The sequence below is a fragment of the Bacillus sp. FSL M7-0791 genome, from assembly GCF_038627085.1.
Taxonomy (GTDB): Bacteria; Bacillota; Bacilli; order Bacillales; family Bacillaceae; genus Bacillus; species Bacillus safensis.
Window position 1 is genome coordinate 3,397,621 of record NZ_CP152022.1, and the last position, 230,686, is coordinate 3,628,306.

At 41.5% G+C, this 230,686-nt stretch carries 211 protein-coding genes, 4 tRNA genes, 4 pseudogenes, 4 riboswitches and 1 other annotated feature (2 of these 224 running past the window's edge); of the genes and pseudogenes, 63 read left to right on the forward strand and 156 right to left on the reverse strand.

What is annotated here, in order from left to right:
* The 4 genes from MHI08_RS17480 to MHI08_RS17495 form a co-directional block, all read right to left on the reverse strand.
* Positions 1–6: the beginning of a nuclear transport factor 2 family protein gene (locus tag MHI08_RS17480; protein WP_218676760.1), read on the reverse strand. 369 nt of this gene lie to the left of the window's left edge; only the first 6 of its 375 coding nucleotides appear in the window; the start codon lies at positions 4–6; its stop codon lies beyond the left edge, outside the window.
* A gap of 134 nt (positions 7–140) precedes the next feature.
* Entirely contained in the window at positions 141–809 is a 669-nt protein-coding gene (gene thiE, locus MHI08_RS17485) for a thiamine phosphate synthase (protein WP_342499822.1), read from the reverse strand.
* On the reverse strand, positions 796–1,620 hold the full coding sequence (gene thiM / locus MHI08_RS17490) for a hydroxyethylthiazole kinase (RefSeq protein ID WP_202738476.1): 825 nt from the start codon (positions 1,618–1,620) through the stop codon (positions 796–798). Before thiM ends, thiE begins: the two co-directional genes overlap by 14 nt.
* 17 nt (positions 1,621–1,637) lie before the next feature.
* Positions 1,638–2,525 carry a LysR family transcriptional regulator gene (locus MHI08_RS17495; protein ID WP_039182411.1) on the reverse strand — a complete coding sequence of 296 codons (888 nt, stop codon included), beginning with the start codon at positions 2,523–2,525 and terminating at the stop codon, positions 1,638–1,640.
* A gap of 165 nt (positions 2,526–2,690) precedes the next feature.
* On the opposite strand from MHI08_RS17495, the gene MHI08_RS17500 reads away from it, so the two are divergent.
* Complete coding sequence (locus MHI08_RS17500; RefSeq protein ID WP_024423851.1) at positions 2,691–3,074, forward strand: CidA/LrgA family holin-like protein; 384 nt, start codon at positions 2,691–2,693, stop codon at positions 3,072–3,074.
* Positions 3,068–3,748 (forward strand): CidB/LrgB family autolysis modulator, encoded by a 681-nt coding sequence (locus MHI08_RS17505; RefSeq protein ID WP_024423852.1) that lies wholly within the window; start codon positions 3,068–3,070, stop codon positions 3,746–3,748. Before MHI08_RS17500 ends, MHI08_RS17505 begins: the two co-directional genes overlap by 7 nt.
* A 34-nt stretch (positions 3,749–3,782) precedes the next feature.
* On the opposite strand, the gene MHI08_RS17510 is transcribed toward MHI08_RS17505, so the two are convergent.
* Positions 3,783–4,964: a class I SAM-dependent rRNA methyltransferase gene (locus MHI08_RS17510; RefSeq protein WP_342499823.1), complete on the reverse strand. Its 1,182-nt coding sequence runs from the start codon at positions 4,962–4,964 to the stop codon at positions 3,783–3,785.
* A gap of 118 nt (positions 4,965–5,082) precedes the next feature.
* Here MHI08_RS17510 and MHI08_RS17515 point away from each other — a divergent pair, with 118 nt between their 5' ends.
* Positions 5,083–5,466 (forward strand): VOC family protein, encoded by a 384-nt coding sequence (locus MHI08_RS17515; RefSeq protein WP_024423854.1) that lies wholly within the window; start codon positions 5,083–5,085, stop codon positions 5,464–5,466.
* An 85-nt stretch (positions 5,467–5,551) separates the two neighbouring features.
* On the opposite strand, the gene MHI08_RS17520 is transcribed toward MHI08_RS17515, so the two are convergent.
* The 3 genes from MHI08_RS17520 to MHI08_RS17530 all read right to left on the reverse strand — a co-directional run bounded on the left by MHI08_RS17520 (position 5,552) and on the right by MHI08_RS17530 (position 7,756).
* Positions 5,552–6,280, reverse strand: a complete 729-nt coding sequence (locus tag MHI08_RS17520) for an amino acid ABC transporter ATP-binding protein (protein WP_342499824.1) — start codon at positions 6,278–6,280, stop codon at positions 5,552–5,554.
* Positions 6,277–6,921, reverse strand: a complete 645-nt coding sequence (locus MHI08_RS17525; protein ID WP_197202521.1) for an amino acid ABC transporter permease — start codon at positions 6,919–6,921, stop codon at positions 6,277–6,279. The genes MHI08_RS17520 and MHI08_RS17525 overlap by 4 nt, the downstream gene beginning before the upstream one ends.
* 70 nt (positions 6,922–6,991) lie before the next feature.
* Complete coding sequence (locus MHI08_RS17530; RefSeq protein ID WP_024423857.1) at positions 6,992–7,756, reverse strand: transporter substrate-binding domain-containing protein; 765 nt, start codon at positions 7,754–7,756, stop codon at positions 6,992–6,994.
* 519 nt (positions 7,757–8,275) lie between these two features.
* Here MHI08_RS17530 and MHI08_RS17535 point away from each other — a divergent pair.
* Positions 8,276–9,361: a Rap family tetratricopeptide repeat protein gene (locus MHI08_RS17535; RefSeq protein ID WP_342499825.1), complete on the forward strand. Its 1,086-nt coding sequence runs from the start codon at positions 8,276–8,278 to the stop codon at positions 9,359–9,361.
* 19 nt (positions 9,362–9,380) lie between these two features.
* A complete protein-coding gene (locus tag MHI08_RS17540; protein ID WP_162860197.1) occupies positions 9,381–9,521 on the forward strand; it encodes a hypothetical protein in 141 nt (46 codons plus the stop codon).
* Positions 9,522–9,566: 45 nt separating this feature from the next.
* Here MHI08_RS17540 and MHI08_RS17545 read toward each other — a convergent pair whose 3' ends face one another.
* The 5 genes from MHI08_RS17545 to MHI08_RS17565 form a co-directional block, all read right to left on the reverse strand.
* On the reverse strand, positions 9,567–10,199 hold the full coding sequence (locus tag MHI08_RS17545) for a GTP pyrophosphokinase family protein (protein WP_025093809.1): 633 nt from the start codon (positions 10,197–10,199) through the stop codon (positions 9,567–9,569).
* Between the two features lie 94 nt (positions 10,200–10,293).
* Positions 10,294–11,307: an ABC transporter permease gene (locus MHI08_RS17550; protein ID WP_034621914.1), complete on the reverse strand. Its 1,014-nt coding sequence runs from the start codon at positions 11,305–11,307 to the stop codon at positions 10,294–10,296.
* The gene (locus MHI08_RS17555) at positions 11,304–12,800 is read right to left on the reverse strand and encodes a sugar ABC transporter ATP-binding protein (RefSeq protein ID WP_342499826.1); all 1,497 of its coding nucleotides are present in this window, start codon (positions 12,798–12,800) and stop codon (positions 11,304–11,306) included. The genes MHI08_RS17550 and MHI08_RS17555 overlap by 4 nt, the downstream gene beginning before the upstream one ends.
* A gap of 69 nt (positions 12,801–12,869) precedes the next feature.
* On the reverse strand, positions 12,870–13,988 hold the full coding sequence (locus tag MHI08_RS17560; protein ID WP_024423861.1) for a sugar ABC transporter substrate-binding protein: 1,119 nt from the start codon (positions 13,986–13,988) through the stop codon (positions 12,870–12,872).
* A gap of 169 nt (positions 13,989–14,157) precedes the next feature.
* A riboswitch (SAM riboswitch) is annotated at positions 14,158–14,267 on the reverse strand.
* Between the two features lie 97 nt (positions 14,268–14,364).
* On the reverse strand, positions 14,365–15,792 hold the full coding sequence (locus tag MHI08_RS17565) for a right-handed parallel beta-helix repeat-containing protein (protein ID WP_151862779.1): 1,428 nt from the start codon (positions 15,790–15,792) through the stop codon (positions 14,365–14,367).
* A 367-nt stretch (positions 15,793–16,159) separates the two neighbouring features.
* Between MHI08_RS17565 and MHI08_RS17570 the strand changes: the two genes are divergently transcribed.
* Positions 16,160–17,251, forward strand: coding sequence for a branched-chain amino acid aminotransferase (locus MHI08_RS17570; protein ID WP_342499827.1), 1,092 nt, complete (start codon positions 16,160–16,162; stop codon positions 17,249–17,251).
* Between the two features lie 316 nt (positions 17,252–17,567).
* Here MHI08_RS17570 and MHI08_RS17575 read toward each other — a convergent pair whose 3' ends face one another.
* The 13 genes from MHI08_RS17575 to sigY form a co-directional block, all read right to left on the reverse strand.
* A complete protein-coding gene (locus tag MHI08_RS17575; RefSeq protein ID WP_280149155.1) occupies positions 17,568–17,966 on the reverse strand; it encodes a hypothetical protein in 399 nt (132 codons plus the stop codon).
* Between the two features lie 118 nt (positions 17,967–18,084).
* Positions 18,085–19,413, reverse strand: coding sequence for a 6-phospho-beta-glucosidase (locus tag MHI08_RS17580; RefSeq protein ID WP_025093805.1), 1,329 nt, complete (start codon positions 19,411–19,413; stop codon positions 18,085–18,087).
* Positions 19,410–19,736: a PTS lactose/cellobiose transporter subunit IIA gene (locus tag MHI08_RS17585; protein WP_024427495.1), complete on the reverse strand. Its 327-nt coding sequence runs from the start codon at positions 19,734–19,736 to the stop codon at positions 19,410–19,412. The genes MHI08_RS17580 and MHI08_RS17585 overlap by 4 nt, the downstream gene beginning before the upstream one ends.
* Before the next feature lie 26 nt (positions 19,737–19,762).
* The gene (gene celB / locus MHI08_RS17590) at positions 19,763–21,112 is read right to left on the reverse strand and encodes a PTS cellobiose transporter subunit IIC (RefSeq protein WP_024423868.1); all 1,350 of its coding nucleotides are present in this window, start codon (positions 21,110–21,112) and stop codon (positions 19,763–19,765) included.
* A 14-nt stretch (positions 21,113–21,126) separates the two neighbouring features.
* Positions 21,127–21,432, reverse strand: coding sequence for a PTS sugar transporter subunit IIB (locus tag MHI08_RS17595; protein ID WP_024423869.1), 306 nt, complete (start codon positions 21,430–21,432; stop codon positions 21,127–21,129).
* A gap of 122 nt (positions 21,433–21,554) precedes the next feature.
* Positions 21,555–23,498 (reverse strand): BglG family transcription antiterminator, encoded by a 1,944-nt coding sequence (locus MHI08_RS17600; protein WP_034624157.1) that lies wholly within the window; start codon positions 23,496–23,498, stop codon positions 21,555–21,557.
* A gap of 237 nt (positions 23,499–23,735) precedes the next feature.
* Positions 23,736–24,350, reverse strand: coding sequence for a class F sortase (locus MHI08_RS17605; protein ID WP_024423871.1), 615 nt, complete (start codon positions 24,348–24,350; stop codon positions 23,736–23,738).
* Positions 24,351–24,409: 59 nt separating this feature from the next.
* Positions 24,410–25,801, reverse strand: coding sequence for a copper amine oxidase (locus MHI08_RS17610; RefSeq protein WP_342499828.1), 1,392 nt, complete (start codon positions 25,799–25,801; stop codon positions 24,410–24,412).
* A 125-nt stretch (positions 25,802–25,926) separates the two neighbouring features.
* On the reverse strand, positions 25,927–26,040 hold the full coding sequence (locus tag MHI08_RS17615) for a hypothetical protein (RefSeq protein ID WP_223251037.1): 114 nt from the start codon (positions 26,038–26,040) through the stop codon (positions 25,927–25,929).
* Positions 26,041–26,122: 82 nt separating this feature from the next.
* Positions 26,123–27,493: an NADP-specific glutamate dehydrogenase gene (gene gdhA, locus MHI08_RS17620; protein WP_024423873.1), complete on the reverse strand. Its 1,371-nt coding sequence runs from the start codon at positions 27,491–27,493 to the stop codon at positions 26,123–26,125.
* A gap of 311 nt (positions 27,494–27,804) precedes the next feature.
* A complete protein-coding gene (locus MHI08_RS17625) occupies positions 27,805–28,017 on the reverse strand; it encodes a hypothetical protein (protein WP_024423874.1) in 213 nt (70 codons plus the stop codon).
* Positions 28,014–28,325 carry a YxlC family protein gene (locus MHI08_RS17630; RefSeq protein ID WP_198456649.1) on the reverse strand — a complete coding sequence of 104 codons (312 nt, stop codon included), beginning with the start codon at positions 28,323–28,325 and terminating at the stop codon, positions 28,014–28,016. The genes MHI08_RS17625 and MHI08_RS17630 overlap by 4 nt, the downstream gene beginning before the upstream one ends.
* The gene (gene sigY, locus MHI08_RS17635) at positions 28,322–28,855 is read right to left on the reverse strand and encodes an RNA polymerase sigma factor SigY (protein WP_024427501.1); all 534 of its coding nucleotides are present in this window, start codon (positions 28,853–28,855) and stop codon (positions 28,322–28,324) included. The genes MHI08_RS17630 and sigY overlap by 4 nt, the downstream gene beginning before the upstream one ends.
* Before the next feature lie 461 nt (positions 28,856–29,316).
* Here sigY and MHI08_RS17640 point away from each other — a divergent pair, with 461 nt between their 5' ends.
* Positions 29,317–30,354 (forward strand): pectate lyase, encoded by a 1,038-nt coding sequence (locus tag MHI08_RS17640; RefSeq protein ID WP_342500203.1) that lies wholly within the window; start codon positions 29,317–29,319, stop codon positions 30,352–30,354.
* Positions 30,355–30,411: 57 nt separating this feature from the next.
* On the opposite strand, the gene cydC is transcribed toward MHI08_RS17640, so the two are convergent.
* From cydC to MHI08_RS17715, 15 genes are all read right to left on the reverse strand, one after another.
* Positions 30,412–32,145, reverse strand: a complete 1,734-nt coding sequence (gene cydC, locus MHI08_RS17645) for a thiol reductant ABC exporter subunit CydC (RefSeq protein WP_342499829.1) — start codon at positions 32,143–32,145, stop codon at positions 30,412–30,414.
* Positions 32,135–33,871: a thiol reductant ABC exporter subunit CydD gene (gene cydD, locus MHI08_RS17650; protein WP_342499830.1), complete on the reverse strand. Its 1,737-nt coding sequence runs from the start codon at positions 33,869–33,871 to the stop codon at positions 32,135–32,137. The genes cydC and cydD overlap by 11 nt, the downstream gene beginning before the upstream one ends.
* Positions 33,871–34,887: a cytochrome d ubiquinol oxidase subunit II gene (gene cydB, locus MHI08_RS17655; RefSeq protein WP_024423880.1), complete on the reverse strand. Its 1,017-nt coding sequence runs from the start codon at positions 34,885–34,887 to the stop codon at positions 33,871–33,873. Before cydB ends, cydD begins: the two co-directional genes overlap by 1 nt.
* A complete protein-coding gene (locus MHI08_RS17660; RefSeq protein ID WP_041087626.1) occupies positions 34,874–36,289 on the reverse strand; it encodes a cytochrome ubiquinol oxidase subunit I in 1,416 nt (471 codons plus the stop codon). The genes cydB and MHI08_RS17660 overlap by 14 nt, the downstream gene beginning before the upstream one ends.
* A gap of 322 nt (positions 36,290–36,611) precedes the next feature.
* Positions 36,612–37,733 (reverse strand): heme oxygenase, encoded by a 1,122-nt coding sequence (gene isdG / locus MHI08_RS17665; RefSeq protein WP_034624152.1) that lies wholly within the window; start codon positions 37,731–37,733, stop codon positions 36,612–36,614.
* Between the two features lies 1 nt (position 37,734).
* Positions 37,735–38,748: an iron ABC transporter permease gene (locus tag MHI08_RS17670; RefSeq protein ID WP_024423883.1), complete on the reverse strand. Its 1,014-nt coding sequence runs from the start codon at positions 38,746–38,748 to the stop codon at positions 37,735–37,737.
* A complete protein-coding gene (locus tag MHI08_RS17675; protein WP_342499831.1) occupies positions 38,745–39,683 on the reverse strand; it encodes an ABC transporter substrate-binding protein in 939 nt (312 codons plus the stop codon). Before MHI08_RS17675 ends, MHI08_RS17670 begins: the two co-directional genes overlap by 4 nt.
* An 18-nt stretch (positions 39,684–39,701) precedes the next feature.
* Positions 39,702–40,454: a class B sortase gene (gene srtB, locus MHI08_RS17680; RefSeq protein ID WP_034281345.1), complete on the reverse strand. Its 753-nt coding sequence runs from the start codon at positions 40,452–40,454 to the stop codon at positions 39,702–39,704.
* A 26-nt stretch (positions 40,455–40,480) separates the two neighbouring features.
* Positions 40,481–41,251 (reverse strand): ABC transporter ATP-binding protein, encoded by a 771-nt coding sequence (locus MHI08_RS17685; RefSeq protein WP_024423886.1) that lies wholly within the window; start codon positions 41,249–41,251, stop codon positions 40,481–40,483.
* Positions 41,238–42,224, reverse strand: a complete 987-nt coding sequence (locus MHI08_RS17690; protein ID WP_024423887.1) for an iron ABC transporter permease — start codon at positions 42,222–42,224, stop codon at positions 41,238–41,240. The genes MHI08_RS17685 and MHI08_RS17690 overlap by 14 nt, the downstream gene beginning before the upstream one ends.
* A 33-nt stretch (positions 42,225–42,257) precedes the next feature.
* The gene (gene isdE / locus MHI08_RS17695; protein ID WP_224426842.1) at positions 42,258–43,145 is read right to left on the reverse strand and encodes a heme ABC transporter substrate-binding protein IsdE; all 888 of its coding nucleotides are present in this window, start codon (positions 43,143–43,145) and stop codon (positions 42,258–42,260) included.
* Positions 43,146–43,221: 76 nt separating this feature from the next.
* The gene (locus MHI08_RS17700) at positions 43,222–45,039 is read right to left on the reverse strand and encodes an NEAT domain-containing protein (protein WP_342492139.1); all 1,818 of its coding nucleotides are present in this window, start codon (positions 45,037–45,039) and stop codon (positions 43,222–43,224) included.
* A 19-nt stretch (positions 45,040–45,058) separates the two neighbouring features.
* Positions 45,059–45,712, reverse strand: coding sequence for a heme uptake protein IsdC (gene isdC / locus MHI08_RS17705; RefSeq protein WP_056765390.1), 654 nt, complete (start codon positions 45,710–45,712; stop codon positions 45,059–45,061).
* Between the two features lie 20 nt (positions 45,713–45,732).
* On the reverse strand, positions 45,733–46,191 hold the full coding sequence (locus MHI08_RS17710; RefSeq protein WP_044334343.1) for an NEAT domain-containing protein: 459 nt from the start codon (positions 46,189–46,191) through the stop codon (positions 45,733–45,735).
* 369 nt (positions 46,192–46,560) lie between these two features.
* Complete coding sequence (locus MHI08_RS17715; RefSeq protein WP_087977956.1) at positions 46,561–46,893, reverse strand: helix-turn-helix domain-containing protein; 333 nt, start codon at positions 46,891–46,893, stop codon at positions 46,561–46,563.
* A gap of 177 nt (positions 46,894–47,070) precedes the next feature.
* Here MHI08_RS17715 and MHI08_RS17720 point away from each other — a divergent pair, with 177 nt between their 5' ends.
* Genes MHI08_RS17720 through ribD form a run of 3 tightly spaced genes read left to right on the forward strand, consistent with a single transcriptional unit; the run spans position 47,071 to position 49,781 of the window.
* The gene (locus MHI08_RS17720) at positions 47,071–47,925 is read left to right on the forward strand and encodes a VOC family protein (protein ID WP_056765383.1); all 855 of its coding nucleotides are present in this window, start codon (positions 47,071–47,073) and stop codon (positions 47,923–47,925) included.
* A 16-nt stretch (positions 47,926–47,941) separates the two neighbouring features.
* Positions 47,942–48,703 carry a GTP cyclohydrolase II gene (locus MHI08_RS17725; protein WP_024427515.1) on the forward strand — a complete coding sequence of 254 codons (762 nt, stop codon included), beginning with the start codon at positions 47,942–47,944 and terminating at the stop codon, positions 48,701–48,703.
* Positions 48,690–49,781, forward strand: a complete 1,092-nt coding sequence (gene ribD / locus MHI08_RS17730; protein WP_056765382.1) for a bifunctional diaminohydroxyphosphoribosylaminopyrimidine deaminase/5-amino-6-(5-phosphoribosylamino)uracil reductase RibD — start codon at positions 48,690–48,692, stop codon at positions 49,779–49,781. Before MHI08_RS17725 ends, ribD begins: the two co-directional genes overlap by 14 nt.
* A 44-nt stretch (positions 49,782–49,825) precedes the next feature.
* Here ribD and MHI08_RS17735 read toward each other — a convergent pair whose 3' ends face one another.
* From MHI08_RS17735 to MHI08_RS17765, 7 genes are all read right to left on the reverse strand, one after another.
* Positions 49,826–50,194: a VOC family protein gene (locus tag MHI08_RS17735; protein WP_024423896.1), complete on the reverse strand. Its 369-nt coding sequence runs from the start codon at positions 50,192–50,194 to the stop codon at positions 49,826–49,828.
* 311 nt (positions 50,195–50,505) lie between these two features.
* Positions 50,506–51,354, reverse strand: a complete 849-nt coding sequence (locus MHI08_RS17740; RefSeq protein ID WP_056765381.1) for a polysaccharide deacetylase family protein — start codon at positions 51,352–51,354, stop codon at positions 50,506–50,508.
* Between the two features lie 65 nt (positions 51,355–51,419).
* Complete coding sequence (locus MHI08_RS17745) at positions 51,420–51,749, reverse strand: PTS lactose/cellobiose transporter subunit IIA (RefSeq protein ID WP_024423898.1); 330 nt, start codon at positions 51,747–51,749, stop codon at positions 51,420–51,422.
* A 19-nt stretch (positions 51,750–51,768) separates the two neighbouring features.
* Complete coding sequence (locus MHI08_RS17750; RefSeq protein WP_024423899.1) at positions 51,769–52,092, reverse strand: PTS sugar transporter subunit IIB; 324 nt, start codon at positions 52,090–52,092, stop codon at positions 51,769–51,771.
* A 12-nt stretch (positions 52,093–52,104) separates the two neighbouring features.
* The gene (locus MHI08_RS17755) at positions 52,105–53,538 is read right to left on the reverse strand and encodes a glycoside hydrolase family 1 protein (RefSeq protein WP_056765380.1); all 1,434 of its coding nucleotides are present in this window, start codon (positions 53,536–53,538) and stop codon (positions 52,105–52,107) included.
* A gap of 31 nt (positions 53,539–53,569) precedes the next feature.
* Entirely contained in the window at positions 53,570–54,880 is a 1,311-nt protein-coding gene (locus MHI08_RS17760) for a PTS transporter subunit EIIC (protein WP_024423901.1), read from the reverse strand.
* Between the two features lie 89 nt (positions 54,881–54,969).
* Positions 54,970–56,928, reverse strand: coding sequence for a BglG family transcription antiterminator (locus MHI08_RS17765; protein WP_056765378.1), 1,959 nt, complete (start codon positions 56,926–56,928; stop codon positions 54,970–54,972).
* Between the two features lie 137 nt (positions 56,929–57,065).
* On the opposite strand from MHI08_RS17765, the gene MHI08_RS17770 reads away from it, so the two are divergent.
* Positions 57,066–57,269: a hypothetical protein gene (locus MHI08_RS17770; protein ID WP_024427523.1), complete on the forward strand. Its 204-nt coding sequence runs from the start codon at positions 57,066–57,068 to the stop codon at positions 57,267–57,269.
* A gap of 47 nt (positions 57,270–57,316) precedes the next feature.
* Here MHI08_RS17770 and MHI08_RS17775 read toward each other — a convergent pair whose 3' ends face one another.
* From MHI08_RS17775 to MHI08_RS17800, 6 genes are all read right to left on the reverse strand, one after another.
* Positions 57,317–57,742 carry a DUF5082 family protein gene (locus MHI08_RS17775; RefSeq protein ID WP_024423904.1) on the reverse strand — a complete coding sequence of 142 codons (426 nt, stop codon included), beginning with the start codon at positions 57,740–57,742 and terminating at the stop codon, positions 57,317–57,319.
* A gap of 289 nt (positions 57,743–58,031) precedes the next feature.
* Positions 58,032–58,295: a YwqI/YxiC family protein gene (locus MHI08_RS17780; protein ID WP_024423905.1), complete on the reverse strand. Its 264-nt coding sequence runs from the start codon at positions 58,293–58,295 to the stop codon at positions 58,032–58,034.
* 37 nt (positions 58,296–58,332) lie between these two features.
* Positions 58,333–58,758: a DUF5082 family protein gene (locus tag MHI08_RS17785; RefSeq protein ID WP_024423906.1), complete on the reverse strand. Its 426-nt coding sequence runs from the start codon at positions 58,756–58,758 to the stop codon at positions 58,333–58,335.
* A 295-nt stretch (positions 58,759–59,053) separates the two neighbouring features.
* Positions 59,054–60,460 (reverse strand): Na+/H+ antiporter NhaC, encoded by a 1,407-nt coding sequence (nhaC, locus tag MHI08_RS17790; protein ID WP_024427525.1) that lies wholly within the window; start codon positions 60,458–60,460, stop codon positions 59,054–59,056.
* Between the two features lie 144 nt (positions 60,461–60,604).
* The gene (gene aspA / locus MHI08_RS17795; protein ID WP_034624136.1) at positions 60,605–62,026 is read right to left on the reverse strand and encodes an aspartate ammonia-lyase; all 1,422 of its coding nucleotides are present in this window, start codon (positions 62,024–62,026) and stop codon (positions 60,605–60,607) included.
* Positions 62,027–62,054: 28 nt separating this feature from the next.
* On the reverse strand, positions 62,055–63,044 hold the full coding sequence (locus MHI08_RS17800; protein WP_024427527.1) for an asparaginase: 990 nt from the start codon (positions 63,042–63,044) through the stop codon (positions 62,055–62,057).
* A gap of 205 nt (positions 63,045–63,249) precedes the next feature.
* Here MHI08_RS17800 and MHI08_RS17805 point away from each other — a divergent pair, with 205 nt between their 5' ends.
* Positions 63,250–63,597 carry a helix-turn-helix transcriptional regulator gene (locus MHI08_RS17805; RefSeq protein WP_039182556.1) on the forward strand — a complete coding sequence of 116 codons (348 nt, stop codon included), beginning with the start codon at positions 63,250–63,252 and terminating at the stop codon, positions 63,595–63,597.
* A 54-nt stretch (positions 63,598–63,651) separates the two neighbouring features.
* Here MHI08_RS17805 and MHI08_RS17810 read toward each other — a convergent pair whose 3' ends face one another.
* From MHI08_RS17810 to MHI08_RS17830, 5 genes are all read right to left on the reverse strand, one after another.
* Complete coding sequence (locus MHI08_RS17810) at positions 63,652–64,116, reverse strand: helix-turn-helix transcriptional regulator (protein ID WP_024423909.1); 465 nt, start codon at positions 64,114–64,116, stop codon at positions 63,652–63,654.
* A 99-nt stretch (positions 64,117–64,215) separates the two neighbouring features.
* Entirely contained in the window at positions 64,216–64,743 is a 528-nt protein-coding gene (locus MHI08_RS17815; RefSeq protein WP_024427529.1) for a YfjD family protein, read from the reverse strand.
* Positions 64,744–64,764: 21 nt separating this feature from the next.
* Complete coding sequence (locus MHI08_RS17820; RefSeq protein ID WP_056765377.1) at positions 64,765–65,523, reverse strand: hypothetical protein; 759 nt, start codon at positions 65,521–65,523, stop codon at positions 64,765–64,767.
* 12 nt (positions 65,524–65,535) lie between these two features.
* Positions 65,536–66,732, reverse strand: a complete 1,197-nt coding sequence (locus MHI08_RS17825) for a glycine zipper domain-containing protein (protein WP_024427531.1) — start codon at positions 66,730–66,732, stop codon at positions 65,536–65,538.
* Positions 66,733–66,736: 4 nt separating this feature from the next.
* On the reverse strand, positions 66,737–67,060 hold the full coding sequence (locus MHI08_RS17830) for a WXG100 family type VII secretion target (RefSeq protein ID WP_056765375.1): 324 nt from the start codon (positions 67,058–67,060) through the stop codon (positions 66,737–66,739).
* A gap of 226 nt (positions 67,061–67,286) precedes the next feature.
* On the opposite strand from MHI08_RS17830, the gene pepT reads away from it, so the two are divergent.
* Together pepT and MHI08_RS17840 are read left to right on the forward strand one after the other, a co-directional pair.
* On the forward strand, positions 67,287–68,519 hold the full coding sequence (pepT, locus tag MHI08_RS17835; protein WP_056765374.1) for a peptidase T: 1,233 nt from the start codon (positions 67,287–67,289) through the stop codon (positions 68,517–68,519).
* A 289-nt stretch (positions 68,520–68,808) separates the two neighbouring features.
* Positions 68,809–68,988 (forward strand): hypothetical protein, encoded by a 180-nt coding sequence (locus tag MHI08_RS17840; RefSeq protein ID WP_008345664.1) that lies wholly within the window; start codon positions 68,809–68,811, stop codon positions 68,986–68,988.
* Between the two features lie 84 nt (positions 68,989–69,072).
* On the opposite strand, the gene MHI08_RS17845 is transcribed toward MHI08_RS17840, so the two are convergent.
* The gene (locus MHI08_RS17845) at positions 69,073–69,750 is read right to left on the reverse strand and encodes a DUF3298 and DUF4163 domain-containing protein (RefSeq protein WP_025093777.1); all 678 of its coding nucleotides are present in this window, start codon (positions 69,748–69,750) and stop codon (positions 69,073–69,075) included.
* 161 nt (positions 69,751–69,911) lie between these two features.
* Here MHI08_RS17845 and MHI08_RS17850 point away from each other — a divergent pair, with 161 nt between their 5' ends.
* The 6 genes from MHI08_RS17850 to MHI08_RS17875 all read left to right on the forward strand — a co-directional run bounded on the left by MHI08_RS17850 (position 69,912) and on the right by MHI08_RS17875 (position 78,091).
* Entirely contained in the window at positions 69,912–70,769 is an 858-nt protein-coding gene (locus MHI08_RS17850; protein WP_200956583.1) for a MurR/RpiR family transcriptional regulator, read from the forward strand.
* Positions 70,770–70,967: 198 nt separating this feature from the next.
* Complete coding sequence (gene garR / locus MHI08_RS17855; protein WP_056765369.1) at positions 70,968–71,861, forward strand: 2-hydroxy-3-oxopropionate reductase; 894 nt, start codon at positions 70,968–70,970, stop codon at positions 71,859–71,861.
* 7 nt (positions 71,862–71,868) lie between these two features.
* Positions 71,869–73,290 (forward strand): four-carbon acid sugar kinase family protein, encoded by a 1,422-nt coding sequence (locus MHI08_RS17860; RefSeq protein ID WP_056766807.1) that lies wholly within the window; start codon positions 71,869–71,871, stop codon positions 73,288–73,290.
* A 50-nt stretch (positions 73,291–73,340) separates the two neighbouring features.
* Entirely contained in the window at positions 73,341–74,660 is a 1,320-nt protein-coding gene (locus MHI08_RS17865; protein WP_342499832.1) for a gluconate:H+ symporter, read from the forward strand.
* 82 nt (positions 74,661–74,742) lie between these two features.
* Positions 74,743–74,855: riboswitch (SAM riboswitch) on the forward strand.
* An 88-nt stretch (positions 74,856–74,943) separates the two neighbouring features.
* On the forward strand, positions 74,944–76,065 hold the full coding sequence (locus MHI08_RS17870; protein WP_024423919.1) for a 5-methyltetrahydropteroyltriglutamate--homocysteine S-methyltransferase: 1,122 nt from the start codon (positions 74,944–74,946) through the stop codon (positions 76,063–76,065).
* A gap of 1,036 nt (positions 76,066–77,101) precedes the next feature.
* Complete coding sequence (locus MHI08_RS17875) at positions 77,102–78,091, forward strand: GNAT family N-acetyltransferase (RefSeq protein ID WP_034667859.1); 990 nt, start codon at positions 77,102–77,104, stop codon at positions 78,089–78,091.
* A 492-nt stretch (positions 78,092–78,583) separates the two neighbouring features.
* Here MHI08_RS17875 and MHI08_RS17880 read toward each other — a convergent pair whose 3' ends face one another.
* The 11 genes and pseudogenes from MHI08_RS17880 to MHI08_RS17930 all read right to left on the reverse strand — a co-directional run bounded on the left by MHI08_RS17880 (position 78,584) and on the right by MHI08_RS17930 (position 91,001).
* Positions 78,584–80,002, reverse strand: a complete 1,419-nt coding sequence (locus MHI08_RS17880; protein ID WP_061110275.1) for a glycoside hydrolase family 1 protein — start codon at positions 80,000–80,002, stop codon at positions 78,584–78,586.
* Positions 79,974–81,881 carry a beta-glucoside-specific PTS transporter subunit IIABC gene (locus MHI08_RS17885; protein WP_342499833.1) on the reverse strand — a complete coding sequence of 636 codons (1,908 nt, stop codon included), beginning with the start codon at positions 81,879–81,881 and terminating at the stop codon, positions 79,974–79,976. Before MHI08_RS17885 ends, MHI08_RS17880 begins: the two co-directional genes overlap by 29 nt.
* Before the next feature lie 326 nt (positions 81,882–82,207).
* Complete coding sequence (locus MHI08_RS17890) at positions 82,208–83,041, reverse strand: PRD domain-containing protein (protein WP_024423922.1); 834 nt, start codon at positions 83,039–83,041, stop codon at positions 82,208–82,210.
* A 234-nt stretch (positions 83,042–83,275) separates the two neighbouring features.
* Positions 83,276–84,091 carry a YwqG family protein gene (locus MHI08_RS17895; RefSeq protein WP_342499834.1) on the reverse strand — a complete coding sequence of 272 codons (816 nt, stop codon included), beginning with the start codon at positions 84,089–84,091 and terminating at the stop codon, positions 83,276–83,278.
* Between the two features lie 169 nt (positions 84,092–84,260).
* Positions 84,261–85,098, reverse strand: a pseudogene (locus tag MHI08_RS17900) (methyl-accepting chemotaxis protein).
* A 150-nt stretch (positions 85,099–85,248) separates the two neighbouring features.
* On the reverse strand, positions 85,249–85,983 hold the full coding sequence (locus tag MHI08_RS17905; RefSeq protein WP_025093770.1) for an energy-coupling factor transporter transmembrane component T: 735 nt from the start codon (positions 85,981–85,983) through the stop codon (positions 85,249–85,251).
* Complete coding sequence (locus tag MHI08_RS17910) at positions 85,973–87,571, reverse strand: energy-coupling factor transporter ATPase (protein WP_342499835.1); 1,599 nt, start codon at positions 87,569–87,571, stop codon at positions 85,973–85,975. Before MHI08_RS17910 ends, MHI08_RS17905 begins: the two co-directional genes overlap by 11 nt.
* Positions 87,546–88,145 (reverse strand): ECF transporter S component, encoded by a 600-nt coding sequence (locus tag MHI08_RS17915; RefSeq protein WP_342499836.1) that lies wholly within the window; start codon positions 88,143–88,145, stop codon positions 87,546–87,548. The genes MHI08_RS17910 and MHI08_RS17915 overlap by 26 nt, the downstream gene beginning before the upstream one ends.
* Complete coding sequence (gene tenA, locus MHI08_RS17920; protein ID WP_342499837.1) at positions 88,142–88,828, reverse strand: thiaminase II; 687 nt, start codon at positions 88,826–88,828, stop codon at positions 88,142–88,144. The genes MHI08_RS17915 and tenA overlap by 4 nt, the downstream gene beginning before the upstream one ends.
* Before the next feature lie 87 nt (positions 88,829–88,915).
* Positions 88,916–89,019, reverse strand: a riboswitch (TPP riboswitch).
* A gap of 56 nt (positions 89,020–89,075) precedes the next feature.
* The gene (locus tag MHI08_RS17925; protein ID WP_103131802.1) at positions 89,076–90,203 is read right to left on the reverse strand and encodes a hypothetical protein; all 1,128 of its coding nucleotides are present in this window, start codon (positions 90,201–90,203) and stop codon (positions 89,076–89,078) included.
* Positions 90,204–90,344: 141 nt separating this feature from the next.
* Complete coding sequence (locus tag MHI08_RS17930) at positions 90,345–91,001, reverse strand: type 1 glutamine amidotransferase domain-containing protein (RefSeq protein WP_342499838.1); 657 nt, start codon at positions 90,999–91,001, stop codon at positions 90,345–90,347.
* 255 nt (positions 91,002–91,256) lie between these two features.
* On the opposite strand from MHI08_RS17930, the gene MHI08_RS17935 reads away from it, so the two are divergent.
* Positions 91,257–91,421, forward strand: coding sequence for a hypothetical protein (locus tag MHI08_RS17935; RefSeq protein WP_003214630.1), 165 nt, complete (start codon positions 91,257–91,259; stop codon positions 91,419–91,421).
* Positions 91,422–91,455: 34 nt separating this feature from the next.
* On the opposite strand, the gene MHI08_RS17940 is transcribed toward MHI08_RS17935, so the two are convergent.
* The 11 genes and pseudogenes from MHI08_RS17940 to MHI08_RS17990 all read right to left on the reverse strand — a co-directional run bounded on the left by MHI08_RS17940 (position 91,456) and on the right by MHI08_RS17990 (position 101,781).
* Positions 91,456–91,827, reverse strand: a complete 372-nt coding sequence (locus MHI08_RS17940) for a DUF1304 domain-containing protein (protein WP_024423930.1) — start codon at positions 91,825–91,827, stop codon at positions 91,456–91,458.
* Between the two features lie 5 nt (positions 91,828–91,832).
* A complete protein-coding gene (locus MHI08_RS17945) occupies positions 91,833–92,087 on the reverse strand; it encodes an ORF6C domain-containing protein (RefSeq protein ID WP_024423931.1) in 255 nt (84 codons plus the stop codon).
* Between the two features lie 206 nt (positions 92,088–92,293).
* Entirely contained in the window at positions 92,294–94,675 is a 2,382-nt protein-coding gene (locus MHI08_RS17950) for an immune inhibitor A domain-containing protein (RefSeq protein ID WP_056765355.1), read from the reverse strand.
* A gap of 189 nt (positions 94,676–94,864) precedes the next feature.
* On the reverse strand, positions 94,865–95,158 hold the full coding sequence (locus MHI08_RS17955) for a putative quinol monooxygenase (RefSeq protein ID WP_024423933.1): 294 nt from the start codon (positions 95,156–95,158) through the stop codon (positions 94,865–94,867).
* A gap of 25 nt (positions 95,159–95,183) precedes the next feature.
* Positions 95,184–95,822, reverse strand: coding sequence for a nitroreductase family protein (locus tag MHI08_RS17960; protein WP_024427550.1), 639 nt, complete (start codon positions 95,820–95,822; stop codon positions 95,184–95,186).
* Positions 95,823–95,835: 13 nt separating this feature from the next.
* Positions 95,836–96,320: pseudogene (locus MHI08_RS17965) on the reverse strand (MarR family transcriptional regulator).
* Positions 96,321–96,470: 150 nt separating this feature from the next.
* Entirely contained in the window at positions 96,471–97,772 is a 1,302-nt protein-coding gene (locus tag MHI08_RS17970) for a pyrimidine-nucleoside phosphorylase (protein ID WP_041087525.1), read from the reverse strand.
* Positions 97,773–97,797: 25 nt separating this feature from the next.
* Positions 97,798–98,979: a NupC/NupG family nucleoside CNT transporter gene (locus MHI08_RS17975; protein ID WP_041108453.1), complete on the reverse strand. Its 1,182-nt coding sequence runs from the start codon at positions 98,977–98,979 to the stop codon at positions 97,798–97,800.
* A gap of 166 nt (positions 98,980–99,145) precedes the next feature.
* Positions 99,146–99,817, reverse strand: a complete 672-nt coding sequence (deoC, locus tag MHI08_RS17980; RefSeq protein ID WP_075621446.1) for a deoxyribose-phosphate aldolase — start codon at positions 99,815–99,817, stop codon at positions 99,146–99,148.
* 84 nt (positions 99,818–99,901) lie between these two features.
* On the reverse strand, positions 99,902–100,846 hold the full coding sequence (locus MHI08_RS17985; RefSeq protein ID WP_056765350.1) for a sugar-binding transcriptional regulator: 945 nt from the start codon (positions 100,844–100,846) through the stop codon (positions 99,902–99,904).
* A 59-nt stretch (positions 100,847–100,905) separates the two neighbouring features.
* Positions 100,906–101,781, reverse strand: coding sequence for an aldose 1-epimerase family protein (locus MHI08_RS17990; protein ID WP_342499839.1), 876 nt, complete (start codon positions 101,779–101,781; stop codon positions 100,906–100,908).
* A 225-nt stretch (positions 101,782–102,006) separates the two neighbouring features.
* On the opposite strand from MHI08_RS17990, the gene MHI08_RS17995 reads away from it, so the two are divergent.
* The gene (locus MHI08_RS17995) at positions 102,007–103,830 is read left to right on the forward strand and encodes an acyltransferase family protein (RefSeq protein WP_342499840.1); all 1,824 of its coding nucleotides are present in this window, start codon (positions 102,007–102,009) and stop codon (positions 103,828–103,830) included.
* A gap of 120 nt (positions 103,831–103,950) precedes the next feature.
* Here the strand turns inward: MHI08_RS17995 and MHI08_RS18000 are convergent, their stop codons facing one another.
* Both MHI08_RS18000 and MHI08_RS18005 read right to left on the reverse strand, forming a co-directional pair.
* Complete coding sequence (locus MHI08_RS18000) at positions 103,951–105,048, reverse strand: saccharopine dehydrogenase NADP-binding domain-containing protein (protein ID WP_342499841.1); 1,098 nt, start codon at positions 105,046–105,048, stop codon at positions 103,951–103,953.
* Positions 105,045–105,752 (reverse strand): class I SAM-dependent methyltransferase, encoded by a 708-nt coding sequence (locus MHI08_RS18005; protein WP_268436721.1) that lies wholly within the window; start codon positions 105,750–105,752, stop codon positions 105,045–105,047. The genes MHI08_RS18000 and MHI08_RS18005 overlap by 4 nt, the downstream gene beginning before the upstream one ends.
* A 129-nt stretch (positions 105,753–105,881) precedes the next feature.
* On the opposite strand from MHI08_RS18005, the gene MHI08_RS18010 reads away from it, so the two are divergent.
* Positions 105,882–106,889 carry a helix-turn-helix transcriptional regulator gene (locus MHI08_RS18010; RefSeq protein WP_342499842.1) on the forward strand — a complete coding sequence of 336 codons (1,008 nt, stop codon included), beginning with the start codon at positions 105,882–105,884 and terminating at the stop codon, positions 106,887–106,889.
* Between the two features lie 35 nt (positions 106,890–106,924).
* On the opposite strand, the gene yidA is transcribed toward MHI08_RS18010, so the two are convergent.
* The gene (gene yidA, locus MHI08_RS18015) at positions 106,925–107,737 is read right to left on the reverse strand and encodes a sugar-phosphatase (protein ID WP_024423947.1); all 813 of its coding nucleotides are present in this window, start codon (positions 107,735–107,737) and stop codon (positions 106,925–106,927) included.
* Between the two features lie 301 nt (positions 107,738–108,038).
* Here yidA and MHI08_RS18020 point away from each other — a divergent pair, with 301 nt between their 5' ends.
* Positions 108,039–108,398 carry a MerR family transcriptional regulator gene (locus MHI08_RS18020; RefSeq protein ID WP_024423948.1) on the forward strand — a complete coding sequence of 120 codons (360 nt, stop codon included), beginning with the start codon at positions 108,039–108,041 and terminating at the stop codon, positions 108,396–108,398.
* Between the two features lie 129 nt (positions 108,399–108,527).
* The gene (locus MHI08_RS18025; protein WP_024427559.1) at positions 108,528–109,511 is read left to right on the forward strand and encodes a Gfo/Idh/MocA family oxidoreductase; all 984 of its coding nucleotides are present in this window, start codon (positions 108,528–108,530) and stop codon (positions 109,509–109,511) included.
* A 40-nt stretch (positions 109,512–109,551) separates the two neighbouring features.
* On the opposite strand, the gene MHI08_RS18030 is transcribed toward MHI08_RS18025, so the two are convergent.
* On the reverse strand, positions 109,552–111,066 hold the full coding sequence (locus tag MHI08_RS18030; RefSeq protein ID WP_056765326.1) for a PAS domain-containing protein: 1,515 nt from the start codon (positions 111,064–111,066) through the stop codon (positions 109,552–109,554).
* 314 nt (positions 111,067–111,380) lie between these two features.
* Between MHI08_RS18030 and MHI08_RS18035 the strand changes: the two genes are divergently transcribed.
* Complete coding sequence (locus MHI08_RS18035) at positions 111,381–112,718, forward strand: amino acid permease (RefSeq protein WP_056765323.1); 1,338 nt, start codon at positions 111,381–111,383, stop codon at positions 112,716–112,718.
* Positions 112,719–112,749: 31 nt separating this feature from the next.
* Here the strand turns inward: MHI08_RS18035 and MHI08_RS18040 are convergent, their stop codons facing one another.
* The 6 genes from MHI08_RS18040 to MHI08_RS18065 form a co-directional block, all read right to left on the reverse strand.
* Positions 112,750–113,733, reverse strand: a complete 984-nt coding sequence (locus tag MHI08_RS18040) for a hypothetical protein (RefSeq protein ID WP_235566659.1) — start codon at positions 113,731–113,733, stop codon at positions 112,750–112,752.
* Between the two features lie 215 nt (positions 113,734–113,948).
* A complete protein-coding gene (locus MHI08_RS18045; RefSeq protein WP_024427563.1) occupies positions 113,949–115,277 on the reverse strand; it encodes a GntP family permease in 1,329 nt (442 codons plus the stop codon).
* 24 nt (positions 115,278–115,301) lie between these two features.
* A complete protein-coding gene (gene gntK, locus MHI08_RS18050; RefSeq protein WP_056765317.1) occupies positions 115,302–116,846 on the reverse strand; it encodes a gluconokinase in 1,545 nt (514 codons plus the stop codon).
* A gap of 185 nt (positions 116,847–117,031) precedes the next feature.
* Entirely contained in the window at positions 117,032–117,889 is an 858-nt protein-coding gene (locus MHI08_RS18055) for a MurR/RpiR family transcriptional regulator (RefSeq protein WP_034624103.1), read from the reverse strand.
* 93 nt (positions 117,890–117,982) lie between these two features.
* Positions 117,983–118,918, reverse strand: a complete 936-nt coding sequence (locus tag MHI08_RS18060; RefSeq protein WP_025093751.1) for a nucleoside hydrolase — start codon at positions 118,916–118,918, stop codon at positions 117,983–117,985.
* A gap of 94 nt (positions 118,919–119,012) precedes the next feature.
* Positions 119,013–119,519: a hypothetical protein gene (locus MHI08_RS18065; RefSeq protein ID WP_025093750.1), complete on the reverse strand. Its 507-nt coding sequence runs from the start codon at positions 119,517–119,519 to the stop codon at positions 119,013–119,015.
* Positions 119,520–119,653: 134 nt separating this feature from the next.
* Here MHI08_RS18065 and MHI08_RS18070 point away from each other — a divergent pair, with 134 nt between their 5' ends.
* The 3 genes from MHI08_RS18070 (at position 119,654) to MHI08_RS18080 (ending at position 123,320) form a co-directional block, all read left to right on the forward strand.
* Positions 119,654–121,138, forward strand: coding sequence for a lipase (locus MHI08_RS18070; RefSeq protein ID WP_342499843.1), 1,485 nt, complete (start codon positions 119,654–119,656; stop codon positions 121,136–121,138).
* A 12-nt stretch (positions 121,139–121,150) separates the two neighbouring features.
* Positions 121,151–121,561, forward strand: coding sequence for a hypothetical protein (locus MHI08_RS18075; RefSeq protein WP_025093748.1), 411 nt, complete (start codon positions 121,151–121,153; stop codon positions 121,559–121,561).
* 82 nt (positions 121,562–121,643) lie between these two features.
* Positions 121,644–123,320 carry a hypothetical protein gene (locus MHI08_RS18080; RefSeq protein ID WP_056765314.1) on the forward strand — a complete coding sequence of 559 codons (1,677 nt, stop codon included), beginning with the start codon at positions 121,644–121,646 and terminating at the stop codon, positions 123,318–123,320.
* A gap of 14 nt (positions 123,321–123,334) precedes the next feature.
* Here MHI08_RS18080 and MHI08_RS18085 read toward each other — a convergent pair whose 3' ends face one another.
* A complete protein-coding gene (locus MHI08_RS18085; protein ID WP_056765311.1) occupies positions 123,335–124,234 on the reverse strand; it encodes a LysR family transcriptional regulator in 900 nt (299 codons plus the stop codon).
* Between the two features lie 172 nt (positions 124,235–124,406).
* Between MHI08_RS18085 and MHI08_RS18090 the strand changes: the two genes are divergently transcribed.
* The 7 genes from MHI08_RS18090 (at position 124,407) to MHI08_RS18120 (ending at position 133,990) form a co-directional block, all read left to right on the forward strand.
* Positions 124,407–125,402: a LacI family DNA-binding transcriptional regulator gene (locus MHI08_RS18090; RefSeq protein WP_041105759.1), complete on the forward strand. Its 996-nt coding sequence runs from the start codon at positions 124,407–124,409 to the stop codon at positions 125,400–125,402.
* 172 nt (positions 125,403–125,574) lie between these two features.
* Positions 125,575–126,840 carry an extracellular solute-binding protein gene (locus MHI08_RS18095; RefSeq protein WP_041105761.1) on the forward strand — a complete coding sequence of 422 codons (1,266 nt, stop codon included), beginning with the start codon at positions 125,575–125,577 and terminating at the stop codon, positions 126,838–126,840.
* 167 nt (positions 126,841–127,007) lie between these two features.
* On the forward strand, positions 127,008–128,225 hold the full coding sequence (locus tag MHI08_RS18100; protein WP_282569441.1) for a sugar ABC transporter permease: 1,218 nt from the start codon (positions 127,008–127,010) through the stop codon (positions 128,223–128,225).
* Between the two features lies 1 nt (position 128,226).
* The gene (locus tag MHI08_RS18105; RefSeq protein ID WP_024423962.1) at positions 128,227–129,069 is read left to right on the forward strand and encodes a sugar ABC transporter permease; all 843 of its coding nucleotides are present in this window, start codon (positions 128,227–128,229) and stop codon (positions 129,067–129,069) included.
* Positions 129,070–129,080: 11 nt separating this feature from the next.
* Positions 129,081–130,289 carry a glycosyl hydrolase 53 family protein gene (locus tag MHI08_RS18110; RefSeq protein ID WP_044334884.1) on the forward strand — a complete coding sequence of 403 codons (1,209 nt, stop codon included), beginning with the start codon at positions 129,081–129,083 and terminating at the stop codon, positions 130,287–130,289.
* 23 nt (positions 130,290–130,312) lie between these two features.
* Entirely contained in the window at positions 130,313–132,382 is a 2,070-nt protein-coding gene (locus MHI08_RS18115) for a beta-galactosidase (protein WP_120207992.1), read from the forward strand.
* A gap of 279 nt (positions 132,383–132,661) precedes the next feature.
* The gene (locus tag MHI08_RS18120; protein ID WP_024427570.1) at positions 132,662–133,990 is read left to right on the forward strand and encodes a citrate:proton symporter; all 1,329 of its coding nucleotides are present in this window, start codon (positions 132,662–132,664) and stop codon (positions 133,988–133,990) included.
* A 41-nt stretch (positions 133,991–134,031) separates the two neighbouring features.
* Here the strand turns inward: MHI08_RS18120 and MHI08_RS18125 are convergent, their stop codons facing one another.
* From MHI08_RS18125 to MHI08_RS18160, 8 genes are all read right to left on the reverse strand, one after another.
* Positions 134,032–134,460 (reverse strand): DUF4064 domain-containing protein, encoded by a 429-nt coding sequence (locus MHI08_RS18125; protein ID WP_120207996.1) that lies wholly within the window; start codon positions 134,458–134,460, stop codon positions 134,032–134,034.
* Between the two features lie 24 nt (positions 134,461–134,484).
* On the reverse strand, positions 134,485–135,435 hold the full coding sequence (locus tag MHI08_RS18130) for an ABC transporter permease (protein ID WP_087978092.1): 951 nt from the start codon (positions 135,433–135,435) through the stop codon (positions 134,485–134,487).
* A complete protein-coding gene (locus MHI08_RS18135; RefSeq protein ID WP_342499844.1) occupies positions 135,432–136,361 on the reverse strand; it encodes an ABC transporter ATP-binding protein in 930 nt (309 codons plus the stop codon). Before MHI08_RS18135 ends, MHI08_RS18130 begins: the two co-directional genes overlap by 4 nt.
* 320 nt (positions 136,362–136,681) lie before the next feature.
* Entirely contained in the window at positions 136,682–137,020 is a 339-nt protein-coding gene (locus MHI08_RS18140) for a zinc ribbon domain-containing protein YjdM (protein ID WP_024423969.1), read from the reverse strand.
* Positions 137,021–137,087: 67 nt separating this feature from the next.
* Positions 137,088–140,198, reverse strand: coding sequence for a CDP-glycerol glycerophosphotransferase family protein (locus tag MHI08_RS18145; protein ID WP_236626609.1), 3,111 nt, complete (start codon positions 140,196–140,198; stop codon positions 137,088–137,090).
* A gap of 253 nt (positions 140,199–140,451) precedes the next feature.
* Positions 140,452–141,603 (reverse strand): glycerate kinase, encoded by a 1,152-nt coding sequence (locus MHI08_RS18150; RefSeq protein ID WP_342499845.1) that lies wholly within the window; start codon positions 141,601–141,603, stop codon positions 140,452–140,454.
* Positions 141,604–141,632: 29 nt separating this feature from the next.
* Entirely contained in the window at positions 141,633–142,904 is a 1,272-nt protein-coding gene (locus MHI08_RS18155; RefSeq protein WP_342499846.1) for a GntP family permease, read from the reverse strand.
* 118 nt (positions 142,905–143,022) lie between these two features.
* Positions 143,023–144,135: a sugar diacid recognition domain-containing protein gene (locus tag MHI08_RS18160; RefSeq protein ID WP_342499847.1), complete on the reverse strand. Its 1,113-nt coding sequence runs from the start codon at positions 144,133–144,135 to the stop codon at positions 143,023–143,025.
* Between the two features lie 161 nt (positions 144,136–144,296).
* Between MHI08_RS18160 and MHI08_RS18165 the strand changes: the two genes are divergently transcribed.
* The 4 genes from MHI08_RS18165 to MHI08_RS18180 all read left to right on the forward strand — a co-directional run bounded on the left by MHI08_RS18165 (position 144,297) and on the right by MHI08_RS18180 (position 149,369).
* Positions 144,297–144,947 carry a TetR/AcrR family transcriptional regulator gene (locus MHI08_RS18165; RefSeq protein ID WP_280149115.1) on the forward strand — a complete coding sequence of 217 codons (651 nt, stop codon included), beginning with the start codon at positions 144,297–144,299 and terminating at the stop codon, positions 144,945–144,947.
* A 69-nt stretch (positions 144,948–145,016) separates the two neighbouring features.
* Positions 145,017–146,270 carry an MFS transporter gene (locus MHI08_RS18170; protein ID WP_280149114.1) on the forward strand — a complete coding sequence of 418 codons (1,254 nt, stop codon included), beginning with the start codon at positions 145,017–145,019 and terminating at the stop codon, positions 146,268–146,270.
* Positions 146,267–148,594: an ABC transporter permease gene (locus MHI08_RS18175; protein ID WP_342499848.1), complete on the forward strand. Its 2,328-nt coding sequence runs from the start codon at positions 146,267–146,269 to the stop codon at positions 148,592–148,594. The genes MHI08_RS18170 and MHI08_RS18175 overlap by 4 nt, the downstream gene beginning before the upstream one ends.
* A 13-nt stretch (positions 148,595–148,607) precedes the next feature.
* Positions 148,608–149,369: an ABC transporter ATP-binding protein gene (locus MHI08_RS18180; RefSeq protein ID WP_342499849.1), complete on the forward strand. Its 762-nt coding sequence runs from the start codon at positions 148,608–148,610 to the stop codon at positions 149,367–149,369.
* Positions 149,370–149,401: 32 nt separating this feature from the next.
* On the opposite strand, the gene MHI08_RS18185 is transcribed toward MHI08_RS18180, so the two are convergent.
* The gene (locus MHI08_RS18185; RefSeq protein ID WP_235183653.1) at positions 149,402–149,671 is read right to left on the reverse strand and encodes a hypothetical protein; all 270 of its coding nucleotides are present in this window, start codon (positions 149,669–149,671) and stop codon (positions 149,402–149,404) included.
* Positions 149,672–150,025: 354 nt separating this feature from the next.
* Between MHI08_RS18185 and MHI08_RS18190 the strand changes: the two genes are divergently transcribed.
* A complete protein-coding gene (locus MHI08_RS18190) occupies positions 150,026–151,204 on the forward strand; it encodes a Rap family tetratricopeptide repeat protein (protein ID WP_326134158.1) in 1,179 nt (392 codons plus the stop codon).
* 97 nt (positions 151,205–151,301) lie between these two features.
* Here the strand turns inward: MHI08_RS18190 and MHI08_RS18195 are convergent, their stop codons facing one another.
* The 5 genes from MHI08_RS18195 to MHI08_RS18215 form a co-directional block, all read right to left on the reverse strand.
* Complete coding sequence (locus tag MHI08_RS18195; protein ID WP_125586962.1) at positions 151,302–152,150, reverse strand: PRD domain-containing protein; 849 nt, start codon at positions 152,148–152,150, stop codon at positions 151,302–151,304.
* A gap of 30 nt (positions 152,151–152,180) precedes the next feature.
* The gene (locus MHI08_RS18200) at positions 152,181–153,647 is read right to left on the reverse strand and encodes a glycoside hydrolase family 1 protein (protein WP_342499850.1); all 1,467 of its coding nucleotides are present in this window, start codon (positions 153,645–153,647) and stop codon (positions 152,181–152,183) included.
* 4 nt (positions 153,648–153,651) lie between these two features.
* Positions 153,652–155,511, reverse strand: a complete 1,860-nt coding sequence (locus MHI08_RS18205; RefSeq protein WP_277722587.1) for a beta-glucoside-specific PTS transporter subunit IIABC — start codon at positions 155,509–155,511, stop codon at positions 153,652–153,654.
* Between the two features lie 339 nt (positions 155,512–155,850).
* On the reverse strand, positions 155,851–156,804 hold the full coding sequence (locus MHI08_RS18210) for a hypothetical protein (RefSeq protein ID WP_342499851.1): 954 nt from the start codon (positions 156,802–156,804) through the stop codon (positions 155,851–155,853).
* Positions 156,805–156,881: 77 nt separating this feature from the next.
* The gene (locus MHI08_RS18215) at positions 156,882–157,685 is read right to left on the reverse strand and encodes a hypothetical protein (RefSeq protein WP_342499852.1); all 804 of its coding nucleotides are present in this window, start codon (positions 157,683–157,685) and stop codon (positions 156,882–156,884) included.
* 289 nt (positions 157,686–157,974) lie between these two features.
* Here MHI08_RS18215 and MHI08_RS18220 point away from each other — a divergent pair, with 289 nt between their 5' ends.
* Entirely contained in the window at positions 157,975–158,526 is a 552-nt protein-coding gene (locus tag MHI08_RS18220) for a PadR family transcriptional regulator (RefSeq protein ID WP_047203745.1), read from the forward strand.
* A gap of 4 nt (positions 158,527–158,530) precedes the next feature.
* Entirely contained in the window at positions 158,531–159,013 is a 483-nt protein-coding gene (locus MHI08_RS18225) for a DUF4188 domain-containing protein (protein WP_064498931.1), read from the forward strand.
* 11 nt (positions 159,014–159,024) lie between these two features.
* On the opposite strand, the gene MHI08_RS18230 is transcribed toward MHI08_RS18225, so the two are convergent.
* Positions 159,025–159,648 carry a CoA pyrophosphatase gene (locus MHI08_RS18230; protein ID WP_268465074.1) on the reverse strand — a complete coding sequence of 208 codons (624 nt, stop codon included), beginning with the start codon at positions 159,646–159,648 and terminating at the stop codon, positions 159,025–159,027.
* 171 nt (positions 159,649–159,819) lie between these two features.
* On the opposite strand from MHI08_RS18230, the gene MHI08_RS18235 reads away from it, so the two are divergent.
* A complete protein-coding gene (locus MHI08_RS18235; RefSeq protein ID WP_003215336.1) occupies positions 159,820–160,026 on the forward strand; it encodes a helix-turn-helix transcriptional regulator in 207 nt (68 codons plus the stop codon).
* Positions 160,023–160,703, forward strand: coding sequence for a DUF3169 family protein (locus MHI08_RS18240; RefSeq protein ID WP_342499853.1), 681 nt, complete (start codon positions 160,023–160,025; stop codon positions 160,701–160,703). The genes MHI08_RS18235 and MHI08_RS18240 overlap by 4 nt, the downstream gene beginning before the upstream one ends.
* Positions 160,704–160,749: 46 nt before the next feature.
* Here the strand turns inward: MHI08_RS18240 and MHI08_RS18245 are convergent, their stop codons facing one another.
* On the reverse strand, positions 160,750–162,096 hold the full coding sequence (locus MHI08_RS18245) for an amino acid permease (RefSeq protein WP_342499854.1): 1,347 nt from the start codon (positions 162,094–162,096) through the stop codon (positions 160,750–160,752).
* Between the two features lie 163 nt (positions 162,097–162,259).
* Positions 162,260–162,339, reverse strand: a riboswitch (glycine riboswitch).
* Between the two features lie 264 nt (positions 162,340–162,603).
* On the opposite strand from MHI08_RS18245, the gene MHI08_RS18250 reads away from it, so the two are divergent.
* From MHI08_RS18250 to MHI08_RS18260, 3 genes are all read left to right on the forward strand, one after another.
* On the forward strand, positions 162,604–163,623 hold the full coding sequence (locus MHI08_RS18250) for a LacI family DNA-binding transcriptional regulator (protein ID WP_342499855.1): 1,020 nt from the start codon (positions 162,604–162,606) through the stop codon (positions 163,621–163,623).
* Positions 163,624–164,068: 445 nt separating this feature from the next.
* Positions 164,069–165,250 (forward strand): MFS transporter, encoded by a 1,182-nt coding sequence (locus MHI08_RS18255; protein ID WP_342499856.1) that lies wholly within the window; start codon positions 164,069–164,071, stop codon positions 165,248–165,250.
* A gap of 18 nt (positions 165,251–165,268) precedes the next feature.
* Positions 165,269–166,171 carry a shikimate dehydrogenase gene (locus MHI08_RS18260; RefSeq protein ID WP_024423990.1) on the forward strand — a complete coding sequence of 301 codons (903 nt, stop codon included), beginning with the start codon at positions 165,269–165,271 and terminating at the stop codon, positions 166,169–166,171.
* Between the two features lie 180 nt (positions 166,172–166,351).
* On the opposite strand, the gene MHI08_RS18265 is transcribed toward MHI08_RS18260, so the two are convergent.
* From MHI08_RS18265 to MHI08_RS18295, 7 genes and pseudogenes are all read right to left on the reverse strand, one after another.
* Positions 166,352–167,545, reverse strand: coding sequence for an MFS transporter (locus MHI08_RS18265; RefSeq protein ID WP_342499857.1), 1,194 nt, complete (start codon positions 167,543–167,545; stop codon positions 166,352–166,354).
* Positions 167,546–167,850: 305 nt separating this feature from the next.
* Positions 167,851–169,326 (reverse strand): glycoside hydrolase family 1 protein, encoded by a 1,476-nt coding sequence (locus tag MHI08_RS18270; RefSeq protein ID WP_342499858.1) that lies wholly within the window; start codon positions 169,324–169,326, stop codon positions 167,851–167,853.
* 18 nt (positions 169,327–169,344) lie between these two features.
* A complete protein-coding gene (locus MHI08_RS18275) occupies positions 169,345–170,187 on the reverse strand; it encodes a PRD domain-containing protein (protein WP_087978672.1) in 843 nt (280 codons plus the stop codon).
* Positions 170,188–170,222: 35 nt separating this feature from the next.
* On the reverse strand, positions 170,223–172,100 hold the full coding sequence (locus tag MHI08_RS18280) for a beta-glucoside-specific PTS transporter subunit IIABC (protein WP_342499859.1): 1,878 nt from the start codon (positions 172,098–172,100) through the stop codon (positions 170,223–170,225).
* Positions 172,101–172,685: 585 nt separating this feature from the next.
* Positions 172,686–173,020: pseudogene (locus MHI08_RS18285) on the reverse strand (tRNA-Val4).
* A gap of 80 nt (positions 173,021–173,100) precedes the next feature.
* Entirely contained in the window at positions 173,101–173,427 is a 327-nt protein-coding gene (locus tag MHI08_RS18290; RefSeq protein ID WP_339240577.1) for a hypothetical protein, read from the reverse strand.
* A 19-nt stretch (positions 173,428–173,446) separates the two neighbouring features.
* Entirely contained in the window at positions 173,447–175,168 is a 1,722-nt protein-coding gene (locus MHI08_RS18295) for a T7SS effector LXG polymorphic toxin (protein ID WP_342500204.1), read from the reverse strand.
* Positions 175,169–175,467: 299 nt separating this feature from the next.
* Here MHI08_RS18295 and MHI08_RS18300 point away from each other — a divergent pair, with 299 nt between their 5' ends.
* Positions 175,468–175,617 carry a hypothetical protein gene (locus tag MHI08_RS18300; RefSeq protein ID WP_342500205.1) on the forward strand — a complete coding sequence of 50 codons (150 nt, stop codon included), beginning with the start codon at positions 175,468–175,470 and terminating at the stop codon, positions 175,615–175,617.
* Positions 175,618–175,621: 4 nt separating this feature from the next.
* Here the strand turns inward: MHI08_RS18300 and MHI08_RS18305 are convergent, their stop codons facing one another.
* The 3 genes from MHI08_RS18305 to MHI08_RS18315 all read right to left on the reverse strand — a co-directional run bounded on the left by MHI08_RS18305 (position 175,622) and on the right by MHI08_RS18315 (position 180,104).
* Positions 175,622–176,602: a restriction endonuclease gene (locus MHI08_RS18305; RefSeq protein ID WP_025093715.1), complete on the reverse strand. Its 981-nt coding sequence runs from the start codon at positions 176,600–176,602 to the stop codon at positions 175,622–175,624.
* A 154-nt stretch (positions 176,603–176,756) separates the two neighbouring features.
* Positions 176,757–178,196, reverse strand: coding sequence for a 6-phospho-beta-glucosidase BglA (gene bglA / locus MHI08_RS18310; RefSeq protein WP_197173066.1), 1,440 nt, complete (start codon positions 178,194–178,196; stop codon positions 176,757–176,759).
* Between the two features lie 9 nt (positions 178,197–178,205).
* Positions 178,206–180,104 carry a beta-glucoside-specific PTS transporter subunit IIABC gene (locus MHI08_RS18315; protein WP_197173040.1) on the reverse strand — a complete coding sequence of 633 codons (1,899 nt, stop codon included), beginning with the start codon at positions 180,102–180,104 and terminating at the stop codon, positions 178,206–178,208.
* Between the two features lie 155 nt (positions 180,105–180,259).
* Here MHI08_RS18315 and MHI08_RS18320 point away from each other — a divergent pair, with 155 nt between their 5' ends.
* On the forward strand, positions 180,260–180,970 hold the full coding sequence (locus tag MHI08_RS18320) for a GntR family transcriptional regulator (protein ID WP_120208967.1): 711 nt from the start codon (positions 180,260–180,262) through the stop codon (positions 180,968–180,970).
* 45 nt (positions 180,971–181,015) lie between these two features.
* On the opposite strand, the gene MHI08_RS18325 is transcribed toward MHI08_RS18320, so the two are convergent.
* Complete coding sequence (locus MHI08_RS18325) at positions 181,016–181,612, reverse strand: Imm64 family immunity protein (RefSeq protein ID WP_197173041.1); 597 nt, start codon at positions 181,610–181,612, stop codon at positions 181,016–181,018.
* A 173-nt stretch (positions 181,613–181,785) separates the two neighbouring features.
* On the opposite strand from MHI08_RS18325, the gene MHI08_RS18330 reads away from it, so the two are divergent.
* The gene (locus MHI08_RS18330) at positions 181,786–182,682 is read left to right on the forward strand and encodes a PhzF family phenazine biosynthesis protein (RefSeq protein WP_342492165.1); all 897 of its coding nucleotides are present in this window, start codon (positions 181,786–181,788) and stop codon (positions 182,680–182,682) included.
* 39 nt (positions 182,683–182,721) lie between these two features.
* On the opposite strand, the gene MHI08_RS18335 is transcribed toward MHI08_RS18330, so the two are convergent.
* Positions 182,722–183,597, reverse strand: coding sequence for a LysR family transcriptional regulator (locus tag MHI08_RS18335; RefSeq protein WP_342499860.1), 876 nt, complete (start codon positions 183,595–183,597; stop codon positions 182,722–182,724).
* A gap of 223 nt (positions 183,598–183,820) precedes the next feature.
* On the opposite strand from MHI08_RS18335, the gene MHI08_RS18340 reads away from it, so the two are divergent.
* Both MHI08_RS18340 and MHI08_RS18345 read left to right on the forward strand, forming a co-directional pair.
* Positions 183,821–185,467, forward strand: coding sequence for a DUF2075 domain-containing protein (locus tag MHI08_RS18340; protein WP_025093708.1), 1,647 nt, complete (start codon positions 183,821–183,823; stop codon positions 185,465–185,467).
* The gene (locus MHI08_RS18345) at positions 185,460–185,765 is read left to right on the forward strand and encodes a nucleotide pyrophosphohydrolase (protein WP_025093707.1); all 306 of its coding nucleotides are present in this window, start codon (positions 185,460–185,462) and stop codon (positions 185,763–185,765) included. The genes MHI08_RS18340 and MHI08_RS18345 overlap by 8 nt, the downstream gene beginning before the upstream one ends.
* Positions 185,766–185,849: 84 nt before the next feature.
* Here the strand turns inward: MHI08_RS18345 and MHI08_RS18350 are convergent, their stop codons facing one another.
* The 17 genes and pseudogenes from MHI08_RS18350 to MHI08_RS18430 form a co-directional block, all read right to left on the reverse strand.
* Positions 185,850–186,356, reverse strand: a complete 507-nt coding sequence (locus MHI08_RS18350; protein ID WP_044335723.1) for an LURP-one-related family protein — start codon at positions 186,354–186,356, stop codon at positions 185,850–185,852.
* Positions 186,357–186,461: 105 nt separating this feature from the next.
* Positions 186,462–186,803, reverse strand: coding sequence for a darcynin family protein (locus MHI08_RS18355; protein WP_234107492.1), 342 nt, complete (start codon positions 186,801–186,803; stop codon positions 186,462–186,464).
* 69 nt (positions 186,804–186,872) lie between these two features.
* The gene (locus tag MHI08_RS18360) at positions 186,873–187,463 is read right to left on the reverse strand and encodes a Crp/Fnr family transcriptional regulator (RefSeq protein WP_342499861.1); all 591 of its coding nucleotides are present in this window, start codon (positions 187,461–187,463) and stop codon (positions 186,873–186,875) included.
* Positions 187,464–187,612: 149 nt separating this feature from the next.
* Positions 187,613–188,461, reverse strand: coding sequence for an MBL fold metallo-hydrolase (locus tag MHI08_RS18365; protein ID WP_342499862.1), 849 nt, complete (start codon positions 188,459–188,461; stop codon positions 187,613–187,615).
* A 66-nt stretch (positions 188,462–188,527) separates the two neighbouring features.
* Positions 188,528–189,694: an MFS transporter gene (locus MHI08_RS18370; protein WP_342499863.1), complete on the reverse strand. Its 1,167-nt coding sequence runs from the start codon at positions 189,692–189,694 to the stop codon at positions 188,528–188,530.
* A 138-nt stretch (positions 189,695–189,832) separates the two neighbouring features.
* A complete protein-coding gene (locus MHI08_RS18375) occupies positions 189,833–190,135 on the reverse strand; it encodes a metalloregulator ArsR/SmtB family transcription factor (RefSeq protein ID WP_039182804.1) in 303 nt (100 codons plus the stop codon).
* Between the two features lie 297 nt (positions 190,136–190,432).
* A pseudogene (locus tag MHI08_RS18380) lies at positions 190,433–190,941 on the reverse strand (MBL fold metallo-hydrolase); the annotation flags it as partial.
* Positions 190,942–191,010: 69 nt separating this feature from the next.
* Positions 191,011–192,840 carry a hypothetical protein gene (locus MHI08_RS18385; RefSeq protein WP_342499864.1) on the reverse strand — a complete coding sequence of 610 codons (1,830 nt, stop codon included), beginning with the start codon at positions 192,838–192,840 and terminating at the stop codon, positions 191,011–191,013.
* Between the two features lie 245 nt (positions 192,841–193,085).
* Entirely contained in the window at positions 193,086–194,120 is a 1,035-nt protein-coding gene (locus tag MHI08_RS18390) for a hypothetical protein (RefSeq protein WP_342499865.1), read from the reverse strand.
* Positions 194,121–194,776: 656 nt separating this feature from the next.
* Entirely contained in the window at positions 194,777–195,430 is a 654-nt protein-coding gene (locus tag MHI08_RS18395; RefSeq protein ID WP_342499866.1) for a HEPN domain-containing protein, read from the reverse strand.
* Positions 195,431–195,432: 2 nt separating this feature from the next.
* Entirely contained in the window at positions 195,433–196,632 is a 1,200-nt protein-coding gene (locus tag MHI08_RS18400; protein ID WP_024427612.1) for a DUF262 domain-containing protein, read from the reverse strand.
* Between the two features lie 86 nt (positions 196,633–196,718).
* Positions 196,719–197,198 carry a 23S rRNA (pseudouridine(1915)-N(3))-methyltransferase RlmH gene (gene rlmH, locus MHI08_RS18405; protein WP_025093694.1) on the reverse strand — a complete coding sequence of 160 codons (480 nt, stop codon included), beginning with the start codon at positions 197,196–197,198 and terminating at the stop codon, positions 196,719–196,721.
* Positions 197,199–197,278: 80 nt separating this feature from the next.
* On the reverse strand, positions 197,279–197,449 hold the full coding sequence (locus MHI08_RS18410) for a CxxH/CxxC protein (RefSeq protein ID WP_198457326.1): 171 nt from the start codon (positions 197,447–197,449) through the stop codon (positions 197,279–197,281).
* Between the two features lie 158 nt (positions 197,450–197,607).
* Positions 197,608–198,438 (reverse strand): energy-coupling factor transporter transmembrane component T, encoded by an 831-nt coding sequence (locus tag MHI08_RS18415; protein WP_024424018.1) that lies wholly within the window; start codon positions 198,436–198,438, stop codon positions 197,608–197,610.
* Complete coding sequence (locus MHI08_RS18420; RefSeq protein WP_342499867.1) at positions 198,429–200,144, reverse strand: ABC transporter ATP-binding protein; 1,716 nt, start codon at positions 200,142–200,144, stop codon at positions 198,429–198,431. The genes MHI08_RS18415 and MHI08_RS18420 overlap by 10 nt, the downstream gene beginning before the upstream one ends.
* Before the next feature lie 19 nt (positions 200,145–200,163).
* Positions 200,164–200,721: an ECF-type riboflavin transporter substrate-binding protein gene (locus MHI08_RS18425; protein WP_024424020.1), complete on the reverse strand. Its 558-nt coding sequence runs from the start codon at positions 200,719–200,721 to the stop codon at positions 200,164–200,166.
* Between the two features lie 14 nt (positions 200,722–200,735).
* Positions 200,736–201,596, reverse strand: coding sequence for an S-adenosyl-l-methionine hydroxide adenosyltransferase family protein (locus MHI08_RS18430; protein ID WP_024427616.1), 861 nt, complete (start codon positions 201,594–201,596; stop codon positions 200,736–200,738).
* Positions 201,597–201,707: 111 nt separating this feature from the next.
* Positions 201,708–201,978 (reverse strand) — a binding site (T-box leader).
* A 192-nt stretch (positions 201,979–202,170) separates the two neighbouring features.
* On the opposite strand from MHI08_RS18430, the gene MHI08_RS18435 reads away from it, so the two are divergent.
* Both MHI08_RS18435 and MHI08_RS18440 read left to right on the forward strand, forming a co-directional pair.
* Complete coding sequence (locus MHI08_RS18435; RefSeq protein WP_025093692.1) at positions 202,171–202,860, forward strand: ABC transporter permease subunit; 690 nt, start codon at positions 202,171–202,173, stop codon at positions 202,858–202,860.
* Complete coding sequence (locus tag MHI08_RS18440) at positions 202,861–203,742, forward strand: ABC transporter ATP-binding protein (protein WP_024427618.1); 882 nt, start codon at positions 202,861–202,863, stop codon at positions 203,740–203,742. It begins immediately after the preceding gene.
* A gap of 39 nt (positions 203,743–203,781) precedes the next feature.
* Here MHI08_RS18440 and MHI08_RS18445 read toward each other — a convergent pair whose 3' ends face one another.
* From MHI08_RS18445 to MHI08_RS18495, 11 genes are all read right to left on the reverse strand, one after another.
* On the reverse strand, positions 203,782–204,246 hold the full coding sequence (locus tag MHI08_RS18445) for a GNAT family N-acetyltransferase (RefSeq protein ID WP_103132536.1): 465 nt from the start codon (positions 204,244–204,246) through the stop codon (positions 203,782–203,784).
* Positions 204,247–204,314: 68 nt separating this feature from the next.
* On the reverse strand, positions 204,315–205,502 hold the full coding sequence (locus MHI08_RS18450) for a trypsin-like peptidase domain-containing protein (protein ID WP_024427620.1): 1,188 nt from the start codon (positions 205,500–205,502) through the stop codon (positions 204,315–204,317).
* Positions 205,503–205,583: 81 nt separating this feature from the next.
* Positions 205,584–206,378 (reverse strand): MBL fold metallo-hydrolase, encoded by a 795-nt coding sequence (locus tag MHI08_RS18455; protein ID WP_024424026.1) that lies wholly within the window; start codon positions 206,376–206,378, stop codon positions 205,584–205,586.
* A 6-nt stretch (positions 206,379–206,384) separates the two neighbouring features.
* On the reverse strand, positions 206,385–207,248 hold the full coding sequence (yycI, locus tag MHI08_RS18460; RefSeq protein WP_341319615.1) for a two-component system regulatory protein YycI: 864 nt from the start codon (positions 207,246–207,248) through the stop codon (positions 206,385–206,387).
* Entirely contained in the window at positions 207,235–208,614 is a 1,380-nt protein-coding gene (yycH, locus tag MHI08_RS18465) for a two-component system activity regulator YycH (RefSeq protein ID WP_073208144.1), read from the reverse strand. The genes yycI and yycH overlap by 14 nt, the downstream gene beginning before the upstream one ends.
* Positions 208,604–210,442 (reverse strand): cell wall metabolism sensor histidine kinase WalK, encoded by a 1,839-nt coding sequence (gene walK / locus MHI08_RS18470; RefSeq protein WP_122632111.1) that lies wholly within the window; start codon positions 210,440–210,442, stop codon positions 208,604–208,606. The genes yycH and walK overlap by 11 nt, the downstream gene beginning before the upstream one ends.
* Before the next feature lie 7 nt (positions 210,443–210,449).
* Positions 210,450–211,157: a response regulator YycF gene (gene yycF, locus MHI08_RS18475; protein ID WP_024424030.1), complete on the reverse strand. Its 708-nt coding sequence runs from the start codon at positions 211,155–211,157 to the stop codon at positions 210,450–210,452.
* Positions 211,158–211,504: 347 nt separating this feature from the next.
* Positions 211,505–211,577 (reverse strand) — tRNA-Phe (locus tag MHI08_RS18480).
* Positions 211,578–211,604: 27 nt separating this feature from the next.
* Positions 211,605–211,681: transfer RNA gene (locus tag MHI08_RS18485), tRNA-Asp, on the reverse strand.
* Positions 211,682–211,763: 82 nt separating this feature from the next.
* A tRNA-Glu gene (locus tag MHI08_RS18490) sits at positions 211,764–211,835 on the reverse strand.
* 6 nt (positions 211,836–211,841) lie between these two features.
* Positions 211,842–211,917 (reverse strand) — tRNA-Lys (locus tag MHI08_RS18495).
* Between the two features lie 343 nt (positions 211,918–212,260).
* On the opposite strand from MHI08_RS18495, the gene MHI08_RS18500 reads away from it, so the two are divergent.
* Positions 212,261–212,785, forward strand: coding sequence for a peroxiredoxin family protein (locus tag MHI08_RS18500; protein ID WP_122632112.1), 525 nt, complete (start codon positions 212,261–212,263; stop codon positions 212,783–212,785).
* 29 nt (positions 212,786–212,814) lie between these two features.
* Here MHI08_RS18500 and MHI08_RS18505 read toward each other — a convergent pair whose 3' ends face one another.
* The 6 genes from MHI08_RS18505 to MHI08_RS18530 all read right to left on the reverse strand — a co-directional run bounded on the left by MHI08_RS18505 (position 212,815) and on the right by MHI08_RS18530 (position 218,927).
* A complete protein-coding gene (locus MHI08_RS18505) occupies positions 212,815–213,024 on the reverse strand; it encodes a hypothetical protein (protein ID WP_342499868.1) in 210 nt (69 codons plus the stop codon).
* A gap of 13 nt (positions 213,025–213,037) precedes the next feature.
* The gene (locus tag MHI08_RS18510; protein WP_135033103.1) at positions 213,038–214,171 is read right to left on the reverse strand and encodes a DUF418 domain-containing protein; all 1,134 of its coding nucleotides are present in this window, start codon (positions 214,169–214,171) and stop codon (positions 213,038–213,040) included.
* A 136-nt stretch (positions 214,172–214,307) separates the two neighbouring features.
* On the reverse strand, positions 214,308–215,597 hold the full coding sequence (locus MHI08_RS18515) for an adenylosuccinate synthase (protein WP_024424032.1): 1,290 nt from the start codon (positions 215,595–215,597) through the stop codon (positions 214,308–214,310).
* 255 nt (positions 215,598–215,852) lie between these two features.
* Positions 215,853–216,266: a VOC family protein gene (locus MHI08_RS18520; protein WP_087978696.1), complete on the reverse strand. Its 414-nt coding sequence runs from the start codon at positions 216,264–216,266 to the stop codon at positions 215,853–215,855.
* Positions 216,267–216,395: 129 nt separating this feature from the next.
* On the reverse strand, positions 216,396–217,760 hold the full coding sequence (gene dnaB, locus MHI08_RS18525) for a replicative DNA helicase (RefSeq protein WP_003214779.1): 1,365 nt from the start codon (positions 217,758–217,760) through the stop codon (positions 216,396–216,398).
* Positions 217,761–217,973: 213 nt separating this feature from the next.
* Positions 217,974–218,927, reverse strand: coding sequence for a DUF4885 family protein (locus tag MHI08_RS18530; protein ID WP_342499869.1), 954 nt, complete (start codon positions 218,925–218,927; stop codon positions 217,974–217,976).
* Between the two features lie 109 nt (positions 218,928–219,036).
* Here MHI08_RS18530 and MHI08_RS18535 point away from each other — a divergent pair, with 109 nt between their 5' ends.
* Entirely contained in the window at positions 219,037–219,894 is an 858-nt protein-coding gene (locus tag MHI08_RS18535; RefSeq protein ID WP_342499870.1) for a hypothetical protein, read from the forward strand.
* 159 nt (positions 219,895–220,053) lie between these two features.
* On the opposite strand, the gene MHI08_RS18540 is transcribed toward MHI08_RS18535, so the two are convergent.
* A complete protein-coding gene (locus MHI08_RS18540; protein ID WP_208946130.1) occupies positions 220,054–220,272 on the reverse strand; it encodes a hypothetical protein in 219 nt (72 codons plus the stop codon).
* Between the two features lie 534 nt (positions 220,273–220,806).
* Between MHI08_RS18540 and MHI08_RS18545 the strand changes: the two genes are divergently transcribed.
* The 6 genes in view from MHI08_RS18545 to MHI08_RS18570 are tightly spaced (at most 27 nt apart) and all read left to right on the forward strand, a layout consistent with a single transcriptional unit that may run on beyond the window.
* Positions 220,807–221,691 (forward strand): alpha/beta hydrolase-fold protein, encoded by an 885-nt coding sequence (locus MHI08_RS18545; RefSeq protein ID WP_342499871.1) that lies wholly within the window; start codon positions 220,807–220,809, stop codon positions 221,689–221,691.
* A 4-nt stretch (positions 221,692–221,695) separates the two neighbouring features.
* The gene (locus tag MHI08_RS18550; RefSeq protein ID WP_024427630.1) at positions 221,696–222,481 is read left to right on the forward strand and encodes a 2,3-dihydro-2,3-dihydroxybenzoate dehydrogenase; all 786 of its coding nucleotides are present in this window, start codon (positions 221,696–221,698) and stop codon (positions 222,479–222,481) included.
* Between the two features lie 26 nt (positions 222,482–222,507).
* Positions 222,508–223,686 (forward strand): isochorismate synthase DhbC, encoded by a 1,179-nt coding sequence (dhbC, locus tag MHI08_RS18555; protein ID WP_342499872.1) that lies wholly within the window; start codon positions 222,508–222,510, stop codon positions 223,684–223,686.
* A 27-nt stretch (positions 223,687–223,713) separates the two neighbouring features.
* Entirely contained in the window at positions 223,714–225,333 is a 1,620-nt protein-coding gene (locus MHI08_RS18560; RefSeq protein WP_342499873.1) for a (2,3-dihydroxybenzoyl)adenylate synthase, read from the forward strand.
* Positions 225,334–225,352: 19 nt separating this feature from the next.
* Positions 225,353–226,261, forward strand: a complete 909-nt coding sequence (locus MHI08_RS18565) for an isochorismatase family protein (protein ID WP_326161181.1) — start codon at positions 225,353–225,355, stop codon at positions 226,259–226,261.
* A 13-nt stretch (positions 226,262–226,274) separates the two neighbouring features.
* Positions 226,275–230,686, forward strand: the 5' portion of a protein-coding gene (locus MHI08_RS18570; protein ID WP_342499874.1) for an amino acid adenylation domain-containing protein. Its footprint extends 2,737 nt past the window's final position; the window shows 4,412 of its 7,149 coding nt (coding positions 1–4,412); its start codon is at positions 226,275–226,277; the stop codon falls past the right edge of the window.

A 230,686-nucleotide genomic window follows, 5' to 3' on the forward strand; every position in this document is an offset into this window, starting at 1 on the left:
TTCCATGTTCATTCTCCTTTATTTACCTGTCATTTCGAAAACAATCGAACTAACGTGATTGTACACAATTGTTTCTATCCTGTCTATTTTCCCCGGCATAAGAAAAGACATGAATTGATTCCATCCATGTCTCCTTCAGATTAAAGAGATGCTTTTTCTGCTACAACAAGTGATTTCAGCTCTTCTGCTGCTTTTTTTGGATCGGCGCTCTGGCTAATAACACTAATGATGCTTATACCGTCTGCCCCAGCTTGTATCACTGGTGCAGCGTTATCGTATGTGATCCCTCCGATACCTACAATCGGAATCTGAAGGCCATGACGGCGGACTTCAGTGATCAAAGACACACCCTGGACACTGCGTGTATCCTTTTTCGTTTCTGTTGGATAGACTGGGCCCATCCCGACATAATCTGCTCCGTCCTTCATGGCTTGTTTTACTTCGTCTAGGTTATGCGTCGACACGCCTAATATTTTATTCCCGATCCTTTCTCTGACGTCTTTTGCATTTGTGTCTTCCTGTCCAACATGAACGCCATCTGCATCAAGATCAATCGCTAGCTGTACATCATCATTCACAATAAAAGGAACTTTTGCTTCTTGGCAAAGCGCTTGAATTTGACGAGCCAATTGTTTCTTCTCATCACTCTGCAAAGCCTTTTCACCCTTTTCACGAAATTGAAACATGGTGATTCCGCCTTGAATGGCCTCTTTCACAACATCAAGCGGCTGCCTCGTTGTATTCGCTGTGCCCATAATAAAATAAACCGATAATTGCTGTTTGATTTGCTGTTGCTCAGCCTTTGTCATGTGAAACTCCCCCTATTTTCCCTAGTGTCAGCACATCTTCACCGGTTGTGTGTGATAGTGCGTTTAACAATTCCATTTGAAAAGTTCCCGGTCCTTTATCCTTTGCGCTCAGAGCTGCCCTTTCAGCGGCGACACCATAAAACAGCAATGCAGCGGCCGACGCATGAAGCGGCTGTTCACCTGCTGCACAAAATGCCCCGATGACTGACGTCAGCAAACAGCCGGTTCCCGTCACCTTGGTGAGCCATTCATGTCCATTATGAATGGACAGCACCTCATCTCCATCTGACACCACATCGACTTTTCCTGTGATTACCACTATTGTCTGAAGTGCAATAGACGCTTGTTTGGCTAATGCCGATACATCTCCATTCGCCGCTTTCGCATCAACGCCTTTTGACTCCCAGCCATCCACTCCAAGTAAATGAGCCACTTCAGCAGCATTTCCTCTGACAACGGTCATTTTCACTTTCTTTAACAGCTGTTTAGCGGCATTCGCTCGAAACGTTGTCGCACCGACGCCGACAGGATCTAACAAAACAGGTACACCTTTTTCATTGGCGGCTTGTCCAGCGAGTATCATAGCTTCCACCGTCTCTCTGGTCAGTGTGCCAATATTAAGCACAAGTGCATCCGCTAATTGCGCCATTTCAGCCACTTCTTCTTTGGCGTTTGCCATGACTGGCGAAGCACCTAAAGCAAGCAGTCCATTCGCTGTAAAATTCGTCACGACTTGATTGGTGATATTATGAACGAGTGGATTTTTTTCTCTAACCCTCTCCAATAAATGAGACGCGCAGCTTGTTTTCATCCGTATCGTCCTCCCTTTTACTCTGCATCCCACACGTAGGATTTCGTATGCTTTAACCATTCTCTTGCCGCAAACGACAAATAGCGGTCCTTTCGCCAAATGACACCTAAATGCCACGGAATCGACGGGTTTAGGGAAATGACCTTTACCTTTTCGGGATCAAGATCACGGCAGATTCGTTCTGGCAGAAGTCCAATCCCTAAGTTTTCAGCTACCATTTCACTAATGAAATCCCACTGAGACGTTTCATAAATGACATTTGGCCGAAATCCCGCATTCATACATTCATTCAAAATCCGGCTGTGCAGAACAAAATCTTCTCTAAAGAAAATAAAAGACTCTTCCCTTAAATCAGCTAAATGTACTTCCTCACGACCAGCCATCGGATGGGATGGATGCGTCACGAGCTTCATGTTCTCTTTAATAATGGTGTACGTATGAAAAATTTTATCATTTGCAGGCAGAACAATGACACCAATATCAAGCGACCCATCCTCAACTCCTTCTTCTACCTTAATAGAGCCGTGCTCAACCAATTGAAATGTGACATCTGGATATTGCTGACGGAATTCCCCCATGACATTCGGGAAGAAACTTGACCCAATCATCGGCGGCAGTCCGATTCGAATATGCCCTTTTTTCACATTCATTAAATCATTTAATTCGCTCGTTAAATTCTGAAATGACTGTGTGATTTCACTCGCCTGTGTATACATGGTTTGGCCAGCATCTGTCATTTCAACCTGCCGGCCATTGCGGTAAAACAACTGGACCCCCAGCTCATCCTCCAGGTTTTTGACCATCTTGGAAATGGTCGGCTGCGATACGTAAAGGGACTGCGATGCTTTCGTGAAGCTCTTTAACCTTGCCACTTCTAAAAAATATGTTAAATGTCTGATGTCCACATGCTTCATCCTTCCTATAGACAAAAGGAATAATTACTATTCGATATATGTATTTTACCTATAACTGAACGTGCTGTACACTTTAAAGTAAGCTCATCACTTGGAACGTTGTCATGTTTTTGTGAAACACTGAACAATTTATATAGAAAAAGGAGTGAACAGAAAGTGAAATTGCTCAAAACGCCGCTCATTGCTGCCCTTCAGATTATGGCCTTGTTTATTTTTGCGAAATTCATGAATGTGCTGGCGGCCTTTTTGCATTTAAGAATTCCGGGCACGATCTTAGGCATTCTTGTCATTTTCTTATTACTTCATTTTAAGATCATTCAATTAAAATGGATAGAACTTGGCGCCGTATGGCTGCTCGGAGAACTGCTGCTTTTCTTTATTCCATCAGCAGTTGGTGTCATTGATTATGGAAAACTGCTTTCTCAATCTGGCACAAGTATTGTCCTTGTCGTCTTAATTAGTACGTTTGTGGTTATGCTCTCAACTGGTATCATGACGCAAATGATTGCGAAACGAAAGGAGCGGAAAAAGCTATGTTAGTTGGCGGACTATTTCTGATTTTAACAGTTCTTTTATATCTCGGATCAAAAGCGGTGTACAAACGGCATCCTAAGGTTTATGTCTCACCGTTACTTGTCACTCCGCTTGTCCTTGTCGTCTTGCTGTTAATTGTCAACATTCCTTACGATGCTTATAATCAAGGCGGGAAATGGCTCACGAATATGCTGCAGCCTGCGACTGTTGCTTTTGCCATTCCTTTATATAAGTATTTTCATATCCTGAAGAAGCATGCAGTGGAAATTATTTTGAATGTGGCTTGCGGCTCTGTCATTGCGATCTTATCAACGGCATTTATCGCCAAGTTGTTTCATCTGGACACTGGCCTTATTGAGAGCCTTGTCCCAAGATCGGTCACAACACCTGTAGCGATGAGTGTGTCAGAAATGATCGGCGGCATGCCGTCCGTTACGGCCGTATTTGTCATTTTAACCGCACTGTTTGGATCGATTATCGGTCCAATGGTGATCCGTTATTTCCGCATCGATAATGACATTGCCATGGGCGTCCTGCTTGGAACAGGTGCACACGGTGCAGGAACATCGAAGGCCTTTGAAATGAGCTCCGTCTCAGGGACGATCTCAAGTGTATCGATGATTATTTCAGCCATTATTACATTATGTGCAGCGCCTATCCTTATGTCGTTTGCCTTATAGAAAAAAGCCATTCCTTATCGGAAATGGCTTTTTCTTATGCTTGTATGAAAACAACCTTTAAATAGTTCCCTTCAGGATAATTCTTCGTTGTACGGAAATCTTCAGGAAGGGTATATTCTTCAAGTATCCGATAGGTTTGCCCTGATTCTTTAAAAGCCTGTGCAATAAACCCTTTAAATTTCTTCATGCCAAATGCACTGCTATTCGTTGATGCCACAATGACGCCGTTCTCAGCTGTAATTTGGATGGCTTCTTTTAATAGCTTCTTATAATCCTTCGCCGCACTGAATGTGTGCTTTTTCGTTCGTGCAAAGGAAGGCGGGTCTAAGATGACGAGATCATAGGTCCAGCCTTTTTTCGCTGCAAACGGAAAATATTTAAAGACATCCATGACTTTGATATCCTGCCCGTCCACATCAATACCATTGACTTCAAACTGCTCAGATGTTTTTTTCAAGCTGCGGTTTGCAACATCCACACTTGTCGTACGGCTCGCTCCACCAAGCGCAGCTGCCACTGAGAAAGCGCCTGTGTAAGAAAACGTATTGAGCACAGTCTTTCCTTTTGCATAACGGTCTCGGATCGCTTTTCTCACATGACGCTGATCAAGGAAAATGCCTGTCATCGCACCGTCATTTAAGTAAACTGCTACGTTCATGCCGTTTTCTTTCACAATGAGAGGAAATTCACCTTTCTCTCCCTTCACAAAATCATCATCTTCTATATACTGTCCAGACGTATCAAATCGTTTCTTTTCATAAATGCCTTTATAGTCTGGATATACGTGCTCAAGTGCAGCCAATACATCTTCCTTTAATGTATAGACTCCTTCGCTATACCATTGGATGAGGTAGAATCCGTCATAATGATCAATCGTGACGCCGCCAATTCCATCACCCTCTCCGTTGAAGACGCGGAAAGCAGTCGTCTGTGCATCACGAAATAAATGCGTTCTGCTTTTCGCCGCCTGCTCAAGCCTAGAGTCAAAGAAAGCTTGATCTATTTTTTCGTTCGCATCAAAGGTTAGGAGCCAGCCGATTCCTTTATTTTGTACACCATAATACCCTTTTCCTAAAAAAGCGCCTCGCTCATCTACCCATTCAATGAGCTCGCCTTCCCGTACACCGTTCACATGCGATACTGCATCTTTGGAAATGAGCGGATATCCTTTTTTCACTTGCTCCGCAAATGTTTGTTTTAATGAGATTTTTTTCATTTGTGTCATCCTTATCCTAAATTGACTCTCTCTATCCTACCATATGAATGTATACGTTACTTCTATTATGATAAGATGAGGAGAAAAATATCAACATGACATAGAGGAGGCACTTCGTTTGACGACATTACGCTTAGATCATACAGGTATTATGGTTTCGAATATTGATCAGTCGATTGATTTTTATGAAAAAGTGGTGGGCATGAAATTAAAGGACCGCATCACTCATACAAATGGAGTGATTGAGCTTGCCTTTCTCGGTTTTAAAGATGAAACCGAAACGGAAATTGAGCTCATCCAAGGCTACAGCAGTGACCTGCCATCTGAAGGGAAGGTCCATCATCTCGCTTTCACAACAGACAATATTCATGCTGAATTCAATCGTATTCAAAAACTGCAAATTGAATTAATTGATGAAGAAATCACGACATTACCAAATGGATATTGTTACTTCTTTTTCAGAGGACCAGACCAAGAATGGATCGAATTCTTCCAGCGCTAATATTTCCTAGGAAATGGGGCCGCTAAATCTCTCCATTTATTCATAAAGAAAAGAGTAAGAGCATATACATGCCCTTACTCTTTTTTTATAACACTTTACTAAGAAATGATTTTGTACGCTCATGCTGCGGGTTCCCAAAGAGAGCTTCCGGTTTGTCTTCCTCGACAATATATCCGCCATCCATAAAGATGACACGATCTCCTACTTCTCTTGCAAAGCCCATTTCATGTGTAACCACAATCATTGTCATGCCTTCGACAGCTAATTGTTTCATTACAGCTAATACATCCCCCACAACCTCAGGATCAAGAGCCGATGTCGGCTCATCGAATAATAGTACTTTCGGGTCCATTGCCAAGGCTCTTGCAATGGCGACACGCTGTTTTTGTCCACCAGATAATTGATTAGGAAAGCTTTGAGCTTTGTCTTTTAAGCCGACTTTTTCAAGCAAGTTTAACGCTTTTTCGACTGCTGCCTTCTTCTCGATGCCTTTTACCTTGATCGGTGCAATCGTGATATTTTCTAAAACTGTTTTATGAGGGAATAAATTAAAGTGCTGAAACACCATGCCTACTTCTTGTCGTACTTTATTGATATTCACTTTTGGGTCTGTAATCGTGTGTCCGTGGACAACGACTTCTCCAGCCGTGATATCTTCTAATTTATTGAGGCATCTTAGAAACGTGCTTTTCCCTGATCCAGAAGGACCAATGACACACACTACTTCCTTTTCCTCGATGACTGCGTTAATATCCTTTAACACTTCGTGATCGCCAAAAGATTTCTTTAAGTTTTTCACCGTAATCATACTCATTTGATATCAAATCTCCTTTCTGCGTAGCTAGCCAGTAGAGAAAGTAAATAAATGATCACGAAATAAATGACACCGACAATAAGCCAGACATTCAAAGGATCAAATGTAGCCGATGCTTGAACTTGTCCTCGCTGCATAATATCGGCAATCCCGATAATAGATAAGAGAGATGTATCCTTCAAGCTGATGATGGCCTGGTTTGTAATCGCTGGGAGCATTCGGCGGAATGCCTGCGGAAGGACGATAAAGCGCATGTTTTGCCCCCCTGTAAAGCCTAAAGAGCGCGCAGCTTCTGTTTGTCCTTTATCAATAGACTGAATCCCTGCACGAATAATTTCTGAGAAATAAGCCCCTGCATTAATCGCTACTGTAATCATTCCTGCAGGCACTCGATCAAGCGAAATGAATTCAAGTGTATTCAAACCAAAATAAATGAAGAATAGCTGTACAATAAATGGTGTACCTCGAATGGCATTCACAAAAACGAGTGCGATGAAATTTAAGATTTTAAATGGTGACAGACGGAATAATGCCACAATTAACCCGATGATAAACCCTAAAATGATGGCAACAACAAAGATATATAAAGTGGTTTGCAAACCATCCATTAAATACGGAAATGCATTAATAATAGTATCCATGTTTCTCCCTCCCTAATTCACATACGGCTGACACATAAAGAAAGCGCGCTCGGAGCGCGCCTCGCTTGTGTTATGACTTCAAATATTTATCAATAATTTTGTCATATTCACCGTTTTTCTTTAGGTTCTCAAGGCCTTTATTGATCTTCTTCAATAGGTCTTGGTTTTTCCCCTTCATGACAGAGATACCATACTGGTCTCCATTCAAGCGGTCTCCAACTGTTTTCAATTTTAAATCTTGTTGTGCGATCGCATACGTAATGACAGGATAATCCTCAATTAAGGCATCTGCATTTCCGTTTGATACTTCCTGGAACATAGATGGGCTGTCATTAAATTGAACGACTTCATACCCATATTTATCAGCGTTATCAGATGCGAATTTTGCACCAGTCGTCCCGTTTTTAACAGCTAGCTTTTTCCCCTTTAAATCATTAATAGATTTGATGCTGCTGTCCTTTTTCACAACAACTGTCAGTCCAGCGTCGAAGTAAGGATCTGAGAAATCTACTTTCTTCTTACGCTCATCTGTAATACTCATTCCGCCCATTCCAACATCAAGCTGTCCTGCCTGCATCGCTGGAATGATGCCTGAGAAGTCCATGGCTTCAAGCTTCACTTTGAAACCTTGGTCTTTCGCGATTGCATTAATTAAATCAACGTCTATCCCTTCATATTTACCGCCCTTTTCAAATTCAAATGGCGGATAAGTTGTATCTATCCCAATTTTATATGTGCCTTTGCCTTCTCCCGAACCACTGTCCGATTTTGATCCACAGGCTGCCATGACAAGCACAACAATTAGTCCCATGATCAATAACATCGATTTCTTCATAAAACACGACCCCCATTGTCAGTTTTGTCTAAATATTCGCAATAACAATAATACTATACCACGCTAAATCTATAGTGTGTGATATTTTTTATCAATACCAAAGATCCATACAATTCTAGATCAATAGTCTCTTTAAATTTTACTTTTTTGCGAATAACTCATTTTATTCTAAAAGAAGAGTGATTCACAATTATGATGTGAGATAATCTCACAAAAAACGAGTCAGCGCCTTGATAAATGAAGTTTCTCCCTTGCATACGAAAGCAAACTCAACAACTTCCTTCCTCTCTTTATTGATATTGTAATATATTTTTTTCAAAACCCTCTTTTTACCTAAAAATATGTAAGCGTATACAAAAAGAGCAGTGGCTCCCTATTTCTTTCACTACTGGTTGAATTTACATCAAAAAACATGTTTTACAAACTGCACGAGAGAGCTTAAAATATAAGAAGATACTGGAATATGGGAAGTTGATTCAGAAGAACGGTTACTGATAGATGAAGAAAGGAGGATATGAATTGGCAGAAGCAGGTGTTTTGTCGTCCGTTGATGTAGCGAATATGCTCAATGATTGGTATGTCATGATGAAAAAAAGAGAGATACAAGGTGCTATCCAGTTAAAAAAAGACATTCTTCAAGCGTTTGATCGAATGGAAGAAAATCAAGACGTCTTACTTTACTATCAACTGCTAGAGTACCGTTTTAAAGATCTAATAGAAGATACAGCTTCGTTAGATCATAGTCTTTTTGTTGATGAAAATGCCATCCGTACGGATGATATGCTCAGCTATTATTTCTATTTCTTTAAAGGGATGTATGAAATGCGCAGAGGCAATCAGGATACGGCATTTCACCATTTAAAATTGGCCGAGGATAAATTAGATCTCGTGCACGATGACATTGAAAAAGCCGAATTTCATTATAAAACAGGGTGTCTTTACTATAATATTAGATCCACGCTTCTCTCCATTCACCACTTAAAGATGGCTTCATCTATTTACGACGCAGATCCATGTTATGTGAAAAAATCAATCAGCTGTCAAATGATGCTTGCTTTGAATTATGCGGATCAGTCGAAATATGATGAGTCAGAATCGCTGTTCGAAGAAGTCATTCATTCACTAGAACAGATGGATGATCCAGATTTACTTGGACATGCCTATTGCAATGCAGCCTTTATTAAAAGTCTAAGAAATGAATACAGTGAAGCTGTGCCACTCCTAGAAAAGGCTTTAATGATAGAATCATTCGAAACTTCTTCTCCAGGCGGCTATTTACTTGCCATGTACGCCTACACAAAAGCACTATTTAAGCTGAAAAAGCCAGGTTTGTTCCACTATTATGTACAGCTTTCACTTCAAAAAGCAGAAAATTTAAAACAACGAAACATTTCACTTAAATTATCCATTTTAGAAACACTTATGATTCAGCCAGACAACATGATTGAGCAAATCAAGGCTTATTGCGATCAATTAGAATCAATGAATTTCCTTGTTGACCTTGAAGCTATTTGTCAGGATGCAGCAGCTTACTTAACGGATCTTGGGCTTCATGAAGAATCCTCTTATTTTAGAAACAAGGCGTTGTCCTTGAAAACTTGTTAAGAAAATGGAGTGATGTATGATGAAGAAATGGCTCATCACAAGTGCGATTTTAACCCTCTTGATAACAGGTGTTTCTGTTGGTACTTCCATTCAAAAAGACAGTCAATCAGCACAATCTCAAGATATTATTCAAAAGAGAGACCGTGGAACCAACCCTTAATATGAAAAAAAGCAGCTGTGATCAAAACAGCTGCTTTTTGATGTGCTAATCAATTTCTCGTTTAATATTCTGCATTTTTTCATCTAAGTAATGGGCAATATCTGCGGCTTCCTTCAGTTCATCAGTTAGCTGATGAGGAACATCGTTTTGCAGTTTATAATAGATTTTATGCTCCAGACTCGCCCAAAAATCCATCGCAATGGTCCGCACCTGAATCTCAACCTTCACATGCTCCACACGATTTGTTAAATAGACAGGTATCTCAACAATTAAATGAAGGCTTCTGTAGCCATTTGGTTTCGGATGTTGAATATAGTCCTTCACTTCAAGGATCTTTAAATCCTCTCTTTGCCTCAATACATCCATAATGTTATAGATATCTTGAATAAAAGAACAGATGATGCGGACACCTGCGATATCATGGATATGCTCCTTGGCACATTGTGTCGTGATGTCGCATCCTTTTCTTGCTAGTTTATTCACTATGCTTTCAAAGGATTTAATTCGTGATTTTGTATGCTCTATTGGGTTGTGTCCATGGATTAAATTATACTCCTGGCTGATAATTGAAAACTTTGTATCCATTTCATCTAACGCAAATTTATATACTAATAGTTCATTTTTCCAGTCTTCCATGACATTTTTCAAATCTTCTACATGAGTTGCTGACATATTCATTTTCTTTTTGTCATCTCCTTTTGGAAACGGCAGCTGCACCGCTTTCCGTTTACTAGACGGAGAGAGAACTCGAATGGTTTTAAAAAATACGCAGTTAGCCTCGTTGTTTGTAATATGTCAGCGCCAGTGCAAGGGCCAGCACAGAACCTTTCACAATATCCATTGCATAATAAGGGACAGACATCATCACAAGCCCATTTTGTAAAATACCGATGAGTACAGCCCCGATAAAAGTGCCAAATGCGTTTGGCTTACCTGCTCCCATGACGGAAAAACCGATAAAAGCAGCCGCTACTCCATCCATTAAATATGGTGCACCCGCATTAATTTCTGCTGTCATGACCCTTGAAGCCAGTACGATACCGCCGATCGCTGCAAATAAAGCAGAAAGCAGATAGGCCGCAATTTTGTATTTGTTCACATGTATGCCAGACAATCGAGCCGCTTCCTTATTCCCACCGATGATGTACATGAATCGGCCGTGCTTTGTGTAGGACATGAAAACATGCGCAAATAGTACAATGGCAGCCATAATCAGAATGATATATGGCACCTGTCCAATTTTGCTGAAAAAGGCAGGAATCGTTCCCGTTGAGAACGTGCCATCGGGAAGCACCATATTTTCAGAAATAGTTGCTCCTTTCGTATACGTTTGAGCCAGCCCTTGAATGATAAACATCATGGCTAATGTCATGAGCATATCTGGAATTTTCATTTTGACGATCATCCATGCATTTAGCAAACCAACAATGATAGATGCCGCTAGTGCCGAGAGAATTGCAATTAGTGGGTTTTGCGAGAACCATACGAACATAGAAATGACAATCGCATTTGATAGCGTAGCGACTGATCCAACTGATAAATCAAAGCCGTTTACTGCCAATGAGATAGTTAAGCCCACCGCAATGATGGTCACTATCGAAATAGATCGTAGAATATTAATGATATTTCCTGATTGCAAAAACGCTGGATTCGATGCCGCAAATACCACAATCAACACGACAATGGTTAAGATTGTGCCATATCGATAAAAGAAATCAAACAGATGAAAGGATGGCCGCTGTTTTTTGATTTGCTGCACAGGGGCCGGAATTTGTTGTTCGCTCATGATTGTCCTCCTGTTGAATGGTATAAAAGCTCCTCTTCAGTCGTCGGTTCGGTCATTTCCCGGGCAATGCTGCCATCATATAGCACGTATACTCGGTCAGCGATACCTGCAATCTCTGACAGCTCACTCGACGCATAAATGACAGATTTTCCGCGGGCGGCAAGCTCTGCAATCAAAGTGAAAATATCTTTTTTCGCTCCAACGTCTACACCTTTGGTTGGTTCGTCAAAGAGATACACATCTGCCTCAGCCAGCAGCCATTTTCCGATAGCAACCTTCTGCTGATTTCCACCAGATAGATGCTTCACCTTTGCTTCAAGAGACGGCGTTTTGACACCAAGCCGTTTGACGATGTCGCCTGCTTCCCGCTTTTCCTTCGAACGATGTAAGAAGCTGAATATCCGTGAAAATGAGTGAAGACTTGCAGCCGTTAAGTTCCACCCCACGCTCTCTTCGGTCAGAATTCCTTCTTTTCTCCGCTCTTCCGGCACAAGAGCCATTCCAGCTCTCACCGCTTGATGAGGCGATGTGATGCGAATGGTTTGACCATGAAGCTGCACGGTCCCCGTCTTTTTTTCTGAGGCACCGAAAAGGGCTTTGCACAATTCTGTTTTGCCAGCACCGACAAGTCCTGCGATCCCGAGAATTTCTCCTTTTTTGACATAAAAGTGAATGTTGTTTAATTTATGTTGATCGTTTAGCTCTTTCACTTCAAGCACAATAGGTGCATCTTTCAGTGGCCTGCGAGACGGGAATTGCTCCTCTAATGGTGCGCCTAGCATTTCTTCAATGACCTGCTGCGGATTTGTGTCTTTGACAAGGTGAGCTGCGACATCCGTTCCATTTCGCATCACAGTCAGTTCATCACAGATGGTGAAAATTTCAGGCATGCGGTGAGAAATAAACACGATCCCCGTCCCATGCTGTTTCAACCGATCAATCATTGAGAATAATTTGCTTGTTTCTGCATGACTAAGCGGAGCCGTTGGTTCATCTAAGATTAAAATGCTGCATTTAATGGAAACAGCCTTGGCGATGAGCACCATCTGTTTTTCAGCAAGGGTCAGATCGCTGACAAGTCGATTTGTGGAAATGTCGATGTCCATTTCTTTTAATAGCTGAGCCGCCTTGCGATGCAGCTCTTTCCAGCTGACAAATATTTTTTTCTCAATTTCATGCATCATCATATTCTCACCAACAGTTAAATAGGGAACAAGAGCCGTATCCACTTCTTGGTGGACCGTCTGCACACCATATGAGGATGCATCCTTTGGAGTTTGAATGGTTGCCGCCTGGCCATTGATGTGGATGGTTCCGTGGAAGTGGGAATGAGCGCCAGAAAGAACCTTCATTAACGTTGACTTCCCAGCACCATTTGCTCCAATCAGTGCATGGACCGTCCCTTTTTTTAATGTGAAATTCACTTGATCTAACGCTTTGACCCCTGGGAATTCAATTGAAATATTTTTCATACGAACAAGCGGCGCTGTCATAGGTGTCCTCCTTCTCTTGATATCATCTGAAAAACGAAACACCCTCTATGAAAAGAGAGTGCACGTCGCTTATTTTGTATAATGCTTCTTCAAGGTCTTCATCCAATCTTCCTCAAAAGCAGTCGATGAACCGAATCCCTTCACTTCGTCTGCAAGATTGACCATGTTAATGGCTTTTCCTGCTTGCTGAAGCTGCTTTTGCGAGATGAGAGAGGCCTCAAGGTCATAGGAAGCTGGTGTTTTCTCACCAGCTATTTTCTTCGCAAGAATCCTCACGTCGACTGCACCGATGAGCTTCGGATCAACCGCTGCTGTATACTTCCACGGACTGTCCTTCGCCGTCATTTCTTGAAGATCCGCATTTGACACATCAATCCCATAAATCTTCACTTCTGTTCTTCCTGCTTCCTTTAACGCTCTTGCTGCCCCAATGGCAAAGGCATCCCATGTGGCAAAAATAGCGTCCAGCTTGCCCTTTGGATACTTATTCAGCATGGCTGCTACTGCATTTTGCGTTTGAACAGACGTATCAGAGGAGGCAATACCAAAGCGGTCAAGCTCCTTGATCCCTGAATGTTGTTTAAGCGTTTCTTGATAGACCTTATTTCGTCTCACCATTGGCGGGAATCCATCTACCCACAGGTATGCAATATTTGCTTTTCCTTTGAAATCAGACACGAGCGCGTCTAATGATTTTTTCGCTAATTGTTCGTCATCTTGAGACGTCACTGTGACCCCTTTGATGTCCTTCAGCTTAGGATTCGAATCAAATGCTACAACTGGAATGCCTTTCGCTGTGATCTTTTTCACATCAGCGACTGTCGCCTCGTCGTCCCCGTGAGAGATGATAAAGCCATCATAATTTTCTTCCAGTGCCTGAGAGATGGCATCATGGAATTTCGCTGTATCACCATTTGCGGTGTAGACATCTACCTTAAAGCCGAGTGCCTCACCTTCTGCCTTGGTCCCCGCTAAAAATTGAGCTGTATGATCGTCTCCTCCAATTTTGCGGATAACTTTAATTTTTGCTCCCTGACCCTTTGCAAATCGCTTCGGTACATTGTCAAAGGAAACCTTTTCGTTCGTATTTGCTTTTGAGCCTGCACTTGATCCGGTGCCGCAGCCTGTTAATAGGACGGTCAATGCCGTTAATAAAACAAGAAATGATGTAAAATGCTTACGCTTCATTGCTGTTCCTCCTCAAGTTGTTTTTATTTTTCACATCGGAAAACTAGGTAAAAAGTGGAAATACGCCTGTAAAACAGGCATTTGATTCGAAAAAGAGACGAAAAAAAGCCTCTCTTGGAAAGAGAGGCTTGATCACCGTTGCATGAAACATGTATCGGGAAGTCTTCCTCTCTTATCTGTCAAAGCTGTAACAGCTTTGCAGGAATTAGCACCAATTTCTAAAATAGAAACGGTTGCTGGGCGTCATAGGGCCAGTCCCTCTGCCTCTCTTGATAAGAGATCCGTTATGAAATTTGTTTTCGTTGAAATGTCTTCTTTACTTTAATGTGATGTCACATCAATGTCAATGACTTTTTTGAAAATTTCTAAAATACCATCAACTTCCGATGATTTTCTTCGCAGGTGATGATTTCTTCAGACGGAAATCATATTTTTTCTCATTCACAAATTGTGGGTTGAGATGTGCTGATCCTTTATCTTGACCGCTTTTAGAGAGATACGTTTTGTAGCCTTCCATCCATTTCCCGCGCCAAATCCACTGTGATGCTTTCGCACCTTTTCGGTCATCATAAACGTTCTTCTGGAAGGTATTCTTTTGGTTCACTTGATAAAGATTCACGACCAAGTAATGCGAGGCACTAGCTGACATGATATTATTCGTGATTCGATTGTTCACTGCTTGATACTGCATTAGCAATTGACCGCCTTCTAAGCCGGCTGTGTCATTTTTGTACAAAATATTATGTGAAATCGTCGTATTGGTTGTACCGCCCCGCTTCTTATCATAGCCGCCAATAGAAATGCCTGTATAACGGTTTAAATATACTTGATTGTGTTCGATGCGGATGCGGTCTGCCATTTTTCCTTTATGTTCGCTTGTGACTTCAATCCCTAGATCATTGTGATGTGAGATGTTATGATCGATCACAATGTCTTTTCCGCCATCAACATAAATTCCGCCAGCGGAGATGTCGCTGCCATAGGCTGGGTTTCCTGCACTCGTAATCTCATATACTTTGTTTCTAGAGACAACCCCATTTCTCACTTGATCATACTTTTTGGAGGGTGCTACGTTCTCAAAACCAATTAAATCAATGCCAATATTATCAGTGTGCCGGACCGTGTTATGTGTCACACGGAACTTTTTGACGTTTCCATTTAGCACAAGCGCTTCACTGAAGCCCAGCTTTAATTTTTCAACGGTATTTCCTTTGATTTCAATGTCTTCAATCGCAGCAGGAGCTTTTGTCCCATAGACAGCAATTCCATGTGCATTTCCATTTTTATGTTTCGTCTGAATGTCATACACTCGGTTATTAAGCAGTTTGACGCCTTTACCGCTTCCTTTGATGAAAATACCAACTGGTGTCAAATCTTCTTTATTCGTCTTAAGATGTCCTACAGTCAGTCCTTTGAGGGTGATGTAGCTTTTTTGATCGATCGTGACAAGTCCTCCATCGGCTTGATTTCCTTTAAGGGAAGCCCCGCTAATTACAGGCTTTTCTTTTCCGTAAGCTTGAAAGACAACGGGTGCTTTCTTTGTTCCTGAATGGCGGACAACCAATTTTTCTTTGTATGTACCGCCTCTCATGTAAATGGTTGCCCCAGCCTTCGCCATACTTGCTGCTTTTTTCAACGTGCGGAAAGGTTTTTGCTTTGTGCCCGGGTTTTTGTCGCTTCCGTTTACCGCTACGTAATAGGCTGTGCTTTGCTTAGCGCCAGCCTCATCTGTCATCGCCTGACAGCCAAAGCTGATCACGGTCATGAATAAAATGAGTAAAATACCTGGTATCGCTCTTTTCATCTTGTTGTTGCTCCTTTCTCTTCTCTTCTTCCTTTATCGGTTAAAAAAAAGAGGATTAAAATATGACGATGTCCCTTGCAATGTACTAGACAAAAGGTGTATGGTTGAAAGAATATCTTACAGGAAAACCACTCGTTTTTAAATTGTCAGATTAATCAGTTAATAATGCATTTGGATTTTATTTCTTTTTTAAAAAGGGGTGATAGGAGTCATACTGACAGCAGAGAGAAGGAAAGCGCTTTAACAGATTTTTCTTGTCTGAATTCCAGAAAACCTATTGCTAATATTTTGTGAAGGTATAGAATAGAATCATAATTATTTCATATTATTAGAATTTTCAAATAACCAAACAGCAAGGAGATTTATAATGCCAAAACAACCCATCCGCGTTGAACTTAGTTCAACAAAAAAACCAAAACCTCAATCTGATCAACTTGAATTCGGAAAAATCTTCACTGATCATATGTTTGTGATGGATTATTCAGTTGAGAAAGGCTGGTACGATCCAAGAATTATCCCTTATCAGGCCATTCCAATGGACCCAGCTTCGATGGTCTACCATTATGGTCAATCTGTTTTTGAAGGCTTGAAGGCTTATGTTTCTGAGGATCAAAAAATTCTCTTATTCCGTCCGGAAAAAAACATGGAGCGCTTAAACAGATCCAATGACCGCCTGTGTATTCCGCAAATTGATACAGAAACAGTATTAGAGGGCTTAAATGAACTCATTCGTATTGATAAGGATTGGGTACCTGATGCAGAGGGCACTTCCTTGTATATTCGTCCATTCATTATTTCCACTGAGCCATATTTAGGCGTTGCACCGTCTAGCACGTATAAGCTGCTCATTATCTTATCTCCAGTGGGATCATACTATAAAGAAGGCATTCATCCGGTCAAAATTGCAGTTGAAAATGAGTTTGTCCGTGCCGTTAAGGGTGGAACAGGAAATGCCAAAACAGCTGGAAACTATGCCTCAAGCCTTAAAGCACAGCAAGTTGCTGAAACGAAAGGATTTTCACAAGTTCTTTGGCTTGATGGGATCGAGAAAAAATACATTGAAGAAGTCGGCAGCATGAATATCTTCTTTAAAATCAATGGAGAAATCGTGACGCCTGAATTGAACGGCAGTATTTTAGAAGGCATCACACGTAACTCTGTACTTGAGCTGTTAAAGCATTGGGGAATTCCAGTAACAGAGCGCAAAATTTCAATTGATGAGTTAATTGAAGCACATCAATCTGGCGAGCTTGAAGAAATTTTCGGGACTGGAACGGCAGCTGTCATCTCTCCTGTAGGAGAATTAATTTATCATGATCAGCCATATGTGATCCAAAATGGTCAAACAGGCGAAGTATCGAAGAAATTGTACGAAGCCATTACTGGCATCCAAAAAGGGACACAGCCAGACATCTTCGGCTGGACAGTTGAAGTTGACTCAGTCGTCAAGCAAGCATAAGCATATAAAAGAACCTTTCAATCATGAAGGGTTCTTTTTTGTTTATTCACCTCTCCTTTATCCCTTATAATGGTAAATACACATGAATAAGGAGAGTGATGGTATGTTTTTTACTTATCTACTAGCGTTCTTTGGAATCTGCATCGGATCGATGATCGTCGCCACTGGTTTCGACGATTCACCGTTCCTCACCCGGTTTCTATTTAAGGCGCTTGGGATTTCTATCCTTGCTCTTTCCATTACTTTTGTGAAGGTCAGACGAAAGAAGTTACAGAAAAAAAGGCGAAATAGACTTAGTTGACCCGTCTGCTTCCCATCAAATCGTGCACCAAAACAAGACCGACACCCCGACAATCGCCCCTGTGTATATCCACTGTTTCCTTTTGATGCTCCGCTTTTTTTCGATCAGTAAAAAGATCTCTGGCAAAAAGATGATCATGATTTCTAGGATAAAGACAAGATAATAAACAAGCGGCATTGACCGGAAATCAAATTTTCTTGCATCTCCTCCAATCGTTGCAAAATACATCAACAGATTGGTCACCGGAATGGTAAAACAAACGAGCAGGCGGAGAACATAGATCCACACATATTCCTTATGCCGAATGAGGCCAACAAATGAAGCAATAAGACCATACAAAAACAAGATCACTGTACCATAACTCATGACAGGCTGTACGACAAACCCGTAAAACATTAAACCAATTGCAACCATATTCCAACAGTCCTTTCTTTGAAGCCATACATGCTGTTTTTTCTAATCATACACTTCTTTCTCCAGTTTCCATATGGGGCAATCATAAAAAATGACCCCATGAAGGGGCCATTATGTGTTAAGCATTGACTGATTTGAAGAATTGCGGTAAATGTTCACGATGCGCTTCGAGCATTTCGTCTAAAATTTGCTTTGCAATGTCGTCAGATGGGACGAGCGGGTTGATGGTCATCGCCACAAGAGCTGTCTCGTAATCTCCAGTCACAGCCGCTTCTGCTGCCACACGCTCGAATGATTTGATTTGTTGAACGAGTCCTCTTACAGCTACAGGCAGATCACCTATCGCGATTGGTTTTGGTCCGTCCTTCGTAATGATACAGTTTACTTCAACCGCTGATTCAGCCGGAATGCTAGCAATCGCCCCTCTGTTCACTGTATTGACTGGTTGAATGTCGTGCTTATCATTATAGATGGAGCTGATTAAGTTACAGGCCGCATCGCTGTAATAGGCCCCGCCTCTTTTTTCGAGCTGCGGTGGTTTAATGGACAAATCAGGATCTTTATAAAGCTCAAATAATTCCTGCTCAACCTGCTGTACAACCTCTGCTCGTGTTCCTTTTTCTTGAGCCGCCTTTTGCTCTTCTTCCAGCATATCTTTCGTTTTATAGTAATAGCGGTGATACGGACATGGGATGACCCCTAATCCTTTCACAAAAGAAGGCTCCCAGTTTTTCGCTTCAATGTTTTTCATGGACCACTGGCTGTTTGGATTTCCTAGTTCATCTAGCACTTGATCCATAATGCTGACCCCATCTAAATATACGTCTAATCCATAGACCATGTGATTGAGACCGGCAAACTGTACCTCGATGCGTTCAACGTCCACATCAAGCGCTTTGGCAATCCCCATTTTGATCCCAATCGGCACATTGCATAGACCGACCACTTTTTTTAGATTCGTGTAGCGTAAAACAGCTTCAGTGACCATGCCCGCTGGATTTGTAAAGTTCACAAGCCATGCGTCTGGGCAAAGCTCTTCCATATCCTTCACAATGTCTAGAATGACTGGGATGGTCCGAAGGCCTTTAAATAAACCGCCTGGTCCGTTCGTTTCCTGACCGATGACGCCGTATTTAAGCGGTATTCTCTCATCCTTTGCCCGTGCTTCCAGCAGTCCTACACGAAATTGTGTCGTCACAAAATCTGCATCCTTCAAGGCTTCCCGGCGGTCAAGAGTCAGGTGTACCTCAATCGGCAGACCCGCTTTTTCAACCATACGTTTCGCCAGAGCGCCTACGATGTTTAACTTTTCCTGACCTGCTTCAATATCCACAAGCCATAATTCCTTTACAGGTAATTCATGATATCGTTTAATAAACCCTTCGACGAGCTCAGGCGTATAGCTCGATCCACCGCCTATTGTGACAATTTTGATTCCTTCTTTCATGAATTGACACCTCCGAGTTGCTTCATTTTTTCATGGAGTTCGATGATTTCTGCTGCGAGCTCCTTGACGGTCATTGCGTTCATGAGATGATCCTGCGCATGAATCATTAAGAGGCTAATATCCGTCTTTTCGCCCCTGATTTCTCCTTGGATCAGCTCTGTCTGTGCGTGATGCGCCTCATTTAACGCGTCTTGTGCGTCCTGCAATTTTTGCTTCGCCTCATCAAAGTTTCCTTGTTTTGCACATGTAATGGCCTCCATCGCGGAGCTTCTGCCATTTCCGCCGTGCAGGATGAGTTGAAACACAATTTGTTCCATTTCCATCGGCCGCATCCCCCTTGTTCCCTCTATTACATGCTGACGACATTTTCATCAGTTGATGCTTTTGTTTCTAGCTCACTTTCTTCTTTCAATTTCTGCTTATCCCACATTCTAAAGAATGGGTAGTATAGAGCAAATGACAGCGCAAGGTTAATCAGCTGCATGACAGCACCAGAGATTTTGCCTCCTGTGGCGAGATAGCCTGAAATGATTGGCGGCATGGTCCATGGGACAGCGATCCCGGCTGGTTTTGCCACAAGCCCTGTGCTCATTCCGATATATGTGGTGATGATCATCATGATTGGCGTAAGGATAAACGGAATGAGGAGCATTGGGTTCATGACAATCGGCATTCCAAAAATGATCGGTTCGTTGATGTTAAAGATGGCTGGCCCAATGGCAAGGCGGCCAAGCTGTTTCATTTGTTTACTTCTGGCGCGTAAGATCATGGTCAGCACCAAAGCAAGCGTTGCTCCGCTTCCGCCGACGTTGATGAAGATTTCAAAGAACTGCGCTGTGAAAATATTCGGCAGTACTTCTCCTGCTTGGAATGCAAGACGGTTCTCATCCATTGCACCGAGCCAAATTGGCCCCATGACGCCGCCGACAATGGTTGCTCCGTGAATACCACATGCCCAGAGGAGCATTTGCACACCCATCGCAACGATACTGCCGCCTAAGCTGCCACCAAGAATCGATAGCGGTGTGCCAATTAAGACCGTGATGATATTATGAATACTCTCAAAAGGTGTCATCTCAATCACAAGTCTAGCGACCCAGATCAGGGTGATGACCACAAAACCTGGAATAAGTGCAATAAACGATTTACTGACTGCTGGCGGTACACCATCAGGCATTTTGATCACAATGTTCCGCTGTACAATGAAGCGGTAAATTTCGGTTGAAAGCATGGCAATAATCATGGCAACGAATAAACCTTTACTGCCCATCAGTGTGACAGGAATTCCCCCGCCTACTAGGATAGCTTCTGTTGAGCCTTCAGGTGTGAAAGGTACTTGATATGGTGTAGCCAAAAGGAAAGCCGCAACAGCGATCGCACCAGATGATAGCGCATCAACGGCATACTTTTCAGCAAGCCTGTAAGCAATCCCGAAGGTCGCAACAAGTGCCATAATGTCAAAGGTTGCATTCACAGGATAGGATAGTTTCGTGGCCCATTCTGCTCCAAAGATACTTGCCATAAAATCGCTGTATCCTGGGATCGGAAGGTTAGCTAAAATGAGAAACAGTGAACCGACAATAATGAGAGGCATGGTTAAAACAATTCCGTCACGCAATGCTTGTAAATGTCTTTGAGCGGCAATCTTCCCTGCAAACGGCATGACCTTCTCTTCTAGAAATCGGTTGAATCCATTCATCCCCTCCGCCCCCTTTATCCGTTCACTAACTGTTCAGCAGATTTTAAAACCTCAGCGCCATTACATACGCCATAGTGCACAGTATTAATCACGTCTACTGGGATTCCTTTTTCTTCTCCGAGCTTTTTCATTTGCGGTAATAAATATCGAACCTGAGGTCCTAATAAAAGCACATCGGCTTGATCAATATGATTTTTCGCAGAATCTCCTGATACTGCCCAAATACGATATTCTTTTCCTTGTTCTTGTGCGCTTTTCTCCATTTTTGTGACAAGTAAGCTTGTAGACATACCTGCTGCGCAAACCAATAAGATGTTCATGTGTAAACGCCCCCTTTTCAAAGTGTGAAGCTATTCTTTACACATTCATCATATTATGAAACCGCTTTCATAAACACCCATACTTTTTCCTTTAGGAAGCGGAAAAAGTTAGTATCACACAGTTAGTTCTTGTACGATGGAGCCTTTTTATACATGATATCAAGCATGTCTTCAAATGTATCACAGGCGATCAGATGCTGAATGAATTTCACATTATGCACAAGCTCCCCCAGCAGGCGGTACATGCCTTTTAAATCTTTGGCATTCTCTTTTTCGACACAAAGCAGGCAGACAAATTGAACCTTTTTCTCTCCCCAAATGATTGGTTTTTCTAATGTACATATCGCCCAAAACGTCTTATCTGTCAGCGGCGTCATCGGGTGCGGAATCGCTGTATAATGTCCGAAAGAGGTAGGGGCAGCCTCTTCTCTTTCCATGACTGATGGTGTGAGTTCAGCTGGCGCTAAGCCCATATCGATGACTTTTTGCGTTAAAAAGGTGATGACCTCTTCCTTTGTTTGAAAGGCGCGTTTTGTAAAAACCAATTCCTTTTTCATATATTGAGAGGCCAATGTCACCCTTGTTTCACTCGTCAGGGCTTCTTCAATTTTTAAAAAATCACCGCCTCCCAAAATGGTGTTCACTTGAATGACTGGAACCGGTAAATCCATATGAATTGGGATCGTTGTAATAATCAAATCCAAGGCATGCAAAGAGACATGCGGAAGCGAATATAGCTCTGCTGTTCCTAAAATGGTCAGCTTTGATCCAAATTGTGACCGCAAACGATCCTGCAGCAGCCTTGCACTCCCTGCACCAGACGCACAGACAATGAGACACCGCTTCGGCGGGATCTCCATTTTCCTCCGCTCTAAAGCCGCACCAAAATGAAGCGCCATATATCCGATTTCGTTCTCATGAATACTCAGCCCTTCCTCTTCTTCAAGAACCCTGCTGGCGATAATCCCCGCTTCAAAAGCAAGGGGATACCCCGCTTTTATTTCATCAAGCATCGGATTTCTTAAGTTCATTCCATATTTACATCGGTTGATGGCAGGCTTTAAGTGCAGACTCAATCCAATCATTAGTTCCGTATCACCGGCTAAATCAAGCTGCAATTTTTGATCAATGGCCTTCAGCATGAGCTGTACAAGCCGGCTCGTGTCATCATCTACAATTTGTTTTTGACCGCTCGAGGAAAAGGACTGTACCATTTTGGCTGTTCCTAGCAAATGAATGGTGATATAGACGATTTCCTCTTGTGGAAATGAGACATCCAGCAGCCCTTCAAGACGCTCCACCATTTTTTTAGCGACCTTATATTCCTTTGCCCGGGGAATTTCGCTGATTTCCTCTGGAAGAACAGATACATAGTTTCCGTGTCTAATTCGTTTGCAGGCAATGGCGACATGAACGATTAAATTATTCATGCAAATGTCTGATAGATTCATACCTTCCTCATTGATATAATTGATCATTGTTTTCTGAATCAATTCGAGTTCATGCTTTGGCAAAATGGTAACAGCTGTGTTCAGCATCGTTTGATAAGAACGACATTCATTGAATAAATATTCTGACATACAATAACGGATTTTCATCTCTGATCCCTTGATTCGGCAGCCTTTGCCCGGCTTCGCTTCCAGCTTCAGACCAAAGGGCTCCAGCTTACGTTTGACCGATTTCACATCGTTGCTCATCGTTGATTTACTAATAAACAGCTGCTCCTGTAAATCCTCCAGCTTCACATAGGATTCTGCCAAAAGAAGCCTTTTTAAAATAAACCGAACACGCTCCTCTGGCAGCACAGCAAGCGGCTCTTCCTGCTCGACCTCCTCCTTCATAAAACGGCGAAAGGCATTCTCATCGTTGATCAGCAGCTCATAGCCAGCTCCTCTAACAGCTGTTACAGCTGCTTGATAAGGGGCAAGACGGTCGTTCAGTTCTTTTATGTCTGTACGAATGGTGCGGCTTGTCACTTGTAAACTGGCAGAAAGTGCAGCGCTTGTGAGCGGGGTCTCAGCTGCCATGAGCTGACTTAAGATGTGCGCCAGTCTTTTACTCAGCATCAGATCGGCCTCCTTATGTAGGGGTGGAGAATCTGCCTTGTCTGGACAGGTTGTATACGCTTGCAGTTCTCTTCATTACTCATATTCTACTGAAAAGAAATAAAAATTGCCAACTCATATATATGACAAATGCCCCTATTTATACAACTAACCATATCTAATGTCCTATGAATCTTTTTGAAAGATACTTGCGAAAACCACGAAAAAAAGGCGTACACCATCGTGTACCCGCCTTCTTTATGAAGAAATCAGCTGGGTAAAGACAACCAATCTTTTTTCATGCGTACCTGCTGCATGATCAAATGTCCCTGTACAAGTGATTAAATTGAGATTCCGTGTAAAGGCATATCCAAAAAACGCATTAGGCTTCTCTTCACGCGGATAGCCTCTTACTTTTATGACTTCAAAGGTTCGCTTTTTTCCTGATGAAGACGTGACGATCACCTTGTCTCCCTTTTTTAGCTCCTTTAATCGATAAAAAACCGATGGACCCCATTTATTATCTACATGGCCGTTCATGACGGCATTCCCTTTATCTCCCGGCTTTGGACCATCTTCAAACCAAGCCGTGTTGTCTGTTTCCTGAGGGACACCCATACTGCCATCCTTTGATAAAGTTGTTTTCTCCACTTTTGCTTTGACATCAATCGCGGGAATGGCGATTTCAGCTGGTACAATGCCAGACGGCTCGTCTTTTAATGTATCGTGTGAGTGGTTCTTTTTCTCAGCTTGATGTGTGGTCATTTCCTTAGTAACTTGTATGTTTTTTGAGGATGAGGATTCGTCCATTGACTGTGATGAACAGCCTGTGATGATGAGAAGCGAAAGAATACTGAGCAGCCAATTTTTCATCTAAGCCGGCCTCCTTTTGAAGAAAGGAACGGCACGATTGTGCACGTTCCCATCTGTCTTTATGAGTTAGAATTTGATGCCTTACGGCGAATGAGGAAAAATGCACCGGCTGCACCGCCTGCTAGGATTAAACTTGCGATCATTCCCGCAAATGCTTCATAGGACATGCCTAAAGGACCTGCTGTGCCTCCCATGCCTGTTTTCGGTATTTCATTAGGCATGTTGGATTTGAACAGCTCAGGATGCTGATCAACAATCGCTGCTGCGACATCCTGACCAACCATGAACATATGACCATAAGCCTCTCTCACTGTCGGATAAAGCTGATCATATTCGCCATTATGGTAAGACGTATATGTTTTGATCAGCTCATCAATATGTGTTTTCAAACCAGCCTCAAGATCAGCTGCCTTTAAACGTCCATCTGTCGCTTGATCTAGGAATTTCGCTTGCTTCATTCGATACGCATCTAAATCTTTGACAGCCTTTTCTTTTGCTTGTTGATCCCCTGATGCATCCGCTTTGACATAATCAACTAAATAGCCGATATGGCTTGACCAAATGTCTTTGAATTGTTTGCCTGCATCCTTACCATAAACAGATGCAATCGCAGCAGATAAATCATTTGTGTTTTCATTTAAAGCTGCTGCAGCCTGCTCAAAGTCCTTGCTGCCATCATTTCCTTTTTGCATGGCAACTACCGCGAGTGCCAAATGCTCTGAAAACAAGTAGTTTAAATCTTCACGAAGATCCGCTGCTGGTGTATCCACTGACTTTTGATCAAATTTCCCAGGAAATTGATCTGTGATGGCCCATGACACGCCTTTTCCTACCTCAAACATATGATGAATGGATTTTCTAACCGTTTCATAGGTCTTATCAAAATCCTTTTCAGTATAGCTGTCAAACGCTTTTAACAGTTCATTCACATGCATCTTCAAGCCTTCTTCAAGCTCACTTGCTTTCAGTCTGCCGTCTGTTGCTTGATCGAGCATATCGGCTTGTTTCATTCGATATTGATCAAGCTGCTTCATCGCTTTCTTTTTACCTGCATCGTCTTTTTTCGCTGTGGCTTGTACATAGTCAACAAAGTAGCCGATATGACTTGACCAAATGTCCTTGAATTGTTTGCCTGCTTTTTTTCCATACACAGAGGCAATTGCATCTGATAAGTCATTCGTGTTTTCATTTAAAGCCGCCGCTGCTTGATTGAAGTCTTTACTGCCGTCAATTCCTTTTTGCATCGTGATCACTGCTAAATAGGCGTGCTCTGAAAACAGCTGATCTAGTGCTGCTCGAAGATCTGTGGCTTTATTTGACACCTCTTGTGACGAAGACGTCTTCTTCGCCTCCCCATGCATATGTCCTTCGTGTGCACTTGCGATATGAGCCGCTGGGAATAATAATGCTGCGCTCAGTGGAATGGTTAACATTGCTTTCTTCATGTTCATCTTTTATTTCCTCCTCTTTCCGTTTGTTATGTACTTAACGGAGAGAGGGAGAAAATAGATCATTCGATTCTATTATTTTTTTCTTACAACACAGGCTCTGTATGTTTGCATAAAAAAAAGCCGGATTATCCGGCTGATACGTTACGACGTTTAGATGCTTTTCGCTCTTTATATATTTTTCTCACCAATGGATAAATCACAGGTGCCCATTTGACAATTTGTTTCAGCCATTTTTTCATTTCTCCCGCGCCTCCTTATTGTCATTCTTAAAGGACGATTCCCCATCTTGTCATGAAATAAACAGGTGCGGGAGAGCAGGAGTTAAATCACGCCTTGTGCGATCATGGCATCTGCCACTTTACGAAATCCTGCAATATTTGCTCCAACCATGATGTTCCCTGAGTGTCCATATTCGTCTGCTGTCTCTGTACACTGACGATAAATAGACTGCATCATTTGTTTCAGCTGAGCATCTACTTCTTCAAATGTCCAAGATATTCTTGCACTGTTTTGTGCCATTTCCAGTGCTGATACACCTACTCCTCCAGCATTGGCCGCTTTTGCTGGCGCAAATAAAATACGATTCTCTTCAAATACTTTGACCGCCTTAAGAGTGGACGGCATATTGGCTCCCTCTCCTACAGCGATGACACCATTTGCCACAAGCTGCTGTGCATGCGCCTCTGATATTTCATTTTGTGTTGCACATGGCAGCGCAATATCACAAGGAACGGACCAAATTTGTTCGCAATCTTCAATTAATTCAGCATGCGGGTGAATGTCTATGTATGCCCCAATCCGCTGATTCTCGACTTCCTTGAGCTGCTTGATGGTCTCAAGTGAAATTCCTTGAGGATCATAAATCGCTCCGCTTGAATCACTACAAGCCACAACCTTACCGCCTAATTCGATTACCTTTTCCATTGCATAAATAGACACATTTCCTGAGCCCGACACAACAACGGAACGTCCTTCAAATTGAAGCCCATGTGCTTTCAGCATTTCCTCCATGAAGTACACCAGTCCGTAGCCTGTTGCCTCTTTTCTCGCTAAGCTGCCTCCGAATCCAGGGCTTTTCCCCGTGAGTACACCCGCTTCATAAGCACCGCGCATTTTCTTGTACTGTCCGAACATATAGCCAATTTCGCGTGCTCCTACACCAATATCACCTGCTGGCACATCTTGATCAGGTCCAATATATCGGCCGAGTTCACTCATAAAGCTTTGAACGAAACGCATGATTTCCCCATCAGACTTCCCTTTAGGGTCAAAATCCGATCCGCCTTTCCCTCCGCCAATCGGCATACCAGTCAGTGCATTTTTAAAGATTTGTTCAAATCCTAAAAATTTGATAATGCTTGCATTAACGGTTGGATGAAAGCGAATGCCTCCTTTATAAGGACCGATGGCACTATTGAATTGAACCCTAAATCCTCGATTGACTTGTACTTTGCCCTCATCGTCTACCCATGGCACTCGAAATACCACAAGCCGCTCAGGCTCAATGAGCCGTTCTAAAATGCCTTGTTTTTCATACTCTGGATGCTTTGCAAAAACTGGGACGAGTGATTCCAGAATTTCTTTTACGGCTTGCTGGAATTCCTCTTCTCCGGGATTTCGTTTTTCCACCTCTTCTAACACACGGTGGATGTAGCTTTGTGCTGTTTGTGCTGCTCGATCTAAGGTCAACATGTCGCATCTGCCTCCTTGTAGATATCTTCACACATTTAATTGTTAGATTTTCTAACGCATATTGAGACTAATTTAACACCAATTGTAAAATCTGATCAATATTGATAACAGATGAAAATGATGCCGAATTGAGATAGATCAAGCAGCCGCAGCGATTGTCATTAAAAATAAGCGCTCAAGGAATGACTAATGTGCTAGAAACGAACAAGCGGATTTTTCTCGTCCCGTTTTCTTTGACAAATACATGAATCATGATGAATTTCTAGCTCGTTTTCCAACGAAAAAAGGGTCAAAAGTTTGATCGAATGCACTCAATCTTTTCGGGGCTTCCCGCCTCTTTTTCGATCAGGTAACACGACACAAAGCCAATACAAAATAGAAGACGATGGAAAGTTAATGAGACCGACAATGCCCCAGAACCACTTGTAACGCCCTCTTTTCTTTGCATCCATAAATAAAAGAAAGCCCTGTGCAAACAATAACGGCAAGACGCACAATAAGATGATCATTTCCGTCTGACTCATAAGGAAGACCCTCCTTTGATATGTTGATATTCCTTGTAGCCAACAACAAAGCAGATGGGGACGCTCACTATTTGGAGAACAATGAAGATGATAGGCAAATGGGTAATGGCAGCTGCAAAGAGTGCCAGAATGGTCAAACTGATCAGAATGTATGCCAGCACTTCTTGTTTAAAACGCCTTTTCTCTTGTTCCTTCGCCTGTTTCAGCATCATCATGACAGCCAGCTCACTTGGCTTTTCCACTTCAATTTGTTCGTCTAGCTGCTTGAGCTCTTCTTTTAAACGTTCGGTCAAACGATCTTCCTTCATAAATCCCACTCCTTTCGAATTTTCTTTAATCCATGATGGACCCTCGATTTCACAGTGCCTTCTCTCATTCCGAGCATTAAAGCTATTTCTGGGTAGGTAAATCCATAATAATAGTGGAGAATAATCGGGGCTCTCTCCTGAGCCTTTAATTCATTTAAAGCATCCCACATGTCATGCCATGTGTTCCCCTTTTGCTGAACGTCCCATTTAAAGCGGCGTATGGCTTCCTGATTCGCTTTACCTTCTCTCATTTGTTCACGTTTTCTTTTCTTCTGGTGATCTAAAAATTGCCTAGATGCAATCGAAATGAGCCAGGTTGAAAATAAGGCATCTCCTCTAAATGAAGAAAGTTTCATATACGCTTTCAGCATCGTTTCTTGCATGATTTCCTCTGCGAGCTCTTGTTGAAGGGTGAGCTTCAACATATATCGGTAAAGAAAGGAATAATGATGCCGATAAAGGGCTGTAAACGCGGCATCATCTCCCTGTTTTGCCCGCTGAATCAATAATGTCTCTTCTGTCTGCTCCAAACACGCCCCTCCTTCCTTTTCTTCTCTTACTCATGAGACGACACGGATGACAATATCGTTTAAAATGAACCTTATTTTTTAGCATATCCTCTATGATTCTCGTTTTATATCCAATTTTTTCTTATGTAATGATTATGGCATTCCTTCTTCTCTAACAAAATGATGCGTTCGTAATCATCTTGATTTTCTACGAAATGGAGAGCCTCCTCTCCATAATCAAGATGTCATCCTCATACCTATCGACAATGGTCCTTATCTCATGAAGATGAAAATGAAATAATCATTGGCTTAGCTTCCTAGAAAATCATGGAATACGCTGCGCCTATCCTTAGCCGATGATACCTTTTTGCATGCTATGCTCATCCTACATTCCGAAAGAAGCAATGCTTGTGAAGGAAGGAGGATTGGTTGAATCACAGCTTATTTTGGAAACGTTTTCATTAAAATAAAATAGAATGGAGATGTTGACTTTGAAGAGAAAAGTTCCAATGTTAGCCAGTGTATTAGCTGTCGGTCTCGTCACTTCATTATTTGCACCAAACGGGGAGGCAAAGGCAGCAGCCAAATATCCAGAAAGCCCTTCTATTATGGCCAACTTTAATCAACAAGGCTTCTCCACATTAAATGGCGGCACAACAGGCGGTGAAGGCGGTAAAACCGTCACAGTCAAAACTGGAAATGAACTATTGGCTGCCCTCAAAAATAAAGGAACAAACGAAAAATTAAAAATTGTTGTAGACGGGACGATTACCCCCTCTAATACATCAGCCAATAAAATCGATGTGAAAGATACAAATAATGTCTCGATCGTCGGTAAAGGGACGAACGGCGAATTGAATGGGATTGGCATTAAAGTATGGCGCGCCAATAACATCATCATCCGCAACTTGAAAATCCACCACAGCAAAATCGGTGACAAAGATGCCATCGGGATTGAAGGCGGTGCTAAAAACATATGGGTCGATCATAATGAACTGTACAACACATTGAATTCCGGGAAGGATGACTACGATGGTTTATTTGATGTAAAAAATGACTCTGACTACATTACCTTCTCGTGGAACTATGTACATGACAGCTGGAAAACAATGCTCATGGGCAGCTCCGATAACGATAACTACAATCGAAAAATTACGTTCCATAACAACCGCTTTGAAAACCTGAACTCTCGTGTACCGTCTATGCGCTTCGGGGAAGGACATGTCTATAACAACTATTACAAAGACATCCTCACAACAGCGATTAACTCGCGTATGGGCGCGAAGATGAGAATTGAACACAACGTATTTGAAAACACCAAAAATGCGATCGGAAGCTGGGACAGCCGTCAAGTTGGTACATGGCATGTCATCAACAACTCGTATATTAACAGCACAGGCAGTCTGCCAACGTCTTCAACAGGAACGTATAACCCTCCTTATAACTACTCTTTGCTTAACGTGAACAATGTGAAATCAGAAGTGATAACAAATGCAGGTGTTGGGAAAGTAAACCCTTAAACCACAAAACGTTCGGGCAGAGTTTTCCTGTCCGAACGTTCTTGTCATTTCATTCATTTAAATAGTAGAAAATGGACGATCCATTTCATACAGCTTTTGATAACGCGTGTTTTCTTTTAGTAAATCCTGATGCTGACCTTGCATCTCAATGCGCCCGTCTTCAATAAACATGATGCGGTCACATGCCTCACAGCCAGTCAGGTGATGGGTAATCCAAATAACTGTTTTCCCTTTTAACACACAGAAGATGGTTTCAAGCAATTCACGCTCTGTCCGCGGATCAAGCCCGACGGTCGGTTCATCTAATATAACTACCGGCGTGTCCTGAAGCAATATCCGAGCTAACGCCATACGCTGTCTTTCTCCACCTGAAAATCGAACCCCTGTCTCCTGAACACCTGTGTGATAACCTTCTGGCAAAGACTCAATGTAATCATGCAGCTGCACTTGTCTTGCTGCTTCTTTTACCTGTTCTTCTGTCGCCTCTGGAGATCCTAAACGAATATTGTTTAAAACAGACGTATCAAATAAATAAGGCTGTTGATTGAGCACAGACACATAGGCAGCCACCTTCTCTTGAATGCTTTGAACCGATTTCCCTTGAATACTGACCGCTCCTTGATTTGGAACGACTGCCCCTTCTAACAATTTTAAAATGGTCGATTTGCCTGCACCGCTTTTTCCTAAAAGCGCGAGTGATTCCCCTTGCTTCAGAGAAAAGGACAGGTCTTGAAGGACATATTGATGCGTGTCATACCGAAAGGACACTTGATCAAAACAGACAGCTTCATCGTGTGAAATGGCTGACTGATCCACTGCCTTTCTCTCAGCTTCTCCTTCATATGACTGCTTTTCATAATGATGCAACCTGCTGACGGCATGCTGATAGACGGGAATATCACCTGCTGCATCTGACAGCGGAAGAAAGGCTTCTGTTAACGGAAACAGCACAAGCACAAAGGCTGCAATCAGTGTGTGTGACATGGATCCTGACTGAACGACCGAGCCGCTCCAATACACGACAAGCACGACAGCTCCTCCAATCAAGAGCTGTGCAAAAAATTGACGCACCCGGATAAATCGGTGTTTGGCTGCTTCAAGCGCTAACAGCTGCGCTTCTTTTTGTTCATAACCATCCACAAAATCTTTCTGCCTGCCGCTGAACAGCCAGTCACTAACGCCCATGACTGCATCTGTTAAATGGCTGTACAGTTCATTTCTGCCTTTTTTCATTTGAATTAGTCTTGCCCGGTTCACAAGCACTGTGACGTATGGGAAAACGAATACGAGAAGTGCCATATAAAGCAGCATCAGTCCAGCAAAAGGCCATGAGAAAAGGCCAAGTGCTCCAATGGATGCGGCATATAAAAGCAGTGCACCGATAGATGGAAAGATGGTTTTTAAATAAGCGTCCTGCAATCTCTCCACATCATCTGACAAGAGACCAAGCATTTCACCTGTCCCCAGCTTTGTCTGTTTGGCACTTCGTTCAGCCATGTCATAGAGGCGTACACGCATTTTTTCAATCATTGTCAAAATGAGCTGATGACTTGCCAGCCTTTCTGCGTAGCGGGCAGCAGAGCGCGAAATACCAAAGGTACGTACAGCCACAATTGGGACGTAGACCATGAGTATATTCTCAGGTCTTGTCGCAGCTTTTGAAATGAGAAATCCAGACGTGTACATCAGCATAGAAGCAGAGAATACCGCAATGGCTCCTAAAAATAAAACCAAGGCAAACAGCTTTTGATTCTCCTTGATATAAGGTATAAACCAGCCTTTACTGACCATGTGTGACCGCCCCCATTTGCTCCTGTACCAATTGATAATACACGCCTTTTCTTTGCATTAATGATTCATGTGTCCCCATTTCTGCGACGGTTCCTTGATCCATGACAATGATTTCATCCATGTCCGGCATCCAATGGAGCCTGTGTGTCGCTAAGAACACAAGTTTATGTTCAAACAGTGGAAGCATTGTTTTCTTCAGTTCATACTCTGTTTCAATATCGAGATGCGCCGTTGGTTCATCTAACAGCATAATGGACCGCTGGCCCAGCACAGTTCGAGCAAGCGCAATTCTTTGCGCCTGTCCGCCGCTTAGCCCTCTTCCCTGTTCTCCAATGACCTCCTCCAGGCCATTTGGCAACTGCGTAACCAGCTGAGATAAGCCAGCCTCATGCACTGCTCTTTCCACTTCTTCGTCTGTTGCATCCGGTTCATAAAAACGAATGTTTTCTCTTAAAGTCATGTGAAATAAATAGGGATGCTGCGGCATATAGACAACTTCCTTTTGCCATTCCTTCATCTGTAAATGAACAAGCGGCTGGCCGTTCAGTGTGATTTGACCCGTAGACGGTTCAACAAAGCCGCCGAGAACATCGGTTAATGTCGATTTTCCTGAACCACTGGCACCAATGATGCCGATTTTCTTCTTCCCTTTGACAGTGAGATCCACATCCTGAATGGAATAAGGGGCATGTTCATCATGCTGAACACAAACATCTTGCAGGGTGAGCACGGATTGTTCATCCCACTTATTCAGCTGCACAGATTGTGTCTCCTGGGCGCGGAAGCCTTTTTCTTCTAAAATGACCTGCATGGCTTCATTCGCTTCTTTTCCATTTAACGTCGCATGATAATCATTTCCCACTTCACGTACCGGCAGGAAATACTCCGGTGCCAGCATAAGCGCCGTCAAAGCCGGCAATAACAGAAGCTCTCCTTCAATTAAACGTAATCCAAGAAAAACAGCGACGGTTGCAATCGATAGCATGGAAAAGAAATCGAGGGCAAACGATGACAGAAAGGCGACCTTCAGTGTACTCATGGTCGCTTTTCGATATCGCTTTGACACCTCCGCAATATTACGGGAGTGTTTTTTGCTGATCCCTAAGTAACGAAGCGTCTCAAGACCGCGGAGAGAGTCAGTAAAATGATTGGATAATTTCTCATACGATCTCCATTGTTTGGCCGCTTTACGCTGAGCAACAAGGCCTAGCAAAATCATAAAAATAATTAAAATTGGCAGCGTCACAATTAAAATGACGGCTGATGTTTCATCTAATGTCCACACATAGATAAGGACCATCGCCGGAATCACTGCCATGTTCACCATTTTCGGCAAAAACAGCTGTAAATACTGACGGTATTGAGCAATTCCTTCCATTGCTAATGTGACAAGCTTTCCTGTCCCTTTTTTCTTTGCAAAGGCAGTCCCTAATCGAAAGAGTTGGTCTAGCAGCTGCTTTCTGACGTCTGCTCCAATTCGGGAAGAGTAGGTAAACATGACCTTCTCCCGAATCAAGGTGAGACCGTGCCGCACAAGAAAGGCAGCAAGAAACAGCAGGACATAAGGTGTTGCCTGCGAGAGGCTTTTCCCGTCAAACAGCGTTGTAATGGCATGTGCCAGCCACTGTGCTTGGAAAATAATACTTGCTCCTTGGATGAGTGACACAATACCTAAGAGGGCAAGAAGCCCTCTCATTCCTTTTAATTGAAGCAAACGTTTATCCATTAGTAGGTCATTGGCTCCTTACCGCTTACACGTTTACGGAAGACGTAATAGCTCCAAATTTGATACCCAAGCACAAAGGGCAGCAAAGAAACGGCAACAATCGTCATGACCGTCAGTGAATAAGATCCAGATGCAGCGTTTTGAATTGTGAGATCAAACGAATGGCTGATTGAACTAATCATGACGCGCGGGAACAATGCTGTGAACAGCATGGCCACCGTCACCATGATGCCTGTCCCTGTGAATAAGAATGTCCAGCCATCACGTTCTTTTCTCATCAAAACAAGGGCAGCTATATAACAAACCACAATCAGCACAGTTAACGGAATGGTGATGATCGGGCGTACGGTATAAATGTCTGTTTCAATGATGGACACACCGACAAATATAACAAGAACAGGGAGGGCAATGAGCAGGACACGCTGGCCCAGTTTTCTTGCACGATCTCTTAAGTCACCCTCTGTACGAAGTGTGACAAAAATCAAGCCATGCAGCAGGCAAAGAACCGTCACAGCTAACCCGCCGATCACAGAGTAAAGATTCACAAAGTCCGTAAATCCAGCGTACATGTTCATGTCTTGATCAATTGGCATCCCGCGTAAAATACTCGTGAATAACACACCGAGCAAAAACGGCGGAAGCAGACTGCCAAAGAAGATCACCCAGTCCCACGCCTTAATCCAAGAGGCTTTCTCAACCTTCCCTCGGAATTCAAAGGCGACCCCGCGCCCAATGAGCGCTAAGAGAAGAACCGCAAACGGAATATAGTATCCGCTGAACATCGTGGCATACCAGTGAGGGAATGCAGCGAAAATAGCACCGCCAGCTGTAATCAGCCAGACCTCATTCGCATCCCAGAAAGGACCAATCGTATTGATTAAAATGCGGCGCTCGTGCGCATCCTTTCCAAGCAGCTGCATGGACATCCCGACACCAAAATCAAATCCTTCTAAAAAGAAAAATCCAACAAACAATACTGCGACAAGAATAAACCAAATCTCGTTAAGATATGCCATGATATGCGCCTCCATCAAATGGATCTGTAGACAGGTCCGTTTCATCCTTTTGATCTGTATCCTCTTCAGAATGTGCACCTTTTTTAATTTCTCGAATGAATAAGTAGGCGAGCACAATAGCAAGAATCAGATACATCGCCGTAAAGCTAATGACTGAGAATAACAGCATGCCATACGATACGTTCGGTGAAATCGATTGAGCCGTCGTCATCATACCAAAGACGGTCCACGGCTGACGCCCGATCTCAGTCATGATCCAGCCGGCTGAGTTCGCAATAAACGGGAACGCAATCATCCATACCATGAAGCGTAAATACCATTTGTTTGTTTCGAGTTTCTTTCTAAAGCTTAAGTACAAGCCAATCATACTAGCAAAAATCATCAGCATGCCGGCACCGACCATGATTCTAAAGCTCCAGAATGTTGTTTTCACTGGTGGAATGTAGTCTCCAGGGCCAAACTTGGCTTCATATTCTTTTTGAAGTGTCAGCATGCCCGGAACATCTCCACTGAACTTCTGATAAGCCAAATAACTTAAGGCAAACGGAATATTGATCTCCGCAGAGTTTTCTTTTTTATCTGTGTCAATGTTGGCAAAAAGTGTCCAAGCCGCTGGATCTCCACTATCCTTCCAAAGGGCTTCACTTGCTGCCATCTTCATTGGCTGTGATTTCATTAAATGCTTCGCTTGATCATGTCCAGAGAACGCCACACCTAAACCAGAAATTAAAGCGAGGACCATTGCAATCTGGAATGATTTTTTGAAAAAGGCAATTTCTTGTTTTTTGATCATTTTATAGGCACTAACTCCTGCAATAAAGAAAGCTCCTGTTGCCAGCGCACCAAACAGAACGTGCGGGAACTCAACCCAAAGCTGCGGGTTCGTCACAAGAGCGCCAAAATCATTCATTTCTGCACGGCCATTTTTAATGGCAAATCCAACTGGCTCCTGCATAAATGAGTTAGCGAGTAAAATCCAAAACGCCGAAAAGATCGTACCAAGGGAAACAAGCCAAATGCACAATAAATGAATCTTCTTCGGCAGACGATCCCAGCCGAATATCCAAAGTCCAATAAATGTAGATTCAAGGAAAAAGGCCAAAAGTGCTTCAATGGCAAGCGGTGCACCAAAGACATCACCGACAAACCTTGAATAATCTGACCAGTTCATCCCAAACTGGAATTCCTGTAGAATCCCTGTCACCACACCTACTGCAAAGTTAAGTAAGAACAGGTGACCCCAAAACTTCGCCATCTTTTTATAGATGTCTTTTTTCTTGACGACATAAAGGGTCTGCATCAATGCGACGATAAACACCAAACCTATTGACATAGGAACAAAAATAAAATGAAATAATGTCGTTGAAGCAAATTGAAATCTTGCTAAAAACAGCTCACTCACAGTCTTACATCCTCCCTTACTTTCACATGCCGAACGATTCATGCTCACCATTTCACAAAATGTTCACTATTTGTTCAATGTTTCACAAATAAAAGTCCATTTGAAATGGTTCACTCGGTGAAATTTTACTCTTGATTTTCATTCGGTTAGTTATTTATACCTGTACTTTACACCCATACGCTTCAAAAATAAAGTAAATTTTACCTAAAATTTGGATGGTATTGTGTCAGTTGTTTGAATACTTTGTCAAGAATATGTGACGGGAAATAAACAACTGCAAAAAAATAGCGCTGCATGTGAGCCGCAGCGCTTTGTTTCTATTTTAAGCTTTTTTCTGTAAAGCAGGTCTTGTCACTTGTACTTCATAGTACGTAATTTTGTTTTTTAATAGGCCTTCAGGTTTCGCTTTTCCATGAGCGTGTGCATCTCCAAATGCCTGAGATTTTGTCCAGTTCACAAAGTCTTCTTTTCGATTCCAGCGGGTATGAATAGTCACTTCATCGTAATCGGTTGTCTGCTGTGTGACCCAGACTTCCATGCCTAAAAATCCTTCCATGAATTCTACTTGTCCCTGCTTGTTAAAACGCTTGACGAGGTGGTCTGCACTGCCTTTTTCTACTCTAACCTGGTTGTTTACAATGATCATGTTTGATTCATCTCCCTTTTGTTGTTGGATCGAAGCGATTGGGATAATGAGCGGATGCTCTCCATCTAGGTGAATCTCTGCCTGAATCCCAAAGACCTCTTTGAAAAAGTTTTCTGTTAATACTTCCTTTGGTGTCCCTATTTGGTAAACCTGACCACGCTTCATTGCAATCAGGCGGTCACAATATTTTGCTGCCTGCTGCAGGTCATGAAGAACCATTAAAATGGTGATCCCATGCGTTTCATTCAGCTGTTTGAGCAGCTCCAGTAAATCAAGCTGGTGCGCAATATCTAAGTAAGTGGTAGGCTCATCCAGAATAATCGTCTCTGTCTTCTGAGCCAGTGCCATGGCAATATACGCTTTCTGCCTCTCTCCGCCTGACAATGTATGCAGCATCCTGTTTTCATTCACGCGGCTATTTGTCACATCAAGCGCCCACTCTATCGCTTCCTGATCTGTCTTCGAGCTCTTTTTCCAGATCGAACGATGCGGACTTCGTCCAAGTGCGACCAGCTCACGTACTGTCATCGATGGGATGGCCGTTCTCGTCTGCATCAGAACTGCGATTTCTTGTGCAATCTCCTGTGCTGTCATTTCTTTTTGCGGTATATCGTGAATATAAATCATGCCGCTTTCAATCGACGTAAGGCGTGCGGCCGCTTTAATAAACGTCGACTTCCCTGACCCATTCGGTCCAATAATTCCTGTTACACTTCCTTTAGGCACAGCTGCTGAAATAGACGATAGCCGAAAGCCTCCTTGACTGAGGCTCACGTCATCCATCGCAATCACATCCAACTTAACCCCTCCCTTTCTTTTTTAATAAATAGAGGAAGAAAGGTGCACCAATACAGGCAAGCAGAATACCAACAGGCAGTTCAACCGGTGTAAACCATACCCGTGCTGCTGTATCAGCAAAAACCACAAGTACGCCGCCGCCAAGCATTGAGATCGGCAGCAGGTAACGGTAGTCATCTCCAATTAAAAGGCGGATAAAATGAGGGACGACAAGACCGACAAATCCAATTAAACCGCTCACGCTTACAGCTGCACCCGCCAAAAGCGCCGCCAGTGCAATTAAGAAAAATCGGGTTCGCTCGACTCTAAGGCCGAGCAGCTGTGCTGAATCATCACCAAGCAAAAGAAGATTTGCCGGCTTGATCGCAAAAAAACAAAGACACAATCCAGCAATCGCATAAGGTGACACAAAGCTCAGGTGATGCCAGCTCCGTCCATTTAATCCTCCTGATAAAAAAGGCAGAACAGCCTGCACACGCTCACTATAAAGCACCATAAACCCATTCATGACCGCACCAAGCAGGGCATTGACTGCCACTCCCGCCAGAATCAATTTCAGTGGTGAAACCCCTTGATCGAACGACAAAATATACACAACAAGTGCCGCTAATAAAGCCCCTAGGAAGGCAGCCGCTGGAAGCAGATAAGTGAATTGCGGAAACACAATCATGCTGAGTACAGCAGCTAACCCGCCGCCGGCAGTCACACCGATGATCCCGGGGTCAGCGAGTGGATTTCGGACGACTCCTTGTAAAATGGCCCCTGATGCTGCGAGACAGGCCCCGACGATAAAACCTATGAGAACGCGCGGCAGGCGTAAATCCATGACGATTTTTTCATGGACTGGCTGGCCTGATCCCGTCAAAGCAGCGATCAAATCTGGCAGCGATAATTGAACAGAACCTAATGCAAGCCCTAGGCATATGCCCACACCTAGTGAGATAAGCAGTCCCGGTATCAACCATCTTCGTCTCGACTGTCTTTTTTGAAAATCTAACTCTGCATTCACCTTCATGATGACAATCGCTTCAATCTCTTCTCTAGTTCATCAATCGCCTTTATAACGTCTGCGCCTGGGTTTGTCCCGAATAAATCACTAGGCAGAATCTCCACGCGTCCATTTTTGACAGCTGATACGTCGTGCCATGCTGCATTCTGTTTCATTTCACTCATAAAGCCCGCTTTCACATCGTCAGGATTGCTGTGTGTCATGAGCAGAATGAGATCGGGATCGGCTTCGATCACCTTTTCTGCATTAATTTGAGCGTATTGAGGAAATTTTTCGAGTGCCGGTTCATTCTCAGCAATGTTTGCACCCCCAGCGATGTGCAGCAAATCTCCGCTCAAGGATTGAGGAAGTGCCGCCATATATGTGCCGGGTGCACCGTACACAACGAGTGTTTTCACTTTTTCCTTAGGCTGCTTGACCTGCTTTTTTCGCTCATCAATTTGCTCATTGAGTGCTTTAGCCTTTTGCTGCTTTCCGAGCAACTCCCCAAATAACGAGATTTGGCGCTGGATGTCCTTCACTGAATTGGCACTTGTCAAAAGAAGCTGTGAATCAATTCCTTCTATTGTAGAGATGTCCTTGCTGTTTAATTGTTCATTTCCAAGCACAACATCAGGCTTTAAGCTTGTGATCAGCTCTACATCAAATTGATGTGTTGTGCCAATCGTTTGTACGGACTTTGCCTTTTGTAGGCTGGCTGGTAGCTCAGCAGTTGGCCGGCCGACCGCCTTACCGCCTAAAGCATACAGAATACTCATGTCCCCGGTCGACAAGGCGACGATACGCTGAGGGGATTCATCAAACGACAGCGTTCTTCCGGTAAAATCCTTTATCTTCAGCGCTCCTTGCCCGCTTCCTTTCTCTACAGGTGCTGCCTGACTGCATCCGCCGAGGAGAAGCATCAAGACGAGTCCCGCTAAGATCACATGTGAAAATTTCAACCGTCTGTCTCTCCTTTTCTAGTAAACTTTCTTTAGCTTTGCCTGTACCACGAGACGCCCGCTTTTAGGTGCAAGCACATGATCACAGGTCGATAAGGTGAGGATGAGGTCATCTGTGGACACGTCTGTCTTCGTTTGATAGATTGATTTCTTCCGCACAGCTTGCAAGTAGTGCGCATATTCGCCAAGATCTTGAAAATCGGTTTGAATATAGTCAAAGTCAACCGTCGTTTCATACACAGCAAAAATCTCCGCTTCATAGCTTTGATACAGCGTATCGTACTGAAATGTCCGGTGCTCTTGGAAGAAATCTTTTTTTAGATAGTTTGTGAGTCCAGCGAACATGGATCCATCCCTCATCCGATGGCCGTACACCACTGTATTTGGGCTTTCATGCAGGACATCATTACGATAATCCATAAAGATACTGCCTGCCCGGGTGTCGTTTTTTAAATAATTGCGAGTTAAGTAGAACGCATTATCGTGAGATTGAACAATCGGATACTGAATCATCGTGTCTTTCATATTGATCCAGCCGACAATGTCTTCATTCACCTTCCGCAGCTCATCAAATGACGAACGGATCTTTCCCTGCTCCCGTTTTTCAGTCATATCTTCTTCATATCCATACATCGTCTGAGCCTTTGCAAGCACCTGGCGATTTTGATAATAACCGAAAAGTTCGAAGCCGATGGCTGTCCCGCTATAAATAAATACGCCTAAACAAACGATCGTCAGCATTCGCTGCCAAAGCCGTTTTCCTCGTTTCACACTGTCTCACCTGCTTTTTGCCCAGCTTATATACCAACAGGCACGATGTACATCCCTGTTTCTGCATCCTGTCTAATCGTGACGGACACATCATAAATGTGCCGCACGTTTTCCTCTGTTAACACATCGTTTGGCTGTCCTTCACTGATAACCTGTCCATCCTTCATTGCTATGATGATATCGCTGTAGCGGACAGCCTGATTCATGTCGTGCAGCACCATGACAATCGTTAATCCATGCACGGCATTCAGTTCACGGATCAGCTCAAGAATGTCAAATTGATAGTAAATATCCAAATAAGTTGTCGGTTCATCTAAGAAAAGGATCGGTGTTTTTTGCGCAAGTGCCATCGCAATCCATACACGCTGCCGCTCTCCACCTGACAGTGAGGCGAGCGGCACCTTTCGTTTGTCCGTTAGCTTTGTACTGGACAGCGCCCACTCTATCGCTCTCTCATCCTCTTCCTTGTCTCCTCCGCGCATCGTCTGGTACGGCGTTCTGCCGAATGCCACGACCCGTTCGATCGTTAAATCAAGCGGCGCTTCATTTTGCTGATGGACGACAGCGAGCTTTTTTGCCAGCTCCTTTGGCTTGAACGTATTCAGCGTTTGCCCGTCTAAGTGAATTTGCCCTTTATTTGGACAATGATTATTCGCCATTAAGGAAAGCAGCGTGGATTTTCCCGAGCCATTTGGACCGATAATGGTTGTGATTTTCCCCTTTTCAATCTTTGTTGTGACTGATTGAACGATGTCCTTCTGCTGGTCATATGAGAATGACACTTCACGAATGTCCATGGAGACGGTCCCCCCTTCTTAATAAAAAGATCAGAAACGGCCCGCCAATCACGGCCATGATCGTAGAAGCAGGAATCTCATTTGGCGCCACAAGCGTCCTGCCAAGCGTATCAGCCGTCAAAATAAGCAAAGCCCCGCTTAACGCAGAAAATGGAATCAGTACCCGGTGATCCGAGCCGACAAGCCTTCTTGAAATGTGCGGAATGAGCAAGCCGACAAAGGCGATCACGCCCGCTACTGCAGCTGTCACCGCCGCAAGTAAAACGGCTGTGATGGAAATCAAAAGGCGCATTCTGGTCACACGCAATCCTAAATTTTTCGCTGTCTTGTCCTGAAGAGCCAGGAGGTTGCACCACCTGCTGAAGAAGAGTGCAACGATAAGGCCGGCGACACCATAGACACCGATTAAACGGACATCTCCCCACGTTTTCATCGTGAGATTCGACTGTCCCGACTGATTAATCGTGATATTGAAATAGCTGCAAATGGTCACAAATGCTTCAGCCATTCCAGTAAACATGGCATTGATGGCGATCCCAACCAAGATCATGCGGATTGGGCTTAAACCACCCTTCCAAGACAGAACATACACGAGGAAACACGCAATAGCTCCGCCTAATACCGAAAATAAAGGAGAGTAGAAATAAAATTGAGGAAGCGCTGTAATCGCCATTAATGAAAAGAAGCTGGCTCCTGATGAAATGCCAATGACGCCGGCATCAGCTAACGGATTCCTCATGACCGACTGCAGCAGTACACCAGAGACAGATAAGGCGGCCCCTGTAAACATCGCGATAAGCATGCGGGGAATTCTCAAATCTTTAATGATTTCTACCTGTGCATGTTGACCGGTGATGAGCCCTTCTAATAATTCAATTGGGGTGACATGAATGCTCCCAGTAATGGCTGAATAAATAAACACGCAGACCAGTAAGAGACTGACTATCAGAAATAAAATCCCTGTTTTTTTCATCTTGAACGTCCTTTTATCATTAAGATTCGCCGCTTATGACGGATACAACATACGAGTCAATTCATCTAATGCTTCTGCTGCCTTTAAATTGCCTGTTGTCCCGAATAAGCTTTCTTCGAGGTCATACACCCGGTCTTGTTTGACCGCATTGAAATGTTTCCAGATGTCATTTGTTTTGAATTCTTCATCAAACATTTGGACGACTTCGTCTGGCATCCCATGTGCGGCCCGGAGAATGATATCTGGATTGGCTTTTTGTAAATATTCCGTATTGGATGCCAAATACTCCATTTTCTCGCCTTCCACAATGTTCTTTCCTCCTGCGATACGCACAAGATCACCAATATATGAATTCTCTGTCGCCACCAAATAACTGCCTGGCACACCAAGCAAAATCAGAACGGACGGCTTGCGTTTTCCTTTCGTCCTCTCTTGAATGTCTTTCTTTTTTTGCTCAAACTCAGACACAATGCGTTCAGCCTGCTTCTTTCTGTCATACTGATCTCCAAGCTTCGTGATGGCCTTCTCCATGTTGGACATGCTCTCAAGATTTAAGTATGTAGCAGGGACACCTGCTTGCTGAAAGGGTGTCTCTAAATCATATTGAAGGGTTGTGACAGACAGGACATCTGTCGGTTGAAGTGATTGGATGATTTCCATGTCCGGGCTCATTGGGTTGCCGACTTCCGGCAGTCCTTTGTAACGAGCTGGCAAGGATTTTTGACTTGTTGGCACCCCGACAAGATCCACCTCTAAAGCATCCATGATCTCTGCAGCAGCTACAGTCGTTGCCACAATGCGCTCACTTGATTCAGCGCTTTTTTTGCCTTTTGCTGAGCTTTCAGCTGACTGTGAGCAGCCCGATAAGATCATGCACACACTGAAGGCAGCGATCAAGGTACATAACATTCGATGCTTCAAAAACAGAAGCCCCCTTTCGAAAAAAGAGAGTGGATGCGCCGAGGTAAAAGGCGCATCTCACTTAAAATAAAACGAACTATCTTGTCCGTGTTTGATATTTTCTAACGAGTACGAATAACGACCCGCCGAATAAAAGAATATACACCCAAAGAAGAGAGGTATCTCCCGTTTTCGGATTCAGCTGTCCAGACTCAGATTTGGTTTGATCATCTGATGGCGTAAATGTCATCTGCTCCGCACCCGTTTCCTCAGGTGCTGCATTCTCAAGTTGATTTGTTTGAGAATCGTGATCATTTGGATTTTTGACAAAGCCGATACTCTCATCGTCTCCAATGACTGTTGAAATTCCGCTTCCCTCACCGAGAGCGATTCCTTTTGTGTCATAGACAAGTTTGACATCATACTGCTCATGGTAGTTCGCAGCTGGAATATCAATTTTTACGCGTGCAGCCTGAGCTCCACTTAAACTTTTTGCTTCATATTGAATAACGCGTGTATCTGCTTTTTGATCTGTTTTCGCAACAAGAGTCTCTTCAAACTTTCCGCCTGTTCCTACTTGGAATGACGTGATGGCTGAGCTGTTCTTCACTGTATATGAAACGAAATGGCGGCCATTTTTTACAACCAGTGTCGCAGGACTCACGACGTAATCGTTCATGCGAGAAAGCTCATCCTTATCTGCTTTCTTCATTGAGAAAGGAAGCTTGTATACACCATCTTTTAGCTGAGCCGTCTCTTGATTTGCTCCGCCGTTATTTGTTTCTGTTGTTGGTGTGTTTGGTTTTGGTGTTTCTGGTGCAGCTGGTTTTTCTTCCTCTACCACCTGCCCGTCCTTCACTGGAGCGATACTCTTTGAATCAAATTGAAAACGAATATCGTAGGTTTGGTCATAGTTAGCGGCTGCTACTACAATGTGTACTATTCCTTTGACCTCGTTTTTCAAATCATCTACATCAAATGAAACCACTCTTGTATTCTTTGCTTCATCCTTGCTGACTGTTTTGGCTTCTTGATAAGAACCGTTTTTCTCTGTTTTTAAAGAAGCGACAGACTTATGGTCCTTCACCGTAAAGGAAATGGTTTGCTTTCCATTTTTGACAGTTAAGGATGCAGGGTGTGAGAAGTAATCACTCATTCGAGATGCCTCATCCGTATCCCCTTTTAGCACACTGTAATTAATACGATATACGCCATCTTTTAATTGATTTTGCGCAGAATCATCTGGTTTTGGTTTTGTGCCATTGTTATTGCCTGGTGTTGTCGGTTGATCGTCTGGTTTTGTACCGTTTTGGTCATCCGGCTTTGTTTCGTTATCGTCTGGCTTTGTACCGTTTTGGTCATCCGGCTTTGTTTCGCTATCGTCTGGCTTTGTACCGTTTTGGTCATCTGGCTTTGTTTCATTATCGTCTGGTTTTGCAGGCGTAACGAGTGTTAGGCTGCTTTGATCAAATGCAAGCTGTACGTCATATGCTTCGTCATAAATAAAGCCGCCTAAATCCCAGTAAATTTTCACCCAGCCGTTTAATTTCGCTGATAAGTCGTCGACATTAAATTTGATCACACGTGTATTGGCTGTTTCGTCCTCACTGACCGTTTCAGTGGTAACGAGAGCACCATTTTGTTCGACCTTGAAATCTGTTATTTCTTTGCTTTGCTTCAGTGTGACATAGGCTGTTTTCTTGCCATTTTCCACAATCAGCTTAGCTGGCTTTTCTGTATAGGTATCCATCATGGACGCTTCTGTGCTGCCATTTTTTAAAATGGTGAATCCGACTGTGTATTCACCATCAACGAATGATGCCGCTTGAGCTGTTCCTTGAGGAATCTGAAACGCAGTCAACAAACTGAATAAAACGAGCAGAATGGCTGCCTTTAGATGAAAAAGACGTTTCAAATGGTGACACTTCCTTCCGTTAATGCTTGATGATCCACTTTCTTGCTAAAAACCCGCCTGAACATAAGACAAGCACAAGGAGCCACCCTGTTTGGCTTGTATCACCAGTTTGGGGATTTTCTTCTTGTTTCGTTGTGGATGAATCAGCTTTGTTCGTTGATTCTTTTGATGGCTGCTGACTTTCTGCTGCACCCGCTGATTGATCTGCACTGTTAGACGAAAGTGACTTGATGCTGCTTTCATCAAATTTCAGCTGAATGGTGTAATCATGATCATAATCAGCAGATTTCACAGTGACATGAATTTTTGACGTGATTGGTTTAGACAAGCTTTGAGCCTGGAACTGAACAAGCCTTGTATTGGCTTTTTTATTTGTTGAGAGAACGGTTGTATCGACATAGCCGCCATTTCCTGGTACTTTAAATTCCGTTACCCAGCTGCTATTTTTAATCGTCATTTGCACTGTCAGGTTCCCATTTTTCACTATCACTTTTGCTGGCTTCAGCCAGTAATCATTTGCCATTGAGACCGCATTTCCTTCAGCTTTCAGCACTGTATAATTGACGGAGTATGTACCATCCTTTAATGCGGCAGCCTGTGCGTTTGAAAAAGGCAGCATAAGTGCCAGTAAAAAAACCGCCATGAAGACTGACAGCCTCATTCTTTTTTTCATCAAGCGAATTTCCTCCCTTTCTATTGAACAGATGCCGCATCAAACTTGAGGCGAATGTCGTAATTGCCTGTATATCCGATGGCCGGTACAGTCACACTCACTTTTGCTGGTACGACCTCAGTCAGGCTGTTCACATTGAATTCTACTGTCCTCTTATTCGCAGCTGTATTTGTACTAATCACCTTCGCATCTTTGTAGACACCTTGATCGAGCGTCTTAAAGCTTGTGATCCAAGAGCTATTCGTTAACGTGACTTGTGCTTTGATTTTTCCATCCTTGACGACAAGCTTGGCTGGTTTTTCGAAATACGTATTCGCTGTTGAAGTCGAATCGCTATCAGCCTTCCAAACCACATATTGCGCTGAATATTGACCATCTGCTAAGCCAGCTGCTGAGGCTGAGCTAACAGGAGCTAGAGCAAATAATAAAACAAAACTAAGGAATAATAATACGGGTGATGTTGAACGAATGACTTTCATGTGAGCCCTCCTAAATGATATTGATAATTATTCTCAATAGACAATAAAAAAAATAACCTTCATAAGTGCTGGAACACACTTATAGATGATTATGATAATCATTATCAATTGAGTTGAAAAAATAAATCTTTGCTTCCTAAAGTCAAAGATGTCTGCTTCTAAATGATGGATTGATAAGAGTTTTAGGCAATCTGTCCCATTCATAATACCATGGCATAACCTCCATTCCATTACAGGGAAAAGAACCCTCTTCTCCTTGATATTATATAATGGGTGAAATAATTGTCAATATCATTTTTCATACTATTGTCTTAGTTTTCTGGAAAATCACACAAAAAAATTTCGATCAGACACACTGATCGAAATGGATTAAGAAGGAACATGTTCCCCTATTTTGCTGTTTTTACGATCTAAAGACCAAGCATACATTTCACGAATAATCGGTTCAATTTTCTTCCCTTGCACTGTTAATTCGTATTCAATCCGCACTGGAATATCGGGGTATACCTTTTTCTCAACAAGTCCCTCAGCTTCTAAATCCTTCAGCCTTTCTGATAGTAATCTTCCGCTGATGTTCATTTCATTTTCAAGCTGACAAAAACGCTTAGGCCCTGTCAGAAGTTGATTGATGATGAGAATGACCCACTTCTTGCCTAGAATCTCCATGGCATCTGTAATTGGGCAGCCATCTACTTGAGCCATATCTTACTCCCTCCTGCTTTTTTCTCTTTTTTTCATTATAACATAATTAATTACTTGAAATAAGTCACTAACTATTATATAGTTTAGTTACTAAAAGTAACAAGGTATTCATTTTTTATAGATTTTCAAAAACATTTGAACATGCCGATGCATATATCATGAAGGAGATGACCGAGCTTGAAGACAATTGAGCAGCTAAGGCTGGGTGTGACAGAATTACATGTGTCCAGCTTTGATCGTTCTTTACCTTTTTATACAGACATTTTAGGATTTTCTATATTAGAAAAAACAGATTCCACGGTGACACTTGGCAGCAATGCAAAGGAACCGATTCTTTTGTTAAAAGAAGATGCACAGCTCAAAGAGAAGCCTGATCATGAGCCAGGACTTTATCATTTTGCTGTTTTATTACCTACCAGAAAAAACCTGGGCACATGGCTGGCACATGTGATCAAAAAAGGCTATCCTTTAATTGGAGCAAGCGATCACTTTTTCAGTGAAGCCATTTATTTAAGTGATCCTGACGGCATTGGCGTAGAAATTTATGCGGACCGTCCTCAGGACATTTGGGTAGGTGAGCATGGAGAACTGAAAGGTGGCGGAAATTCACCGCTTGATGGAGATGGACTCCTGCAGGAAGCCGCTGATACCACATGGGAAGGACTCCCTGCGGGCACAGTGATGGGACACTTGCATTTCCATCTCAACCCAGAAGAAGCAGATCCTTTTTATGTCCATACGCTCGGTTTTCATATCCGAATGGCTCCACCAGCAAGCCTATTTATCGCCGCTGGTGTATACCACCACCACCTTGCCTTTAATGCATGGGGACGCGGACGAAAAGGAGCCATTGATCCACGTTTCTCAGGAATTAGAAGCTATACACTGGTTTTCCCAGAAGAAGCAGACAGACAATCCGTCATCGAACGCCTGACAAAAGCAGGCACCCTAGTCAACACGACAGGAAAAAGCAGCGAATTTGTTGATCCATTTGGCGTTCTCGTTCGTTTACAGATTGAAGAAACAGACTAAAAAGAAGGTGCAGAATATGGACAAACACACAGAGCTTAAAACAGCCATATTAAAAGATAAAATCAAACGAGTACAGCAAGAAGACGGGTATATATATATCACTGGACCCATTAAACTGCCAGTGAATTTAGACGGCAGAACCGTCATGTTTAACTGGTATTCATGGTTAAAAGATGATGGAAAAGAGCCATTGTCGGATGAAGCTTTAATTGAAAGCCTCTCGTCCCGCCAGCTTGCTGATCATCAGCAGTCAAGCGTTCTTGTATATGGGGATTTTGAGCATGCTGACGAAGCTCTTATCCGCATGCATTCCATTTGCCACACTGGCGATATTTTCGGAAGCAAGCGCTGCGACTGCGGATTCCAATTGAAGCAGTCTATGCGAATGATTGAGGACAATGGAGCAGGAGCCCTGTTTTACTTAGCCAATCATGAAGGCCGCGGCATTGGTCTTTTCAGTAAAGCCATGGCTTATATTCTTCAAGAAAACGGCTATGATACAGTAGAAGCGAACGAAGCACTTGGTTTTGAAGATGACACACGTCAATACGAAGAAGCCATTGCCGTTCTTCAAACACTTCGTACAAAGCCGGTCAGACTCATTACCAATAACCCGAAAAAGACAGATGCGATCAGCCATGCAGGTTTATCTCTTTCTGGACGCATTCCGCTTTGGGGAGATGTCTCTGAATTTAACGAAAAATACTTGCAGACAAAAATCAACCGCTCAGGTCACATGAAGGCGGAGCAAGAGGTGCGTACGATTGCCACATCATGAGCGATATATGAAGCTAGCCCTTGATAATGCACGGGCAATGAAAGGTCAGACATCTCCGAATCCGCTCGTCGGGGCTGTGATTGTGCGAGAGAATGAAATTGTTGGAGTCGGTGCTCATATGAAAGCCGGTGAACCGCATGCTGAAATTCATGCACTTAACATGGCCGGGGACAAGGCAAAAGGAGCCACGATTTATGTGACCCTTGAGCCTTGTTCCCACCATGGGCGCACAGGCCCTTGTGCGGAAGCACTTGTGAAAGCCGGCGTCGAAACCGTTGTCGTGGCGGCACTTGATCCAAACCCGCTTGTCGCTGGCCGCGGGATTGCCATTTTACAAGACGCGGGTATCCAAGTCATCACGGGCGTACTTGAACAGGAATCCATTCTAATGAATGAAGTATTTAATCACTTTATTACGAAAAAAACACCTTTTGTGACGCTCAAAGCGGGCATTACCTTAGATGGGAAAATCGCCTCTTCCACGTCTGACAGCAAGTGGATTACATCTGAGACATCCCGTTATGATGCTCACCATATCCGCAGTATCAATGATGCGATTTTGGTCGGTGCTCAAACCGTCATTCACGATGACCCTTCATTAACTGCGCGGATTCCAAATGGAAACAATCCGATTCGAATTGTCTTAGACTCAAAGCTGTCAACACCACTGACAGCAAAGATCGTCACCGATCAGATGGCACCTACATGGATTTTTACAACAAAGCAAGCCGATGAGGAAAAACGAGTGGCCTTAGAAGAAGCTGGCGTTCGTGTCTTCATGACAGACAACGACACGCGGGTGCCCCTGCAAGAAGTGCTTCAAGTGCTGGGAGAAAAAAATATCTCCTCTCTCATGATTGAAGGCGGCGGCCAGATTAACGCCTCGTTCTTAGAACAGCAGCTTGTAGATAAATTGGTCATCTATATGGCGCCTAAGCTCATTGGCGGACGACTTTCCCCTTCCTTTTTTGGAGGCGAAGGCATTCGCCTCATGAGTGATGCCATTGAACTGGATCAACTCACCGTGGAACCACTTGGAAAAGATATTAAAATAACGGGCTATCCCGTTTATCAATAACAAGTAGGCTGTCGAGAAAATCTCGACAGCCTTATTTTTGTCTTCTAGTCTCTTCTCTCTAAAAACTCAATTCGATTCCCAAAAGGATCTTCTACATAAAACCGATTGGCACCCTCCAATGGCTCATCTTCTTTTATACTAATCTGATGCTTCAATAATACCTCTTTTAATTCCGATAGGCTCTTTACAAGAAAAGCTGGATGAGCTTTCTTTGCAGCTTGAAAATGTTCCTGAATGCCAATGTGAAGCTGATGATGACCGCATTGGAACCAGACACCTCCGCGTTTAGCTAAATTACTAGGCTTAGGTATTTCTTTCATCCCTAAAATTTCGCCAAAAAACAAACGAGCTTTCTCTTCACTGCCTTTTGGGGCAGCTAGTTGAACATGGTCGATTCCAAAAAAGTTTGACATATTCCCTCTCCCTTTCTTTTCTCAATTGGTTTTCTATGTAGGGTTTCTTAAGTTTTGCGTTGCTGAGCAATATTTGATTCTTACTTCATTGGCGGGCTTGATACTTTGAGTCTTTCATTGAGGTGTTTCTTACGATGTAGGGTTTGAATGACAATTTTAAAAAACAGAACTCCCCTGGTCATGAAAGTTCTGTCTATCTAAGTGTCTCTTATAATAACAGTTGAAACCAAGACATATCATGTCAAGGTGTATGGGCGGTGATTCATTTTGGTGAAACTTGTCGTAAAATGTTTCATGTGAAACATTGATCGTTACTTCCCTTCGACCAGCCTGCCAAAGCTTTCTGGTGAAAGTCCCGATGAAATGCGGACGCGGTGCAAGGACATCATGCCTTGTTCCTTCTTCGCATGTCCTGGTTCAGTGGTGACAGCCATTTGATATCCAGCTTCCTTCGCCAGCTTCAACGTCTCTTCATTATAGCGCCCGACAGGATAGCTGACCATTCTCGTACGCTGAGAAAACCGCTGATCGAAGAATGTCTTTGATCCTTTTAACTCATCTTCCTGCTGCTGCTTTGATAATCGATTGAGCTCTAAATGATGAATCGTATGACTCTCAATCGATATCCCATGTGCCATCATCTCATCCATTTGCTCATCCGTTAAGTGATTTGGACGGCCAATGGATTGCTCAATCATGAAAATCGTTGCTTTCATTCCATACTGCTTTAAAATTGGAAATGCCTTTGTATAGTTATCCGTATATCCATCATCAAATGTAATGAGGACACTCTTCTTACTTGGCATCGAATTTGTTGTGAAAACGCGGTACGCCTCTTCTGGCGACAGTGTGACATAGTCATTGTCCTTCAGCCATTTCATATGAGATGCAAATTCGCTCTTTGGCACACGTAACGAGTTGCCGCTTGAGATACTATGATACATCAAAATCGGGAGCTCGACCGGCTCCTTTTGCTTCATCCAGGTTTTTGTCTCTATCACTGCCGTTTCTTTTTTCTGCTGAATCTCTTTTGTTTGTAATGGACCCTTTTCCTCTTTGACGACTTGCTGGCTTCCTTCCGCCTGCTCCTTCATTCCCATACAGCCCGAAATGAGCAGCAGCATAAAACCAATCGTCATCAGCCTACATGTTTTCTTCATTCACCAATCCTGCTTTCTCTTTATCTACCGAATGATTATAACAGAAATTGGTTATTCATTGACAACTATTTTGACAGGGTATTCATTTTTTTACACATTTCGATCATTTCGATGGCGAGCAGATGAATGGTCTCTGTTGTGAGCATTTGATCTTCTGCGTGTATCAGCAGTAAAGAAAACGGAAGCTGTTCACCTGCCGCTTCTTTTTGAATCAGCGACAAGTGCAGGTTGTGGATGCTTCGAAACGCTTCCTCCCCTTTTTCGATCAACTGCTGCGCTTTTTCAAAATCATCAGCTCTTGCTAGACGAATCGCTTCTACATAATGACTTCTTGCCTCGCCTGCATGGGCAATGATTTGAAAGGCTGCTCCCTGCATTTCCTCTAATACCGTCATCTGCTTCTCCTCCAATTATTTAAGATTCATTTGCTAGTTTCAGTGCATGCTCTAGAATTTTTTCTCCGTTTGCTGTTCCGTATAATCTCACATTGACGACATCGACAGGGATTTGATAAGGTGCCGCTGTTTTTTCTGCTGCTTTTTTCATAAAACTAACTTGCGGTCCAAGTAAAATCGCCTGTACATCCTCTCCATGCTCTTCTAGTTCATCCGCAATGGCTCCTTCAGGTATAGCATAAATATAGTAATCCAGTCCTTTAGCTTCTGCGGCAGCCTTCATTTTGGACACCACAATGGACGTTGACATTCCTGCTGCACAAGCGAGAATGATTCGTTTCATTTCTCATCACTCCTATTGATAAATGACTTCTGTTTCAACTGTCAGTTCCCTAGTTTTGATTAATGTCTGATACCAATACGCAGATGCTTTCAGCTGACGATTTCGTTCATTCTCCAGCTGGATTTCGACTAATCCGTAGCGGTTTTTAAAGGCATTCATCGGTGAGACATTGTCTGTAAATGCCCAAAGCATATAGCCTGTGCAATTTGATCCTTCTGCTTTCGCTTGAAGTGCCCGCTTCAAATGCTGGCTGATAAATGAAATGCGATACTGATCATCAATGATACCGTCTTCTGTTTTAAACCGTTCTTCCTTTTCGACACCCATGCCATTTTCGGCCACAAACCACTCAATATTTCCGTATTCTTCTTTTATTCTCATCCCCATATCATAGACAATCTTCGGGTAGATTTCCCAGCCTCTGAAAGGATTCATTTTTCTCCCTGGAAGCTCAAACATATCGTAATAATAGGATGGATGAAAAGGTGTTCCTTCGTTCCAAGCCTTACTCGGTGCCTTGACACGATGCGGATAGTACAAGTTAAGCCCAACGACATCCACCGTATGATTCTTGATGATCTGAAGCTCTTCCTCTGTAGAATCGAAAAGAATATCATGCTTTTTCAACACATCGATCAGTTCCTCTGGATACTCCCCTTTGATGGAAGGATCTAAGAACATTCGATTAAAAAACAAGTCATACATACGTGCCGCTTCTTGGTCATGCGGGGCAGACGATCTTGCATACGTCACTTCTGGATTGAGAATCACGCCGATTTTGGCTCCTGCCGATTCCTTCAAACCCATCTCCTGAAACAGCTTCACTACTTTTGCTGTCGCTAGTGCTTTATGATAGTTCCACTGCATCCATTTCTTCGTATTTTGCTCAAACGGATATCGGATGGCATCTAGATAAACACGTGTCTGGACAACAATCGGTTCATTAAAACTAAACCAATGCTTGACCCGGTCTCCGTAGCGCTCAAACACCTTTTCTGCATAAAGTACAAACAGCTCGACAACATGCTTTGATGACCATCCGCCGTACTTCTCAAACAAAACGGCAGGAAGCTCATAGTGCTCTAAGCAAAACATTGGTTCTACACCTGCTGCGATTAATTCATTGATCAGATCATCAATGTAACGAGCATAGGCCTCATCCACTATCCCATTCTCGTAATCTATGAGAAACCTCGACCAATTGATCGATGTCCTGTAATGTGTCAGCCCAATCTCTTTCATTAAGGCTACATCTTCAGGGTAGCGCTCGTAAAAGTTTGTCGCACCAGCAGGACCATAGCCTTCGTGCCACACGTGATATCCTTCCTTATACCATAAGTCGATGTACGAGTCCTGATGCGCCCGCTTTCCCTTCCATCCCTCGGTCTGCCAAGCAGAAGCCGCAGCACCTAGGATAAAATCACTTGGAATCTCAATTCTGTTCATGTCGCCGCCTCCCTTTTCTTCGTCTGAATGTTTATTCTGAATCTGGTGCTGCTTCTGGCTTGCGGTTAGACAAGAGAACAAACGGTAAATAGATGAAAACAGCAACCACAATACAGATAAGCTGTGTGATGACAGCGCCCATACTGCCAGCGGTGGACAGCCATGCATTCACAAGCGGCGGTGTCGTCCACGGCACCATCACGACCGCTTTTCCAGCGAATCCTGTAGCCGTCGCAATATAACCAATCGTACCTGTCACAAGCGGTGTGACGATAAATGGAATCGCCATCACAGGGTTTAGCATCACAGGTAATCCAAAAATAACGGGTTCATTGATGTTGAACAGTCCGGGTCCTGATGAGAGCTTGGCAATACTTCGCATCTCTTCCCTTCTCCCAGCAATAAAAATCGCAACCAAAAGACCAATGGTCACACCTGAACCACCGATGCTCATATACACATCCCAAAACGGCATCGTGATGATATTCGGTATCTCTTTTCCCTCTTGAAATGCTGTCATATTCACTGCAATCGATCCTAATAAGAGCGGCTCCCGGATCGGCTTAATCATCTGGTTGCCATGGATGCCGATCACCCAGAAAAATTGCGCCACAAACATCAACGTTAAAATCCCAGGCAGCCCCTGTACAACACTTTCTAAAGGACGCTGCACCACGTTATACACTGCTTCATGCAAATAAATGCCTGTCACACGATGAAATGCAAAGCCGAATGAACTAATGATTGTAATTGTAATGATGGATGGGAAAAGTGACGAAAAAGATGTTGCCACATTCGACGGAACCGAATCCGGCATCTTGATTTGCAGCCATTTCACCTCGGTCAGCTTACAGAAAATCTCCACAGATACGATCGCAATGATCATCCCTAAAAATAAGCTTTTTGGATCAGAAAATTGTCTTGCCAACACGTCAACAACCTCACGCATCGATCCATCGACTTCAAGAAGAAGTGTCGTTGGAATAACAGATATAAATGAAATCAATGCCATCAATCCTGGGAACAGAGACTTGTGACCGTTGATTTTCCCAAGCTCAATCCCAATGAGGAACACAGCCCCAATGGTTAAAAAGTTCAGCGTGGCATAATTGATTGCCTTCATAATAGGCTGAAGCTCTGCTAAAAACCTGAATATCTCAAAATGAGCAAGCCCTGTCTCCGGGCTCATAATCATATTCGCCACCAGTACAGCAAAAGCTCCTGTAATGATGATCGGCATCAGTGTGACAAATGCCTGTTTAATCGCCATAATATATTTCTGGTTGGTGATGCGATAAGCCACATGCCCCATGACATCTGCCGCTTTCTCCTTGAAGCTCATGATCCGTCTCCCCCTTTGCAAAAACTCGTGATCATCCTCCTTTTTGATGTTATTTTAAAAGCGCTTTCATTAACATCTAATCTTTTTCCTCACAGATGCGGAAATGGGTGCCGCGTTTTTTCATTTGAATGCTCCAATACTTGAAGCGCAGCTGCCAGTTCTTCAAATGAAGCAGCTTTGATGAGTTGTTCCACCACTTCCTTCCGTTCTGTCAGCCGCACAAGAAATTGATAAAGCGACTGTAATTCTTTTTGATACGTCTTCTGGATGCTTAACAAGCATACGACTTGTACTCGATCTTCTCCCCACAGTACCGGCTTTTTCAACGTACAGATCGCACAAAACGTGTCATCTGTTGCCGGTTTAATTGGATGAGGAATCGCAACCAAATGACCGAAAGATGTGGGTGATACTTGCTCTCTTTCTAACAATAATTGTTCAAACTCGTCTGGGATTCGATGCTGCTCCTTTAGCACGTTCACAAAAAATTGAAGAACCTCTTCCCTTGATTGGAGATCTTGCTGAAAAAATGTCAGCGCCGGACTCACATACCGCAAAACTCCTGTATCCTGTGAATTCTGCACAAATCGTTTCAGCCGCACAATATCATCGTCACTTAGAATCGTATGTACATCAATGACTGGCACCGGCAATGTATTCTGAAGCGGAATGGTACTAATAATAAAATCAATGCTTCTTAAATCATACAAAGGAAGTTCCCCGACACTTGCAGTTCCAGCGATCTCCAGCCTTCCGTTAAAAGCTGCCGTGAGTTTATGAAGAAGAAGCTGGCTGCTGGCGACACCCGTCGCACACACAATAAGACATGTCTTTCTTACATGCTGTGATTTTGTCCGCTCGATTGCAGCCCCAATATGAAGTGCCAAATATCCGATTTCATCCTCAGGAATCTCAACACCCTCTTTTTCCTTCAGCCATCTGCCCATATAAACACCCGCCTCAAACGCAATGGGATAATGCCTTTTAATGTCTGGTAAATAAGGATTTCGGATGTTCATATCGTATCTAAAACGATGAATGGCAGAACGCAAATGAAGACTTAAACCAACGATCAGCTCCTTATCAAACTGAATATCAAGTGACATGTGCTCCTCTACATAAGCAAGCAATTGGTGAGTGAAACGAAAATGGTCTTCGTCCAGCAGATGAAATAGCGTATGGCCAGCCTCTCCATATGCCATCATCTTTGCTCCCATTAAGTGAATCGCAATGTACGCCATTTCAGATAACGGAAAATCAATCGCTAATACGCGGCGAATATCTTCTGCCATTTGTTGAGCTACCTGAAAAACTGGCTGCACTTGAATTTCTCTCAATTCCGCTTCTGGCATCTTGACCAGCTTTTTTTCTTCAATTCGTTTGCATGCGATGGCAATGTGGGTCACTAAATTACTTAAACCGATTTCTGATAGATGAAGTCCGGTAGCTTTTGTACGTGAACGCACGATGTCCTGAATCAATTGATACGTTTCTTCAGGTAACAGTGCAGCATTCGCATGCTCCTGCTGAAACACATGCTCTGCCATACAATATCTTAATTTCATTTCATCGCCTGTCAGACGAAGGCCATATTTAGGCCGGTGCGATATAGAAAGTCCATGCAATGAAAACAAGTGCCTGACAGCTTTCAAATCATTTTTCACTGTAGATTCACTCACAAATAATTCCTCTGCCAATCCCTCTAATTTGATATAGTCTTCTGACAGAAGCAGCCTTTTTAATAGATAAGCCACACGGTCCTCAGGCTGATTGGGAATGGACGGTTCCTTTTTCTCATTCCTTTCTCTCAGTGAGGTTTTCAAAAATGTACGAAATGCTCCATAATCTTCAACGCTCAATGTATACCCTGCCCCGCGTTTAATATGCAGTGCGGCACCATGTTCTTCTAAGATCACTTTAAGCGCTTTCATATCTGTGCGGATGGTTCGTGATGTGACTCCGATCACACGTGCAATTTCTTCACTTGTCAGTTCCTGCTCCGCTTGCATCAATCGTTTCAGAAGCTCCTCCTGACGTAGAGATAGCATGGGCTCTCCTCCCTTGGCATTTACTTTTGCCTATCATCATAAACGAAAATAGAACTCTTTGCCCAGTATTTCTTTCAAATCGGGAACCTAGATATGGCTCATTCGTATGAATATGAAACTAGAGGAGGGATGCTTTTATGTTTGTTGTCATTATCATATTAGCTTTTTTAGGAGCCATCATTGCCAGCTTGTTCGCATCAAATGATAAACGTGCATCTGCTAAGCGTTCTGCACATCATAGCTCAACGACGAGCACTTATACTGATTCGTATACCCATCACGCTTCTGAAGCCTCCTGTGGGAGTGATTCAGGTGACAGCGGCGGTGGTGGATGTGACTAAACAAAAAAACAGCCGCCTTTTAAGAGACGGCTGTTTCGTTTATGGTTTTAAAGAGCTTTCCAGCCCCGTTCAATCAAATGTTTAACATCCTTTGCAAAATCCTCGCCCTTTTCCATCACGTCCTGAGCTCTTCCTGCAAAGTTACTGGCAACAGCCAGCTCCATTTTTTTCAATTCAAAGTGTAAGATTTTTTGATCAATCTCTGTTATATATTTTTCATATTCATTGTTGACGACGTCGTGCATCACGCTGTAAGCATCTTTCCGGTGGCGATGAAAGTCGGTTCCTCTCTCGCCTTTCCATGACGAATCTAGTGCAGGCTTCTTAATTTCTTTGATATCTGACTGGGCAAGATCTTGTTCTGTTCGAATATTACTTTTGGCTGTCTTTAACCGAGAGATCATTTCGTCAAATTCTGCACGTTTGTTCTCAATTCCCATATGCAGATGGTGCAGCATCTCGGATAAACTCATGTCATCCACCTCTATATCTGACCTCATACGAAAGCACGGCGTGAGCGCCTTTGGAAACCATCGACTCACTTGATTTTTCCAATCCTGACATTTCTATCGTTCTGCTTTCATTAAGTATAGTATAAGGCGAAAAGCCTCAGGCTTAAATAGGGAAAAGGTGTCCTTTTAGCGACGCGTTTGGAAGAAAAACGGAATAATACAAGGTCTTACACCCCTTATTTTATATGAGTCTTTAAGACTAGAATCATATTATGTCAATGGTACCCATAAATAAAAGCGATTGTGCTGATTATTTTGCAGCAATCGCTTCGTCTTGTTCTTTTAATGTTTTCACGTTAGAGCGTGTATCCTGAACATTTTTAATTAAGGCTTCTTTAAAGCTTGAGACCATTTCGCTCACTTCTGCTTCACGTGCCGTCCACTTGGTTACAAATTCAAGGCTGTTTTCACCTGCTTTATCTGCTGCTTTTTTCATCGCTAAAGCTTCGACGGCTTGGGAGACTTCATCTAGTTTATCCATAACTGTTTGGTAGTTTAACTTAATTTGTCCCATTGTGATATCCTCCAGATTTGTTCAGCATGAAACTCGTTTACAAGCTGCTCCATGCTTTTGAGATCAAGCGTTTTGCGTCCTCTACTGCGTCTTCTCCTTTTTCAGCAAGACGTGCGGCGTCTCCAGCTAAGGAACTGGCAAAGGATAACGCAGCTTGTTCTGCTTCTAATGTACTGATTTTGAATTCGATACGGCTCACGTAGCGTGGGTATTGATCGTTCACGATCGTTTGCAGCGCATCATGTGCTTCATTTCGGTCTGTTTTGAAATCCTGGCTTCGCTCACCTTTCCAAGAGGTCCCAAGCTTTGGCTGCTTGATTTGCTTTAAATCTGTTTCTGCCGCATCTTGTTCACGTTCAACCTTGCTTTTCGCCTTTTTGAGTCGAGCGATTTTCTCTTCAATTTCTGCTTTTTTATTTGAAATGCCACCGTTAAGGGCAGACAGCATATCCGATAAGCTCATATGGGTTCCTCCTCCTGTCAAAAAATAAAAACGCTGCTTAGAGTCCCTCTAAACGAGCGTAAGGTGAATAGCACTTTTTCCAATATTGTTATTATAAGGTTCAAAGACTCATGTTTGAATAGGGATTTGTACCCTTTTTATGGGATAAATATGCTTTCATTCTGCTTCACACCACCCCTTTCGACCTCATTTATAGGAGGTCTAAACTCCTGTTCGTTTGCTATATGTCACATATAGTCTCACGGTCCTAGGACAAACAAAGCCGCCCCGTTCAGGAGCGGCTTTTGCAAACGGCTTATGAGGCCGATTCTTCTCTTTCTTGTTGATCTTTCACGTACCAAATGAATTTACCTGTATATCCGTAAATGATTGCAAGACCAATGGCGACAAAACTCAACCACATAAATGGTAAATAAGAGAATGTCGATACGCCGAGAATTCCTGCCATGTAAATACCGTTATCTGACCATGGAACCATACCAGACGTAAGCGTACCACCGACCTCAGAGTTTCTGGATAAAACTCGTCTGTCTAACTTTAATTTATCGTAGCTCTTTTCCATAATTTTTGGTGTAAGGATAATTGATACATACATTGCACAACCAAAAATGTTAGCAAAGAATGCAACAAGAATAGTGGAAAGAGTAACATTTCCCGCATTGTGCAGTTTTTTCTCAAAGGTTGAGACAATGACTTTCAATACACCCAGATGTTCCAATACTCCCCCAAAACCAAGCCCAAGAATAATCACTACCAAAGAGCCAAGCATGTTGACCATTCCACCACGATTGAGAAGTTGGTTTAGAAAGTCTACATCTGATTGAATTGAAAATCCATTGTATGCTGCACCAATTGCATCACTAGGATTCGCACCTTGAAAAGCAAAGGCCCAGATCGCCCCAAACAAAGCACCGATTGCAATAACCGGCAGAGCAGGCTTTTTCATGACAAGTAAAACCACAACAATTAGAGCTGGAATGAGCATCCATACATTAATATTGAATGTATCGAGCAATGCATTCTTTAAGTATTCAACCTTTTCTTGATCAATATTACGACCTCCATAGATAAAACCAGTGACCGTAAACATAATAGCTGTAATAACAAAAGCAGGTATGGATAAGACCATCATCGCTCTTACATGCGCCAGAACTTCAACCTTTGATAAGGACGAGGCGAGAACTGTACTGTCTGACAGTGGAGAAAGCTTGTCTCCAAAATAAGCACCTGACAAGACGGCACCTGCAACGATTGGGAGAGGAATCCCTAAACCTTCACCAATGGCAATCATGGCAATCCCAGCTGTACCAACTGTTCCCCAAGATGTCCCTGTTGCGACAGACATAATGGCACAAATAATGAGTGTTGCCAGTAAGAAGATATTTGGATGAATAAATTCAAGACCATAATAGATCAGTGTCGGCACGACTCCGCCAGCGATCCAAGTTCCAATTAAAGCACCTACAGCAAGTAAAATCAAAACAGCATCTAATCCATTTGATATCCCTTTTGTAATAGCACCCTGTAAATCCTTGTAAGAGTGTCCTAAATGAAGACCAAGCCCAATTGCTAGAAACCAAGAAATAAATAAAGCCAGTTGAATATCCAAGTCGAAATAAATAGTAAATGATAAGACAATCGCCAAAAATAAACCTAGTACGGCGATGATCTCCACCATAGATGGCAAGCGAACCGATTTCAATGTTGTTTCCTCCCTTTGTGCGTGCGTTAAGCGTTTTCAAAATATTGTGAAAAAAGTGTGTCAATTCGAAAGAAAGTGAATTGCCTGTTTTTCTCTTTTTCACAGGCAATTCCACATATTAATAAAATAAAATTTTTGATATTATTATCGCTCTAGGAGCTCTGCACCCGCAATACCAGGCTTTGTCATCTCGTATGGATTTAAGATAATATCAAGTTCTTCTTCCGTTAAAACATCGTACTGCAAGCAAAGATCTCTGATCGATTGTCCTGTTAAAATGGCTTCTCTTGCAATTCTAGCGGCTGCTTCATAGCCTAAGTGAGGGTTCACGGCAGTGATCACGCCTGCACTTTTTTCTACATATTCTTTTAAACGTATTTCATTTGCTTCAATGTCCGCTAAGCAATGATCTGTGAATGAGCGGAATCCGTTATTCATTATACTAATAGATTGAAGCAAGTTAAAGACCAGAACAGGTTCCATCACATTTAACTCAAGTTGGCCTGCTTCAGAAGCAAGACAGATCGTGTGGTCGTTCCCAATGACTTGGAATGCGATTTGGTTAATGAGCTCTGCCATGACTGGATTGACTTTCCCAGGCATGATGGATGATCCAGGCTGGCGGGCCGGCAATGCGATTTCAGCAAGACCTGCGCGCGGACCAGATGCCATTAAGCGGAGGTCATTGGCAATCTTAGACATGTTCATCATACATACTTTTAAAGCGGCGGATACTTCTGTGTAAGCATCTGTATTTTGCGTTGCATCCACGAGATGCTCTGCGCCTACAAGAGGAAGACCAGATATATCAGCGAGCTTCTTCACCACGATCTCAATATAACGAGGATCTGCGTTTAAGCCTGTCCCAACAGCTGTTGCACCCATATTGACTTCATATAAATGCTGTTTTGATTGGTTGATCCGCTTAATATCACGGCTCAGCACACGGCTGTAAGCTTCAAATTCCTGTCCCAAACGGATTGGAACAGCATCTTGAAGGTGCGTACGTCCCATTTTGATCACATGATCGAATTCTTTCGCTTTCTTTTGAAAGACGTCCTGCATGACTTGCATCGTTTCAAGCAGAATGTCTAACTGCTTGAGCACAGCAATGTGGATCGCCGTTGGGAATGAGTCATTCGTTGATTGCGACATGTTCACATGTGTGTTTGGGCTTAAATGGATGTATTCACCCTTTTGATGTCCCATGATTTCTAGTGCTCTGTTTCCAATCACTTCATTGGCATTCATATTCATGGACGTTCCTGCGCCGCCTTGAATTGGATCGACAATAAAGTACTCGTGCAGCTTGCCTTCAATGACTTCATCAGACGCTTGAACGATGGCATTTCCAATTCCCTCATATAAACGTCCAACTTCCATATTGGCTTGAGCTGCTGCTTTTTTCACGATGGCAAAGGCTCTGATTAGTTCCTCGTGCATCCGATATCCTGTAATCGGGAAATTCTCTTTTGCACGAAGGGTTTGAACCCCATAATACACGTCTGCTGGAATTTCTTTTTCACCAAGAAAATCCTTCTCATAGCGATAAGTTGCTTGAACCATCTCTTATGACCTGCTTTCTATAGAATAGTTAAATCACTAAATCTTCTGCGATTGGCGTTTCCATAATCTTTTTGACTTCTCTTGGATCTGTTGTTTTGCCTAGTGCCCACATCAGTTTCGGCACGATAGCTTCTGTATTCATGTTTCTTGAACGTGCCACCAATTCTTGATTGATCTTGCGTCCTACCTCATACACACTCATGTCTTCTCCTTCTTCAAGACACTGAGTGGTGATGACAACAGAAATGCCTTCTTCCAGCAATTCGTTGATCTTTTCTAAAAGGTTTCTTCCTTCGAAAGGAATTCCGCCGCTGCCGTAGCTTTCAATGACGACGCCTTTGTACATGCTTTTGACTGCATCTAAAAACTCAGGCTTCAGGCCTGGGTGCAATTTTAACAGACACACATCTGTGTTCAAGGATGCATCTAATTTAAGCGGTTTCATTGGTGTTCTTTTTACTTTGCTATTGTATTCAATTTGATGGTTTTCAATTGATGCAATATATGGGTAGTTAATGCTTTCAAATGCATCGTAGCTTTTCGTTCTTAGTTTGATCGCACGTGTTCCTTGGATGACCCTGCCATCAAACACGACATACACGCCGCCAACACCGTCACATGCAAAGCGAATGGCATCTGTGATGTTTTTCTTCGCATCTGTTTTCTTAAAAGTAATCGGAATTTGTGAACCTGTAATCACGATCGGCTTATCAGGGTTTTGCAGCATATAAGACAGCGCTGCTGATGTATAGGCCATTGTATCGGTTCCATGAGTAACGACAAACCCGTCATACTGATCATAATTTTCATAAATGGCTGTTGCGATATCAACCCAGTATTCAGGCTGCATATTTGTACTATCTATACTCATTAGGGACTTTGTGTCCATTGTATATTCTGCATTAATTTCGTTTAAATAGCTCAAAAGATCCTCAGCTTTAACACCTGGAGCTAAACCATTTTCACTCTCTACAGATGCAATCGTCCCACCAGTCGTTAAAAGCAATAATTTCTTCAACAGGTCCACCTCTTTCGTAAAATTACTTCGTTTGTCACACATATTATAAGCTAGCTTGTGCTATTCTATAATATACGCTTTACGCGTACCTTCATTGCCATTATAGTCACATAACGCGAATTAATCAAGAAATTGTTACGCATAACGCGTACATTCTATGTCAAAATATGATATACTGTTGTTGTAAATAAAGGAGCGTTCATGTATGATACTCGATCGTTTAACCACCCTTAGAAAAAAGAAAAAATGGTCTCTCCAGCATACGGCAGATCGCCTAGGTATCGCCAAAAGCACCTATGCCGGTTACGAATCTGGGTACCGACGACCTTCGCTTGAAGCAGTGAAGCTGCTGGCTGATTTGTATGATACGTCCATTGATTTTTTACTTGGTAGAACGGACGAGCCAGAGATACAACGCAAAATCTCTGATATCAAAATTGAACTGACGGAAGCAAAAGAAGGAACCATTCATGTAGACGGCGTTCCCCTAAATGATGAAGAAATCAAACAGCTTGTTGCCTTTATTCGGGCGAAAAACACTCTAAAAGTATAAACACAGAAAAGAGAGGCACCTTATAAACAGGTGCCTCTCTTTCCTTTTCCAATCTCAATACGGAGAAGACAGCTGGCTTAATTCCTCTAGCCGCCGCTTCGCTTCTTCTTTATTAAACGAACTATAATAGCGATAATTCTCCTCATCTAAGATGCGGTAATGCTGACTAAGCACATTTTGCTGAAGTCGAAACGTGCCTTTTTTGACAGACGTCCTCCACCAAACCTTTCCGCCAATCGTACGCTCAACTGATAGATGTAATTCATCATGTGCCACAACTTCCAAAATCTCAAGCGGGTCATCCCCTAGTGTCCCTTTCAGAATGTCACTATCTCTGAATAATGCACATACGGCCGCGGATTGCGTCCAGTTGAGACGCAGCCTGTTTTTTTCAACCTGCTGTAGATGCCGTTTCGATAGACCAAGTACCTCCGCCATACGATCCTGCGTATAATCCTTTTCTTTTCGAATCCGTGCCATTTGTTCTGTGACGAGGTCGATTACCATCTCTTTATCCATCTCTCATCGCCTCTTTCGAGTGTTCAGTCTTTACTGACATCATACACGATTTCTTCGAAAAAGTGGCGCCTCATCCTATAGAATTCTGACAAAAACAGCTTAGTCGGTCTTCTCTTCTCCTTGGCCATGCTGCTGTCTCCAATTTTCTTGGGCTGTCTGATGTAAATATGGATAGATCTCCTGTTTGACGGTCTGTTCAAATACTTCTTCATCTAAAATGCTGTACGCCGGAATTTTGATCAATTTCCCATCTACTTTCCGAATGAGCACATCCATGAAAAGAAATCCTCTTATACTGTAACGATGCCTGCGCATGTCAATTGATTGAATATCTTGAAAAGAGATCGTTCGCTCCCGGTGCAGCACAGCGCCATTCTCTCCGCGCTGAATGCGAAAAATCACATTTCCCCTCTTCGTAAAAGCAGGCAAAATCATCAAAAAGGAGATCCAGCCATAGACAATACCTAATAGTCCGCCTAAAAATAAAAACAATGTATAGTTTGATTCAAATGTAAGGGCTTCTGAAAATAACCAAATACCGATGATACCGAAGCCGCCCGTTGCTAAGAATGCCCATACTCTTAAAAAAGGTCTGCTCCTTACTTCTATTACTTCACTTGGATTCAAGCGTCATTCTCCTTTTCTCCATTAGAATATAGAACGTAACCCGTCTAGATGAGCCGTCTCAATGCGAAATTCATTTTCTTTTATTCCTGATACAAGCCACGATTGGTTCTCACCTGGAATTACAAATATCATCGACTCCACATCAGGCGTATTATTTTTGTCATAGACGACCTTCATGAGGGAGTCCATCTTTCCTTTTCTCGTCTGTACATCAGAAACAAATGCCTTCACGAGCTCTTGATTCTCCGCTTTATTCAGGAAGGATGGCCACTCATTTTTCGCTTCGCTTGCTTGCTCTAACAGCATTTCAAATTCCTCTGCCTGGAGGCTGATGACAGGTTCAGGGTGATCATTCATCTGTATATTGAAAAAGGCTGTCACTTGCTCCTCTGCCTGCTGATCGCCGTCCAGTTTGCGAATCTGATGCACTTGTTGATCATAAAGCGTATGATGCGCATATACACCCGCCTGTGTTGTGTGAAAAGAGGTGCTGACTTCTTCATCTGTGTCTCCAAATTTAGATGCCTTGATCGTGTGAGAGGCATCATTCATCGCCTGGATGAAATGACGGTATTCCGCTTTATAACGGTATTGTCTGTTTCGAAATTCCAGTACACCTTTTGCAAGCAAAGAGCGGCACGCAATTTCAAATAAAAACCCAAGGCGCTCGTCCTCTACTTCAGGATAATAGGCCTCCTTTAAGGACATGCCTTGTTCAAAATAGCCTTCACTGTAAAAACTAAAGATGAGTTCCTCAATACTTAGACTTAGCTGATCCAACTTGATCTCTCCTTATCCAAAAGAAAATGCACCCTTAAAGAAATCGCCTGCACCCTTTATGAGCGAATCTGCGGTTTCTTTTGTTTTTTCTATCCCTTTATGTATCACTTGATTTGCCTGATCAATGGTATCATTCACTGCTTTCACACCTTGACCCGCCAGTTCGAATGCTTTTTTCCCTTTATCCACGACTGCATGAATCGGGTCCTTTAATTTCACTGCCATCTGTTCAGCAAAACCGGAAGTCAGCTTGGCGACTTTTTCTCCAATAAATCCACCTACAGCTGAACCAATGGCTCCGCCAACAACGGTTCCAATCGGACCTGCAAAGCTGCCAAGAGCACCGCCGACAACGGCACCTGCGACAGAACCGCCAGCGATAAAGACCGTATTGTTCACTGCATTTCCAACAGCCTTTGCATTTTCACGCTTAAGAACTTCGGGCTGATCTCCGAATTCTGCATAGTTCTCGGCAATTTTCAATCCACAGCCAACCGTTTCTGTTGCACCAGTGACAACTGTTGCAATAATGGCATTTCCTTTCGCAAATCTTGCACCATTTTTCAGAACAGACTTAATCGCAGCCGTGTCCTTCCAATTAATACTTCCTTTTGTAAAATCACGAACACTGTTTGTGAACGCAACTGTATCGTCAGGATAAAATTTTGTGAATTTCTTATGGACCAAGTCAGCCATCGGCCAGTTCGATCGTTTTAATAATTCTTTTTTACTCAGCCAAATCCTTGCTAACCGGTCAAATCTCGTTCCTTCTACCCGGCTGGTCAGATCAAGCAGCAGCTTTGAATGCTGCGCTGCATATCGGCCATTCTCTTTAATGAAAGTCGTCATCCCAAGCCCGTAATATTTCGCCTGCATCATCACGATACCAGCTAAGCTCGTGAGTGTACCATATTGATCATAGATACTGTACAATTTCCGCAATATATCATCTGCTTCGACCATTTTATCGGTTGCATGACGAATGGCAATATCATCACTGCTCAATTTGCTGATTAATGCCTGTCCTGCTCCCCATGCATCCCCGACACCAGAAAAACAGCTTCTATACCGAGGATCGCAGCCTAAAATCAGCCCGTCCAGTTCACTATGTAAATCGCGGTGCTTCGTTTCAATGGCTGACAGCTCGCCTACAAAATCATTCGCCAGCCCAGTCAGCTGATCTGGATCAACCACAATGTCACGTGCCATCACATCATCTCCCTTCTCGGTTTCTTTCTCTCCGTTCTTCTCGTCTCTTTCGCTCAAGCTCTTCCATTCTGGCAATTTCAGCTTTACGCTCCTCAATTTTGACCGCTGCATCCCGCAGTTCCTGACTTGTTTCAAGCAAATCTTTTTCAAATTGATCGTAGCGTGCCTTTGTTTCTTCAAAGCTTTGATCAAATTTATCCCTTGCTTCTCCCTGCCAGCCTGATCCTACTGCCTTCAGCCGATTTTCCAGCAGCTGCTTGGACTGCCGAATCTCATCAGCCGCTTCCTGAAACTTTTGAGCGAGTGCCAGCGTTTGACTAGAATCCAACTTTCGCACCCCTTTCTCCCAATTTAACGTACAAATGGATGATTTTATATGTCCTCATTATAAATAAAAAGACACCCAAAAAAATCACCCTAAAGAACCATTCAGCACATTACCTAATGAAAGTAGGCCTTTTTCCTCTCTAATTGCCAGAGAAAGCCTTTCTTGTTATGAAGCGCATTCAAGACGTGATAAAATGGACGTATTCTACAAAAGGAGTGACGTATAGATGAAAGAGGAAATGATTCAGCGTTTCACAAGTTATGTGAAGGTAGATACGCAGTCAGATGCAGAAAAGGAAAGCTGCCCATCTACTGAAGGACAATTGAACCTGGCGAGACAGCTTGTTGAAGAGATGAAATCCATCGGGATTCAAGAAGTGACTATGGATGAAAACGGCTATGTCATGGGGACAATCCTATCTAACACAGACAAAGACGTGCCGACCATTGGCTTCCTGGCTCATATCGACACAGCCACTGACTTCACCGGCAAAAATGTAAAACCGCAGCTTCATAAGAACTATCAAGGCGGCGACATTACCTTAAATGAAGATCTACATATCGTTTTATCTCCACAACAGTTTCCAAATTTACAAAAGTACCAAGGACATACGCTGATTACAACAGATGGCACAACCCTGCTTGGTGCAGATAACAAAGCTGGTATCGCAGAAATTATGACAGCTATGCATTACCTCATCGAACACCCAGAAATCAAGCATGGGAAAATCCGCGTCGCTTTTACGCCAGATGAAGAGATTGGCAGAGGGCCGCACAAGTTTGATGTTGATGCCTTTGGCGCTTCCTATGCGTACACAATTGACGGCGGACCGCTTGGCGAGCTGCAATATGAAAGCTTCAACGCAGCGGGCGCGAAAGTATCCATTAAAGGAAACAACGTCCACCCAGGAACAGCAAAGGACAAAATGGTCAGCGCTGCGAAAATTGGGATGCTCTTTCACAACAAACTGCCTTCTGACGAATCTCCAGAATATACAGAAGGCTACGAAGGCTTTTTCCACCTGACGAAATTTGTAGGGGAAGTAGAAGAGGCCGAGCTGCAATATATTATCCGTGATTTTGATAAAGAGAAATTCAACAATCGCAAGGCACTGTTTGAAAAAATAGCAAATGACTTAAAAGCCACGTACGGAGAAAACAGCATCACCCTCAGCATTCAGGATCAATATTATAATATGAGAGAAAAAATTGAGCCGGTGAAACATATTGTGGACATTGCTCATGAAGCCATGGAAAATCGCTCAGTAACACCGGTCATTGAACCAATTCGCGGCGGCACAGACGGCTCCCAGCTTTCATATAAAGGTCTCCCAACGCCAAACATCTTTACTGGCGGGGAAAACTTCCACGGTAAATATGAATTTATTTCCGTTGAAAACATGGTGAAAGCAACCGAAGTTATCGTTGAAATTGCCCGTTTATTTGAAGAAAAAGCATAAACATGTTTACAACCGTTCCTGTTCGGGAACGGTTTTTTAATAAAAGTTTACAATTTTCTGAAACTTTTATGACACTTATTCGTACTAATAGAGACAACCCCAGAAAAAATTCTTCTTGACGAGTGAAATAACTGGAAATATAATAGTTAAAAACAACCAGTATTTTAGACCTAAAATAGCAGATTGAATGGACCTTAAGAACTAAACCGACTCTACTGCTTATTTTCAGTTATAAACATCACTCACCCTGTCTACACTTAAAGAATAGGATGAATTGGAGGAATGTCATATGATGATTTTATTGATTATCGCTTCACTTTGCTGCTACTTACTATTCTCTTTCAAAAAAGATAACCGCACCCAAAAAAGAAAAAGCGCAGAGCTTTCGGAGTTTGAAATCTTTCGTATGCGCCGCCACTACAACGGAAAACGCCGTCACCCACTAAACGATGCACCTAAACAAGTATAAATCCAAATAAAAGAGCCTCATGAGGGGGCTCTTTTTGTTGAATAAACAGCAAAAAACGACCACTGAATCTGGTCGTTTTTCTTTTTATTTATATACCTTCGCAGGAACTTGAATCATAGGAATTCCAACATAATAAGGTGAAATTTCATATGGCTGGAAGACAACAGCAATTCCCTTTTTCGTGAAGTAATACTGCGTGTTGTAGTTGATTTCAATGTCGCTTTTTTTCAGGTTCGCGTAGAATTTGCTTTTATGTTTCTTTGTGTAGTTATAAATATAATCTCTTACTTTCGTACGCTTTTTCTTTGTTTTCACAACGTCTGTCAAGAACAACTGCTTTGTTTTTTTCTTTGTTAACACATAGTTCATGCTGGAAACCATTGTGTCTCCGTGCGCTCCACCGTTATACATGTAATCATAGTTTAAGATACTCAGTTTCTTACCATTGTTAAATTTCGTTTTATACGTTCTCTCATACGTGACCTTCCCGTAGCCTTCCTTTTTCGCTTCGTCCTTTAAGTACAAGTAAGTAGAATAAGAGAAGGCGATATCTTCTTTTAAATCACGATTGATGGTTTTCATATGCGTCTTGCTTAGATTTTTCACCTGTGCATATTTGAACGTTTTTTTCTTCTTATAATAGTGTGTGCTTACTTTTGCTTTTTTTGCTTGTTTGGCATCAGCAGATCCAACTGGCGCAAACAAGGAAACAATCAGTGAGAAAATGAGCAGGCTGATCGTTAGGCCTTTTTTCATTGTCATAGTAAAAACCCCCATTTTTGTCTATTACCAAATGAGTATACCATGACAAAAGAACCAAAAGAAGTATTTTTTCCATATTATTCTTCATTTTTCCACATCGGGTTTGTTTACCGTTTTCATAAGTTCCTGTATGCTTAATGTAGAATGCTAGATGAAGTGTGGTGTTTATCATAGAAGAGAATATTTTTAGTCACATTCGGACAACGTTTCATAGTTTGTCCCCAACCCAGAAAAAGATTGCCAATTACATTTTACAAAACCCTCAGAAAGTTGTGCTTCATTCTATAAGTGCACTCGCTGCTGAATGCAGCACAAGTGAAACGACGATCTTTCGGTTTCTAAGAAAAATTGGCTATGAATCGTATCAAGTGTTTCGTGTCCATGTCGCACAGGATATCGCGACCAATACACCTCAATCCATATACGGTGAGATCGAGGCAACCGATAGTGTAGCTGATATTAAACATAAGGTCATAGAGTTAACAACAAACTCTATACAAGATATGAAGCATATTTTAGAAGATCATGCCGTCACACAATTCATTGAACACATGAAACAGGCACATAAAACCGTCTTTTTTGGAGCAGGCTCGTCCAGCTTTATTGCTGGGGATGCTTATCATAAGTTCCTGCAGCTTGGTTTTGAAGTGAGCCTATGCAGTGATCCGCATATGATGAATATGATTGCCACACACGCCACGGAACACGATTTTATCGTCGCAATCTCCCATTCAGGAGAGAGCAGAGAAATTCTTGACGCCGTACAGTTTGCAAAAGAAAAAGGGGCAAAGGTTGCTTCTATCACCAGCTATCCGAAATCTGAGCTCGCAAAGCGGTCTGACTTTCATCTGCTTAGTTCTTCAAGAGAGACAACCTATCGATCAGACTCCATGATCTCCCGTATCAACCAGCTTGTGATCATTGATGTACTATACGTCACCGCTGTTTTAGAGCTAGGATCAAATGCCATTGAAAACGTGAAACGATCTCGTTTAGCCGTAGCTAAAAATAAAACATAAACACAAAAGACCGGAGCTGATTCCGGTCTTTTTTTGTGACTTTTTTCATATTTTCCGTTGACACGTTCCTATCACGTCATGTACATTAAATGAACAATAGTTTATTTCCTACTATCAAATTTAAAAGATAGTATATATACTAACAAAATGAAAAGAAAGCGCTTTTTGTAAGGGTTTTCTATATAGGAGGCAGGCAACGTGACAAAGAAGATTGGATTCATTGGACTAGGTATTATGGGGAAACCTATGGCACTCAATCTATTAAAAGCTGGTCATACTTTGACAGTTTTTGACCTAAATGAGGAAGCGATTCGATCGTTACAAGAAGCCGGAGCAAAAGGTGCTGTTTCAGCAGCTGAGGCAGCTTCTGAAAGCGATATCATCATCACAATGCTTCCTAAAGGAGAGCATGTAGAGGCAGTCGTTTCAGGTGATCAAGGCATTTTAACGACAGCTGCACCTGGCACTATCATCGTAGATATGAGCTCAGTTTCTCCTGTCACCTCCAGGGCTTTAGCTGCTCTTGCCAAACAGCATCAGGTGGAATTTATCGATGCACCTGTCAGCGGCGGAGAACCGAAGGCAATAGACGGAACACTTGCCATCATGGCTGGCGGCGAAGAATCCATCTTTGAGCAAGTGAAGGATGTCCTGCTTGCAATGGGCACTGAAGTCGTATTAGTTGGAGCAAATGGCAGCGGGACAACAGCGAAGCTTGCCAATCAAATCATCGTCAACTTAAATATTGCGGCCATGTCCGAGGCGCTCGTTCTAGCTGCTAAATCAGGCATTGCCATTGATAAGATGTATGAAGCCATCCGCGGCGGACTGGCAGGAAGTGCCGTGCTCGATGCAAAGGTCCCTCTCATCTTAGAACGAAATTTTGAACCTGGCGGACGCATCGACATCAACTTGAAGGATTTAACCAATGTCATGGAAACTGCTCACGATATCGGTGTTCCTCTTCCGCTTTCTAGTCAGCTGCTTGAAATCTTCCACGCCCTCAAAGCGGACGGAAAATCCGGGCTTGATCATGGCGGCATCGTTCAATATTACGAAAAAATGGCTCATGTCGAAGTAAAGAAAGGATGAGATGGTCATGAAACAAAGCACTGACATACTGAATGCCATTCCGAAAGCAGATTCAAAGGCCATTCAATCAGCATACGAACAAGCACTGAGCAGCTTTCAGCATAAAGTTATTGTATTAGACGATGATCCAACAGGGATTCAAACCGTACATGGCGTCTCTGTTTTCACCGATTGGTCAGAGGAAAGCATTGAAGCTGGTTTTCTTGAAGACAGCCGCATGTTCTTTATTTTGACCAATTCTCGCAGTATGACAGAGAAAGAAACTGCCGCTGCGCACAAAACAATCGCAGCAACCATTGTAAAGGTGGCTAAACGGCTTAATCAGGACTTCGTCATTGTCAGCAGAGGGGATTCTACTCTTCGTGGACACTTTCCGCTTGAAACTGAAGTACTCAAAACGACCATTGAACAGCAAAGCTCCCGCCATTTCGATGGTGAAATCCTTCTTCCTTTTTTCCAAGAAGGTGGACGCTTTACGATCGACAATATTCATTACGTACAGGAAGGACATGAATTAATTCCTGCTGGTAACACAGAATTTGCAAGAGACCGCACATTCGGCTTTCAATCATCTCATCTTGGAGAATGGATTGAAGAAAAGTCAGAAGGAATGTTCACAAAAGAGAACACGACCTACATTTCGTTAGCTGATCTGCGGGCTTTACGCATTGATCAAATCAAACATCAGCTCATGGGTGTGAAGGATTTCAAAAAGGTGGTTGTAAACGCAGTGGATTATGACGATGTCAAAGTCTTTGTCACCGCTCTCATTGAAGCCATTCAAGCAGGACAGCAGCTGATGTTCAGAAGTGCGGCGGCGCTCACAAAAGTACTTGGCGGTATAGGGGATCAAGCCTTATTAACAAGAGATGACTTGATACAAGAAGAAAGCCCTCATGGTGGTCTCATTATGGTCGGTTCTCATGTGAAAAAAACAACAGAACAATTAAAAGCGCTTGAGCAAAATAAAGAGATGGCTTTTATTGAATTTAATACCCACCTCGTGTTAAAGCCTGATGCCTTTCGCGAAGAAATTGACCGCGTCATTCAGCAAACTGAAACACTGTTGGCAGCTGGTCAATCTGTGGCTGTTTATACAAGAAGAGAACGGCTTGATCTTGGGGATGATCGCCAAGAGGAAGAACTAAAGCTCTCTGTACAGATTAGTGATGCTGTGACAAGTATTGTCCAGCGTCTCACCATTCGTCCTAAGTATCTTATTGCCAAAGGTGGAATTACCTCCAGCGATATTGGGACAAGAGGACTTAGCGTGAAACGTGCGACCGTGGCAGGTCAAATCAAACCAGGGATCCCTGTTTGGCAAACAGGAGAAGAAAGTAAATTCCCTTTCATGTCTTATGTGATTTTCCCGGGAAATGTTGGGGCAAAGGATACGTTAAAAGAAGCTGTAGACATACTTGAAGGATAAGGCATAGGGGGGGTTTGCGCCCCCTTATGCACCACAAAGGAGGAAAGATCATGTCATTAGTGTTTATTGGACTTGGCGTTTTGTTATTGCTGTTACTCATGGTTGTCTTTAAGTTAAACGCTTTCATTTCTTTGATTATTGTCTCTTTAATTGTTGCTGTGTTAGAAGGGATGACACCACTAGAAGCGATCGCTTCCGTCGAAAAAGGACTTGGCAGTACGCTCGGACATCTGGCACTCGTTCTCGGTTTTGGAGCGATGCTTGGGAAATTGATGGCTGATTCTGGCGGAGCTCAGCGGATCGCGATGACACTTATTGACCGATTTGGCATCGGAAAAATCCAATGGGCGACGATGCTGACTGGGTTTGTGATTGGAATTGCTCTATTTTATGAAACCGGATTCATTATCTTAATTCCATTAGTCTTTACAATCGCTCAGGCTGCAAGACTTCCTGTGCTGTATGTGGGTATGCCGCTCGTCGCTGCACTCATCACCACACATGGCTTCCTCCCTCCTCACCCAGGACCAACTGCCATTGCGAATGTCTTTCAGGCAAACATGGGACAAACCTTATTGGTTGGGATTATTTTAGCGATTCCTGCTGTTTTAGTAGGCGGACTTCTGTTTACGAAACTATTTAAAAAAGATCAGTTGCACGCACATATCCCAAAGAACTTATTTAATCCAAAGGAATTCACAGAAGAAGAAATGCCTAGCTTCGGCATTAGCATTTTCACTGCTGTTTTGCCTGTATTACTTATGACATTCAGAGCATTTCTAGAAATTTTCTTCCCATCCTCCCTATTGCTGCCAACCGCTGAGTTTTTAGGCGAACCGGCGATTGCACTATTAATCTCAGTGCTGCTTGCCATCTACACGTTTGGGCTTGGAAGAGGAAAGAGCATGCAGGATGTGATGAAGTCCATCACGGATTCTATCGGGTCTATTGCTATGATTCTATTAATTATTGCAGGCGGCGGTGCCTTTAAACAAGTGCTCATTGATAGCGGCGTCGATCAATACATTGCAGGAATCATGCAAGGAAGCACACTTTCTCCCCTGCTTCTGACTTGGCTCATTGCTGCTGTCCTTCGTGTCTCTTTAGGATCAGCCACTGTCGCCGGTCTCACGGCGGCTGGCATTTCTGCACCACTGATTGGCCTGACGGGTGTCAGCCCTGAATTAATGGTGATCGCAACAGGTGCCGGCAGTATCACGTTCTCTCATGTGAATGATGCGGGTTTCTGGATTTATAAAGAATACTTTAACCTATCAATGGCTCAAACTTTTAAAACGTGGACATTGATGGTCACCGTGCTTTCACTTGTCGGACTAGCTGGTGTTCTTGTCGCTGATTTGTTCATGTAGGAAATTAAATTGTAAAAACCATTGACTTTTCCCTGAAAACGTTGAATAATTGTGTTTATTAAGAAAATTGAATCAAAAGGTAACCTTATTAAGAGTGGTGGAGGGACTGGCCCTGTGAAACCCGGCAACCGCTGTTCCTAGGAACAGAATGGTGCTAATTCCTTAAGCAAGCAAATGCTTGTTTGAAGATAAGGCAGAGTTCTCACAGTATATGATGCTCTTCCTTATCTAAGGAAGAGCTTTTTTATTTGATTTTTTAACCTGAAGAAAGAAGGGATTCAGCATGACTCAAGTACAAACCATTGGAAAGAAAACAACGAAACCGCCATTCCGCGCAGATCAAGTAGGAAGTTTACTTCGTTCAGAGCGCATCAAGGAAGCACGCAAGCAAAAAGCAGACGGTACGCTGACAGCAGAGCAGCTCCGACAAATTGAAAACGAAGAAATTACACGTATTGTAGAGAAGCAAAAAGAAATTGGGTTAGAGGTTGTCACAGATGGTGAATTCAGACGTGCATGGTGGCATTTTGACTTTCTTGAAGGACTCGATGGGGTTGAAGGGTTTGAAGCAGATCAAGGCATTCAATTTCATAACACAACGACAAAAGCTAGAGGCATCAAGGTAACAGGCAAGATCGATTTTACAGATCATCCAATGCTGGAGGATTATCGTTTCCTTCACAGCATCGCTGGTGATCATACGGCTAAAATGACGATTCCAAGTCCGAATATGCTCTTTTTCCGTGGAAAGCTTGAAGAAGGGGTGTATGACAGCTTAGAGGAATTCCACCATGATGTGGCACAGGCATATAAGAAAGCAATCCGTGCTTTTTATGATGCAGGCTGCCGCTACTTGCAGCTGGATGATACGGCATGGGCGGTGTTCTTTTCTGAAAAAGGCCACGAACAAATCAAAGCCTTTGGCCGAGAAGAAGATGAACTTCGCGAATCGTTTGCGAAGACAATCAATGAAGCTGTTGCTGACCGCCCAGAGGATTTGGTGATTACGATGCACATTTGCCGCGGTAACTTTAAATCGACATGGGCAGCTGAAGGTGGTTACGAAGCAGCGGCAGAAACAATTTTTGCCGGCTTAGATCTTGATGGTCTCTTTTTAGAGTTTGACGACGATCGTTCTGGCGGATTTGAGCCCCTTCGATATGTGAAGAACCCAAACCTTCAAATCGTACTAGGCCTTGTCACTTCAAAATATGGAGAGCTTGAGCCAGTTGAACAGATTAAAAAACGCATTGAGGAAGCGGCTCAATATGTGGACATTAACCAAATTTGTTTGAGTCCACAATGCGGATTCGCCTCAACAGAGGAAGGCAACCTGTTAACAGAAGAGCAGCAATGGGAAAAGCTGCGTCATGTGATTGAGATTGCTGATCAAGTGTGGAAATAGGCGGAAACTTACAGAAAAAGCTGACCTTCATAATAAAGAACCGCTTTTTTAAGCGGTTCTTTATTTTTTGTCATCTCAATCAACTTGATATTAAGTTTAATCGTATTACTTCTATAGTTAAGTTTAAGAAGATATTGAACATACGTTATCTTCTTAAAAACCATTTTTATACTCATAAGTTGTCTAACAAGTTAAGTGGATTGATACATTCAAGTCATCTTCCTAGCCAGAATATCTCCTACTGAAAATCCACCCTAATTATTAGAAATTACAATACTGCTTTTTCCATCGTTCCCTCAAGCAAACCTAAAAGTGTGACTATAGTTTATGGGGTCTCGAAGCTTTGGTTTAAATATATCGGTGAAATCAAATGCTAAGGCAACTCTTTTTCATACCAACTCTTTGCCCCCTACAGGTGGTACTAAAAATTCGTTAAGGTCACTGCCTCCTCAATGATATTCACTTTATTAGATAGAGAGTATCGATATAAAAACTTGTCAAAAATTTATTGATCTAAATTAAAAAAATAAGAAAAATGTGATATTATGACTTCCGTTAGGGTATTAACTTGAAATTTAATACATAAATAGAAAAATGATTACAAGAATAAAGTTTATAAAACTACTCTTCTTGTTGAGTTTAGTAATGTAGTTATTGCTAATGGACATGTATTATAAACTTGTTTTTTCATACCTTAACACTTTAGGAAAGGAGTGTACATTCATGGCTAACTTATGATGAATGTTATTTATATAATGATTTCGCCAAAGAAAATAAACTATCCGTCGATAGGTAATAAAATTATAAACCATACCCCCATTACACCAGCACAGGTATTCAAATTATTCATTCCATCCTTTAGAATTCTCCGTTGAACGGAGATATTCCAACAAGTATGGATACAAACGAGCCAAAGCCACAATCTTGGTAACTTGTTAGAAATTACTGAAGAATATGATACAGATGTTCAAACTTGTATCGAAGACCTGCAAGCATTGAGTAAACAATTAATTGAAAAGGAAGTTGTATATGTAAAATGAATAAACTTAACAACGATATTTTAGAAAACATCTATAAAAACATTTCAACTAAGAGAAGCAAAACAATCGTTAATTACATTGCAATGCTAATGGCACTAGCGAGAGATAATGAACTAAACGAGGATGATTTAATTAATTGGATTCACAGCAAATTAAGTGAAATAGGATATTTTCAAGAAAAAAACCGTATATTTACTCAAAACAAATTAGATGAATTTGTCTTAGAGTTTATTGAAGGAAGAGCACTATTATATGATGATATCAGCATAACTGAAACAAAACAAAACGAATATGTCATCAGTAGCAAACTGTGGTACAAAAAGAATCCACCTGAGAGTTTTTTTTATTTTGGTATTGACCCTGAAGATTTTTCGAACTATGCACAAAAACTTGCTCAAATAAACGCCGAAAAACTAGGCATCTCAATCCATTTTTCTGAGGATCAAGCGCATGAAAAAGAAATAGCCCATATCCAGCTGTCAAAAAAATGTTCTCTTTCAGAAGAATTGATAATAACTCAGCCAAGTTCAAAAGACTTTTCGTGGTTAACATGGTTTTTTAATGAACATTGGGGTGGAACGACTATGGTGTCTAAAGGGACAACTTATAATGTTTTAAATGAAAACATTTTGTTGGCTAAACGTGGAGATTATATAGTAGGAATATTAGTTTACAAAATATTCAAAGAAGAGGCAGAAATCCTGACTTTGGAGGCTCTAGAAAAGTACCATGGTGTTGGAAGTAGATTACTTTTTGAGTTAGAACAAAATCTAAAAACACAAAATATACACTCTATTAATTTAATCACTAGTAATGATAACTTAAATGCAATTAGGTTTTATCAAAGAAAGGGATATTCTTTCAAAAACATCTATATTGGTGCAATTGATAAAGCAAGAATGGTTAAACCTACAATTCCCTCTATAGGAAATTACGGAATACATGTCAAAGATGAATTAGAATTTGAAAAAAGGTTGATACAATGACTATAAAAAGCTGACTGACTAGTTCCATAAGTACTACCAAGTTATTAATAGTCTATCCTGGGCTAGTTAAATTTTATAATATTGATTATGAATTCATACAGTGGAGAAAGATTCAGATGTATAATTACTGAATTGAAGACAGAATTGCTGCTGATAACCATTTGAGAATAGGATTCTTTTCTTAGACCACAATTGGGAAAGGGTTAAGTCTACTAGAATTTAATTTTAAATACCCTAATCATTGAAGATATAAAAGAAATACTTGAAGAATGGGTATTACCGAATTAAAACCATTATATGATTTATATGAACCACGCAACAAATTAAAGTGTGGTTTATTTTTTGTTCGATAATGTCTTTTTCATAAAAAAGGCATTATCACCCATCATGCCCCTAGAGGAGACCCAATGAATGATAATGCCTGATTCAAATTGTTTTCACCATTTCAAGACACTAGATGTTCTTAAAGGATCGAAACAATATTTCCTCTGTTTAGTAATCCAAATGTTCACCATTTGTCGCAATCACTTGTTTATACCAATCGAAGCTTTTCTTTTTCTTTCTATCTAATGTACCGTTTCCTTCATTATCACGGTCAACATAAATGAAGCCGTAGCGTTTTTTCATTTCAGCCGTTGATGCGCTGACAAGGTCAATTGGGCCCCAGCTTGTATAACCGATCAGGTCAACTCCGTCTGCGATCGCTTCTCTCGCCTCTAGCAAATGGCTTCTGAGGTAATCAATTCGGTAATCGTCTTGAATTGATCCGTCTTCTTCTACTTGATCGACAGCACCCAATCCATTTTCTACGATAAACAATGGCTTTTGGTAGCGGTCATACAGCTGATTCAGTGTTGTACGAAGTCCTTTCGGATCAATTTGCCAGCCCCAATCACTTGCTTCTAGATAAGGGTTTTTCACACCTTCAAATAAGTTACCGCCAGTCACTTGTCCAAGAATCTCTGGATCTGTACTTGTCACAAAGCTCATATAATAACTGAAGCCAATATAGTCCACTGTATGGTTTCTTAAAATGTCTTCGTCCCCTTCTTGGAACTCGATGTTGATGTCATTTTCAAGGAAATAACGTTTCATGTAACCTGGGTAATAACCTCTTGCCTGTACATCTGAGAAGAATAATGTTTTACGGTCTTGCTCAATTGCAGCAAACATATCTTCTGGTCTTGAGCTGTACGGATAAGTTGTCATCGCTGCAATCATACAGCCGATTTTCGCATCAGGAATGATTTCGTGTCCTGCTTTGACAGCCAAAGCACTTGCAACAAATTGGTGATGCGCTGCTTGATATTGAATGCTTTTCTCGTCATCACCCTCTTCAAATACAAGTCCGCCGCCAGTGAAAGGCGCATGTAACACGACATTGATTTCATTGAATGTCATCCAATATTTCACTTTGTCTTTAAAGCGAGTGAACAATGTTTTCGCGTATGTTTCATAAAGATCGACAAGCTTGCGGTTTCTCCATCCGCCGTAGTTTTTCACAAGTGCGAGCGGCATTTCATAGTGAGAGATGGTGACAACTGGCTCAATTCCGTGCTTATGCAGTTCATCAAATACTTTTTCATAAAAAGCGAGGCCTGCTTCATTCGGTTCCGCATCGTCGCCATTTGGGAAAATACGCGGCCAAGAAATGGATAGTCTGAAGCACTTGAATCCCATTTCTGCAAAGAGTGCAATATCTTCTTTATAGCGATGGTAGAAATCGATTGCATCATGATATAAGTTAAGGTCTTTCATTGATTCATCAAATGGGTGCATAATACCATTTGGTGACACATCAGCTGTCGATAAGCCTTTTCCATCTTGATTATATGCGCCTTCAACTTGGTTGGCTGCAACAGCGCCGCCCCATAAGAAACCTTTAGGAAATGTTTTTTCTAACTTGTTCATGTTGAATACCCTCCTCTTTTTCTTCTACACTGACTGTAAGCAGTGTCTCTTTCACTGTAATCGTTCCATCTGTTTTCGCATCAACTTGTGCATAATCATTCGTGTTGGTGACAATAACAGGTGTGGTGACATCATAGCCTTCTTGCTGAATGCCCTCGATATCAAAATCAATGAGTACATCTCCTGCTTGAATCAGATCACCTGACTGCACATGACTTGTGAAATACTTTCCGCCAAGTTTTACCGTGTCAATCCCGACATGAATGAGAAGTTCTGTACCTTGTTCACTCTTCAAGCCAATGGCATGTTTTGTGTGGAAAATGGTTTCAACCTTGCCGTTGAACGGTGCTACAACACGCCCAGCTGTTGGTACAATGGCTGCACCTTTACCCATAATTTCATTAGAAAATGTTGCATCATTTACTTGATTGAGCGGCTTTAGTTGACCTTCAAGCGGGCTTTTTACCACTTCATTTTGAAGTGCTGCTGTGTCTTTCTTTTCTTCTGGTTTGTCTGCTTTTGTATCATCTTTCACTGGTACATCTTTGAATCCTAGAACAAGTGTCATGATCGTTGCTACAACAAATCCGATGACTAAACCGATGATTGAGTAGACAAATGTTGGTCCAATGAATGTTGGGAGACCTGGAAGGCCTGCTGATCCAGATATCACATATGATTTTACTTTAAAGATTGACATGAACACGCCGCCTGCTGCTGCACCAATAAGGGCTGCAAGGAACGGTTTTTTCAATCGCATGTTCACACCATACATAGCAGGTTCAGTAATACCCATTAAGGCTGTGATACTTGTAGACATCGCCAATGATTTGAATGTTTTGTTTTTTGATCTTAAGAAGACACCGAATGCTGCGCCTGCTTGTGCCATATTCGCTACAAACATCATTGGTAGAATGTAGTCAAAACCGTTTAACGTAATGTTGTTGATCATGATTGGAAGCAGTGCATAGTGCATGCCCGTAATGATCAATGGTGACATGAATCCGCCGATCAAGAGTCCGGCCAAAAGACCTGCATGTTTAAACAATAAATCAATTCCACCTGAAAGGCCACTTCCGATAATCCCGCCAAGCGGTCCAACCGCGATGAGCATAACTGGTACAACGACTAGAAGTGTGACTGTTGGAACAAGGATGATCTTTAATGATTTCGGACTATATTTTTCTGCGAATCTTTCAACATATGAACCAAGCCAGATGGTGAGTAGAATTGGAATCACCGATGAAGAGTACACAACGGCAACCACTGGCAAGCCTAAAAATTCTGTATTTCCCGCGCCCAGTAAAGCGGTTAACTGCGGGTGCAGTGCTGCTGCTGCAATGGCAGCCGCGATATACTGATTTGTGCCAATTTTTTTGGCTACGCTTACAGCAAGCAAAATCGGTAAGAAGTAAAAGGCTCCATCTCCGATGGCTGTTAAAATCGCATACGTACTGCTTTTATCTGATATCCACTGGAATGTGAGCATCAGTGCCAAAATCCCTTTGATCATACCGGCCCCAGCGATGGCTGGAAGAATCGGTGTGAAGACACCAGAGATAAAATCGAAAAGCTTTGATATCACATTTTGTTTTGACGCTTCTTCTGTACCGCCTGACTTTACATCAGATGATAGACCTGAATCAGCGACCATCGCTTGATAGACATTTGAGACATCATTGCCGATAATGACATGATATTGGCCTCCGCTTTGATTCACGCCCATGACGCCGTCTGTTGATTGCAGCTTCTCTTTATCTGCCTTGCTTTCATCGTATAAGTTGAAGCGAAGTCTTGTCATACAATGCGTGACGTGTTTAACATTCTTTTCACCGCCGACAAGTTCTAGCACTTCTTTTGCTGTTTGTTTGTGGTTCATTGTGTTACCCTCCAATCGTTGATTTCATCTTGATATAGAAAAAACCTAAACATCCATTAATGTCCGAGAAATAGCGATTCAGACATTAATCGATATTTAGGTTTTGCCTGCTTAACCAGTAACAATCCTTCATAGCGATTGATCGTTATTTAATTTTTATAAGTCTTTAGATATAAAAAACCTAAATCACGCCTTATCAAAGATAGGGACAATGATTTAGGTTTTGCCTGCTTGACCAGTAACAATCCTAAAAGATTGTGGGTTATTTAGTTTATAGTTATAAATTATCATGTTAATTTTGTGATGTCAACGCTTTCTTTTTGAATTTATTTTCTTTTTATTACTCTGTCTATATGCAAAGTTAAATATAGCATTTCATCTTCTATGAGACTTCGGTTGTATTCTTTTTGAACATACTCGTTAATTTTTTCTGCGCACTGAAAAGCTGCGGTGTTTTTCTCTTTTACCACTTCATACAGAAACTCATTTTGATTTTCCATTTGTGTTTCGTTAAACAGACGCTGACCAAAAAACTTCAAATGCGTCACAAAACGGAAATAATTTAATGATTCCTCGTCCAAATCAATTTGAAAGTGATACTTAACGATGTTTAAAATGTCTTGAATGAGTTTGGTGATTTGAATCACGTTTGGCATTTCTTCATTGAGCTCTGCATTGACAATATGCATGGCAATAAAGCCTGCTTCATCCTCAGGAAGATGGATGCTCAGCTTGTCCTCAATGATCCGAATAGCTTCTAAACCGCATCTGAACTCATCTTTATACAGCCGTTTGATTTCCCAGAGCAAGGCATTTTTGATGTCCATTCCTTTTTGATGACGTTCAATGGCAAAGGTGATATGATCCGTCAGCGTCACATAGATGCTGTCATTTAAATTTTTGTTAAGGGTTGTTCTCGCATGCTCAATAATCGCCTCACACACTTGCATATACTCGATTGGAATATCATAAAGCAGGGTTTTGAATTTTTCTGATATATCTTTATTTTGAATAGAAAATACTTTTTCGATTCGTTCTTCGTCAATCGGGTCTCCGCTTTTCTTTTGAAACGCGATCCCTCTGCCCATAATGACCAGCTCATGCTGCTCGTCATCATACGCACTGACAACATTATTATTGATTACTTTAGAAATGATCAATTGATACCCCCCAGTACATTCCGCTTTTCCGAGCATTTTATCGTTGATTGATATGTCATGTTATTATTATTTTCAAAAAAGAGGACTTTAAGATGATTTTACATTTTTTTTTGATCCGGTCAACTAGAAAGAATGACATATTACCTCTCAAAAATGACGAAATAGGGGCAAAAAAGTCTAAAAACATACACAAAAACACTCTAAAAGAGTGTTTAAAGTGTGTTTTTTACAAAATCAGGAGCAATCCCAATTATAGACGACATTCTCGAAATTTTTTCGTTTAAGGTCTTCTGGTTTGATAAAGAAGTTGGCAATACCGCAATCTCCCCACATCAAATCTACTTCATCATCTGAGTCAATTTGTAATAACAGAACGGTATGTTCTTGATCTTCATAGGTACGCGGGTCTTCTTGTGTAAACCCTGGGTACCCGCCCAATTTGTGACCAAAGCCACTCGCTGTTTCATAAAATTCATCCAGCAGGGCATCTGCTTCATCGCCATTAACACCATCTGCATCTTCAAATAGGTTCCAGCTGTTCTTTCCTGTGACTTTTTCAAAGCGGAAATCTCCTACACTGATCGTTTCGCTTGATAATTCACCTGTAATTGCGCCTTCCTTCGTCACAGGAAAATAAAAATCGTCTGGAATTTTCACAAAAGAAAAATCAGTCATTAACTCTTCTTCTGCCAAGAAAGGTTCCTCAATAAATTTGATACGAAAATCTTTTTGCTCTGTTTTATGGTCAATATTCATCCCATAAAGATCATCATGCACAGAAATAAAGACTTGCAAAATCCCTGTTTCTGGATAATCCTTCAGCTTGGGCAGCTGGCCGAAATTAATTTGTGCCAAAAGTTTCATAGGATGTCCTTCGCCGTCAACTGGATATTCTTCGTTTTTTGGGAAATAAGGATCACCAGCTATTTTGCTGTCGTATGGTCCTGTTTTTCCTTGTTTCATCTGCAATTGAATCATTGGTTTTTCCGTTTCATCTAACAATGGACGGTAGGGTGCAAGTATTTCCTGCAGCTTCGCTGATTGTGTCACGATGATCTTCCTCCTTATGAATAGGTCTAATGACAAAACTAGTCTCTCTTTTTCTATCATACAGAAGTGTACCCTGCCTGTCAGTGATAAATCGGTCAAAATCCTAACAAGTTTCTCACCTTGAAATGATAAAAAAACCTCCGATTCAGCTGGAGGTTTTGTCGTTCTTTTATTTCACTTGATAGTTTACTAAGTCGTTTGCTAATGCTTTCATCGTTTCGTTTGTTTCGTGAAGACCTTCAATAATTTTTGTAAAAGTGCCTACTAGCTCTGCTTGATGCTCAGAGGAAGCGACAATTTGCGCAATTTCTTCTTCCATTCCTTTGATCGATCCCTGCACATTTTAGGGCTGTTTCAATATCAGTCGTCGCCTGTTTCGCATGAGTTGACAGCTTTCTCACTTCTGTTGCGACCACTCCAAAGCCTGCTCCTGCTTCCCCTACTCTTGCAGCTTCTATAGATGCATTGAGTCCAAGTAAGTTCGTTTGATCAGAGATACCTTTGATGAGATTGGACACTTGATTGATTTTAGAGGAATTTTCGACAGTGGTTTTCGTATTTTGTAGAATTTGTTCACTTGTCGCTTGTAGTTCCTCTGAATGTGCGGCAACCTGTTGTACCATTGCGACTAGTTTTTCGGAAGCTTCGTTGCTCTCCGTCATGATGTGATCTAATCGTTGTTGATTTGTTTGGTCATATGCCACACAGAAGGCAGCAACCACTTGACCTGATTCATCTTTAATTGGAACGGCTACGATATCCATTGGAATCCCGTATACTTCTTTCGGAATTTGGATAAACGATGGTTCTCTCCCATTTTTCAGCATGGCAAAGTTTTGGAATCCAGCATCTACTGTATCACCAGCTTTAAATCCTAAATCAATATTCCCATGCTGCTGATAATAAAGAACCTTCTCTTTCCCTAAGACAGAAAAGGTTAGCTGCTCTCTCATAGCAAGTCCAATGATTGGTAAAGCGTCTATTATGTTATCAATTCTCTGTGACATTCGCTTACGTTCATCCTCTCTTTTTCTCAGTACACCTTCTTTATCGGTTCGTTATATGATCTATTACAGCCTGTAATGTGTACTAATATCAATCAAATGACCTAAGACATATAAAAAGCCCACATTCTATCAAGAGAATGTGGGTGTTTTTTAAACAAAGTAAATGCACATGAAGACACTGATACCGATGAGAAAAAGATACATGTAGTCAATCCATGAGGTGCTGATGATATGATAATACGTTCGCTCTCTCGTCCCTGTGAAGCCCCTGGCTTCCATCGCAATCGCTAAGCGCTCTGATTTTCGTACACCTTGTGTAAAAAGGGGTAATGCATAACGCATAAAGGCTTTCCAGCTGTTTTTTTGCTTGTAGCCTCTGATTTTGTGTGCAGCTTTCATTTGTTTTAATTCACTTTGAAATAACGGAATAAACCGGAAACCGGCAAGCATGCCATACGCCCATTTTGGGGACATTCGGCATTGATGAATCAGACTCATCATAAATGCCGTCAAATCTGTTGTGGACGTAAAAAGGAGACCAAATGTCACAAATCCCAGCATTCTAAAAGCGATGGTAAGCCCATTTCTTAAACTCTCCTCTGTGATATGAAACCACGCCCACTTCCAAACGGTATGATCCCCCTTGCCGAAGGCCGCCATCATCCAAAACACGAGAATAAAAAAGAGCAGATAAGGGACAAGCCTTGTAACGAGATACTTCATATTCCATCCACCTAAAACAACTCCAATGCCGAGAGCAAACAGCCAAATGATAAAGGTAGTTTTAGGGTCAGAAATCGCCATGAGACAGCCCATCGCAAGCAGATGAGCGAGTAATTTCATGACTGGATTCACAGTAGAAAGAAAGGATTGATTACTTTGCAATCGTCAGCACGTCCTTTCTTTCTGCCACATAGCGATAATGTAAAGGAGCTCTCAGCTGATAAGTATCGACAAGTTCTTGATTTGAAAATAAATCATAAGGGGTGCCATCATACACATGCTTCCCATGATGAAACAGAAGCACTTGATCGGCACACTCATCGACAAGCTCCATATCATGTGTGACCATCACAATGGTCGTGCCTTGGCGCTGACGCTCTTTTAAACGCCTCATCAATTCCTTCGCCGTTTTTTCATCCTGCCCGAAAGTCGGCTCATCTAACAGCAATACATCTTGATCAAAAAGGAGCATCGTGGCAACACTTAATCTTCTTTTTTGCCCTAAACTTAAGGCGAAGGGATGTGCTTTTGCATGCTTCTCTAAACCGAACTCTTTCAGCAACTGAACCGTTTTTTCTTGTACGACTGATTCTGGCCAGTTTCGCTGTCTGCCGCCAAAGGCAATTTCATCGAATACTGTGTCTTGTATAAATTGAAGCTCCGGATTTTGAAACACAAAGCCTGCTTTTTCATATAGTTCTCGGTCTGACCACTTTTTTAGGAGTGTATCTTTTAAGAAAATGTGACCTTTTTTCGTTGGCTCTAAACGAACCAAATGTTTGAGAAGTGTGCTTTTTCCACTTCCATTTTTCCCAATGATCGCCACCCAATCCCCTGATTTGATATCAAGCTGGAGATCACTCATAATCCTTTTTTTCCCGTAGCTTAATTGAAGATTTTCTGTACGAATCATTGTCTTTCGTTCGATTGATGGCACCTTTTCATGCTGCTCTTTTCGCGCTTTAAAGGTTTGCATAAAGGTTTGACTCAGAGGATGAAATGGATCTTGAATGATCGTGGACCATTTCTCGGGAAATAATTTGGGCCGCCAAATTCCAGCCTCTTTCATTTCTTCCTCATATGCCGTGAGCACATCTTTTGGAGCTCCATCTGCTAAAATGCTGCCTTGATCATCTAATAAAATCACCCGGTCCATCCATTCGATGACACCGTCAAGCACATGCTCTACAAAAATCATGGTCTGCTGCTGATCGGCTGCAAGCTGCTGCAGCAGTTGAAATATGTCCATTCTACCTGCCGGGTCAAGCTGTGCGGTCGGTTCATCAAAGAATAGAACATCCGGCTGTAATGCGAGTAGACAAGCAAGTGCCAATCGCTGCTTCATGCCGCCAGATAACGTGTGAATCTCTGTATGCGGATCGACATTCAGTTGGACTTTTTGCATGAGCTGCTGAATGATGTCATCCATCTCTTCACGAGGGACGGAACGGTTCTCTAAGCTAAAGGCAATTTCTTCATTGACGCGGTGCATACAAAACTGAGAGTCTGGATCTTGAAACATGACGCCTGTATGTCTTTGCAGCACCACTTCACCCTGCATGTCTGCTTCCACATGCTCTGGAATGATTCCAGCCAGAACCGAAATGAGCGTGGATTTCCCGCTTCCGCTCGGTCCTAAAATAAGCACCTTTTCCCCTTTTTGAATCGTAAGGGAGATTTGATGCAAAACGGGGTTAGGCTGTTCATAAAATCGGACAGAGAGTTCATTGCACGCGAGAAATGAATTCATGCTGTTCACCTTTGTTTCGTTTTTCTTTCATGATGGCATATTGATTCAGTACACCTGTTTTGGATAGTGCGTCTACCACCACTTTCGCAAGGCAGCCGCCAAGTATCATTCCACTGATAATTTGAGTCACAAGGGTCATAAGTAAAACTTGAGGTGTGTAATAACCAAAGCCATTTGCCACGAGACTGTACGCCATCGCTCCGATAGCGGCAAAGGCACCAGAGAGCACCAGTGTCCACATGCGATATTGTTTATAACCAAAAATGGCGAAGGCGATTTCTGCTCCAAGTCCTTGGCATACACCAATTAACAGAGCTGAAAGTCCGAAGTGGCTGCCTGTCAATAATTCCACAGCAGCGGCGGCTGTTTCTGCAATCAGAGCAGCCCCCGGCTTTTGAATGATATATGCAACGATTGGACTTGCAATGACCCATATTCCAAACATGATGTTGCCTCCTGCTGGGCCAACAAGTGCTGTAATCGGTAAGTATAGCGTGGACCATCCTAAATAGATCACACCGCACGCAACGGATAAAATCACCGCAAGGACGACTTCTTTCATCTTCCATGTCATGATGAATGCACCTCCAGTTGAACTGGCCACTCTTCAACAGTGAAGGCCATTTCCCAAAACTTGAACTCGAGCTGGCAGCTTAAGATAAAGTGCTGTTTCATTTTTTCCTTTTCCTTCTCACTTGCTGCTTCCGCAAACTGATCGAGCCGCTTGCAAAGCTCACCTGTAACAGAATTAGTTAATCCTCCATAAAACGTGATCCACTCATAAAACGGATGTGACGGGTCTGGCTGCACATCTGTGAGCATTCGTTTCCCTATTTCCCAATATGTCCAAGGACATGGAAGCAGGACAGCGATGATTTCACCAAGCGTACCTTCTTGCGCAACTTGCAGCATGTGATGAATATAGTGGTGAGCACTCGGAGCCAAAGAAGCACCTTGGAGCTCATCATATGCTACCCCTGCCACTCGGCAAAGGTTTTGATGAGGGTGTGTCTCACTATCTAGTACAAACGCAATCTGCTGATGGAAAAACGCAATATCCTCCCTGTCTGTACATCTGCTGAGCGCTGCTGCATAAATTTTAATGAATGCTTGTAAGTATTCTGCATCTTGTTTGACGTAATGAATGATTTGTTCCTTTTCCAGCTTTCCTGCTGCCAGGCCTCTGACGAACGAATGCTGATAAATGGCTTCAAATAACGGTTCTGCTTCTTTCCTTAATTGCGTAGAAAATGTCATAAAAAAAGCCTCCTCTTCTTCAGTTGAATAAATGAAAAAGCCACCCCAAATGGAGCGGCCTTCTTATCGATTCAATCATGAATAAGACAAGGTCCAGCTCCACTTCCCTCCGCTAGTACGAACTAGATCAGGTTCAAAGGGTCCAAGATTTTCTCTTGTCTCAGTCATACATGACTCCCCTAGTGGACTTTTGTCATTTAATTATCTTTACTCTACACATGTGGCGATTTGATGTCAACCGCCTTTCTTAATTCAACGTTCTGATTGTTGGCAGCTTCTCGATCCCTGCAGCATAGTAGAAATTCAGCACACTGAAGAAATCAATCGGCTTTCCTGTTTTTAAATCTACAGCTAAAATATGATCACCGTAATTTGTCATATCATCAATATCTAAGCGTCTTGGTGTTGTCTTCCCGAGTGTATCAACAAAGCTACTATGGTAGTACTGCCCGCTAGCAAACGATGATTCATGATACATAAATAAAGTCTCCACATCTAAGTAGACGAGAATGGCCTCAGAGGAACTTGCGTATGGAGCGGAGTACGACACTGGTGCCGAAATACTTTTCACTTTCACACTGTCAACAGAATGAGTTCTCTGTTCATATTTTCCATCATATGAGAAGTAAAACACACGCTCCCATTTATAATCGGCGGTCTTTGTTTGCTTATTGTACACTTTTGTACCATTTGCGAAAACATCACCGTTTGCATACTCAGCTACAAAATATTGCAAGGTGGACGAAAGGGATACAGCCCCCGTGAAATTGGGCGGGTTTTTTGCATTCACTTGTATCGTGTAGGAGTCTCCAAATTCTCCGCCGCTTGTAATACCGAATGCATAATCACCTGCTGGTAAATTGGTCAATCCAAGCAGGCTGCCTGCCGGTTGAATTAAATCTGTCGGGTAGGCTTGTCCTGTTTCATAATCAACAACAAATAATTGAACAAAATAATCAGGGTTTGAAGAGGTAATCCGGCTGATGAGTGCCTGAGGTGAAGATGTGCTTAAAAACCATAAATCAACTGGGTCGTCCTCTGTTAAGACAGCCGATTGATTAATAGCTAGTCCATCAATGGAGCGAACGGCAGACGTGCGCATTTTGCCTTCTTTAGCAGCTTTTCGTTTGATACTGATTCCTTTCTTCTTATTCACTTTAAATGATTTTTTCACTTGCTTCTGTTGAATAGCAGTTCCTTCATCCTGCTTCAAAAACGATTCTTGCACTTGCTGAATCGCTTTTTCCGTCAGTGGTGATATTTTCCCTTCTGATTTCGGTGTTTCTTCTGCTTTTAATGCTGGTGAAAACAAACCTGTTGCGACGAGTAAAACAGACAGTAAAGCTGCGGTGATTTTGACATAAAATGCTCTCACAGGAACATCCCCTTTTTCCTCATTTGGGTTTTTTACCCTGTTATTATTTTACCATTATTCTCATTATTGTTTTGGTCTTTTTTGGGACATTTTTATAACAAAAAAACCAGCCGCATGAGTTACGACTGGTTTTTGATCGTTTTATGTAATGGTTTTGACAAACAAGCGTGCTGTTTCTGCACTTGATCCCGGGTTTTGTCCAGTGATGATTTGTCCGTCAACAACAGCAAATGGCGCAAAGGCATCTCCTTTTTCAAACGCTGCCCCCTGCTCACGAAGTTTTGTTTCCAATAAAAATGGAACTTTTGATGTCAGCTGCACGGCTTCCTCTTCTTCGTTTGTGAAGCCTGTGATTTTTTTGCCTTCAATAAATGATTTGCCATTTTGGTCCTTCACATCAACGAATGCTGAAACACCATGACAAACGGCTCCGATCGCACCATTTTTATCTGAAACTGCTAAGATCGCATCCGCTACCAGTTGATTAGACGCAAAGTCGATCATAGGGCCGTGCCCTCCAGCAAAGAAAATTCCGTCATAATCTGCGGGATTCACCTCTGTAAGCGCCTTTGTGTCTTGAAGTAATTCATATACATCTTGATATTGCGCTGGGACACCTTCAGGAATTGAATTTTTGTCAATTGGTACAGTGCCACCTTGAATAGAGACAATTTGTACTTCTAGTTCATTTTCTTTAAAAATATGAAATGGCTCTGCTAACTCTTCTAGCCATAAGCCTGTTGGATGTCCATTCATTTCCGGGCTGCTTGTCGATACTAATAACACTTTCTTACTCATCTTGATCATCCTTTCGATTTATCCTGTGGCTATTTTATATTTTGCACAATTAAATATCAAGCAATATGACTTTAGGCCAGCTCATTATGTTATACCCGATTTTCTAAAAAATATGGTATGACTCCAAATCTAATCAATATGTCACATTCTATTGGTAGGGAATTTCATGTAAAATTGTCATTGAGTGATATAATATGAGGAAAGATTGACAGTTCTCTCGTCACATGAGGGGATTTTTAAAGGAGTGAAAAAGAGATGAAAACCTATTCGATTGTGATGATCATCATCACGCTCTGTATTATATTGGCCGTCTTTTTGATGAACCTAACGGGGGTCATGTACGGAAAAATCATTTTGGCCGTTGCCGTAGCCCTTTGTCTAACATCCATTATTCGTTTGATGGGTCTTCGAAAAAGATAAAAGCCGCCCTCACTAGGGGCGGCTTTATTTAAGATTAGATCGCCAGCATCAGTGCAATGAGTGCAAGCAGTGCTGGTACTCCTTGTTTGATGATAATTGATTTATTGGATGTTACACCGCCAAATACTGCTGCAATGAGCACACAAAGAATGAAAAACAGCTGAATCATATATCCAACGGTATTTGATCCAAGAATGAGCCCCCAAATGAGTCCTGCAGCTAAAAACCCGTTATAAAGCCCCTGATTGGCAAACATCACTTTGACATTTGGATCTTTTTGCAAGTGTTCTGGCAGCTTAAAAGACCGCTTCGCCATCTTTGATTCCATAAAAAACATTTCTAATAACATGATGACAATGTGTTCTAATGCGACAATTCCTACTAAAATCATTGCTAAAATATTCAATTTAGTTAATTCCTTTCTGGTAGACGTTCACGAATCTCTATTTTGTCCGTGTATAAATCAAAGTCTTGTATCAATTCTAGCGCTTCTGTAAAGCGACTTTGTGGAATGTCTTTCATTTTTCTCACGCCGAATTCCTTTTTAATAAAAGCCATGATGGTATTGATATGAAGCTTACCGTGACCAGCATACTCCAAATGGCTGCAAAAAGTCTGCATCGTCCCTCGAATCACCTTTAATTGCTTGGCAGTGACACAACTCATTGGTAACGCTCATCCTTTCCTTTGTTTTAACAGCTAAAAAGAATCATGGTTGAAAGAAAAACCTTCCAGTGTCTATTATATAATGGTTTCATTCGGATATCAAAATAAAAAAGAACAGACATTCGATTTAAAAAACAATCGTGCCCTCACAATCCTTTTCTCACATATCAAAAAGCCGGATTCAATGGTAGAATCCGGCTTTCTATTTAGTTACTTTTCGAAATTAACACCTTTCCAACAGAACGATCCTTACTTTGTCCAACGACTTTAAAGGATAACCCATATGTCGGTACATCGCGTCCTGCATCTGGGTTGTTTGGATTCACATAGTTCTTTTTATCACTAAATGTACGAGCCGGGCGAATGTAGCGATCTTGCAAAGTTAAGCCCGTTGTTGCTGTATAATCTATATTCAGCTTCGTACTTGGATTCAAAGAGAATGCTGCATCATGTACTTGGAACCCTGTTGCGGCAATGGAACCGTCACTCCATTTTAATACTTGCTGATCTGCATCTACTACGCCAAGGAAGCCGTTCCCCGGATGTTTTCCTACCCAGTTATCACTGTATGATTGATCGACATACCAAACGACCAACCCGTTATTATAGCTCATCAGACTTGCCCCGCGTTTAATATGCTTTAAGCCTTTATCGACATCAGCATAAGAGCGCCACTCTAGTAAATAGTATTGTGCTGCATATTGTTTTCCATTAGATTTTGAGAATCCATTAAAGGTAAAAGTAGGCGTGTCCTCGGCATCATCTGACCATACTTTCGTTCCATCTGCCGTGATGTTCAGGTCATCTACGAATAAGCCTGGAAGTGAATAGCCTGCATCAGTTGTGTAACGGAATTGCAGGTCGATTTTCTTCCCTGCATAAGCAGACAGGTCAAAGGCTGCATCTACCCAGCCGTCTGATTTTCCGTCGATGCCATTGCCTTCGTTTGCACCTGCTTCATTTCGATCATTCGTGATGTTACCCGCGATGGTCTTCCATTGATCAGTCCCTGTTTCACGCACTTCGACATACGCATAATCATAATCTTCTTCAATATCGTACCATGCTTTAAATGTCAGCTCTGCTTTGCTTCCTTTTGACAAATCAATACTTGTTGTCGTCATGGTTGCATTCAAATTGTCACCCGTTCCGCTGAAGTACGAATATTTCCCTTGAGCAGGTGTCGTGACGACAATCTCTTTATCTGGTAAATCGACTCGAACGGCATCATGGTTCGTTCCTTTTGTTGCTGCTTCATCAATTAATACTGTTTTGCTTTTCTTTAATGTTTTACCATCGATGGTTTGTCCAGAAAGCCAGTTGCCTCCATGCAGATTTTGAAGCATTTCTTTCGCATATGGGCTAAAGCCTGTTGGTTCCGTACCAGGAACTTTACCTGCCCAGCTTCCGCTTGACATGATCGACCAGTAAGAAACGGGCTCTCCTCTGCCTGTGTACTGTGTATCGTACTCGTCAGGAAGACCAAGATCATGTCCGAATTCATGTGTGAACACACCGGCTGCGCCATCTTCAGGCTCGATGGTGTAATCCAACGCGCCTAATTTCCCGCCTTGACCAACTTCAGATTCAGTATCCGGAATTTCAAATACATCACCAAGTGACCAGCGGTGTGACCAAATCGCATCAGCACCAAGTTGTCCGCCGCCTGCTTCTTCACCTACGCCGGCGTGAACGACCATTAGATGGTCAATGATGCCGTCTGGCTCGTTATAAACACCGTCGCCATCAATATCATAGCGGTCCCATTGATCATACTCGCTTAGATCAATATTCGGATCTTTTGCTGCTGCTTCGAGTGCTTCTTTCACCAATTCGCGCGGTCTGCCGTCACTGCCTGAATCGTCAGGTACGTTCCCGCCGTAATAAGCTGCTTCATGCTTCGCTGTATACCATCCTGCAACTGTTCCACTAACTGTGTAACTGCCGCCAGACTGCTTTTCATAGTATTGCTTCATGGATACTTTCCGTTTCCCATCTGGACCGATGTAGCCATTTTTTCCGAAAAGCATATCTTGATAGTGCTGTTGATCGTACTTGTCATAGTACATATCAGTCTCTTCTTTTTTAATACTATTATGCTTATAATCTTTAAAATCTACTAATAAAACCAATACTTTATCATTGCGGACATCACCTTTATACTTTTCCTTTTTGACCGGTTTTACTTGATTGCTTTCTTTTCCTTTATGCTTCTTTAATTTTTTCTTTTTGGCAAGTTTGTTATGTACCTCTTGTTTGTACTCTTTCAGGAATTCAGGCTCTTCTGTTAAGGTGCTGGCACTTTGTTTCATTGCTGATTCTTCTTTTTTCTTTAGATAGTTCTTTAATGCTTTTTGGGTTTCTGCCTCATTGGCATTCTTTTTGATCTTTCCTTGTTTTTTCAAGGCTTTGACAAGACGGTCTTCATTCACGACACTTGAGTCAAATGGAATACCTGAATAATGACCGCCATCAGAGGATGTTGATTTTTCTGTGGTGTGGGCAGATAGAGGGGTGCTGAAAGCTGTCAATGTGCCTAAACTTAGGACAGCGGTTAGTGCAATTTTCGTCCATTTCCCTTTTTTCATATTGGTTCCTCCCTATTTTGGTAATAAATAATATCTAATTCTAGCATATTCCAATATAGTTAAGTCGAAAAACATTTTATTTTCAGAAATTTTGTGGAAAATGCACAATACGTGAATGAAATGGGTGGAACCATATGTCGAAAATAAAAGAACCCTAGGCGATAACCGCCTAGGGTGTTTGTAGTTTTTCTATGAAAGCTGCTGGCCTTGAAAGGCAACCACGTCAAGTGGAGCGGCTAAGAATTCTTTTGCCTTCGCTACGAAAGCCTGGAAATGAGCACTTGCATTATGGCTCTGAACCGCAGCGTCATCTTTCCACACTTCTACCATTAAAAAGGTATTTTCCTTTTCTGTATCCTTGAACAGCTTGTAGGAAACATTGCCTTCTTCAGCCTGTGAAGCTTTCATTAACTCATTGATTTCTTCTAAAAATACGTTTTCTTTTTCTGGATGAATGGTCATCCCTGCATGAATAATAATCATGTGATCGTCTCCTTTTGAAAAGATATTATTTCCACTCAGCAATACGATCTACCGGTAAGCGATAAGATGCATAGCCTTCGTCAGCTGCTTTCCCAATTGATAGCAACATGACTGGTACATAACGTTCTTTATCCCATCCAAATGTTTCAGCGATGACTTCTTTATCATATCCGCCAATTGGATTTGTATCATAACCGTGTGCACGTGCAGCAAGCATAAGCTGCATAGACACAATCCCACCGTCAATTAAGATGGTTTCGCGGTTCACTTGCTCCGGAAGAACCTCAAAGTGTGCAGTTAATGCAGCAATTTGTCTTTCTTTCACTTCTTGCGGCATGTAGCCATGCTCTACTGCTTTTGAATAAATTTCTTCTAAGTATTCATTGCTTTTCATATCTGCAAAAACTGCAATGACAGCTGCTGATGTTGACACTTGAGTTTGGTTGAATTTTGCAAGTGGTGCAAGCTTTTCTTTTCCTTCTGGGCTGTCAATCACCATGAAGCGCCAAGGTTGTGCATTTACTGATGATGGTGCAGTTGTTGCTTCTTCTAAAATCTCTGTCATTTCTTCTTTGCTGATTTTCACAGATGGATCATAGTTACGAATAGAGCGGCGCCCTTTCATAATTTCCATAAAATCGTTTGTTTTTAATGTTGTAGCCATGTGTAACACTCCTTTAGGTTGTTTGAATCTTTTCGATGTTTTGTTGTATACGGATGAGCACATCAGTGAGAAGCCTTCGTTCTTCTTCACTTACGTTTTCAAGCATTTCTGAGATAAATCGTTCTTTTTCTATTTTAGAAGCTTCGATTCTCGTTCTGCCTTCTTCTGTTAAGCGGACAAGTGTGACTCGATTATCTTCTGGTTTTCTTCTGCGTGTGACCATTCCTTTTGTTTCCAGCTGTTTTAAATGACGCGTCACAGCTGCACTATCAATATTTACTTTTTTCTGCAAATCTGATTGGCTGATTTCATCGGCTTGGAATAACAGCGATAGCAACTCAAGTCTTGATTGGCTGATGCCCGTGCATGCTTCGAACTTCACACCCATCATACGGTTCACGCACTGCAAACGATATAATACCTCTGCCTCTTCAGAGCAAAATGCAGTCAATGCTATCCCCTCTTTTCTATTCAGAAATCAATTAATTGATATATCAATTATTGACTCGTCAATTAATATACACCCATTGTTTGATGATTGCAAGAGGTTTGTTTCATAAAGTGAATTTTTTTATTTCAATAGAAAAAATGAGCCTAAAATGACCATAAAAAAAGACAAAAGCGACGAATCACTTTTGTCCTTTTTCTTTATTCAGTAATGACTGTGTGGATCAATGTTGGTGCATCGGCATGATCAGCAATGCGGATGTTGTCATAAATTTTCTCCATGACATTTGCAACATCTTCACGATTCGCATGCAGAGTCACAAGTGAATCTCCTTTTTCAACACGATCGCCCACTTTTTTGTTCAGCATAATGCCGACAGATAGGTCGATATCGTCTTCTTTTGTTGCGCGTCCTGCTCCGAGGATCATCGCTGCAACACCGATTTCGTCCGCGACGATTTCAGCTACGACACCTGATTCTTTTGCTGGTACTTCGATTTTGTAAGGTGCTTGCGGCAGTTTTTCAGGCTGATCCACAATTGAGCTGTCTCCACCTTGGTTTTCTAAGAATTCCTTGAATTTCTCAAGTGCTTTGCCGTTTTTCATCACTTCAATCAGCTTTTCTCTTGCTTCATCAAGTGTGTCTGCTTTTTTCGCAAGAACGACCATTTGACTTCCTAATGTGAGCACAAGCTCGTTTAAGTCTTCAGGACCTTCGCCTCGGAGTGTGTCAATCGCTTCTTTCACTTCAAGAGAATTTCCAATCGCTAATCCTAGCGGCTGAGACATATCAGAGATAACCGCCATTGTTTGTCTGCCTACGTTGTTTCCGATGCGTACCATGGCTTTTGCAAGCTTTTCTGAGTCTTCTGGTGTTTTCATGAAAGCACCTGCGCCTGTTTTCACATCAAGTACAATCGCATCTGCACCAGCAGCAATTTTCTTACTCATAATGGAGCTTGCAATAAGCGGAATTGAGTTAACAGTTCCTGTTACATCACGAAGAGCATACAGCTTTTTATCAGCTGGTGTCAGGTTGCCTGATTGGCCAATGACCGCTACTTTATGACGGTTCACGAGCTCGATGAATTCGTCTTTTGTAATTTCTACGTGGAAGCCTTTGACCGCTTCAAGCTTGTCCACTGTACCGCCTGTATGCCCAAGACCGCGCCCTGACATTTTCGCAACAGGTACATCTAGCGCCGCAACAAGAGGAGCGAGTACAAGCGTTGTTGTATCACCTACACCGCCTGTTGAGTGCTTGTCTACTTTAATACCGTCAATGGCAGACAGGTCAATTGTATCTCCTGAGTTCGCCATAGCGAGTGTTAAGTCTGCACGTTCTTGATCCGTCATATCTTGGAAGAAAATCGCCATAGCCAAGGCACTTGCTTGGTAGTCAGGAATTGTTCCGTCCGTATAACCTTTGACAAAGAAAGAAATTTCCTCTGAAGATAATTCTTTTCCGTCACGTTTTTTCGCAATGATATCTACCATTCTCATTGTTTTCACCATTCCTTTTTTTAAATTAGTAAATCAAACCGACAACGCCTGCTGTTAAGAAGCTGACAAGAGTTGCACCGAATAACAGCTTTAATCCAAAGCGTGCGACTACGTTTCCTTGCTTTTCGTTTAAGCCTTTGACTGCTCCAGCAATGATACCGATAGAAGAGAAGTTCGCAAATGATACAAGGAATACAGAAATGATCGCTTCTGTACGAGCAGTGAATTGGAAAGCATCACCGGATAGAATTTGCATTGCCACAAATTCGTTAGATACCATTTTGGTCGCCATAATGCTTCCTGCTTGTACCGCTTCGCTCCAAGGAACACCAACAATGAACGCAAATGGAGCAAAGACGTATCCAAGTACATCTTGGAAAGAAACACCGATGGCAGCTGTAAAGATACCGTTAATCATCGCAATTAATGCAACAAATCCAATCAACATTGCAGCAACAACAATCGCTACTTTGAAACCATCCATAATGTATTCGCCAAGCATTTCGAAGAAGGATTGTCTTTCTTCCTCGACGACTTCAAGCATGTCTTCGTCCTTAGACACTTCATATGGATTGATGATCGATGCGATAATAAATCCACCAAATAGGTTCAGCACAAGTGCTGTAACCACGTACTCTGGTTTAATCATTTGCATGTATGCACCGACAATCGACATCGATACCGTCGACATTGCAGATGCACATAATGTATAAAGACGCTGCTGAGGTAATAATCCAAGCTGTTTCTTAATAGAAATAAAGACCTCTGATTGACCTAAAATCGCAGACGCTACTGCGTTGTAAGATTCTAGTTTCCCCATACCGTTTACTTTACTAAGCAAATATCCAATTCCGCGTACGATAAGCGGAAGAATACGCCAATGCTGCAGAATACCGATTAACGCCGAGATAAAGACGATCGGCAGTAAGACGTTGATGAAGAAAGTGGACGCATTATCATTCATTAACCCGCCAAATACAAAGTTGATTCCTTCGCCGGCATAGCCTAGAAGCATTTGGAATCCTTTTGCAAAGCCTCCGACTAGAAAGTTTCCAACACCTGTATTGAGCAGAATATAACCTAAAATAAATTGCAGTACAATCATGACAATTACTGGACGGAATTTCACTCGTTTTTTCCCATTACTAGCCAGCCATGCAATGGCGAGAATCACTAGCAAACCGATGATACCAATCACGTATTTCATGTTTTTCCTCCTTGAATGAATTCGTTTACATTAATGCGCTTGTATAGAACAAACCCTATTTCGCAAACAAAACGCGGAAGAAATTCCCAGAAGCGAGTTCCTTCCGCATATGACTTTTTCATCATTTATGAGTCATGAATGTTATCCTACCATAGGATCGTATGAATTAATAGTCTTTCGAAGGAGCTGATTGATCCCCTTTGATAATGGAAACGCCTGCACTTGCGCCAATACGGGTAGCACCTGCAGCTGTCATTGCCTCAACGTCTTCTTTTGTTCTCACGCCGCCTGATGCTTTCACACCGATGTCAGGTCCTACTGTTTTACGCATTAATGTAATGTCCTCAGCCGTTGCACCGCCTGTACTAAATCCAGTCGATGTTTTCACAAAATCAGCGCCCGCTTTCACTGAAAGCTCACAAGCTTTGACTTTTTCTTCATCAGTAAGTAAACATGTTTCAATAATGACTTTCACTAATGCTTTGCCTTTTGCTGCGTCTACAACTGCACGAATATCTTGTTCAACCACATCATATTCGCCGTCTTTCAATGCCGCAACATTGATGACCATGTCCACTTCTGTTGCACCGTTTTCAATGGCATCCTTTGTTTCGAATGCTTTCACCGCTGTTGTGTTTGCGCCTAACGGAAAACCGATGACTGTACATACATCAACACCTGTTCCTGCTAGTTCTTTCGACGCTAGAGATACCCAAGTTGGATTTACGCAAACAGATGCAAATTGATAAGTCTTTGCTTCTTCAAGTAACTGCATAATTGCAGCTCTAGATGTATCTGGTTTTAGTGCTGTATGATCAATGAGCTTTGCTATCGTCATGCTTCACACTTCCTTTTAATTATGATACTTTCATCATATATGACGAGTGAACAATTGTAAACATAGTTATGAAATTTTGTTCATCTATTTTGTGACATTTAAAAGAGCCCTCGCTGTGTGCTGATCGATGATCAATACATTCGCATATTTTCCTCTTAGTGCACCGTGTATAGAAGCCACCTTTCGATGACCGCCAGCGACAAGAATGGATCGTTCTTTTGTCCTTAAATCATCTAGCTCTACGCCAATTGTGCGATTGTTAATGGCTTCACTGCAAATGCGTCCATCTTGATCATAAAAACGCGAGCAAATGTCTCCGACACTGGATTCCTTGAGGAGCGCTTTTTCTTCTTCACGGAAATAACCTAGTCTAAACAAAAGTGCTTCATCTCTTACCGTTCCAACAGTAAACACAGCGATATTCGCCTGCTTGCCCATTTCAATAATTCGCTGAATATGTCTGTCCTGCTCAACCATCTCTTTGACGGCAGCACTATCAAATACTACAGGAAGCGGCAAATAACGCGGTGCTGTTTGAAAGGCCTCAGCAAACAGCTGGATGGTTTCCGCCGAATATGTATTCACATGAGAGTGGCTGATTCCGCCCTTGAGCTGGACAACCTCTACACCTTTTACCTGTTTAGGTTGCATCTTTTGTGCAATTTGATACATAGTCGTTCCCCAGCTCACGCCAACGATATCACCGTCTTTCACCGTCTCTTGCAAGTAATCTGCACCAAATCGGCTCAAATAATCGGTGATGGTTGGATAGTCGTCCTTTGGCGAAAACACCACATGAGCTTCGAGCAGGTCATATTTTTCCTTGAGCAATGAAGAAAGCTCATTTAAATCCTCAAACGGATCCATCACCGTAATCTGGACGTACCCCTTCTCTTTCGCATATTGAAGCAGCCGAGATACAGTCGGTCTCGACAGGTCGAGCTGTTTGGCAATTTCCTGCTGGCTGTAATCAGACATATAGTAAAGCCTTGCCGCTTCAATACTCAGCTGTTGTTTCTCTCGATCCATTCATACGCCCCCTTTTTCTTCTATCATAACAAATTGTTCACCTCATCATGCACAAATGTTCATTTGAAGAAAATCGTATAAGCGGCATGAAAGGTCTCATTTTTTTCTAATGTTTGAATCCCAAACTTCTCTTTATACTGTCCATTCGTCCCTTCCATATCGGCGATGCCATACCACGGCTCAATACAAACAAAAGGAGCCATCGTTCCTTTTTCTTGATCATAAGGCGACCAAATGCCAACGAACGGAAAACCAGTGAGATCGACCTCAACTCCGTGACCTGCCCTAGAAGTCAATGACACTCGATTGATATGGCTAAAGATCATCGCATCATGCTGAAAAAGCTCTGGGCGAAGCTGGATCGGTTCAAGCTGAATGCCTTTTTCTTTCTCCCTGACAAGTGAATTCCGCAGTTCATATTGCACAGGGAGATGTTCAGTGGAAGGTGTCAATGTGAGTGAATAATCTGATGTTTGCTCACCTTCAACAAGCGGAATACGAAATGCTGGGTGTCCTCCAATGGAGAAATACATCGTATCCTCTCCGTCATGATCAATTTCCCAGGAAATCTTCAGTCCATTTTCCAATAGTTCATAACGAATTCGCGCTGTAAATTCATACGGGTATTGCTTCACGTGCCGGCCTCTTGATTCATATTGAAAGGTCACCGTATGCTTCGTTTCTTCATATAAATCAAAATTGACATCACGTAAAAACCCATGCTGTGTGAGCTCGAAGGTTTGATCGTCAATCTTGTATTGATCATTCATTAATCGCCCAACAATCGGAAACAAGACAGGCGACACCCTGCCCCAATAAGCTGGATCACCAGACCACATATAGTGACGCCCGCTTTCCTTGTCAAGCACCTCCCTCACTTCCGCTCCTTTTTCATGAATCTGAACCAATAACTGATCATTTTCAACCGTTTTCATTCAATACATCCCCTTTCCTTCTTCTTTTATTATGACAGGGATTTTGGTTTTGAGTATCAAATTCGACATCTCTTACTCACCAATTAAAAAAATTTTAAAAAAGACAGAAATTCGCCAACAAAATGTAATGCTGATTCGTCTAATCTTATATAAAATAAAAGAATCGTTGCTCTTTTGAATGAACAACAAAAAGAAGCGTTTGACATTGATGGGGGATTCATTTTCATGAACAGCAAGGAAAATCGTTTTCGTTATATTTTAGGATTAGATGGACTAAGAGCCGTTGCTGTATTGGCAGTCATTGCTTATCACTTACATATCGGACCCGCAAGCGGCGGGTTTCTTGGCGTTGATTTATTTTTTGTCATTTCTGGTTACTTGATTACAACGATCTTGTTACATAAGCAGGATTTAGGCTATCAAGAGCTTTTGCCATTTTGGATGGGACGGATCAGGAGGCTTCTTCCAGCCGCTTACATCATGATTTTTATAACCGTCAGCTGGTGCGCGATTGCTGGATCAAACGCATTAGTGTCCATTCGTGGCGATGCCATATCGTCCTTTTTTTATGTCAGTAACTGGTGGTACATTTTTCATCAGCTTTCATATTTTGATAGCTTCAATGCCCTATCTCCACTGAAAAATTTATGGTCTCTGGCGATAGAAGAGCAATTTTATATCATTTGGCCGGTACTGTTGATTGCAGGGCTGAAATGGGTAAAAAACAGATCCCATCTGCCTATGATCACCTTTGGACTTGCACTTGTCTCTGCCTTATGGATGGCGATTCTTTATTCACCAGATACCGATCCAAGCAGGGTTTATTATGGAACAGATACTCGTGCATTTGCGCTCCTGATTGGATGCAGCCTGGCATTTGTGTGGCCTATGCAAAGACTGTCCAGCAAAAAATTACTTCCTGTTGGCAGACGTATTTTACATATTGCCGGGTTCGGTTCGTTTGCGATTTTCCTTCTTTGTGTTTATGCAGTGGACGATTTCGATGCCTTTCTCTATCAGGGCGGCATGCTGTTATTCTGTCTGAATGCGGCCATCTTAATTGCGTGCGTCTGCCACCCTGCAAGTCTTATAGGGAAATGGCTGTCCTTTCAGCCGCTCGTCTGGCTAGGTAAGCGGTCTTATGGTATTTATCTGTGGCATTATCCCATTATCGTACTGACCACACCGGTCATTGAAATTGGACAGCCTTCCATAGCGCGTGTCACATTGCAGCTCATCGCCATTTTACTAGTTGCTGAGGCTTCCTATCGCTTCATCGAACAACCGATCCGCCAGCATGGCTTCAGACAATATTTTTCCTCTTGGTCTATTTGGAAAAAAGGAATCAAACAGTGGTCTACATCTAATAAGGTGTTCCTTGGAATCACCGCAGCTCTTTTGATCTTATTTATCATTGGCATGTCTAACTCGTCCACTTCCTCCCCATATGTGAAGGAAGTGACGCAAATTAAGACAGCACCGAAAAAAACAGCCGAACCATCGGAATCAAAAGCGAAGAAAAAGAAAGAAAAGCACGAGAAAAAAGCAGCTGATCAAAAACAATTTCACCAAGTTCTTGCCATAGGTGATTCTGTCATGCTAGACATTGCGCCGAATCTTGAAAAAGCATATAAACAAATCACCATCGATGGGAAAGTTGGCAGACAGATGAACGAAGCCATCAGCATCGCCCCTCAATACAAATCATTTAATCAATCTGATGCTGCTGTTATCATTGAACTTGGCACAAATGGTTATTTTACTGAGGACACGCTGAAAGCATTCATTCAAAACTTTTCTAAGGCACATATTTTCCTAGTGAATACGAGGGTTCCAAGGTCATGGGAAAATGATGTGAATGCGGTCATTCAGCGAGTGGCTGATCAAGATCAAAACGTCACCTTAGTCGATTGGCATTCAGCCGCTACTGGACAGCCATCCTATTTTCAGTCCGATGGGGTCCACCTTTCAAAAAAAGGTTCTGACACATTGACACAGCTCATCACAGCAAGCATTAAGAAAAAAGGGGATGTGTCGACGTCATCATAAAAAGACTAGCAGAATGCTAGTCTTTTTTTCAGCGTGATAGAAAACCTTTGCAGTCGAGGAAGGGCGAGTATCGGCACGCAGACCTGACACCGAATGCGAGGGTTTGTCTGCACGCTGCTTTTATGCCGTCAAAAGGCTGGCCCTTATCGCTAATGTCTGCTCTTCCTTTGTTTTTTGATCCACCAAAGCAAAAAGCCCGTTCTCATATGCTAGTGAAAATAATTGTTCAATATGAAAAACTCCTGACTGAAACCGCCTGTTCAATAAATGCAGGGCCGCAGCACAGGCGACTTGAGCTGTTGCTTGAGACTCGTCGTGTCCTTTTATACCAAGCGCTGCATGATGAACCTTTTTCCCATCCGTCCCTGCCGCCTCCACTTTGACTGCATATTGATCTGTTCCCGCTTGAGAAGATTGAATCATTGAAATGGCTCTGTCCTTCATCTTCGGCAGTGTAAGGAACGACGTCAGTCCAAGGCTCCTTGTGAAGGCCAATGCACCCGTCGCGAGACGTGAATCAAAACAAAGCCTTGTCGTCACAGATGGCACATGAAGTGTAGAAGGCAATGTAAGTTGATCAGAGAAGGGGAATCGATAGGCATACCGCTTTCCAAGCTGTTCACCAAAGTTGACCTGTCTGCCTCCAGTAAAGCTTTTCACTCTTTTCCGCTGATCATGTTCAGTGAGTTCATATTCAGTATGGACATGATCAATCGTCCATTCAATCGCGGCTTTTCCATGCTGATCCCCCAACCCAAGCATAATCCCAATATCTATTTGATCCACTGATGAAAGCATAGATGCCGCTTTTGCAGCTAATAAATTTGTAAGACCGGGCGCGAGACCTACACTGAGCAAAGCCGTTGCACTGATTTGCTGCTGATCCAGCTGTGCCATTTGCTCCATATACGCCCCCTTTGCAGAAATATCGATATAATCAATGCCTGCCCGCAGAACGGTTTCAGCAAATGACGTGTCATCTTGGTCGAGACACATGATCACCAGCTTTGTTTCATCCATCCAGTCCGAATGTAATGGCTGACTAACATCTAGTTTGTAAGGACGGACTCTTCTTTTTGTCTGCTGTGAAAATTGTTCGGCCTTCTCATAGCTCCTGCCCGCCGCAACAATTTGCCCTGGATACACTTCACTTAACTGAAGACATATTTGCTGTCCGACATGTCCATAGCCGCCAATTACCATCACCTGTGATCTCATCTCTCATCCGCCTCTCTACGACCTCGCTTGCAAACAAGCCCTTTGATCATTCCTGCCTGAAAATAAGGTCTGATGTCTCGAAACCCCGCCTCAATTAAATGTCCTCTCATCTCCTCCTCAGGCACAGGATATGTTGCACGTCCCAGCCTGTCATTAAAGGACGAAAACACTTCTTTTCCTAGACCTTGCCGCTTCATGAAAAGAGACAGCATATGAAGCTCTTGCTGAAATGCGTTTGAATTCATCTCGCCTTGTATAAATGCGAGTACAAACGGGGCCCCTGGTTGAAGCCTTCGGGCAATCTCCTGTAAAAATGGCAGCCGATTTTCAACAAAATGAATCACGAGCAGGCTCACTGCGGCATCGTAAACAGCTTCAGCAGACACCTTGTTTAATGCGGTCTCATACCAGGTGACACGCGCCTCCATATGGAGCTGTGAAACCCGCTGTTTCGCCATATCCAGCATAGATGCAGACGGATCGACTCCTGTGATGAGCCAGTCTTCTTTTCTCTGAAGCATGTTGATGATCTCTTCGCCCCCACCCGCTCCGACAGTTAGAATACGAGAGGCCGCTCCCTTTATTTCAGTTTCTAATACATCTACTGATAACTCATGCAAAAGGTGATAGCCGGGTACTTTATGTGAAATCGTTGCTGCGTATGATTCAGCAACAGGGTCGTGCCAATGCTGGTTTCCTTTCATATGATTCTCCTCCAGTTCCTTTCCGCTTTCCATCGTTTCCTGTACACTAACGATATGACATCTTTATTGTAAAAAGAGGCACCAGAAAAAACGATCCCTAAAAGTGGGGGTTTTTGAGGAGGAGATCATGTGGTCAATCCAGCCACTCATTTTCAGCAGATAAGGCAGCACATTCGGGACGAGCTTGCTGCTGTCATTGATTTTGATGCCGTCTGTATCACAACCATCGATCCAGCCACTCTCCTCTCGACAGGTTCCTACACTGATGAACCGATTGAAGAAATTCATGACCAGCTCTTTCAAAATGAATTTTTAAAAAGGGACGTGCATCAGCATGAGATTCTAGCCAAAGGCCCTATTCATGCTGCGAGTCTCATCCAAAGCGGGGCATATTTGAACAGCGAGCGCTATCAGCATATTTTGTTACCTAACGGTTGGTCTGATGAATTGCGGGCAGCCCTTGTGATTCAAGGAGAATGCTGGGGTATCGCCAGCCTTTATCGTCAAAAGGGCAAGGAACCTTTTCAGAAGCGAGATATACAAGCAGTCATCGATCTAACACCGGCACTGGCAGCCAAGCTGAGAGATGAGCTTTTCAAAAAAAGAGACACTGAAGATGATGATGCGGCGGAGCAGCAAGGATTTCTCATTCTTTCAACTCATTACAAGCTTCTTTATGGAAATGAGACAGGGCTCCATTGGCTTCGTACATTTCAAGCCTTTGAACAAATCCATGACCAAGCCGTCATGCCCCGCCCATTCAGAGCATTAGGCGCTAAACTTTTATACGGCGGCACCGATCAAACAGCAGCAAGCATCACAAGAATGCCTACGGGAGTCTTTCTTTCCCTTCAAGCCTTTCGATTGGCGCAGTCTGACAGGCAGGAGGAGGCTGTCATGATTCACGTCAAACGAGCCCAAACAAATGATATTCTTCCTTATGCAGCGAAAACGTACAGGCTGACAGAAAGAGAGATGAACGTCCTCGACTGCTTATTAAAGGGCCAGTCGACAAAGGATATTGCGAGTACGTTATATATTTCACCCCATACCGTTCATGATCATGTGAAAGCGATGCTGCAAAAGACGAATTTAAGCAGCAGACGTATGCTTGTTTACTTTTTCTCCAATATATAAAAAAGCGGCTACCGCACTGGCAGACCGCTCTTTTCTTATTTTCCTAAAACCAGCTCATGCAGGACATGTGCTACTCCGGCTTCATTATTAGATTTTGTTACAACATCAGCTACGGCTTTGACATCATCAATGGCATTTCCCATAGCGACGCCGCAGCCCGCAAACTCTAGCATTGAGACGTCGTTCCCGTTATCACCAATAGCCATGACTTCTTCACGAGGAATTCCCAGCTCCTTCGCTAGAAGCTTCACGGCATTTCCCTTACTCACATCAGGATGCAGGATTTCAAGGAAGAAATCTGTACTTTTTACCATCATATACTTTTCCTTCACTTCAGATGGAATGGCTTGTATCGTTTTTTCCAACCGTTCTGGCTGATCAATATACATCATTTTTGGAAGTCTCATCGATGAATCTGCCTCTTCAACAGGCATATATTTCAGCGGCAGTTTTGTTAAGTAGGATTCAAGCACTGTGTATTCACTAATATCGCGATTCGGTGTGTATAAATTGGCTGAATCGAAATAATGCATCGGCGTGTCCAGCTGACGGCTCAATTCATATAACGAAGTTAAGTCATCATAGGATAATGTAAGCTCTGACACCACTTCATTTGTATGGCTGTTTTGAACAAGCGCTCCATTATAGGCGATCACATAATCTCCCTCTTGATCAAGCTGAAGATCAGCTAAATAGCGATTTACCCCGCCAATTGGCCGGCCTGTACATAAAACAATTTTAATTCCTTCTGCCTTAGCCTGTTGAATGGCTTCAAACACTTCATCCGGCACCATATGTTGATCATTTAATAACGTACCATCCATATCAATTGCGACTAATTTATACATTCACTGGTCCCCTTTTCTCAGCAAAAACGTGCTGTCACTATTTTGAGCCACCATTACGATGATGACAGGTTATTTCATTACTATTTACCTATTTTAGCCTATCGTTTTTTCTTCACGCTGTCTACTTGTTCTTATCTGTAACAAATATCACATGAGTCTACTCTATTATAACGCATTCTATTCATCGTGCTGATCACCCATTTGAAACAAGTAAAACAGAACAATTGTCCACCACTATAGAATGTTTTGAAACGAGCAAATCTAATTGTATGATGAATAGCAAAGAAAGGAGGTGCAGGGAATGATTACGTTTACGAGAGGTAAATTGTCAAAAATGTCTGGAGTACATATTGAAACCATTCGTTTTTACGAAAATGAAGGGGTGCTCCCAGAGCCCAAAAGAGCGCATAACGGCTATCGTCTATATGATAAAAAATATGTACTCATGCTGTCATTTATCACCGAAGCGAGAAAGCTAGATTTCTCACTTAAAGAAATTCGTGAAATTATCAAATCACTTTTCGAAAAAAAGTCAAAAACAGAAGCTGAACAGCTGCTCGAGCAAAAAGTCGAAGATATCCAGCACTCTATTCAAGAGTTAAAAAAAAGGAAGGCAGCTATTCAATTGTTAACAAAGCAAACATTAGCAAATATCAGCTGATTGTAAGGGCTGCCAAAGGTGTGCCGGTGTTGATCACTGGCACACCTTTGCTCAGGTATCTTAGTACACGTTCAATGAAAACATCGGTTATACTAGAGTCAGCTTAAACGAGTGGAAGGGGTTTTGAGATTGAACATCGCAACCATCGGAACAGGTATCATTGTGGAAGGCTTCCTGCAAGCGATTGAACAGCTCGACGGTGCTTCTTGTCACGCTGTCTATTCAAGAAAGGAAGCAACAGCAAAGAAGCTCGCAGACAAATTTGGGGTGCAGACAACTTATACGGATCTAACTGCTATGCTAGAAGATCCTCACGTAGAAGCCGTTTACATCGCATCACCGAATCGTTTACATAGCGAGCATGCAACCGCTGCATTGAAACACGGAAAACATGTGATATGCGAAAAGCCTTTCACCTCTAATGTGAAAGAGCTGGAAGCCTTAATCGCTCTCGCAAAGGAAAAGCAGCTTCTCCTATTTGAAGCCATTACGACCGTTCATATGCCAAACTATCATTTGATCAAAAAGCACCTTCATCAATTAGGTAAAATCAAACTGGTTCAATGCAACTATAGTCAATATTCAAGCAAATATAATCAGCTGCTAGCCGGCGAAACGCCAAATGTCTTTAACCCTGCGTTCTCTGGGGGAGCGCTGATGGATATTAATATCTATAATGTCCATTTCATCATGAACCTCTTTGGATCACCAGAGCAAGTCCGATATCAGGCAAACCGCCATCCAAACGGTATAGACACATCTGGTGTTTTGACGTTCACTTACAATGATTTTATTGCGACAAGTGTCGGCAGTAAGGATACAAGCAGCATGAACTTTGCATTGATTCAAGGAGAAAAAGGCTTCATTCATGTGAAAAATGGGGCGAATGGCTGCGAGGAAGTGCTGCTGCATGTTGATGACAGGGTCATCTCACTCAATGCACAAACGAACCCAAATCGGCTGTTTTATGAAGCAGAAGCTTTCCAGCAGATCATTGAAACAAAAAATCATGAACAGTGCTATGCATGGCTTGATGAAAGTCTCTCCGTGATGAAAGTTCTTGATGCCGCAAGAAAAGATGCAGGTATTGTTTTCCCAGCTGATCAAATTTAATGAAAAAAACCGCCTTCTATGAGAGGGCGGTTTTTGACGATTAAATACTCTTTGAATACGCCACAAGACGCTGAGACATGTGATTCACTTCATCGACTGCAGCGTTCACCTGCTCTGTTAAAGCAGCCTGAGTTTGCGTAAGAGCTGTCATATTCGAGATATTTTCAAGAATTTCATCAATTTGTGTTTTCATATCTGTTAAACTAGATTCGATATTTTCCGTTGCATTGGCACTATGCAGCGCGAGCTTTCGTACTTCATCTGCAACGACAGAGAATCCGCGGCCCTGTTCACCAGCTCTAGCTGCTTCAATCGCAGCATTTAGACCAAGCAGGTTCGTTTGGTTCGCCACTTCTTTGATTAAGTCAGAAATATTTTTCGTCTCATCTGCACTATTTTTTGCTAAATTTGCGGCAGACGTTGACTGCTCTTGAGCAACAGCAAGCTCCTGTGCTTGATTGGTCACAGAGCTAATGCCCGATACCATCTCGCTAATAGAACTTGAAAGCTGTTCTACTTGTGACGCCATTTCATTCGCTGTTTTCTCTTTGTTTTTTTCTAACGTGATATCACGAATGGTTCCTGCCACTCGAAGAGGCACACCTTTTTCATCACGAATGGTTTCACCACCTGCATGATACCAGCGAAACTCACCATTTTTACTTTGTAATCTGTAATCAATGTCGAATGGTGTGCGGCCAGAGTGATCATTTAAATGATCTGCAAAAGCTTGCAGAGCCATTTCTTGATCCTCAGGATGCAGACGGTCGCTCCAGCTGCTCAGAACATTCGGGAAATCTTTTTCGTCTGTAAAACCAAGCGTTTTTCTGAACTGCGGAGACCACCAGAATTCGTTATTTGGATTGACTGGATCGCCTGCCTCTACCACCATGTCCCAAGGAGCTTCGACAAGCGCACGGTTGATTAAGTCATATCTTGTGACAAATGCTTGCAGCTCTTCTTCTTTCAATTTCTGATCATGTATATCAAAAAGAGCTCCCGCCACACGAAGAGGGACACCATTTCGGTCACGAACGGTCGTTCCAGTTGCTTTGAACCAACGATAATCCCCGTTTTTTAACTTTAAGCGATATTCGATATCATACGGCGTACGCCCTGAATGATCCAATAAATGCGAAGAGAATGCATTTAGAGTATATTCTTGTTCATCCGGATGAATTCGAGACGCCCAGCTGTCTAATAGATTCGGAAAATCATGCTCATTTTGAAAGCCGAGCATTTTGCGGAATTCATCCGTCCATGTGAATTCATTCTTTGGATTGACCGGGTCTCCAGCGATGACGACCATATCCCATAAGCCAACTTGAATGGCTTTTGTCACTAAATCCATCCGCATTTGAATATTTTCATTGGCCTCCTGCATCTTTTGCAAAGCTTCATTCATTTGTGCCACTGCTTCTATCGTTTGGCTAGAAGAAAATGCAGCAGTATCTAATCTTGCTGAAAAGTCTCCCTTTTCAATTCGTTCTATTAATTGGCTGCTTTCACTCAGAAGGACTTCAGCCGATGAATCATTTGCTTTTCTCTTAAACATCTTTCATAACTCCTTCCAACTCTAACGTTCTTGAAATATTTTACAGTTATAAACAATTCTTTATTAGGACTTTAGTAATACAAATGATATATCGACAAAAACTGAAAATTGTTTATGTCATAAATAAGGCAAATGTTCATTTATTTGAAGTTTCACTTTTAGGGTATGGATAAAATAAGTTAATTATGGATATAAATATATGTTTTGATAGAATCAACCTCTATTTTTGTCTGAAAAATCTCTTTTTTTATATTGACACTGACGTCTTGAAAAAAGAAAATGGAACATAAGCATTTTTAAAAAAGGAGAACGTCATGAGCGCGAATCAGGAGCAACAAGAATTAAAAAAGCTTTTATCACCGCGTCACATTCGCATGATTGCGATGGGCGGGGTCATTGGTACAGGAATCTTTAAAGGAAGTGCCGATACAATTGGTTTAGCAGGCCCTGGGGTCATTTTTTCCTATGTATTTGCCGGATTGCTGCTCCTCATTGTAATGGCAGCATTAGCCGAAATGGCCATTGTCTATCCGGGAAATAATCTTCGTGACCTTATACAAATTGCGCTTGGTCAACGTTTTTCATTTGTCGTCGGCTGGGTTTACTGTTTTATGTGGCTCACTGTATGTGTCATTGAGATTATTGCAGCTGGAAGTCTGCTTCAATACTGGCTGCCGAACGTGCCGTTATGGTCACTATGTTTACTTTGCTCACTCTTAGTCATCGGAATTAACTTAAATAATGTAAAATACTTTGGTGAAATTGAGTTTTGGTTCGCTGGAATGAAGATTTTCGTTATTATTGTCTTTATTATTCTCGGTGCAGCATTATTATTTGGGATCATTCCAAACGAACAAAGCACACCAGCGCTTACCAACTATCAAAACTTCGTCCCGAACGGATGGGGTGCGATCTTTGCATCACTTTTAGTGGTTATTTTCTCTTATGGAGGCTCTGAATTGATCGGGCTGACCATCACTGAAACAAAGGATGCGGAGAAGGTTCTGCCTGGAGTAGTCAAAAGTATGATGTGGCGGATTATCTTATTTTACACATTGCCGATTTTGATCATCTGCGGCCTTATTCCTTGGAATCAAATTGACCCAAATAACAGTCCTTTTGTCCAAGTCTTTTCTGCTGCTGGTATGCAAGGCGCCTCTCACTTCATTAATTTCGTCTTGATTACAGCCGTTCTATCTGCGGCGAATTCCGGTATTTATGGAACGACGAGAATGATTCATTCTCTTTCTAAATCAGAAGGCGGTCCGAAAAAACTGGCACGGGTCAACAAAAGAGGCGTACCCATTTTAAGTTTATGGGTTACCGTTCTATTTCTTCTCATCGGAACATTTTTTGCTTACTTATATCCAGACCAAATTTTCAGCTACATGCTGGCTATTCCTGGTTTTGCTGTTTCACTCATTTGGATCAGCATTTGTCTGGCACATCTGAAGCTGCGTCCAAAATATCCACAGGAGCCGTATTTCAAGGTGTGGCTGTTTCCGTATCTAACTTTATTTGCAGGTCTTGTACTCAGTTTGAGCTTTGTTTTGTTCCTATTCAGACAAGAAAACCTGCCTAGCTCCATTATCAGTATCGGCTTCTTAGTCGCTGCCATCATCGCTTCATTCTTAATGAAAAAGAAGGCTTAAACGCCAAAACCCGCCGAATTGGCGGTTTTTTTTATGAGCTGCTATCTTCTGTTACCTCAAAATCAATCGACGCTTTTGGAATGCCGTTGATGATAATCGTTAAAGTATGGGTTCCCTCATAGTGCTTTCTCGTCGTCATATTTTGAAAGGACTGTGACCTGATAAATTCTCTATGTAACGCTGAACTTGTTTCAAACTCTGTGATTTTAAATACCTTTTGATTGCGGGTACCCCGAGCTTTGACATAGTCTATGGCATACTCTACACGCAGCTTTAGTTGCTTAGCAGCCTGAAGTGTAAATTGAAAGGTCATTTTCTCTCCAATACGAATAGGGTCTTGCACTACCTTCAAAACTGTTACTTGAACAGATGGATCATCCCCATAGCCAAACAAAGCCATGATATCTGGATCGCCTTTTTTTAGTAAGGTACGAGATGCATGTTTGATGATCCAGTTCGTATGTTCATTCGTTCCATACCAGCTTTTAGCCGTCTTCTTCATCAGATCAGGCCGAATCGCTGAAATGTCATTTAAGTGATTCGCTACACTTTTTTGCACATAGCGCGCTGGGTCCGACTTCAAATTTTCTAAAATAGGCAGCGTAACCGAAGGATCCTTTTTAAGTGCAGGAACAGTTAATCCCCATGGCAAACGTGGTCTGCATCCTTCACTAGCCAGCCGCCGAATATGCTCATTTTGATTCTGTGACCATACAAGCATTTGCGCCAGCATTTTGTCTTGATCCTGAATCAGAAAAGGCCGAACGGCAAATTCAGAAGTGGAAAAAGGCGTAAAGAATTCGAGCGCCTTGATCGAGATATCCCAATGTGCTAGGCCATATGTTTCGACGTAGTCTGGAAATACAAGCGCACTAAGTCCTGAAAAATGCGGGGCTGTCTGACGCAGCACCTCAATTGCCTGCTCATAATCCTTAGGCAGACAAGCATGCATCGATTCAGTAACTCTTCTCATTCTGCCTTTTAACTCAAGCTGCTGCCAATCCTTTTGAAACACAAGCCGCTGGAATTCTCCAGCATCAAACCCAGTCGACGCTTGTGCAAGTTTCTCCGCTAATTCTTCAATAAATAATTCATGATAAACATGTTTTAATGGTTCGATCGTGTCCGCCTCCCGCTTCTCAATATCTTTATTTTACCCCAATCTGACAAAGGTGGTATTGCCAAAAGCAAAAACAGCCCAATTCCGAAGAATCAGGCTGTTGCGTTTCACTAAATAAACATATTAATGATCATAATAAATGCAATGGCACAAACGGAAATGATCGTCTCCATAGCCGTCCATGTCAAAAACGTTTCTTTAATGGTCATCCCAAAATACTCTTTGATCAGCCAAAAACCTGAGTCATTGACGTGAGACAAAATCAATGAACCCGCCCCTGTAGCTAACACTAGAAGCTCTCTGCTCACATCCGGCATAGATGCAGCAATCGGTGCGACAATACCAGCTGCGGTCATCATGGAGACCGTAGCAGATCCTGTTGCCACACGAATAACCGCAGCAATCAGCCAGCTAAGCAAAATTGGCGAGATCGGCGAGTGTTTTGCTAAATCTGCAATATAATCACCAACACCCGAATCGATGAGCACATTATTGAAAGCCCCGCCTGCTCCAATGACAAGCAGAATAGAAGCAATCGGTCCTAAGCACTCATTACTAAAGGAAAGCACCCGGTCACGGCTCATCCCTTGCACAAAGCCAAGACTGAAGAAAGAATACACCGTTGCAATCAGCAGTGCTGTAATTGGATCTCCAATGTACTTAAATACCTGATACCAAATATTGTCCTCTGGTAAAATAATATCCGCCAGTGTGGCAAGAAGCATTAGAATCACTGGCACCAAAATCGTAAACATCGTATTTGCAAAGCCGGGAAGTTTTCGATCTTCATTGCGTTCAGTAAATTGCTTTCTCAGCAGCTCTGGAACTGGTTTATGAATCCGCTTTCCAATCCACTTTCCATACAGCGGCCCAGCAATAATAGCTGTCGGCAAACCGACAATAATGGAAAAGAAAATGGTTTTCCCCACGTTGGCATGATAGATGCCGACAGCTGCCATAGCAGCTGGATGAGGCGGCACAAGACCGTGAACGACAGACAAGCCAGCAATGAGCGAAATCCCAATTGTCACGAGCGAGATGCCCGTTTCAATCGCAATCGTAAACAATAAAGGAATAAGAAGAACAAAACCAACCTGGAAAAAGACAGGTATTCCCACAATAAAAGCAACAAACATCATCGCCCAATGCACATTTTTCGTCCCAAACCGGCCGATTAATGTGTGAGCAATCCGCTCAGCTCCACCTGATTCAGCCATCATTTTCCCAAGCATGGTTCCAAGCGCTAGAACGATGGCCAGCAATGATAACGTATTGCCTAACCCCGTTTTGATGGATTGAATGATTTCCTGCAGGTCCATCCCTGTGGCAAAGCCGACTAACATAGAGGTAATAATTAAACTCACAAACGGATTCAACTTAGCAACTGTTATGAGGATGAGTAAAAGGACAATTGCGGCAATCACGATGAATAAAAGCATGCTCTCCCACCTTTTCCCTGATGTTTAATGATTTTGTTTTAATTGAAGCGCACTAATGACATCAAATTCATCCTTGAGTTTGTCATAGAGACGCTCATATAAGTAAAACAGTTCTATGTATGTTTCATTGTTCTCCATATTTGGTTCATGACGGGCAGAGATTCGAATCCAATCTTGAACCTCTTCTATCTCTTCCATATAACCTAAACTATGAAGTGCGAGCACAGCCGCCCCAAGTGCTGATGCTTCGTAGCTTTCTGGGACAAGTACTTCCCTGCCCATCGTATCCGCTAAAATTTGCCGCCACAACGGAGATCGCGCAAATCCACCCGACGCCCTGACATCCTTTGCTGAACCGGTTAAATCCCTTAAGGCAACACCGATTGAGAACACACTCATAATGACGCCTTCTAACACAGCTCTTATAAAATGCTCCCGCTTATGCTGAAGACCGATCCCAAAGAAAGTGCCTCTCGCATTTGGATTCCAATATGGTGCACGCTCACCTGTTAAAAATGGCAGAAACAGCAGTCCCTCTGAGCCGGCTGGAACTTTTTTCGCAATATCAATCATCAGGTCGTAAGGGTCCACTCCAAGACGCTTTGCTACCTCTACCTCCGAGGATCCGAATTCATCCTTCAGCCATCTCAGCATGATCCCGCCATTATTCGTCGGTCCTCCAACCACCCAATGCTTATCAGTCAACGCATAGCAGAACGTTCTTGACTGTTCATCTGTTATTGGTTTGTCCACGACCGTACGGACTGCACCGCTTGTCCCAATCGTGACAGCCACCTCACCTTTTCCAATCGCTCCCACACCTAAGTTCGCTAGAACCCCATCATTCGCACCAACAACAAATGGTGTATCTTCCGCAATGCCCATTCGCAGGGCGATCTCTGGCTGAAGCCCTCTCAGCTGATACGTCGTGGGAACAAGTTCAGACAATTGATCAGCCTCAATTCCAGCAATACGCAGCGCCTGCTCATCCCATTGAAGCGTTTCCAAACGGAACAGTCCCGTTGCTGAAGCGATTGAATAATCGACGACATACTGACCGAAGAAATGATAAAGAATATATTCTTTGATGGAAATGAATTTCGCTGCCTTCTTGAAGACATCAGGTGCCATTTCCTTGATCCACCGTATTTTTGAAAGCGGTGACATTGGATGGATCGGTGTACCGGTTCTTTTATACACTTGGAAGCCGTCCATGTCTGAAGTGATTCGCTTCGCTTGTTCTGCACTTCTGTTATCTGCCCAAATGATACTGTTCGTTAGCGCCTTGCCATGCTTATCCATCACAATCAAGGAATGCATCGCTGTACTAATCCCGACGCCTATGAGATGTTTTGCATCAAATGCTGCTTTCGTCAATGCACCTCTTACACTTGCAATGACGGCTTCTAATATATGTTCAGGGTCCTGTTCAACCCATGCTGGCTGGGGCTGAATGAGATCATAAGGAACCGAATGCTTTGCTATCACTTTCCCCTGTGGTCCAAACAGAACCGCCTTTGTACTTGTTGTTCCAATATCCAAACCAATTACCGCCTGGTTTCCCTTCATCTGTATCACGCCCAATCATTGATTTGAAATCATATTTTATTGTTTTGATAAACCTGTTAAATCCCATTATAGGAATAATTTTTTCGACATTCAACGACTAAAAAGAAAATTATTTTCACTTAAAAGCTCAAAATCGTTACCACAACGGCATTTTTCACTAATAGAAAAATTTATTTTTGAAACCATTACACCCTTTTTTGTGAAATGGTTTCTCTCATTTGTTTTAAATTCGTTAAAGTTTCCTGCTGTCTTAAGTGAGCAAGTGCAAAGTATAGTACGTCAATGACAGTGAGCTGAGCAAGTCTTGCAGACATCGCTTCTGTTCGAAAAGCCGTTTCTTGCGTCGATGTATACAAGGTGACATCGGCAAGCTGGCTCAATGGAGAGCGCTGATAACTTGTAATACCGATGGTTTTCGCTCCTTTTTCCTTTGCTGTTTTCATTGCATCGAGTAAATCTTTATTACGGCCAGAATGAGATATACCAATCACTGTACTGTGCTGGTCGAGAAGACCGGCAGACATCGCTTGAAAATGGGAATCGGTGTGAACAATACAGTTGATACCTGTCCTCATAAATTTATGAAAAGCGTCTGTTGCAATGAGGCCAGACCCGCCACTCCCATAAAACTCTAAGCGCTTTGCTTCATGAATGATTTGTATGGCTTTTTCTACATCCTCTGGATTCAACAATTGAAAGCTATCCTTTAATGCAGTTATATTTGCCTGAAAAACCTTTTGCATAAAAACGGCCGTATCATCATCAAGACTCATTTCTTCATCTACATAATCAGGTTTTGTTTGATCTATTTCCTGGGCAATTGCAATCTTCAAATCTTGAAAGCCCTCAAATCCAAGCCTTTTACAAAGACGAAAAATCGTTGCCTCTGAGCTCGCTGTCTTTTTAGCAAGCTCGACAATTGATAAATGAATAATGTCGCCAGGTTCACTCGTAATATGTTCTGCAATTCCTTTCAACTTTGGCGGTAATCCTCTGCTTGCTGCTCGTATTTTTTCAATACTACTTAAACTGACAGAAGCCAATTGACTTCACTCCTTCCTTATTCATGTGAGCGCATACATTTCCTCATGTTCCCATCTTATAAAAAAGAAGCCTGTTTGCACAGACTTCTTTTTTTATGAATTCATCGTTTTGATCAATAAATCGAAAAAAGCTTCATCATCTACATCCATACACACTTGGACATTACGCTCTTTCTCCCACTGATGCTGAAAATCACAGATCATTTGACCGTCACAAAACTCACTCTTCGTCTCCACTTCTACATGAAAAGCCTGTGTGCTTACAAGCTCCTTGTTAATGGCAAGACTTACAGCAAGCGGATCATGCATGGCACACGCCCACACACCATTGCGCTCAAAATAGCGCTGTCGGTAAATGCTTGTACTCTCTCTGATATAAGCTGCCAACGTTTCATTTTGAATGGCATCGATTCTCTCATCCGTTAACAAGACCTGTCTCGTGACATCTAACCCCACTTGAGTCAATGAAGGGAATCCAGCATCCAGCACCAATTTCGCTGCTTCTGGGTCTGCATATGTATTGAATTCCGCAACTGGTGAGACGTTCCCCTGCCCCTTCACGACACCACCCATAAAAATGACCTCTTTCACATGATGAATCAGCTCAGGGCATTTTTTTATCGCAAGGGCTAAATTCGTTAAAGGCCCTGTCAACACAAGCGTGACCTGATTCGAATACTGCAGCACTTGTTCAATGATAAAATCAGGCGCAAAACCAGCATCTGCTGTTTTCTTTGGCCGGACATCCTTTAAAGCCCCGCCAATTCCATCCTCTCCGTGTACCCGATGTTCATAGTGAGGCGCTCTTAAAAGAGGAGTTGCTGAACCTTTGATGACAGGAATGTTATCTGCCTCAACCAGCTCAAGCACTTTACACGTATTCAATGTAGCCGCATCGACAGACACATTCCCGCATACCGTCGTAATCCCCAAAATATCAAACTGCTTACTTTTCACTGCCAGCAAAATCCCAATCGCATCATCGATTCCAGTATCTACATCTAAGATCAATTTCTTTGTATTTGCCATGGGTGAAATCTCCCCCTTAAAAGTGTTGTTAGGTGAATGATAGCATATGCCTGTTTCAACTATTTGGGGTTAATCGGAAATTACTTGTTTGTTATTACTCTTTTTCTCCAATGTCTTTAAGATATTGTTCGCGTTCTTTTTTGGGGAGGCTTTTTAGGAAATTCTCTTTTAATTCCGGTTCATCTTTATATTTTTCCCAATCCCTGAATCGAATTGATAACTCGTATGAATAACTCATTGAACTAATTTCTTTAGTTCTATACTTTAAAGATGCAGAAAAATTGAACTTCTCAGGTTCATCGTTAACGTATCCTTTAACAATAATATAGCCCATAGGACTAATGGTAACTCCCTTTTTAAAAGTTATATCTTTTATAAATTGATGGATGTCCATTTCATGAAGATCTTTTTCTATTTTCGGTTTCATTTTTTCGGCTAGTTCTTCTGCCTTTTGTTGATCACTTTTCTCTTTTTCTTGCACAGTATTCTTTCCTCCTGAATCGCTAGTTTTATTTTGCTTATCATGTTGGATTAAAAGCACTGCCAACGATATGATTATTATTACAATTAGAGCAAATAAAACCTTTAATGTATTTTTCATTAGCAACTATATCCACCTTTTAAAAATTTAAAATATATTTTTAAACTTTATACTCTTTCAATCCCAGATCATAATAGATATTTAATAAACTATATAATATAATTATTATGATAAATATTACAGGAGTGACAGTTTTGTCTAAAAAGATATCAAGAATTATGCTTAGCGATGAAGACTACAATAAAATTTCGGACGAATCCTATAAAATAGAAAATTATAGTGATTCAAACATGATAAAAATAAGTAATGGTAACAACATGTACGTCATTGATTATAAAGAGACGGAAAAAGGGCTCAATGCCTTAACTCTTGTTTCTGAAGAGGATTTCACTCGATCTAATGGAGGCAAAGACCTCACCAAAATCAAAAACGCCGTCATCGCATACCGTGGTTCTGAACCGATTGGTGCAGGCCAATATAAAGATACCATTAAAAAACATGGAAAAAAAGAGTCAGATGATCTTCTTTCTACCATTTTGACGAAGCTGCCTCCTTTTAGTAGATCGAAAGGTTCACAGGAAGTGACGACTAAGCTGACAACAGGCACGACCGCCTATACAAATGAAATTGTTCAAGATTGGGTGGTTTCGGATACAAAGTATCTGATTAAAAATATTCCATTTGAGCATGGTGCAGAGAATCAAATGGTTCAAGCGGATCGATATGCGAAAGAAATACATAAGAAAATGCCGAATGCCAAAATGTATGTGACAGGTCATTCACTCGGCGGGTCAAATGCTTCCTATGTTCTTGTCAAAAACGACTTTATTCAAGGCGGGGTCACATTTGAGAATCCAAATATTTATCCAAATCTATCGGATGGTCTACAGTCTAAAGCATTAAAAGGCGATTACCGCAGTAGATTAACAGAATATATCAATCTCAATGACGGGCTTTCTCTTTTAAATCGCCATACGACAGAAATCGGTCGAGTGAAAGTGATGTATGATGCCGCTCTCCCCGAAGGTGTCGATTACTCCGAGGACTCCTCAAAAGCCGTCCAATTCATGAAAGACCTCCTCAATCGGGCAATGAGTGTGAATCCTTCACTGGATGCGAATTTATTCCTTGAAGCAATCGCTGGCAGCCATGGCTTAGATCGTTATACCTTTTCGGCAGACGGCTCCGTTCAAACCATTGATGATATGTTGAGAAAAAACCCTTCACTTACCACGGCCATGTTACATCAGTTGAGCCAATCAAATGTTGATCCTCATAGTGTGGTGGCGATTTTAATTAAATCCCACGTTCTCATGAACACAGGGCGTAAATTCTCGACATATGCCGATCATCATATGCAGCAAATCATTCGTAAAATTGAGAAACTCGATGACAAAGTGGATCAATCTGTGGAACGGGTACGCTCAAGGTATAAACAAATTGTTGGCTTTGGTTCATATGATCAGCTGACGGCTTCAGATGTGGATACTGTGATTCGCCACTTAAAAACAGAGAGTCTTGAGAATGAGTTCTATTCGGTCAAAAAGTATGATACAGCGATTGATAACGCTATGAATTTAAAAAGATGGCTGGACTCAATATCAGATGATATGAGCGAGCTAGGAAAACAATACCACGATACAGATACAGCCCTGGCGAAGAACATGGGTATTTCTTAAGGAGAACGACAAATGGAATTTTCAAAGAAACAACCAACAGATGCAGATCGTTTTTTGCAAAGAATGACAGATACGCATACATCAAGCTCCATCTTCTCAAAAGCAAACTTTGACACGGAAGACATGACACCAGCAGAGCTGGCAGCTTTGAAAGCAAAGATCAAAGAAGAACAGAAAACAGCACTTATCAGAGCTATCCGGCATCAGCTTCAAAATGAATTTGCAGAAGATCGCCAAGAAGCGGAAAAAATTTTAGATCTAATTGACGACCTTCTGGTCAAAGTGTATAAACAGCAACAGCGCATCCATACACACATGTCAGGTGAAGCCATAGACGCCTTAATAGAAAAAATTGAACAAAGACTCAAATTTTACGAACTGAAAGAAGATGTTCAATCTGCCATCAACTCGATTGGCATTTAGATGAGCCTTCCATCCGATGAATCTTTTCCCCGCCTCACTCGTATATACTAAAAGAGTGATTGATTTGAAAGGAGATCTGTTTGTGGGATATATTTTGTTATTTTCGGTTGTGATCGGTCTTGTCTTGACCCTTTTGCTCACACCGCTCAGGTTGATCGTTAGAAAGAAAGGAACAGAACAGCAGGTGCCGCTCATGTGGATTGCAGGCCTTGCTTTGCTGTTCATGATCGGTATTTTTGTTTTCTATTACATTACCAATTTAGACCGTAACCCTTCATCTCTATGGCTGATTGGACTTGTTGTGACAGCAGCAGGCGCCTTTTTGTCAGTTGGATTGGAGCGTAAAATCAAAGGCGTGCTGTTTCTTATTCTATTGCTGCTCGGTGTTTACATGGCGACAGCTTTTTTATTCAATGCGAATGAGAAATTCGATGTCTCCAAAATGGAGCAAAAAGTAGAAATCAAAGCATTTGATGAAAAAGAAACACCTGCGAGTGTGCCGCCTCAATTTGCTCGGAACAAAATGAAGAAATCGTTCGGACAGGTGCCAAACACAAGCTACTATGAGCTTGGCAGCTTGCAAATTCAGAAGGTCAACGGTGAGTATGTATACATCGCTCCAGTGGAGTTCTCGGACTTCTTTAAATGGATTCGTGCAGGCAGCACGCCGGGTTACTTTACATTAAGTGCGACCGACTCCTCTGCTAATCCAAAGTTCGTGAAAACAGAGATGGTCTATACGCCTTCTTCCTATTTCAACAAAGAAATTGAGCGGCATATCCGTCTCCAGTACCCAGATTTGATTTTCTACGGCGGTACACAGCTGGAAATCAATGATGACGGCAAGCCTTATTACATTCAAACGTATGGCGATTTCATCTCTGCCCGAAACGGCTTTAAAGCTTCCGGTGTCGTCGTTGTTGATGCCAAAACAGGTGCGACGAAGAAATATGCTCTAGATCAAGTACCTGCCTTTATCGACGGTGCTGTTTCACCAGAGGCGGTCAGTCTGCAAAACAGCTATTTCGGAAACTATATTCACGGATTCTGGAATAGTATGTTTGGAAAGTCAGATGTAAAGCTGCCTTCCGATGAAGGAACGGAAGCCAATGTGAGCCCGGTATTTGATTCAAAAGGAGATATGTATTACTTCACAGATTTCACAAGTCCGAAAGAGGGCGTTGATTCCATGCTCGGATATGCCCTGACAAATGCCCGAACAGGAAAAGCGACTTATTATACCGGAAATCTTGAAGAATCCTACATGGATTCTCAGGGCGCTCTGCAAATTATTGAGAAACGATTCATCGAGAAAAAATGGAAAGGCCGCATGCCGATTCTCTATAATTTCTATGGGGAAGCCAGCTGGCTCACACCTGTTCTCGATTCAAATGGGTTCCTGCAAAACTACTTTATCGTTTCTGCAGCCAATCCAGAAATCGCTGCGTACGCTTCTACACCAAACGAAGCACTGAGAGCCTATAAGACAGCTCTTCAAAAGGGCGGCGGTACTGTTAACAGTTCCTCTAAGCAGGAAAAGAAAGAAGCAGCAGGGAAGGTCAAACGAGTCTACAAAGAAAAGACCGGTGATTATACAACCGTCACCTTCCTGCTAGACGATGGAAAAAGCTACACCATGTCATCTGAAAAGGAACCTCTCGTCATTTATTTAAAAGAGGGCGATCAGATCACCATGAAATACACTGATACAGGTGAGATCTTCCTTCCAGTCGATGAAATCAAAATTAAAGGGTTATAAAAAAGAAGCTTCTCCTACTGAGGAGAAGCTTCTTCTTTCTCTTTCCTTAACAATTCAACGAGCAATTCCTTATTTTTATTTCCCCCGGTCATCGGTGACTCGACATAGGAGAACTTTCGTTTGAAATCCATGCCTCTCACAGAAATAACAGCCAATTCACCGCCAATGCTGCCTCGCTGGAGGACATATTTAGATAAAACAGAAAGACCCATTCCATGGATCACAGCTTCTTTAATCGCTTGATTGCTGCTAAAAGTCACAAAAGTTCGCGCTTTCAGTCCATTTGATTTCAGGACATGCTGTAAATATTCTCCTGTCCCTGATCCCTCTTCTCTCGTAATCCATGTTTCGTTTTGTAATTGATCAATGGTGACATCTTTTTTCTTGGCAAAAGGATGATCTAATGGCGCCACAATATAAAGCTCGTCCTCTAGAAAAGTTTCTACAGAAAGCTCCTTGTCATTGGTCTGTCCTTCGATCAAACCGATGTCGACATGGAATAAACGGACATGTCTGGCGATCGCCTCTGTATTATCAATGACCACTTCAATATCAACATGCGGATAGAGCTGATGAAATTCCGCCAATATTTGCGGGAGCACATACTCACCAATTGTGAAACTCGCCCCGATGGTCAGCTTTCCTCTTGCCAAATGATGATGCTCATAAATGTCCTGCTTCGCCTGTTCATAGAGACGAATGATTTGTTTTGATCGATGGTACAGCATATCCCCAGTTGGTGTAACGGTTAATTGCTTTGGTGAACGATTCAGCAGAACGGTCTGGAATTCCTGCTCCAAGTTCTTAATATGAAGACTGACACTCGGCTGAGAAATTCGCAGCTTTTGGGCTGCTTTTGTAAAGTTCTTCTCCTCCACCACTGTCACAAATGTCTTCAGTGCATCGTAATACATCGGTCCCTCTCCTATCAGAAATCTTAATCCAACACCTTACCTATATATATCTTACTAATTCCTTTCCAGCACGTAAAGAACCGCCTAAACGAAAACAATTTAATAAAAATATTTACTAATTTTTTTAAAGACTCTATACTAAGAGGAGATATTTTCTATAGGAGGTGCTGATTTGGCAGCTAAAATAAAGGACATTGCAGAAAAAGCAGGCTTATCCATTGCAACGGTATCTCGCGTACTGAACCAAGATCCCAACCTATCTGTCACCGATCAAACACGCGAAAAAGTATATGCCGCCGCAGAAGCTTTGTCCTACCAAAAGAAGACATTCAAACATTCATTAAAAAAAATCGCCTTTCTCTATTGGATGACCGAAAAGGAAGAGCTTGAAGATATTTATTTTAAATCCATTCGACTCGGTATTGAGGAACTCACCAATACTCGGAGCTTAAATGTCACCGCTTACAATCCATCTGATGGGCTTGATTCCATTGATTCTGCTACAGAAGGAATCATCGCCATCGGCCGCTTTAAAACGTCAGAGCTTGACCAATTATATGCGATCACTCCGCATATTGTCTTTATTGATACAACGCCTGATGAAGACCGTTTTGATTCAGTAAAACCGAACCTGAAACGAATTGTTGAAAAGATCATCGATTCCTTTATCGAAAAAGAGCACCAATCCATTGGATTCATTGGCGGTACAGACCTTGATCTCAATACGAACGTGCACATTCCAGATATTCGTGAAACGACTTTCCGTGAATACATGCTGGCCCGCCATATGCTTGATGAGCGATTGGTCTATATCGGCCACCATTTCTCAGTAGATGAAGGCTATTCGCTGATGATGAAGGCGATCGACGAGCTTGGTGATGATCTGCCCACCGCTTTTTGTGTCGCTAGTGACCCTCTTGCCATCGGCTGCTTACAAGCATTAAATGAGCGAGGATTTTCTCTGCCGAACCGCGTCAGCGTCTTTAGTATCAACGATATTCATGTGTCTCAATATGTGTCGCCGCCGCTCACCACGTATCATATCCATACGTCATTACTTTGTGAGACAGCGATCGATTTACTTTTAGAAAGACTTGTGGACGGCAGAACATTGCCTAAAACTGTGCTGATTGCCTCAGAGCCTGTCTTTCGGAAAAGCACCATATAAACAAACTGGAAGTCCTGCCAAAGTGGAGGGCTTCTTTTCTCTCTATACGAGTAAAAAATTTTACTTAATAAATTTAATAAAATATGTTTACTTTTTTTACTTAAGTTGATATTCTCACATTAAGAAAGCGTTTTCTTATCATCTGTGAAAAAAGAACGAGAGGGGATTACCAATGAAAAAGGGAAAATGGGCGACATTATCAGCAGTCGTTGGTACTGCTGTGCTTCTGCTTTCAGCATGCGGGCCAGGAGATGACAATTCAAGCGGGACACAGCCAGCATCTACAGGTACAAAGACCTTGCTAGTATGGGAGGATGTCAAAAAGTCTGATGGGATTCAAGACGCTGTAAAAGAATTTGAAAAACAAAACGATGTGAAAATCAAAGTGGTCGAAAAAGCGTATGCCGACCAAATCGAAGCTCTCCGCCTTGATGGAGCAGCCGGGACAGGCCCAGACGTCATCACGATGCCTCACGATCAAATTGGATCAGCTGTCACTGAGGGACTGTTACAGGAAATCAAGCCTGATCAAAAAGTGATCAATTCCTTTACAGACGAATCCATTCAATCACAAACGGTAGACGGCAAGCTGTATGGCCTTCCTAAATCCGTTGAAACGACAGTGCTTTTCTATAACAAAGACCTTGTCAAAAAGGCACCGACTACACTTGATGGCTGGTATGACCTTTCGAAAAAGCTGACAAAAGACGGGAAATACGGTTTTGTTGCGAAATGGGATGAAATTTACTATGCCCAAAGTGTATTAGGAGGATCAGGGGGCTATATTTTCAAACAGAAAAGCGATGGCTCCTATGATGTGAATGATATTGGACTGAACAACGATGGCGCGGTTGAAGGCGGAAAATACATTCAAACATTCTTTAGCGAAGGACTTTTCCCGAAAGGCATCATTGGTGAACAAGGAATCAATGTCCTCAACTCCTTATTCACAGAGAAAAAGGCCGCAGCTGTCATTTCTGGTCCATGGTCATTTGGTCCATATAAAGAAGCTGGTATTGACTATGGCGTAACAGAGCTGCCAACACTCCCGAACGGAAAGCATATGAGCTCATTCTTAGGTGTAAAGAGCTACAACGTCTCCTCTTATTCTAAAAATAAAGACCTAGCTGAGAAATTTGTTGAGTTTATCACGAATGAAAAAAATTCGAAGAAGCGATTCGAAGTAACAGAGGAAATTCCACCAGTGAAAAAGCTGATGAAGGATCCAATCATCACAGGAAACGCAAATGCGGATGCTGTTTCAAAACAAACGAAATATGCCACGCTGACACCGAATACCCCTGAAATGGCAGAGGTGTGGAAGCCGATTGACAGCGCGTTAGGTCTCATTGCAACAGGCCGGACAGATGTGAAAAAGGCATTTGATGATGCGGTCAATCAAATCGACTCTCAAATTAAAGCAAATCACTCTAAGTAATCATCAAACACGGGTAGCCTTTAAGTCTATCAAGCTGCCCGTATTTGATCTAATTTCATATGAAGTAGGTGTTAGACGTGACGGGTAACCTTGAACTAGACCGCACACACATAGTGGAATCAAAGACACACCGGAGACGGGCGCTAATGTTCTCCTTAATACCCGGGATGGGGCAAATGTACAACAAACAGTACGGCAAAGGGGCACTTTTTTTCCTGTTTGGCGTCTCTTTTTTCATCGTATTTTATGATTTATTCAATATTGGCTTTTGGGGGCTGTTCACACTTGGTACGATGCTGCCTCGTGACAACTCTGTTTTTCTTTTAGCAAAAGGGATTATTGCGCTGTTAACAGCTTGTTTTGGTATCGGCTTTTACGTACTCATGATGCGTGATGCTTTTATGAACGGAAAGAAACGTGATCAAGGGATTCCGCTTCATTCCATCCGAGCTCAATATCATCAGCTGATCGACCAAGGCTTTCCTTACTTAATGAGCACTCCTGCTTTCTTTTTACTTCTATTCTCTGTTGTCTTTCCTATTATGTTCAGCTTTGCGCTTGCCTTTACGAACTACGATTTATACCACTCGCCTCCTGCCAATCTGATCGATTGGGTAGGGATCAAGAACTTCCAAAATATCTTTTCAATTGATATTTGGAGAGACACTTTCATTGATGTACTTGGCTGGACCGTCGTATGGACGTTGGCTGCTTCGACCCTTCAATGTGCTGTCGGCATCTTTCTAGCGGTTCTGCTCAATCAGAAGGATTTAAAAGGAAAACGTTTTTTTAGAACCATTTTGATTCTCCCTTGGGCTGTTCCGGGTTTTGTGACCATTTTGGTGTTTGCCGGACTGTTCAACGATACATTTGGAGCCATTAACAACACACTTTTTGCATCGATTGGAATTGATCCAAAACCATGGCTGACAGATCCATTTTGGAGCAAAATTGCCCTCATTGTGATGCAGACTTGGCTTGGATTTCCTTTTGTTTTCATAATGACAACCGGTGTTTTGCAAGCAATTCCAGAGGATCTATACGAAGCTGCGACCATTGATGGGGCAAACTTCTTTCAGAAGTTCCGGTCCATCACGCTACCGCTTGTCCTTTATTCCATTGCGCCTATATTAATCACGCAATATACGTTTAACTTTAACAACTTTAATATCATCTACTTATTTAATGGCGGAGGACCGCCTGTCGCTGGCTCAACTGCTGGGGGAACGGACATCTTGGTTTCTTGGATTTACAAACTCACGATGCAGTCTTCTCAATATGCACTCGCTGCCGCTGTCACGATCTTACTTTCAATCTTTGTCATCGCCATTGCACTCTGGCAGTTTAAGAGAACGAATTCATTCAAAGAGGAGGACATGATGTGATATGGGATCAAAACAAAACAAGCTCATTCGCCTGAGCATCACTTATTTTATCCTTTTCATTGCCTCCATTTGTATTCTATATCCACTGCTTTGGACGATCGGTGCTTCCTTTAACCCTGGGAACAGCCTCATGAGTACAAGCATGTTTCCGAAGAATCCAACGTTCAGCCACTTCACCGAGCTGTTCTTCGGTCAGGGGGCACTTTATGCAAAATGGTATTGGAACTCAATGAAGATCAGTATTGCCACAATGGTTTTAACGCTCGTTCTTGTCAGTTTTACAGGCTATGCCTTTTCCAGATTCCGCTTCAAAGGACGGAAAAATGGGCTGATGCTCTTTTTGCTGCTGCAAATGATTCCTCAATTTTCAGCACTGATAGCGATTTTTGTTCTTGCTCAAATGCTTGGACTCATTAATAGCCACCTTGCCCTGATTTTGATTTATGCAGGTGGACAAATTCCGATGAATACGTATTTAATGAAAGGCTATCTTGATGCGATTCCAAAGGATCTCGATGAATCAGCCAGAATGGACGGCGCAGGGCATTTCCGGATTTTCATCCAAATTATTATGCCGCTTGCTAAGCCCATCTTAGCTGTTGTCGCAATCAACTCATTTACAGGTCCACTGGGTGATTTCATCATTTCCAGTGTCATTGTCCGCTCACCCGAAATGTATACGCTCCCAATCGGTCTGTACAATCTTGTGTCAGACAAAATGGGTGCAAGCTACACGACCTTTGCAGCCGGGGCTTTACTCATTGCGATTCCAGTCGCTTTATTGTTCCTTGTTTTACAAAAACAATTTGTGTCCGGTCTCACACAAGGCGGGACAAAAGGATAAGGGGAGATTTGATGAAGAAATGGTTGCTTGTCACTGTTGTCGTTTTCTTTCTGATGGGATTAGGTATTCTGCCTGAAGCAAGGGCCGATACGATTTCTGTGAAACCGATCAATGGACTGCAAGGTGATTTCATCAAGGGAGCCGATATCTCGATGCTTGCAGAAGTGGAGAAAAGCGGCGGCAAATACTACAACCAGAACGGACAGCAGGTTGATCCGCTTAAGCTATTAAAGGATAAAGGTGTCAACTATGTGCGTATCAGACTGTGGAACCATCCATATGACAATCAAGGCCGTGCCTATAACGGCGGCACAAATGATCTCAACACAGCCATCGCTTTATCGAAACGTGCAAAAGCACAAAACATGAAAGTGCTGCTTGATTTTCACTACAGTGATTTCTGGACTGACCCCGGTAAACAATTCAAACCGAAAGCGTGGGCATCCCTCTCACAAAGCGATTTAGAAAAAGCGGTCGGCACTTACACAGGTGATGTGCTCAAAGCGATGAGAGCGCAAAATGCCTTGCCGAATATGGTTCAAGTCGGGAATGAGTTGAACTCAGGTATGCTGTGGCCAAACGGAAAAAGCTGGGGTGAAGGCGGTGGTGAATTTGACCGGCTCGCTGCTCTGCTAAAAGCTGGCACAAATGCCGTCCGCTCTGTCGATTCAAACATCAAAATCATGCTTCACCTTGCACATGGCGGAGACAATGGTGCATCCCGCTGGTGGTTTGATGAAATCACAAAACGAGGCGTCTCCTTCGATACGATCGGTTTATCTTATTACCCGTATTGGGACGGCGGCTTTAGCGGGCTTACGTCCAATATGAATGATATTAGTGCCCGCTATAACAAAGACGTCATCGTGGTAGAAACTGCTTACGGCTTTACGACAGCAAACGGTGACAACCTAGATAACTCATTTAACCAAGACTCTGTCAATACAGCCGGTTATCCAGCCTCACCTCAAGGCCAGGCATCTTTTATACGAGATCTATCCGAAAAAATTTCACAAGTAAACAACAACCGCGGGAAGGGGTTCTTTTATTGGGAGCCGCTTTGGATTCCAGCGAAAGGTGCTCCGTGGTCTAGTCAATACGGGCTCGCTTATATCCAAACAACCGGGACTGTCGGAAATGCGTGGGAAAATCAAGCGATGTTTGATTTCAACGGAAAAGCACTGCCTTCTCTTGATGTATTTAAACAAATGACACCGTAACTAAAAGGATAGGACGTGACAAAATGGGAAAGCGTTACCCACTCGTTCACCCAAATGTGAAAGGCTTTTTGCATGGTGGCGATTACAATCCAGATCAATGGCTCCATATGCCAGAGATCATAGACGAAGATTTTCGATTAATGAAGCTTGCACACTGTCAAACATTCTCCATCAACATTTTCGCATGGAGTAAGCTAGAGCCAGCAGAGGGTCAGTATGACTTTGCATGGCTGGATGACATCATGGACCGCTTGGCAGCACAGGGGGCACACGCCATTCTCGCAACGCCAAGCGGAGCAAGACCTGCTTGGCTGTCCCAAACATATCCAGAAGTATTGCGCGTCGAAGCGAATCGTCAGCGTAACTTACATGGACTGCGCCATAATCATTGCTTCACCTCTCCGGTTTATCGAGAAAAAACGAATACACTCAACCGGCTGCTTGCGGAACGCTACAAGGATCATCCAGCACTGATCATGTGGCACATTTCGAATGAGTACGGCGGCGAGTGTCATTGCGAGCTGTGCCAGGAAGCATTTCGAGACTATTTGAAGGACAAATACAACCACGATCTTGAGGCTTTGAATCAAGCATGGTGGACAGGATTTTGGAGCCACACGTATAGTGATTGGTCACAAATCGAGTCACCCGCACCACACGGGGAGCACATGATTCACGGCATGAACCTGGATTGGAAGCGCTTTGTCACAGCACAAACGATCAATTTTTATCAAAATGAAATTAAGCCGCTGCGGGAATTGACGCCTCATATCCCAGTAACCACGAACTTTATGGGCGACTATCCGCATATGCGTCCATTTCTTGGGCTGGATTATCATCAATTTGCAAAAGAGGTCGATGTGATCTCATGGGATAGCTATCCTGCTTGGCACAGCGGCAGAGAAACAACGGCCGAATTAGCATCGAACGTTGCCTTTGTACATGATTTGTATCGTTCCTTAAAGGACGGACAGCCATTTCTCGTCATGGAGAGTACGCCGAGCCTTGTAAACTGGCATGAAGTGAACAAGGTCAAACATAAAGGCATGGCACACCTTTCTGCCATGCAGGCAATTGCCCACGGATCAGACTCCGTGCTTTATTTCCAGTGGCGGCAAGGCCGAGGCGCCTCTGAGAAATTCCACGGTGCCGTTGTCGATCATTCTGGTCATGAACATACGCGCGTGTTTCAAGAGGTAGCTGATCTAGGGAAACAACTGGAGCAGCTGCACCCAATTGCGGGCACATCCGTTCAGCCAGAGGTCGCCATCATTTATGATTGGGAAAATCACTGGGCCATTGATGATGCGCAAGGCTTAAATAATACAAACAAACGCTATGTAGAGGCTTGTCAAACTCACTATCGAAGCTTTTGGAAAAAAGGTATCTCTGTTGACATAGTCGGGATGGAAAAGGATTTCTCATCCTATCGTGTGCTCATTGGGCCAATGCTCTACATGATCAAACCAGGCGTTGCAGAAAAAATTGAAGCCTTTGTCAAAGCGGGCGGCATTTTTATCGCGACTTACTGGAGCGGCATAGTTGACGAAAATGATCTCTGTTTCCTCGGCGGTTTTCCTGGCCCTCTCCGCCATGTACTTGGCATTTGGGCAGAGGAAATCAACACATTGATGCCTGATGAACATGTGTTAATGACCACAGGGAATGGACGCACCTATCATGTCGGACAATATTGCGAATCTATACATCCTGAAACGGCCTCTGTGTTAGGGCATTTTGAAAATGGCTGCTACGAAGGACAGCCAGCCCTGACTGTCCGTTCATTAGAAAAAGGGAAAGCATACTATATGGCCTCAGAAAATGAGCAGTCTTTTTATGATGAGTTTTACGAAGACCTTATCGCAGGTATTGGCATACAGCCCGTCCTATCCACTGCAATTCCAGAAGGAGTCAGTGTACAAAAACGAACAGACGGGTCGCAGGACTATGTGTTTTTGATGAATTTTACAGAAGAGCAGCAGAACATGTCACTAGATTCAGAGGCAAGCTATGAGAATATGCTGACTGGACAGCAAGTGCCTGAGCAGCTTCAACTTGATCCTTACGAGTATGTCATCCTGAAAAATCGTTGAAAGAAGCGTCCATTTAATGGGCGCTTTTTAATTTAATAAGTCTAAATACCCATATTAATTAATGTGAACTTTAATCGTTATTTTTATCTAAATTTTTTTACAATATTTGATGCCGCGCCATGACTGGTCTATCCATCCTTTTTTACCATTGTATAGGTATGAAAGCGGTTGCTTAATACTCATAAATTTGATACCCTTTTTTTTCAATGCACCTGTGGGAATGCATTGGATGAAAAGTATAGACAAATGTAAACGTTTTATTTGTAGGGGGAGGGGCTTATGTTAACGTTTGTTGGGTTGATGATTATTTTAACGATTGTTGTGCTGCTGATTTGGGGGAAAGCAAGTCCAATTGTCGCCATGGTCATGGTGCCTTTAATAGGGGCGCTCATTGCGGGATTTGGGATCAATGACATTCAAACCTTCTTTGAGGAAGGGATTATCAAAGTATTGCCGGTGGCGACCATGTTTATCTTCGCCATTTTATTTTTTGGTATTTTGCAAGATACAGGGTTCTTTGAACCTGTAATTAAGACTTTAATCAAGCTGACAAAAGGAAATGTTGTCACAGTTGCAATGGGAACTGCTTTGATTGGGGTTATCGCACACTTAGACGGAGCAGGGGCTACGACCTTTTTATTAACTGTACCTGCACTGCTTCCGCTTTATAAAAAATTACATATGAGTCCTTATTTACTGCTGTTATTAATCGGGACGAGTGCCGGATTAACCAATATGATTCCATGGGCTGGACCGACTGGACGGGCAGCAAGTGTCCTGAATATGGACCCCTCTGAACTCTGGGTGCCGCTCATTCCAATTCAGCTCATTGGCGTTGTACTCGTGTTAGGAATGGCATTCATTTTAGGAAAGAGGGAAGAAAAGCGAATTCGGGTGAAAATTGCTGCAAATGAAATAGCCGCGGTTCAGCTAGAAGGTGCAGATTGGGATCGTGCCATTCAGTCTATTAGTGAAACGGGAGACGCCTCTTTAAAGCGTTATCATCTCATTTGGGTGAACCTTGTTCTGTTTTTGTGTGTTGTGGTGCTTCTCGTGTTGAACGTGATGCCTGCTAGTTTTATGTTTATGATTGGCCTGTCTCTCGCACTATTAATTAACTTTCCGAATGTGAATCTGCAAATGGAAAGGATCAAGGCACACGCACCTAGTGCGCTGATGATGGCGGCTGTGATTTTTTCCGCAGGGTCATTTTTAGGAATTCTTGAAGGCACAGGGATGCTGAAAGCCATTGCTGTTGACAGTATTCACATTTTACCAGCCTTCTTGCTGCCATTTTTACATATCATTGTTGGGATGCTTGGAGTGCCGCTTGATATGCTGACAAGTACAGACGCCTATTATTACGCCCTTCTGCCAATTGTTGAATCCATTACATCTGAAGTTGGCGTACCAGGCACTTCTGCGGCATATGCCATGATGATTGGGAACATCATCGGAACCTTTGTCAGCCCGCTTGCTCCCGCTGTTTGGCTCGCTGTAGGTCTTGCAGGGGTTGATATGGGGAAACACATCCGCTACTCCTTCTTTTGGATGTGGGGATTCAGTATTATCCTTTTGTTCGTGGCGATGCTGATTGGCATCATTTAAAAAGAAAGACATGCGCGGATATGCGCATGTCTTTTCTTTCATTATGAAGGATATTCACTTGTGTGAATGTCTGATTTCGGCTTTCTAATAAGAGACATTAATCCAATGATAAACAATAGAACCATTGGAGCGAATGCAAGGCCAACTGTTCCAATTAAAAGAGTCACAGCAGAAACCAAGAAAAGAATACCTGAAAGCACGGCACGACGGTCGGTTTTCAAGAAAATCACACCTACAATCGACAGCACAGCCGCAATTGCGGAAACGACCATGAACTGAGTACCAAATGCATGAACCGAAGCCTGAAGCGTTTCAATCGGCAATGTTTCCCCTTCCTCTTTTAACACTTCATTGATTTCATCATAAAATGATGGACCCACAGAAAGGATTAATGCCCCAAACCCGACACCAATGGCATTGAGGACAATACTAATAATCCCCATAATTTTTTCACCTTTACGTTTAATCATGTGTAAACCTCCTAAAAAATTAAATTAACCTGTTTTTACTTCTCGTTTTTGGAAGACGATTAAGGCAATAGCTAAGAAAATAGCCCAATAGATGACTAGGACGGTTAGTGAGAATCCTAGAGACATACCATCGATAATAGTAACCTGTTCCATAAAGTATTGAGATGGATCGTTTGCAAATAACAGATATTTTGACCAATCAAAGAAGAGCATTAAAATACCTGTGACTGATCCACCCACAATATACGCTAAAACACTAATGGCAATGGAGATAGCTTCACTTCTAAATACTGTAGAAATGGCGAACGAAAGGGTTCCCAAAACGACAAACATTGCACAATGAGCAAGATAATAATAGACCATATTTGCAAACTGCGAACGTTCAATCACTTCACCATTTTGATACACCAAATTCACATAATCAGTGTTAAGTCCAAAGAAAATAGCACCCAATATGAATGACAAGATAAATAGCACCACAACAAGTAAAAGAGCATACAGCTGCACCGTAATATATTTAGATATTAGGATCTTTAGCCTTGATGGTGGACGAATCAATAATAATTTAATTGTACCATGCTTGTATTCAGCCGATACAATGGTGGAAGCAATAATGATCACAAACACACCGACTAGCTGAAGTAAATTGGCGTTTGTTTTCACATAGTCCCATACACTGTCTCTAAACTGATCAGCTGGCGGCAAGTTATGCTTGATTCGATAATCATTAATAGTGATCTCTTTTTCAAGCTCTCTTTTAAAGAAACCATTCTCTGTCTCTTTGAGCTCCTTCTTGTTTTCCTTATTCATCATTTCTAGCTGGGTTTTCCAATCACCTGAAGCTTGATCTTTGTCATTTGTTTTCACTACAAAGATCAACGTGGCAACCATACCTAAAACAAGAAGCCCAACCATAATCCAAGTACCAACACGATAACTAATCTTCATCCACTCGTTTTGAATGAGGCGAATCATACGTCTGCCTCCTTTTTACCTGTTAAGCTTAAGAACTTATCTTCTAAGGTTTGTTTTTCAATTTTGATCTCGTACAAATGAATAGACGCGCTGCTCAAATGACGGATTAATTCTGGCATTTTTTGTTCTGGCATAGAGAAAAATAAGTACTGCTCCTCTTCTCTTACAGTGACGCCTTCCTCAAATGCATCAATGAGCTTCTGTGCTTCTTCAAGCTCCCCGGCTGCTACCTTCATTCGATAATTAACCAAATCATCCTGCTTCGTCTCAGCACGCTGATCCTCAATCGCAATCAGCTTTCCGGTTTGGATAATTGCAAAGCGATCACACATCAATTCCATCTCTGACATGAGGTGACTTGAAACAATTACAGCCAGCCCATCTTCCTTCGCAAGCCTTCTCAAGTAATCTCGTATCATTCGAATCCCCTCAGGATCAAGTCCATTGGTCGGCTCATCTAAGATTAGCAGTTTCGGTCTATGTATGAGTGCCTGCGCAATGCCCAATCGCTGTTTCATTCCTAATGAAAATGTACGCACACGCTTATGCTTCACATGCTGCAAGCTGACTAGCTCTAACAGCTCATCAATTCGCGCTTCATCCACTTTCCCATTCATTCTGGCAAAGTGAACAAGATTTTGTCTTGCCGTTAAATGATTATACATTTCTGGATTTTCAATAATCGCACCGACATGTTGGATGGCATGCTGATAGGATGTTTGAATACTATGGCCATTAATCAGAATGTCACCAGATGTAATGGGAGAAAGACCGACCATCATACGAATGGTTGTTGTTTTCCCTGCACCATTAGGTCCTAAGAAGCCAAAGACTTCGCCCGCTTGGACAGAAAAGCTCAAGTCTTGAACAATCTTTTTCCCGCTAATATGTCTAGATACATTATGCAGTTCTAAAACGTTCGTCACGTTACCTCTCCTTCTTTGTCTAAGTATCATCTATCATTCTATTTCCTGATAAACACCATGATCCGTCAAAAATAGAAGAACACTTCCATATGGTACAGCAATGCCCAAAAGTTGTGAAGGGGATTAGCCAAAATTTAGCGAATCATCTGCCTTTTTTAAGGTAGAGTTAAGAAAACTGCGGATTTTTATGTGAAAAGAGGCTTGATTTTTTTTAAAAATGAACCTTTTTCAACAGGTATATATGTATGGAATTTTGTTTGAGATTATTCCTTTCACCTAAAAATAAAGAAAAGAGGCCTCTTACAGCCTCTTTTCATACATTATATCTTTTTCACAAACTCTGATTTTAATTTCATTGCGCCGAAGCTAGGAATTTTACAATCAATGTTATGATCGCCTTCAACTAAACGAATGCCTTTGACCTTTGTTCCTATTTTCAAAACGGATGAAGAACCTTTTACTTTTAGGTCTTTAATGACAGAGACCGTGTCCCCATCACTTAACAGATTCCCATTCGCATCTTTGACCACAAGCTGTTCCTCTGCCGCTTGTTCTTGTTCAAGTGACCATTCATGCGCACACTCAGGACAAACCAGCAGGCTGCCGTCCTCGTAAGTATAAGGTGAGCTGCACGAAGGACAATTCGGTAGATTAGACATTTTTGTTTCCTCCACAAGAATAATGGTCGGAAAGACACTTTATAGATGACCTTCCGATTTCTGCAAATTAAACTTTAAATACATTCGATATATTCTTCAGTATTTTTTTATTTCTAGCCATTCTGTTTCTTATTCTCTTTTGAATTTTCTCAAAATATTTCTTTTCTAACCTGTGTAAAAATTTGATTCCTTTAGATGACCTTGCCAGTGACATTCTCATATTTTTTGTCTCTAAATCAATCGGTTTGCCGACTAATTTAGGCATGACCTTTTTTAACGTTATTTCAGGAGCGTATTCAACTTCTGGCTCGTATAATCTTACTGAATCTTTCAAGGGAGCAAAAACATTCAGAATGTAATGATCTGTTGGATGCACTCTGAAATAATCAACCGCATAATCGTATAAGCTTCTTTCAATATTATCCTCATCTGTTAGAGGAAGTGAATAGAAATGTTTAATAAATTCTACAGTATGTTCTTTAATAGCATCATGAAGTTTTGTTTCATATGTTCTCGATTTAATTACAGGTTTAATTATACCATCTTTTTCATAATATCCTGTAATACTTTGATATGGTATATTAGCAAAAATTGACTCTATAAATATTAGAGAGGTCATTTTAGAAGTATAATTATATCTAACTGAAGTACCTGTAGTTGGATAAATACTTCTTGCATAATAGAATATTGTCTCTATTTTACTTCCATATGCATCGTTTAATAATCGATCTAAGCAATCTTGGGTATAACCTCTTCCCCAATATTCCACAAATGCAAAACGCTCACTAAAGTCAATTTCTTGTTTCAAATATTTTGTAATGATTTCTCTATCTTCTTTTGCCTTATTTAATAAATATTCTTCATATTTTAGAGAGTTTTTTGCTGTAGTTTTTATTGCTTCTTTTGTGTTCTTATCAATCTTATTAATGGTTTTTAGATGGCTTAGTTCTGGGAATATTTCATCGAATTTAGATTCATTCATTGATAATGCATCTAGTACACTACCAAAATCGGTCATGCCTTCAAAATTTCCGAAAACGGAATAGAATTCTTCATCCACTTTATCTATGAAAGATGGAATTCTCCATGCTTTCCTTGAACCATAAATATATTTCGTCTTTATATCATACTTATTTGTTTCGATTATTGAATCTGCTACAAGTTTGAGATAATATCCATCTCTTGAAATAAAATAGAGTGTATCAATTCCTTTTCTCATAGCATGTTTAATCGCCCAATGAATATACGGAACAAAATACATACTTACATAAGAATAAGCATAATAACTAGTTGCATCATTATTTGTTTCTCTAAATCTAGCTAATAAATTTGAAGCTAAGTAAGAATCATAGGTTCTAGTTCTGTTTACTAACTGCTTCTCATACGCGTTAAATTTTGTCATATGATGATGTACAGCTTGTATATTTAGAGATTTTGCTGCCTTTAAATCTGCTGCTTGATTATCCCCATAATGTACCCACTTACTGTAATTATAGTTCATTTCCTCAAATACTCTTAAATAGAGTTTTCTTGTTGTTTTCTGATCACCGTAATCACTAGATAAGAATAGAGGTAATTCCGCCAGACGTTCATCCGCATTCTTTAACATCTCTAAGATAACTTCTTTAGGTAAATACATATCACTAATTAACACAACGTCATTTCCTTGATTAACCAATTCCGCAACGTATTCTACTCTATCTTTCATAGGTTCTATATTTTCTATTTCTGCTTTAAATTCTTCTGCTTTTAAAAATTCTACTTGCTGATCTGTTAAATGATATAAATCCTGTAATCTCCGCATAATATCATCAAAAAAGATTTCTAATCTATCATCTTCTCGAATGATTAAGGATTTTCTATAATAATCCCTAACATAAGATTCTGCCTGGGCTCTTACACGTGGATAGTTCTCAACTAAATATGAAGGGAATTTTAGTCCACTGTATTTAGCCGCCTCTCCAACATAGAAAAATATCCCTACCGGTTCCAACGTTTTTCTTTGAATAAGCGTATCAAAAAGATCAAAACTATATAAAGTAGGAAAATCTCTTTTTTCAGGACTAAACTTTAGCGTTTTTTCAATAATTTCCTCAAAAGAATTGTCGTTAGTGTATTCCCAAAAAAGATCATAAATCTCTTCTCTTCTATCTTCTTCCACCTTATCTTCATAAGAACTCAGATATTCTAATAACTCCTCGAAGTTATTTGTTATTTGTCCAAAAGTCATCTCTTTATAGTCAAAAACGAAATCACGCAAATTATTATATTCATCATAATCAAAGATATAACGTGTGAAATGTTTGACACCAGCTGCAAGCAGGTCGTAAAATATCGATGAATAATCCATAATAGCGATATCAATTTTATTGAAAATTTCGTAAACATCATTATCCTCATTCCAGAATAGCAAATGTGGACAATCTTTGTACTTCTCTTTCAAAAGATTATATTGATAATCATTATTTACTAAATAGTGCATTTTAAAGATCATTAGCATGTTATTTTCTTTTAATGTTTCTATTAATTTATCCATATCAGGTATCGCTTTTCCAAAAAATGCAGTGGTTGATCCATCTCTAAATGTTGGAGCATATAACGCAATTTTCGTATCTTCAGGGAGTCCTTTTTCTTTCAAAATATCATGATTATAAGAAGAAAATGACTCTTTATACGTTACAGCTGGATATCCAGCTCTAATAATTTTGTCATCATCTATACCGACTTGTTCTTTAAAGTGCTTCTCCATTAACGGAGAAGTAACCAAGAACAGCTGATTATTTTTAAAAACAGAATTATACTTAATATATTTTTTGTATATTCTTTCTTTTAATTGGACTGAATTAACTTTTCGCTCTATAGATTTACATCCAACGCCATGCCATAAATTGAGAATGACAACTTCATCTTTAAATAATACGGGTATATGTTCTTTTACCTGATGTACAACAAAAACTCCAGCTTGTTGTTTAATTTTATCTGCTTTTTTAGAAGAGTATAATTCTGCATTGTATCCTAAACTTCTAATTCTATTAATTACTTCTTCGTCGTCACACATCCAATATGCTGTAATATCTGGACGATATTTATTCACATAAATAAATAACCATTTAGGATTTCCAACAAATGAATTAGTAGCATTAAAAATCCATATCTTTTTGTCCCTGATGTTGTTCAATTTAAAAAACTCCTTTGAATTATTTCTCATCTATATAAACTTCCTGCAAAGTATCTCACAAAATTTTATATTTGAAAGACAAATATCATCTTGAGGGACTAAATTCCCACAACTGACATCCTAAACATTATAATTCAAAACCTCAAAAATGAATAGTTGTTATAAATTGTTTTCTCAGTATTTTCATAGGGCTTTTCATTCGTTTTCATGTGTATTTTGTGAATCTTTTTAACAAAAAAACTTGTAGATGCATCTACAAGTTTTTTTGTTTTATTAGGCTGGATTGTATCACAGCTGCGATATTCCGAGCTGTTCTTTCTACATGAAGAGCCGCATCTCGTATCGCCTCAGACAGAGAGGTAATACCTGGAACGATACTAAACAGTGCATCAATTCCATGATCGTGTACGACTCCACTGTCGTTTGCAAGAGAGCCTGCAATACCAATCACAGGCAGATTATACTGCTTTGCTGCTTTGGCTACGCCGATTGGGGTTTTTCCATAAATGGTCTGCCGGTCAATTCGGCCTTCTCCCGTAATGACAAGATCTGCCTCCTTGATGACGTCATCAAAATGAACAGCCTTCAGCACGATATCGATTCCTCTTTGCAAATCGGCTTGTAAAAAGCCTAATAAACTCGCACCAAGTCCTCCTGCCGCTCCTGCCCCTGCTGCATCTCCAAAGGAGACATTGAACTGCTTTTCAGCTACTTGTGCAAAATGAGCCAGATTCTTGTCTAACACTTGAACAATTTCTTCATCTGCTCCCTTTTGAGGACCGAAAACAGCAGACGCTCCTCTCTCACCCGTTAAAGGATTATCCACATCACAAGCCGCCTCCAGACGGACGGATTGCAGTCTTGGATCGAGTCCAGATAAATCAATTGAAGCTAATTGATGAAGTGCCCCGCCGCCTGACGTCAGGGAATGTCCTGTTTTATCAAGGAAATCTGCACCTAATCCTTGCATCATTCCAACGCCGCCATCATTTGTTGCACTTCCGCCAAGCCCAATGATCACGTGCTTCGCTCCTTTATCCAGAGCTGCAAGTATTAATTCTCCAGTTCCTCTTGATGTCGTCCATAATGGATTACGTTTTTCTCGGGGTACAAGATGTAAACCAGAGGCTGCAGCCATCTCTATGACAGCAGTCTGACCGTCTCCTAACATGCCAAAAAAGGCATTCACTGGCTCACCAAGCGGGCCCGTGACCACTTGATGAACAATGTGTCCGCCAGTCGCATCAACCAACGATTGAACGGTCCCCTCTCCTCCATCTGCCATCGGCAGTTTGATATACTCTGCGTTTGGCAAAATAGAACGAAATCCTCGTTCAATGGCACATGCTGTCTCATAAGCAGATAAACTTTCTTTAAATGAATCTGGTGCGATCACAATTTTCATCCTAAAGCCCCTCTTTTCTTATCATGTCCTCAGCCAAACAGCTGGAAAACGCCAAAAATAATGGTCGATACAACGGTTAACGTCAAACCGATTAACGATTCAAAAGGCATGAGCTTCAAACGCTCTTTAATATCCATTTGAACACTTCCTGCTGTAGCATGGAAAAAGCTCCCGTGCGGCATATGGTCAAGCACTGTTGCGCCAGCATGAATCATGGCTGCCCCTGAAAGAGCAGATACACCAAGCCCAATCAGTGTTCCGCTAAACACACCACTCGCTACCGCCGTTCCTGCTGTTGTCGAAGCGGTCGCGGCTGACATAAATATCCCTGAAGTAGGCGCAAGTAAATATGGAGGTAAACCCGATGCATCCAGTGCCTGAATAAACACATCTTTTAAGGAAGAATTCGATACGATTCCTGCTAATGTACCTGTCCCTAATAACATGATCGCTACACCTGACATTTTATGAAGCCCCGACATCGCATAATCATTGAGAAATTTCCCTTTTTTCATGAAAAGAGCACCTACAATCCCTCCAATCGGTAAAGCGATCATTGGTTCTATATTGATTTGAAAAAGCGGCCTTAAAGCCAACAATAAAATGGTAACCAGCGGACCAGCCAGTGCTTGAAAAAAAGAAGGTATTTGAACTTTACTTTGCCCAGTTTCCTCTTCAAGAACGGGTGTCCCTTTGTTTGCAAGCTTTTTAGCTAATACATATGTAACAGCCAACCCGAACACAGCTGGAATGATTCCTGCAGCCATCATTGAAGTCAGAGGTACACCAAAAGCGTCTGAAGCGGCAATGGCATTCGGATTCGGTGACATGATATTCCCTGCCTTCCCGCCTCCAATCATAGCAAGGAGAATTCCCGTTTTTGAGAGCTTTGCGCGTTTGGCAATGGCAAGTGCGATGGGCGCTACTGTGATAACCGCAACATCTACAAAAACGCCCACTGTTGTTAAAATCATCGTTGCAAGAGCGAGTGCTAATAGTGCCCTCGCCTCACCAAGCCTTTTCACGATGGCCTCAGCGATAGATAACGCTGCACCCGACTCAATGAGAACACCAGCCAGTACACCTGCGGCCATAATTCTAAGGACAGCCGGAATCATGTCCTTAGCACCTTCCATCATGACGTTGACGGTCTGAACAATATCTACACCGCCAACCAAACCGCCAATGAATGCACCTGCCAGCATGCCATAAGCAGGTGATACTTTTTTTAGAATGAGAACAATCGCGATCACAAGCGCCGCCATGGCTCCCAGAGTACTTACCGTCACATCTCCACTCATCCTCAATCCCCCTAAAAATATCTCCCTCCAATTGTAAGCGTTTACCCTAAGGGTTTGTGTTGTGAATCTGGATGAACTTTTTTAACTGACCATTCTACCGAATTATGCATTTGCACAATCAAGATAGTTGAGTCATTAGCTGCGCCATATAAAGCTCGATTAACTGTTTTACATGACGAGGATCTTTTCCAGTCAATCCTTGAATTTTGTCTAAACGATAACGCAATGTATTCCGATGAATAAATAAACGATCAACAATTCTTTGCAAATCACCGCCCTCTTCAATGTAAACCCTTAATGTATGGGCGAGCTCTGCTTCTTGTGTCAAAGGCTTGTAAAAGTCAGTCCATCGACTGTTCTTTTCAGCAATTCCCGCCATCATGAATAAGCTTTCCAGCTGATACGATTCAAAGAAATACATACTTTCTTCCGGTTCAAGAGCCTTCCCTAACCTCAGGGCTTCTCTCGCATGCTGAAAAGAAATTGGCAGCTGGCTGATGTCTTCAGCGACAGTCCCTATCCCCACTAACACTTGGCTTCCTACTGCTCTTTGCATTGTTTTTTGCAGATGACCTGCCGCCTGCTTTACTCGATGTTCAGGTATGGGCTGACTTAAAAGAATCAATTCATGACAAAAGGTCATGCCAAGTAAATCATCCGCATTCTTATCATATTGAATCGCATGCATCAATTTATGAACAGCATCCTCTGAGGATGGAACTGGCTGAAAAACAATAGCCATTCGGCGCTTGTCTAAATCCATCCCCAGCCAAGCAGCTCGATTTTTCAGCTGATGATCCCCAACATCAGAATATGAAATCAACTGATTGACAATTTCACTCTCTATTCGATGACGCCATTGAACCCGCTCAAGCAGAAAAGATTGCTCTAACACCAGTTCAGCTGCCATCTTCACCAGCTCGGCATGATGCCGAATGTCCTCTGGTTCACCAGTAATTCCAATCACACCAACTACTTGTTCATGGAAGCAGATAGGCAAGTTAATCCCAGGTTTCACCCCTTCTAAGCGCAAAGAGGTCTCCTGGTCAATTTCCACACTGTTCCCGCTTGTCAGCACAAGCCGTGCACCATCATGTTTATGGCCAATCCTGTTTCGTTCACCAGAACCAATAATGACACCATCTGCATTCATCACATTGATGTTTTTATGTAAAATATGCATCGTACGTTCAACCATTTCTTGAGCCAATTCACTGGTCAAAAATTGCATTTGTCATCTCCCCTGAAGGTTTTTTTCATTCAATGTATCATAGTGTCTTTGAACAATAAATGCAAAGTGTTTAAAAACCAGCCATTGACAAAGACACCCTGAAAAGTGTTTAATCAAATCAAGAACCGACCGACAGTCTAGTTAAAAGAAAGGATGGCTTTATGAGAACCGTTAAACATCCTGAGGAACGTAAAAATGACATATTAAACGCAGCCGAAGCGCTTTTTTCAACCAAAGGCTATCAGAAAACAACGATTATTGACATATTAAAAGCCGTTGGCATTGCAAAAGGAACCTTTTATTACTACTTTGCATCAAAAGAAGAAGTAATGGATGCCATTATTGACAGGATCATCAAAGAAGATATCATCGTAGCAAAGCGTATTGCAGCTGAACCAGACCTTCCAGTCATTGACAAACTATTTCGTATCATCATGGCGCAATCACCTCAGCAAGGAAGCCATAAACAGGGCATGATCGATCAGTTCCATCAGCCTTCTAATGCAGAAATGCATCAAAAAAGCTTAATCAAAGCCATTAAAGAACTATCACCAGTATTGGCAGATGTCATTCAGCAAGGTGTAGAGGAAGGGACATTCAAAACGAAGTATCCGCAAGAGACGGTTGAATTTCTCCTTGCTTCTGCACAGGTCATATTTGATGAAGGCCTTTTTCAATGGACAGCCGAAGAAAGTATACAACGCGCTTTAGCTTTTATAGATATACTCGAATCCTCATTGCATGCAGAAAAGGGGAGCTTTTCATTCCTGCTGAAGCGATTATCTGGAGAGCTGGATGAAAATAATCAGTGATTGGTCACTTCAATACCAATCCTGCATACATTATAGACTGACGGTCGGTCTAAAAGGAGAGTGATATTCATGTCTTTGTTATCCAAAAGAGGGTCATCCCACTTTATCTACCTCGTTCTCGGACAGATTATTTCCGTTTTCGGATCTTCTCTCATTCGGTTTGTTCTATCTTTACACGTACTGGATATGACGCATCGAGTTGATTTATATGCCTTACTTTTCGCTTTATCCAATATCCCGCTCCTTCTCTCACCGTTAGCTGGTGCAATCGCTGACCGATTTAACAGAAGGAATTTAATGATTTTATTTGATGTCCTCACCGGCATGATGATTCTTGCCTTTTATTTTTGGTTATTTTCGGGAAATGATTCACTCTATATGATCGGAGCTGTCATGATACTGCTTGGCGTGATGAGTACGTTCTATGCTCCCGCTGTCATGTCCAGCATTCCACAGCTAGTGAAACAAGAGCAATTAGAACAAGCAAACGGCATTGTCAATGGCGTTCAGGCACTTTCAGGTGTTCTCGCACCTATTATCGGAGGAGTTCTATACGGAATGATTGGAAGCCAATCCATCATCGGTGCGAGTGCCATCGTATTTTTTCTATCAGCCTGCATGCTTTTACGGCTAAACATTTCCTTCTCCCCTAGTCCGCTGACAGAGTCCATGAGCAAGGTACTCATAAAAGATATGAAACAAGGATTTTCTTATATTGGCAGCCAGCCATTTTTAAAAAGAGCCATGCTGCTTGCCGCAATGTTAAATTTCATCCTTACACCATTTTTTATTGTTGGGGGACCAATCATTTTAAGGGTCACAATGAAGAGCAGTGACATCATGTATGGAATAGGCATGGGCTTGATTGAGTTCGCTGTCATCGCAGGGGCTCTGCTAGTTGGACTTGTAGCGAAGCATTGGCGCATTCCTACTTTATATCGCTGGCTTCTTGTCATCGCAGTCATCTTGCTGCCTGTGGCGCTCTCAACATCCAAAACAGCTCTTCAATTTGGTACTTATCCAGCTTATTTTCTCTTTTTAGCAGGATGTCTTCCAATTGCTATGCTGCTAACTATGATCTCAATCGTTGTGATTTCACATGTTCAAAAGAAAACACCAAATCATCAATTAGGAAAAGTAATGGCCAATCTGACAATGGTTTCTCAATGTGCTGCTCCGCTTGGCCAAATGATGTATGGATTTTTGTTCAATACGTTTTCAGCCACCATGTATGTGACGGTGCTCATCGTCAGTACTTTCATGTTTGCACTAGCCTGCTTAACAAAAAATATGCTTCAGCATGAAGGAGAAGCAGCCTCATGAGATTAGCGTTTATAAAGAAAGACTTAACCCGACACCGTCTCATTTCAATCGGCTTAACCATTTGCATCATGATGACTTCATTTCTCGCAGCAAGTGCAGCTCAAATGATCGTACAGCTGAATGGTTCCATTTCTAACCTGCTCCATTCTGCCAAAGCGCCAGACTTTGTCCAAATGCATGACGGCGACCTAAATGAAAAAGACATTGAAGTATTTTCAAGCAAGCAATCCATGGTAAAAGCCCATCACATCGTCCCAATGATACCAATTGAACATGCAAACATCAGGTTCGGACATGAGCCTGCCAAAGCAGGTGTGATGGATCATTTATTTGTGAAGCAAAATCACAACTTTGATTTTCTTCTAGATGAACAAAACGAAAAGCTTACTGTCAATAAAGGTGAAGTGGCTGTCCCAATTTATTTTCAACAAAAGTATCGGCTTAACATAGGTGAAACATTACTGATTGAGAAAGGAGCTAATCAATTCATCTTTCGCATCAAAGCGTTCTTGCGAGATGCACAAATGAACCCCAGTCTTGTCAGTTCAAAAAGATTTCTTCTTCATAACGAGGATTGGGATGCAATAAATCAAGTGTTTCAACAAAAAGAGTACTTAATCGAATTTTTACTACATGATGCCTCGCAGACAGATGCTTTTCAAGCAATCTATCAATCATCACAGCTGCCACAACAAGGTCCATCTGTCACACTACCTTTACTGCGTATGCTGAATGCATTGACAGATGGAATGGTCATTGCCATTCTCCTGCTTGTTTGCCTGCTGCTCATCAGTATAGCCCTTCTCTCTCTCCATCTTGCTATGACGGCTTCAATAGAAGAGGATGAACGTGAAATTGGCATACTGAAGGTGCTTGGGGTCCCTTTAACAAGAATCAAGCAATTATACGTTGGTAAGTATGCCGCGCTTGCTTGTGCAGGGTGTATAGCAGGATATGTGTTAACGCTTATATTTGGTGATATGTTTACAACCAATATTCACCGATACATGGGGAATCAGCCTTCTTTTGCTCATTGGTTAATCCCGCTTTTTGTTTCTATTGCGACGGCAATAATCGTCATCTCTTGCAGCTATGCTGTCCTAAGAAAGTTTGGTCAAATATCAGCTGCTCAAGCACTTCAAGGTGTTATCAATTCACCGAATCACAAGAAAAAAATACCTATGCACCTCAAGGAAAGCAGGTTCATACCGATCAATATTTGGCTTGGTTTAAAAGACCTGATATCACGAAAGAAGTTGTACACAACGATTACTTGTATTATTGCACTCTGTACATTTTTAATGCTCATGCCTATTCAGCTATGGCATACCTTACAATCACCGGATTTCATCACATACCTTGGCTCTGGCAAAAGTGACCTTCGAATGGATATACGCCAAGGAAATCATCTAGCGAAAAAGACAAACGAAATAGAATCAATGATTCGTGAAGATCAGGGCATACAAACAGCAGCCATCTATAAAACTACTTCTCTTCAGGTGAAATCAAAGGAGAACACATTAGAAACGCTCTACTTAGAAACAGGTGAACTCTCAGCATTTCCCCTCAACTATTTAAAAGGGAGGCAGCCTTTAAAGAATGAAGAAATTGCCTTATCCGTATTAAATGCAGATTCACTTCAGAAAAAGATAGGAGAAAAAATCACTCTCGTAACTAATGGGCATGAAATCCAAAGAACGGTGACAGGTATTTATCAGGACGTAACCAATGGGGGCAAAACAGCAAAAGCAATATCACAGCCATTTCCTCAAACAGCTCTTTGGCAAACCATTCAAATCCAACTAAAGCCAGGAGTAAATATTGCAGAGAAAAAGACAATATTTGAAAAAAAGGTATCTCCTGCAAAAGTGACAGATATGAAAGAATACGTTCATCAAACGATCGGCAGCACAGCAGCTATTGTAAAAGTCATTGCATTTTTTGCTGCATTAGCTGCCTTTGGAACCGCCAGCTTAATGCTATTCATGTTTCTGCACATGTTAAAGGCGAAAGATTCGATCCGAAACCACATGCTAAGAACAATTGGATTTTCTATAACAGATATAACAGCACAATATATAACGAGTTTTATCGTTGTTCTGTGTTTTGGCGCCTTTATTGGAACAATCGCGGTGAGTACCATTGGTCCTGCTTTGATGAGTATAGGTGGAGCAACATTAGGGGCATCTAGCCTCCAGTGGCTGTCACCGCAATGGGTGTCAGTTGTGTACCCCGTTACACTAGTTATTGTCAATTTAGCTTTGACCACCTGGTTATTGAAGACGTTTTTTTCTAGTCAAACGACAAGGCATACACTTTTATAAGGAGATGTTTCACATGGAACACTTGATTGAAACGCAGCAATTGTCATTGCATATCGATTCATTAAAAGGACAGAAACAAACGATTCTTAAGAATATTCATTTATCGATAAAGCGTGGGGAATTCGTGACCATTATGGGACCTTCTGGATGTGGGAAAACATCCTTACTTTATCAGCTTAGCGGCATAGAAAAAGCTTCAACAGGAGAGATCAAATATAAAGGCCGATCACTATCAGAAATGACAGACAAACAGTTAAGTGCTCTGCGCTTAACTGAGATGGGATTTGTCTTTCAGCACAGCCACTTATTAAAAAATCTTAATCTATTTGACAACATCATTGCAGCAGCTTATTTAGCAAAGAAAAAGCCAAGACAAGAAGTGAATGAACGAGCTCAATATTTAATGGAAAAACTTGAAATTGATCATTTGGCAAATAGATATTTGACAGAAGTATCGGGAGGACAGCTTCAAAGAGCCGCTATCTGCCGAGCGCTCATGAATGAACCAGACATACTTTTCGCTGATGAACCAACAGGTGCTCTTAATTCCAGTACAACAAAGGAAGTAATGAATGTTTTTTCAAGAATCCACTCTGAAGGAGCAACACTGCTGCTTGTCACACATGACCACAAGGTGGCTCTTCGTTCTGAAAGAATCATGTTTATGAATGACGGAGAAATGGCAGACAGTTTACAATTAGGAAGATATGACCGTTCAACTGTCGAGAAACGAGAAATGAGATTAAATCATTGGCTGCAAGATTTAGGTTTTTAATTTGAGTACAAACAGGCAGGAAACTGCCTGTTCTACTTTTTCTGGCACTCAAACGAGTAATCCATAGACAAACTATTTGTTTCTAAGATAATTTTGCCGCCAGCTTGTTGACAAGATTCTGTCAGCAGCTCAATTTCTTTGCTATAAAAGTATCTCTTTGACATATAAACAGTCACTAAAACAAGTAACAGAGTCGCGATAATGACTGTGATTTGTCTATTTAAACTTTGAAATCTTTTTTTCATTTCAACATCCTTTCTAAAAGGTCGGAGTTTGTGTTTAATACTTACTTTTGTCGTCATCTACCAGTTTCTTATCTCATGATCTAGCAACATCATACATGATTTTCTTTCCTAGATCGACCTTCCATTTTTCCTCTGAAATAGCTAAAACTTCTTTATTCCAAATATACGAGCGATATTTTCGTTCATTATCATAAAATCCATTGTATATATCCCTTTTTTAGATTTCCAAAATGAGATTTTATTCATTTGTGCTAACAAGCAATCACCCTTACAATATCGTACATCACATGACCTTAGGTCCTTTTTATTACCTCTTGTCAATCACCTCGCAGAAACGATTATATTTTACCAAAAATTGTGATATCGTTTTTTATGAAACAGGTGAAAGGATCTTAAAGAGGTGAAATTTCCATGGCTATCATTTCTGCTGAACAGGTGGGGAATCGTTTAAATGATTGGAGAATTGCAATTCGCAAGCATGATGTACACAGTGCAAAAGCAATGTATACAGAATTAAAAGAATTACTTCAAAAAATGGAAGAAAATCAGGAAGTTTTGACCTATTACTCATTGCTAGAAGGCAAGTATAAGCTCATGTTATATGAACGGAGAGGTACAAAACTGAAGGAACAGCCAGAGCCAGATTGCCCCTCTAAAACAAACGACTTAATTGAATACTACTTTTACCTATACAAAGCCCTTTACGCTTCATATAAAAGAGACTATGCATCAGCCATTGGACTGTTTAAAATTGCCGAGAAAAAACTACAACACATTCCTGATGAAATAGAAGTAGCAGAATTTCATACGAAAATCGCTAACTTATATATGCTGCTTCGTCAAAGCCTGATTTCTCTACACTATATTCAGAATGCTATTGATATTTTCAAAAGTCATGAAGGATATGAGAGAAGACTAGCTGCAGCCTTTGTCATCGCCGCTGCTAATTATATGGACATTGGTGACTTTATAAGAGCAGAAGACTACTACAAAAAAGCATTACACATCGCAGACAGTCTCAACGATCATTTTCTAACATCACAGCTTTATCATAATATCAGCATTTTATACGCCGAAGCTGGCGAATCCAAAAAATGTATTGATGCCCTAGAAAAGGCTCTTAGTGATGAAGACTACCTCTCTTCGTGTTACTTTCATCACTCCATGTACATGTTAATGAAAGAGCTGCTTTCTATCGATGAAAGGACACAAGCTCTCTATTACTTCGAATTGGTGAACCAAAAACATGAATCAGAGAAATGCCCCATCTATATAGCAAAAATGAATTTGCTTTACCATCTATACTTCACTGAAGATATGGCTCAAAAAGCTCAAGCCTGTTTCGATGAAATCAGCATTCTTAAAAAATTAAAAGATGCTGAAGGAGTCTGTGAATTAAGTGCATTAGCTGCAAAACACTTTGAAGAGCTGGGAGCAATTCATCAAGCCTATCTCTTTTTAAAGGAAGCTGATCGCATGAAACATCCTATCATTGACTGGGGGAATTCTAATGAAAAAAATGAGTTTATTGATCATCACTTTGACCATCGTTGTTTTAGGACAAATAGGGGCTTTCAATCCATTAAATGATGGCAATCCTGGTACAACAGAACGACCTATCGGAACTTAATATAAACATTGGTCATACAAAGAACCACTCGCCTCATCAAGGCAAGTGGTTCCACATTTATTTTAGTTGCTGATAACATATGAGGCGGTGTATATGTACCGCAAGATAAGTAAGCTCATCATTAGGAATGACGATACTATGCACCTGTTTAATATAGTCTTTGATTTTAAAAGCAACATCCATCGCTTGAGGATATAAGTGTGCAATTTGTTCAAATAACTCATTTTCTTGATCTGATAATAATTTATCAGCATAAAATCTTTCTACGAAGAATTTCACATGTGTAATGAACCGGCTGTAATGAATATTCTCTTGATCCATTTCCATATTCAACGTGTAGCGCACAAGATTGACAATACTTCCGATCATCTTGGCGTATTTCATACCATCTTTCGACTCGGACTCTTCACCTAATGCATTAATTAAGTGAAAGGCGATATTGGCAGCTTCTTCTTTTGGTAATTGTATGCCAAATGTGTCATTGACTAACTCAAGTGCGTAATTTCCTACTTCAAATTCTTCTGTATAGTAATTTTTGATTTCCCAATACACGCGATTCGTAATATTAATATTCTTTTTATGACGTTCCACTGCAAAATTCAAATGATCCATTAAGGTAAAATAAATACCTGAATTTAAATTTGAGTTTAAACGTTTTTCTGCATATTGGACGATGTGTTGAGTTAAATCGATAAATTCCTGAGGCATTGAATCTAACAGTTGAAGAAATTCTTTTGCTCTCATGTTATCGACTGACATAAAGACTTGGTCCGCTTTTTTCTCTTCTATCATTTGACCTGGTTTCTGTCCATAGCCAATTCCTCGGCCGAACAAAACCATCTCCTGTTGGTTCTGATCTTCAGCCAGGACCACGCTCGAGTTTAAAACTTTTTTGATTTTAAACATCGTCATCACCTGTTTTCATGATTGTGGTGTTCAATCAAGCGATTCACCATTTGTCTCAATGACTTTTTTGTACCAATAAAATGAGTCTTTTCGAGATCGTTTTAATGTCCCGTTCCCGTCATCATCTTGATCTACATGAATGAAGCCATAGCGTTTTGACATTTGTGATGTACCTGCACTAATAATATCAATTGAGCCCCAGCTCGTATATCCGAAGAGCTCGACGCCTTCTTCAATGGCTTCTCTCATTTGACGGAAATGTTCCTTAAAATAGTTAATACGATAGTCGTCATGAATTGAGCCATCACTTTCAACTACATCCTTTGCACCCATGCCGTTCTCGACAATGATAAGAGGTTTTTGATAGCGATCATACAATTCGATCAAAGAAATTTTCAGACCAACCGGATCAATTTGCCAGCCCCAGTCAGTTGAAGGAAGATAAGGGTTTTTGACTCCACGAATGGTATTTCCTTCTGTCTCTTCTAATCCTTCTTGGGCTGATTCCGTTAAAGACATATAGTAGCTGAATGAGATAAAATCTACTGTGTTTTCCTTTAAAATGGTTAGATCATCTGCTTCCATTTGAATATGAATATCTTTTCTCTCAAGCATGCGCTTGATCAGCGGTGGATACTCGCCAAATACCTGAACATCTGCATAGAAATAGTTTTCTAAGTTTTGTTTCAAAGCTTGTTCCACATCATTCGGGTGGCACGTATGCGGATACGTTGTCAATTTAGTCAGCATACATCCTACCTGGCTGCCTGGGATGATACGATGGCAATCTGCTGTTACAAGAGCAGATGCAATAAATTGATGATGAAGTGCTTGGTACACCGTCTCTTCCACTTTTCCTTCTGGACAGCGATCAGGAATAATTCCCGCTGTAATGAAAGAGTGGCGGTGAATACTATCAATTTCATTAAAAGTGAGCCAATATTTCACATCATCTTTATAACGTTCGAAACAAACATTGGCGAACTTCACAAAGAGGTCGATTACTTTTCTTTCAACCCAGCCGTTATATTTCACACTAAGGGCTAATGGCATTTCATAATGAGAGAGTGTCACGATCGGTTCTATGTTGTGTTTTTTCATTTCTGCAAATACACGATCATAAAATTGCAGCCCTTTTTCATTCGGTTCCGCTTCTTCTCCAGTAGGGAAGATACGACTCCATGCAATAGAAATGCGAAGTGTTTGAAATCCCATTTCAGCAAAGAGAGCCAAATCCTCTTTATAGTGATGATAGAAATCAACACCTCTGCGCTTTGGGTATTTTTTATCGTCTGGGTCTTTCATCGCACGATCTATATTTTCAGTGGTAACAGCAAGATGACCTTCATAATCTTCTACACTCAAGTTGGAACGGTACATTGCAATATCTGCAACAGACGGTCCCTTTCCATCTATATTCCAGGCGCCTTCTGCCTGGTTAGCAGCAATGGCGCCGCCCCATAAAAATCCTTTTGGAAAACCTTTGATTTTTTTCATATGATTATCCTCCTAATTGTGTAACAACCATCAATGTATCTTGACGATTGACCTCTTGTAATGGCTGTACCTTAATATCATATTGATCTGTATTTGTGACTACAGCAAGAGTTACTGGATCATACCCTGCTTCCATGATTTTTTCTAGATCAAATTCAATCAATAAATCACCCGCTTGAACACGCTCTCCAGCCTGCACCTTTGGATGGAAATACTGACCTTCCAACTGAACGGTGTCAATGCCGATGTGGAATAATACTTCAACTCCATGGTCCGTCTTCATACCAAGTGCATGGTTTGTTTCGAACAGTAAGGTTACCTCTCCATCTACTGGTGCATAAAGTGCTCCCTTTGAAGGTACAATGGCAATTCCTTCTCCCATGACCTTTGAAGAGAAAATATCATCTTTCACTTCAGATAGAGAGATCATTTGACCAATCACAGGGCTTTTGAATGTTTCTCCTGCTCCAATTTTTTCAGCAAACCCAGCTTGGTCCTTTGTCTTTTCTTCTACAGTTCGATCTTTACCTAATACAAAAGCAGCGATAAAGGCGACAATAAACGAAATGACCGCTCCAATGATAGCAAACATCAAATTTCGCGGGAGCTCATCTGATATAAACATCGACATGCTTGCTAATCCAGGGCCAACAAGCACAAAGGCTTGTATACCAACTAAACCAATAAAAATCCCGCCAACAAACGAACCCATCATAACACTTCCAAGGACTCGCTTATTTTGCAGTGTCACACCATACAGCGCCGGCTCTGTGATGCCAAAAAATGCTGATATTCCTGCCGAAATGGCTGTTGATCTGAGTACCTTGTCTTTTGTTCGAAGTGCGACAGCAAAACAAGCTCCACTTTCCGCAATATTATGCGCAAGTGATGCTGGTAAATAAAGTGCTTCTTTCCCTAGGTTCCCCATCGTTGTGACTGCATAAGGGACCATTGCTTTGTGCATGCCTGATGCCACCATGAACGGGAGAACCGCTGCTAAAATGGCGACAGCTACCCAGCCTACCGTATTAAACATCGCAAGAATAATAGATGAAAAACCTTGCCCTGCTGTAAAACCAATCGGCCCTAACAGAAGTAGCGTAACTGGTACAGTAATGACCAATGACATCATCGGAACGAAGAAAATCCGAATTGGTTTTGGTGAAAACCGCGTAAAGAATTTTTCCATTTGCGCGTAAAGCAATACAGAAAGGATTGCCGGAAACACTTGATACGCATAAGCTATATTTTTTACATCGAATGAAAGTAATTGCGCACCTTCTGTAAGCATCGCCGTCATGTTCGGCAGAAGGAGCGCACCGACTGCTGATAGTGCGACCAGCGGGTTTACTTTTAGTTTATTCGCCGTCGTTACAGCAACTAGTAAAGGCAGAAAGTAAAGTGGTGCGTCACCTACCATGTTCAGTATTTGATAGGTTTGTCCCTTTGCATCCATCCAGCCTAATAAAGAGAAAAGGAGAAGAAATGATTTTAAAATTCCTCCGCCTGCGATAGCTGGTACAAGCGGCTGGAAGACACCTACAATGAAATCTAACAGAACTGTGCCTGCTTTTCTTTTTTCTTTTGGCTGATTGGAAGGCACATCTTGGCCTGATGAGCTGCTGCCTATTAAACTTGTTACCTTTTGATACACTTCAATGACGTCATTCCCAATGACTACTTGGCATTGTCCTGACATTCTGACAGCTATAACACCTGGTGTTTTTTCTAGTGCTGATACATCTGCTTTTTTCTGATCGATTAGTGTGAAGCGAAGTCTTGTTGAACAATGCTCAAGGTGCGCAATGTTTTCTTTGCCGCCTACATGCTGTAAAACGTCTTTGGCAACTTGTGTGTAATTCATTTTTCCTCCCCCTTTTCTCATACACGAGACCTATATTTTGGCAATAAAAAAAGGACCTAAAACGACAAATAAAAGAAATTCATCGTTTTTAGATCCTGCCTGCATGACCAGTCACATGTCTAATTTATTCATATTGGATTTGCTTTTAGTATATATGCATTATATGAAAGCGTCAACATTTATTTTTCTAAAAATTATTAGGGTCTATATACCTAAAATACTTTTCTCTATTCACTTATAGGTAACCTTCTACTCTTTTGTTCCTTCTATCATCAATCAACAATATTTTTCTCCACAAAAAACCAGATAAGTTGATTCACTCATCTGGTTTAAATTCATCTATTTTTTCTTTTCTTCTGCTCTCTTTTTAAATGCTTTCGCTTGTTTTTCATACTCCTTTTTCGTGACAGCTTTTAACTCTATTGAATCGCCTGTCATGATATATGGTTTAGGGAATTTTTTATATTCCTTCCTCGTGAAAGCCTTTAACTCTACTGTACCGTCTGTCTTTTTAATTGGCAGCTTTACTGATTTTGCATCTCGATCAGTCGAACCTATAATGACACCATCTTCAATTATAGGATCATAGCTCATTTCGAAAAATCCTGCCCCATCAGTAAAGCCCCCGACCTCTATTTTCATTTCTTTATAGGGCTTACAACCTTCTTCAGAAACAGTTGTTATTAAAAAGGAGCCGTCCCATCCATTCTCAACATGCATGCTTTCCATTTGTAAAAATAGTTGTTTATCCTCTGCCGTATATAGAAAACCATATACTTTCGCCACTTTATCCCTGAAGTGTCTCATATTTTCATAATATCTAGTTTCTGATGAATCAACTAGATTTTGATGTCGATTTTGAATCTTTTTTTGATACGTATCTAGCTTTTTTTGATTGATTGCTTTATAAATCGTGCTTTGCTTCTCGCCTTGTTTTTTCACAGAAAGGTTTTTCCCCGAAAAATGAACTTCGTATATGATCGTTTCTTTTCCTTTTTTCATTTGAAATTCATACCCATTTTCTTTTGAATGGCCGGTTATGACATATTGTTTTTTATATAATTGAGGGTCCCACCAAATTTCTTCTATATAGCTTTCATTCAAATGACCTGTTACTTTGCCTTTATTCTCAGATATCTCGAACCAGTTCAGTCTATCCTTAGTTTTATACGCAAATGCATAGGAATGATTCAATGAATTTTTTTGTGCGATTGCTTGATATGCTGTCCAGCCGCCTCCACCCAAGATGAGTACGGCCAGGATAGACACGACCCACATTTTCAATTTGCTCATACGTACCTCCTCTAAATATAAGATTTGGGAAATGGATAATACCATAACCACTCCCTATTCACTTGAACCAACACGATCTATTTTTTCCTTTCTTCCGCCTGCTTTTTAAATGCTTCCGCTTGCTTTTGATATTCCTGTTTAGTGACTGGTTTAAATTCTGCAGTGCCCCCGGCCATTTTTAAAGGAAGTTTAATTGATTTTGCACCTCGATTTGTTGAACCTACGATGTAACCTTTTTTGGTTTCCTCTATTTCAGGATAGCTGCTTATATTAAACATGATTCCGTCAGAAACACCACCGGCTTCAAGTTTCGTTTCTTTATAAGGTTCTCCACCATCGCCAGGAACCGTTCTCATCAGAAAAGACCCTTCCCATTCACCCTCAATGTGCATGTGTTTTACTTGTAGAAATAGCTGGCATGAACCATCCTCCGCCGTATACAGATAACCGTAAGCGCCTGTTACTTTCTTGATGTAGTCTCTTAAATAATCATAAAATCTCGTTTCTGAGTCATCAATTAACTCATCATATCGATCTTGAATGGCTTTTTGATATGCATTTAATTTTTTTTGATCAACGGCTTTGTATGTGATGCTTTTGTTTTCACCTTGTTTTTTCACTGACAGATCTTTTCCAGCAACATGTATTTCATACATCATCGAATCTTTTCCTTGCTTCACTTCAAATTCGTAACCGTTTTCAATTAATTTTCCAGTTAATTGATATTTATGTTTAAATAAATTCGGATCAAAATGCATTTCAGGACTTTCTTCTAAAATGGTTTCATTCAAGTGACCGGTTACTTTCCCTTTTCTCTCTGTTACCTTAAACCAATTCACACCCTCTTTTGTCTTATGCGCAAAGGCGTAGGATTGATTCAATGCACTCTTTTTTCGATTGCTTGATAGGTTAACCAGCTGACTGCACCAATGATTAATACTGTCAGGACAGCCACAATCCAGATTTTCGATTTACTCATACGTACCCCTCCAATAGATGATCTGATGAATGATTATTCATATATATGAGTGATTCATTTCCCCAATTAACAAAATAAGGTAAATACCCACCTCCTTTATCGAATTTATTTTTCAACAACCCCTTGTATCTGCCACTCCCCATCATTTATTATATATCTAAATGATATATCTTTTAGATAGGTGTGCTGATATGAAAAAATACAATGATACGACGTATGCGATTTTAGGTATTTTAACGACAGATTGTAAGTCAGGGTACGAAGTGAAGCAATTAATTGATAGGAGCTTGCATCATTTTTGGAAAATCAGTTATGGACAAATTTATCCAGCTTTAAAGTTAATAGTCGAGGAAGGCCTTGCGGAGGTTTCACCTGCTGCTAGCTCTGGTCGTTCAGACAAGCGGGAATATCATTTGACTGAAAAAGGACTGGACACGTTAAGAGAATGGCTGGCGCAGCCGCTCGATCAGTTACCAACAGAACGTAATGAGGTGTTATTAAAGTTATTCTTCGGTCAATATCTTTCGTTTGAGAAGAAACTAGCGCTTTTACAGGATTATGAGAGGCAGCTCCGTATTCGTTATGAGACATATGTTGCGATTGAACAAAACATTCAAGAGCTTTATCCAGATGAAGCGGATGCGAAGTATTGGCTGTTTACTTTAGATTATGGGAAAAGAGTGGCTCAAGCTGGAATTGATTGGTGCGTGGAGACATTCCATTCGATGAAGAAGGAAGGGTAAATGAATGAAAAAAGACATACGTGCTGGCAGATTTACAACGGACAATTCTGATTCTATTGTTGTGTTCATCATCGGAATGAGGATCAACAAACGCTGGGCCATTCATCAATGGATGCCTGTGTTCATGGCGATGCCTGGCATGATCAAGGAGCTGTATACCCATCAAGAGGAGCTAGGGTTTCTTGGGACAGAAAATTACTTTGGATTACGCACGACAGCGATGATTCAATATTGGAAATCAACAGATGACCTCCTTGCCTATGCCAAGATGGAGAAGCATTTGGCTGCTTGGAAAAGATTTAACCAAATGGCACGAAATAATGATGCGGTGGGCATTTATCATGAAACATACCAAATTCAAGCCGGCTCGTATGAATCCGTCTACGTGAACATGCCTTCCTACGGACTGAGCCAAGCGAGAGCGCCAATTCCAATTGGTAAAGGAAAACAAACAGCGAAGGAACGGCTGAAAACAACAAATTCCTAGAGAGCGATTCTCTAGGAATTTCTTTTTGCAACGGATACAAAATGTTTTAATATGCGGGCTGTTAATCCCCATATGGTGTAGTTTTCGTAATCATAAAACCATTCCTCGATTGAACGGCTCCCCCAGCTGTATTTTTCACCATTCATGATTTTTTCATAAGGGAAGTCCTCTCCTGGTGTTGGCTGAACGGATACATGATGTAGGTACGGCTCATATTGGCTGAGCCATGATAGAGGCACAGTAAAGGTCTCTTCTACTTCTTCTTGATTATAGGAGTGTTTCACTTTTTGCTCATCAATGATACCGACATATGGGTATACGACAAAGGATGGAGAAGCGATATAAGGACTGAGCTGTCCAAGGATTTCGACCGATTCTGGCGGGATACCCAGCTCTTCATGTGTTTCTCGCAGTGCAGCTTCCTGTGCTGTTTCGCTGCCGTCGAGCTTGCCTCCAGGAAAGCTAATATCCCCCGGCTGTTTTCTCATGGTCAGCGATCGTACCTCAAATAATATATGCCATTCTCCATTTACTTGTACTAAAGGGATAAGGACTGCTGCTTTGAACGCTGTCTCTTCTCCAATGAACAACGGTTGTGATTGATGTAAGTCATTTTTTAATTGATCAATGAACACGGCCATCACCTGTTTTCTGTTTCTCTTTCCTTTAGCGTATCATGGTTCACCTTTTCAATAAAGATGATCTTTCTGACAATTATTTTTATCATTTTGACAACTTTACTTGTCAAAATGAATATAATACTTTACAATCAATGTAAGATTTCAATCAAAACTTGAGGTGACAGAATGAAAAATCGGTTAAAAGAGCTTCGTGCGCGTGATGGTTTAAACCAAACTGAGCTGGCAAAGCGTGCAAAGGTCTCTCGTCAAACCATCAGCTTAATGGAACGAGATGAATTAATGCCGTCTCTCTTGCTCGCTGTTAAGCTTTCACGAATTTTTCAGGAACCCATTGAACGTATTTTTCTATTCGAGGAGGATGAACTATCTTGAAAACTGTATACAAAATGCTCTTAGGTGCTCTCCTTGGCTTTCTCGGTGCTTACTGTCTACTGGCAGCCGAATTTGAGATGACACTTCTTGATATTGCATTTGAAGCGACTCTTGTCATCAGTGGATTGACAATTTTATTGATTATTTATTGTTTTTCAGGGATTTCACGTATGAAAAAAAGAGTGTCTCTTTCGGTCTCTGGAGATGAGGAAGATGAACTGGAGGCTAAGCAATATCGGACCTTTACTGATTCGACATTAGCCAATACGGTGAGTACGATTTTGTCCATTATTGCCATCGGTATAACCATCGTCACCGAGCAGCCCCTCTGGTTGATTCTGGTCAATGCTGCTTTATTTATCGTCACCATTATCAGTTCTTATGCAGCGATATCCGTTCTTAAACTTGTCTATCCTAATCGCAATCTGCCAAGTCCGTCCGACAAAGATTATAGTAAAAAGCTGCTCGCCATATCAGACGAAGGGGAAAAGCATATCATGCTTGGCGGACTGTTTCACACGTATCAAATGATGAATATCCTATTGACCAGTGCCATGTTTATTTTGATTGTGTATTCCCTCGGAGCCAATCACTCTCAACTCTTCTCGATCGTGGTCATTGGGGTTGTTTTGATCATTTTGAATGCAAATTATGTGTTGAGGATTAGAAATCGTTAAATGATAAAAAGCACAGCTCTGTCAAAAGGCTGTGCTTTTCCGTCCGTTACGATGCACGGCGTTTCTTTCTTGCATAAATCAAAAATAAGAAACCAAACCATACCGGTGTCAATAGCAGCGCAGGACGTGTTGCATCTGCGAAGAGCATGATCACGAGAATGGCAGCAAAGAGCGCAAGAACGCAAATATTCACAAAAGGTGTGAACGGTGCTTTAAAGGTAGATGCTGCATGCAATTCAGGACGTGTTTTTTTATATTTCAAATGGCAAATTAAAATAATACTCCATACCCAAATGAAACAAATGGCACTGATCGTGGTAACAATCCCAAAGGCTTGTTCGGGAATCAGCTTGCTTAAAAGAGCTCCGACCGATACTACAATCGTTGAAACGAATAGCGCATTACTAGGGACAGCGTGCTTGTTCAAACGTCCAAAGGAAGCTGGCCCCTGCTTTTGATGACTGAGATTATACAGAATACGGCTTGTCGAGAACATGCCACTATTACAAGCTGATGCCGCAGACGTCAACACAACAAAGTTGATAAGGCCCGCTGCTACTGGTATTCCAATGAGCCCAAAGGTTTTCACAAAAGGACTTTCTGATGCACTGAGCTCAGTCCATGGGTTGATACATAGTAAAACAAAGATCGCACCCACATAGAAAAATAGAATTCTTAATGGAATCTTATTAATCGCAGAGGGAATGTTTTTTTGCGGATTGGCTGTTTCTGCTGCGGATACGCCAACCAGTTCAACTCCCACATACGCAAAAATCACCATCTGGAATGACAACAAGAAGCCTGTGACACCATTTGGGAATAACCCGCCATGAGACCATAAATTCGTTACTGTCACCGGTCCGGCATCGGTTTGAAAACCAATGATTAAAAGAACAATTCCAACAGCGATCAGTAATAGAATCGTAATCACTTTAATAAGTGCAAACCAAAATTCCATTTCTCCGAAAAGCTTCACCGTTAATAGATTCAATCCTAGTAAAATCAACAAACAAATGATGGCAGGAATCCATTGCGGAATGTCAAACCAATACTGCACATACACCCCGACCGCAATGACATCCGCCATCGCTGTCATAATCCAGCAAAACCAATATGTCCACCCTGTCACAAAAGATGCCCACGGGCCGAGATAGTCCTCTGCAATATCGGTTAATGACTGATAGCCCGCCTTCGATAAAAGCAATTCTCCAAGTGCCCTCATGACAAAAAAGATGGCCATTCCGACAATTAAATAAGCAAAAATGATTGATGGACCTGCCAATTGAATGGCTTTTCCAGAGCCTAAAAACAGCCCTGTTCCAATGGTTCCGCCAATGGCAATCAATTGTACATGACGGTTTGATAAATCTCGTTTTAATTCTTGTTGTGCCAATGCTAACACCCTCCTACAACACGATCTTATACTGAAATAATGAACTCTTTAAAAAGTCCATAAAAAAAGAGATTGGATGCGCTCCAATCTCACGGTCATAAAAGAATAGCAAAATAGAGAAAAGTCATACACGGCATCATCCATGCATCACAAATACAATATTTCGTACTCTTCTGTCCTTTTGCCTGAGATTGTGAACCCTTCGGCGCCGCACATACATGCGGTCTCTCCAGAAGCTGCTCCTGCTATAGTGTGACCCACAGCAATCATAGCCTTCGTTATTTAATTAAAATGTTGCTATTTCTGAATAATTTTATATTTTACGCCTCAATCAGAAAGCTGTCAATGGTAATCTTTTATGATTTACGGTGATACCCATATGTCTTCACTTCATCAATCCCCCCTAATTCATGTATAATAAACCAAAAGATGTTCGGCTCGTCTGATGGAGAAATCCCTCTTGATCATGAACAAAGTTAGGCAATCCATTGAAGTTGGTGAAGATAAATGAAAAAAATGAACAAACAGCGTGTCACATTACAGGAAGTCGCCAAGCATGCCGGTGTCTCGACTTCAACGGCATCACTCGTTGTTCGAAACAATCCTAGAATCTCTGAAGCCACTCGAAACAAAGTACTGCAATCCATGGAGGATTTAGGATACGTATACGACCGCGTTGCTGCCAACATGCGGTCAAAAAGCTCAAATATCGTTGGTGTGATTGTGACGGATATTTCTAACACCTTTATTTCGGAGTTTTTAATTGGCGTGCAAACTACGCTTGAATCACTGGGCTATACTGTTTTACTTGGTACAACCTTTGACAGTGTCGATAAACAGGAGCGGCTCATTTCCACCATGGTAGAGCACCGAGTGGGCGGAATTATTTTAAACCCAGCTTCGAAAAGCTCTGCTCGAACCGTCAAACAATTAAATCAAATTCGCACCCCAAAAGTACTGGCAAATCGTGAGTTATCAGATGTGCAATGTGATTATGTCGGTGTTGATTATGAACAAGGCACTTGGATGGCCATTCATCATCTTCTTCAGAAGGGGCATCGACGTATCGCCTTCTTAGGCGGCATCAAGACCTCATCGACTTGGATTGAGCGGATGAAAGGTTTCAAAAGAGCTCACGACGATGAAAACCTGACGATTGATGATTCCCTTATTATTGATATCGTACCTACTCGTGAAGGCGGGAAAGAAGCACTCGCTCAAGTGATGGATCAATCCGAGCCTCCTACCGCTATTTTTTGTTTTAGTGACTTAGTTGCATTTGGAGTCATGCAAGAACTGTCAGCACGGGGCATCCAGCCAGGTGAAGATATTGATGTGGTTGGATTCGATAATGTTCCTGAAGCGGAGATGTACCATCCGCCGCTCACCACTGTTTCCTCCTTCCCCCGATCCATCGGGGGAAAAGCAGCGAACCTTTTATATCATAAAATGAACGAGCAGGATGAAGAGCTGCAGCGATTGATTTTAAAGCCTCAACTTCATATTAGAGAAACCTCTCCATCATGATGAAAAAGAGAATTGTGTACAGCAATTCTCTTTTTTTATTGATCAAGTCAACTATTTCTTTGTTTCATTTTTCTTTTTTTAAATCACAAAGTCATAAACTTGACACATTTATAAAGCAGGAGTATATTTATCTCGTTGCTTCTTTTAGTATATCGTTATACCTATTTCGTCCTATCGCTATTTCTATCAAAAAACAGTTAAAAGTGATTTTTTATGATTCTGATCAAATCATGAAGTTTCACTTCCTAATCAAGGCTGTTATTATTTTTTACATTTTAGTAGAACGATGTACTTGATTGAAGAACAGATGAATATTCATTATTTTTTCATCAATCACATAAGGGGTGTTGTGATGGGCTTTATATTATTTATTTTGAAGGAAACAATAACAAAGGGTATTCAAAGAATTTGACCTTAAAGGGGTTTCAAATATAGGAGTGGGAACATGAAAAATCCTTATATTAAATCGTCACTTGGCATGTATTTAAACTACTTCATGCTTGGCATGATCAATATTATTGTAGCTTCCAACATGGACAGCTTATCTGAACGCTACCATGTAGATATTCCGAAAATCAGCTTGCTTGTATCGGCGATCGGAATTGGTAAACTCATTGCTCTCTTTTTCTCAGGCCGGTTAGCCGATAGCTGGGGACGTAAGCCTGTCATTATTACAGGAAATTTTCTTTACTTATTATTCTTAATCGGTATTCCAACGACAACGAGTTATACACTGGCATTTATCTTTGCGATTTCAGCAGGTATTGCCAACTCACTGCTTGATTCAGGAACCTACCCTGCTTTGACAGAGTCATTTCCGAAAAAAGCAAGTTCGGCTTCTGTTTTAGTAAAAGCGTCTGTATCCATTGGGGCGACTGTTCTTCCATTTATCTTGGCGTACCTAGTGGCACATGACATCTTCTGGGGCTGGGCGTTCTTTGGACTAGGGCTTCTTTATTTACTTGTAGGAATTTACTTACTCTTTATGCCATTCCCGAACCATAAGCAAGTTTCTTCACAAGATGCTCTTCCAGTACAGGACCAGCTGAAGGAAGAACCAAAAATGCTTGGTGAAGGCTTAGCCGTTGTTCTTATGGGATTCACGTCGACTGCATTGTTTGTCGTATGGCAGACATGGCTTCCGCAGCTCGGGTTAAAATTAATCGGACTTGGCACAGGACAAGCCACACAGCTTCTATCTTATTTTAGTATTGGTGCACTCGTATCTGTTCTCTTGCTTTCGATCGTCTTAGATAAATTCATTTCACCGATTATGGTGGCGATCATTTATCCAATTGGGGCGTTCCTTGCGATGCTTGCACTATTCCAAGTTGAAACGTACAGCATTGTCATAGTCAGCACCTTCTTCTTAGGACTATTTACAGCGGGAATCTTCCAGCTGGCGATGAGTATTATGATGAAATTATTCCCGACAAACAAAGCAACGGCTTCATCCTACGTCAACATTGCAGCAAGCTCAGCATTTATTCTCGTGCCGCTCATTACAAGTGGATTGGTCAGCACGTACGATATTAAAATGACGTTATTCTTCGATATGATCATTGCGGTTATTAGCGTATTACTAGCGGTCTTTGTTCTTGGACGCATGAAAAAATTATTTAGATAACTAAAGGAGATGTCAATCATGACAAACATACATGAACGAAATATTGATGGAAAAACAAAATTAGTCGGTCTTCTTGCTACACCAATCGGACACAGCCTTTCACCACGTATGCATAACCTTGGCTATACACTAACAGGTATCAACTATGCTTACCTCGCATTTGAAGTAGGGAATGATGAACTAGAAGCAGCTGTAAACGGTATGAAAGCAATGGGTGCAGCTGGATTTAACGTCTCTATGCCGAACAAAATGAAAGTACTAGATTACTTAGACGAACTAGATGATTCTGCAAGATATACACGTGCAAGTAACACTGTAGTAAACAAAGATGGTAAGCTCATCGGCTACAACACAGATGGTCTTGGATATGTGAGAAACTTGATTGAGCATGGCGTTGAATTAGCCGGCAAGAAAGTCACACTTGTTGGTTCTGGCGGCGCTGCGACTCCGATTGCGATTCAGCTTGCACAGTCCGGCATTCGTGAAATTAGCATTTTCGCTCGTAATGATCAATACTTTGTTCAAGCAGAAGAAAATGTAAATTACATCAACAACGAAATGAAATCCTTTGGTGTCAAAGCAAACATTTTCCCACTTGAAGACAAAGACGCATTCCGCCGTGAAGTAGCAGAAAGTGCGATCCTGGCAAATGGGACAAGCCTTGGCATGAAACCACTAGATCAGCTCAGCATTATCGATGATACACTTGATGTACTTCGTGAAGATTTGATCGTGACAGATGTTGTATACAACCCGCAAAAAACAAAGCTTCTTGCGCAAGCACAGGAAGCTGGCGCCAAAACCATTAACGGTCTTGGAATGATGCTATGGCAAGGTGCACTTGCTTACAAACTCTTTACTGGTGAAGATATGCCAGTTGATCAAGTAAAACAAATTCTGTTTGAAAATGACCGTTTCTAAAACAAAAAAAGACAAAGGGCTAAAATGATGATCATTTTAGCCCTTTGTTTTCTTTTCAGCGTGATAGAAAACCTTTGAAGTCTAGGAAGGACGTGCACCGGAAATACCGGCGCAGACCTGAAAAAGGATGCAAGGGTTTGTCTACACGCTGAGACGACTTCCTGCGGAGGTCGTCTTTTTTTAATCATGTACCATGATTTGACGGTATCGATACAGGATATACAGTGCGCCGATAATGGCCGCAACAGCCACAACTGCATCGAACATAAAGATTTGTAAAATGGACGCGTGACTCTGAATTAAACCTGTTACGACCGGGATGACGACAGCCGACACGCCGCCTGCTGTGGAGATAATCCCCGTCATCGTCCCTTTGTTTTTCCAGAAGAATTCAGCCATCACAGTTAACGTCAGCTGAAAAACTCCTGCCGTTGAGAATCCCAATACAAACGCATTGACGGTTCCTATGACTGGGGATTTCACGACCAAGAGCACACAAATGGAAGCAAGTGTAATGATTGGATAGATCAGCAGTACAGTGACCGGACGGACAAAGCGGCGCAGTAGAAACGCGAGCATCACGACAGACAGCAGCCCGCCCATGCTATAGTAACTGAGCAGTTTCACAGCACTGCCCGATGTCATCCCCAAGATGGCCTCACCGTACGTAGGTAGCCAAATTTGCGGCAGCGCATACAGTCCATTTGACGTAAAGCTGATCACAATGAGTGCGATCCCTTCTCTCCAAAATGTAGGCTCTGTCGAGAAGCGCGGAAGTCCGTCATGCTCTGTTACCTGGACTTGCTCCACCTTGCGATGATTCGGAAATGGCAAGGTCCACAGCATCAAGACATTCACAAGATAGATCAGAGCAGGAACAAAAAATGCCATTCCATAAAACAAATCATGCTCTGCTAAAAAGTAAATCGCCAGTGGCAAAATGGTTGCCCCAATGGATATAAAGGCCTTCACCATCACATTCGCAGAACCCGAGTTTTGCGGAAACGCCTCCATTAACGCAGGATACGTTCCTGCATCCATTGCCGAATTCGCCACCCCTGCCAAAATCGCAAACGCAAACGCGATTTGATAATTCGGAGACAATGGGATTCCGATGAGGAACACCGCCATCAGCACACCAGAAACCAAAATGACCGGCTTTCGCCCAAAACGATCTGACAGTACGCCTGATAAACCATACGTGAGCACCCTGCCAATGCCAAGCGCCGAAATCATATAACTAATTCCCGCACTATTGGTATCTAATTGTTTGATTAAAAATGGCATATTTGAAGCCAAAATAATATTGACCATACCTAATAAAAAATAATTAATATACAGACTAGAAGCCGTTCTCACATACGGATTCCTCATCCTGACACACCCCTCAACACCATCGCAATGAAGTGACAAATAATGGTTACGCTTACAAGATCTCATATGTGAGGAAGAACAGCTTTGCAGCCTTCACGTTCATACATCTCATCATGTCATGCAGCTCACAGCTTACACGCCCTTCATGTATCAAGCATTTCTTCAATTTTTCACTGCTCTTATTTTATACGAATGAGAAAGGTAAAGATAGTAAATTGCTTAAATTTGAGGGGAATTCATCAATTAAGCGTATGACACCATCGATAGAAAAAAGGAGTGGTTCATTCCACTCCTTAAATGATGTCTCAATTCTGTTCATCGTTCATTTTCAACCCATTTTGACGAATGACTTCTTGATACCAGTAAAAGCTTTTTTTAGGTGTTCGATTTAACGTTCCGTTTCCATCGTTATCTTGATCAACATGGATAAACCCATATCGCTTTTCCATTTCAGATGACGAGTAACTAATTAAATCAAGAATTCCCCAGCTAGTGTAACCTATTAATTCGACTCCATCCTCAATGGCTTCCAGCATCTGCTGGAAATGCTGCTCATGATAGCTAATCCGATAATCATCATTTATCTTTCCATCTTCCACCTTATCGTATGCACCTAATCCATTCTCAACTATAAATAGTGGTAGTTGATAGCGATCGTATAAGTCATTTAAAGAGATACGAATTCCAATCGGGTCGATCTGCCAGCCCCATTCACTCACTTCTAAATATGGGTTTTTCACTCCACCTATTGTATTGCCGCTGACAGTTTCCATGCCTTCACTATTTTCAGTAGCAACTAAGGAATTGTAGTAGCTGAATGAAATAAAATCAACAGTATGCACCTTTAGTAATTCGTCATCTCCCAGCTGTTTCTCAATGTGAATGTTCTTTTCTTTGAACAGTCGATTGATAAAACGTGGATACTCACCGCGCACCTGTACATCTGTGAAAAACATATTGAACTGATTGTTCTTTGATGCTTTTAGAACATCCTTTGGATTACAAGAATACGGATACGTTGTTAATTTCGTCAGCATACACCCTATTTTTGCCCCTGGGATCATCTCGTGACAATATTTAACGGCCAACGCACTTGCAACAAATTGATGATGCAATGCTTGATAAACGGCCTGTTCTACATTGTCAAAGCGCTCTGAAACGATTCCACCGCTTGTAAATGGATGTCGGACAATACTATCAATTTCATTGAAAGTCAGCCAATACTTGACTTTATCTTTGTATCGATCAAATACCACTCGACTAAATTTCACAAAGAAATCAACGACAATGCGATGAGACCATCCTCCATATTGATTCACTAAATATAGCGGCATTTCATAATGAGATAACGTGACGAGTGGTTCAATATCATGTTTCTTCATTTCATCGAATAGGCGGTCGTAAAATAATAATCCCGCTTCATTTGGCTCTTCTTCATCACCGTTTGGAAAAATACGCGTCCATGCAATCGAGACACGTAACGTCTTCAATCCCATTTCTTTGAACAAGGCCATATCTTCAGGATAACGATGATAAAAATCTACACCTCTTCGTTTCGGATAACCTTCAGCGGTATCTGCACGTATTGCTTGCTGAATTTGTTCTTCATCCACTTTATTGTGCTTTTTATAGTCAGATTTACTGAGACCTTTTTTAAAGATCGCCACATCAGCAGTCGATAACCCTTTTCCATCTACATTCCATGCACCTTCTGCTTGGTTTGCCGCGATGGCGCCACCCCATAAAAAACCTTCTGGAAATTTCTTGATTTGATTAGACATGTTTCTTCCTCCTCAAGACTATGCGTTATTTCTTTGAACCACTCGATTGACGTGAATAATTAAATACATTTTTTCGTCATTGGATATCGTGTAATCAACATTTGTTTTTATATATTTCTCAATTTTCTCCACACATTTTACTTCTTCAGGGTATTTCCTCATGATTTGATCGATTAGATCGTGATCATCTGTTTCGAGCATTTTATTCTCAAGCAAACGCTGAACAAAGAACTGTAAATGTGTTAAAAATCTAGAGTAATTAATCGTATCTGTCGGAATGTCGATCTTATAATGCATTTTGATAATATTTAAAATGTCTTTGACCATATTGGTCATCATTACGATTTGATTTAAATTATCTTTGGTCTGCTGCGCATTTACTAGATGAAATGCAATATTCGCCGCTTCTTCTTCAGGCAGCTGAATGCCTAATTGTTTTTCAATCAGCTCTAGTGCATGCAGACCAATACTGAATTCCTCGGGGTAAAATTTCTTTACTTCCCACAGCAGGCGATTTTGTATCGTTAAATTTTCCTTAAAGCGCTTCGTAGCCATGAAAAGGTGATCGGTTAAAGAAATATAAAGATGCTCATTTAAGTGTGTAGATAAACGGCGCTTCGCATAGGATATAATCTCATCTGTCATGATTAAAAATTCCTCTGGGGTCTCCCTCATAAGCTCAGCTAAATCGTTAGACGTGCTTTGATCTTCTAGCACATAGATCTTTTGAATATCGGACTCTTGAATAAGACTGCCGGGCTTATTTTTAAACCCAATCGCCTTACCCATTACGATGATTTCTTTACCGTCATCTCTTTTAGCGAGAACCACACTGGTATTCAGCACTTTTATAATTTCCATACCATATCACCTTCCTGGTTACATTCAAAATCGATTTATAAGACTGTTAAAAGTGGCTGCTGATGACCAGAAACAGGATTCGTTTTTCCCTCTTGGGGTAAAATTTCTAAATAATCAGCTGTATTTGTAATAATGACTGGTGTTGTTGTATCATAGCCAGCCTTTTGTATATTCTGTTGATCAAATTCAATCAGAAGTTGACCTAGTTTTACTGTATCACCTTGTTGAACATGTGAAGTGAAAAATTGTCCATTTAAGTTAACGGTATCAATACCAATATGAATCAGAACTTCCACACCAAGGTTTGATTTTAGACCAATGGCATGATTTGTATGGAAAATCATTTCCACTTGCCCATCAAAAGGAGCGAATACTTTCCCTTCACTAGGTTGAATCGCTGCCCCTTTCCCCATCACTTCTTCAGAGAATACTTTATCATTCACTTTGGCTAAAGGAATGATGTCTCCTTTCATTGGTGCATAAATGACTTCACGATTTCTTGTGCTTTCTGATGTAGAGACAGGCTCATTTTTCTTCTCGATGTTTTCAGTTTCTGCCTCTTTAAAGCCAATGATGTAAACAGCAATAAACGCGATGACCGCTGCCGTGACTGCACCAATAATAGCAAACGTAAAGTTTGAAGTCCCTTTTTCAATAAAGATTGGCATCGTTGCAATACCAGGTGAAACCATCACAAACGCTTTCAGCTTAATCAATCCAACAAAAATACCTGAAACTCCTGCTCCAATCATACATGCGAGTAATGTTTTCTTGAGTTTTAAATGAACGCCGTATAATGCAGGTTCTGTTATCCCAAATAAAGCAGAAATTCCTCCGGACATTGCAATTTGTTTTAACTTAGGGTCTTTGGTTTTAAAGGAAACAGCCAAAGCACCTCCACCTTGCGCAAAGTTCGCCGCTAGCATGGCCACTCCGATAAGAGCGTCGTATCCTGGTGAAGCAAGGGACGCGATAACCACTGGATAGAACACCTTCTGCATCCCAAACATAACGATAAAAGGTAAGAAAACGGCTAAAATGGCAACGGCAGCCCATCCTGCCGTTTGCTGGATCCATAAGACCCCTGCGGCTAAACCTGCACCAAGGTACATACCAAGCGGCCCTAAAAACAGTAAACCAATCGGAGCAACAATAATCATCGTAATTAAAGGAACCATAAAGATTTTGACCGGTCCCGGTGATAATTTATCTGCCAGCTTTTCTACATAAGACATCAGCCAAACAATGAGTATGATCGGAATAACGGATGCTCCATAAGAAACAGCTTTTAGTGGGATGCCCGCAAAGACAACTGGATCTCCGCTGCTAAACAGGGCTGTTAAGTTAGGATGCAGCAATACCCCAGCTAAAGCCATTGATACCATAGGGTTTGTACCAAATTTTTGTGAGCTTGTATAGGCTAACAAAATAGGTAGGAAGAAGAACGCTGCATCTGAGATGATTTTCAATACCAAATAGGTTTGGCTGTCTTCTTTCATCAAGTTCAACATTGGCAATAAAATTAATAACGCCTTTAACATCCCTGCCCCGGCAATTGCAGGGATAATCGGTGCAAAAATGCCAGTGATCAAATTGGCAAAACGATTGAAATATCCTTTCAAGCTATGATCTTTGTTTTGAACAATTTGCCAGCTTGCTTCCGGATTTTGATCAATCAGTTTTGCAAACTCTTTATATACATAACCAACATCATTGCCAATAACAACTTGATACTGACCTGCTGTATCTGCTACTTGAATGACGCCATCAAGGCGGCTAATTTCTTCAGAGTTTGCGAGTGAGGAGTCTTTTAAAGTCAGCCTTAATCTCGTCATACAGTGGATGGAGTTTTGAACGTTTTCACTTCCACCAATATGTTTAAGAATATCTTGAGCTAAGTCTTTATGGTTCATTAAAGTCACCGCTTTCATTTTTAATTATAGGAGCTCAGGCAACAAAAAAAGACCTGGATTGGGTGGGAATATACAAATACAGATATCCCATCCAATCTAGGTCTTGCCTGCCGAACAGTAACACGCCTTATTGAATGAACGCATTATTCTATTTTAAAATTCTCATCGTTTCATGAAACCGCTTTTAACATGTTAATATCTTTATAGTAATTAATTATCTTCACAAAAGCAATGTTTTTCTGACAAATCAAATAATAAATTGATTAAATATAGATCAAAGAGCACTGTTATATCATCTAATCGTACCTATAACTAAGAACGATAAAGTCATGATCTTTCAAATAGAGACCGTCTAAATTCAAAGTTCATGTAGCTTAATTCGTTCATTAGGTGCTTTCTTCTGCTTTTTCTTTTTAGGGAATCCATTTTTATATTTCTGTTGTTATACATAGAAATCACCTTTTAGGGTTACTTTACTCTTTTAGTACTCAAACACTTAGAGATTTTAATTAAACAAAAGCACTTGTAACCTAAAGGACTAATCAAGTGCCCGAATCATTATATTTCTAATCGTCAATATGATAATTAATCTTCGAATATTTCTGGTATTTTCTCTTTCCAAATTAACAACAGCTTTATGAATTCTTTTGTTTCAATTTTATTTTCATGAGGTTCTTCAATTCTATAATGATGTTCAACCATTGTCTCTTCTCTTTTAATACTTACACTGGTAGCATTCAATGTAATTTCAAAGGTTTCATAAACTCCATCTATAACATTTTGAATATATTCTATAACTCATCCACTTCTTCTTCTGTTGAAATATCTTGGATAAAATCTGAGAAAATACTTATTTCTTCTGGGAGTATTATTGCTAAGTCACCAAATTGGTCTTCCTTAAATTCATATGAATACTTCATATAAGTTAATCACCTTCATACTAAAGGTTTATAGTGAATTTATACAGTCCAACTCATCATCTGTTTCAAAGCCACAAAATTTAATCTTCATTTATTTGCTCGTCAACTTCTTCTAGATACTTTTCTGTATCCAAATAAGATTCAATAAGATTATCTAAAAATTCAACACTAACCTCTCGACTATCTTCATAAATATGCATTTTAGCTCCAGCTTTTTCTAGTAAACTGATAATTTTTTTCATCTCTTTCAATTCATCAATATCTAATAAATTATAAGATAAAATAAAATCATTTTTATTTATTGCTTCTTTTATTTCAGAAATACTTTTATCTGTATGTTTTCTTAGAATCGAGATATATTTGATTTGATTATCATCTTTCTCTATTCGCATTTTCATTTCAGGCATTTATTTTCTCCTCCATAGTTTAGAAATCGTCAATAGGTTTAATTCTTTCTCCAGGCAGACTGTTCTTCCAATTACCTCCATGCCAACCATTAAAATGTTCATTTGGTGTAGCTGGATATATAATTTCACCTTTGTTCGCTAAATGTGGATATTGTGATGCACTGTAAGAATGGTGACCTTGCACAGTTTTTCCATCTACTTTAGGCTTCTTACCATTTAGAATATCACTTAATTGCTGCTTATCCCAGTTTCTGGTTGGATCCTCTTTATTCAAAATCCTTTGACGTTCCTGATACCAAAACTCATTCACACCAGTGTTTCTATGTTTGGCAAACTTTTTATTCCATTTATAATTTTCGTATTCTAATTTCGTAATCGTCCTATTCTCAAATTTGTCTTTCAACTCTTTCATCTTCTTAGCGCTTAACTGCTTTCTTTGTATAGGGTGCTTCTTTAAATCTAATCCCTTGGTTCTTTCTGCTATAATTTTCTCAGCAACTTTTTGTTCACCGATCCTCAGACTACCATAAAAGCTCTTTTTACCAAACGGCAAAAGCATCCCCAGCGCTGCGTTCATACTAGCTTCCTGCTGTTCTTTCGAAATCTTATTTCCAAACATGTCTCGGCCTGTGATCGCTTCGCTGAAGCCGTTGGTGGCGGTGAGGCCATACAAGCCTTTTTGAGATGTTTTCAGGGCGTCAAAAGATTTTTGCGATGTCTTGTAGATATCGACCGCCCTGACTGCGGCTGATGTGGCTTGGGTCGTTTTATAGACAGCCTTCCCGCCTTTGAAAATGCGGCCTGCCCAACCCACGATAGGGATGTAACCGGCTGCTGCCATGCCACCTGCCGCGACTCGCTGGCCTGCGGTGAGTTCTTCCCCTGTGATTGGATCAACGCCTGTTGCGGCACGTTTTGCATCGTTCACACCAGTCAGTTCATTGACGATGTTTCCACCATAATCGAGGGCTTTTTCATACCAAGGGCGGTTGGCGAGTGCTTCTTGTTCCTTTGCGATTTCGCGGGCTTGTTCTTGTTCTTTTTTGATTTTCAGATATTCAGAAGTTTGCTTCTCAATATCGCTTTTTGCCTTGTAGATTTCGCTATTTTGATAGGCTTTCTTGTCAAAATTCATAGGCGAAATCGCTTTTCCGTCATTTGTCGCATTCATCATTTCAGCGTACAATGCCATTGTAGCTTGCTGCTCCGTCTCTGACAAAGCATATTCATCTTTTAAATTTTGATCAAGCTCTCTTAGTTCTTTGACCGTCTTTTTTCGTTCATCTTCCGCATCTTCTATTTTTTCATCAAAGGTTTGGCTATCAAATACCTCTAGGGAAATGAGGTCATCAATATCTTGAAAAATCGTTTTGAGTGCCTTTTTTTGATCTTTCACAATGCTTTTGGCATTCTTGATGCCCATATGTACTGCGTTGTCTAAAAAGTGTTCTTCTACAAAGGTATCGCCGCCAAAGCTCGTATCATCCAGTGTCCCAGAAACACCTTCATGAAAGGCTTTTTGTTTATCAATGAAGCTGATAAACATGTCTACATTTCCAGCGAGCTCTTTATAGAAACTTTTAATGTTATCGGCTCCTTTTCCAGTAAAATCATCACCGAGGTTGGCAACACCTTGTAATGCCTTTTTTAAATCAACCATTTGTTCGCGGAGTTCCTGATAGTGTTTTGCCCTTGCGTCCATGGCACTTGTAAGTGCTTTTGCATCAAGTATCTTGCTCAGAAGAAGTCACTCCCTCCATTATTGATCATAAAGTCTATTTTACCGTGACCTTCAAAACGGAAAAATAGTCTAAATGACATAAAAAATGGAATAGACTCTCTATTTAACGGTCAAATAAAATAAGCTAGACAATGCACTTTGCTCTGTCTAGCCTTACCTTTATGCTATTTATAAACATTAGTTGGCCCTTTATACCATACTATGTGATAGAACTATTAGAACATTAATCCCTGTTCAATCTTTTCAGTGATATGAGATAATGCCAACTAAAACGAAAGGAGAATCAAATTGTATAAAGGATCATTTATGCAATTATCGTGATATTCGGCTTTTGGATTTTTCTACAATTATCCTTGAACATCAATATCTTTCAAAACCCAATGAACTACTTTATTGTTATTATCCTCTTTTTCCTTTGTATTCAGGCGTTATTGAAGCGTAGACAATAAAAAATCACTCAGGTACATACACTTTTTTCAGAGGTAATAAAGATCTTGTCTCAGCTGGCATATGCTCATACCAATGTACAATAAGATTTACGAGTTCTTCTAAATCCACTAGGTGAACTTCATTATGTTTCGCAACAGCTTTGGCATTTGAAGTGAATCCACCAGTAGAAACGAATAAACTGTTTGCATTCATGGGATTAGCCCCTAATAATTGTTGTACTTCTGGGGAACTAGCTGAGGTTTGCCGATGCTTAACTTGTACTTTTATAATAGGTTTTTCAAATCCAAATGCATCTTTATAAGCTAATACATCAACACCGCCATCAGGCCCTTTTGGGCTTACGCGAACATTGTATGACATGGCTTGCAGTAAGCCCCCGACTAGATCTTGCATCTGCCACGGATCCAGTTTATCTACCTTATCTGCAATCATAACAGTTGCTTTGCTGACTAAATCTTCAATAATTTCATCTTCTTCTGTTTCATCTTCGTATGCTGCAATAGAAGTAGGGTTCTTGAGTAAATGTTCAATCTCTTGCCCCCAATCATCTACACGAAAAACAGTTGATATAGAACCGAGGCTGTTCTTAGCTGGTTGACTGAGGGAATCTCGTTTAACGGCGATTGGCTCCCAATTCACCTTAATATGATTTGGATACATTTTATCTCCAATTGCTTCATCAAAAAAATGCGGAGCAGTCACAGTACCTACTCGATATTCACGACTCTCTTTTAAATATGTAATGATTCGATCTCCCTTTTTAATTTCTCTACTGAACCTCCATATCTGACTAACCCAGCTTCTCCTTGTAAAAGGTTTGTTCTCGGCGAATATGACATCAGCTCGATCATTCATCTCTTGCTTTGTTTGATATTGTTTTGGATTACCTAATTTTGGCCACCCAATCGATGCAATACCTTCCTTTTCCCATATTGAAATTAACTCATTTTGGTCACCTGCACGAACCATCCACCATTTCGTCATTTACGATCTCTCCTATTCCATCCCATAAATATTCTTACTAAATTATAAGACTTATTTCTTGTGAACAAAAGGATATACTCACCATTTTTGTCAAAAGAAACAGAAGAACCCGGACAAGCGAATACACGCTCAACCGGGCTTCTATTTTCCTTTATTACACTTCTTCACCATTCGTTGCAATGACGTTTTGATACCAAGTAAACGAATCTTTTTTAAGGCGCTTCATTGAGCCGTTTCCTTCGTTGTCGCGGTCAACGTAGATCATGCCGTAGCGTTTTTTCATTTCGCCTGTTGTGAATGACACGATATCAATGATGCCCCAAGGTGTGTAGCCGATAAGGTCGACACCGTCGTATTCAATGGATTTTTTCAGTGCTTCGATATGAGAAGCGAGATATTGAATTCTTTCTGGATCGTGAATAGAACCGTCTTCTTCCACTTGATCTATTGCACCAAATCCATTCTCTACGATGAATAACGGGATTTGATAGCGATCGTAAAAACGATTCAATGTATATCTTAAGCCTGTCGGGTCAATGGACCAGCCCCAGTCACTTGATTTGATATAAGGGTTATCTACACCATGCGGCAGGGCTCCGTTGACAATGTCTCCGTTGTGATCAGACACCGTATCACTTTTAACCGTTGTCGACATGTAGTAGCTAAAGCCTAGATAATCCACTTTCCCTTTTCTTAAGCTTTCTTCATCGCCTTTTTCAAATGGAATGTGATAGCCTTCGCGTTCGAATTCTTTTAATGCATAGCTCGGATAGTAACCGCGCACCTGTACATCTGGGAAGAAATAGCGCTGTCTCATATATTCCTCTGCGAGCATGACATCCTCTGGATTTGAGGAATACGGATAGATTGGCACGTGAGAAACCATCGCTCCAATTTGGAAAGCAGGATTGATCTCTTTTCCTTTGGCTACTGCCCATGCACTTGCAAGTAATTCATGGTGTCCTGCTTGATACATGACTTCTTTGGCATTTTCGCCTTCTTTGACTGATACCCCTGAATTTGTCCAAAGGAATAGTGGGTTGTTGACATCCATTTTGTTATTGATTTCATTAAATGTCATCCAGTATGTGACCTTGTCTTTGTATCGATTGAAGCACACTTCTGCGAATTTCGCGAAATACTCAGCGACTTTTCGGCTGCGGAACCCGCCGTACTCTCTTGCTAAATGGAGCGGCATCTCAAAGTGAGACAGCGTAATTACAGGCTCGATGCCATGCTTGAGCAATTCATCAAAAACATCATCATAGAACTGTAAACCTGCTTCATTCGGTTCCGCTTCATCTCCCTTAGGGAAAATCCGGCTCCAGCCGATCGATGTACGTAAGCATTTCAAACCCATTTCGGCAAACATCGCGATATCTTCCTTATAACGATGGTAGAAATCAATCGCTTCATGATTCGGATAAAATGTTCCTTCTTCTATCGTCTCAGTTATTTGTCTCGGTACTCCGTGAGCACCTGCTGTCATCACATCTACAACACTTGGGCCTTTTCCTGCTTCATTCCATCCACCTTCAAATTGATGTGCAGCTAATGCTCCGCCCCATAGAAAATCTTTTGGTAATGTCATTATTCATTCCTCCTATTTCACAATTGTGATCATGACGTCTGTTGGCTGACATGTTGATTGTTCTTCTACAATCACATCTTCATACGCTTGTGTATTGGTGATGATGACGGGTGTGATTGTTTTTAATCCCTTGCTTTCAATGGCTTCTTGATCAAATGTCATCAACAAGTCACCCTTCTTCACCTTGCTGCCTTCTTTGATATGAAGAGTAAATGCTGAGCCATCTAGGGAAACCGTATCAATTCCTACATGAACTAGTAACTCCACCCCGAATTCTGAACGCAGTCCAATTGCATGCTTTGTCGGCGCAAGCATGACGACACTGCCGTCAAACGGTGCATACAGCTTGTTGTCTGTCGGTTCAATCGCAAACCCTTTGCCCATCGCTCCCGAGCTAAATACGGCATCAGGCACTTCAGATAACGGGATCACTTTCCCTGCAAGAGGTGCAGGGATTGTTTCTTCATTATTCATCGAAGCATTCATTTTTTCTCCAACTTGATCTTTATCAGACGTTTCACCAGCTGTCTGTTCCACTGTATCTTCCCCATAACCAAACATTTGAATGAGCACAACTGGTAAGATCAGCGCAATTGCGACACCAATCAATATGCCGATGATCGATGTTGGATAATCTGAACTAATTCCGTTTACAATCGTCAGTGGACCAGGCAACCCTGCATACGCAAAGTAATAAGGCGTAAAGAAGCTGGCAGCAATGGCACCGACCGCTCCAGATATACATCCGAAAATAAATGGTTTCTTGAAACGGAGGGTGACCCCATAAATCGCAGGCTCAGTAATTCCAAAGAGACCTGTAATTCCCGCTGAAACCCCGACTTTTCGTGTTTCGCGGTTTCTTGCTTTTAAAATAACCCCTAACACTGCGCCGACCTGAGCGATAACAGCGATGGTTTGATATGCCTGGAAGGAGTCACGTCCATATTGTTCAAAGTTGGCGAGCACCATTGGCGTGATGCCCCAGTGAACACCGAAAATGACAAGCACTTGCCAGAAACCTCCGATAATGGCGCCTGCTAAAGCTGGGACATGTTCTGCTAAGAAATTGTATCCGTTTGCAATCCCATTTGCACCCGCTGTCGAAAGTGGACCAATTAATAGAATGGTTAACGGAACCATGACGACCATACAGATAAATGGGACAAATAACGGTTTGACCACCTCGTGAATACGTTTGTTTAAAAATCTCTCTACATATGAAAGGATCCATACCAAGAATAACGGCGGCAAAACAGATGACGTATAAACCGTTTCAGATAACGCTATGCCTAAAAAAGTAACGCCTTCCCCTGATGCCACGCGTCCAGCAATCTCCGTCCAAGCTGGACTGACAAGCGCTGCTGTACACGCTACGGCGATATACATATTCGTTTTAAAATGCTTGGCAGCTGTGATGGCAATAAAGATAGGCAAGAACGTAAACGGCGCCCAGGAAATAAAGCTAAAGACTTCATACGTTCCGGTTTTCGAGAAGCTTGGAAATAATAAATTAATGAGGATAAGTGCACCTTGTAAAATACCTGCTGCTGCCAAAATATACACAAATGGCGCAAACACAGCAGACATGGTCGCGATGACACGATTCAGCACCGTTCCCTTGTTTTCATTTACCTGATCATCATCAGATGGCTGCAGCTGAACAAGGGTGGAAAAATGCTCATATACCTCACCAACATGCTGACCGATGACGACCTGAAATTGACCGCCGTTTTCCACCACGGTAATGACCCCAGGCATTGCATTAACTGCTTCCTTTGCCTTTGGATTCGAACGTTTCAAGACCAAACGCAGCCGTGTGGCGCATCTTGCAGCACTCACCACATTTTCTTCTCCGCCAACTGCCTCTAAGATGTCTTCTGCAAGCTTTTGATAATCCCTCACTTTTGACATATAAACCCCCCCTTTATCACTGCTAGTATATGTACATTATAATTATACCGGTACAATTTATCAATACGTATATAATTTCAAATAGCATATCAAAGGAAATTTGGTATGTGCTATAATACAAAGACAATAAATCGTGAAAACAAAGAGGAATAGCCATGTTAAAGTATCAACAAATTGCGAGCGATATTGAAAAATATATTGTCACCCATGAGATGCAGCAAGGGGATAAGCTCCCTGTACTCGAAACACTCATGAGCCAATTTGCTGTGAGCAAAAGTACCATTATCAAATCGTTAGAATTACTCGAAAAAAAAGGAATTATCTATCAAGTGAGGGGCAGCGGCATCTTTGTTCGAAGACACCGGCGCAAGGGCTACATCAGCCTTTTATCCAACCAAGGGTTTAAAAAAGATTTAGAGGAATTTCAACTGACATCAGAGGTTTTAATGCTAGACACCATCAAGCCGTCCGAAGAAGCTGCACTTAATTTGAACATTGAACAAGAAGAGGATGTTTTTTATCTAAAACGAATTCGTTACATCAATGGACAAACCTTATGTTTAGAAGAATCCTATTACCGAAAAACGATCATTCCTTATCTCAATACAGAAATTGCCGCCGACTCTGTTTTTAAATTCGTCAGTGAAGGTTTGGGGCTCAAAGTCGGTTTTTCCGATATGTACTTACAAGTAGGCAAATTGAATGAAACCGAAGCGACGCACCTCGGCCTCAAACAAGACGATCCCGCCCTCCGCGTCGAGACCGTCTTTCATCTCACAAACGGCCAGCCCTTCGACTTCTCGAAAATCACATATAACTACATGCAATCCCAATTTTTTATTCAAGCGAATAATTATTATGGATGATGGATGGAAAAAGCCTTCTGAGAGTATCAGGAGGCTTTTTTACTATTAGCTTTTGACCTTTAAATATTCTATCCTTCTTTCTTGAGAAGAAAGGCCATCAATCGCCACATCACCATAATAAATGTCTATGTGATCTCCTTTACCAATTAGAGCAACTGGAAAAGCATGCTGTTCTAGCAGGCACTTTTCAAACTCATTTGGATGAATCTCGACTTCAATTTCATGTCCAATGAAGGCATATTCAAATGTAAACGTATGATAAAGATCTACAAGACAGCGTATGATCTCTTGTTGAAGATGAATAACATCATGAGAAACAACCTCTGTCCAATTTAAACTGAGAACGAACCCTACGAAACCCGTTTCTTTTTGTATGTTGATTGTCATCCCTTTTCGATCTGAACTTATACCTGACAATTCAAACTCTGTATAATAACCTGAAAAATCATCGTCTTTGATGATATTTTCTTTAACACTGTGTTCAATCCATGTTTCTCCGTCAGGGTCCTGACTAAACTTTACTTTCGTAATAGACATGTCTTTTTGAGCTAGATAATCAATCAGTTGGCGAAAAGTATTTGGTATATGAATGGCCTCATAAAAAACGATCCCGACATTAATGTATCCACCTATAGCTATCATGCATCCCTCGTTTCATTTTTTCTTTCATTATACTTTACTCAAACCATTATTCAGCGAAAGCTCACTCCCTTACATGAACACTTCCGATTTAAACCATCAAAAAGATTCATTTTACGAATGCATCAAACAAACTTATGATAAACATAACAAAAATGTGTAGGAGGGTTCGTCAGATGAGAGATATTAGAGTGTATCATGTCGATGCGTTTACAACTGAGAAATTTGGAGGAAATGCCGCTGGGGTGGTGTTGGATGGTGAGTTTTTGACAGAGGATGACATGCAGAGCATCGCCAAGGAGTTGAATTTACCAGAATCCGTTTTCTTACTGCCCGCCCATGATCAGGAAGCCGATTATCGTGTCAAATACTTCACCCCGACGGAAGAGGTCAATTTCTGCGGGCATGCGACTGTTGGATTGACTTGGCTTCTGGCGACGGAGCTAGGACTGGCTAAAGAGAGATCAGGAGTTGTGTTAGAAACAAAGATCGGCAATGTTCCTGTTGTATGGCATGAAGAAAACGGCAAGGTCGTTGATGTGGAAATGACGCAGGTGACACCGAAGACGCGGGATTTTGTCATCGATTTAGAAGTGCTTAGTGACATGCTTGGTGTGAGCAGTGACCGCCTTGATCCTTCCTATCCTATCAAATTAGCAAACACCGGTAACTGGCATCTTCTTGTTCCGATGAAGGACCAACAGGACATTGATCAAGCGGCACCGAACTTAGCGGCTTTAGCTAAAATGAATAAAGAGCATAGCATCTCGACAACCCACCTTTATACGTTTCACCCCTCAAAAGAATGCGATCTTTATACGAGGGATTTTGCACCTGGGATTGGTATACCCGAAGATCCTGTGACAGGGGCAGCAAACGGAGCATTGGCTGGATATCTTTATTTGGAGGGTATCATTTCTCAGCAAGAAATCACTCACCTGAACATTGCCCAAGGGGATGCCATCGGCAGACCTGGCTTGCTTCGTATCACAGTCATTCCAAATGAATCAGAGCCGGTGATCAAAGTGGCAGGCGCAGCTGTCATCACGATCCGCGGCGTGTTAACCTTATAAAACATCAGCTTGAATGGGGACTTCCTGTTCAAGCTGATTCTATTTAAAATGATTTTTGACCGTTTCGATCCACCTCTTGGCCGATGGGGAAGCTGCTTTGAATGATTTGAGCGCCAAGTTGACCTCACGAAAGACGCTCGTCTCCAGTGGAATGATTTTCGTATGAGGTATGTGCGGCGGCAACACTAATTTGGGAATGATCGTGACCCCAAGCCCTTCTTGCACCATAGAAATGAGCGTATTGTTGTCTTCAATTTCAAACAGAACATGAGGCTTCACGCCGCCTCTTTCTTTTAACAGCTTCTTAACGAGTATGTCACAGCCCGCTTTCGGCATGATAAAGGCTTCATCATGTAGCGAGTCCACTTCAATCACTTTCTTCGTATGAAAGCGATGATTCTCTTGTATGAGCACCACCAACTCATCCTGAAAAAGTGGAACGGTCTCGAATTCCCTCGATGACTGCGTTAAAAAACCAACATCAACCGTGCTTGAAGCAATCCATTCCTCAATCTCCTCATAACCGCCTTCATATAACTCCAGCTTGATATGCGGATAGCTTTGCGTAAAAAGATGAATAAGGCGTGGAAGGACATTTGAAGAAAAACTGGGGAATGTCCCAATCTTGATGCTCCCCACTTCCATCCCTTGAATCAGCGCTGCCTCTTGCTCAAGCAATGCCGCATGGTGCATGATTTGCTGGATATGCGGCATCACCCGCTCACCTGCGTCCGTTAACGAAAGCCCGTTTCGATTCCTCCGAAGCAGCACAATCCCTAATTCCGACTCAAGCTTCGCAATATTATGACTCACCCCAGACTGCGTCAGCCCAAGCTTCTCCCCGGCTTTTGTAAAACTGCCGCATTCGACGACTGTTAGAAATACTTTGTATTGGAATGTGATCAGTGTGCTCACCTCGTATGTTCATATGTTAAATCGAAAAATAATGCTAGTTATATAGTTCATTTGGGTTTAGCGACTTCCACCCATTACCAGTAAATCAAAGACACCTATCTCTCTATGGAAAATAACTCAACATGTCTAATTTGTCGAGAATCAATATCCACCTATAAGCACTGAGATATTTTGCTAAATTTATGATACGATAATAGGCAAAAAGACTACAGGGGCTAGCTAAATGAGTGAACTTTTTATTGAAAAACGCGATTTTAATACAAATCATATTCTTTCTTTACGAACAACCTTATTTCATAATCAACCTATTGTCTACATTCTTTATGATGAAAAGAAGAAGCCATCTGCTTATATTGGTCAGTCAGTCCAAGCTAGCAGACGATTGAAGGATCATTTGAAAGACCCAAAAAAGAACAAATTAACTAAAACAATTCTGATCGGACATGAACGATTTCATCAATCTGCCTCTTACAATATTGAGACAAATCTCATAAACTACTTTATTGCAGAAAATCGTTTCCAATTAAAAAATGTTAGTCAGACACGATCGAGGGAAATGCATCATTATTATCAAAAAGATTTTTACAATGAAACTGTTTTTAAAGAGATATGGGAGCAACTGCAAAAAGATAAGATCGTTAGTAATTCAATTGAAACCTTAAAAAATAGAGATATTTATAAACTTTCTCCCTATAAAGAATTATCACCTCAACAAGTAGAAATTAAGTATGAAATCTTATCTTTTTGCAAAGAGCATATCAAACAGTCAGGTCACCATGTGATTTCGATAGAAGGTGATGCAGGAACTGGGAAGAGTGTTTTACTGAGTTCTCTTTTTAATACGATTCAAGATTTATCAAATGATATGGACTCTGTCTTAAACAATAAGAACAATTATTTACTTGTAAATCACGCGGAAATGCTTAAAACATATCAAAACATCGCAAAGAGTCTGCCAAATCTGAAAAAGAAACAAATTATGAGACCAACCTCGTTTATCAATCAGATGACAAAGTCAGGTGAAATGGCTGACATCGTGTTAATTGATGAAGCCCATCTTTTATTAACAAAAGATGATAAGTACAATAACTTCCATTACCAAAACCAACTAGAAGAAATTATCAAACGAAGTAAAATAACCATTGTCATTTTTGATCCAAAGCAGGTACTCAAAATTAAAAGCTACTGGAATGAAAAATTACTCGAGGAAATTACAAATAGATATCATGCTAAGACTGTAAAACTCACAGAACAGATGCGTATGCATGCTGATACTGATACGTTGAAATGGATTGACCAATTTGTGTCAAAACAATTATTACCTCTGCCTATAAAACAGGATTCTTTCGAACTTAAAATTTTTGAGGAGCCTGACAAATTTAAAACGGCCATTCAGCAGAAAGATGAAGAGGTAGGCCTATCCCGCATTGTATCTACCTTTGACTTTTTACATAAAAAAGATGGAGCTGCCTATATCGTAGATGAAGCTGGTATCAATATGCCATGGAATTTTACAAATGATAAATGGACATGGGCTGAACATGCAGATTCAGTTAGAGAAGTGGGCTCAATCTATACAGTTCAAGGATTTGATTTAAATTATGTCGGCGTCATACTTGGCCCTTCTATCAGCTATGATGAAGAAAAGGATGAACTTCTCATAGACACATCAAATTATAAAGACACAGGTGCATTCACATCAAGAAGTGACATGTCTCCAGAGGAAATCAAACAGGCAAAAGAAAAGATTATACTAAACTCGATTAACGTTTTGATGAAGCGAGGCATTCACGGGCTTTATATTTATGCAACAGATGAAAAATTGAGAAGAAAATTACAAGAGATAAAAGAGGGAGGAAAATATGACTGAGATCAAAGATTTAATACATTCAATTAACCAATTTAGAGATAATCGGAACTGGAGACAATATCATAACCCAAAAGACTTGGCCATCTCAATCTCGATAGAAGCAGCTGAACTGCTTGAAGACTTCCAATGGAAAAGTAATGAAGAAGCTCTTGAGGCGAACGAAGAAAATATCCGAGAGGAAATAGCCGATATCTTAATATATTCACTAATGCTTTGTTCAGATCTTCATCTAGATGTGAAAGAAATAATTGAAGAAAAATTAATAAAAAATGGACAGAAATATCCCATTGAAAAGTAAAGAAACATGATTCGTCTTTTTAATGAAGAAGAGTAATGTCCTATCACTCTTCTTCATTTCATTATACTTTAAGAATATATTTAACTAATTCGTCGTCGCCGACGACGAAGACCTAGACGCTGCTTCATCAGCTTTCACACAATCAATTGCAACAACCAATGCAATCATCACAGGCTCCATTTCTTCTTTCAAAATATCAACCTTATAGCTGTCACCCCAAGTAAACCATTCCTTCTTCACCTGACCAATCACTTCGCCGTTCTGGAGCACCTGGAAATTCATATCCCACCAGTTACCTTGCACTTCGATCCCAGCAGCATCAATTGAATATTTTGCTTTAAAGAACGTAAACTCTTTTTTAATCGTCAATACCTCTTGACCACCAACTTCTACTAAAAACTTCGGTAAAAAGGTAAACATTTTCTTCGTAATCACAGCGATTTCATGTCGTTCTGTATTCAAAATGGTAAACGTCTTCGGCATCTTCATAAAGCTGCCTTCGACCACATATACATCATTCTCCTGTTGATCCTTTACCGTAAACCTGCCGCTCAGGCTAAATACTTTCTGCTTCATGTAAAGCTGTTTCATATGTACCTCCGATTCAGTTCAAAAATTTATCCGTTCTAACATTACCTCTGATTATACCAAAAAATAGAATGTACAAAAAACCACCTGATAGCAGGTGGTTTTCGATTACTGATTCATTTTCAGAGATTCCTTTTCATATGTTTGAAAAGCATTTTCCATTCCCATGATGACTTCTTTAATTTTTAGATAACCTCTTGTATAAGGAATAGAATCTCTAATCTCTTCCCACATAAAATGATAAAACTTAAGGTCATCCGTTTCACACATCACAAAATCTGTGTAATCCTTACCTGGAAGAGCTTCAGCATCAAAAAAGCGCACCGTCACATGTTCCTCATATTTCTGCATCAACTCTCGCAGCGAAGCCGCATGGGTTCTTCGCTCCTCTCGCGGCAAAGCAAGCCAAGATGGATAGAACTCTAATAAAACAACCATCATATATTTCATCATCATACCCCCGATTCTTCTATGATGTGTGATTGTACGTCAGATCTAGGGAGTATGCATTAACATAAGTTAATGTTCAGCTGTATGGAGCAGCCTGCTCAGCGAAACCGGAGAAATGCCAATATATGAGGCAATATGATATTGAGCGATACGTTGATGTAACCCGGGATATTTCAATAAAAACGCCTGATATCGCTCAATGGCTGGCAAATATAGCAGTTCCCTCTCACGCTCTTCCTTTCTCGTATACAGCCTTTCTACACTAACCCGAACAAACCGCTCCCACATATGACTTCTATCCATCAACATTTGAAGCAGATCATACGGAATTTCAATCACGATCGAATCCTCCATCGCTTCAATCGAATAAGGAGAAGGCTGCTCGTTGATCATACTTGCATAAGAAGTAGCAAAATCATCTTCCAACGTAAAAGCCACGTTGTACTCCCTTCCATCCGGTAACAAATAGAACAGACGGAAGAGCCCCGTTATGCAGAAATAAGCATGCTTCACCGGATCGCCAGCCTTGATCATGCATGTACCTGCTTTTAATTGTTTAATCGTTGTTCCATCTTTGAAGGCTTGCCAATGATTTTGTTCGATTGGATATTTGGATATTTTGGTTTTAAAAGTGTCGTAAGGGTCAGTTATTTTGCCCATCTGTTTTTTACCTCCTAATAAGGAAAACTCAAGCTTACTTGGGGATTGTTTTTATGATCAATGCTAAAAATAAGTCTGTCACAATACGTGATGCAAAAAAAGTCTCGTTTGAGGGAAATCACTCAAATGAGACTTTTTTTAGTGTTTATTTAATACCCATTTACAAAGTAAGCAATGGTTTCTAATTCATCTTCTTTCAGTTCTCTTTTCACGTAATGTTGATATTCTTTCGTGATTTTCTGCTTATCTCCACCACATTGATCAGTGAATTTCGCTATCATCCGAAGTTTGTCTGTTTCCTGACGAAACTCCTTTTTTGTCCACGGTCTTTGGTGTGAAGGAATATACGTATCAGCATCAAAAGCTTCTAACTCATCTAAAAGACGCAATATTTCTTTCACTGTATAATGTACTCTCTCAGCATACATTTTCGGATAAATGCAATCACCAAGAAACAGGATTTTCTCTTCTTTCACATACACGATCACGGAATCAGCCGCATGATCGCCTCCAACATGCTGCACGACACAAGTAACCCCGCCAAGATCAATCTCTATCCGACGGTCAAACGTGACATCCGGTAAAACCACCTGAATATCTCGATGACCCTGATATTCTTCCTTAATGGCCTTCGCGCAGAACTCAATCTCCGTTCCTTCCCTCACCCGCTCATCAATCGCCTCATCTGACCACGAAAACGGAACAAGCTTCTCCATTTCCTTTCTTGTCTGTGCAGAAGCAATTGAAACCGTATCAGGCAGCGCAGGCAGACCAAAAATATGATCCCAATGCCAATGCGTGAGGACAACCATATCCGGCGAGGCGCTCTCGTGTTCTAAGGTTTTTTGGATGAAATAGTTCGCATGATCTTCTGAATTACCGGCATCGATCATTAAGGTTTTGTTATTGCCTACGACCATACCTAGGATGGGGCGGTCGGTTAGTGATACTGGTGTGATGTACCAAAAACTCTGACCTATTTTTTTAATTGAGTGCAAAGGTGCTTCCTACTTTCTGTCATTATATTTTAAATTGAATCACGATTTTTCCCATCGTTCTACTGTTTAAGTATATCGAATTTCATTACTCGAAGTAGCACGCGAAGCCAATATTGTGACAATGATCGCGATTGCAACGCCTAAAGCCCCTACCCAAGTAACGGAAGATAGAGAAACCCTCTCTACAAAGATACCTCCAATAGCTGCACCTGCGGCCATCGCCAATTGCATCATTGACTGATTGAGACCTAATAGTATACCTGATGACTCTGGCTCCATTGTAGCTAAGTGATATTGTTGAGTCGGGCCAGAAGACCATGCAGCAAATGACCATAATATTAAAATGAGCAATACTCCAACATAAGAATGCGTAACTAGTGAGAGCAATATGAGCATGATGACATGTAATGTCATTCCACTAATCAGAGTAAAATTCACACCCCATCGATCGGTACTAAATCCACCAAACTTTGACCCAACTAGACTAGCAATCCCGAATACGAGGAGAACTCCACTCAGCAATTTGCTGCTTACACCTGATATATTTAAAAGGTAAGGGGATAGGTAGGTATAGGCAATTGAATAACCACCGAGCCAGAAAAAGGTGATGGCTAATCCCAACACTACTTTTGGTTTTTTAAAAAGAGCGAGTTGTTGAATTAAAGGTACAGGTTTATCCCCTTGGATTTTTGGAATCGTAAGAGAAATTATCACCATGGCTAATAATCCGAGTAAGGCTATTCCTCCAAATACAGCTTTCCAACCGAAGAAATCACTAGTCATTCTGCCCAGTGGGACTCCAATGATCAATGATGCTGTAAATCCCATTACTACTGTAGCAATAGCGGTACCTTGCTTACCTTTTGGTGCAATTTTTTCAGCAATTGTTAATGCAGTAACTACGACCATCCCCGCTCCAAGAGCCATAATAATTCTTGACACAATAAATAATTGATACCCAGGGAGGACGAATGCAAGAATATTACCTAGAATAAAAACGCTAAGTGAAAATAACATTAACTTGCGTTTATTCATTCCCGATGTTAAAGCCATTAATACTGGGGTGAAGATGGCATACACAAGAGAAAAAATCGTAATTAACTGGCCGGCTGAAGCTATCGTAATTCCTAATGATTCAGAAATATTATCCAATATACCAGAGATGATATACTCTGATGTACCAACTAAAAAACTGACAATAGCTAAAATGTAAATATTTACAGTGCTTGACAATGTAGATCACTCCTTATATATAATGCATTTACATATCTAGAATTGTTAATATGTATGGACAAAAAAAACATATTACGATAAGTCGATTTGTATTTAATAAATGAAACTGAATTCTGATGTATGAATTCAGTTCATTTATTAAATATTTTTTTCTAGAATCTCAGCAATTTGTTTTATGGCATTTTCATCTCGTTTATAATACGTGTATTTACCTATACGCTCTGTCGTAATTAATCCAGCTCGTAATAAAATTGAAAGGTATTGAGATGCTGTTGATTGCGTCATTTTCAATTTATCTGTTATTTGACTAACACATACCCCTGTAGTATTCATATCAATCCCTTCATGAGGTGTAAAATGACGATCAGGTTCCTTTAGCCATTGTAAAATTTGCAATCTGGATTCATTGGATAAGGCTTTGAAAACTTCTATTGGCTCCATACAAATCATTATATCGATAAATAACGATATGTCAACATGTGTTGTTGGAGATTCCTTAAAACTTTCTAATTTCCTAGGTCATTCTCGCCGTTTTAGGCTTAATCACGGTTTTTTGTGGAGTGGTGGGAAAATCCTTATATCTTCTTTCCCCCTGGCAATGGAGATGTTTGATGGGAAAGGATTAGAGTACTTTTTTGCTGCTTGTACAGCTAAATTTAGCCTTCTCACCCCTCACTAACTTATGATAAGGTTCACCGTGATACCTTTAAATGAGGTTATTATCTACCAAGGTTCTTAAAATATTATTTTATTTTGGATAGCGTGATCGCCTCCAACATGTTGCACGACACAAGTAACCCCGCCAAGATCAATCTCTATCCGACGGTCAAACGTCATATCCAGTAAAACCACCTGAATATCTCGATGCTCCTGATATTCTTCTTTTATCGCCTTCGCGCAGAACTCAATCTCCGTTCCTTCCCTCACCCGCTTATCAATCAAGAAAACGGCAGAAGCTTCTCCATTTCCTTTCGTGTCTTTGCAGAAGCAATTGAAACCGTATCAGGCAGCGCCGGCAGACCAAAAATATGATCCCAATGCCAATACGTGAGGACAACCATATCGGGCGAAGCGTTCTCGTTTCCTAAGGTTTTTTGGATGAAATAGTTCGCATGATCTTCTGAATTACCAGCATCGATCATTAATGTTTTGTTATTGCTTACGAACATACCTAGGATGGGGCGGTCAGTGAGTGATACTGGTGTGATGTAGGAGAAGGTTTGGCCTATTTTTTTGATTGTGTGCATGGTGTGCCTGCTTTCTAATATTTTTATGTTTTATCCCCGTTGAATTGTTATGCGCTAGTTAATCAAATATTATTTCTTTAACAAATGTTTGGCTAACTTTCGATCTTCTTTATCATCCGTCTTAATGGAAATATGTTCAATCAATTCCCTTGTGGCCGCTTGCTGCGAATACGAAGGAGACCATTCTTTTAATACACTTAAAGCATGATACTGTAAATTTCCATCATCTGATCTAAGTGCAGCTTGAATCAACGGTAATCCTACACCTTCGTGTTCATATAAATCTTGCACAATATATTGTAAACAAGCCACTTCATCATCTGAGAGGTTTGATAACGATAAATGTGTTTCTGCAAATGTGCAAAGCTCTCTAATATGTTGATGATGATTTGTGTCCATCACAGCAAAGTATATTTCACTATTTGCCGGGTCTTTCTCAAGTAAAGCAAATAGAATCTCAATCACATCTAAACGATAAAAGAGAGCGATTTTAAGTGCTTGAGAGCTAAAACCCTGTTGTAACGTATCGATTGCAAGCTTTGGCCATCTACTGTGATTGATAAACGGTTGAACCGCTTCCTGGACAGCCTTATAATCGTCCTGTGTCCATGAGTCATTCAATCGGTCTTCCCAAATCTCTTGATCATCATTTAAAAACTCATTTATTTTCAATATTGGATAAAATTCCTCAATTGCTTGACAGTGCTTATGAGCATGATGAATAAAACGGCAGAGAACTGAGCTTGCGTTTGGATACTCTTCGATACTGTGGATAGAAACTTCATCTTCTAATAGTGCCTGAATGATGAGGCTCGCTCCATCATATAATTCTTTGGATATTTCGTCTTCAGATAAAGCTGCTTCCAAATCACCATTAAGAGCGCAAGTATAGGCTAAGTATTCATTCATGATTGTATTTTCACAGCCCTTTGTTAGTAACCAACGTTTTATTTCTGGTGTCGAGGCTTCCAATTGCTCAACAGCGGAAATCTTCCCCCATCCATCGACGGACTTTGCAAGACGCCAAACTTGTTCGTTTCCTTGAATTGTGCCATTCTTCAATGCAAACGCGACATAAGAAGTAAATTCTTCGTGCATACCTATTGTGAATAAGAGCTCTTTGTATTTTTCGCAGGTCGTACATCCTAGTATCGTGACCGCAAATTTTACAACCTCCCGATGTGCTGCGTGTTCAAGAAGCCATAACGCTTCTTGCTGTACAAGAGACTCATCCCATTGTGTTTGCTGAAATCGTTCGATTAATTCACTACTGCGGCTCGCCATATTGTCAGAAATGATTTTTTCGTAAGTCTTCTTTCTTGTTTCATTTGTAGGATGATTCAGTTGTTTTTCAAAAAGCTTCAATAGTTTCGTCACATAAAAAGGGGCAGGTCGTTCATCTACATAATAATCAGATAAACCGGGAGCAAATCGTGGTTCATTTTCATAAAATAAATAATCTTCATCAGGTAAACGGTCGTCTACTATTTTATGATGTGTTCGAATTTGTTGTTGAATAAAGGGGACGATTTTCTCTTTATGATCCCACGGTAGAAAGTCTATCTTCATTGAATCATCTAAAACCGTTTCATGATCTACTTTCACAATACAACGAAATCGTACATACCCGCCAAGTTTAACGGACACCTTGTGTTTTGTACCATCTTGAAGCTCCAATATCCCCGACAATTTTGAATATGGAATTATATGAGACAATACACTTTTTCGTTGTTTTCTATCAACTGTCACACCATCAATGATTAGTTGTTCTTCTTTTATTTGGTTTATAATTTCTATAGAATGCCCTTTGTAATCAATTTTCCACGTTTTATGTATTTCTTTTTCTACATCTTTTACTACGTTACGCATTTCACGTTTAAAGTCAGCTTTAAAACCCATGAAAGTCTCCTTTAAGTATGGATGGATTGCATATGATCAGTATCTGTATCTCAAATAACCCCTTTTTCTTGTTGTGGTTTCATATTTTTGAATATTTGTTTTCATGTTATATAATTCGATATTTAACTAAGAAAATCTTTAAATAAAATCTATAGAAAACAGGAAATTCTCTGTACCTTAACTAGTTATTATTTTAGAAATAGGTTTTAAAAAAACTATCGTTCTTATGATAAAACTCATCGTTACTAGTCTAAATGCGATTTATATTTTAACTTTTCCATTAATACTTTTTCAAGTTTAGTTGCCAAATGATTAATTCTAATCAACTCATTTTCCTGATTATCAACTATTTTTCTCTTACTCCTTTGAACTTTTAAGACATACTCACATAATTCATAGATATCTGCATCCTTCCAACCTGAACTATAAAAAATCTTGGTTGAATACTCCGGAACTCTCTTTCCATTTGCTAATTGATTTTCTCCCATTACAAGTAATGAATCAAACAACAACTTTATACCTTTATCGAAAGTAACAAAAATTGGTACTTCTCGATAATTGGATATTTCCGCCAGTTGGGAAACTTGAGTTGGCAGAAGCATATCAATTGACGCTGCATATATTTTATTTAAAATTTTCTCTATCCCTATAGAAGGACTAGTTTTTTTTAATATATTTGGTTCTTCTCCTAAATAGTGAATAACAAAAGATGTACCAATGGGTGAGATTACATTTATTTCATCAGCCATAAAGTGGAACATTTCTTTAATTTTCGTTTTCTTATCTCTATCATCAAAATGTTTTAATAAATATGCTTTTAATATAGTTGTATAAGTTATCACTGCTTGCTTTTTAAACAGACCATTTTTAAGTAAGAGCGGTGTTTTACTAAATCTTATATCCTCAGTCAGCAATTCATTAGTAGATAATAAATCGCTTCTAAAATCCATATTAAATAATTCACCTATACAATCTACCATTACTTTATACTTTTCAAAGTCTAAATTACCTGTAGTTTTTGATCTTGATGCTTCCTCACATGCGAGTGCATATATAATTCTTTTAGCATTATTCTTAACTGTCTTAATTACTTTTTCAAAGTCACCTTTTTGTTTTTCATAATGTCTATTAAAACCTTTTCTATCTGTAATATAGTATCTGGCCATGATTGCAAAATTTGTGTCTAAAATAAAGATAAATTCTCTATCATCATTTTCTTGTATTAATTTATCAATATTTTCAATTTTTCCATCAATCCATGCCGTTGAAAATACACTCATTTATCCATCTCCTTATATTTCTATCCGTTATACGGTCCCTGAATTTTAAGAATTGTAGATTTAAATCTGTCTCTAATAGAATTTAGTGTTCTTCACAAATTTAATTATTCATAGGCTTAATTCATCATTCATCCTATTTTAATCCATTCATCAAGACATAACTGAAATAATTGTAGACTTACCCATTCTTAATGAATACCTAATCGCTCTCCTATAGCAAAATACTCCCCATAGTGCCTTTTTTAAATTTACCATTTTGTTAGCGGAGTTCCCGGTAGTGTTTTGCTCTTGTATCATTAGCATTTATAAGTACTTTTGCATCAAGTATTTTATTCAGGGAAAGTCACCACCTTTTATTTAGTTCACCATGTATTATTTTACCATTCTTCTATCAATTGGAATATTTCGAGTTTATTATCAAAAATAGCAAAAAGCTACACGCTAAAGCTGTGCAGCCTTTTGTGCCTTTTAAGTTTTCACTGAATTCGACTGTGTCCTATTTCATATCATCTTTTAAGCTGCATAAGTTCAGTCAGTGTTCTTGCGTTTGATCACCCCCTTTTTTGGGAAATAATCATCTCGGTCATATCTATATCACATAAAAACTCTGTTAAAAAAGGGGAAAAGGAATAAGCATAATAGCACATTCCTTCAGACTACTCTTCTAGCATATTATCAATTAATTCATCCAGTTCCCTTAATCCATGCTTGATTATTTCTAAATCACTTTTCTCTGTAGTTAAATCTATCGGCTGCTGGGTATGTACCGAAGTGTGCGCTGTTTCTCCTCTTTTAGAGCCAAAAGAGTCCATAGTACTAAGCCATGCTGTATCTAATTCAAATACATCTATCCCTACTGGAACAAGCAGATTGATGAGGTTTTTTTGTTTAAGTCCATGATTCATTTTAATCTTTTCTTCTTTAAAATCTGCACATAGCTTTCCTATCTTCTCGTCTAACTTCATATATTTTCTATTATTACCTCTTTCACCCACATCCCTATACCCATTGATTTCAGGATTATCAAGAAATTTGTAATGAGCAAACAAAGACAATAGACTTGTTTTAATCTTATTATGCTGAAACCAGTTACTTCGTGAGTGGTTTAACAACTCTAAAGCTCTGTCCTCTAAATAACTTTCCACTTCAGCGTGACATAATACTCTATAACCTCTACACATGTCTAATTCCTTAGGATTTAAATCTAAGAAAGACTTTTCGTACAACTGTGATACATAATGATTTTCTAAATCATTTAATCTACTTTCTAAATTATAATATCTAACGGAATAGGTCTTAACATCTTCCACCATTATTCCTCCATCACTCTTCTCAAAAAACCATCAGATTTCTTTAACTTTAAGATAGGAAATTCTGTATAGGCTGATATTATATCAGCAATCTTATTAAACCTATATTCAACCCTAGATAACTCTTTAGTAGAAGAAGAAATGGACTCATTGAAATTAACATCATGTGTACTAATGTTTTCAAATTCTTTTTTAAAGCTTTCCTTATTCTCTTTAACAACTTTATATATTTCCATATTCGATAGGTAAAAAGTAAATACTTCGAATAAAGGTCTATTGAATCTATTATTGTACTTCTTTCCGTTAAATCTACTAAAAGCACTTTTACCAAAAATATCAATACATAGATTGATGGCTTTTTCTAACTCCTTAAAGTTTTCCTTGATTTCATACTCCCTTTTCTCCCAATCTTCATTTAATAACAGACAAGTATTATCTAAAAACGATTTTAAGTTACCTACATTACTTTCTAAGTTATTTTTAAAAGCATAAAACCTTAATGCAAGTTCTACATCACGCATACGGGAGTCAGGTTCGTTATTATTAAGGAGTTCCCAGAATGTTCGACTATTTGCAGTTGCATCATCTAAAAAATCTAAGAATGGCCCCGGATGAAGTGCTTGTCTTAACTCTTGTGGCGAAAGTTTTTTACTTCCTGTATTTAATCGAAGGAAGACTGTAAATAGGAATTCCTCATTTGGCCAATTTTTTATAACAACTGTTCGAATTGTTTGATTTTCAAATTGATTTTTGTAATCAACATAGCTATAATCGCCTTCAATTTGTTCAATGGTTTTTCCATTTAGTTCTTCTAGAAATTGAAGTCTCTTCAACTTTAGCTTGTCAAAACCACTTTCTTCGTCTACGCAAAATTGTCTAATCGCAAGGAGTCTCTGCTTTCCATCAATTACTATATACTTACCTCTACGGTCTCTTTTTTCAGCGAGAATTATTGGCGGAACAGGAATTCCCAGCATTAATGACTCTACTAGTCTTGATTTCTCCACTTCACTCCATGCGTCTCTACGCTGGAATTTAGGGTTTAAATCAATATTACCTTTGCTTAGTTGAGAATTAATAGTTTCTACTGTCCAATCTGTTCCCCAAATTACTGCTTCTGAAAAAGCTTCAGGAACTGTTTTTAAATCTTCTTCACTTTCTTCTTCATATTTTTCAAATTCTTCATAATTCACTTCAGACATTTTTAACACCGTCCTTATAAGTTTCAAGTTATTGTTTAATTTTTATAGCCACTTTATTTTTCTAAAAACTGTAAATAAAACCTCATTCACTTATGATAAGGCTCCCCCCGCACAATCCGAAACGCCCGATAAATCTGCTCTACCAACACCAGCCTCATCAACTGATGCGGAAACGTCATTTTCGAAAACGACAGTTTCTCATTTGCACGCTGCATCACAGCGTCGCTTAAGCCAAGGGATCCGCCTATGACAAAACATACTTTGCTTTTTCCGTATGTTGCCAGCTTATCTATTGTATCGGCTAATTCTTCGGAAGTTTTCATTTTTCCTTCGATGGCGAGGGCGATGACGTGGGCGTCTGGGTTGATTTTGCTTAGGATGCGTTCGCCTTCTTTGTCTTTGATGATTTTCATGTCTTGATCACTGAGATTCTCGGGTGCTTTTTCGTCCGCGAGCTCAATGATCTCGATTTTTGCGTAAGCCTGTAATCGTTTTGTGTATTCGGCTATGCCTTGCTTTAAATATTTCTCTTTTAATTTTCCTACTGTGATAATTGATATATTCACAGGTCATCCCCACCTTAAGAACAAGTTATTCATATAAGTTATCAACAATTGTGGATAAAATTTGTGTATTTTGTGTCCGATCATTCGTTCCCCACTATATATATTGCAGGTTCATCGCACAATTCACAGGTTGTGGATAAACTGTGTGTATGTTCGATTTTTCTGAATTCTGGTGGCGTTTCGTGATCATCTATGTACATGTCTAATACGGTTTCTATGTGTTCTGCACACGCATAATATGTTTTGTTCATAAGTTTCTGATTCCTCCAATAGGTTCTCTGGTTATTCACAAGTGTTTCGCTCATTGTCCAATATAACCGATTTATTCACATGTTAATAGTCTTTTACCATTTCTCACACCTTTTATCCACAAACTAAAAAAAGCCTCCACTTCTGTGAAGGCTTCCTTCTATAGAAACGGATTATAAAATCTCGTTCCTCTAACAAATGTAATCACTAGCGACACGATCAGCACCACACCAACAAACAATAACGCAGCATAATCTGCTTTTTGAAAGTCTTTCGCCGTAAACCATGTGCGCTTTTTATGTTTCCCAAATCCGCGCAGCTCCATCGCATTGCTGATCGTTTCAATCCGCTCTAAGCTGGAGAAAATCAACGGCATCACAATCGACAGCGCATTTTTGATCCGTTTTCCCAGCTTTTCATTCTTCGATAAATCAATGCCTCTTGCTTGCTGAGAAATCGCGATCGTGCGAAAATCCCGCTGAATATCTGGAATATAACGAAGAGCAATCGCTACCGCATACGAAATCCGGTAGCTGACCCCAATTCGGCTGAGAGATGAGGCGAATTCACTTGGATTTGTTGTCACAATAAATAAAAGCGCTGCTGGCATCACGGTCACATATTTCAGCGTAATATTCAACTGATAGAAAAGCTGTTCAAGTGTGACATTGTACCAGCCGGCAATATGAAATAGCTCGTGCTTCGCTCCGTAGATGGCGACACCTTGCTGGGGCGCAAAGATGTAAATGGCGATGTTATTGATCACTAGGAAAATCGCCAGGACAATCACCACGAAGGAAATATCACGAAATCGTACGTTCGATAGCTGAAAGAACACGATACTAGCAACTAGCATAAACACTAAAACGCCTGTATCATACGTGAGCATCGCTGCGGATGACCAGAGGATAAAGCAAATGAGTTTGGTTGCACCTGTCAGCCGGTGAATCGGTGACGGGCGATCGATATAAGACAGCATGTCTACAGCCATGTCATTCGTTCCTTTCTGTCAACCTCAATGAAGCGATCCACGAGTTCATTTGGATTTGGCCAATCAGCTTTCAGCGCCAGTTCATACAGCGATGTTTCCTTTAAGCTCGCCTTTTGGACAAGCAACTGATCTGTCAGCACTTTGGCTGGTGTATCATCTGCGATTTTTTCTCCATCTGAAATGACAATGGTTCTTGTTGTATATTCGAGCATCAAGTGCATATCATGGGTGATCATGAAAATCGTAATACCCTGCTGATTTAATTGCTCTAAAAACGTCATCATCTCTGTGTAATGTTTAAAGTCCTGTCCTGCGGTTGGTTCGTCTAGGATGAGTATTTCTGGCTCTAAAACAAGAATAGACGCGATGGTGACGCGTTTTTTCTGTCCAAAGCTGAGGGCTGAGACCGGCCAGTTCCGAAATGGATACAGTCCGCACACTTTCAAGACCCGCTCCACCCGTTCCTTGATCTCGTCTTCCTTTACGCCTCTTAAAACAAGCCCGAGTGCCACCTCATCAAAGATCATTTGTTTTGAAATCATTTGATTGGGGTTTTGCATAACAACACCGATTCGTTCGGAGCGCTGTTTGATCGTATCTCCTGTGATGTCATCACCATTTAAAAGAATTGAGCCCTTCGTTGGCTTTTCAAATGCACAGAGCACCTTAGATAATGTCGTTTTGCCTGCACCATTGGCTCCTGCGATGCTGATCATTTCTCCTTTTTTGACGGTAAAAGAGATGTTGCTCAGCGTATTTGGTCTTGTTGGATAGTCAAAGCTCAGCTCGCGCACTTCTAGTAAATCCTGTGCTGCAATCTGCTCGACTGATGGCTCAGACGCTTCCATCCACTGCTCGATTTTCATTTTTTCCTCATCGTCTAAGGTGAGACGCTGTAAATCAGCGATCTGATCTCCTGGCGCGACCGGTATGCCTGCATATTTCATCGCTTTTACATATAAAGGCTCACGCAAATACGCCGCTTCTAATACGTTTGAGGCGAGCAATTCATCTGGTGTCATATCCGCTACAATCGTTCCTTCATTGACAACGATGATGCGGTCCACATGACGGAAGAGGACGTCTTCTAATCGGTGCTCAACCATTACGATGGTTTTTTTCGTTTGTTTTTGCAGCCGGTCAATGAGGTCGATGACTTCTTTACCTGTTGCGGGGTCTAGGCTTGCAAGTGGTTCATCAAACAGCAGAATGTCGACATCATTGACAAGTACGCCCGCAATGGCGACACGTTGTTTTTGTCCGCCTGACAGCTCATGCACGGACGATGCCAGCTTGCCGTCTACCTCTGTTAATCTGGCAGCTTCCTCGACACGTGTGTTCATTTCTTCGCGTGTGACTTGATCATTTTCAAGCGTGAACGCGATGTCTTCTCCAACGGTCAGCCCGATGAATTGTCCATCAGGGTCCTGAAGCACAGTTCCGACAAGCTGTGAGAGAGAGAAAATGTTCTCTTTCTCTGCATTTTTCCTGCCGATGTGAAGACTTCCTTCCATAGAACCTTTATAAGACGCAGGAACTAGCCCATTGATACAATGGGCTAGTGTGCTTTTTCCCGATCCAGACGGGCCTGCGATGAGAACTTTTTCTCCTTCATAGATGGTCAGGTTGATATCCTTTAATGTTGGTTCTGCCTGACTGCGATACTTGAATCCGAAATGTTCGAATTGAATCATCGGTTTCTTCATTTATGTGTTCCACCTTGCTTCATGATGTTTCTTTCGATAGGCTGCCGCTTTTGCTTCTCGTTTTCGCATAAGCTGCAATGATAATGGTTCCTAGTACACCAACTGTGATGATGTTTGAAATCCCTGCCACGATGCCTTGAACAAACACTTTGTTCGCAGGTTCTGCATAGATCACAATGTCAAGTACAGGAGCAATGATAAACCAGCCTAATGCCTGTGCGCCTGCTTGTACGGCATTAAAGAGCGTGATTTTCTTCCAGCCGAAGTCTCCCTCTTCTACTTTTAAACGGTTAGAAATAAAGCCGATCAATAAACCAACGACACCCGATACAATAATCCAGCTCCACCAAGGGCCAAATGTGGTCGCATCTTTAATGAGATGGCCAATAAAACCAATCAGTGCGCCTGCAACAGGACCAAATAGCACGGCCATTAATGCTAGGAATGCGTATGAGGTTTCAATTTGTGTATTCGGAATACCAGTTGGAATGGAGACGAATCGTCCTAGAATCACAAAGACGGCTGCGCCAATTCCAATGGCAACGACAGTTTTCGTTGAAAGTTGTTTTCCTGCCATGATGTATCCTCCTCTTATTCGTATATAATGCGCGGAGCTTTGCGAATCGAAAGGCGCCAGCCTGTGCCTGTACCGATGTTATAAGCCTTTGCAAATGACCCTTGATTGATCGCCACGCCTAAATGGTCGAGTGAATTGACATATACGAGTGGTTCGCCTACCTTTAAGTCGGCAAAAGATCGTCCATAGGTCATGATATTTTTATACACATTTTTCGGCCCGTTGGCAATGGTAACTTCTATTGCATCCCCATAATTAATTGAAAGCTGTTCAAATAGCGTGTGATGAATGTTTGTCCATAGGTTTCCGAATCTCACATCTAAAATATCAATCGTCCCTGTGATCACATCTTCTTCCGCATAAGCCTGTACGACTGGAAGATGGATAATATCATCAATATTCGCCTTTGGCCCAACCTCTTCAAAAGAAATCACACCTGATGCAATTCTCGCCCCTGTATAAGCGTAAATATCTCTCCCATGGAATGTATGTGATTTTCCCGACTTTGGCAGCCGGTTAATGGTTTCATCTAAATAACGGGCTTCCACAATGCCAATATCCTGGGCAACGTGCGTGAGTGTCCCGTTGTCTGGAGTAATGATATAGTGTGAGCTTGTCGTTTTGACGACAAGACTTTTTCTCTCTGATCCAACGCCCGGGTCAACGACGGAAACGAATACCGTCTCTTCCGGCCAGTATGTGACGGTTTGAAGCAGGCGATAAGATGCCTCCCAAATGTCATACTGCGGAATATTGTGTGTTAAATCAAAAATGCGGATGCTGCTGCTGACCGTATTTGCCACTCCGTACATTGCACTGACAGCTCCATCATCAATGCCGAAATCTGATTGTAAAACCAATGCATGTTCACTCATGTCAATCTCCCTTTCATTTGAAAAAATGGATGTGGTGTTTCACGTGGAACATTTGAACAATTGTATGAAAAAAAGTGGACAATAAAAAATACCCCATCCTTATCTTTGAATCATAAGGACGAGGTATTTGTCTCGTGGTACCACCTTTATTTACTGTTTGCTCGCGCTAAACAGCCTCTACAAGTACAAAGCTCCAATCTGGCTCATATACTGTGGTTTTGATAACGAGTACCAACTCTCGTCGTCACCTACTAATATCATAGATATGTTCAGCACGAGGCTCAGAGACCATTTTTCGAATCATTATTTTTGCTTCTTTTCAGCTGCCGAAGCTCTCTGTGGAAAAATTGATGATTGTACTTTCTCTCGTCATTGCCTGTATAACTATCTTGAATTAAAGCTATCATACATGATGTTTTTTGATAAATCAAGATATTTTTCTGAACATTTTTAAAAATGAGTCAACTGGTGCTGGAAGAGTCTTCTTTTTATGAAATTTAAACAAATGTTAAAGAGCGAGATATGGTGTCTTTCTTTTCTAGGGGTATAATAAAGGTGAAGGGAGGTACAGCGTGTGTGGACCATCTGTATGAATGAGTTTAAGCAGCTCTTCAAAAGCACAAAATCTATTTTAACAATTGTTATTATTTTCATTTTATCTACTTTTGTTTCAAGTCTTCCGTTTATCGCTGCTCATCAGGAAAAATGGGAACTGGCAAAGGATCCTTATTCTATTGGGAATGAACTGGTGATGTCTTTATTTGGTTTCTTCCTTATTTTTTTGTTGTCTCATGATATTTTAAGCCGCGAAATTCATTTGAAAACCATTCGTTTTCTCGTCAGTAAAACAACCCGTTTGAACATTATCATCGGGAAATATCTAGGACTGATGCTGTTTTGGCTTAGCTGTATTATGACGACATATGTGCTGAATATGGTGATTTCACACCGTTTTCTGTTCTCAGATGCCTTAAAAATCTTAACCTTTATCAGTGTCGGTATCTCATGTGCTTTATTTTTGTCCATGCTCTTTCCAACACCGCAGAAATCAATGTTTGTCGGTATGTTATTTTCCTTTCTTTTCCCAATCGTCAGTATGATTTCTGTTCTTTCTTCAGAACGAATGATTCATTGGTTCCAATATATGACGCCTTATTATTATGCGCGCTGGAGTGAACCGCTGACCTACGTCCTAATGAACACGGCATTGACCGTTATCTTACTCATTGGAACTGCACTGCTGTTTCAAAGGAGGGATGTGTAGATGCTTCATACAAAAGGGCTCACAAAAAAATATCGTACAAAAGTCGCAATAGATCATATTAATCTTGATGTCAATCAGGGAGATATCTTCGGCCTCATTGGACCAAAGGGATCTGGTAAGACGACGTTTTTCAATATCATTACCGGCATCTCCCGCCCTACCTCTGGTACGTTTACAGTGATGAATATGCCTTCGCTAAAAAAAGTGAGACAGCATATCGGTGTTCTGCCAGAATATACGGATTTATATGAAGGTCTTACGGCTCTTGAGCATATTGCCTATTTATCAAAAATCACCGGAACACGCCAGAGAACGAGTGATTATGAAGAACTGCTCGAATTTGTCGGTTTACATCATGATCATCAGGAGAAGGTCGGTGCCTTCACACCTGGTATGAAGAAAAGGCTCGGAATGGCGCAGGCCATCGCCCATCAGCCGGAATTTATTTTACTTGACGAACCTTTTGCCGATATTGATGCAGATTCAATCTTGCACATTCAGCGGGTCATTGAAACATTAAAGGATGAAGGAAAAACCGTCTTTTTAACAGCTGACCGCCCAAGGTTCACCAATAGTATTTGTACCAAAACGGCGTTCATTTCTGAAGGAAAATTAGTGTCCCCACATACTCATCCTCAAGAAAAAACCATCACATCCTCAAACATACGTGCAACCTTCAAGCATGCATGGATTGATGATGAGGTGAAACCTGTTCTCACGCAGTACCTACAAACTGTCGGAACAGATCTTGTAATCAGTGATGACGAGACCTCATTGTTAATTCGTTCAGAAGCTCAAGTTCCAGCGATCATTCGCGCTTTCGTGAAGTGTAAAGTCGATTTATACAGAGTCACGGCTCAGGATGCCATGATGTCCTCATAAAAAAGTACCGTACGCTTTCTGCACGGTACTTCTTCTTTTTTATAAAGGTTTACTCATATAAATACCAGTTTCTGCAAATCCCGTTTTCTCGTACAGCGAACGGGCGATTTGATTGTGAGCAAAGACATGGAGCGAGAGTTTTTGCACACCTAATGACTTTGCCTGCTCTTCTAATGCAGCAATGGCCTGCTTTGCAAAGCCTTTTCCCCGATAAGCTTCAAACAAAATAAAGTTATAAATAAATCCTTCGTGCTGCGGGTGATTCGGGTCATAACAAAGCCAAACCCAGCCAATCGCTTCATCTCCGTTTAAGAAATTCCACAGCTCATGATGCTCTGTCTGCAGACCTTCTGGAAGCAGCCTGTCAAATTGTTCTTCTGCGTTCGCAAGTGATTCGTCCTTCTTCCATGTTCCTGCGAGTACCTTTTCTTCCGCGTACCGCTGAATGGCCTTCTCTATCAATACATCGTAATCGGTTTGTGACATCCGTTGTAGTGTAACCAATCTTACCCCCCCCTTTCCTTCATCATATGTCAGTCATGCCAAAAAAACCAGTCCCTTACTGGAACTGGTTAGCCGCCATATCGGTCGGTTTGAGAAAGTTTGATCTCTGCTGACTTTTTCTTCCCGCTTCGGTAAAATTGCACCTTTACCTTGTCGCCGACCTTCCTTTGATATAAATACTTACGAAGATCTACGATATTTTGAACACTCTTGCCATCAAAGGAGGTCACGACATCCAGCTCTTTTAGTCCCGCTTTTCCTGCTGGAGATAACGGCTCAACACTCATGACAACAACCCCAGATGTAACCTTAGATGGCAGTTTCAACGTTTCCTGCCAGTGGTAGCTCGCAATATCCGCTAATGATTTCATGCCGACGCCAAGATACGGACGCTTTACCTCTCCGTAGCGCTCTAAATCCTCTATGACAGGGATGACCAGATTCGCTGGAATAGACAGCCCGATTCCTTCTACCTCTGATTCAGCAATCTTCATTGAGTTGATGCCGATCACCTTTCCGTCCATATTGATCAAGGCACCACCGCTGTTTCCAGGATTGATGGCGGCATCTGTTTGCAGTACCTCTGCATTCCAATCCGTCTGTCCGTCTCCATTTGAGTCAACAGGGATCGCACGCTCTGTGCCTGATATGACTCCTTGTGTGACAGAGCCTGCGAATTCAAGCCCTAATGGATTTCCAATGGCGATGACTGGCTCACCCGGCTTCACATGATCTGAGTTACCGAAGGCTGCCGTTTTCTTGATTTTATTACTTTTGACAGTGAGAACTGCTAAATCCATGAGCTGATCGCTGCCGACAAGATTGGCACTAATTCTTGTCCCGTCATGGAGGCTCACTTCAAGCTGGTTGGCGCCTTTGATGACGTGATGGTTTGTGACAATATAAAACGTGTCACCCTTTTTTTTATAAATCACACCTGACCCGCTGCCTGCTTCTCCGCCTTCCTCCCAAAAGCTTGACTTTTGGATATTAATGACGCCGACCACCGTATCTGACATATTAGACACCACTTTCGTGACAGCATCATTGACGTTTACATTCACCGTCTTTAAAGGACCCTGTGATGCTTGCCCATCACCGTTCTGCTGCCATCCAAAGGGACTGCCGCTCTGTCCAGATACATAGGGGAAAAAGAATCCCATTAAAAAAGCTCCTACCAATACACCGATCAAACCAGAAAGAAAATATCCTTTTCTGCTTCGTCTCGGCTTCCACTCTACATCGCGATAATCCACTATGTTTCCTTCCTTTCAGTGAATAGATGATGTATATAGTGTTGGTAAGAAGCTCTTATCTTAATCATACGATTATAAAAATCATACGGCGCAAAGCGGGGTTGCTTTTTTCGGGTCTGTATCAAATAAATCAAAGCCATCCCCCACAACAAAGCCCTTCATTTCAAGCGTCTGCTGGACCGCCATACGGGCTAAATCCTTCATGTTGTTGTCTTGACTCAAGTGAGCCAAATAAATGCGTGAGGTGGCATCTCCAATGACATCTGTCATTGCAAGAGCAGCATCTTCATTTGATACATGTCCAACATCGCTTAGAATTCTGCGCTTAATGCTCCATGGGTATCGGCCCATTTGCAGCATCCCGACATCATGATTGCTCTCAAACACAAACGTATTGGCTGACTTAATAATGCCTTTCATGCGGTCACTCACATAGCCTGTATCCGTCATGAGGGCAAGTTTGCGCCCTCCATAATGGAACACGTAAAACATAGGCTCTGCCGCATCGTGTGAGACACCAAATGACTCGACATCAAGGCCGCCAAAGGATTGAACGGTCTCCATATCAAAATGGAATTTCTGCTCTGTATCAATTTTTCCGATATGAGATTCCATCGCCTTCCATGTTTTCGCATTTGCATAGACAGGAAGCTTGTACTTTCTTGCCATGACACCAAGCCCTTTAATATGATCGGAGTGCTCATGTGTCACAAAAATGCCGTCCAAGTCCTCAGGCTTGCGGTCGATTTGGCCAAGCAGCTCGACCATCTGTTTGCCGCTTAAACCAGCATCCACCAAAAAGGCATGCTCGTCTGTTTCTAAATAAAAAGCGTTCCCCGTACTTCCGCTCGCTAGTACACTGAACTGCAAGCTCATGTTCTCTCACTCCATTGAAGATTTGTCATCTTTCTCTATATGATCAAGTGTTGAGCCATCGATGGCATTGATCAAATATTCTTCCTCTGTCTTTTTCTTTGAACCTGCTGATACGCCTTCAAGCTCCACCCGCCATACAGGAACCATGACTTGCGTGCTTGCCCCTGGGTATTGCGTATAGTAGCCCAGCTCTACCTTTTTCACGGTCGTGTTTTGACTCAGCATATTTTGCGTATATAAGTCCTTCACGGTTTCAAGTGCTGGGACAAGGGTTTCTTTTCTCACTTCATTAATCGATGTCACCATCGATTGCTGATATGAGACGACTTCGTTTTGATCGTTGAGATTTAAGGTAATTTGCCCGATGGTTTCGGTGTCATCAAGGCCTTCTTGGAAGATGTATTTCCCTTTATACGTTTGGAAAAAGACGATTTTCCCTGTCTCTTCATCTATATTCCACAGCTTATAATTCTTCCCATCCAGCAATCGCTGGTTCACAAGGTTCGTCGCCGCTGTTTTGATATCCTTTTTCGGCAAGGCAACTGGCTTATTGAAGGTCATTTCAAGCAGCGTGACAGGATCATCTTTGTCTGATTTCGGGAATGTGCTTTTCGCCTTTTGATCAGCTAATCCATCGACATCCTTTTTCGTATATTGCTTCTTTTCAGCTGTAATGCGGTATCCAATCTTCGCTTCATCTGATAGATTGCCATATTTGATCCCGTCTGCCTTCATTTCCTCCAGCGTATCCGTTTTTTCGATAATCGCAAAATGATCGGTTGACCGTTTTTCAAAGTATTGAAAACCTAGAAAGATATCGAGAACGAGAAAGGCTAGGATAAAGATCGTTTTGGTCTTATTCCACTCCATGATTCTCGCTCCCCTCTGTCAAAAGATCATTCGATAGAATCACGGTTTTGCCGTTATATTTCATGCACCATACAGGCTCCAGCCAGACAAACATTGCTTGATCTTGATCTGATGCAGTTGAAGCAGCTTGATATGCAGGGAAAATCTGTTCAATTTTCTCCAGGTCATCATATTTCGTCTGCTTGATGATCAAGTCCTTCAGCTCTGTCCCGTTCATCAGCTTGACCTGTTCACTTTGACTGGCTTTATTGCCAAGAATATAGTTTGGACGCTTGTAATTCAAAATGTCATCATTCGCCCATTGGACTTCAAGGGAGGTCATCCCAAATGGATGCTTTGTACTGTTCACAATCGGCAGACCGTCCATAAACATATTGAAGGACAGCTGCTGGTTGCTGTTGATGCCAAAATATTGATAGTCATCAGTAAAGCTTCCCGTATCATTGAAATATTTCACGCTTCGCTTGATCAAATCCCCCGTTTGGAAAACAGTGCTGGAATTGATATTGCGATGCTGATATTGAATGCGATGGTCTTTTTGATTAGCCTCAAGGCGGCTTGTGCCATCTGTGTACACCGTCCGGTTTAAATTAGATTCCTCACCGACAAGGCTCGGGTCCGTAAACAAAGCGTCTTTGAACTTGTTTGTCTTAATCGTTTCGATAAAGAACATCTTCGCTTCAAGCTGCTTTTGCTTTCTCGGAAGAAGGAAATCTCGTTTAGAATTCGTCGAGAATGTATAAAGATCATAGCGCGGCATCTCGTTTTGAGCCGCTGCGATACTGTTCATTAGATTACGGTAATTGGCGGACTCAATTGTCAGCTCAAGCACCGTCTCCTTGCTGTATGAGACCAAATATACTTTTTTATTCGCCTTATCCTGCTGAGCGAACGGCACGATCATCCGATCAAACGAGTTGTATTCAATGGACTTGTTCGGCCATTTAAAGAGCGCTTGGAAAATATCAATCGGAATCGGATCATTGAACACAAGATCCAATGTCTTCCCTTGTCCTTCGCGTCCATAGAAGAAATTCTTAAATTTCTGCTCGGAATATTGATCTGACACATCATTAATCTCTTTGACATCCCAAAGGCTCACATCATTCCAAAAGTTTTGAAAGAGTTCCTTTTGATCCACTTTAAAATGCTCTCCATTTGAATGGATGAACATCTCGCGCGGCTTCACGACATCAATGAGACTTCTAGGCTCGTCGCTTGAAATCTTCTTCGTTTCCACGACCTTTGTGCCGGTATCTGCCTGATCCTGCATGACGGGCTGGAACATCCAGATATTCCACGTAAATACAAGACTGATCGCAATTAGGATTGTCAATATTATGGTTTTAAAGGTCTCACGCTTCATCCCAATCATCCTCTTGTTCTTCATTGTACGGAAGGGTAAAGGTCACCGTTGTCCCTTTTCCTTCAATGCTGTCAGCCCAAATATCTCCGCCATGAGCTTGAACCATTTCTTTTGCAATCGCAAGACCGAGGCCGGTTCCGCCAAGCTTTCTTGTTCTTGCTTTATCTACCCGATAAAAACGTTCAAAGATTTTATCCATATCCTTCTTCGGAATACCGATTCCTTCATCTTTGACGCTAAATAACACAAGGCCTTTCTCTTCATCCAGATCAACGGTAAACGTGATGTGTCCACCCTCTGGTGAGTATTTCATGGCATTGGAAATGATATTATCGAGCACCTGTGTAATTTTATCTTGGTCGATTTCCACATATACTTCACGCTGCGGCAGGTTGCGGATAAAATCGACATGCTGCTCCTTCGTCATTTCAAAACGATCAATGACGAGCGAGATAAACCTGATAAAGTTCGTCCACTCACGGTTGAATTGATAATCCTTGCTGTCGAACTTAGACAGCTGCAGCAGGTCATTGACAAGCCGGATCATGCGCTCCGTTTCATTTTGCGTGACACTGAGAAATCTTGGCGCAAGCTCTTTATCACCAATCGCACCTTCAGCCAGTGCCTCAAGATAGCTTCGCATCGTCGTCAGCGGTGTGCGCAGCTCATGCGATACGTTCGCTACGAATTCACGGCGTTCAGCATCAATTTTCTCCTGCTCTGTGACGTCATAAATGACCGCAATTAAGCCATCAATTTTCCCATGCTCTTTCTGAATGACGGAGAAATTAACACGCAATACAGACAGCTGATCTTCGCGCTCAATTTCGATCAGCATGGAATCTTGATTTTCGACTAAATCTTCAAATGTATGGGTTTCCTCTAAGCCAAGCAAGGACGTGATCGGCATCTCTAGTGCTGTTTCACGTGAAACATTTAACAGCTCTAATGCAGGGCTGTTTAATAGAATAATTGCACCGTTTTGATTCGTTGCGATGACACCGTCCGTCATATAGGCAATAACAGAAGAAAGCTTTTTCCGCTCCCCCTCCGTCATCAGCTGAGCTTCCTCCAGCTCTCTCGTCAGATGGTTAAAGGTTGTCGCAAGCTGGCCAATCTCGTCATGTCCATACTTCCGGACCTTTCTGGAGAAGTTCCCTTTGGCAAGCTCGATCGCCTGCTTTCTCATATCTGAAATAGGATGAGTGATCGTTCTAAAGATGAAGATACCAAGTAGAGCAGTCGTCCCAAGTGCAATCAGTGTCCCAGTCGCTAAAATGGTGTTAATGGTTCGCATTTGGTTAAACACACTTTCCATTGAAGACACAACATAAATCACACCAACGGTCTCTTGGTTCTCATTTTTTACGGCTGTCGCAGAAATACGCACCCTTTTATTTGACTCAGGGTCATAGAATTTTTTCTCATAGTCTTTGCCAACCGCAAAAATACGGCTAATGATTTGATCAGTGATTTTCTTTCCGGCAATCTCTTGGCTGCCGTTATTTACAGAGGCAATGACCTCTCTGCTTTCATCAATATAGCTGACTTCAGAGATTTCATTAGACTCATCCTTGTTGTTAAAATCGTTTAATATCTTTTGAGCATCCTCTTTTAATTCTACCTTGCTCTTCGATGAATCTTGTTCTAGGTAATACGATAACGAGTAGATTCGCTGATTCAAGGAATTATCATATGAATTAATTAAGGACTGCTCTAGCTGCTTCACAAAGTACACGCCAATGATCTGCATGGCAACGATGATCAGCAGCACGTAAATCAAGGTCAATTTAAAGTGAATCGAGCGAAAAAAACCTACTTTACTCATAAGAATCTTAGTCCTGTTCTGGGTTTCTTAAATAGTAGCCGACGCCTCGTCTTGTCACGATCCAGCTCGGGTGACTAGGGTTGTCTTCAATCTTCTCACGAAGACGGCGGACTGTAACGTCTACTGTACGGACATCTCCGAAGTAATCGTAGCCCCATACCGTTTGCAGCAAGTGCTCACGTGTCATGACTTGTCCGATATGTTTCGCTAAGTAATGAAGCAGTTCGAACTCACGGTGCGTTAATTCTATCGTTTCCTCGCGCTTAGACACCACATACGCATCTGGATAAATAACAAGTGATCCAACCTCAATATCATTTGATTCAGATTCTTCCTCCGTCTGCGGAGCAGCGGTTTGTCTTCTCAAATTCGCTTTCACGCGGGCAAGCAGCTCACGTGTGCTGAAAGGCTTTGTCACATAATCATCTGCGCCAAGCTCAAGGCCGATGACTTTATCAATTTCAGAGTCTTTTGCTGTCAGCATGATAATCGGCATGTCATATTTCTTTCTCACTTCACGGCATACTTCAACACCATCTTTATTCGGCAGCATAATGTCGAGCAGAATAATGTCCGGCTTGATTTCTTCTACCATTTCAAGGGCTTCGTTTCCATCATATGCACAATGAACCTCATAGCCCTCTTTCCTTAAATTAAATTCCAATATATCAGCAATCGGTTTTTCATCATCTACGACAAGAATCTTTTTTTCCATTGTGATTTCCTCCTGCATTTTTAGCATCTATGTCATTCCATTTTGCATGTATCATTACGCCTTTTCCGTTTATGAAAAAAAGGCTCACTGTCTATTATAACGTTTTACGAGGCAAAGATAAAAATAATAACGGCTTTCTTTTCTAGTAAACGCTGGATAGGAAGGCGCCTCCCGAAAAAATTGATGACTTTTTCCTTTTTTATTGAAACTTTTCCAATCACCAGCCGTCTATATAGATGTAACGTCTTCTTCTTATGGAGCCGGGCCCTACCTAGGTCCGGCTTCTCCCTTTTTATGCCTTCTTTTCATAATAAAAACGCACCTGCGATTGCAGATGCGTTTGGAAGTGGCTCGGGACGGAATCGAACCGCCGACACACGGATTTTCAGTCCGTTGCTCTACCAACTGAGCTACCGAGCCATCATCAAAAAGATGAATATGTATAAATGGCGGTCCGGACGGGACTCGAACCCGCGACCTCCTGCGTGACAGGCAGGCATTCTAACCAACTGAACTACCGGACCTCAGTAACTTGCCCGAAAAAGCAATCGTGGTGCTCCTTCAAGCAAGTGAGGAAAAAATTAGCTTAACGCTAAAGTAAATCAATGACCCGTACGGGATTCGAACCCGTGTTACCGCCGTGAAAGGGCGGTGTCTTAACCGCTTGACCAACGGGCCAATACATGGTGAGCCATGAAGGACTCGAACCTTCGACCCTCTGATTAAAAGTCAGATGCTCTACCAACTGAGCTAATGGCTCTCGGTTTGTGAAAAGTGAATCTGAAGAAGCTGTATTGCGCCAAACCAATCGATTTAAAAAAGCTGGAACATCGCATCCTAACAAGTTTCAGAGACCTTTGCAACAACGAGATTTATAATATCATAGAGTAATTACATATGGCAATACGTTTTTCGACATTTTTTTAAAAAAAGTATCGGACTTAAATTTCTCCTATCAAAGCTCCCACTTCTGCAACCGCCTTCATTAGATACGCCTTTTCGGATGTCTTCTGCCTACTCAAACACATAGACACGTTTCAGGCCGCTCAAAAATGGCTATACATGAAACAAGTGACATTGTCATTGAAAAAGGAGGAAGCAGTATGAGTTCATTCAAATTAGGAGATAAAATGCCCAACTTTTCACTTCCAACAATACAGGGCGATCACATTGATTTCGACAAACATTTAGAGGAGCATCAAAGCTGGCACCTGATCGTTTTCTTTAGAGGATCTTGGTGTCCGGTATGTGTAGAAGAATTAAAAGAGCTCGAACAGCAGCAGTCATATTTTCAGGACAAGGATATTCACTTGATGGCGATTTCCACGGATAACCCTGATGACTTGAAGGCATTTGCGGATAAAGAGGAACTATCCTTCCCGATCATGTATGACCATGACCTCACGTCATTAAAAGCATATGAAGTCCACTATCACGGGGAAGAAGCCCCATATGAAGACCACGGGGTGCACGGTGAACCCGCCTATTTCTTATTAAATGAAAAAGGTCAAGTGCTCTATCAGCAAAGACAAACAAGTCCGTTTGGCAGACCGCATGCCAACGAACTACGCAAAATCATTCAGTACATCCGTAAAAATTTAAAAGGCCAATATAAAAGCCTGAAGTAAGGAAAAAGCCCTAGCGATGAGGGCTTTTTTTATGAACGCTTTTTATTATATAGCCAATCTGCGGTGAAAAAAACAAAGAGACCCGCCACGAGAATGACAAAAGTGACGGGTGGTTTATTACCCTGGAAATACATGTACAGCGCATGCCCTCCTAATGCCAGAAGATAAAAAACAAATGCCGGCACAGCAGCTTTATGTGCATTCGCTTGTTCTCTTTTCGTCATTTTTTTAAAAAACATTGTGCTCTCCCCTTTATGATGCTTGTTTCATCGTCACCCTGCGAAGTGCCCGTGAACGGATATATTCCATTGGTCCAATTCTCCAAACCTTTAGGCAAACTGCTGAAACCGCGATTTGCAGAAGTGAAATCAACAGCCATGCCAATACAATAAGAGGCGCATTGATTTGACCGCCAAGACCCAATCCCCAGCTATAAAAAAGAATGGAGCAGATGACATTTTGCAGGATGTAGCAGCTAAGCGCCATTTTCCCTACATATTCAAACCAAGTCCACATGAACCATGACTCCGTGCGTGCGAGGAGCTTCGCAATGACAGCTATATAGAAAATAGAGAGAAATGGTGAAAAGGCGTAGCGCACCACAAATTCCACTAAATCGTTCGGTACGAAAACTAGTGCATTCAGCGGCAGACCGATCCACAGTCCGATTCGGAACAATATTTTCCGGAGAGATTGTCCGCGTTCATTTGCATAAAATACGCCGGCTCTCATCATCCGCACACCTAATAAAAACAGAAATGTGTTCATTGGAATAATAAAGACCGCTTCTTCTCGGTACATGAAGAAGTATTGTAACCGTTCTTGAACCTGCGAGATCCATGTTTCTGGCAGCTGCTCTTCCAGCGCTGGTTCACCGCTTTGATCATCGGTCGCTGACTCCATTTCAGAGAGGGAGTACAGCATCAGACATGACATCATGAGCAAATGAATGACACCTGAGAACACCATGCCCTTTTTGATGCGCCTGCTTCCTCCCCGTACAATGTAAGCCACAAGCAGCCCCGTAACGGCATAGCTCATGAGCACATCATATTCCATCACAAGCGTAAAATGGACAAAGCCTTCGATAAATAAAAATAAAAGAATCCATAAATAAGTACCCGGCCAAGGCGTGTCCTTCCTTTTTGCCTGCTGGTATTTCAGCTCCAATCCAACACCAAACATGATCGTGAGCAGCGAGAGCATTTTTCCATAAACGAACATGGAGACAAGACTTTCTAGAAAACTGCCATTTTCATATTCATCCGCAATCTGATCTGTCGCAAAGGTATCCCCTGCATACGCAAAAAACCAGACGTTCGTTCCCAAGGTGCCTAGTATGGCAAAACCTCGTAAAATATCTAATAATCGTATTCTTTCTTTCACTAGAACGCTCCTTCCTCCTATACAGTTATCATATTTTGGTAATGACCGGAAGTCCGTTCTACTGAAATTAAGGAATATTTAAACAAAAAAACACCAGTAAAATGCGAGATTTAACTGGTGCTTCATCAATCTATTCTTATGGACGGTACACGCTGCGGACAACGTTCGTTTGTGAACGATCTGGTCCGACTGAGAAAATGGAAAGTGGAATACCTGTTAATTGTGAAATGCGCTCTAAATAATGGCGGGCATTTGCAGGCAGTTCACTTAAGTTCTTTACGCCTGTAATATCCTCTGTCCATCCTGGCATTTCTTCGTAGACAGGCTCACATTTCGCTAATTCATTTAGGCTTGCTGGGAATTCCTCTGTGATTTCTCCATTCAATTTATAAGCGACACAGATTTTCAATTTTTCAATCCCTGTCAGTACATCAATTGAGTTAAGAGATAAATCTGTAATTCCGCTCACACGTCGTGCATGACGGACAACAACGCTGTCAAACCAGCCGACACGGCGCGGGCGTCCAGTTGTCGTACCGTATTCACGGCCAACCTCACGAATTTGATCGCCAATTTCATCGTGGAGTTCTGTTGGGAATGGGCCATCTCCAACACGTGTTGTGTACGCTTTTGACACGCCGACTACATGTTGAATTTTCGTTGGTCCTACGCCAGAACCAATCGTCACGCCTCCAGCTACCGGGTTAGATGACGTCACAAATGGGTATGTCCCTTGATCGATATCAAGCATGACCCCTTGTGCTCCTTCAAATAGCACGCGGCGGCCTTCATCTAGTGCATCATTCAGGACAACAGATGTGTCTACGACATATTTTTTCACTTGCTGGCCATATTCATAATACTCGTCTAAAATATCTTCAATCTTGAAGCCTTCTGTGTCGTACATTTTCTCTAAAAGACGATTTTTCTCTTCTAGATTGCGTGCAAGCTTCTCTTCAAATACTTCACGATCTAATAGATCTGCGACGCGGATACCGACGCGGGCAGCTTTATCCATATAAGCTGGTCCGATTCCTTTTTTCGTCGTACCGATCTTGTTAGCCCCTTTCCGCTCCTCTTCTACCTCGTCCAATTTTAAATGGTAAGGCAGAATAACATGGGCTCTATTGCTGATTCTGAGGTTATCTGTACTCACATTCCGTTCGTGAAGATACGCAAGCTCAGTGACCAACGCTTTAGGATCAACCACCATTCCATTACCGATGACACAAGTTTTCTCTTTATAAAAAATACCGGATGGAATGAGGTGTAGCTTGTATGTCACTCCATCAAATTTGATCGTGTGACCTGCATTGTTTCCCCCTTGATAACGGGCAATCACCTCTGCATTTTCTGAAAGGAAATCGGTAATTTTCCCTTTCCCTTCGTCACCCCACTGCGTACCTACTACGACTACTGAAGACATATCGTGCACCTCCGTTAACCTTTCAAAACGTTGTCTCTTTCAAACACATTTATTTTATCAATGCACAACGAAAAAGTCAACGCGAAATCCGAACATTAATATCTCGAAATCAAATTTTGTTCGTTTTAAATATAAAGAAAAGCGCTTTAATCACTTTTCCAGTGCTTAAAAATGGAGTTTTCGAGCAAAAACAACTTTTTATCGTTTCCAGCTGTTCATCAACATAAAAAAGACCCCCAACCATGGGCGTCTTTTTTAAACAGGTGTAATACCATCTGTGTTCATCAGCACAACTCGATACCCATCTGGGTCTTCAATGGTTGCTCCTCCCCGGTCCCAGTATGGATTCGTTGAGGTGACATGCCGTCCGCCAAATGAGAGCAATCTCTTTTTCATTTGCTGAAATTCCTCTGCATCTGGAATATAGAAAACTAGCAGCTGTTCTGGATGCGGGACGGGCAGGCTGTCTTCTTCTTCATGTTTGGTGATTTCTAAATGAACATGCTGGTGAGGCAGCCCGAGCATCACACCATCGTACCCTTCATGCTGATCAAATGAGCCTATTCGTTTGAGCCCTAAGCCTTCTTCATAAAAGGAAACAACCTCTTTCATGTTGACGGTTGGGCGTGCGATACGTAATTGAGCGGCTTCAAACTGTTGAAATTTCATCAGTCTTCACTCCTTTTCTCCTTTTAGTATACGCTCTCTCTTTTTCCCTCTCCTCCTCATTTTGATTGTTTTTTCAATCATTCTTTCGATGTAGATCAATCAAAAAAGCCCAGCTTCTTGAGCTGGGCTTTAAGCACCGGGCGGAACACCCGCATCATCAAATCTTCTTTCCAGATTGACGAATTTGTTATATTCTTTGACGAACGCCAGTGATACTGTACCAACTGGACCGTTACGCTGTTTGGCAATAATGATTTCGATAATGTTCTTATTCTCTGATTCTTTGTCATAGTAATCATCACGATAAAGGAATGCTACGATATCGGCATCCTGCTCGATACTTCCTGATTCACGAATGTCAGACATCATCGGACGTTTGTCCTGACGCTGCTCTACCCCACGTGAAAGCTGAGACAAAGCAATAACCGGAACTTCAAGCTCCCTTGCCAGCGATTTTAATGCCCTAGAGATTTCAGAAACCTCCTGCTGACGGTTATCGCTTGATCGCCCGCTTCCTTGAATGAGCTGCAAGTAGTCGATCAGGATCATGCCAAGACCATTTTCTTGCTTTAATCGGCGGCATTTCGAGCGAATTTCACTTACTCTGATTCCAGGTGTATCGTCAATGAAAATTCCGCTGTTTGACAGCGAGCCCATCGCCATTGTCAGCTTACCCCAGTCCTCTTCTGTCAGATTACCGGTTCTTAGGTTTTGTGCATTGATATTCCCCTCTGCACAAAGCATACGCATAACGAGCTGCTCAGCACCCATCTCTAAACTAAAGATAGCAACACTTTCGTCCGTTTTGGTCGCCACATTTTGGGCAATGTTCAATGCGAAGGCGGTTTTCCCTACTGATGGACGAGCCGCTACAATGATTAAATCATTTCGCTGGAATCCAGCTGTCATCCGGTCAAGCTCAGAGAAACCTGTTGGAATCCCTGTGATATCGCCTTTACGGTTATGAAGCTGTTCAATATTATCGTATGTTTGAACAAGAACGTCCTTAATGTTTTGAAAGGCTCCTGAGTTTTTACGCTGCGCCACTTCCATAATGGTCTTTTCAGCATCGCTCAATAGGTCCTCTACTTCATCCTCACGCGTATACCCATCTTGTGCAATGGTTGTCGCCGTACGGATCAGACGTCTTAAAATGGATTTCTCTTCTACAATTTTTGCATAGTATTCAATGTTTGCGGCAGTTGGGACAGAGTTCGCAATATCGGTTAAATACGAAATCCCGCCTACCTCTTCTAGTAAATCTGTATTGGCAAGCTCAGATGTCACCGTGACAAGATCGACCGGTTCTCCTCTATCGCCAAGTACAAGCATCGCATTGTAAATCTTTTGATGCGACATTCTATAGAAATCCTCTGGAATTAATACCTCAGAAGCGAGCGTTAGCGCAGATGGTTCTAAAAAAACAGCACCTAATACGGCCTGCTCGGCTTCTATATTTTGCGGCGGCAGCCGGTCATCGAGAAGTTCCGTCATGCCAAGCACCGTCCTTTCATAAAAAAATACGCTACTCATCATTTTAACATTTTCATCAATAAAAAAGTGAAAAACATCGACTATAGTCAAAATTACCATGTTGATATTTTGTGCAAACCAGCGCATTTCAATAGAAAAGACTCTGTAACAACAATTGTTATAGAGTCCTTCGTTATCGCTAATGATTTTGTATCTGTCATCGTTCAAGGTTTGTTAATCTATCGCTTTCTTAACCCCATAATTCACTTTTTGCCCAATGTCTTGTAAAGAGCCGTTTTGATAACTAATAGATAAAACCAAATCGGGAATAGAATCAAACCCGTTTTTGGCTAGATCGAATAGCTGTGCACCGTAATGTGAAGCGGCAATGCGCGCATTTTCTGCTGTGTATGGATTTTTAAGAAGTTCTTCTTTGTATAGATCAAAAATATTCGTTCCGTTATCCGTTACAAATTGACCATTTACAATGCTTAAATCCTTTAAATTGTAGCCTGTGACCGTTTTGATTTGATTAACAAGATGGAACTTGGCCAGAGAATCCAATGTGAATTGAGTAGAATCATCATTTCTGCTTTTCATAATATGGAAAAATAATTCTCTTGTATTGTTGGTTGTATTTAATAAGTCTTCTATTTGTTTCATCAGCGATTCGTCTTTTGAACCACTTACCACTAATTTAAAATTGTTCGGGTCAATGGTGAAAGTTAGATTTGTATTTTTAGGAATGGATATCCCGTTTTTAGAGAATAAATCTTGTAATTGTTCGTTGACCTTTTGACGATTGAGTATTTTCTTTTCTACACTTTCTTGGGTAGGGTCATACCGTTTTTCATTACGGAAGATGGCATCATTAAAGTCATATTGTCCACCTTTATTATTCCTTGCCCAACTCATTTCCATAATGTAAGCAGCTTCTCTTTCCGGTTTTGTTAGATCACTTCTGAAATAAGAAGAGTAAGGGTTTCTATACTTATTATATATATGGTCTTGAGGATCATTGAAACGTTTATTTTGTTCATTTATTTTTTCGTATTTTTCATCTAATATTTTCATCCGTCTATCAGATTCGGTCATTACCTCATTTGTACTTTTAATAGTTGATTGGTCTTTAGAGCCTATTCGGTTCTGATTGTTTGAAGCTGCCGTGTATGACGTATTAATATTCATTTTGATTCTCCTTTTTTAAAAAATTAGTGATTATTAAATATATCGGCATTTCAGTTAAAATTTGTTAGTTTTGATCCGATATAGTAATTATTACAAGGAGGGTTAAAATATGACAAATATTATCTTCAAACGTTTTTTATTACCTGCATTGGCATTCGTGCTTGTTACTAGTTTTTTTGCACCTCATTCAGCGGAAGCGGCTATCACGGGGAATAACAGTCCTAACACAGCCAGCTCAATGGGATATTGGAAAAATAGTCGTTCAGATACAACAATCTTACCTGAAGGTGAAAATGAAGCGTATTATCAGTTCACGATCAATAAAGGTGAAAGGGTTTATGTAAGAAGTTCGTATAATAAGCAATATACAGGGATGAAAATCGAAGTGTATAATTCGAAAAACTCTAGGACAGGGTCCGAAGTTATTAATCCTGATTCAATAACGCCATTTATTTTTGCCAACACTGGTGAAGTTACTTCAACTTCAGAAACTTATTTTGTGAAAGTGACCCGTGGTACATATACGGGAAATATGTATTTTACTGTCTCCATCCAAGATCGTATCAAATCTGGAAATGGGACATTCAATTTTACGGGGACTGCTACTAACTTGGGGAATTCTTCTTTAAATTTTTTAGGAGTTGATTCTTCAGTCATTACAATGGATTTAACTAATAATTCCACAGTTCCTAAACGTGCTGTCGTTAAATCGATTTCAACGACTAGTACCCAATCGCCTAACCAAGGAAATGTCACACACAAACTGATGGCTAGTGAAAGTAATATTTGGTACACATCACTTGTTTCATCTGCAACAAGTGGGTCCTATCGTATTTCACTGGAAGATCAATTAAAAGTCGCGCAAAAATGGAGCTTTAAGTACAACGCAAAGGCTACTGCGAGATCTACTATGAGCAATGTCAAAGCCGATATTCGTTACGAATATGATGTCACAGATGGATTCTAATTGAATGGTGTTTAGACATGTAAACCGATTGATCAAAAAGTAAGGGGGCATCCCTTACTTTTTTCATTGCCGCATTTTTGATGCTATATGATATTTGGCCAACTTTAAAACAGCACCGTGCTTTCATAAGAAATACGCTGCTCATAAAAAGTGAAAGTGTTAATGGTGGTTTTGCTTGAGGGCGTGTTGAAAGAGGAGGATGGTGATCATATCGGTGGCTCGCTGGTATAAATCCCATTGTTCATAGGCCGCAAATGTCATCCGTATATCATGTAATGATTGCTTCATTTCATGATATTCTTCCACTGTAAACGTATTTTTCAGTTTGAGCTGATGTTCAAGCAGTTTTAGCCTTAGCTTTCCTAATGGAGTTTTCATTCTGCCTACATTCACTTCGATCTTGTCTTCCTTAGAAAATTGTATATGAATTTACGCATGAGATTGAATAAGTTGTGAGATATGCTCACCAGCTTTTCGAAAAATTCTCCTCTTTTTTCCTAAAAATACAAGAAGGTCTATAGACTTATTTTTCCTCAAAATGATTTCAAGAAGAAAAACCTATATATATTCCTGAATCAAACAGAAGAAAATGGTAAATATACCGTGACGGTCAAGGTCTTTTGGCATTTCTCCTCTTTTTAAATGACTCAGTCCGGCATTCCCTATTTCCATTCATTTGGTAGTTATTTAGTCCTTTATTTTCCGAAAATTTAGATCAAATTATCAATTACACCACTTAATGAACATTTGACTTCATAATTGATAACCATTATCATTTGATTTGCTTGCGTGATAATTGAGAATCATTTTCATTTGAAGGGACCATTCTTCAATCTCTACACTCATCCTATATCCGCAAGCCTGCTTTTATCAGCATATGAGAGTCAATTTGAGGAAGGGGATATTTTACACATGTCCAAACGCCCTGAAGGAATGGGTACTGAGGATTCTCTTTTCAGAGAAAGCCGTCCTTTTTTTATACCTGGGACGGAGCAGCTGGATATCACAGCACACCCTTATAGACTTTTTATATTTAAACCGAATACAACTCCTCCAGCGGCTGGTTTTCCAGTCATGTACGTGCTTGATGGAAATTCACTTTTTGGCACAATGGTCGAAGCACTTCGTCTACAGTCAAGAAGACCTGAAAAAACAGGTGTCGTACCAGCCATCATTGTTGGAATTGGCTATCAGACAGAAGCTCCCTATCATCCGCTCAGGCATTATGATCTCACTCTTACCGGCCCTGACGCTTCCATTGGTGGCAAAAGAAAGGACTTCTCCAACCATACATATGGCGGGGCCTCTGCGTTCTTTTCTTTTTTAGAAAAGATTGTAAAGCCTTATATCGAGCAGCGCTTTCCGATCAACCAGAGTCGTCAAACACTGTTTGGACACTCTCTTGGCGGTCTTTTTGTATTACACACACTATTTGAGCACCCTGATGCTTATCAGACATATATTGCGGGCAGTCCTTCTATCCACTGGAACAAAGAATTATTTCTAGAAAAAGAACACCAATTCACCAGCCATATACGTCAGATGTCTATGAATGTCAGGCTGCTTGTAGGTGTAGGTGAGTTAGAAAAACATCATCCGTGTCAAATGAATGATCATGCACATGGACTAGCAAATCGTATGCTGCCTTTATCCGCATATGGCTTGCATACGTCTTATCGCGAATTCCCTGAAGAAGGACATACGTCCGTTTTACCGGTGCTGATGAATTACGCTTTTCGTTTTGCACTCTATCATGATGATCCTTTCACAACCACAGACATGAAGGAAAGGCAGTGAACACATGAAACACAATGGTCTATCTCAAAAAATTGCCTTGATCACAGGCGCAGGTCAAGGTATTGGACAAGCAGTCGCAAAAAGACTAGCCGAAGAAGGTGCGATTATTGCAGCAGTTGACGCAAATGAAGAGCAGCTGCAAAGCACCGTCCAGCAAATGAAGGATGAAGGCATACGTGCCTTTGCCTATCCAGGTGACATCACCGATCAAGCTTCTGTTCAGCACATTGTCGATCAAATTGAAAAGCAGCTTGGCCCCATTTATTTACTGGTCAATGTAGCAGGCATTCTTCGAATGGGTTCTATCGACCAGCTTAGTGCAGACGACTGGCAACAAACTTTCGCAGTCAACACACATGGTGTCTTTTACGTATCTCAAGCTGTCTCCAAATACATGATGAAAAGATCAGAAGGGGTCATTGTGACTGTCAGCTCTAACGCTGGTGCCATTCCTAGAATGAATATGGCTGCCTATGCCGCTTCAAAAGCAGCAGCTACTTCCTTTACAAAAACGCTTGGTTTAGAGCTGGCTGCCTATGGCATTAGATGCAACGTCGTCTCTCCCGGCTCTACCGCAACACCCATGCAATGGGCTTTATGGTCTGATGAACAAGGAGAAAATCAGGTAATTAAAGGCTCATTAGAGACGTATAAAACCGGTATTCCTTTACAAAAAATCGCTGATCCTCAAAACATTGCTGATGCAGTCATTTTCTTTGCATCTGAGCAATCAAGTCATATTACGATGCAGAACCTCACGATTGATGGCGGCGCAACACTCGGAATCTAGCATTTCATTTAAAAGGAGGCCTTTTCATGAAACATTCATTATTGTCGTCAGAAGAAAAAATACAGTTGCTTCAAGACTATCAGCCAGGCGCTTTTTTTCTTGCTTCACCTAAACGCACGATACTTGCCGAAGGGATTTTCCAGCATATTGAGACCAATCAGCTAAATGAACTATCCACAAGGGTAGCGCATGTATTTGACGATGCCAAACAAGCTGGTATCCAAACACCGATTGTGGCTGGTGCTGTCCCATTTGATCCGGCGCAGCCCGTTCGTTTAAATGTACCAGTCCATGTACAGTTTAGTGATCCACTCGAATTTCAACAAGGTGATGAGAAGTCAGAAGCGGCATCGCCATCCTATGAGGTGACACCTGTCCCCTCTCCAGAGGTCTACATGAATGGTGTGAACGAAGGATTAGCTAAAATTGAGAACGGGGAGCTTAGCAAAATCGTACTCTCTCGATCTCTCCATCTCAAAGCAAATCGAGATATTCATACAAAAACAATACTCGAACGACTGGCTCGTCATAATACGACTGGCTATACGTTTGCTGCAAATATAGCTGACCCGAAGGCTTCCCAAAAGCGCACACTTCTTGGAGCAAGCCCTGAACTGCTTCTTTCAAAAACTGGTTCATCTGTGATTTCCAATCCACTCGCTGGTTCTCGGCCGCGCAGTTCAGATCCAGTAGAAGACCAGCGCCGCCGAGATGAACTCCTTACCTCAGCGAAGGATTTACACGAGCACGCAGTGGTTGTTGAAGCTGTCACTAAAGCGCTTACTTCATACTGTCATACACTAGATGTGCCTGCATCACCATCCGTCATTCAAACAGAAACGATGTGGCATTTATCTACTGTGGTCAAAGGTGAATTAATAGATTCCAGTGTGTCCTCAATTGATTTGGCGCTTAGCCTTCATCCAACACCCGCAGTATGCGGAACACCTACAGCAGATGCACGTGAAGCCATTCAAGCGATTGAACCCTTCGATCGAGGATTTTTCACAGGAATGATCGGTTGGGCAGATACAAATGGTGATGGTGATTGGATTGTCACCATTCGTTGTGCAGAAGCTGAGGGTCACTCTCTCCGTCTCTTTGCTGGTGCAGGAGTGGTCAAAGGATCAAAGGCAGAAGAAGAGCTAGCTGAAACATCTGCAAAATTCAACACGATGCTTCACGCGATGGGCATCCATCAGTGATAAAAATAAATAGGAGATGACAAAAACATGTTTGTTCAACCACCTACATGGCCAGAAGAATTTGCAAAACGCTACCGTGAAAACGGCTGTTGGCGTGGGGAAACCTTTGGCGGTATGCTTCGTGAACGCGCCGCATCGTTAGGAAATAAAACAGCCATTACATACGCTGATACACACATAAGCTACCAAGAACTTGACGAACGCGTCAGCAGTCTTGCTGCCGGTTTTCATCAGCTTGGAATTCAGAAAGGAAGTCGAGTTGTCGTGCAGCTTCCTAACATTCCTGCTTTTTTTGAAGTCATTTTCGCTTTATTTCGAATCGGTGCTTTACCCGTCTTCTCTCTGCCATCTCATAGAAGCAGTGAAATCACTTATTTTATTGAGTTTGCCGAAGCAGATGCATATGTCATACCAGATATTGATGGCAGCTTTGATTATCGATCACTCGCACGTCAAGTGAAAGAAAAGCTTCCCTCATTACCTCATGTCATTGTTGCAGGGGAAGCTGAGGAATTCCTTTGCTTGGATGATCTGCGCAAGGACCCAGCACTTGATCCTCAAATTCATGTAGAGGCAAGCGATATTGCGTTTCTTCAGTTATCTGGAGGCAGCACAGGCCTTTCAAAGCTCATTCCTCGTACACATGATGACTATATTTATAGTCTTTGGAAAAGCAATGAGGTGTGCGAGCTCACACAAGAAAGTGTGTATCTAGCTGCACTTCCAGTTGCGCACAACTATCCATTAAGCTCGCCTGGCGTCCTTGGAACGTTATACGCAGGCGGAAGAGTCGTTCTTGCACCTGGATCAAGCCCTGATGTCGTCTTTCCACTCATTGAAAAAGAACGGGCGACCATTACCGCTGTCGTTCCACCTATCGCATTGATTTGGCTAGAGGCCGCTCCTCATCGATCAGATGACTTATCGAGTCTTGAAGTCTTACAAGTCGGTGGTGCTAAATTCAGTGCTGAGGCAGCAAAACGAGTGAAGCCTGCCCTTGGATGTAAGTTACAGCAAGTTTTTGGCATGGCAGAAGGTCTGGTCAACTATACCAGATTAGATGATCCTGAACATATCGTAATTCATACACAAGGACGCCCGATGTCTGAATATGATGAGGTACTAGTGGTAGATGATGAGGACAAGCCCGTCCCGCATGAAGTGGCTGGACATCTTTTAACAAGAGGGCCTTATACGATTCGCGGCTACTATAAAGCCGATGAACAAAACAAAAAAACATTTACACCCGATGGTTTTTACAGAACAGGTGACATCGTGCGATTAACCAAAGAAGGAAATGTTGTTGTAGAAGGCAGAGACAAGGATCAAATCAATCGTGGCGGCGAAAAGGTTGCCGCAGAAGAAGTTGAAAACCATTTACTTGCGCATCCTGACATTCATGATGCCGCCATGGTGTCTATGCCAGATCCATTTCTTGGCGAACGCTCATGTGCCTTTGTTATTGCGAAAGGAAACAACAAACCAGCACCGCACGTCTTAAAATCATTTCTAAGAGAACGCGGGCTCGCAGCCTATAAAATTCCTGACCGCATTGAATGGATCGATGCGTTCCCACAAACAGGTGTAGGTAAAGTCAGTAAAAAAGCATTAAGAGAATTAGCTGCAACCCATACTGCCAACGTATAAAAAATGAGGAGTGAAAATCATGGCAATCCCTACTATTCCTGCATATCCAATGCCAAGCACACAAGATTTACCCGAAAATAAAGTGAACTGGATACCTGATCCGAAACGTGCTGTTCTACTGATACATGACATGCAGCAATATTTTTTAAATGCATTTCAACAAGATACATCACCGATCACAGAGTTAGTTCAGCATATTGAACAATTACGTAATACATGCAATGAACTTGGCATTCCAGTCGTCTACACAGCTCAGCCTGGTGACCAAGACCCGAAGGATCGTGCCTTATTAACAGATTTTTGGGGACCTGGACTTGGTGATGATGAAGCATTGACAAAAATCATTGATCAGCTTGCTCCATCTGAAGCAGATACAATGCTGACAAAATGGCGTTATAGCGCATTCAAGAAATCTAATTTTTTGGATATTCTTCAAGAAGGCGGGCGTGATCAACTGATCATTACTGGCGTATATGCACATATTGGCTGTATGCTGACAGCCGCAGAAGCATTCATGCTGGATATTGAAACCTTTTTTGTCGCCGATGCCGTCGCTGACTTTTCACTCAAACATCACAAAATGGCCATGACCTATGCAGCTGAACGCTGTGCAGTCACCACAACGACAAACCAAATCATCAGTCATTTAACAGGACAAGAAGCAAACAGTGATGATATATCCTTTGAGGCCATCGTTCACCAAGTAGCTGAGTATCTCCAAATCGAGCCAAATGAAATACCGCTTGATGAGAATCTCGTCTACCTTGGGCTTGATTCTATTAGAATGATGAGCCTAGCGGAAAAGTGGAGGCAGCAAGGAGCGGCAGTCAATTTCGTTGAGCTTGCAGCAAATCCAACGCTCGCTCATTGGCGGACTCTTCTTTTCCCAGAAAAGCAGCCATCTATCCCAAATATCGATTACTTGTAAAGGAGGTATACCCTTGTCGATCCAGTCAGTCGATTCATTCCCACTAACCGGTGCCCAATCAGGCATTTGGTATGCGCAGCAGCTTGATCCAGCTAATCCTATTTTCAATACAGCTGAGTATATAGATATTAAAGGTCCTATTGATCCCATACATTTTGAAGCCGCCATTAGAAAGACTGTCTTAGAAGCAGATTCCTTGTATATGCGCTTCATTGAAGATACTGACGGTCCAAAGCAATGGATGACATCTAAGAAAGAAATTCCATTCCAATTGATTCATTTACAAAATGAAAAACAGCCGATTGATGCAGCTAAAGCATGGATGAAGGCAGATCTTTCAACACCAGTCTCTTTAGAGAAAGATGTATTATTCCGTGAAGTACTTTTTCAGCTTGCTGACGACCGATTTATCTGGTATCAGCGCATTCATCATATTGCCATTGATGGATTCGCCTTTTCGCTCATTGCACGTCGTGTTGCTGAGGTCTATTCAGCCTTATCGCAAGGGACACCTGTGCCTCCTCAAACATTTGGAGCCTTACATGACGTAGTTCAAGAGGAGTCCACTTATCGACAGTCCAATCGATATGAAGCTGATCGAGCGTTTTGGAAAAATCGCTTTGCTGATCAACCTGAAATTGTCAGCCTTGCGGAGCTTGCACCAAGAACGTCGGATCATTTTATTCGAAAAACGGCTGGCTTCGATGCCGAAAAGGTAAGCAAAATGAAAAGAAATGCTCAAGCCTTCGGTGGTACGTGGCATGAAATGATCCTTGCAGCATCCGCATTATATATGCATCGTATGACTGGTGCACATGATATTGTTTTAGGGCTTCCTGTGATGATGCGCCTTGGATCGTGCGCCTTACAAACACCCGGAATGGTCATGAACCTGGTACCATTTCGTTTAACATGCAAACCAGAAATGACACTCTCAGCACTTGTTCGCCAAGTATCTGATGAACTAAAAACCATTCGCCCTCATCAAAGATATCGTCACGAGGACATGCGGAGAGACTTTAAACTCATCGGAAGAAATCAGCGATTATTTGGCCCACAGATCAATATCATGCCATTTGATTATGATCTCATGTTCGATCAGAGCATTGGTCAAGCACATAACCTTTCAGCAGGACCCGTGGATGATATATCGATTAACATATACGACCGCGCGGATGGGAACGGATTTCAAATTGACTTTGATGCAAACCCTGCCGTTTACAAAGAGCAAGCAGTTGACGCTCATCAGCAGCGTTTTCTGCAATTGCTGGAGAAAATAACTGGACTAGAGGAAGATCAGACGATCAGTCAATTCAACCTTCTTTTGTCTAAAGAAAAAGAGAACATCCTCAAGCACTGGAATGATACAAAACGAGAATTACCAAAGGAATCTTTACGGGAACTATTTGAAAAACAGGTGAGCAAAACACCACAAGCAAAAGCATTACAGTTTGAAGGAATTACTTTGACCTATGAAGAGTTGAATCAGCGGGCTAATCAATTAGCTCATTATTTGAAAAAACATGGCATTGGACCAGAACAATTTGTCGCAATTGCTCTTCCTCGGTCCATCAATATGGTCGTAAGTCTATTAGCCGTCGTCAAAACGGGAGCCGCATATCTGCCACTAGATCCTGATTATCCTAACGATCGTGTCGCCTATATGCTAGAAGATGCCAAACCGGCGTGCTTGCTCACAATTAAAGAGACAGCAGACGGTTTGGACCATCCGCACATCGTTCAACTGGATGATGCAACTGTCCATCAGGAGATAGCAGACAGTCCGCATCTCAATCCGACTTGGAGCGATGGCTCTCCGCATCACCCCGCCTACATCCTGTACACATCAGGATCGACAGGCAAACCAAAGGGTGTTGTTGTAACAAAGCGAAATGTCATCAACTTTATATTGTCCATGCAAGATTCATTTTTATTAGATCAAGAAGACCAGCTTTTAGCGGTCACGACCATTGCCTTTGATATTTCCGGGCTGGAAATGTTTCTCCCGCTTTTACATGGGGCTGCTATTTTATTGGCAAAAAAAGAAACCATACAAGAACCAGCAAAGCTTTCAGACATGATTCGTTCTCATCATGTCACAATCATGCAGGCAACGCCAACGTTGTGGCATGCGTTGGCAGATGAGTACCCTGACGTGATAACAGGTATGCGTGTTCTTGTTGGAGGAGAAGCACTCCCTGCTCCCCTTTTGCACACATTGCAATCTCTTCAATGCGACATTACTAATTTGTACGGGCCTACAGAAACGACGATCTGGTCTACGATGGAAAATGTCACAGCACACCGGGAGAATAGCGGGCCGGCAATCGGTAAACCCATTTGGAATACGAGCATTTACATTTTAGATGAAGGTCTAAACCCAGTCCCAGCAGGATCAATTGGTGAACTTTATATTGCAGGTGAAGGAGTATCCAGAGGATATCTTGGACGATATGATTTAACGGCTGAACGTTTTGTCGCTGATCCATTCGGCACAAAAGGCACGAGAATGTATCGTACTGGTGATTTAGCCAGATGGCGTGAAGATGGTTCAATTGATTATATCAGCCGTGCCGATCATCAAATTAAAATACGCGGCTTCCGTATTGAACTAGGTGAAATCGAAACCGTAATGATGCAGCATCAAGCCATAAAGCATACATCTGTTATCGTTCGTGAGGATCAACCTGGGCAGCAACTTCTTTGTGCGTATGTTGTGCTGACAGATGGCTCTTCTCTGCACCCTTCAGAGCTCAGGCAGTTTGCGGCTTCATTACTTCCTGACTACATGGTGCCCTCTGCTGTTGTCGTGTTGCCAGAACTTCCACTTACACCAAACGGCAAAATCGACCGCAAAGCATTACCAGCACCAAATATGTCTTTAGTCAGTTCTGAGCGGACACCTAGAACACCACAAGAAGACATGTTATGTAGTTTATTTGCAGAAACCCTTGGCCTATCTCAAATTGGCATAGATGATAGTTTCTTTGACTTAGGAGGACATTCCTTACTCGCCGCTCGCCTGCTTAGACGTATACGCGATACACTTGGTGCAGACCTAAGCATGAGTACCCTTTTTGAATCTCCTCGGGTTGCTGAGCTTGCGCAGCACATTGACAAAGCGAAGGACATTCGGCCGCCGCTTCAGGTTGAAGACAAACCAGATGAAATTCCATTATCCTTTGCCCAAAAACGGCTCTGGTTCCTTCATTGCCTTGAAGGGCCAAGTCCAACTTACAATATTCCACTTGTCATTCAGCTGACAGGTACACTAGATCAAACAGCTCTCATTGGTGCTTTGGCAGATATCACTGAAAAACACGAAACCCTTAGAACCATTTTTCCAAATAAGAATGGCATGCCAAGACAGGTCATTTTACACCCGAAAAGTGTTCAGCCTGAACTCCATGTCACAGCTTCAAGCGATCAACAAATTGAGAATCAGTTAAACGAAGCCATTCGGTATAGCTTTCAGATTGAAGAAGAACCTGCACTTCGAGCTGAATTATTCACGCTTGATGCAAACCGATCCGTACTGCTTCTATTGCTGCATCACATCGCTGGTGACGGCTGGTCACTTGCACCATTGACACGAGACTTAGCTGCTGCTTACGAAGCCCGTATACAAGGAAAATCCATCTCCTTGCCAGCAGAACCTGTTCAATATGCTGACTATGCTATTTGGCAGCAGAAGCTGTTGGGCAGTGAAGAAGAGACGGATAGTCTATTTGCCAAGCAGCTCAGCTATTGGAAAAGTGCCTTACAAGACCTGCCTGAAGAACTTGAGCTTCCCTATGACTTCCCGCGTCCACAGGAAGGAAGCTTCAACGGTGCGACGATAGACTTTACGATTGAACCCGCTTTACATCAGAACCTCCTTGAGCTTGCAAAGCAGCATCAGGTGAGTTTGTTCATGGTGCTTCAAGCATCTCTTGCAGCATTACTGACACGCCTTGGGGCCGGTACAGATATCCCAATCGGCAGTCCGATTGCTGGACGGAATGATGATGCACTTGACGATATTGTGGGCTTGTTTGTGAACACACTAGTATTACGTACAAATACAGCTGGTAATCCAACCTTTAGTGAGCTATTGAAGCGAGTGCGAGACGTTGACCTAGCAGCCTATGAGCATCAGGATCTGCCATTTGAACGGCTAGTCGAAATCCTAAACCCAACCCGATCCAGATCAAGAAATCCATTGTTCCAGGTCATGCTAGCCTTCCAAAATACACCGAAGGCGGAAATGAAGCTGACACAGCTTGATTCAGACCTCTACGTGAAACCAGTAGGGTCAGCTAAATTCGATCTGACCATCGAATTGACAGAACAAAGAACGGAAACTGGGTCAGCAGCAGGTTTAACAGGATTGTTTGAATTCAGTACAGATGTATTTAAACAAAGCACCATTCGAGCAATCGCTGA

Excerpts from the sequence above, each read along its gene's own strand:
- thiE (WP_342499822.1), bottom strand. The coding sequence starts at position 809 with ATGACAAAGGCTGAGCAACAGCAAATCAAACAGCAATTATCGGTTTAT.
- thiM (WP_202738476.1), bottom strand. The coding sequence starts at position 1,620 with ATGAAAACAAGCTGCGCGTCTCATTTATTGGAGAGGGTTAGAGAAAAA.
- MHI08_RS17505 (WP_024423852.1), top strand. The coding sequence starts at position 3,068 with ATGTTAGTTGGCGGACTATTTCTGATTTTAACAGTTCTTTTATATCTC.
- MHI08_RS17510 (WP_342499823.1), bottom strand. The coding sequence starts at position 4,964 with ATGAAAAAAATCTCATTAAAACAAACATTTGCGGAGCAAGTGAAAAAA.
- MHI08_RS17520 (WP_342499824.1), bottom strand. The coding sequence starts at position 6,280 with ATGAGTATGATTACGGTGAAAAACTTAAAGAAATCTTTTGGCGATCAC.
- MHI08_RS17525 (WP_197202521.1), bottom strand. The coding sequence starts at position 6,921 with ATGGATACTATTATTAATGCATTTCCGTATTTAATGGATGGTTTGCAA.
- MHI08_RS17530 (WP_024423857.1), bottom strand. The coding sequence starts at position 7,756 with ATGAAGAAATCGATGTTATTGATCATGGGACTAATTGTTGTGCTTGTC.
- MHI08_RS17540 (WP_162860197.1), top strand. The coding sequence starts at position 9,381 with ATGAAGAAATGGCTCATCACAAGTGCGATTTTAACCCTCTTGATAACA.
- MHI08_RS17545 (WP_025093809.1), bottom strand. The coding sequence starts at position 10,199 with ATGAATATGTCAGCAACTCATGTAGAAGATTTGAAAAATGTCATGGAA.
- MHI08_RS17550 (WP_034621914.1), bottom strand. The coding sequence starts at position 11,307 with ATGAGCGAACAACAAATTCCGGCCCCTGTGCAGCAAATCAAAAAACAG.
- MHI08_RS17555 (WP_342499826.1), bottom strand. The coding sequence starts at position 12,800 with ATGACAGCGCCGCTTGTTCGTATGAAAAATATTTCAATTGAATTCCCA.
- MHI08_RS17560 (WP_024423861.1), bottom strand. The coding sequence starts at position 13,988 with ATGAAGCGTAAGCATTTTACATCATTTCTTGTTTTATTAACGGCATTG.
- MHI08_RS17565 (WP_151862779.1), bottom strand. The coding sequence starts at position 15,792 with ATGAAAAGAGCGATACCAGGTATTTTACTCATTTTATTCATGACCGTG.
- MHI08_RS17570 (WP_342499827.1), top strand. The coding sequence starts at position 16,160 with ATGCCAAAACAACCCATCCGCGTTGAACTTAGTTCAACAAAAAAACCA.
- MHI08_RS17575 (WP_280149155.1), bottom strand. The coding sequence starts at position 17,966 with ATGGTTGCAATTGGTTTAATGTTTTACGGGTTTGTCGTACAGCCTGTC.
- MHI08_RS17580 (WP_025093805.1), bottom strand. The coding sequence starts at position 19,413 with ATGAAAGAAGGAATCAAAATTGTCACAATAGGCGGTGGATCGAGCTAT.
- MHI08_RS17585 (WP_024427495.1), bottom strand. The coding sequence starts at position 19,736 with ATGGAAATGGAACAAATTGTGTTTCAACTCATCCTGCACGGCGGAAAT.
- celB (WP_024423868.1), bottom strand. The coding sequence starts at position 21,112 with ATGAATGGATTCAACCGATTTCTAGAAGAGAAGGTCATGCCGTTTGCA.
- MHI08_RS17595 (WP_024423869.1), bottom strand. The coding sequence starts at position 21,432 with ATGAACATCTTATTGGTTTGCGCAGCAGGTATGTCTACAAGCTTACTT.
- MHI08_RS17600 (WP_034624157.1), bottom strand. The coding sequence starts at position 23,498 with ATGCTGAGTAAAAGACTGGCGCACATCTTAAGTCAGCTCATGGCAGCT.
- MHI08_RS17605 (WP_024423871.1), bottom strand. The coding sequence starts at position 24,350 with ATGAAAAATTGGCTGCTCAGTATTCTTTCGCTTCTCATCATCACAGGC.
- MHI08_RS17610 (WP_342499828.1), bottom strand. The coding sequence starts at position 25,801 with ATGAACATGAAGAAAGCAATGTTAACCATTCCACTGAGCGCAGCATTA.
- MHI08_RS17615 (WP_223251037.1), bottom strand. The coding sequence starts at position 26,040 with ATGAAAAAATGGCTGAAACAAATTGTCAAATGGGCACCTGTGATTTAT.
- gdhA (WP_024423873.1), bottom strand. The coding sequence starts at position 27,493 with ATGTTGACCTTAGATCGAGCAGCACAAACAGCACAAAGCTACATCCAC.
- MHI08_RS17625 (WP_024423874.1), bottom strand. The coding sequence starts at position 28,017 with ATGAGTCAGACGGAAATGATCATCTTATTGTGCGTCTTGCCGTTATTG.
- MHI08_RS17630 (WP_198456649.1), bottom strand. The coding sequence starts at position 28,325 with ATGAAGGAAGATCGTTTGACCGAACGTTTAAAAGAAGAGCTCAAGCAG.
- MHI08_RS17640 (WP_342500203.1), top strand. The coding sequence starts at position 29,317 with ATGTTGACTTTGAAGAGAAAAGTTCCAATGTTAGCCAGTGTATTAGCT.
- cydC (WP_342499829.1), bottom strand. The coding sequence starts at position 32,145 with ATGGTCAGTAAAGGCTGGTTTATACCTTATATCAAGGAGAATCAAAAG.
- cydD (WP_342499830.1), bottom strand. The coding sequence starts at position 33,871 with ATGGATAAACGTTTGCTTCAATTAAAAGGAATGAGAGGGCTTCTTGCC.
- cydB (WP_024423880.1), bottom strand. The coding sequence starts at position 34,887 with ATGGCATATCTTAACGAGATTTGGTTTATTCTTGTCGCAGTATTGTTT.
- MHI08_RS17670 (WP_024423883.1), bottom strand. The coding sequence starts at position 38,748 with ATGAAGGTGAATGCAGAGTTAGATTTTCAAAAAAGACAGTCGAGACGA.
- MHI08_RS17685 (WP_024423886.1), bottom strand. The coding sequence starts at position 41,251 with ATGGACATTCGTGAAGTGTCATTCTCATATGACCAGCAGAAGGACATC.
- MHI08_RS17690 (WP_024423887.1), bottom strand. The coding sequence starts at position 42,224 with ATGAAAAAAACAGGGATTTTATTTCTGATAGTCAGTCTCTTACTGGTC.
- isdC (WP_056765390.1), bottom strand. The coding sequence starts at position 45,712 with ATGAAAAAAAGAATGAGGCTGTCAGTCTTCATGGCGGTTTTTTTACTG.
- MHI08_RS17710 (WP_044334343.1), bottom strand. The coding sequence starts at position 46,191 with ATGAAAGTCATTCGTTCAACATCACCCGTATTATTATTCCTTAGTTTT.
- MHI08_RS17715 (WP_087977956.1), bottom strand. The coding sequence starts at position 46,893 with ATGGCTCAAGTAGATGGCTGCCCAATTACAGATGCCATGGAGATTCTA.
- MHI08_RS17725 (WP_024427515.1), top strand. The coding sequence starts at position 47,942 with ATGGACAAACACACAGAGCTTAAAACAGCCATATTAAAAGATAAAATC.
- MHI08_RS17735 (WP_024423896.1), bottom strand. The coding sequence starts at position 50,194 with ATGTCAAACTTTTTTGGAATCGACCATGTTCAACTAGCTGCCCCAAAA.
- MHI08_RS17740 (WP_056765381.1), bottom strand. The coding sequence starts at position 51,354 with ATGAAGAAAACATGTAGGCTGATGACGATTGGTTTTATGCTGCTGCTC.
- MHI08_RS17745 (WP_024423898.1), bottom strand. The coding sequence starts at position 51,749 with ATGACGGTATTAGAGGAAATGCAGGGAGCAGCCTTTCAAATCATTGCC.
- MHI08_RS17750 (WP_024423899.1), bottom strand. The coding sequence starts at position 52,092 with ATGAAACGAATCATTCTCGCTTGTGCAGCAGGAATGTCAACGTCCATT.
- MHI08_RS17755 (WP_056765380.1), bottom strand. The coding sequence starts at position 53,538 with ATGAACAGAATTGAGATTCCAAGTGATTTTATCCTAGGTGCTGCGGCT.
- MHI08_RS17760 (WP_024423901.1), bottom strand. The coding sequence starts at position 54,880 with ATGAGCTTCAAGGAGAAAGCGGCAGATGTCATGGGGCATGTGGCTTAT.
- MHI08_RS17765 (WP_056765378.1), bottom strand. The coding sequence starts at position 56,928 with ATGCTATCTCTACGTCAGGAGGAGCTTCTGAAACGATTGATGCAAGCG.
- MHI08_RS17770 (WP_024427523.1), top strand. The coding sequence starts at position 57,066 with ATGTTTGTTGTCATTATCATATTAGCTTTTTTAGGAGCCATCATTGCC.
- MHI08_RS17775 (WP_024423904.1), bottom strand. The coding sequence starts at position 57,742 with ATGAGTTTATCCGAGATGCTGCACCATCTGCATATGGGAATTGAGAAC.
- MHI08_RS17780 (WP_024423905.1), bottom strand. The coding sequence starts at position 58,295 with ATGGGACAAATTAAGTTAAACTACCAAACAGTTATGGATAAACTAGAT.
- MHI08_RS17785 (WP_024423906.1), bottom strand. The coding sequence starts at position 58,758 with ATGAGCTTATCGGATATGCTGTCTGCCCTTAACGGTGGCATTTCAAAT.
- aspA (WP_034624136.1), bottom strand. The coding sequence starts at position 62,026 with ATGGTTCAAGCAACTTATCGCTATGAGAAGGATTTTCTTGGTGAAAAA.
- MHI08_RS17805 (WP_039182556.1), top strand. The coding sequence starts at position 63,250 with ATGATACTCGATCGTTTAACCACCCTTAGAAAAAAGAAAAAATGGTCT.
- MHI08_RS17810 (WP_024423909.1), bottom strand. The coding sequence starts at position 64,116 with ATGGATAAAGAGATGGTAATCGACCTCGTCACAGAACAAATGGCACGG.
- MHI08_RS17825 (WP_024427531.1), bottom strand. The coding sequence starts at position 66,732 with ATGGCACGTGACATTGTGGTTGATCCAGATCAGCTGACTGGGCTGGCG.
- pepT (WP_056765374.1), top strand. The coding sequence starts at position 67,287 with ATGAAAGAGGAAATGATTCAGCGTTTCACAAGTTATGTGAAGGTAGAT.
- MHI08_RS17840 (WP_008345664.1), top strand. The coding sequence starts at position 68,809 with ATGATGATTTTATTGATTATCGCTTCACTTTGCTGCTACTTACTATTC.
- MHI08_RS17845 (WP_025093777.1), bottom strand. The coding sequence starts at position 69,750 with ATGACAATGAAAAAAGGCCTAACGATCAGCCTGCTCATTTTCTCACTG.
- MHI08_RS17860 (WP_056766807.1), top strand. The coding sequence starts at position 71,869 with ATGAAACAAAGCACTGACATACTGAATGCCATTCCGAAAGCAGATTCA.
- MHI08_RS17865 (WP_342499832.1), top strand. The coding sequence starts at position 73,341 with ATGTCATTAGTGTTTATTGGACTTGGCGTTTTGTTATTGCTGTTACTC.
- MHI08_RS17870 (WP_024423919.1), top strand. The coding sequence starts at position 74,944 with ATGACTCAAGTACAAACCATTGGAAAGAAAACAACGAAACCGCCATTC.
- MHI08_RS17875 (WP_034667859.1), top strand. The coding sequence starts at position 77,102 with ATGAATAAACTTAACAACGATATTTTAGAAAACATCTATAAAAACATT.
- MHI08_RS17880 (WP_061110275.1), bottom strand. The coding sequence starts at position 80,002 with ATGAACAAGTTAGAAAAAACATTTCCTAAAGGTTTCTTATGGGGCGGC.
- MHI08_RS17885 (WP_342499833.1), bottom strand. The coding sequence starts at position 81,881 with ATGAACCACAAACAAACAGCAAAAGAAGTGCTAGAACTTGTCGGCGGT.
- MHI08_RS17910 (WP_342499835.1), bottom strand. The coding sequence starts at position 87,571 with ATGAATTCATTTCTCGCGTGCAATGAACTCTCTGTCCGATTTTATGAA.
- MHI08_RS17915 (WP_342499836.1), bottom strand. The coding sequence starts at position 88,145 with ATGACATGGAAGATGAAAGAAGTCGTCCTTGCGGTGATTTTATCCGTT.
- tenA (WP_342499837.1), bottom strand. The coding sequence starts at position 88,828 with ATGACATTTTCTACGCAATTAAGGAAAGAAGCAGAACCGTTATTTGAA.
- MHI08_RS17930 (WP_342499838.1), bottom strand. The coding sequence starts at position 91,001 with ATGAGTAAGAAAGTGTTATTAGTATCGACAAGCAGCCCGGAAATGAAT.
- MHI08_RS17935 (WP_003214630.1), top strand. The coding sequence starts at position 91,257 with ATGAAAACCTATTCGATTGTGATGATCATCATCACGCTCTGTATTATA.
- MHI08_RS17945 (WP_024423931.1), bottom strand. The coding sequence starts at position 92,087 with ATGAGTTGTGTCACTGCCAAGCAATTAAAGGTGATTCGAGGGACGATG.
- MHI08_RS17950 (WP_056765355.1), bottom strand. The coding sequence starts at position 94,675 with ATGAAAAAAGGGAAATGGACGAAAATTGCACTAACCGCTGTCCTAAGT.
- MHI08_RS17955 (WP_024423933.1), bottom strand. The coding sequence starts at position 95,158 with ATGATTATTATTCATGCAGGGATGACCATTCATCCAGAAAAAGAAAAC.
- MHI08_RS17960 (WP_024427550.1), bottom strand. The coding sequence starts at position 95,822 with ATGGCTACAACATTAAAAACAAACGATTTTATGGAAATTATGAAAGGG.
- MHI08_RS17970 (WP_041087525.1), bottom strand. The coding sequence starts at position 97,772 with ATGAGAATGGTAGATATCATTGCGAAAAAACGTGACGGAAAAGAATTA.
- MHI08_RS17975 (WP_041108453.1), bottom strand. The coding sequence starts at position 98,979 with ATGAAATACGTGATTGGTATCATCGGTTTGCTAGTGATTCTCGCCATT.
- deoC (WP_075621446.1), bottom strand. The coding sequence starts at position 99,817 with ATGACGATAGCAAAGCTCATTGATCATACAGCACTAAAACCAGATACA.
- MHI08_RS17985 (WP_056765350.1), bottom strand. The coding sequence starts at position 100,846 with ATGGATCGAGAGAAACAACAGCTGAGTATTGAAGCGGCAAGGCTTTAC.
- MHI08_RS17990 (WP_342499839.1), bottom strand. The coding sequence starts at position 101,781 with ATGAAAACGGTTGAAAATGATCAGTTATTGGTTCAGATTCATGAAAAA.
- MHI08_RS17995 (WP_342499840.1), top strand. The coding sequence starts at position 102,007 with ATGAACAGCAAGGAAAATCGTTTTCGTTATATTTTAGGATTAGATGGA.
- MHI08_RS18000 (WP_342499841.1), bottom strand. The coding sequence starts at position 105,048 with ATGAGATCACAGGTGATGGTAATTGGCGGCTATGGACATGTCGGACAG.
- MHI08_RS18005 (WP_268436721.1), bottom strand. The coding sequence starts at position 105,752 with ATGAAAGGAAACCAGCATTGGCACGACCCTGTTGCTGAATCATACGCA.
- yidA (WP_024423947.1), bottom strand. The coding sequence starts at position 107,737 with ATGTATAAATTAGTCGCAATTGATATGGATGGTACGTTATTAAATGAT.
- MHI08_RS18020 (WP_024423948.1), top strand. The coding sequence starts at position 108,039 with ATGATTACGTTTACGAGAGGTAAATTGTCAAAAATGTCTGGAGTACAT.
- MHI08_RS18030 (WP_056765326.1), bottom strand. The coding sequence starts at position 111,066 with ATGTTTAAGAGAAAAGCAAATGATTCATCGGCTGAAGTCCTTCTGAGT.
- MHI08_RS18035 (WP_056765323.1), top strand. The coding sequence starts at position 111,381 with ATGAGCGCGAATCAGGAGCAACAAGAATTAAAAAAGCTTTTATCACCG.
- MHI08_RS18045 (WP_024427563.1), bottom strand. The coding sequence starts at position 115,277 with ATGCTTTTATTCATCGTGATTGCCGCAATTGTCCTTTTACTCATCCTC.
- gntK (WP_056765317.1), bottom strand. The coding sequence starts at position 116,846 with ATGAAGGGAAACCAGGCGGTAATTGGTTTGGATATTGGAACAACAAGT.
- MHI08_RS18060 (WP_025093751.1), bottom strand. The coding sequence starts at position 118,918 with ATGGCAAATACAAAGAAATTGATCTTAGATGTAGATACTGGAATCGAT.
- MHI08_RS18065 (WP_025093750.1), bottom strand. The coding sequence starts at position 119,519 with ATGAAAAATACATTAAAGGTTTTATTTGCTCTAATTGTAATAATAATC.
- MHI08_RS18075 (WP_025093748.1), top strand. The coding sequence starts at position 121,151 with ATGGAATTTTCAAAGAAACAACCAACAGATGCAGATCGTTTTTTGCAA.
- MHI08_RS18085 (WP_056765311.1), bottom strand. The coding sequence starts at position 124,234 with ATGTATTACGATGCACTGAAGACATTTGTGACAGTGGTGGAGGAGAAG.
- MHI08_RS18095 (WP_041105761.1), top strand. The coding sequence starts at position 125,575 with ATGAAAAAGGGAAAATGGGCGACATTATCAGCAGTCGTTGGTACTGCT.
- MHI08_RS18100 (WP_282569441.1), top strand. The coding sequence starts at position 127,008 with ATGGGGCAAATGTACAACAAACAGTACGGCAAAGGGGCACTTTTTTTC.
- MHI08_RS18105 (WP_024423962.1), top strand. The coding sequence starts at position 128,227 with ATGGGATCAAAACAAAACAAGCTCATTCGCCTGAGCATCACTTATTTT.
- MHI08_RS18110 (WP_044334884.1), top strand. The coding sequence starts at position 129,081 with ATGAAGAAATGGTTGCTTGTCACTGTTGTCGTTTTCTTTCTGATGGGA.
- MHI08_RS18115 (WP_120207992.1), top strand. The coding sequence starts at position 130,313 with ATGGGAAAGCGTTACCCACTCGTTCACCCAAATGTGAAAGGCTTTTTG.
- MHI08_RS18120 (WP_024427570.1), top strand. The coding sequence starts at position 132,662 with ATGTTAACGTTTGTTGGGTTGATGATTATTTTAACGATTGTTGTGCTG.
- MHI08_RS18125 (WP_120207996.1), bottom strand. The coding sequence starts at position 134,460 with ATGATTAAACGTAAAGGTGAAAAAATTATGGGGATTATTAGTATTGTC.
- MHI08_RS18130 (WP_087978092.1), bottom strand. The coding sequence starts at position 135,435 with ATGATTCGCCTCATTCAAAACGAGTGGATGAAGATTAGTTATCGTGTT.
- MHI08_RS18140 (WP_024423969.1), bottom strand. The coding sequence starts at position 137,020 with ATGTCTAATCTACCGAATTGTCCTTCGTGCAGCTCACCTTATACTTAC.
- MHI08_RS18150 (WP_342499845.1), bottom strand. The coding sequence starts at position 141,603 with ATGAAAATTGTGATCGCACCAGATTCATTTAAAGAAAGTTTATCTGCT.
- MHI08_RS18155 (WP_342499846.1), bottom strand. The coding sequence starts at position 142,904 with ATGAGTGGAGATGTGACGGTAAGTACTCTGGGAGCCATGGCGGCGCTT.
- MHI08_RS18160 (WP_342499847.1), bottom strand. The coding sequence starts at position 144,135 with ATGCAATTTTTGACCAGTGAATTGGCTCAAGAAATGGTTGAACGTACG.
- MHI08_RS18165 (WP_280149115.1), top strand. The coding sequence starts at position 144,297 with ATGAGAACCGTTAAACATCCTGAGGAACGTAAAAATGACATATTAAAC.
- MHI08_RS18170 (WP_280149114.1), top strand. The coding sequence starts at position 145,017 with ATGTCTTTGTTATCCAAAAGAGGGTCATCCCACTTTATCTACCTCGTT.
- MHI08_RS18175 (WP_342499848.1), top strand. The coding sequence starts at position 146,267 with ATGAGATTAGCGTTTATAAAGAAAGACTTAACCCGACACCGTCTCATT.
- MHI08_RS18180 (WP_342499849.1), top strand. The coding sequence starts at position 148,608 with ATGGAACACTTGATTGAAACGCAGCAATTGTCATTGCATATCGATTCA.
- MHI08_RS18185 (WP_235183653.1), bottom strand. The coding sequence starts at position 149,671 with ATGACGACAAAAGTAAGTATTAAACACAAACTCCGACCTTTTAGAAAG.
- MHI08_RS18190 (WP_326134158.1), top strand. The coding sequence starts at position 150,026 with ATGGCTATCATTTCTGCTGAACAGGTGGGGAATCGTTTAAATGATTGG.
- MHI08_RS18195 (WP_125586962.1), bottom strand. The coding sequence starts at position 152,150 with ATGTTTAAAATCAAAAAAGTTTTAAACTCGAGCGTGGTCCTGGCTGAA.
- MHI08_RS18200 (WP_342499850.1), bottom strand. The coding sequence starts at position 153,647 with ATGAAAAAAATCAAAGGTTTTCCAAAAGGATTTTTATGGGGCGGCGCC.
- MHI08_RS18205 (WP_277722587.1), bottom strand. The coding sequence starts at position 155,511 with ATGAATTACACACAAGTTGCCAAAGACGTTTTACAGCATGTAGGCGGC.
- MHI08_RS18210 (WP_342499851.1), bottom strand. The coding sequence starts at position 156,804 with ATGAGCAAATTGAAAATGTGGGTCGTGTCTATCCTGGCCGTACTCATC.
- MHI08_RS18220 (WP_047203745.1), top strand. The coding sequence starts at position 157,975 with ATGAAAAAATACAATGATACGACGTATGCGATTTTAGGTATTTTAACG.
- MHI08_RS18225 (WP_064498931.1), top strand. The coding sequence starts at position 158,531 with ATGAAAAAAGACATACGTGCTGGCAGATTTACAACGGACAATTCTGAT.
- MHI08_RS18235 (WP_003215336.1), top strand. The coding sequence starts at position 159,820 with ATGAAAAATCGGTTAAAAGAGCTTCGTGCGCGTGATGGTTTAAACCAA.
- MHI08_RS18250 (WP_342499855.1), top strand. The coding sequence starts at position 162,604 with ATGAAAAAAATGAACAAACAGCGTGTCACATTACAGGAAGTCGCCAAG.
- MHI08_RS18255 (WP_342499856.1), top strand. The coding sequence starts at position 164,069 with ATGAAAAATCCTTATATTAAATCGTCACTTGGCATGTATTTAAACTAC.
- MHI08_RS18260 (WP_024423990.1), top strand. The coding sequence starts at position 165,269 with ATGACAAACATACATGAACGAAATATTGATGGAAAAACAAAATTAGTC.
- MHI08_RS18265 (WP_342499857.1), bottom strand. The coding sequence starts at position 167,545 with ATGAGGAATCCGTATGTGAGAACGGCTTCTAGTCTGTATATTAATTAT.
- MHI08_RS18270 (WP_342499858.1), bottom strand. The coding sequence starts at position 169,326 with ATGTCTAATCAAATCAAGAAATTTCCAGAAGGTTTTTTATGGGGTGGC.
- MHI08_RS18275 (WP_087978672.1), bottom strand. The coding sequence starts at position 170,187 with ATGGAAATTATAAAAGTGCTGAATACCAGTGTGGTTCTCGCTAAAAGA.
- MHI08_RS18280 (WP_342499859.1), bottom strand. The coding sequence starts at position 172,100 with ATGAACCATAAAGACTTAGCTCAAGATATTCTTAAACATATTGGTGGA.
- MHI08_RS18290 (WP_339240577.1), bottom strand. The coding sequence starts at position 173,427 with ATGCCTGAAATGAAAATGCGAATAGAGAAAGATGATAATCAAATCAAA.
- MHI08_RS18305 (WP_025093715.1), bottom strand. The coding sequence starts at position 176,602 with ATGACGAAATGGTGGATGGTTCGTGCAGGTGACCAAAATGAGTTAATT.
- MHI08_RS18315 (WP_197173040.1), bottom strand. The coding sequence starts at position 180,104 with ATGTCAAAAGTGAGGGATTATCAAAAGCTTGCAGAAGACATCTTAGAG.
- MHI08_RS18320 (WP_120208967.1), top strand. The coding sequence starts at position 180,260 with ATGTTAAAGTATCAACAAATTGCGAGCGATATTGAAAAATATATTGTC.
- MHI08_RS18325 (WP_197173041.1), bottom strand. The coding sequence starts at position 181,612 with ATGATAGCTATAGGTGGATACATTAATGTCGGGATCGTTTTTTATGAG.
- MHI08_RS18330 (WP_342492165.1), top strand. The coding sequence starts at position 181,786 with ATGAGAGATATTAGAGTGTATCATGTCGATGCGTTTACAACTGAGAAA.
- MHI08_RS18340 (WP_025093708.1), top strand. The coding sequence starts at position 183,821 with ATGAGTGAACTTTTTATTGAAAAACGCGATTTTAATACAAATCATATT.
- MHI08_RS18345 (WP_025093707.1), top strand. The coding sequence starts at position 185,460 with ATGACTGAGATCAAAGATTTAATACATTCAATTAACCAATTTAGAGAT.
- MHI08_RS18350 (WP_044335723.1), bottom strand. The coding sequence starts at position 186,356 with ATGAAACAGCTTTACATGAAGCAGAAAGTATTTAGCCTGAGCGGCAGG.
- MHI08_RS18355 (WP_234107492.1), bottom strand. The coding sequence starts at position 186,803 with ATGAAATATATGATGGTTGTTTTATTAGAGTTCTATCCATCTTGGCTT.
- MHI08_RS18360 (WP_342499861.1), bottom strand. The coding sequence starts at position 187,463 with ATGGGCAAAATAACTGACCCTTACGACACTTTTAAAACCAAAATATCC.
- MHI08_RS18375 (WP_039182804.1), bottom strand. The coding sequence starts at position 190,135 with ATGGAGCCAATAGAAGTTTTCAAAGCCTTATCCAATGAATCCAGATTG.
- MHI08_RS18385 (WP_342499864.1), bottom strand. The coding sequence starts at position 192,840 with ATGGGTTTTAAAGCTGACTTTAAACGTGAAATGCGTAACGTAGTAAAA.
- MHI08_RS18390 (WP_342499865.1), bottom strand. The coding sequence starts at position 194,120 with ATGAGTGTATTTTCAACGGCATGGATTGATGGAAAAATTGAAAATATT.
- MHI08_RS18400 (WP_024427612.1), bottom strand. The coding sequence starts at position 196,632 with ATGTCTGAAGTGAATTATGAAGAATTTGAAAAATATGAAGAAGAAAGT.
- MHI08_RS18410 (WP_198457326.1), bottom strand. The coding sequence starts at position 197,449 with ATGAACAAAACATATTATGCGTGTGCAGAACACATAGAAACCGTATTA.
- MHI08_RS18415 (WP_024424018.1), bottom strand. The coding sequence starts at position 198,438 with ATGGCTGTAGACATGCTGTCTTATATCGATCGCCCGTCACCGATTCAC.
- MHI08_RS18420 (WP_342499867.1), bottom strand. The coding sequence starts at position 200,144 with ATGAAGAAACCGATGATTCAATTCGAACATTTCGGATTCAAGTATCGC.
- MHI08_RS18425 (WP_024424020.1), bottom strand. The coding sequence starts at position 200,721 with ATGGCAGGAAAACAACTTTCAACGAAAACTGTCGTTGCCATTGGAATT.
- MHI08_RS18430 (WP_024427616.1), bottom strand. The coding sequence starts at position 201,596 with ATGAGTGAACATGCATTGGTTTTACAATCAGATTTCGGCATTGATGAT.
- MHI08_RS18440 (WP_024427618.1), top strand. The coding sequence starts at position 202,861 with ATGCTTCATACAAAAGGGCTCACAAAAAAATATCGTACAAAAGTCGCA.
- MHI08_RS18455 (WP_024424026.1), bottom strand. The coding sequence starts at position 206,378 with ATGAGCTTGCAGTTCAGTGTACTAGCGAGCGGAAGTACGGGGAACGCT.
- yycI (WP_341319615.1), bottom strand. The coding sequence starts at position 207,248 with ATGGAGTGGAATAAGACCAAAACGATCTTTATCCTAGCCTTTCTCGTT.
- yycH (WP_073208144.1), bottom strand. The coding sequence starts at position 208,614 with ATGAAGCGTGAGACCTTTAAAACCATAATATTGACAATCCTAATTGCG.
- walK (WP_122632111.1), bottom strand. The coding sequence starts at position 210,442 with ATGAGTAAAGTAGGTTTTTTTCGCTCGATTCACTTTAAATTGACCTTG.
- yycF (WP_024424030.1), bottom strand. The coding sequence starts at position 211,157 with ATGGAAAAAAAGATTCTTGTCGTAGATGATGAAAAACCGATTGCTGAT.
- MHI08_RS18500 (WP_122632112.1), top strand. The coding sequence starts at position 212,261 with ATGAGTTCATTCAAATTAGGAGATAAAATGCCCAACTTTTCACTTCCA.
- MHI08_RS18505 (WP_342499868.1), bottom strand. The coding sequence starts at position 213,024 with ATGTTTTTTAAAAAAATGACGAAAAGAGAACAAGCGAATGCACATAAA.
- MHI08_RS18515 (WP_024424032.1), bottom strand. The coding sequence starts at position 215,597 with ATGTCTTCAGTAGTCGTAGTAGGTACGCAGTGGGGTGACGAAGGGAAA.
- MHI08_RS18520 (WP_087978696.1), bottom strand. The coding sequence starts at position 216,266 with ATGAAATTTCAACAGTTTGAAGCCGCTCAATTACGTATCGCACGCCCA.
- dnaB (WP_003214779.1), bottom strand. The coding sequence starts at position 217,760 with ATGACGGAACTTCTCGATGACCGGCTGCCGCCGCAAAATATAGAAGCC.
- MHI08_RS18530 (WP_342499869.1), bottom strand. The coding sequence starts at position 218,927 with ATGAATATTAATACGTCATACACGGCAGCTTCAAACAATCAGAACCGA.
- MHI08_RS18535 (WP_342499870.1), top strand. The coding sequence starts at position 219,037 with ATGACAAATATTATCTTCAAACGTTTTTTATTACCTGCATTGGCATTC.
- MHI08_RS18540 (WP_208946130.1), bottom strand. The coding sequence starts at position 220,272 with ATGAAAACTCCATTAGGAAAGCTAAGGCTAAAACTGCTTGAACATCAG.
- MHI08_RS18545 (WP_342499871.1), top strand. The coding sequence starts at position 220,807 with ATGTCCAAACGCCCTGAAGGAATGGGTACTGAGGATTCTCTTTTCAGA.
- MHI08_RS18550 (WP_024427630.1), top strand. The coding sequence starts at position 221,696 with ATGAAACACAATGGTCTATCTCAAAAAATTGCCTTGATCACAGGCGCA.
- dhbC (WP_342499872.1), top strand. The coding sequence starts at position 222,508 with ATGAAACATTCATTATTGTCGTCAGAAGAAAAAATACAGTTGCTTCAA.
- MHI08_RS18560 (WP_342499873.1), top strand. The coding sequence starts at position 223,714 with ATGTTTGTTCAACCACCTACATGGCCAGAAGAATTTGCAAAACGCTAC.
- MHI08_RS18565 (WP_326161181.1), top strand. The coding sequence starts at position 225,353 with ATGGCAATCCCTACTATTCCTGCATATCCAATGCCAAGCACACAAGAT.